The sequence below is a fragment of the Arenibaculum pallidiluteum genome, from assembly GCF_017355985.1.
Lineage (GTDB): Bacteria > Pseudomonadota > Alphaproteobacteria > Azospirillales > Azospirillaceae > Arenibaculum > Arenibaculum pallidiluteum.
Genome location: NZ_JAFIQU010000004.1, coordinates 113,716 through 337,683, shown reverse-complemented (window position 1 = coordinate 337,683; position 223,968 = coordinate 113,716). Strand labels below are relative to the sequence as shown.

Annotated in this window: 213 protein-coding genes and 6 tRNA genes (2 of these 219 cut by a window edge); 152 read left to right on the top strand and 67 right to left on the bottom strand. The window is 69.1% G+C overall.

What is annotated here, in order from left to right; genetic code table 11:
* The 11 genes from JUB13_RS11610 to JUB13_RS11560 all read left to right on the top strand — a co-directional run.
* On the top strand, positions 1-210 hold the 3' end of the coding sequence (locus JUB13_RS11610; protein ID WP_207478955.1) for a ubiquinol-cytochrome C chaperone family protein. Its footprint begins 336 nt before the window's first position; only the last 210 of its 546 coding nucleotides appear in the window; the start codon falls outside the window, past its left edge; it ends in the stop codon at positions 208-210.
* 39 nt (positions 211-249) lie between these two features.
* Positions 250-828 carry a YceD family protein gene (locus JUB13_RS11605; RefSeq protein WP_236024886.1) on the top strand — a complete coding sequence of 193 codons (579 nt, stop codon included), beginning with the start codon at positions 250-252 and terminating at the stop codon, positions 826-828.
* A 142-nt stretch (positions 829-970) separates the two neighbouring features.
* Positions 971-1,153: a 50S ribosomal protein L32 gene (gene rpmF / locus JUB13_RS11600; RefSeq protein WP_207478954.1), complete on the top strand. Its 183-nt coding sequence runs from the start codon at positions 971-973 to the stop codon at positions 1,151-1,153.
* Between the two features lie 29 nt (positions 1,154-1,182).
* Positions 1,183-2,229 carry a phosphate acyltransferase PlsX gene (plsX, locus tag JUB13_RS11595; protein ID WP_207478953.1) on the top strand — a complete coding sequence of 349 codons (1,047 nt, stop codon included), beginning with the start codon at positions 1,183-1,185 and terminating at the stop codon, positions 2,227-2,229.
* On the top strand, positions 2,230-3,201 hold the full coding sequence (locus JUB13_RS11590) for a beta-ketoacyl-ACP synthase III (RefSeq protein ID WP_207478952.1): 972 nt from the start codon (positions 2,230-2,232) through the stop codon (positions 3,199-3,201).
* 107 nt (positions 3,202-3,308) lie between these two features.
* The gene (locus JUB13_RS11585) at positions 3,309-3,638 is read left to right on the top strand and encodes an integration host factor subunit alpha (RefSeq protein WP_207478951.1); all 330 of its coding nucleotides are present in this window, start codon (positions 3,309-3,311) and stop codon (positions 3,636-3,638) included.
* Positions 3,638-4,102: a MerR family transcriptional regulator gene (locus tag JUB13_RS11580; protein ID WP_207478950.1), complete on the top strand. Its 465-nt coding sequence runs from the start codon at positions 3,638-3,640 to the stop codon at positions 4,100-4,102. The genes JUB13_RS11585 and JUB13_RS11580 overlap by 1 nt, the downstream gene beginning before the upstream one ends.
* A 158-nt stretch (positions 4,103-4,260) precedes the next feature.
* Positions 4,261-4,337: transfer RNA gene (locus tag JUB13_RS11575), tRNA-Pro, on the top strand.
* A gap of 277 nt (positions 4,338-4,614) precedes the next feature.
* On the top strand, positions 4,615-4,914 hold the full coding sequence (locus JUB13_RS32195; protein WP_207478949.1) for a hypothetical protein: 300 nt from the start codon (positions 4,615-4,617) through the stop codon (positions 4,912-4,914).
* A gap of 102 nt (positions 4,915-5,016) precedes the next feature.
* Positions 5,017-5,346: a divalent-cation tolerance protein CutA gene (gene cutA, locus JUB13_RS11565; RefSeq protein ID WP_207478948.1), complete on the top strand. Its 330-nt coding sequence runs from the start codon at positions 5,017-5,019 to the stop codon at positions 5,344-5,346.
* Between the two features lie 80 nt (positions 5,347-5,426).
* Positions 5,427-6,647, top strand: coding sequence for an MFS transporter (locus tag JUB13_RS11560; protein WP_207478947.1), 1,221 nt, complete (start codon positions 5,427-5,429; stop codon positions 6,645-6,647).
* A 57-nt stretch (positions 6,648-6,704) separates the two neighbouring features.
* Here JUB13_RS11560 and JUB13_RS11555 read toward each other — a convergent pair whose 3' ends face one another.
* Positions 6,705-7,997 (bottom strand): O-acetylhomoserine aminocarboxypropyltransferase, encoded by a 1,293-nt coding sequence (locus JUB13_RS11555; protein ID WP_207478946.1) that lies wholly within the window; start codon positions 7,995-7,997, stop codon positions 6,705-6,707.
* 8 nt (positions 7,998-8,005) lie between these two features.
* The gene (locus JUB13_RS11550; RefSeq protein WP_207478945.1) at positions 8,006-8,506 is read right to left on the bottom strand and encodes a CoA-binding protein; all 501 of its coding nucleotides are present in this window, start codon (positions 8,504-8,506) and stop codon (positions 8,006-8,008) included.
* 45 nt (positions 8,507-8,551) lie between these two features.
* Between JUB13_RS11550 and JUB13_RS11545 the strand changes: the two genes are divergently transcribed.
* The 5 genes from JUB13_RS11545 (at position 8,552) to ligD (ending at position 14,355) form a co-directional block, all read left to right on the top strand.
* A complete protein-coding gene (locus JUB13_RS11545) occupies positions 8,552-9,685 on the top strand; it encodes a hypothetical protein (protein ID WP_207478944.1) in 1,134 nt (377 codons plus the stop codon).
* 334 nt (positions 9,686-10,019) lie between these two features.
* On the top strand, positions 10,020-10,952 hold the full coding sequence (ku, locus tag JUB13_RS11540; RefSeq protein WP_207478943.1) for a non-homologous end joining protein Ku: 933 nt from the start codon (positions 10,020-10,022) through the stop codon (positions 10,950-10,952).
* Complete coding sequence (locus tag JUB13_RS32015) at positions 10,949-12,052, top strand: tetratricopeptide repeat protein (protein WP_207478942.1); 1,104 nt, start codon at positions 10,949-10,951, stop codon at positions 12,050-12,052. The genes ku and JUB13_RS32015 overlap by 4 nt, the downstream gene beginning before the upstream one ends.
* A complete protein-coding gene (locus tag JUB13_RS11530; RefSeq protein ID WP_207478941.1) occupies positions 12,049-12,261 on the top strand; it encodes a hypothetical protein in 213 nt (70 codons plus the stop codon). The genes JUB13_RS32015 and JUB13_RS11530 overlap by 4 nt, the downstream gene beginning before the upstream one ends.
* A 210-nt stretch (positions 12,262-12,471) precedes the next feature.
* Positions 12,472-14,355, top strand: a complete 1,884-nt coding sequence (gene ligD / locus JUB13_RS11525) for a DNA ligase D (RefSeq protein ID WP_207478940.1) — start codon at positions 12,472-12,474, stop codon at positions 14,353-14,355.
* 264 nt (positions 14,356-14,619) lie between these two features.
* On the opposite strand, the gene JUB13_RS11520 is transcribed toward ligD, so the two are convergent.
* Together JUB13_RS11520 and JUB13_RS11515 are read right to left on the bottom strand one after the other, a co-directional pair.
* The gene (locus JUB13_RS11520) at positions 14,620-16,254 is read right to left on the bottom strand and encodes a hypothetical protein (RefSeq protein ID WP_207478939.1); all 1,635 of its coding nucleotides are present in this window, start codon (positions 16,252-16,254) and stop codon (positions 14,620-14,622) included.
* 258 nt (positions 16,255-16,512) lie between these two features.
* Positions 16,513-17,364, bottom strand: coding sequence for an enoyl-CoA hydratase (locus JUB13_RS11515; RefSeq protein WP_207478938.1), 852 nt, complete (start codon positions 17,362-17,364; stop codon positions 16,513-16,515).
* A 110-nt stretch (positions 17,365-17,474) separates the two neighbouring features.
* On the opposite strand from JUB13_RS11515, the gene JUB13_RS11510 reads away from it, so the two are divergent.
* The 10 genes from JUB13_RS11510 (at position 17,475) to JUB13_RS31805 (ending at position 27,295) form a co-directional block, all read left to right on the top strand.
* Positions 17,475-17,921, top strand: a complete 447-nt coding sequence (locus JUB13_RS11510; protein WP_236024884.1) for a PaaI family thioesterase — start codon at positions 17,475-17,477, stop codon at positions 17,919-17,921.
* A gap of 204 nt (positions 17,922-18,125) precedes the next feature.
* Entirely contained in the window at positions 18,126-18,590 is a 465-nt protein-coding gene (rplM, locus tag JUB13_RS11505; RefSeq protein WP_207478937.1) for a 50S ribosomal protein L13, read from the top strand.
* 2 nt (positions 18,591-18,592) lie between these two features.
* The gene (gene rpsI, locus JUB13_RS11500; protein WP_207478936.1) at positions 18,593-19,078 is read left to right on the top strand and encodes a 30S ribosomal protein S9; all 486 of its coding nucleotides are present in this window, start codon (positions 18,593-18,595) and stop codon (positions 19,076-19,078) included.
* 109 nt (positions 19,079-19,187) lie between these two features.
* Positions 19,188-20,246: an N-acetyl-gamma-glutamyl-phosphate reductase gene (argC, locus tag JUB13_RS11495; protein ID WP_207478935.1), complete on the top strand. Its 1,059-nt coding sequence runs from the start codon at positions 19,188-19,190 to the stop codon at positions 20,244-20,246.
* A gap of 96 nt (positions 20,247-20,342) precedes the next feature.
* Positions 20,343-21,059, top strand: coding sequence for a hypothetical protein (locus tag JUB13_RS11490; RefSeq protein ID WP_207478934.1), 717 nt, complete (start codon positions 20,343-20,345; stop codon positions 21,057-21,059).
* Positions 21,060-21,402: 343 nt separating this feature from the next.
* Complete coding sequence (locus tag JUB13_RS11485) at positions 21,403-22,854, top strand: hypothetical protein (protein WP_207478933.1); 1,452 nt, start codon at positions 21,403-21,405, stop codon at positions 22,852-22,854.
* A 60-nt stretch (positions 22,855-22,914) separates the two neighbouring features.
* The gene (locus tag JUB13_RS11480) at positions 22,915-24,735 is read left to right on the top strand and encodes a hypothetical protein (protein ID WP_207478932.1); all 1,821 of its coding nucleotides are present in this window, start codon (positions 22,915-22,917) and stop codon (positions 24,733-24,735) included.
* 27 nt (positions 24,736-24,762) lie between these two features.
* Positions 24,763-25,461, top strand: a complete 699-nt coding sequence (locus JUB13_RS11475; RefSeq protein WP_207478931.1) for a CpXC domain-containing protein — start codon at positions 24,763-24,765, stop codon at positions 25,459-25,461.
* 309 nt (positions 25,462-25,770) lie between these two features.
* Positions 25,771-26,277, top strand: coding sequence for a gamma carbonic anhydrase family protein (locus tag JUB13_RS11470; protein WP_207479045.1), 507 nt, complete (start codon positions 25,771-25,773; stop codon positions 26,275-26,277).
* A 37-nt stretch (positions 26,278-26,314) separates the two neighbouring features.
* Positions 26,315-27,295, top strand: coding sequence for a DMT family transporter (locus tag JUB13_RS31805; protein ID WP_207478930.1), 981 nt, complete (start codon positions 26,315-26,317; stop codon positions 27,293-27,295).
* 45 nt (positions 27,296-27,340) lie between these two features.
* On the opposite strand, the gene JUB13_RS11460 is transcribed toward JUB13_RS31805, so the two are convergent.
* Positions 27,341-29,152 (bottom strand): PHA/PHB synthase family protein, encoded by a 1,812-nt coding sequence (locus tag JUB13_RS11460; protein WP_207478929.1) that lies wholly within the window; start codon positions 29,150-29,152, stop codon positions 27,341-27,343.
* 183 nt (positions 29,153-29,335) lie between these two features.
* Here JUB13_RS11460 and JUB13_RS11455 point away from each other — a divergent pair, with 183 nt between their 5' ends.
* The 6 genes from JUB13_RS11455 to JUB13_RS11430 all read left to right on the top strand — a co-directional run bounded on the left by JUB13_RS11455 (position 29,336) and on the right by JUB13_RS11430 (position 35,917).
* On the top strand, positions 29,336-29,824 hold the full coding sequence (locus tag JUB13_RS11455) for a hypothetical protein (protein ID WP_207478928.1): 489 nt from the start codon (positions 29,336-29,338) through the stop codon (positions 29,822-29,824).
* Positions 29,825-30,003: 179 nt separating this feature from the next.
* Positions 30,004-31,233 carry an LL-diaminopimelate aminotransferase gene (locus tag JUB13_RS11450; RefSeq protein WP_207478927.1) on the top strand — a complete coding sequence of 410 codons (1,230 nt, stop codon included), beginning with the start codon at positions 30,004-30,006 and terminating at the stop codon, positions 31,231-31,233.
* A gap of 2 nt (positions 31,234-31,235) precedes the next feature.
* Entirely contained in the window at positions 31,236-32,525 is a 1,290-nt protein-coding gene (locus tag JUB13_RS11445) for a homoserine dehydrogenase (protein ID WP_207478926.1), read from the top strand.
* 62 nt (positions 32,526-32,587) lie between these two features.
* A complete protein-coding gene (gene glpX / locus JUB13_RS11440) occupies positions 32,588-33,556 on the top strand; it encodes a class II fructose-bisphosphatase (protein ID WP_207479044.1) in 969 nt (322 codons plus the stop codon).
* Positions 33,557-33,790: 234 nt separating this feature from the next.
* Positions 33,791-35,698, top strand: coding sequence for a single-stranded-DNA-specific exonuclease RecJ (gene recJ / locus JUB13_RS11435; protein ID WP_207479043.1), 1,908 nt, complete (start codon positions 33,791-33,793; stop codon positions 35,696-35,698).
* A 143-nt stretch (positions 35,699-35,841) separates the two neighbouring features.
* Positions 35,842-35,917: transfer RNA gene (locus JUB13_RS11430), tRNA-Glu, on the top strand.
* A 134-nt stretch (positions 35,918-36,051) separates the two neighbouring features.
* Here JUB13_RS11430 and JUB13_RS11425 read toward each other — a convergent pair.
* Both JUB13_RS11425 and JUB13_RS11420 read right to left on the bottom strand, forming a co-directional pair.
* Positions 36,052-36,396, bottom strand: coding sequence for a hypothetical protein (locus tag JUB13_RS11425; protein WP_207478925.1), 345 nt, complete (start codon positions 36,394-36,396; stop codon positions 36,052-36,054).
* A 335-nt stretch (positions 36,397-36,731) separates the two neighbouring features.
* Positions 36,732-37,928: a calcium-binding protein gene (locus JUB13_RS11420; protein ID WP_207478924.1), complete on the bottom strand. Its 1,197-nt coding sequence runs from the start codon at positions 37,926-37,928 to the stop codon at positions 36,732-36,734.
* Between the two features lie 321 nt (positions 37,929-38,249).
* Between JUB13_RS11420 and JUB13_RS11415 the strand changes: the two genes are divergently transcribed.
* The 3 genes from JUB13_RS11415 to JUB13_RS11405 all read left to right on the top strand — a co-directional run bounded on the left by JUB13_RS11415 (position 38,250) and on the right by JUB13_RS11405 (position 41,270).
* Positions 38,250-40,058, top strand: a complete 1,809-nt coding sequence (locus tag JUB13_RS11415; protein ID WP_207478923.1) for a sensor histidine kinase — start codon at positions 38,250-38,252, stop codon at positions 40,056-40,058.
* Between the two features lie 61 nt (positions 40,059-40,119).
* The gene (locus JUB13_RS11410; RefSeq protein ID WP_268914357.1) at positions 40,120-41,079 is read left to right on the top strand and encodes a hypothetical protein; all 960 of its coding nucleotides are present in this window, start codon (positions 40,120-40,122) and stop codon (positions 41,077-41,079) included.
* The gene (locus tag JUB13_RS11405; RefSeq protein WP_207478921.1) at positions 41,007-41,270 is read left to right on the top strand and encodes a hypothetical protein; all 264 of its coding nucleotides are present in this window, start codon (positions 41,007-41,009) and stop codon (positions 41,268-41,270) included. The genes JUB13_RS11410 and JUB13_RS11405 overlap by 73 nt, the downstream gene beginning before the upstream one ends.
* A gap of 26 nt (positions 41,271-41,296) precedes the next feature.
* On the opposite strand, the gene JUB13_RS11400 is transcribed toward JUB13_RS11405, so the two are convergent.
* Both JUB13_RS11400 and JUB13_RS32010 read right to left on the bottom strand, forming a co-directional pair.
* Positions 41,297-42,421 carry a THUMP domain-containing class I SAM-dependent RNA methyltransferase gene (locus tag JUB13_RS11400; RefSeq protein ID WP_207478920.1) on the bottom strand — a complete coding sequence of 375 codons (1,125 nt, stop codon included), beginning with the start codon at positions 42,419-42,421 and terminating at the stop codon, positions 41,297-41,299.
* Positions 42,422-42,566: 145 nt separating this feature from the next.
* Positions 42,567-43,703 carry an FkbM family methyltransferase gene (locus tag JUB13_RS32010; protein WP_207478919.1) on the bottom strand — a complete coding sequence of 379 codons (1,137 nt, stop codon included), beginning with the start codon at positions 43,701-43,703 and terminating at the stop codon, positions 42,567-42,569.
* Positions 43,704-44,043: 340 nt separating this feature from the next.
* Between JUB13_RS32010 and JUB13_RS11390 the strand changes: the two genes are divergently transcribed.
* Positions 44,044-44,307: a hypothetical protein gene (locus JUB13_RS11390; protein ID WP_207478918.1), complete on the top strand. Its 264-nt coding sequence runs from the start codon at positions 44,044-44,046 to the stop codon at positions 44,305-44,307.
* 133 nt (positions 44,308-44,440) lie between these two features.
* Positions 44,441-44,848, top strand: coding sequence for a response regulator (locus JUB13_RS11385; RefSeq protein ID WP_207478917.1), 408 nt, complete (start codon positions 44,441-44,443; stop codon positions 44,846-44,848).
* A gap of 30 nt (positions 44,849-44,878) precedes the next feature.
* Here the strand turns inward: JUB13_RS11385 and JUB13_RS11380 are convergent, their stop codons facing one another.
* Entirely contained in the window at positions 44,879-45,085 is a 207-nt protein-coding gene (locus JUB13_RS11380; RefSeq protein ID WP_236024882.1) for a DUF2934 domain-containing protein, read from the bottom strand.
* 182 nt (positions 45,086-45,267) lie between these two features.
* On the opposite strand from JUB13_RS11380, the gene JUB13_RS11375 reads away from it, so the two are divergent.
* Together JUB13_RS11375 and JUB13_RS11370 are read left to right on the top strand one after the other, a co-directional pair.
* Positions 45,268-46,185: a DMT family transporter gene (locus tag JUB13_RS11375; protein ID WP_207478915.1), complete on the top strand. Its 918-nt coding sequence runs from the start codon at positions 45,268-45,270 to the stop codon at positions 46,183-46,185.
* A gap of 103 nt (positions 46,186-46,288) precedes the next feature.
* A complete protein-coding gene (locus JUB13_RS11370) occupies positions 46,289-47,068 on the top strand; it encodes a potassium channel family protein (RefSeq protein WP_207478914.1) in 780 nt (259 codons plus the stop codon).
* 14 nt (positions 47,069-47,082) lie between these two features.
* Here JUB13_RS11370 and JUB13_RS11365 read toward each other — a convergent pair whose 3' ends face one another.
* From JUB13_RS11365 to JUB13_RS11345, 5 genes are all read right to left on the bottom strand, one after another.
* Entirely contained in the window at positions 47,083-47,892 is an 810-nt protein-coding gene (locus tag JUB13_RS11365; RefSeq protein ID WP_207478913.1) for an SGNH/GDSL hydrolase family protein, read from the bottom strand.
* A 218-nt stretch (positions 47,893-48,110) separates the two neighbouring features.
* Positions 48,111-48,599, bottom strand: coding sequence for a cyanase (gene cynS, locus JUB13_RS11360; protein ID WP_207478912.1), 489 nt, complete (start codon positions 48,597-48,599; stop codon positions 48,111-48,113).
* Between the two features lie 48 nt (positions 48,600-48,647).
* Complete coding sequence (locus JUB13_RS11355) at positions 48,648-49,568, bottom strand: ABC transporter ATP-binding protein (RefSeq protein WP_207478911.1); 921 nt, start codon at positions 49,566-49,568, stop codon at positions 48,648-48,650.
* A 5-nt stretch (positions 49,569-49,573) separates the two neighbouring features.
* A complete protein-coding gene (gene ntrB / locus JUB13_RS11350; protein WP_207478910.1) occupies positions 49,574-50,413 on the bottom strand; it encodes a nitrate ABC transporter permease in 840 nt (279 codons plus the stop codon).
* A gap of 10 nt (positions 50,414-50,423) precedes the next feature.
* Entirely contained in the window at positions 50,424-51,779 is a 1,356-nt protein-coding gene (locus JUB13_RS11345; protein ID WP_207478909.1) for a CmpA/NrtA family ABC transporter substrate-binding protein, read from the bottom strand.
* A gap of 179 nt (positions 51,780-51,958) precedes the next feature.
* Here JUB13_RS11345 and JUB13_RS11340 point away from each other — a divergent pair, with 179 nt between their 5' ends.
* From JUB13_RS11340 to JUB13_RS11330, 3 genes are all read left to right on the top strand, one after another.
* Entirely contained in the window at positions 51,959-53,875 is a 1,917-nt protein-coding gene (locus JUB13_RS11340) for a sigma 54-interacting transcriptional regulator (RefSeq protein WP_207478908.1), read from the top strand.
* Positions 53,876-53,981: 106 nt separating this feature from the next.
* Entirely contained in the window at positions 53,982-54,515 is a 534-nt protein-coding gene (gene greB, locus JUB13_RS11335) for a transcription elongation factor GreB (protein ID WP_207478907.1), read from the top strand.
* Positions 54,516-54,659: 144 nt separating this feature from the next.
* Entirely contained in the window at positions 54,660-56,774 is a 2,115-nt protein-coding gene (locus JUB13_RS11330) for a sensor histidine kinase (protein ID WP_207478906.1), read from the top strand.
* 436 nt (positions 56,775-57,210) lie between these two features.
* On the opposite strand, the gene JUB13_RS11325 is transcribed toward JUB13_RS11330, so the two are convergent.
* From JUB13_RS11325 to JUB13_RS11315, 3 genes are all read right to left on the bottom strand, one after another.
* Positions 57,211-57,423 carry a hypothetical protein gene (locus tag JUB13_RS11325; protein ID WP_207478905.1) on the bottom strand — a complete coding sequence of 71 codons (213 nt, stop codon included), beginning with the start codon at positions 57,421-57,423 and terminating at the stop codon, positions 57,211-57,213.
* A gap of 123 nt (positions 57,424-57,546) precedes the next feature.
* Entirely contained in the window at positions 57,547-58,911 is a 1,365-nt protein-coding gene (locus tag JUB13_RS11320; protein WP_328702923.1) for a TylF/MycF/NovP-related O-methyltransferase, read from the bottom strand.
* Complete coding sequence (locus JUB13_RS11315; RefSeq protein WP_207478904.1) at positions 58,890-59,378, bottom strand: YchJ family protein; 489 nt, start codon at positions 59,376-59,378, stop codon at positions 58,890-58,892. Before JUB13_RS11315 ends, JUB13_RS11320 begins: the two co-directional genes overlap by 22 nt.
* A gap of 171 nt (positions 59,379-59,549) precedes the next feature.
* Between JUB13_RS11315 and JUB13_RS11310 the strand changes: the two genes are divergently transcribed.
* The 3 genes from JUB13_RS11310 to JUB13_RS11300 all read left to right on the top strand — a co-directional run bounded on the left by JUB13_RS11310 (position 59,550) and on the right by JUB13_RS11300 (position 61,721).
* Positions 59,550-59,720: a hypothetical protein gene (locus JUB13_RS11310; RefSeq protein ID WP_207478903.1), complete on the top strand. Its 171-nt coding sequence runs from the start codon at positions 59,550-59,552 to the stop codon at positions 59,718-59,720.
* Between the two features lie 74 nt (positions 59,721-59,794).
* Positions 59,795-60,562, top strand: coding sequence for an endonuclease III domain-containing protein (locus JUB13_RS11305; RefSeq protein WP_207478902.1), 768 nt, complete (start codon positions 59,795-59,797; stop codon positions 60,560-60,562).
* A 67-nt stretch (positions 60,563-60,629) separates the two neighbouring features.
* The gene (locus JUB13_RS11300) at positions 60,630-61,721 is read left to right on the top strand and encodes an apurinic/apyrimidinic endonuclease family protein (protein WP_328702922.1); all 1,092 of its coding nucleotides are present in this window, start codon (positions 60,630-60,632) and stop codon (positions 61,719-61,721) included.
* A 45-nt stretch (positions 61,722-61,766) separates the two neighbouring features.
* On the opposite strand, the gene JUB13_RS11295 is transcribed toward JUB13_RS11300, so the two are convergent.
* From JUB13_RS11295 to JUB13_RS11285, 3 genes are read right to left on the bottom strand one after another with little or no spacing between them, the layout of a single operon-like run.
* Complete coding sequence (locus JUB13_RS11295) at positions 61,767-62,627, bottom strand: hypothetical protein (protein ID WP_207478901.1); 861 nt, start codon at positions 62,625-62,627, stop codon at positions 61,767-61,769.
* 39 nt (positions 62,628-62,666) lie between these two features.
* Entirely contained in the window at positions 62,667-63,650 is a 984-nt protein-coding gene (locus JUB13_RS11290) for an MYG1 family protein (protein ID WP_328702921.1), read from the bottom strand.
* A complete protein-coding gene (locus JUB13_RS11285; protein WP_207478900.1) occupies positions 63,647-64,276 on the bottom strand; it encodes an MBL fold metallo-hydrolase in 630 nt (209 codons plus the stop codon). The genes JUB13_RS11290 and JUB13_RS11285 overlap by 4 nt, the downstream gene beginning before the upstream one ends.
* Before the next feature lie 314 nt (positions 64,277-64,590).
* Between JUB13_RS11285 and JUB13_RS11280 the strand changes: the two genes are divergently transcribed.
* Positions 64,591-65,265: a class I SAM-dependent methyltransferase gene (locus JUB13_RS11280; protein WP_207478899.1), complete on the top strand. Its 675-nt coding sequence runs from the start codon at positions 64,591-64,593 to the stop codon at positions 65,263-65,265.
* A 218-nt stretch (positions 65,266-65,483) separates the two neighbouring features.
* Complete coding sequence (gene dusA, locus JUB13_RS11275) at positions 65,484-66,470, top strand: tRNA dihydrouridine(20/20a) synthase DusA (protein ID WP_328702920.1); 987 nt, start codon at positions 65,484-65,486, stop codon at positions 66,468-66,470.
* A 40-nt stretch (positions 66,471-66,510) separates the two neighbouring features.
* Here dusA and JUB13_RS11270 read toward each other — a convergent pair whose 3' ends face one another.
* From JUB13_RS11270 to nfi, 3 genes are read right to left on the bottom strand one after another with little or no spacing between them, the layout of a single operon-like run.
* Positions 66,511-67,017, bottom strand: coding sequence for a hypothetical protein (locus JUB13_RS11270; RefSeq protein WP_207478897.1), 507 nt, complete (start codon positions 67,015-67,017; stop codon positions 66,511-66,513).
* A gap of 2 nt (positions 67,018-67,019) precedes the next feature.
* On the bottom strand, positions 67,020-67,595 hold the full coding sequence (locus JUB13_RS11265; RefSeq protein ID WP_207478896.1) for a hypothetical protein: 576 nt from the start codon (positions 67,593-67,595) through the stop codon (positions 67,020-67,022).
* Positions 67,596-67,615: 20 nt separating this feature from the next.
* Positions 67,616-68,386: a deoxyribonuclease V gene (gene nfi, locus JUB13_RS11260; protein ID WP_207478895.1), complete on the bottom strand. Its 771-nt coding sequence runs from the start codon at positions 68,384-68,386 to the stop codon at positions 67,616-67,618.
* A gap of 181 nt (positions 68,387-68,567) precedes the next feature.
* On the opposite strand from nfi, the gene JUB13_RS11255 reads away from it, so the two are divergent.
* Together JUB13_RS11255 and JUB13_RS11250 are read left to right on the top strand one after the other, a co-directional pair.
* Positions 68,568-68,873, top strand: coding sequence for a hypothetical protein (locus JUB13_RS11255; protein ID WP_207478894.1), 306 nt, complete (start codon positions 68,568-68,570; stop codon positions 68,871-68,873).
* A 133-nt stretch (positions 68,874-69,006) separates the two neighbouring features.
* The gene (locus tag JUB13_RS11250) at positions 69,007-69,354 is read left to right on the top strand and encodes a hypothetical protein (protein WP_207479039.1); all 348 of its coding nucleotides are present in this window, start codon (positions 69,007-69,009) and stop codon (positions 69,352-69,354) included.
* A gap of 24 nt (positions 69,355-69,378) precedes the next feature.
* Here the strand turns inward: JUB13_RS11250 and JUB13_RS11245 are convergent, their stop codons facing one another.
* The gene (locus JUB13_RS11245; RefSeq protein ID WP_207478893.1) at positions 69,379-70,050 is read right to left on the bottom strand and encodes a TetR/AcrR family transcriptional regulator; all 672 of its coding nucleotides are present in this window, start codon (positions 70,048-70,050) and stop codon (positions 69,379-69,381) included.
* A gap of 141 nt (positions 70,051-70,191) precedes the next feature.
* On the opposite strand from JUB13_RS11245, the gene JUB13_RS11240 reads away from it, so the two are divergent.
* The 7 genes from JUB13_RS11240 to JUB13_RS11210 all read left to right on the top strand — a co-directional run bounded on the left by JUB13_RS11240 (position 70,192) and on the right by JUB13_RS11210 (position 78,023).
* Positions 70,192-71,541, top strand: coding sequence for an NAD(P)-dependent oxidoreductase (locus tag JUB13_RS11240; protein ID WP_456237110.1), 1,350 nt, complete (start codon positions 70,192-70,194; stop codon positions 71,539-71,541).
* A gap of 11 nt (positions 71,542-71,552) precedes the next feature.
* Positions 71,553-72,842: an NAD-dependent dihydropyrimidine dehydrogenase subunit PreA gene (gene preA / locus JUB13_RS11235; protein ID WP_207478892.1), complete on the top strand. Its 1,290-nt coding sequence runs from the start codon at positions 71,553-71,555 to the stop codon at positions 72,840-72,842.
* A gap of 134 nt (positions 72,843-72,976) precedes the next feature.
* Positions 72,977-74,227, top strand: coding sequence for a Zn-dependent hydrolase (locus JUB13_RS11230; protein WP_207478891.1), 1,251 nt, complete (start codon positions 72,977-72,979; stop codon positions 74,225-74,227).
* Complete coding sequence (locus JUB13_RS11225; RefSeq protein WP_207478890.1) at positions 74,224-75,054, top strand: ABC transporter ATP-binding protein; 831 nt, start codon at positions 74,224-74,226, stop codon at positions 75,052-75,054. Before JUB13_RS11230 ends, JUB13_RS11225 begins: the two co-directional genes overlap by 4 nt.
* A gap of 21 nt (positions 75,055-75,075) precedes the next feature.
* Complete coding sequence (locus JUB13_RS11220) at positions 75,076-75,996, top strand: ABC transporter permease (protein WP_328702919.1); 921 nt, start codon at positions 75,076-75,078, stop codon at positions 75,994-75,996.
* Positions 75,993-76,979, top strand: coding sequence for an ABC transporter permease (locus JUB13_RS11215; RefSeq protein ID WP_328702918.1), 987 nt, complete (start codon positions 75,993-75,995; stop codon positions 76,977-76,979). Before JUB13_RS11220 ends, JUB13_RS11215 begins: the two co-directional genes overlap by 4 nt.
* A 42-nt stretch (positions 76,980-77,021) precedes the next feature.
* Entirely contained in the window at positions 77,022-78,023 is a 1,002-nt protein-coding gene (locus JUB13_RS11210) for an ABC transporter substrate-binding protein (RefSeq protein ID WP_207478889.1), read from the top strand.
* Between the two features lie 108 nt (positions 78,024-78,131).
* Here JUB13_RS11210 and hydA read toward each other — a convergent pair whose 3' ends face one another.
* From hydA to hppD, 4 genes are all read right to left on the bottom strand, one after another.
* On the bottom strand, positions 78,132-79,595 hold the full coding sequence (gene hydA, locus JUB13_RS11205; protein WP_207478888.1) for a dihydropyrimidinase: 1,464 nt from the start codon (positions 79,593-79,595) through the stop codon (positions 78,132-78,134).
* Positions 79,596-79,701: 106 nt separating this feature from the next.
* Positions 79,702-80,352 (bottom strand): protein-L-isoaspartate(D-aspartate) O-methyltransferase, encoded by a 651-nt coding sequence (locus JUB13_RS11200; protein ID WP_207478887.1) that lies wholly within the window; start codon positions 80,350-80,352, stop codon positions 79,702-79,704.
* 10 nt (positions 80,353-80,362) lie between these two features.
* Complete coding sequence (locus JUB13_RS11195) at positions 80,363-81,352, bottom strand: fumarylacetoacetate hydrolase family protein (protein WP_207478886.1); 990 nt, start codon at positions 81,350-81,352, stop codon at positions 80,363-80,365.
* A gap of 99 nt (positions 81,353-81,451) precedes the next feature.
* Positions 81,452-82,537, bottom strand: coding sequence for a 4-hydroxyphenylpyruvate dioxygenase (gene hppD / locus JUB13_RS11190; RefSeq protein ID WP_207478885.1), 1,086 nt, complete (start codon positions 82,535-82,537; stop codon positions 81,452-81,454).
* A gap of 160 nt (positions 82,538-82,697) precedes the next feature.
* Between hppD and JUB13_RS11185 the strand changes: the two genes are divergently transcribed.
* Positions 82,698-83,177: an Lrp/AsnC family transcriptional regulator gene (locus JUB13_RS11185; RefSeq protein ID WP_207478884.1), complete on the top strand. Its 480-nt coding sequence runs from the start codon at positions 82,698-82,700 to the stop codon at positions 83,175-83,177.
* 84 nt (positions 83,178-83,261) lie between these two features.
* Here JUB13_RS11185 and JUB13_RS11180 read toward each other — a convergent pair whose 3' ends face one another.
* The 5 genes from JUB13_RS11180 to JUB13_RS11160 form a co-directional block, all read right to left on the bottom strand.
* Positions 83,262-85,934, bottom strand: a complete 2,673-nt coding sequence (locus JUB13_RS11180; RefSeq protein WP_207478883.1) for a glycosyltransferase — start codon at positions 85,932-85,934, stop codon at positions 83,262-83,264.
* A 349-nt stretch (positions 85,935-86,283) separates the two neighbouring features.
* The gene (locus tag JUB13_RS11175) at positions 86,284-87,030 is read right to left on the bottom strand and encodes an SDR family oxidoreductase (RefSeq protein WP_207478882.1); all 747 of its coding nucleotides are present in this window, start codon (positions 87,028-87,030) and stop codon (positions 86,284-86,286) included.
* Positions 87,031-87,055: 25 nt separating this feature from the next.
* Positions 87,056-88,489, bottom strand: coding sequence for an aldehyde dehydrogenase family protein (locus tag JUB13_RS11170; protein WP_207478881.1), 1,434 nt, complete (start codon positions 88,487-88,489; stop codon positions 87,056-87,058).
* A 71-nt stretch (positions 88,490-88,560) separates the two neighbouring features.
* On the bottom strand, positions 88,561-89,790 hold the full coding sequence (locus JUB13_RS11165) for an SAM-dependent methyltransferase (RefSeq protein WP_207478880.1): 1,230 nt from the start codon (positions 89,788-89,790) through the stop codon (positions 88,561-88,563).
* Positions 89,791-89,981: 191 nt separating this feature from the next.
* The gene (locus JUB13_RS11160; RefSeq protein WP_328702917.1) at positions 89,982-90,419 is read right to left on the bottom strand and encodes a DUF4383 domain-containing protein; all 438 of its coding nucleotides are present in this window, start codon (positions 90,417-90,419) and stop codon (positions 89,982-89,984) included.
* A 100-nt stretch (positions 90,420-90,519) separates the two neighbouring features.
* Here JUB13_RS11160 and JUB13_RS11155 point away from each other — a divergent pair, with 100 nt between their 5' ends.
* Positions 90,520-90,963 carry a response regulator gene (locus JUB13_RS11155; RefSeq protein ID WP_207478878.1) on the top strand — a complete coding sequence of 148 codons (444 nt, stop codon included), beginning with the start codon at positions 90,520-90,522 and terminating at the stop codon, positions 90,961-90,963.
* Here JUB13_RS11155 and JUB13_RS11150 read toward each other — a convergent pair.
* From JUB13_RS11150 to JUB13_RS11140, 3 genes are all read right to left on the bottom strand, one after another.
* A complete protein-coding gene (locus JUB13_RS11150) occupies positions 90,923-91,087 on the bottom strand; it encodes a hypothetical protein (RefSeq protein WP_207478877.1) in 165 nt (54 codons plus the stop codon). The genes JUB13_RS11155 and JUB13_RS11150 overlap by 41 nt on opposite strands.
* A gap of 158 nt (positions 91,088-91,245) precedes the next feature.
* Positions 91,246-93,186 (bottom strand): DNA translocase FtsK, encoded by a 1,941-nt coding sequence (locus JUB13_RS11145; RefSeq protein WP_207478876.1) that lies wholly within the window; start codon positions 93,184-93,186, stop codon positions 91,246-91,248.
* A gap of 72 nt (positions 93,187-93,258) precedes the next feature.
* Complete coding sequence (locus tag JUB13_RS11140) at positions 93,259-93,732, bottom strand: PAS domain-containing protein (RefSeq protein ID WP_207478875.1); 474 nt, start codon at positions 93,730-93,732, stop codon at positions 93,259-93,261.
* Between the two features lie 212 nt (positions 93,733-93,944).
* On the opposite strand from JUB13_RS11140, the gene JUB13_RS11135 reads away from it, so the two are divergent.
* Positions 93,945-94,145 (top strand): hypothetical protein, encoded by a 201-nt coding sequence (locus tag JUB13_RS11135; protein ID WP_207478874.1) that lies wholly within the window; start codon positions 93,945-93,947, stop codon positions 94,143-94,145.
* A gap of 42 nt (positions 94,146-94,187) precedes the next feature.
* Here JUB13_RS11135 and JUB13_RS32005 read toward each other — a convergent pair whose 3' ends face one another.
* Positions 94,188-94,565, bottom strand: a complete 378-nt coding sequence (locus JUB13_RS32005) for a methyl-accepting chemotaxis protein (RefSeq protein WP_207478873.1) — start codon at positions 94,563-94,565, stop codon at positions 94,188-94,190.
* 194 nt (positions 94,566-94,759) lie between these two features.
* Between JUB13_RS32005 and JUB13_RS11125 the strand changes: the two genes are divergently transcribed.
* Positions 94,760-95,392 (top strand): hypothetical protein, encoded by a 633-nt coding sequence (locus JUB13_RS11125; RefSeq protein ID WP_207478872.1) that lies wholly within the window; start codon positions 94,760-94,762, stop codon positions 95,390-95,392.
* A 15-nt stretch (positions 95,393-95,407) separates the two neighbouring features.
* Here the strand turns inward: JUB13_RS11125 and JUB13_RS11120 are convergent, their stop codons facing one another.
* The 3 genes from JUB13_RS11120 to JUB13_RS11110 all read right to left on the bottom strand — a co-directional run bounded on the left by JUB13_RS11120 (position 95,408) and on the right by JUB13_RS11110 (position 97,179).
* Entirely contained in the window at positions 95,408-96,040 is a 633-nt protein-coding gene (locus JUB13_RS11120; RefSeq protein ID WP_328702916.1) for a class I SAM-dependent methyltransferase, read from the bottom strand.
* A gap of 101 nt (positions 96,041-96,141) precedes the next feature.
* Positions 96,142-96,309, bottom strand: a complete 168-nt coding sequence (locus tag JUB13_RS11115) for a hypothetical protein (RefSeq protein WP_207478871.1) — start codon at positions 96,307-96,309, stop codon at positions 96,142-96,144.
* 171 nt (positions 96,310-96,480) lie between these two features.
* Positions 96,481-97,179 carry a Crp/Fnr family transcriptional regulator gene (locus tag JUB13_RS11110; protein ID WP_328702915.1) on the bottom strand — a complete coding sequence of 233 codons (699 nt, stop codon included), beginning with the start codon at positions 97,177-97,179 and terminating at the stop codon, positions 96,481-96,483.
* A gap of 126 nt (positions 97,180-97,305) precedes the next feature.
* Between JUB13_RS11110 and JUB13_RS11105 the strand changes: the two genes are divergently transcribed.
* The gene (locus JUB13_RS11105) at positions 97,306-98,013 is read left to right on the top strand and encodes a DUF502 domain-containing protein (protein WP_207478869.1); all 708 of its coding nucleotides are present in this window, start codon (positions 97,306-97,308) and stop codon (positions 98,011-98,013) included.
* A gap of 19 nt (positions 98,014-98,032) precedes the next feature.
* Here the strand turns inward: JUB13_RS11105 and JUB13_RS11100 are convergent, their stop codons facing one another.
* A complete protein-coding gene (locus tag JUB13_RS11100) occupies positions 98,033-98,386 on the bottom strand; it encodes a response regulator (RefSeq protein WP_207478868.1) in 354 nt (117 codons plus the stop codon).
* A 114-nt stretch (positions 98,387-98,500) separates the two neighbouring features.
* Positions 98,501-100,582 carry an ATP-dependent DNA helicase RecG gene (recG, locus tag JUB13_RS11095; protein WP_207478867.1) on the bottom strand — a complete coding sequence of 694 codons (2,082 nt, stop codon included), beginning with the start codon at positions 100,580-100,582 and terminating at the stop codon, positions 98,501-98,503.
* 70 nt (positions 100,583-100,652) lie between these two features.
* Here recG and JUB13_RS11090 point away from each other — a divergent pair, with 70 nt between their 5' ends.
* Both JUB13_RS11090 and mfd read left to right on the top strand, forming a co-directional pair.
* Positions 100,653-100,940 carry an FAD assembly factor SdhE gene (locus JUB13_RS11090; RefSeq protein WP_207478866.1) on the top strand — a complete coding sequence of 96 codons (288 nt, stop codon included), beginning with the start codon at positions 100,653-100,655 and terminating at the stop codon, positions 100,938-100,940.
* A gap of 7 nt (positions 100,941-100,947) precedes the next feature.
* A complete protein-coding gene (mfd, locus tag JUB13_RS11085; protein ID WP_236024880.1) occupies positions 100,948-104,415 on the top strand; it encodes a transcription-repair coupling factor in 3,468 nt (1,155 codons plus the stop codon).
* A 19-nt stretch (positions 104,416-104,434) separates the two neighbouring features.
* Here mfd and JUB13_RS11080 read toward each other — a convergent pair whose 3' ends face one another.
* Positions 104,435-105,082 carry a DsbA family oxidoreductase gene (locus JUB13_RS11080; RefSeq protein ID WP_207478864.1) on the bottom strand — a complete coding sequence of 216 codons (648 nt, stop codon included), beginning with the start codon at positions 105,080-105,082 and terminating at the stop codon, positions 104,435-104,437.
* A 138-nt stretch (positions 105,083-105,220) separates the two neighbouring features.
* Here JUB13_RS11080 and JUB13_RS11075 point away from each other — a divergent pair, with 138 nt between their 5' ends.
* On the top strand, positions 105,221-105,655 hold the full coding sequence (locus JUB13_RS11075) for a hypothetical protein (RefSeq protein ID WP_207478863.1): 435 nt from the start codon (positions 105,221-105,223) through the stop codon (positions 105,653-105,655).
* A gap of 19 nt (positions 105,656-105,674) precedes the next feature.
* Here the strand turns inward: JUB13_RS11075 and JUB13_RS11070 are convergent, their stop codons facing one another.
* Both JUB13_RS11070 and JUB13_RS11065 read right to left on the bottom strand, forming a co-directional pair.
* Positions 105,675-106,088, bottom strand: a complete 414-nt coding sequence (locus tag JUB13_RS11070; protein ID WP_207478862.1) for a hypothetical protein — start codon at positions 106,086-106,088, stop codon at positions 105,675-105,677.
* A complete protein-coding gene (locus JUB13_RS11065) occupies positions 106,070-106,366 on the bottom strand; it encodes a hypothetical protein (protein ID WP_207478861.1) in 297 nt (98 codons plus the stop codon). The genes JUB13_RS11070 and JUB13_RS11065 overlap by 19 nt, the downstream gene beginning before the upstream one ends.
* Positions 106,367-106,772: 406 nt before the next feature.
* On the opposite strand from JUB13_RS11065, the gene JUB13_RS11060 reads away from it, so the two are divergent.
* The 3 genes from JUB13_RS11060 (at position 106,773) to JUB13_RS11050 (ending at position 110,021) form a co-directional block, all read left to right on the top strand.
* A complete protein-coding gene (locus JUB13_RS11060; RefSeq protein WP_207478860.1) occupies positions 106,773-107,540 on the top strand; it encodes a helix-turn-helix domain-containing protein in 768 nt (255 codons plus the stop codon).
* A gap of 80 nt (positions 107,541-107,620) precedes the next feature.
* Positions 107,621-107,956 (top strand): DUF6496 domain-containing protein, encoded by a 336-nt coding sequence (locus JUB13_RS11055; RefSeq protein WP_207478859.1) that lies wholly within the window; start codon positions 107,621-107,623, stop codon positions 107,954-107,956.
* 7 nt (positions 107,957-107,963) lie between these two features.
* A complete protein-coding gene (locus JUB13_RS11050) occupies positions 107,964-110,021 on the top strand; it encodes an autotransporter domain-containing protein (RefSeq protein WP_207478858.1) in 2,058 nt (685 codons plus the stop codon).
* A gap of 67 nt (positions 110,022-110,088) precedes the next feature.
* On the opposite strand, the gene JUB13_RS11045 is transcribed toward JUB13_RS11050, so the two are convergent.
* The 3 genes from JUB13_RS11045 to JUB13_RS11035 form a co-directional block, all read right to left on the bottom strand.
* A complete protein-coding gene (locus tag JUB13_RS11045; protein ID WP_207478857.1) occupies positions 110,089-111,132 on the bottom strand; it encodes a PAS domain-containing sensor histidine kinase in 1,044 nt (347 codons plus the stop codon).
* A gap of 240 nt (positions 111,133-111,372) precedes the next feature.
* Entirely contained in the window at positions 111,373-112,782 is a 1,410-nt protein-coding gene (gene glnA, locus JUB13_RS11040; protein WP_207478856.1) for a type I glutamate--ammonia ligase, read from the bottom strand.
* Positions 112,783-112,981: 199 nt separating this feature from the next.
* Complete coding sequence (locus JUB13_RS11035) at positions 112,982-113,320, bottom strand: P-II family nitrogen regulator (RefSeq protein ID WP_207478855.1); 339 nt, start codon at positions 113,318-113,320, stop codon at positions 112,982-112,984.
* Positions 113,321-113,591: 271 nt separating this feature from the next.
* Here JUB13_RS11035 and JUB13_RS11030 point away from each other — a divergent pair.
* The 33 genes from JUB13_RS11030 (at position 113,592) to JUB13_RS10870 (ending at position 143,734) form a co-directional block, all read left to right on the top strand.
* Positions 113,592-113,666 (top strand) — tRNA-His (locus JUB13_RS11030).
* A 129-nt stretch (positions 113,667-113,795) separates the two neighbouring features.
* Positions 113,796-114,566, top strand: coding sequence for an HpcH/HpaI aldolase family protein (locus tag JUB13_RS11025; protein WP_207478854.1), 771 nt, complete (start codon positions 113,796-113,798; stop codon positions 114,564-114,566).
* The gene (locus tag JUB13_RS11020; protein WP_207478853.1) at positions 114,479-116,071 is read left to right on the top strand and encodes an NAD(P)H-hydrate dehydratase; all 1,593 of its coding nucleotides are present in this window, start codon (positions 114,479-114,481) and stop codon (positions 116,069-116,071) included. The genes JUB13_RS11025 and JUB13_RS11020 overlap by 88 nt, the downstream gene beginning before the upstream one ends.
* A gap of 150 nt (positions 116,072-116,221) precedes the next feature.
* Positions 116,222-116,455 (top strand): hypothetical protein, encoded by a 234-nt coding sequence (locus JUB13_RS11015; RefSeq protein WP_207478852.1) that lies wholly within the window; start codon positions 116,222-116,224, stop codon positions 116,453-116,455.
* Positions 116,456-116,595: 140 nt separating this feature from the next.
* Positions 116,596-116,679, top strand: a tRNA-Leu gene (locus JUB13_RS11010).
* A 72-nt stretch (positions 116,680-116,751) separates the two neighbouring features.
* The gene (gene tig, locus JUB13_RS11005; protein ID WP_207478851.1) at positions 116,752-118,080 is read left to right on the top strand and encodes a trigger factor; all 1,329 of its coding nucleotides are present in this window, start codon (positions 116,752-116,754) and stop codon (positions 118,078-118,080) included.
* Between the two features lie 103 nt (positions 118,081-118,183).
* On the top strand, positions 118,184-118,813 hold the full coding sequence (gene clpP / locus JUB13_RS11000; protein WP_207478850.1) for an ATP-dependent Clp endopeptidase proteolytic subunit ClpP: 630 nt from the start codon (positions 118,184-118,186) through the stop codon (positions 118,811-118,813).
* 235 nt (positions 118,814-119,048) lie between these two features.
* On the top strand, positions 119,049-120,314 hold the full coding sequence (gene clpX, locus JUB13_RS10995; protein ID WP_207478849.1) for an ATP-dependent Clp protease ATP-binding subunit ClpX: 1,266 nt from the start codon (positions 119,049-119,051) through the stop codon (positions 120,312-120,314).
* Positions 120,315-120,532: 218 nt separating this feature from the next.
* On the top strand, positions 120,533-122,941 hold the full coding sequence (gene lon / locus JUB13_RS10990) for an endopeptidase La (protein ID WP_207478848.1): 2,409 nt from the start codon (positions 120,533-120,535) through the stop codon (positions 122,939-122,941).
* 104 nt (positions 122,942-123,045) lie between these two features.
* On the top strand, positions 123,046-123,366 hold the full coding sequence (locus JUB13_RS10985; RefSeq protein ID WP_207479034.1) for an HU family DNA-binding protein: 321 nt from the start codon (positions 123,046-123,048) through the stop codon (positions 123,364-123,366).
* 176 nt (positions 123,367-123,542) lie between these two features.
* Positions 123,543-123,617, top strand: a tRNA-Val gene (locus JUB13_RS10980).
* 121 nt (positions 123,618-123,738) lie between these two features.
* Positions 123,739-123,815, top strand: a tRNA-Asp gene (locus JUB13_RS10975).
* 221 nt (positions 123,816-124,036) lie between these two features.
* On the top strand, positions 124,037-124,405 hold the full coding sequence (locus JUB13_RS10970) for an NADH-quinone oxidoreductase subunit A (RefSeq protein WP_207478847.1): 369 nt from the start codon (positions 124,037-124,039) through the stop codon (positions 124,403-124,405).
* Complete coding sequence (locus JUB13_RS10965) at positions 124,396-124,968, top strand: NuoB/complex I 20 kDa subunit family protein (RefSeq protein WP_207478846.1); 573 nt, start codon at positions 124,396-124,398, stop codon at positions 124,966-124,968. The genes JUB13_RS10970 and JUB13_RS10965 overlap by 10 nt, the downstream gene beginning before the upstream one ends.
* Positions 124,969-124,981: 13 nt before the next feature.
* Positions 124,982-125,623 carry an NADH-quinone oxidoreductase subunit C gene (locus JUB13_RS10960; protein WP_207478845.1) on the top strand — a complete coding sequence of 214 codons (642 nt, stop codon included), beginning with the start codon at positions 124,982-124,984 and terminating at the stop codon, positions 125,621-125,623.
* Entirely contained in the window at positions 125,623-126,819 is a 1,197-nt protein-coding gene (locus JUB13_RS10955; RefSeq protein WP_207478844.1) for an NADH-quinone oxidoreductase subunit D, read from the top strand. The genes JUB13_RS10960 and JUB13_RS10955 overlap by 1 nt, the downstream gene beginning before the upstream one ends.
* Complete coding sequence (gene nuoE, locus JUB13_RS10950) at positions 126,816-127,478, top strand: NADH-quinone oxidoreductase subunit NuoE (RefSeq protein ID WP_207478843.1); 663 nt, start codon at positions 126,816-126,818, stop codon at positions 127,476-127,478. Before JUB13_RS10955 ends, nuoE begins: the two co-directional genes overlap by 4 nt.
* Before the next feature lie 10 nt (positions 127,479-127,488).
* The gene (gene nuoF, locus JUB13_RS10945) at positions 127,489-128,766 is read left to right on the top strand and encodes an NADH-quinone oxidoreductase subunit NuoF (RefSeq protein WP_207478842.1); all 1,278 of its coding nucleotides are present in this window, start codon (positions 127,489-127,491) and stop codon (positions 128,764-128,766) included.
* A gap of 24 nt (positions 128,767-128,790) precedes the next feature.
* Complete coding sequence (gene nuoG, locus JUB13_RS10940) at positions 128,791-130,863, top strand: NADH-quinone oxidoreductase subunit NuoG (protein WP_207478841.1); 2,073 nt, start codon at positions 128,791-128,793, stop codon at positions 130,861-130,863.
* On the top strand, positions 130,856-131,866 hold the full coding sequence (gene nuoH, locus JUB13_RS10935; protein ID WP_207478840.1) for an NADH-quinone oxidoreductase subunit NuoH: 1,011 nt from the start codon (positions 130,856-130,858) through the stop codon (positions 131,864-131,866). The genes nuoG and nuoH overlap by 8 nt, the downstream gene beginning before the upstream one ends.
* A gap of 52 nt (positions 131,867-131,918) precedes the next feature.
* The gene (gene nuoI / locus JUB13_RS10930; RefSeq protein WP_207478839.1) at positions 131,919-132,407 is read left to right on the top strand and encodes an NADH-quinone oxidoreductase subunit NuoI; all 489 of its coding nucleotides are present in this window, start codon (positions 131,919-131,921) and stop codon (positions 132,405-132,407) included.
* Between the two features lie 121 nt (positions 132,408-132,528).
* Positions 132,529-133,140, top strand: a complete 612-nt coding sequence (locus JUB13_RS10925) for an NADH-quinone oxidoreductase subunit J (RefSeq protein ID WP_207478838.1) — start codon at positions 132,529-132,531, stop codon at positions 133,138-133,140.
* A gap of 1 nt (position 133,141) precedes the next feature.
* Positions 133,142-133,450, top strand: coding sequence for an NADH-quinone oxidoreductase subunit NuoK (gene nuoK / locus JUB13_RS10920; protein WP_207478837.1), 309 nt, complete (start codon positions 133,142-133,144; stop codon positions 133,448-133,450).
* Between the two features lie 10 nt (positions 133,451-133,460).
* Positions 133,461-135,386, top strand: coding sequence for an NADH-quinone oxidoreductase subunit L (nuoL, locus tag JUB13_RS10915; protein WP_207478836.1), 1,926 nt, complete (start codon positions 133,461-133,463; stop codon positions 135,384-135,386).
* Positions 135,387-135,405: 19 nt separating this feature from the next.
* The gene (locus tag JUB13_RS10910) at positions 135,406-136,923 is read left to right on the top strand and encodes an NADH-quinone oxidoreductase subunit M (RefSeq protein WP_207478835.1); all 1,518 of its coding nucleotides are present in this window, start codon (positions 135,406-135,408) and stop codon (positions 136,921-136,923) included.
* A 15-nt stretch (positions 136,924-136,938) separates the two neighbouring features.
* Positions 136,939-138,381 (top strand): NADH-quinone oxidoreductase subunit NuoN, encoded by a 1,443-nt coding sequence (gene nuoN, locus JUB13_RS10905; protein WP_207478834.1) that lies wholly within the window; start codon positions 136,939-136,941, stop codon positions 138,379-138,381.
* A gap of 56 nt (positions 138,382-138,437) precedes the next feature.
* Positions 138,438-139,172, top strand: coding sequence for a biotin--[acetyl-CoA-carboxylase] ligase (locus JUB13_RS10900; RefSeq protein ID WP_236024878.1), 735 nt, complete (start codon positions 138,438-138,440; stop codon positions 139,170-139,172).
* 1 nt (position 139,173) lies between these two features.
* The gene (locus tag JUB13_RS10895) at positions 139,174-139,959 is read left to right on the top strand and encodes a type III pantothenate kinase (RefSeq protein WP_207478832.1); all 786 of its coding nucleotides are present in this window, start codon (positions 139,174-139,176) and stop codon (positions 139,957-139,959) included.
* Positions 139,956-141,632 carry a ribonuclease J gene (locus tag JUB13_RS10890; RefSeq protein ID WP_207478831.1) on the top strand — a complete coding sequence of 559 codons (1,677 nt, stop codon included), beginning with the start codon at positions 139,956-139,958 and terminating at the stop codon, positions 141,630-141,632. Before JUB13_RS10895 ends, JUB13_RS10890 begins: the two co-directional genes overlap by 4 nt.
* 90 nt (positions 141,633-141,722) lie before the next feature.
* Positions 141,723-142,127: a methylmalonyl-CoA epimerase gene (gene mce, locus JUB13_RS10885; protein ID WP_207478830.1), complete on the top strand. Its 405-nt coding sequence runs from the start codon at positions 141,723-141,725 to the stop codon at positions 142,125-142,127.
* Entirely contained in the window at positions 142,124-142,369 is a 246-nt protein-coding gene (locus JUB13_RS10880; protein WP_207478829.1) for a DUF1467 family protein, read from the top strand. Before mce ends, JUB13_RS10880 begins: the two co-directional genes overlap by 4 nt.
* A complete protein-coding gene (locus tag JUB13_RS10875; protein WP_207478828.1) occupies positions 142,366-142,923 on the top strand; it encodes a DNA-3-methyladenine glycosylase I in 558 nt (185 codons plus the stop codon). Before JUB13_RS10880 ends, JUB13_RS10875 begins: the two co-directional genes overlap by 4 nt.
* Positions 142,924-143,332: 409 nt before the next feature.
* On the top strand, positions 143,333-143,734 hold the full coding sequence (locus JUB13_RS10870) for a hypothetical protein (protein WP_207478827.1): 402 nt from the start codon (positions 143,333-143,335) through the stop codon (positions 143,732-143,734).
* Between the two features lie 34 nt (positions 143,735-143,768).
* On the opposite strand, the gene JUB13_RS10865 is transcribed toward JUB13_RS10870, so the two are convergent.
* On the bottom strand, positions 143,769-145,985 hold the full coding sequence (locus JUB13_RS10865) for an O-linked N-acetylglucosamine transferase, SPINDLY family protein (protein ID WP_207478826.1): 2,217 nt from the start codon (positions 145,983-145,985) through the stop codon (positions 143,769-143,771).
* Positions 145,986-146,177: 192 nt separating this feature from the next.
* Between JUB13_RS10865 and proS the strand changes: the two genes are divergently transcribed.
* From proS to JUB13_RS10845, 4 genes are read left to right on the top strand one after another with little or no spacing between them, the layout of a single operon-like run.
* Positions 146,178-147,491, top strand: a complete 1,314-nt coding sequence (gene proS / locus JUB13_RS10860; protein WP_207478825.1) for a proline--tRNA ligase — start codon at positions 146,178-146,180, stop codon at positions 147,489-147,491.
* Between the two features lie 49 nt (positions 147,492-147,540).
* Positions 147,541-148,785 carry a lipoprotein-releasing ABC transporter permease subunit gene (locus tag JUB13_RS10855; RefSeq protein WP_207478824.1) on the top strand — a complete coding sequence of 415 codons (1,245 nt, stop codon included), beginning with the start codon at positions 147,541-147,543 and terminating at the stop codon, positions 148,783-148,785.
* The gene (locus tag JUB13_RS10850; protein ID WP_207478823.1) at positions 148,778-149,464 is read left to right on the top strand and encodes an ABC transporter ATP-binding protein; all 687 of its coding nucleotides are present in this window, start codon (positions 148,778-148,780) and stop codon (positions 149,462-149,464) included. Before JUB13_RS10855 ends, JUB13_RS10850 begins: the two co-directional genes overlap by 8 nt.
* Before the next feature lie 17 nt (positions 149,465-149,481).
* Positions 149,482-150,339 carry a dienelactone hydrolase family protein gene (locus JUB13_RS10845; protein WP_207478822.1) on the top strand — a complete coding sequence of 286 codons (858 nt, stop codon included), beginning with the start codon at positions 149,482-149,484 and terminating at the stop codon, positions 150,337-150,339.
* 53 nt (positions 150,340-150,392) lie between these two features.
* Here JUB13_RS10845 and JUB13_RS10840 read toward each other — a convergent pair whose 3' ends face one another.
* Positions 150,393-151,586: a hypothetical protein gene (locus JUB13_RS10840; RefSeq protein WP_207478821.1), complete on the bottom strand. Its 1,194-nt coding sequence runs from the start codon at positions 151,584-151,586 to the stop codon at positions 150,393-150,395.
* A gap of 181 nt (positions 151,587-151,767) precedes the next feature.
* Between JUB13_RS10840 and dnaE the strand changes: the two genes are divergently transcribed.
* The 17 genes from dnaE (at position 151,768) to gloA (ending at position 170,132) form a co-directional block, all read left to right on the top strand.
* Positions 151,768-155,238 (top strand): DNA polymerase III subunit alpha, encoded by a 3,471-nt coding sequence (dnaE, locus tag JUB13_RS10835; RefSeq protein ID WP_207478820.1) that lies wholly within the window; start codon positions 151,768-151,770, stop codon positions 155,236-155,238.
* Positions 155,239-155,417: 179 nt separating this feature from the next.
* Positions 155,418-156,212, top strand: coding sequence for a 30S ribosomal protein S2 (gene rpsB / locus JUB13_RS10830; protein WP_207478819.1), 795 nt, complete (start codon positions 155,418-155,420; stop codon positions 156,210-156,212).
* Positions 156,213-156,292: 80 nt separating this feature from the next.
* Positions 156,293-157,219 (top strand): translation elongation factor Ts, encoded by a 927-nt coding sequence (tsf, locus tag JUB13_RS10825; RefSeq protein ID WP_207478818.1) that lies wholly within the window; start codon positions 156,293-156,295, stop codon positions 157,217-157,219.
* 69 nt (positions 157,220-157,288) lie between these two features.
* Positions 157,289-158,014 (top strand): UMP kinase, encoded by a 726-nt coding sequence (gene pyrH / locus JUB13_RS10820; RefSeq protein WP_207478817.1) that lies wholly within the window; start codon positions 157,289-157,291, stop codon positions 158,012-158,014.
* A gap of 35 nt (positions 158,015-158,049) precedes the next feature.
* Complete coding sequence (frr, locus tag JUB13_RS10815; protein WP_328702924.1) at positions 158,050-158,571, top strand: ribosome recycling factor; 522 nt, start codon at positions 158,050-158,052, stop codon at positions 158,569-158,571.
* 57 nt (positions 158,572-158,628) lie between these two features.
* Complete coding sequence (locus JUB13_RS10810; RefSeq protein WP_236024877.1) at positions 158,629-159,306, top strand: isoprenyl transferase; 678 nt, start codon at positions 158,629-158,631, stop codon at positions 159,304-159,306.
* A complete protein-coding gene (locus JUB13_RS10805) occupies positions 159,248-160,105 on the top strand; it encodes a phosphatidate cytidylyltransferase (protein WP_207478814.1) in 858 nt (285 codons plus the stop codon). The genes JUB13_RS10810 and JUB13_RS10805 overlap by 59 nt, the downstream gene beginning before the upstream one ends.
* Positions 160,102-161,265: a 1-deoxy-D-xylulose-5-phosphate reductoisomerase gene (locus JUB13_RS10800; RefSeq protein WP_207479033.1), complete on the top strand. Its 1,164-nt coding sequence runs from the start codon at positions 160,102-160,104 to the stop codon at positions 161,263-161,265. Before JUB13_RS10805 ends, JUB13_RS10800 begins: the two co-directional genes overlap by 4 nt.
* Before the next feature lie 30 nt (positions 161,266-161,295).
* Positions 161,296-162,432, top strand: coding sequence for an RIP metalloprotease RseP (gene rseP / locus JUB13_RS10795; RefSeq protein WP_207478813.1), 1,137 nt, complete (start codon positions 161,296-161,298; stop codon positions 162,430-162,432).
* A gap of 45 nt (positions 162,433-162,477) precedes the next feature.
* Complete coding sequence (bamA, locus tag JUB13_RS10790) at positions 162,478-164,796, top strand: outer membrane protein assembly factor BamA (protein WP_207478812.1); 2,319 nt, start codon at positions 162,478-162,480, stop codon at positions 164,794-164,796.
* Between the two features lie 11 nt (positions 164,797-164,807).
* The gene (locus JUB13_RS10785; RefSeq protein ID WP_207478811.1) at positions 164,808-165,368 is read left to right on the top strand and encodes an OmpH family outer membrane protein; all 561 of its coding nucleotides are present in this window, start codon (positions 164,808-164,810) and stop codon (positions 165,366-165,368) included.
* Between the two features lie 12 nt (positions 165,369-165,380).
* Positions 165,381-166,418, top strand: coding sequence for a UDP-3-O-(3-hydroxymyristoyl)glucosamine N-acyltransferase (gene lpxD, locus JUB13_RS10780; protein ID WP_207478810.1), 1,038 nt, complete (start codon positions 165,381-165,383; stop codon positions 166,416-166,418).
* Between the two features lie 3 nt (positions 166,419-166,421).
* Positions 166,422-166,892, top strand: a complete 471-nt coding sequence (gene fabZ, locus JUB13_RS10775) for a 3-hydroxyacyl-ACP dehydratase FabZ (RefSeq protein ID WP_207478809.1) — start codon at positions 166,422-166,424, stop codon at positions 166,890-166,892.
* A 7-nt stretch (positions 166,893-166,899) separates the two neighbouring features.
* Positions 166,900-167,703: an acyl-ACP--UDP-N-acetylglucosamine O-acyltransferase gene (gene lpxA / locus JUB13_RS10770; RefSeq protein WP_207478808.1), complete on the top strand. Its 804-nt coding sequence runs from the start codon at positions 166,900-166,902 to the stop codon at positions 167,701-167,703.
* Complete coding sequence (locus JUB13_RS10765) at positions 167,693-168,514, top strand: LpxI family protein (protein WP_207478807.1); 822 nt, start codon at positions 167,693-167,695, stop codon at positions 168,512-168,514. Before lpxA ends, JUB13_RS10765 begins: the two co-directional genes overlap by 11 nt.
* Positions 168,508-169,692 carry a lipid-A-disaccharide synthase gene (gene lpxB / locus JUB13_RS10760; RefSeq protein WP_407928122.1) on the top strand — a complete coding sequence of 395 codons (1,185 nt, stop codon included), beginning with the start codon at positions 168,508-168,510 and terminating at the stop codon, positions 169,690-169,692. Before JUB13_RS10765 ends, lpxB begins: the two co-directional genes overlap by 7 nt.
* Before the next feature lie 29 nt (positions 169,693-169,721).
* Positions 169,722-170,132 (top strand): lactoylglutathione lyase, encoded by a 411-nt coding sequence (gloA, locus tag JUB13_RS10755; protein ID WP_207478805.1) that lies wholly within the window; start codon positions 169,722-169,724, stop codon positions 170,130-170,132.
* A 177-nt stretch (positions 170,133-170,309) separates the two neighbouring features.
* On the opposite strand, the gene gltA is transcribed toward gloA, so the two are convergent.
* The gene (gltA, locus tag JUB13_RS10750) at positions 170,310-171,608 is read right to left on the bottom strand and encodes a citrate synthase (protein WP_207478804.1); all 1,299 of its coding nucleotides are present in this window, start codon (positions 171,606-171,608) and stop codon (positions 170,310-170,312) included.
* A gap of 160 nt (positions 171,609-171,768) precedes the next feature.
* On the opposite strand from gltA, the gene JUB13_RS10745 reads away from it, so the two are divergent.
* Positions 171,769-173,922: a ComEC/Rec2 family competence protein gene (locus JUB13_RS10745; RefSeq protein ID WP_207478803.1), complete on the top strand. Its 2,154-nt coding sequence runs from the start codon at positions 171,769-171,771 to the stop codon at positions 173,920-173,922.
* Positions 173,923-173,990: 68 nt separating this feature from the next.
* Here JUB13_RS10745 and lexA read toward each other — a convergent pair whose 3' ends face one another.
* The 6 genes from lexA to JUB13_RS10715 all read right to left on the bottom strand — a co-directional run bounded on the left by lexA (position 173,991) and on the right by JUB13_RS10715 (position 178,928).
* Positions 173,991-174,698 (bottom strand): transcriptional repressor LexA, encoded by a 708-nt coding sequence (gene lexA, locus JUB13_RS10740; protein ID WP_207478802.1) that lies wholly within the window; start codon positions 174,696-174,698, stop codon positions 173,991-173,993.
* A 107-nt stretch (positions 174,699-174,805) separates the two neighbouring features.
* On the bottom strand, positions 174,806-176,020 hold the full coding sequence (locus JUB13_RS10735; RefSeq protein ID WP_207478801.1) for a molybdopterin molybdotransferase MoeA: 1,215 nt from the start codon (positions 176,018-176,020) through the stop codon (positions 174,806-174,808).
* Complete coding sequence (gene moaC, locus JUB13_RS10730) at positions 176,017-176,454, bottom strand: cyclic pyranopterin monophosphate synthase MoaC (RefSeq protein WP_207479032.1); 438 nt, start codon at positions 176,452-176,454, stop codon at positions 176,017-176,019. The genes JUB13_RS10735 and moaC overlap by 4 nt, the downstream gene beginning before the upstream one ends.
* Before the next feature lie 29 nt (positions 176,455-176,483).
* Positions 176,484-177,308 (bottom strand): indole-3-glycerol phosphate synthase TrpC, encoded by an 825-nt coding sequence (trpC, locus tag JUB13_RS10725; protein ID WP_207478800.1) that lies wholly within the window; start codon positions 177,306-177,308, stop codon positions 176,484-176,486.
* Position 177,309: 1 nt separating this feature from the next.
* Positions 177,310-178,341, bottom strand: a complete 1,032-nt coding sequence (gene trpD, locus JUB13_RS10720; protein WP_207478799.1) for an anthranilate phosphoribosyltransferase — start codon at positions 178,339-178,341, stop codon at positions 177,310-177,312.
* Positions 178,338-178,928, bottom strand: a complete 591-nt coding sequence (locus tag JUB13_RS10715) for an anthranilate synthase component II (RefSeq protein WP_207478798.1) — start codon at positions 178,926-178,928, stop codon at positions 178,338-178,340. The genes trpD and JUB13_RS10715 overlap by 4 nt, the downstream gene beginning before the upstream one ends.
* Positions 178,929-179,075: 147 nt before the next feature.
* Between JUB13_RS10715 and JUB13_RS31270 the strand changes: the two genes are divergently transcribed.
* Entirely contained in the window at positions 179,076-180,362 is a 1,287-nt protein-coding gene (locus JUB13_RS31270; RefSeq protein WP_236024876.1) for a divergent polysaccharide deacetylase family protein, read from the top strand.
* 38 nt (positions 180,363-180,400) lie between these two features.
* Here JUB13_RS31270 and trpE read toward each other — a convergent pair whose 3' ends face one another.
* Positions 180,401-181,912, bottom strand: coding sequence for an anthranilate synthase component I (gene trpE / locus JUB13_RS10705; RefSeq protein ID WP_207478797.1), 1,512 nt, complete (start codon positions 181,910-181,912; stop codon positions 180,401-180,403).
* A 3-nt stretch (positions 181,913-181,915) separates the two neighbouring features.
* On the bottom strand, positions 181,916-183,793 hold the full coding sequence (locus tag JUB13_RS10700; protein ID WP_207478796.1) for a SurA N-terminal domain-containing protein: 1,878 nt from the start codon (positions 183,791-183,793) through the stop codon (positions 181,916-181,918).
* 160 nt (positions 183,794-183,953) lie between these two features.
* Between JUB13_RS10700 and tpiA the strand changes: the two genes are divergently transcribed.
* From tpiA to JUB13_RS10635, 13 genes are all read left to right on the top strand, one after another.
* Complete coding sequence (tpiA, locus tag JUB13_RS10695) at positions 183,954-184,706, top strand: triose-phosphate isomerase (RefSeq protein WP_207478795.1); 753 nt, start codon at positions 183,954-183,956, stop codon at positions 184,704-184,706.
* Positions 184,707-184,801: 95 nt separating this feature from the next.
* Positions 184,802-185,140, top strand: coding sequence for a preprotein translocase subunit SecG (secG, locus tag JUB13_RS10690; protein WP_207478794.1), 339 nt, complete (start codon positions 184,802-184,804; stop codon positions 185,138-185,140).
* Positions 185,141-185,234: 94 nt separating this feature from the next.
* A complete protein-coding gene (locus JUB13_RS10685) occupies positions 185,235-186,863 on the top strand; it encodes a CTP synthase (RefSeq protein ID WP_207478793.1) in 1,629 nt (542 codons plus the stop codon).
* Between the two features lie 43 nt (positions 186,864-186,906).
* Entirely contained in the window at positions 186,907-187,752 is an 846-nt protein-coding gene (gene kdsA, locus JUB13_RS10680) for a 3-deoxy-8-phosphooctulonate synthase (RefSeq protein WP_207478792.1), read from the top strand.
* A gap of 129 nt (positions 187,753-187,881) precedes the next feature.
* Positions 187,882-189,228 (top strand): sensor histidine kinase, encoded by a 1,347-nt coding sequence (locus tag JUB13_RS10675; protein WP_207478791.1) that lies wholly within the window; start codon positions 187,882-187,884, stop codon positions 189,226-189,228.
* Positions 189,229-189,333: 105 nt separating this feature from the next.
* On the top strand, positions 189,334-190,611 hold the full coding sequence (gene eno, locus JUB13_RS10670) for a phosphopyruvate hydratase (RefSeq protein ID WP_207478790.1): 1,278 nt from the start codon (positions 189,334-189,336) through the stop codon (positions 190,609-190,611).
* A 136-nt stretch (positions 190,612-190,747) separates the two neighbouring features.
* A complete protein-coding gene (locus JUB13_RS10665) occupies positions 190,748-191,098 on the top strand; it encodes an FtsB family cell division protein (protein ID WP_236024875.1) in 351 nt (116 codons plus the stop codon).
* 169 nt (positions 191,099-191,267) lie between these two features.
* A complete protein-coding gene (pdhA, locus tag JUB13_RS10660; RefSeq protein ID WP_207478788.1) occupies positions 191,268-192,278 on the top strand; it encodes a pyruvate dehydrogenase (acetyl-transferring) E1 component subunit alpha in 1,011 nt (336 codons plus the stop codon).
* Positions 192,279-192,354: 76 nt separating this feature from the next.
* Positions 192,355-193,755 (top strand): pyruvate dehydrogenase complex E1 component subunit beta, encoded by a 1,401-nt coding sequence (locus JUB13_RS10655; protein WP_207478787.1) that lies wholly within the window; start codon positions 192,355-192,357, stop codon positions 193,753-193,755.
* A 13-nt stretch (positions 193,756-193,768) separates the two neighbouring features.
* Positions 193,769-195,130 (top strand): pyruvate dehydrogenase complex dihydrolipoamide acetyltransferase, encoded by a 1,362-nt coding sequence (locus JUB13_RS10650; RefSeq protein WP_207478786.1) that lies wholly within the window; start codon positions 193,769-193,771, stop codon positions 195,128-195,130.
* A 22-nt stretch (positions 195,131-195,152) separates the two neighbouring features.
* The gene (gene lpdA / locus JUB13_RS10645) at positions 195,153-196,547 is read left to right on the top strand and encodes a dihydrolipoyl dehydrogenase (protein WP_207478785.1); all 1,395 of its coding nucleotides are present in this window, start codon (positions 195,153-195,155) and stop codon (positions 196,545-196,547) included.
* Positions 196,548-196,670: 123 nt separating this feature from the next.
* Positions 196,671-197,630 (top strand): lipoyl synthase, encoded by a 960-nt coding sequence (gene lipA / locus JUB13_RS10640; RefSeq protein ID WP_207478784.1) that lies wholly within the window; start codon positions 196,671-196,673, stop codon positions 197,628-197,630.
* Positions 197,631-197,679: 49 nt separating this feature from the next.
* Positions 197,680-198,144 carry a type II toxin-antitoxin system RatA family toxin gene (locus JUB13_RS10635; protein WP_207478783.1) on the top strand — a complete coding sequence of 155 codons (465 nt, stop codon included), beginning with the start codon at positions 197,680-197,682 and terminating at the stop codon, positions 198,142-198,144.
* A gap of 26 nt (positions 198,145-198,170) precedes the next feature.
* On the opposite strand, the gene JUB13_RS10630 is transcribed toward JUB13_RS10635, so the two are convergent.
* The 3 genes from JUB13_RS10630 to JUB13_RS10620 form a co-directional block, all read right to left on the bottom strand.
* Positions 198,171-198,560, bottom strand: a complete 390-nt coding sequence (locus JUB13_RS10630; protein ID WP_207478782.1) for a DUF2934 domain-containing protein — start codon at positions 198,558-198,560, stop codon at positions 198,171-198,173.
* Positions 198,561-198,641: 81 nt separating this feature from the next.
* Complete coding sequence (locus tag JUB13_RS10625) at positions 198,642-199,127, bottom strand: CinA family protein (RefSeq protein ID WP_407928121.1); 486 nt, start codon at positions 199,125-199,127, stop codon at positions 198,642-198,644.
* Positions 199,128-199,142: 15 nt separating this feature from the next.
* Positions 199,143-200,306, bottom strand: coding sequence for a bifunctional 2-C-methyl-D-erythritol 4-phosphate cytidylyltransferase/2-C-methyl-D-erythritol 2,4-cyclodiphosphate synthase (locus tag JUB13_RS10620; protein WP_207478780.1), 1,164 nt, complete (start codon positions 200,304-200,306; stop codon positions 199,143-199,145).
* An 89-nt stretch (positions 200,307-200,395) separates the two neighbouring features.
* Between JUB13_RS10620 and JUB13_RS10615 the strand changes: the two genes are divergently transcribed.
* The 14 genes from JUB13_RS10615 to JUB13_RS10550 all read left to right on the top strand — a co-directional run bounded on the left by JUB13_RS10615 (position 200,396) and on the right by JUB13_RS10550 (position 216,624).
* Entirely contained in the window at positions 200,396-201,205 is an 810-nt protein-coding gene (locus JUB13_RS10615) for a cytochrome C assembly family protein (RefSeq protein ID WP_207478779.1), read from the top strand.
* Positions 201,206-201,302: 97 nt separating this feature from the next.
* Positions 201,303-202,289 (top strand): tRNA dihydrouridine synthase DusB, encoded by a 987-nt coding sequence (dusB, locus tag JUB13_RS10610; RefSeq protein ID WP_207478778.1) that lies wholly within the window; start codon positions 201,303-201,305, stop codon positions 202,287-202,289.
* A 1-nt stretch (position 202,290) separates the two neighbouring features.
* Complete coding sequence (locus JUB13_RS10605) at positions 202,291-203,412, top strand: two-component system sensor histidine kinase NtrB (protein WP_207478777.1); 1,122 nt, start codon at positions 202,291-202,293, stop codon at positions 203,410-203,412.
* Positions 203,412-204,863, top strand: a complete 1,452-nt coding sequence (gene ntrC / locus JUB13_RS10600; RefSeq protein ID WP_207478776.1) for a nitrogen regulation protein NR(I) — start codon at positions 203,412-203,414, stop codon at positions 204,861-204,863. The genes JUB13_RS10605 and ntrC overlap by 1 nt, the downstream gene beginning before the upstream one ends.
* 44 nt (positions 204,864-204,907) lie before the next feature.
* Positions 204,908-207,196, top strand: a complete 2,289-nt coding sequence (locus tag JUB13_RS10595; RefSeq protein WP_207478775.1) for a sensor histidine kinase NtrY-like — start codon at positions 204,908-204,910, stop codon at positions 207,194-207,196.
* Positions 207,186-208,598, top strand: coding sequence for a nitrogen assimilation response regulator NtrX (gene ntrX, locus JUB13_RS10590; RefSeq protein ID WP_207478774.1), 1,413 nt, complete (start codon positions 207,186-207,188; stop codon positions 208,596-208,598). The genes JUB13_RS10595 and ntrX overlap by 11 nt, the downstream gene beginning before the upstream one ends.
* A 58-nt stretch (positions 208,599-208,656) precedes the next feature.
* Positions 208,657-210,033: a Trk system potassium transporter TrkA gene (gene trkA, locus JUB13_RS10585; RefSeq protein WP_207478773.1), complete on the top strand. Its 1,377-nt coding sequence runs from the start codon at positions 208,657-208,659 to the stop codon at positions 210,031-210,033.
* Positions 210,034-210,041: 8 nt separating this feature from the next.
* Positions 210,042-210,905, top strand: coding sequence for a D-amino-acid transaminase (locus tag JUB13_RS10580; protein ID WP_207478772.1), 864 nt, complete (start codon positions 210,042-210,044; stop codon positions 210,903-210,905).
* Positions 210,905-211,567, top strand: a complete 663-nt coding sequence (locus JUB13_RS10575; RefSeq protein WP_207478771.1) for an HAD family hydrolase — start codon at positions 210,905-210,907, stop codon at positions 211,565-211,567. The genes JUB13_RS10580 and JUB13_RS10575 overlap by 1 nt, the downstream gene beginning before the upstream one ends.
* 104 nt (positions 211,568-211,671) lie before the next feature.
* Positions 211,672-211,920, top strand: a complete 249-nt coding sequence (gene hfq / locus JUB13_RS10570; protein WP_207478770.1) for an RNA chaperone Hfq — start codon at positions 211,672-211,674, stop codon at positions 211,918-211,920.
* Entirely contained in the window at positions 211,916-213,253 is a 1,338-nt protein-coding gene (gene hflX, locus JUB13_RS10565; protein WP_407928120.1) for a GTPase HflX, read from the top strand. The genes hfq and hflX overlap by 5 nt, the downstream gene beginning before the upstream one ends.
* A gap of 238 nt (positions 213,254-213,491) precedes the next feature.
* Entirely contained in the window at positions 213,492-213,779 is a 288-nt protein-coding gene (locus JUB13_RS10560; protein WP_207478769.1) for a co-chaperone GroES, read from the top strand.
* A 32-nt stretch (positions 213,780-213,811) separates the two neighbouring features.
* Entirely contained in the window at positions 213,812-215,455 is a 1,644-nt protein-coding gene (gene groL / locus JUB13_RS10555; RefSeq protein ID WP_207478768.1) for a chaperonin GroEL, read from the top strand.
* Positions 215,456-215,808: 353 nt separating this feature from the next.
* Positions 215,809-216,624, top strand: a complete 816-nt coding sequence (locus JUB13_RS10550; protein WP_207478767.1) for an inositol monophosphatase family protein — start codon at positions 215,809-215,811, stop codon at positions 216,622-216,624.
* 7 nt (positions 216,625-216,631) lie between these two features.
* Here JUB13_RS10550 and mazG read toward each other — a convergent pair whose 3' ends face one another.
* Complete coding sequence (mazG, locus tag JUB13_RS10545; RefSeq protein ID WP_207478766.1) at positions 216,632-217,432, bottom strand: nucleoside triphosphate pyrophosphohydrolase; 801 nt, start codon at positions 217,430-217,432, stop codon at positions 216,632-216,634.
* Positions 217,433-217,695: 263 nt separating this feature from the next.
* Here mazG and JUB13_RS10540 point away from each other — a divergent pair, with 263 nt between their 5' ends.
* The gene (locus JUB13_RS10540; protein WP_207478765.1) at positions 217,696-218,496 is read left to right on the top strand and encodes a DUF2927 domain-containing protein; all 801 of its coding nucleotides are present in this window, start codon (positions 217,696-217,698) and stop codon (positions 218,494-218,496) included.
* 3 nt (positions 218,497-218,499) lie between these two features.
* Here the strand turns inward: JUB13_RS10540 and fdhF are convergent, their stop codons facing one another.
* Positions 218,500-221,247: a formate dehydrogenase subunit alpha gene (fdhF, locus tag JUB13_RS10535; protein WP_207478764.1), complete on the bottom strand. Its 2,748-nt coding sequence runs from the start codon at positions 221,245-221,247 to the stop codon at positions 218,500-218,502.
* Complete coding sequence (locus JUB13_RS10530) at positions 221,244-222,935, bottom strand: NAD(P)H-dependent oxidoreductase subunit E (protein WP_207478763.1); 1,692 nt, start codon at positions 222,933-222,935, stop codon at positions 221,244-221,246. The genes fdhF and JUB13_RS10530 overlap by 4 nt, the downstream gene beginning before the upstream one ends.
* Before the next feature lie 100 nt (positions 222,936-223,035).
* Between JUB13_RS10530 and JUB13_RS10525 the strand changes: the two genes are divergently transcribed.
* On the top strand, positions 223,036-223,365 hold the full coding sequence (locus tag JUB13_RS10525; protein WP_328702914.1) for a hypothetical protein: 330 nt from the start codon (positions 223,036-223,038) through the stop codon (positions 223,363-223,365).
* A gap of 58 nt (positions 223,366-223,423) precedes the next feature.
* Here JUB13_RS10525 and JUB13_RS10520 read toward each other — a convergent pair whose 3' ends face one another.
* Positions 223,424-223,968: the 3' portion of a quinoprotein dehydrogenase-associated SoxYZ-like carrier gene (locus JUB13_RS10520; protein WP_207478761.1), read on the bottom strand. It continues 280 nt past the right edge of the window; only the last 545 of its 825 coding nucleotides appear in the window; its start codon lies beyond the right edge, outside the window — the gene reads right to left on this strand; the stop codon is at positions 223,424-223,426.

The following is a 223,968-nucleotide window of genomic DNA, read 5'->3' as shown; positions in this document are numbered from 1 at the left end:
GGGCGCGGCCTCGCCGCGGCGGAGCCCCGGCCCCTGGAGGTTGCGCTCGAAAACAACCTCTACGGCACGGTGATGGAGGTCGATCCGGCTGCACGGGCGGCCATGGCCTCCTATATGAGGCGGGAGGCGGCGGCGCTCGCGGCGCAGCCGCTGAACGCGCTGCTCTCCGGGCGGGTCGTCTTCGGCACGCCGCCCGAACCGCCGCGCTGAGCCAAGGTTTTCAGGGGCAGCGATGCCCCGCAAGGAGTGATGAGGATGGAGCCCAACGCCAGAGCCCCGGCGCCGGAGTTCTCGCGCCCGGTGCAGGCGGACAGCATCGGACACGAGGCCGTCCAGCGGGAGATCGAGGCGACGCCGGAAGAATGCGCGGCCCTGGCGCGGCGCCTGGACCTCGAGGCGATCGGGTCCCTCCGCGCGTCCCTGCGCCTGCGGCGCGCCCGCGGCGGCCAGATGGTGCGCATCGAGGGCCGGATGCATGCCGAGGTCGTCCAGACCTCGGTGGTCTCCCTGGACCCCGTGCCGAACACGGTGGAGGAGGAGTTCGCCGCCCTCTTCGCGCCGCCAGAGCTGGTGCCCGAGGGCGGGCTGGAGCTGGACCTGGACCCCTATGCCGAGGACGATCCGGAGCCGATCGAGAACGGCCGGATCGATCTCGGCGAGCTGACGGCGCAGCACCTGTCCCTGGCTCTCGACCCTTATCCGCGCCTTCCCGGGGAGGAGGCGGATGAGGGGGGCGAGGCCGAAGGTGGATCCGCCCAGCCGGAGCCCCAGACCGAGGAGCGCCGGCAGCCTTTCGCGTCGCTGGCGCGCCTGAAGGACCGCCGATAGCCCGCGCCGGCGGGGCGGGCGGGCCGGGGCCTGTGAAGGATCCCGGTTCCGTCTTGCTCCGGGGAAACCGTTCCCTTATACAAGCGGGTCTCTGTAGGCGGCTCTCCCGGGCCGCCTTTTAGAATTTAGAGAGCATAAAACCATGGCCGTTCCGAAGAAGAAGACCTCGCAGTCGCGGCGCAACATGCGGCGTTCGCATCATGCGCTGAGCGCGATGGCGCACAACGAGTGCAAGAACTGCGGCGAGCTGAAGCGTCCGCACCACGTCTGCTCCCATTGCGGCCAGTACGACGGTCGCGAGGTCGTCGAGTCCACCGCTTCCTGATCGGACGCGGCTCGGGGAGGTAGGCCCAGTTGAGCGCGCGTCTTATCATCGCCCTCGACGGCATGGGTGGCGACCACGCTCCTGAGATGGTGGTCGCGGGCGCGGACAAGGCGCGGGAGCGCTGCCCAGACATCGCCTACCTGTTCTTCGGCGATGAGGCACGGATCGGACCGCTTCTCGAGAAGTATCCGGGGCTGAAGGCGATTTCCGAGATCCGGCACACGCCGGACGCCATCGGGAACGACGCCAAGCCTGCCGTGGCGCTCCGGGCCGGCCGCAACTCCAGCATGAGGCTCGCCATCGATGCCGTGGCGTCGGGCGAGGCGGCGTGCGCGGTCTCGGCCGGGAACACCGGCGCGCTGATGGCGATCGCCAAGTTCGTGCTGAAGACGCTGCCTGGCATCGACCGTCCTGCGATCGCCTCGTTCTTTCCGACCGAGCGCGGCGAGAGCGTGATGCTCGACCTGGGTGCGAATGTCGAATGCGACACCCGCAACCTCGTCGAGTTCGCCGTCATGGGCGCGGTCTTCTCGCGTGCGCTGCTCGGCCTGCGCGAGCCCACGATCGGCCTCCTGAACATCGGTTCGGAGGAGGTCAAGGGGCGGGAATCCCTGCGCGCGGCGGCCGGCGAGTTGCGCTCCATGAGCCTGCCCGGGCGTTTTCACGGCTTCGTGGAAGGCGACGACATCGCCAAGGGCACCGTCGACGTGATCGTCACGGACGGGTTCACGGGCAATGTGGCGCTGAAGACGGCCGAGGGGACGGTCAAGCTCTACTCCGAGCTGCTGCGCCGGACCTTCGCATCCTCTACCATGGCGAAGATCGGCTTCCTGCTGGCGCGCACGGCGTTCCTGAAGCTTCGCAAGCGCACGGATCCGCGGCGCTATAACGGCGCGATGTTCCTGGGCCTGCAGGGCGTCTGCGTGAAGAGCCACGGCGGCACCGACGCCATGGGCTTCGCCAATGCCGTCTGCGTGGCGGTCGACCTGGTTCGCCAGGGTTTCAACGACAAGATCAGGGAAGAGCTGGCCCGCCTGGGACCGCCGCTTCCGGATCCCAAGGCGGCGGCTCTCTGAATGGTCAGACGTTCCTGCATCGTCGGCGTCGGTTCCTACCTTCCCGCCCAGGTCCTGACGAACAAGGATCTCGAGGCGCGCGTTGACACCACCGACGAGTGGATCACCCAGCGCACGGGAATTCGGGAGCGGCACATCGCGGCCGAGGGCGAGCACACCTCGGACCTGGCCCTCGCGGCCGCCCGGCAGGCGCTGGAACGCGCGGGCATGCCGGCGCAGGCGCTTGACCTGATCGTCCTTGCCACGACGACGCCCGACCACACCTTTCCCGCGACCGCGACGAAGGTCCAGGCGGCGCTCGGCATGACGGGCGGCGCCGCCTTCGACGTGCAGGCGGTCTGCTCGGGCTTCATCTACGCGCTCGCCGTCGCGGACAACTTCATCCGCAGCGGCCAGGCCAAGAACGCTCTGGTGATTGGGGCCGAGACCTTCTCGCGGCTGCTCGATTGGAACGACCGCACGACCTGCGTCCTTTTCGGTGACGGCGCCGGCGCCGTCGTGCTGCAGGCGGTGGAGGGCGAGGGGACGAATGACGACCGCGGCGTGCTCTCGACGCATCTCCACTCCGACGGCCGCCACTACGACCTGCTCTGGGTCGACGGCGGCATCGCCCTCGGCCGCTCGGGATTCGTGAAGATGAACGGGCAGGAGGTCTTTCGCCACGCCGTTGGCCGCCTGGCCGAGGTGATGGAAGAGACGCTGGCCTTCAACGGCATGGATGCATCCCAGGTCGACTGGCTTGTGCCGCACCAGGCCAACCGCCGGATCATCGACGGGGCCGCGCGCAAGCTGAAGCTCTCCGCCGACAAGGTCGTGATCACCGTCGACAGGCACGGCAACACCTCGGCCGCCTCGATTCCGCTGGCCCTCGCCGCGGCGGTGGACGACGGCCGCATCAAGACCGGCGACGTGGTGCTGATGGAAGCCATGGGCGGCGGCTTCACGTGGGGCGCCGCGCTCGTCCGCATGTGACGAAAACCCGCTGCGGCACCTGAACATCGAACGCCAACTCTTTGGATTTGACGGCTTATCGGCCCGGCTTTAGGGTTCGACATGAACCGGTGCCGGAAGGAAACGTCATGTCCGAGACGGTCACGCGCGCGCAGCTGAGCGAGGCGGTCTACCAGGAGGTCGGCCTGTCGCGGAACGAATCCGCCGACCTCGTCGAAAGCGTCCTCGGGGAGATCTCGGACGCGCTGGCGCGGGGCGAGATGGTGAAGATCTCGTCCTTCGGCAGCTTTGCAGTCCGCAGCAAGGGACAGCGCGTCGGACGCAATCCCAAGACCGGCGAGGAAGTGCCGATCCTGCCGCGCCGCGTTCTCGTCTTCCGGGCGAGCCAGGTGCTGCGCAGCCGCGTGAACCAGGGTCTCGCCGCGCTCGAACCCTCCGATATCGAGGTCGCCTCCTGATGGCATCCCTGTTTCCGGAACAGCGGGTCCCCCGCACGCCGGTCAAGTCGGCCACGGCCTTCCGGACGATCAGCGAAGTCTCGTCCGAGCTGGAGGTTCCGCAGCACGTGCTGCGGTTCTGGGAGACCAAGTTCCCCCAGATCCGGCCGCTGAAGCGCGGCGGCGGACGCCGGTACTACCGTCCCGAGGATGTCGAGCTCCTGCGGCGGATCCAGCACCTTCTGTACGCGCAGGGTTATACGATCAAGGGCGTCCAGAGGCTGCTGCGCGAAGGTCGCGCGGCCGAGGCCGGCCACGATGACCAGGCGGAGCCGGCAGAGGCCGAGCTGCAGGCTGCCGGCGCGCCGGAGATGACCGAGGAAGCCGGCGCACCCGGCGACGAGCCCGAGCACGGCCGGAAGGCCGAGCTGCGCGCGATCCTGGACGAGCTTGTGGTGCTCCGCGACCTTCTGCGCGGCGCCTGAGGCGGGGCTCCCCGCCGCGCCATGTGCGGGTGCGGCGTACGGCGTAAAAATCGGCTCGACAGCGGATCATGCGGCGTTGCGCTGGTGGGGACGGGTCGCTATAGTCCGCCGCACGCCGCCCGGGGCGGCTTCCGCCGGCCCGCCGCGCGGATCAATGACGGCCGGTAGCGCAGCCTGGTAGCGCATCAGACTGGGGGTCTGAGGGTCGCAGGTTCGAATCCTGTCCGGCCGACCATGGACACGAAAAGGCCAGGGGCTTCCCCTGGCCTTTCTCGTTTCGGAGCCGGCCCGGCGAGGAGCACGGGGCGCGCTGTATTCGAGGGCGGGCTGCATCCGGCAAGGAAGCGTCAGGCGGGAACGTGGGCCTGAAACGACGAACGGCCCGTCGAGGGGCCGTTCGCTTCGCCGCGTCGTTGCCGACCGGCAATCTGATCTGGCGTCCCTTTTGGGACTTTCCTCCCTAAACTCGGGCCTTGCGGCATCCGCTGAAGACTTATCGTCGGAGCCGGACCGTGCTGTCAAGCACCCGCACGGCGTGCTGTGAAATCCACCCGGACCACTGCATAGGCGGCGAGGGCGGCCCGGCCGGTCTCGGTCAGGCGACAGACTTCCCAATCTGGCTTGAGCGGGTTGCTGAACCAGGGCTCAGCCCAGCCCGCGCGAAGGCAGGCGCGCACGATTCGGAATTCGACGCGCCGGCCCTCCTCGTCGAAGAGCGGCAGCTTGCCTCCGGGCTGACCGAGGCCGCGGGCAAGCCAGCGGATCTGGCGCGAATCCGGCCTCTGCTCGATGCCGGCGGTGCGGCGCGGTGATCGCGAAGCCTCTCGACCCAAGCTCGCCCTCCGGGCCGGTGACACCGGCGGCGCCCTGGGCTAGCGTTCCGGTCTTTCGAAAATATGGCCGGCACGGGTGGAATGGAAGCAGTCTTCATCTATGTCACCGCGCCCTCCGAGGAGGTTGCGACGTCCATCGCGCGGCCTGTCGTCGAGGAGGGCCTGGCGGCCTGTGCGAACATTCTGCGCGGCATGCGCTCGATCTATCGCTGGCAGGGCAGGATCGAGGAGGCCGAGGAGACGGTGCTGATCCTGAAGACGCGGGCTGCGCTGTTCGACGCGCTGGCCGCGCGCGTTCGGGACCTGCACCCCTACGAGTGCCCGTGCATCGTCGCCCTGCCGCTGGCAGCGGGAACGCCCGACTACCTCCGCTGGATCCTCGGAGAGACAGCACCGTCCTCCACCGCATGACCCCCATCCCCGGCGGCCGAGTTGTCGCATCGCGTTGCGCATGCGACGGTTCGTCGATCTGACCATCGGCTGAGCCCGCCATGACCGTCGACCCTGCGCGTCTCTCCATCGGCTTCTCGTGCCTCGGCCATGCGGTGATGCATGTGCTGACAGCGCTGTACCTCACCATTGTCCTGGGGCTCGAGCGCGACTGGGCCATCGGCTACGACACGCTGATAAGCCTGTGGACGGTCGGCGCGGTTCTGGTCGGGCTCGGCGCGCCGCTGGCGGGCTGGCTGGGCGATCGCTGGGGCGACGCCCGGATGATGGTCGTGTTCTTCGTGCTGACCGGAGCCGGTGCGATCCTGGCGGCGCGGGCCGAGGGCACGGGTGAGCTGATGGTGGCGTTGGCCGTCCTGGGGCTCGGTGCGTCGATCTACCATCCCGTCGGAATGTCCTGGCTGGTGAAGGTCGCGACCAACCGTGGCCGGGCCATGGGGGTGCTCGGGATCTTCGGAAGCCTCGGCATCGCCATGGCGGCCGTGATTGCCGGCGCCCTGATGGACTGGCGCGACTGGCGCGCCGCCTTCTGGGTGCCCGGCGCCGTGTCCCTCGCATGCGGCGCCGCGTTGTTGGTCTGCATGGCCGCCGGCCTCGTGATCGGTGGCGCCGATGGGGCCCGCGGCGCGAAGCATACCGCTGCGCCGAGCCGGGGCGACCTGATCCGGGCCTTCGTGGTGCTGTCGGTCACGATGGTCTGCAACGGGCTGGTGTTCCAGTCGACCATGACGGCGATGCCCAAGTGGTTCGGCGAGACCATGACCGGCCTCGCGGGCGGAGGGCTGCTCGGCATCGGAGGGCTGGTGACGGTCGTTTACCTCTTCGCGAGCGTCTCGCAACTCCTGGGCGGCGTGCTGTGCGACCGCTACCCGCTGAAGCGGGTCTATGTTGCGTGCCTGCTGCTGCAGGTGCCGCTGCTGCTCGTCGCGGCGGGCCTGACCGGGCTGCCGCTGCTCGTCGTGGCGACCGTCATGGTCTTCGCCGGCAGCCTGCAGATCCCGGCCGAGAACCTGCTGCTCGCACGCTATACGCCGGCCCGCCACCAGGGCCTCGCCTATGGCCTGAAGTTCGTCCTGTCCTTCGGCGCCTCGCCGCTCGGCGTCTTGATGGTGGCGGCGGTCTACGACCGCTTTCAGAGCTTCTACTGGCTCTTCATGCTGCTCGGCGGCCTCGCGGCCTTGGCCTTCGTGGCGGCCTGCCTGCTGCCCCGGGAGCCCCGGGCGGAACCGGCTGCGGCGGCGATCCCGGCCGCCGCCGAATAGCGGGAACCCGGCGCCGCCCGCCGGCTGCGTGCCGGCGGGCGGCGCCGGGCCAGAGCGCTAGGGAATGGCCTTGCGCAGAGCCTGGTCCAGGTCGGCGATCAGATCCTCGGCGGTCTCGATGCCGACCGAAAGCCGGATCACATCGGGTGTCGCGCCCGCGGCGGCCAAACCTTCGGGCGTAAGCTGCCGGTGCGTGGTCGAGGCCGGATGGATGATCAGCGACCGGGTGTCTCCGATATTGGCGAGGTGGCTGAACAGCTCCACGCTCTCCACCAGCCGCACGCCGGCGTCATAGCCTCCGCGCAGCCCGAAGGTGAAGACCGCGCCCGCGCCGCGCGGCAGGTACTTCCTGGCAAGCGGCCGGTATGGGCTGGATTCGAGGCCGGCGTAGTTGACCCAGGCGACCGCGGGGTGGCTCTCCAGGAACTCGGCCACCTGCTGGGCGTTCGCGCAGTGCCGTTCCATGCGGAGCGCCAGCGTCTCGATGCCCGTGATGGTCAGGAAGGCGTTCAGCGGCTGCTGGCTCGGCCCGAGGTCGCGCAGGCCGACGGCGTGGCCGTAGACCGTGAAGGCCATATCGCCAAAGGTCTCGTGGAAGCGCAGCCCGTGATACCCGGGCTCGGGCTCGCTCAGCGCCGGGTAGCGACCCGAGGCCGTCCAGTCGAACTGGCCGCTGTCCACCACGACGCCGCCGACCGAGTTGCCGTGGCCGCCCAGGAACTTGGTCGTGGAGTGGACGACCAGCGTCGCGCCCCAGTCGATCGGCCGGCACAGATAGGGCGTCGCCATGGTGTTGTCGACGATCAGCGGGAGACCCGCCTCGCGCGCGATGCCTGCAATCGCCTCGATGTCGCTGACCACGCCGCCGGGGTTGGCCAGGCTCTCGATGAAGATCGCCTTGGTCCGTGGCGTCAGCGCACGGCGGAAGTTCTCGGGATCGTCGGGATCGACGAACACAGCGTTCCAGCCGAACGCCCGCGGGAAGCTGTTCGAGAACTGGTTCAGGGAACCGCCGTAGAGCTTTCTGGAGGAAACGAATTCGTCGCCCGGCTTCATCAGCGGGAACAGAGCCATCATCTGGGCCGCGTGGCCCGAGCTCGTCGCCGTCGCGCCACGGCCGCCCTCGAGATTGGCGAGCCGCTCCTCGAGCACCGAGACGGTCGGGTTCGTCAGCCGCGAATAAATGAAGCCGACCTTCTGCAGGTTGAACAGCGCCGCCGCGTCGTCGACGTCCTCGAAGACGTAGGAGGTCGTCTGGTAGATCGGTGTGGCCCGGGCGCCCGTCGCAGGGTCGGGCGCGGCGCCGGCATGGACGGCGCGGGTCTCGAATCCGAAGCTTCTTTCGGTCATCTCGGGCCTCACATCAGCTTGCGCACGGCTTTCACCGGCCGGCGCTTGGTCGTGATCACGTTGGAGTTCAGGCCGCCCCAGCCGAGTTCGCCATGCAGGCGCGAATACTCGATCTTCGGGCAGCGGTTCATGACGACCCGAAGGCCGGCCGCCTCGGCCCGGCGGGCCGCGTCGGGGTTGAGCACGCCGATCTGCATCCAGACAACCTTTGCGCCCAGCTGGATCGCCGCGTCGGTGATCGGGCCCGCGGCCTCGGAGCCGCGGAAGATGTCGACCATGTCGACGGGGAACGGGATGTCGGCCAGGGACGCATAGGCGGTTTCGCCCAGCACCTGCTGCCCCGCGATGCCGGGATTGACCGGGATCATGCGGTATCCCTTGGACTGCAGGTACTTCATGGCGAAGAAGGATGGCCGGTTCCAGTTGGCCGAGGCGCCGACGACGGCAATTACGCGGACATCTGAAAGAATGCCGCTAAGGTATTGATCGCTATATGTCTCGTGATCCACGGGTCCTGCACCCCAGGGTGAAGCGGCCTAATCCACGATCCGGCGTTGGGATTTGATGAGGAAAATCCGCTAAATCGCACTGCGTGCGCCATCATTCACTGGTTCACCGCGCTCCCGTCAAGTCGGGCGTGGTACGGCCTGCCGGCGGTGCCGCGCATTGCCGCTCGGCGGATGATGCGGCAAGGACCGGCGCTTGCTATTCGTTGCGCGCCCGCGATCCTCTGCCTCGCGGCATACGGTACGAAGAAGCGGTTCGGGACGGCTGTCGTGACACTGGACGAATTCAAGCGAGCGGTGAGGAGGCATCTGGCCCTCGGACAGGTCGATATCGCGGCGGACCTGCTGCTCGCGCTTGAAAGGCAGGCGCCCGACCATCCCGTCGCGCATCACTTCGTCGGAAAGATCCTGCTGCGGCAGGGGAATCATCTCGGAGCGATGAGCCGTCTGTGCCGCGCGCTGGCGCGCGATTCCGGCAACCGTGAGATTCTCGAGGATCTCCTGTCCCTGAGCCGTGTAATCGGCGACCAGTCCGGGATCAGGAGCTACGAGCAGGCCCTGGCGGCACTTCCGGCCGCGCCGCGGGCCGTTGTGTTCGGGGACAGTCATGCCCTTCACTGCTTCGGCCGGGTGGATTGGTGCGAAAGGCACTGGCTCGGACCGCGGACCATGCACCGTGTCGGACGGGAGGGGCTCGACGGGATCGACCCCCGGGCCTACTACCTGCCGCAGCGTGCAGACGTGGTGATGGTCTTCGGCGAGATCGATGCCCGCGCGCATATCGGCAGGCAGAGGGACGAACGCGGCCGCGATCAGGACGAGGTGATCGGGGATCTGGTTGCGAACTACATCGATGCCGTCTGCGCAATCCGGTTGCTGGGTCCGGCCGGGGCCTACGTCGTGTGCGGCGTTGTTCCGCCCGGCGAGTACGAGATGAATCCGGAGTTTCCCACCTACGGATCGCTGCAGGACCGAGCCCGGATCACCGCGTCGCTCAACGGCGCCCTGCAGAAGGCGGCAGACGCGGTCGGCCTGCTCTACCTCGATCTCTACACGCCCTTCGTCCAGGAGGACGGAACCTTCGATCCGGCGTTCACCGATGACAACGTGCATGTTCGCGAGGACCTTTCGCCGTACTGCGGCGCCATGCTGAAGCGGCTGCTTCGGAGGCATTCTCCGTAGAGCCGCTTCAATGCTCGGCGGGCGGACCTGCGTTCATGCGGCAGATCGTTGCGATTCTGCAACAACGTGGCGGCCGCGCCGCGTATCCGCGGGATGCCGGGGTGATGCAATCTGTAGGGTTAGCCCCTCTGCGTCGAACCCAGGCTGCGGCAGCATTGCGCGCATTTTGCGCGAATGGGCGGATACAGCGTGCAGGCGGCCCGGCGTGCCGCCGGGTGCCCCGTATCCGGCGCAACCGCGGCGTGAAGTTGCCAGATCCATACCGCTGCGACATCAGCCGTATCCGGGACGTTGCTCCTGACCGCGGAACACGGAACACGCGACGGAGCAAGGCATGGCGGCACCCCGCCCCGCATGGAAGGGCTATCTGAAACTCTCACTGGTCAGCTGCCCGGTCCGCATGTTCAACGCGGTCACCGGCACCGACAAGATCGCCTTCAACCAGCTGAACGGGCGGACCAACAACCGCGTGCGCACGAAGCTCGTCGATGCCGGGACGGGGCAGGACGTCGACCGCGCCGACATCGTGAAGGGCTTCAGGATCGAGGAGGAGCGCTATCTCGTGATCGAGGACGAGGATCTCGAGAAGCTCCAGGTCGAATCCTCCAAGACCATCGAACTGACGCGCTTCGTCCCCTGCGCCGACATCGACCCCCTGTTCTACGACCGCCCCTACTACCTCGCGCCGGACGGACCGGTGGCCCAGGAGCCGTTCCGCGTCATCGTGGAAGCTCTGCGGCGCCAGGACCGAATGGGGCTTGGCCGCGTCGTCCTCGCCAACCGCGAACGCCTTGTGGGCCTTCGCCCGCGCGAGAACGGCCTGCTCGTCTCGACGCTGCGCTCCGCCGACGAGGTCCAGGACGCCTCGGCCTATTTCGACGGAATCGAGGAGGGGCGCCTGGACGAGGATCTGGTCGCCCTGGCCGAGCAGATCATCGGCAGCAAGTCCGGCCCCTGGAAGCCCGAGGAGATCGTCGACCGCTACCAGGAGGCGCTGAAGGACCTGGTGAAGGCCAAGATGGCGGGCCAGGAGCCCGTGCGCAGCCGCAGCGCCGAGCCCAGCAACGTGATCGACCTGATGGCCGCCCTGAAGAAGAGCTTGGAGGCCGAGGGGATCACGACGAAGCCGGCGGCCAAGGGGCGCGCCCGCCAAGCGAAGCCGGAGCAGGGAAGGCCAGTCCAGGGGAAGCCTGCTCCCAAGCCGAGCGCCAAGGCCGCGCCGGCTGCAAAGGCGAAGACCGCTACCCGGGGCAGGAGAGCATCGTGATCGAGGTCGGAACCCCCGTCAGCGTGATCGGCCGCGTCGTCTCGATGCCGGTCCACCGCCTGTTCCGCCTGCTGCAGCGCGAAGGCGCCGTGCCGCGCCGGCAGATCACCGCCCGGACCGAGCTGATCGTGGTCGGCCAGGGAGCCGCCACCATGCTGCGCGGCGACCGTCAGCGCTGGACGGAGCTCGTGGACAAGGCCTGGGCCATGGGCGCCGACATCGTGAGCGAGATCGGCATCCTGCGCGCTCTGGGGATGCTGCCGCCTCCGGCGGTGCAGGGCGGAATGGAGCTGGCCAGGGCGGCCCAGCTCGCGGGGCTCGAACAGGACGCGCTCGACGCCCTGGTGTTCTTTGATGTCCTGATTCCGCACGACGGCAGGCTGGAGTTCCGGGACGTCGTCCTGGCCCGCGAGGCGGCGCGGCTGATGGGGCAGGGGGTCAGCCTGTTCGCTTTGATCTCCGAGCTGGGGCCGGCGCGCCGGCGCGCCGTTCTGGGCCGGTCGGCGGATTTCGCGGGGCGGCGGCTGGTGCTCGGCAGCGACGGACGGGTGGCGATCAGGGTCGGGTCGGCGCTGTCGGACCCCGACGGCCAGTTCCTCTTCGACGTGCCGGACCTTCCGAAGCCTACCATCGACGATGTCTACGCGGCCGCAGAGCGGGCGGAGGAGGGCGACGACCTGCGGCTGGCTGCCCGCATGTATCGCTTGGCGGCCCAGCTCGACCCGCAGGATGCGATTGCCTTCTTCAATCTCGGAAATGTCCTGGTCGGGCTGGGCGAGGACGCTGAGGCCCGCGCCATGTACCGCCGCGCGGTGGAGGTCGACCCGACCATGGCAGACGCCTGGTACAACCTCGGCTACCGCTTGGCCGAGGCTGGCCGGAAGCACGAGGCCGCCTCGGCATTCCAGAAGGCGATCGAGGCCGAGCCGTCCTACGCCAACGCCTATTTCAACCTCGCCTTGCTGCACCACGAGCTGGGTTCCCCTGCCAATGCGCGCATCCTGCTGACCCAGTATCTGGAGCTCGAGCCCGACGCCCAGCCCTGGGCGGCGCGGGCCCGCAAGATGCTGCGCCTGCTGTCTGTTCCGGAGTACGGATGAGCGGGCGCTTCAGGATCACGCTGCATGGGCCGGGCCGGCGCCGGGTCCTCGGCGAGATGACGCTGGACGAGGCCAGCGTGATGCTCGCCCGCGAGGGGCTTGACCTGCCGGCGGCCGGCCATGACGTCTTCGCCGAGGACGGAAACGGCCCGGTCTTCCACTTCGCGCCGGGCTTCTCCGACTGGTCCGGCGGCTGGGAGCCCGTCTGAGATCCGCGTGAGGCCGGGGAGGAGGGAAATGCTGGCGAACCTCCGATCGCGCGCGCTTTCGTGCGCCGGGTGTGGGGATCATGAGCCTGGATGCCGGCTTTGCCGGGATCGCGCTGGCCTGCGGGGACACCGGGATGGGCGCGCTGATCCTCTATACGGTCGACCGGTGGATCTTCCGTCGATGAACGCCCGCTCCGGGGCGCCGCGCTGATGGCGCGGGCCGCGCGACGCCAGGCCGCCGGCGGATTGCCGCCGGTCCGGCCGCAGAAGCCCCGCTACTCGCCGGATGCGCCGCCGGGCCGCCAGTGGATCCGCGAGATCAAGTACGATGGCTACCGGGGCCTGCTGCGGATCGAGGGGGCGAACGCCGAGATCCTGACCCGGAACGGCTATGACTGGACGCGCCGCTTTCCGGCGGTGGCCGAGGCGGCGGCTCGGCTCGGCGTCCAGAACGCGATCCTGGACGGCGAACTCGTGGTCGAGCGGCAGACCGGCGGCGAGAGCTTTTCTGCCCTGGTCGACGCCCTGGCCACGGCCCGCGGGCAGCGGGCCATCGTCATGCGCGCCTTCGACCTGCTGTGGCTCGATGGCGCCGATCTCCGCGCCCTGCCGCTGTGCGAACGCAAGGAGGCGCTGCGAGCCCTGCTGGCGCGCCTTCCGGCCGGCGATGCCATCCGCTATGTCGAGCACATCAGCGGCGAGCCCGGGCGGATTCTGCGCGCCGCCTGCGAGATGGGCCTTGAAGGCATCGTCTCGAAGCGTGCCGACGCGCCCTACCGCGGCGGTGAGAGCGAGCACTGGATCAAGACCAAATGCGCGGTCCGGGACAGCTTCGTCGTGGGCGGATATGTCGGTACCGCGTCGAGCGTCGAGAGCGTCCTCGTGGGCTGGTGGGACCGCGGCAGGCTCCGCTATGCGGGGAGGGTCGGCACGGGGATCAGCCGAAACGCCCAGGCGACCCTCCTTGGCCGGCTCATTCCCCGCCATGCCGCCGACTGCCCCTTCGCGTCGCTGCCGGAGCCCGAAGAGGCCGCGCGCTGGGTACGGCCCGAGATCGTGGTGGAAGTCGAGACGCGGGGCTGGACCGGGAGCGGCCGGTTGCGCCAGGCCGTCTTCAAGGGAGTGCGCGACGACGTCGAGGCCGCCGAGATCCGGCTCGACATCGCGCCGGATTCCCCGGCTGCCGACGGCGACCCTCCCGGAGCCGCGCAGGGGCGGCAGGGGCGGAGCCGCGAGAGCCCGGAGGCGGGCGCGCCTGCGCGGCCGCGGCTGACGAATCCGCACCGCTCGCTCTGGGACGACGCCGGCATCGACAAGGCGGCCTATGCCGACTACTTGGCCATGGTGGCGCCGCGGATGCTGCCGCACGTCCTCGCCCGGCCGCTGATGCTGGTGCGCTGCCCCGGCGGAGCCGAAGAGGGCTGCTTCCATCAGCGCCACGGCATGGCCGGCCTGCCGCGGGCGATCCATGCGGTGGAGCTGCCCGGGGGAGAGGGCGCGACGCTGCTGGTGGCGGACGCGGGCGGCATCGCGGCCATGGCGCAGATCGCCGCGCTGGAAATCCACGTGAATGGCTCGCGCGTCACCGAGCCCGGCCGGCCCGACCGGCTCGTGATCGACCTGGACCCTGCCGAGGACGTCCCCTGGCCAAAGGTCGCCGAGGCGGCGGCCGTAGTGCGGGACCGACTGGCCGGCCTGGGTCTCGCGAGCTTCCCTCTTGCGACCGGTGGCAAGGGGCTGCACGTCGTGGTGCCCTTGCAGCCCACCGTGTCCTGGACCCAGGCGAAGGCCTGGACGCACCGCTTTTGCCAGGAGGTCGCCCGCGAGCACCCCCGCGGCTTCACGACGAATATGGCCAAGCGCGCCCGCCGGGGTCGCATCTTTCTGGACTATCTGCGCAACGACGACAGCGCGACAGCGATTGCGCCCTGGTCGGCCCGGGCTCGCCCGGGTGCCCCCATCGCCTTCCCTCTGTCCTGGCGCGAGATCGACGCACCGCCGGTCTTCTCGATCCTGACCGCGGAGCGCCGGTTGCGCGCCGGGGACCCTTGGGCCGGCTGCTTCGCCCTGCACCAAGTCCTGCCCGATTCATGACCTGCATTCGCCGCCAGGGGTTATCCCCAGAATCGGTGGAAAACTCTGTGGGTCAAGTGCCGAAGACCAGGAATTCCCAGGTCTCCAAGGCGGATTAGGCTCTTCGGCGTAATCCGCTGGAACCCGCGTCGCGCCTGGGTTTTCGCTTCATGCGGGTATCACATCCCGCTTCGTCGCGTTCACGGAACTGTCAAGTGCGATTGTGGATTTCTGCCCTCGGACCAGTCGGTTATGCGCCGGGGGCACAGGATTCGGCGAGGCGCGTCAGACTGCCGCACGCTCGACCATGTTGCTGTTGTCGAGCCGGCGCCGGAAGGACGATCCCATGCCAGGACTCAGCGCATTGGCGATGCGCAGGACCGCGTTCACGCGTTCCGGACGCGCGGGGCGGCCGGCGCGGGTGCCGCTGACGAGGTTCTCGCCCGCGACGCAATAGAGCTGCAGCGACTCCTTCATGGCCTTCGCGGCCAGACCGGAGCAGCGCAGCCCGTCGGCCCCGTTGGCGAGGTTCTGGAGATGCTCGACGGCATGCAGCGCCGCGGCCGTGGCGACGCCCCAGGCCTGCAGCACGTCCGGATTGCCCGACCGCTCGTCCCATTCCGCCGCCAGGGGCGATCCCACGACCGCGCGCAGGGAGGGGATCAGCGCGTTCTCCATCCGCGATGCCAGGGCGTCGCGGAGCTCGCCGATCCTGCGGTGGCGCGGGCCGGAGACATCGAGGAAACCCACCGAAAGGAGGCCGTGCAACCAAGCGCTGACAGCGGCCGTGGCGCGGGCCGCCGAGAAGGCGGCGCCGGGATCTCCAGGACGGTTCGTCACGACGTCGAGCGTGCTGATCGCGCTGGCGCCGATCCGCTCGGCCTGCGCCACAAGGTCGTCGACGAAGGCGGCGACGTCGGCGGTGGTGCGGGTGTCGACGGGGCGCTTCTCGGCGCCCTGCATCAGATAGGTCCGGCGGCGCATCGCCTCCAGCAGCGGCCAGGGCAGGGTGACGCTGCGCCCCAGAAGGACGAGGAAGGCAGCAGCCGTGTCCTCCGCCTCGGCCTGGCCCCTGCCGCGGCCAAGTAGCCTGACGGTGGAGCCGTAGTCGTGCTGCAGTTCGTCGATCAGGTCGGTGCGGTCGCGCCAGCCGGGACGCGTCAGCATGTCCTCGACCGCGAGGCCGAGGGCCAGGAAGGCGTCCTCGCCGCGGATGCGTGCCGCGAGACTGCTGGCGAGCTGCTGGAGGATCCGCGAGAAGGCCTCGTTGACCCGGGCTGCATCGCGGGTGAGCTTCAGGTCGCGCAGCATGGCGGCGATCGGCCCCGTCGTCTCGAAGCCCGAGGCGACTGCCGATTCGATGGCCCCGAGGGCCACGTCCTGCGCCGCGCGGGCGATGTTGCCGAGCCGTTCCTCGGGCAGCGCGAACTTCCTTCCGAGTCGCGTCCCGCCTTGGCCGGTTGCCAGCTCGGCAAGCTGCGTGCCGAGTTCGGCGAGCGCGTCGGGCGCCTGCTGGCTAACCACCAGCCAAGCCGGGCGAAGCCAGCCTCGATGGATCGACCACGGCCGCGCATCGGAGCCGCTGGTCAGCAACGGCTCGACGGGGATCCAGGCGAGACGGGCGAGCGACGGTACTCGCCCGGGGCGGTGCTGCTGCAGCAGGGGGCGGATTCCACCCAGCAGGACGTCGACGCTGCAGTCCCTGGCGCCGGCCGTGCGGGTGAATTCGAGCTTGGCCGTTTCCAGCGCGACCGACACCCGCGCGATCGTCTGCGGATTCGCGGCCGCCAACATGGCATAGGCCGCCTCCTGCATCTGGCGGTCGCGGTCGGGGGAGGGCGGCGTCTCCCTCTTGCGGCTTCTGCCGGGAACTGCGAAGTCGAACAGCAGCTTGTCGGCGATTCTGTCGAGCCACGTCATGGCGCCGGCCCTGCCGGATGGGGGCGAGCGGCCGCGTGGCCTTTCGGCATGGTCTGGATGCGGCAAGCGCCGAAGAGAGGCATCACCCTTCCTCCTTCAACCTTAAGGCCGCCCCCGGGGCCGAGGACATGTGATGCGATGTTGTAGGAAAAATCCTATCGATTTCCACAGAATTTTTAGCTTATCGCGAAGGCCTGATCGGAATGGGCCTGCGCATGTATCCTTCGCGTCGGCGTCCGCATCCGTTCGGGCGGCCCCTCAGCAGCCCCGCCAGATCGGCGCACGCTTTCCGAGGAAGGCGTCGATCCCCTCGGCCGCGTCGCGCGCCTGCATGTTCTCGGCCATCACGCGGCTGGCATAGGCGTAAGCCTCCTCGAGGCTCATCTCGGCCTGGTGGTAGAAGGCTTCTTTCCCGATGCGAAGCGTCAGGGGCGACTTGGCGGCCACACTGGCTGCGAGGTCCTCGACCGCGGCGTCCAGCGCGTCGGGCGGAACGACCCTGTTCACGAGCCCGATTGCCTTGGCCGCGGCGGCATCCAGCATCTCGCCGGTCAGCAGCATCTCCATGGCGGCCTTGCGGCCGACGGCCCGGCTAAGCGCCACCATGGGGGTCGAGCAGAACAGGCCGATATTGACGCCCGGCGTCGCGAAGCGGGCGTCCTCGGCGGCGATCGCGAGGTCGCAGGTCGCGACGAGCTGGCACCCGGCTGCGGTCGCGATGCCGTGCACGCGCGCGATCACGGGCTGCGGCAGCCGCGTGATCGTCAGCATCAGGCGCGAGCATTGCGCGAAAAGAGCGTCATGCGTCTCGCGCCGCGGAGCGGCGCGCAGTTCGCGGAGGTCGTGGCCCGCGCAGAAGGCGGGCCCGGCCCCGCCGATCACCACCACCCGCACGGTGGAGTTCCGCGCGATCGCGTCCAGCGCGTCCTGAAGCGCGGCCATCAGCTCCGATGACAGCGCGTTGCGCGCCTGCGGGCGGTTCAGCGTCAGCCAGGCGACGCCGTCCCGATCGGCGCGCAGCAGCGGCGCCTGCACGGGATCCTGTCCGGCGGCACCGCCGCCGCCAGGGATGGGGGAGGCAGGGTCGGTAGCGGGCGTCCTGGGCTGCATGGCGGGCTTCCTCGTCGTCCTGCTTTGTCTTGCCCGCGAGCCTACCCCGTCCCACACTCCCGCGGAAACGGTCCCAGGCATGATCCGGGGAACAGGGGCGGAGGAGCGACTTGGCCGGTGAACTGGCACCCGCGATCGGCGCGGAGGAATTGGAGAGCCTGATCCGCGAAGGCGTGCCACTGGTCGGCAGCTACGGCGTCACTGTGCAGGCTCTGGGACACGGGTCGGTCCGTCTGCGCATGCCCTACAGGGACGACTTCGTCCGGCCGGGCGGGACGATCACCGGCCCGGCGATGTTCGGTCTGGCGGACGTGGCGCTCTACGGTGCCGTCCTCAGCGCCATCGGGCGCGTCGAGCTGGCGGTGACCACAAGCATGACAATCAACTTCCTGCGCAAGCCGAAGCCCGGACCGATCCTCGCCGAGGCGCGGCTTCTGAAGCTCGGCCGCAGACTTGCCTACGGCGACGTGCTGATCTTTGCCGAGGGCGAGGAGGACCCGGTCTCGCATGCCACGGGAACCTACTCGATCCCACCCAACCGTAGCGCGGTATCTTGATACCGCGGGAGGCCGGAACGCTTGGCAGCCCTGGAGTTCCGCCCTATTCCGCGCGCGGTATCTCTGTACCGCTGGGTCTAAACTCTTGATTTTCCAGTGGAAAAGATCCGTTGACGTGGGCCCCGTGCCGCGCTTATAAAGCGCGCTCTTCGGTGCGGGGGCCTTCTTCGTGCCGGTCCGGGTTCTTCCCTCGTGAGATCTGCAATGAAGACTTTGTCCCTAAAGGCTTCCGAGATCGAGAAGAAGTGGTTCGTCATCGACGCTGACGGGCTGGTTCTCGGTCGGATGGCCAGCATCATCGCGAACATGATTCGCGGCAAGCACAAGGCGGCCTACACGCCGCACATGGATTGCGGCGACAACGTGATCGTCGTGAACGCCGAGAAGGTCCGCCTGACCGGCAACAAGCGCAACGCCGACATCTTCTACTGGCACACCGGCTATCCCGGCGGGATCAAGGGCCGCTCCAAGGGGCAGATCCTGGAAGGCCGCTACCCCGAGCGCGTGATCATCAAGGCCGTCGAGCGCATGGTCCCGCGCGGTCCGCTGGGCCGCCGCCAGATGGGCAACCTGAAGGTCTATGCCGGCGCCGCTCACCCCCACGAGGCGCAGCAGCCGGAGGCCCTGGACCTGGCGGCGCGCAACCCGAAGAACAAGAGGGCTTCGTAATCATGGCGCAGGTCATCCAGTCTCTCGCCGACCTCAAGTCGCAGGCACCCGCCACGGGTGTCGCGGTCGCCGCGGAGCTGCCGCAGCCCAAGCTCGACGCGCAGGGCCGGGCCTATGCCACCGGCAAGCGTAAGGATGCCGTCGCCCGCGTCTGGATCAAGCGGGGTTCCGGCAAGATCACCGTGAACGGCCGCGAGCTCGACGTGTACTTCGCGCGTCCTGTCCTGCGCATGCTGCTGAACCAGCCCTTCGAGGTGGTCTCGCGCATCGACCAGTTCGACGTGATGTGCACGGTCGCGGGCGGCGGGCTCTCGGGCCAGGCCGGCGCGGTGCGCCACGGCATCTCCAAGGCGCTGACCTACTACGAGCCGGGCCTGCGCCCGGCGCTGAAGGCGGCCGGCTTCCTGACCCGCGACGCGCGCGTCGTCGAGCGTAAGAAGTACGGCCGGGCGAAGGCCCGCCGCAGCTTCCAGTTCTCGAAGCGCTGACCGGCACCGCCAACACCGTCGAAGCATCGATGCGAAAGGGCGCCCCAGCCGGGGCGCCCTTTTCGTCTTTCAGGCCCCGCACACCAGCCTCGCCCATCAGGAGGAGTCCATGCCCGCCTCTCCCGACATCTCCCCCGTCCGGATCGCGATCCTCGGCGCCAGCGGCTATACCGGCGCCGAGCTGCTGCGCCTGCTGGTCCGCCACCCGGGCGCGCGCATCGCGGCCCTGACCGCGGAGCGCCAGGCCGGCAAGCCCATGGCCGAGGTGTTCCCGCACCTCGCCCATCTCGGCCTGCCGCCGCTGGTGAAGGTGGAGGACGTGCGCTGGGACGGTGTCGACTTCGTCTTCTGCGCGCTGCCTCACGGCACGACGCAGGAGATCATCGCGGCGCTGCCCGGTCACCTGCCTGTGGTCGATCTCTCGGCCGATTTCCGGCTGACGGACCTGGACAGCTATGCGGAATGGTATGGCCACGCCCACAAGGCGCCCGACCTGCAGAAGCAGGCGGTGTACGGCCTGACCGAGCTGAACCGCCAGGGCATCCGGAGTGCGCGGCTGGTCGCGAACCCCGGCTGCTACCCGACGGCGACGCTGCTGCCGCTGCTGCCGCTGCTGCTGGACGGCCTTGTCGAGGCCGAGGACATCATCGTGGATGCCAAGTCCGGCGTCAGCGGTGCCGGGCGGGACGCCAAGCAGCAGAACCTGTTCTGCGAGGTCGCCGAGGGCATGCACGCCTATGGCGTCGGGCGCCATCGCCACATGCCCGAGATGGAGCAGGAGCTGTCCCTGGCCGCCGGGCGGCCAGTGACCATCGCCTTCACGCCGCACCTGATCCCCATGAACCGGGGCGAGTTCATCACGACCTATGTCCGGCTTGCCCGGGGGCGGAGCGCCGACGACCTGCGCGCCGCGCTGGCCGAGCGGTACCGGGCCGAGCCCTTCGTGAAGGTGCTGCCGGCCGGTGTCGTCCCGCACACCAAGCACGTGCGCGGCAGCAACGAGCTGCACCTGTCCGTCTTCGCCGACCGGCTGCCGGGCAGAGCGATCGTGCTCTCGGTCCTGGACAACCTGGTGAAAGGTGCGTCCGGCCAAGCGATCCAGAACATGAACCTGATGCTCGGCCATGGCGAGACCATGGGGCTCGAGGGGATCGGCCTGTTCCCCTGAGCCAGGCTCGGCTATCATCCGTCCGATCGGGGTGCCCTGCCGGGCGCCGTCCGGTCGGGCGGAGAGCTCCAGCGGGGGGCTGCAGCGGGAGGCGCAATGTCGGGCATCGGCGGCATTCCTGTCGGCATCACGGCGCTGGCGACCGCCGCGCGGTCCCAGGCGCCCACGGCCAAGGCGGGCCGCGCCGCAGGCGCGGAGCCGGCTGCCGCGCAGGCCGCGCCGGATGGTGCGACACGGCCGGCCGGCACGGGCGCGATCCAGCTCGACCTGCCGAAGGAGGGTCGCACGGCCGAGAGCGTGGGCGCTGCCCTGCGCAGCCGGATTGAGGGCGTGCTGGGCGTCCTGTACAAGGATCCCGACGCGCTGCGCCCGGTGGTGGACCGTGCCATGGAGGCCCTGGGCGAGAATGTCCGCAAGGCCGCCGAGGCGGGGGTGGATTCCGTCCAGTTGCGGATCGGCAGCCTGCGCACCGAGTTCGGCGCCGCTGCCGCCTTCGACCAGATGGTGGTCGAGGTTGGGCTCGTGCGCGGCGGCCGCGTGTCGGCGGAGGACACATCTGTCCTCGGTTTCGATGGCGGCAGGATCGAGCTTGCCGCGGAGGACACCGCCCGCGGGCTCGCCGCGGGCCGGTATGCCCGGACCTCCCCGCTGCCCGCGGCGCCCGCCGAGAGCGACGAGGTGAAGACGCTGCGCGCCGTGCTGGACCGGCTGCGCGCCGGGCAGGAGGCGGTTGCGGCCTCCTGGCGGGGGGATGATGCAGGCCGGGCCTTCCCCGATCCCTTCGCGGGCGCCGGGACGGTGCGCCGCTACTAGGGAGGCGCGGAAGAAGGCTCGAAATCGCCTCCGATTTGACGGCGCAGGCGGACTTCTGTCCGGAGCCCGTCCACCCGGGTGGAATGTGCCTGTGTGCTTTTGGCCGGCGCATTGCGGTGCGCAGCTGGAGCACAGGACGGCTATCCAGTGGGTGTGGGCAGCGAGAGCTCCGGCGATCGGCTATCCGCAGCCGCTCCAATCATCGGCAGTCGGGCAGGAAGCACCAGCGCCGCCGACCGGAAACTCGACGCGAACATTCGAATGGGCACCTATCGCAACTGCTGGTAGCTTTACGAAAACTCGCTCCATTCTATGGCTCGACGGGCCGCTTGGAGGTGCGTGCATGACCGCAGCTGCTCAGGAGCCCTTCGAGGCAGCGAAGTTGCTCAAGGCCGCCAAGACGACGCCGGTCAACTTTGCGTTCGGCTTCGCGACGGATCCGCTGGACGGTCAGCTCCTGGTCGACAGGCGCCAGGACGGGGCACGCCTGTTTGCGATCCTTCGCAAGGAGGGTTGCGCCAAAGGCTTCTTCGGCACGGCCACATGCGATGGAAGCACCGCGATCATCGTCGTGGACAAGGACGGCTCCAGGCACCGCAAGGCACTCGAGGTCTGGTTCAAGCGGAACAGCCTTGGCCTGAAGGTCGAAATCGTCGAGCCTGGGGCAAGCGATCCCCAACCCGCGATGGTGGAGAGTTCGGCCGCAGTGAACGCGCCGAAACCGACGCCGCGCCCGGAGCCAGCGCGGGACGACATTGAGGAGCAAGAGGCGGAAGACGATGAGGAGCCGGGACCGGGCACGCTTTTCGCGCGGGACAGGATGGTCAAGCTCCTAAAGCTCGCGCGAAAGACCCCAGTCACCTTCGCCTATGGCCGATGCGGAGATCCCGGCGCTGACCGCCTGGGACTGCATGCCCGGTTCAGCGGGCTCAAGCTGGCGAAAATCGTAAAGCAGGAGATCGCCGCCAAGTCCGGCAGCTGGGGCACTGTCACGATCGATGGCCACATCGCCACCTTCGCCTGCGAGAAGAAGCCGGTCAGCGGGTTGCGCATGTCTCTACGTGCCCTGCTGGCCGGACATGGCCTGCCGTTGCAGGTCGTCGTGCTCGGACCGGACCGGCAGGTGCACCCAGATGAGGACCCTGCTCAAGATGAGGCCGAACCTCAGGCGCCGATGGAAGCCGGCCGCGAGGACCAGTCCGGAAGGATCCGCAGCCGGATCAAGGAACTGATCCCGACGCTAAGGGAGCTTGCCACAATCCATCCGGAAGCCGAACCAAGACTCGCCGACGCCTACCAGGCCGCATTGGACGCGTTCGGCATCGGCGCACTGGATCAGGCCGAGGTCGCGCTCGGCGTCCTCCTCGATGCCATCTCCGGGCTTCAGCCGCCCATGGGCGGACCGGACACCGGAGCTGAGGCCATTTCCGGAATTGACGTGATCAGGACCGCCTGGACGGGGGCGGTTCGCCGGACAACCGTACAGTTCGAGACGTTGCGCGACGTCCTCCTATCATCCCAGGATCCGGATCTCCACGTGATCGCGCGCACACGCCTGGACAGCCTCATGGAGGCCTTGACTGTCCCCCTCTCGCAGGCGCTGGCCGGGACGCAGGGGCAGCCGAGCGGCCAGCTCGACACGACGCGGATTCGAGCAGCAATTTCGTCGGTTCGCGGAAAGCTGGACGATGACCTGCTCGCCACCTTCGAGCGAAACCCGTTCGGCGTCCGCATCACGGCCCGCAGGACGCTCTCGGCCGCGCTCGCGGACATGGAGCGCAGCCTTCCAGCATGACCGACCGCTGACGGACGTTTCCATTACCGGCCCCTATGTCCGCCGACCACCGAGCCGAAGATGCCGCAGAACGAGAACGATGATCTGGATGCCGTCGAGGCATGGAAGCTGAAGCTGGGCGTGCCGGGCACGACGACCGCTGCCTCCGAGATGGACGAGGCGATCGCGGAGGAGGCGCTTGTCCAGGAAGGCTCGGCAGAAGGAACGATGGTCGACCTTCCGCCCGCCTTGACCGGATTGGCCGAGACGCCCGAGGCGATCACGACGGTCTCGGCCGATGCGCCGCCTCAGGTCGGTGCCTTGGCGAGGTCGATGAAGGGCCAGCCCACCGAGCAACAGATGCTCAAGCGGATCGACAAGCTGCTCACGAGTGTTCGTGCGCTCGAGCAGCGGATCGTGATGCTCGAGAAGAGCACGGATGCGGATACCGCAGGCTTCAGGAAGACTGCGGCGGATGCGGTTCGGGCGGCAGGCAACGCAAGCCTGCCGGACAAGATCGCGTACAAGCAGCTGGGCAAGCTCAACGCCGAAGTGACGGACGCCATCAAGAAGGCCAGGAAGCTTGCCTCGAAGCCGGCCGAAAAGATCCTCGCGGAATGGAAGACCCTGAATCAGGCGGATCTCGAGACTGCGATCGGGGACCTCCTCCAGGATGCGGGGGGCAGGGCTACGATCGACGCCGTCATGGAGGCGATGGGCACCAAGGGCGACGCATTGTCCAGGAGGATCGCCACGACGGCGATGCTCAAGCGGTTCAAGATCAAACGTCTCGAAGGCACCCCGACCAGCAAGGCCCCCGCCAGATTCTACAAGCTGATGGCGGGCCTACCTGAGGACCACACCTTCGCCAATAATGCGCTCAACGTCTTCGAGATGAACAAGGGACTGAGTGGAATAAGAAAATTTCTCGAAGACGGAAATTACTATCAAGCAGGACGCGTAGTCATCAATCTGCCGGCTTCGAGCCATCTTCCGTTCCCGAGGAAAGACGCAAACCGAAAATCGACATGGTTCGAAGGATTCGCCTTCGCGACGCTGCATGAGATCGGGCACGCCGTCGACACAAAGAACGGCATCATGGCCGGTAACCGTGGATTGGCTAAGTTCGGGAAATGGGAGGACCTGGATTCCGACAGGGCGGCTGAAAAGATCGGCGCGGCGATGGGTTTCTTCGATGCCTTTCCCAGCGAAGTGAAGGGCGGCCTCAAGTGCTATCTCAAGAACGTTCTTGAAGGGTCGGAGCCTGAAATCGGCGTGGTCTACAATGAGATCAAGCTGGCAAACAATACTGCCCACAGCTGCATGGACCGTGTGAGCGCCGCCGCGAGGACGATGAAGAAGACGAAGTTCGTGGCGGCATATCAAGATCTGCTCACCACGATGGAGGATCCGTCGAGTGCCCTGCAGGCCGCGAGAACCGATTGCAAGCTCACCACGAAAGAGGCCGTCGAGCTTACCAGGCGTGTCGTCGAGGACGGCCTGACTGTCGACGAAGCAGCCGAGGCGATGGACCAGGCGCTCAGGGCGACCCTCATCCCCATGCCGAGGATCGACGAGAGGGCGGTGTCGGCGCATCCCGCGGTCGAACGCTGCCGCGCGATCAGGAAGGCATCAAAGTCGAAGGTGCTCTACATGAAGGGGCCGTCCGAGGCCGCGAAGGTGGCCATCGGAGACCGTGTCTATATCGAAAGTTACCCGGGTGACTGGTGGAGCTATTCGCTCGCCAAGCGACAGGAAACACAGGTCAGCGACTACCAGTGGCGTGCGCCGGGCGAATGGTTCGCCGAGCTCTACGCCATGTATTATCTCGGGAAGCTCGCGAAGGGCCACGACCTCTACAAGTGGTTCAGGGAAAATGTCGACGGCCGGCCGGCCGTCTGAGCCCGATACGATCGCCAAGGATCCCCGATGTCTCTCATCGTCCCGGTGGAAGGCGCCTGCCCCGCATGCGGTCATGCTCTCGCCTTCGAGACCTTCGCCAGCATCAACGCCGACCGGCGGCCGGATCTCCGCGACGCAATACTCGACGGATCGTTGCAGGCCAGCGGATGCCCGGGCTGCGACCAGCAAGGTCGAGCGCCATGCGATCTCGTCTATCTCGACGTGGAGCGCCGTAGTTGGATCCTCGCCCACCCCGCTTCGGATCTTCTGGAATGGTCGGACCGGGAGGAGGACGCATTGGACATGTTCCAGGAGGCGTTCGGGCCGCTGACGCCGCTGCCCGTCCGCGCCATGGGGAGAGAGTTCAGGGTGCGGCTTGTGTTCGGGTGGCCGGCCTTTGCTGAGAAACTGAGATGCCAGGACCTGGGATTGGACGACGAGCTCGTCGAACTGGCTAAGGTCGCGGTCATGCGCGAATCCGGTACCGTTCACCTGGACCAGACCGAGCTGCGGCTTGTTGGGGGCGACCAGGACGAGATCACCTTCGCCTGGATCGATCCCGGTACGGAGCAAGCAAAGGCATTCCTGACGGCTCCTCGGACCTTGCTGACCGGGATCGAAGCCAATCCGGCTGCATGGGCCGCCTTGCGCGCGGAGATTTCGCAAGGCCCCTTCGTCGACATCAACAGAGTGCTTGTTCCGGCGTCAGGTGAGCGGAATGAGTAGACGGATGCAACGGGCCGGGGCCTGAGCCCTACCCCCGACCGATGATCAGAGAGGAAAGTTCCGCGCCACGTCCCATCTCCCCGCCCGGGCAAGGTGCCGTCGGTAAACGCTGAGGGCGGCAACTGCGGCGGCAGCCTCCAGGATCTGCCGGGTGTGACCCTGTCACACAGCTTTGGCGGCGTGCCAATAGGGATGATTCATGCGGCGGCGGTTCCTTCCGCGTCGATCCTGATCTAGAAGGGAGGCCGCTTCCACCGTATTCGGAGACGTCCCGTGGCCGATGCCCTGATCCTGCCGCATCACGGACGGATGCCCGTCGTCGCGCCCTCGGTCTTCCTGGCGCCCACCTCCATCGTGATCGGGGACGTAGAGATCGGCGCGGACAGCGGGATCTGGTTCGGCTCCGTGCTGCGCGGAGACGTGAACGAGATCCGCATCGGCGCGCGCACCAACATCCAGGACGGAACGATCATTCACGTGGCCAGTCGCGGGCAGGGAACCTATGTCGGCGACGACGTGACCGTCGGCCATGCCGCCGTCCTGCACGCCTGCACGGTGGAGAGCAGCGCCTTCATCGGCATGAAGGCCTGCGTCATGGACGACGTCGTTGTCGAGACCCAGGCCATGGTCGCGGCGGGCGCGCTTGTCACGCCAGGCAAGCGGGTCCCGCGCGGACAGCTCTGGGCCGGGAGCCCGGCACGCCACCTGCGCGACCTGACGGAGGAAGAGCTCGCCTTCTTCCCGGTCTCGGCGGCGCATTACGTGGAGCTGGCCCGCAGCTACGCGGCCCCCGGCGGCACGGCCGCGGCGCGCTGAGCGCCGGCGCGCCGGCGCGCCGGGGCAGGGGCCGCTCATGGCGCCGCCGCGGCCATCGCCACTGTCGCCGCCGCGGCCGTCGCCACTGTCGCCGCCGCGGCCGTCGCCACTGTCGCCGCCACGGCCGCCTCCCGGGAACGCCGCCGACCGACCCCGGGCCGGTTTCGTCCTGGCAGTCCTGGGCTTTGCGCTCTTCTCCGGCATGGACGTGGTCTCCAAGCTGCTGAGCGCCGGCCATCCGCTGCCTCAGATCCTGCTGCTGTCGGGCGTCTTCGCCTGCCTCTTCGCCCTGCCGGCGGGCCGCGCGCTGGGCGGGCTGCGGGTGCAGTCCGCAGGCACGCTGCTGGTCGTGCTGGCCCGCGGCGTCCCGTCGGTCGCGATGATCTGGCTGACGCTAGCGGCCTTCACGCGCATGCCGATCGCGGATGTCTACGCGGTCCGCTTCACCAGCCCCATCCTGGCGGGGCTGCTCGCCCTGATGCTCCTGCGCGAGGCACCGACGGGCCGCCAATGGATGGCGACAGCGCTCGGTTTCGCGGGGGTCGTCGTGATGCTGCGCCCTGGCGGCGAGGCGGATGGCTGGGGCGCGGCGGCCGCGTTCGGGGCGGCGGCGGCGCAGGCGGTCTCCATGCTGACGGTGCGCCACTGGCGCGCCAGGTCGACGCTGCTGGCGGACATGGTTCTGCCGGTCGTGATCCTGATCGCGGTCAATGCCGCCCTTCTGCCCGGGCGGTACGTGCCGCCCACGCCCCGGGAGTGGCTGCTCTACGCCACGGCGGGGCTGATGCTGGCGGGCGGGCGGCTGTGCCTTGCCTATGCCCTGCGCCTTGCGCGGCCGGGCCTGGTCGCGCCCGTGCAGTACAGCCAGATGGTCTGGGCGCTTCTTTTCGGCTGGATGGCCTTCGGGACCGTTCCCGACGCGACGCTCGCTGCCGGAGCGGCCGCCGTGATCGCCGGCAGCGTTCTCCTGGGCCTCGGGGCGTCGCCCGATGCGCGGCCGCCCTACCGGACGGAATGAGCGGGGCCGGCGACTGCCGGCCCCGGCCGTTTTCCGGCGCCAGCTTCAGGAGACGCGGGCTGCCACGTAGCTGCCGGGCGCGTCCTCGATGGGCTTGAGCAGGCCGGCCGCGGGGTCGCGGGCGGGCACCTTGCCGCCGGCGTATTTCTGCAACCACTTCGACCATTCCGGCCACCAGGAGCCCGGGGTCTGCTTTGCGGTCTCCAGCCACTCCTCGGGGTCGGCCGGCAGCTTGGTGTTGGTCCAGTAGCCGTACTTGTTGGCCTCCGGCGGATTCACGATCCCCGCGATGTGCCCGGACGCGCCCAGGATGAACTTCACGGGTCCTGCGAGCTGCTGCGTCAGCGCGTAGGTCGACTTCCAGGGGGCGATATGGTCCTCGCGGGTCGAGATCATCACCGTGGGCGTCTTGATGGTGCGCAGGTCGATGGGCACGCCCTTCAGCACGATCCCGCCGGGTTTGATCAGCAGGTTCCGCTGGTACATGTTGCGGAGGTAGAAGCTGTGCATGGCCGCGGGCATGCGGGTGCTGTCGCTGTTCCAGTACAGCAGGTCGAAGGGGAAGGGCTCCTTGCCAAGCAGGTAGTTGTTGACCACGAAGGACCAGATTAGGTCGTTCGCCCGCAGCATGTTGAAGGTGGTCGCCATGGCCGAGGCGTCCAGATAGCCCTTCTCCTCCATGCGTTCCTCGAGGGCGGTCAGCTGCTCCTCGTCGATGAAGACCGAGAGCTCGCCGGCCTCGGAGAAGTCCGTCATGGTGGTGAAGTAGGTCGCAGAGGCGATCTTCTCGGTGCCGCCGGTCGCGTGCAGATAGGCCAGCGTCGAGGCCAGCAGCGTGCCGCCGATGCAGTAGCCGATGATGTTCAGCGACGGCTCGCCGGTCGCCTTCAGCACCGCATCCACGGCGGCCAGAATGCCGTCCTCCATGTAGTCCTCCCAGGTCCGGGTGGCGAGCCGCTCGTCCGGGTTGACCCAGGAGATCAGGAACACGGTGTTGCCCTGGTCCACCGCCCATTTGATGAAGGAGTTCTTGGGGCGCAGGTCCAGGATGTAGAACTTGTTGATCCAGGGCGGCACGATCAGCAGCGGGCGCTTGTTCACCTGCTCGGTCGTGGGGCTGTACTGGATCAGCTGGATCAGCTCGTTCTGGAAGACGACCTTGCCCGGGCTGACGGCCACGTTCACGCCGACCTTGAAGGCGTCGTAGTCCGTCATCTTGATGGCGAGCCGGCCCTTGCCGCGGTCCAGGTCCTCCAGCAGGTGCTCGAGCCCCTTCACGAGGTTATCGCCGCCGCTCTCCAGCGTCGTGCGCAGCACCTCGGGGTTGGTCAGCACGAAGTTGCTGGGTGCCATCGCATCGACGAACTGGCGCGTATAGAAGTCGACCTTGCGCCGGGTCTTCTCGTCCAGCCCCTCGACGCCCCGGACGGTCGACTGCAGGAACCGCGCCGAGAGCAGGTAGCTCTGCTTGATGTAGTCGAACAGCGTGTTCTCGTCCCAGGCGCTGTCCCGGAAGCGGCGGTCGTCCTTGGCCGGGGTGATCACCGGCTCGGTCTCCTCGCCGCCGAGGAGGCGCTGGGTCGTGCGCTGCCACAGCGTCATGTAGTCGTTCCAGAGCGACATCTGCGCCTGCATCAGCCGCATCGGGTCGGCCATCATCTTGGCCGTCATCTCGAGGAACGCGCCGCCGATGTTCAGCGGGTCCGGCGAGGCCGAGGGCGCCGCCGCGCCGTCATGGGCCTGCCGTGACAGGAACTCCGCGACGAGGCGCTGGCTCTGCTCGGCTATGCGCGTCATCGCCCGGGACAGCTCGACGGGGTCCGGAAGCTTCACGTCCTGGGCGTGCTGGTCGGCCATGGTTTCCTCTGTACTGTCCCGGGCGCCGGATGGGGGCCGCCGTTGGGCTCGGCGCGTGGGCTTGTGGCTTCTCGGGATCTAGTACAACATCCGGAAGAAAGTTTCATTGCAACAAGGGCTGGTGTTGCCGGTCCGGGGGTGCGTCCGCCGGTCGCGCCCCAGCCCTGCGGGAGAGTTCGCCCCATGACAGCCGTGCCCGAGACCGCCCGCCGGGCCACCCGCGTCCTACGCGCGGGCTCCACCGTCCGCGCCATGCACGGGATCCTGGCCGCCATGCTGGCGATCCCGCTGCTGGCGGCCTGCGCGGATTCGCCGCTGCTGGACAGGCTGGGCGGAGGCGCGGAGCTGCCAGCCGCGTCCGAGGGCCAGCCGGCCCCGGCCGAGGGAACCATCCGGCGGGCGACGGGCGAGGAGTTGACCTTCCCGAACCTCGCCAGCGTCCCGCCGCGCCCAACCGCCGTGCGGACCCCGGCCGAGCGCCAGGTGATGCTGGACCGGCTGCGCCAGATCCGGGCGGAGTCCGAGGCGGCCGCCGGCCAGCTCGAGACACGGGCGCCCATCCCGCCCAACGCACCCCAGCGGCAGGCCGCGCCGCAGATCCCGCCGCTGGCCGGGGCGGTGCCGCCGCCCTCCGATGCCATCGTGATCCCGCCGGCACCGCGCGCCCCCTGAGCGTCGGGTCCCCCGCGTTCGCCGAGCGTCGGGACCGGAGCCCTCAGGGTCGTATTCTGGCTGCATCCTGCGGCTTTCGCGCAATTCCCCTCGCCCGGGAGCGGCCGGCGCGTTACAAACGGCTTCCGGGCCGGCTCGGATGGGCCAGGTCCGGGCCCGGACGCGCATCTGGATCGCCCATGAGCACGGATTTCCATCGCATCAAGCGCCTGCCGCCCTACGTCTTCGCCGAGGTCAACGCGATGAAGGCGCGGGCCCGCGCCGCCGGCGAGGACATCATCGACTTCGGGATGGGCAACCCCGACCAGCCGACCCCGCAGCACATCGTCGACAAGCTGGTAGAGACCGTGCGCAACCCGCGCACCCATCGCTATTCAAACTCGCGCGGGATCCCCGGGCTGCGCCGTGCCCAGGCGGCCTACTACAAGCGCCGGTTCGGCGTCGATCTGGACCCCGAGACCGAGGTCGTCGTGACGCTGGGCTCCAAGGAGGGGCTGGCGAACCTCGCCCAGGCCATCACCAGCCCGGGCGACATCATCCTGGTGCCCAACCCGTCCTATCCCATCCATCCCTTCGGCTTCATCCTGGCCGGCGCGGCGCTGCGGCACATGCCCGTGAAGGAGGATATCGGGACCTTCATGGACCAGCTCGAGCGCGCGGTGCGCCACAGTGTGCCCAAGCCGCTGGCCCTGGTGCTGAGCTATCCGTCCAACCCGACAGCGCAGGTCGTCGACCTGGAGTTCTACCGCCCCATCGTCGATTTCTGCCTGAAGCACGGCATCTGGATCCTTTCTGATCTCGCCTATTCCGAGATCTACTTCGACGGGGTGCCGCCGCCCTCGATCCTGCAGATCCCCGAGGCGCGGGAGATCGCGGTCGAGTTCACCTCCATGAGCAAGACCTACAGCATGCCCGGCTGGCGCATCGGCTTCGCGGTGGGCAACCGCAAGCTGATCGCGGCGCTGGCGCGCATCAAGTCCTACCTGGACTACGGCGCCTTCACGCCAATCCAGGTGGCGGCGACCGCGGCGCTTAACGGGCCGCAGGACTGCGTCGAGGAGATCCGGGCGCTCTACAAGCAGCGGCGCGACGTGCTGATCGAGGGGCTGGCCGCGGCCGGCTGGGACGTGCCCAGCCCGCCCGCCAGCATGTTCGCCTGGGCGCCGATCCCGCCCGCATTCGCCCATCTCGGCAGCCTGGAGTTCTCCAAGCTGCTGCTGCAGGAGGCGAAGGTGGCGGTGGCGCCGGGCGTCGGTTTCGGCGAGTACGGCGACGGGCATGTGCGCCTCGCGCTGGTGGAGAACGTGCACCGCATCCGCCAGGCCTGCCGCAACATCCGCGAGTTTTTCCGCGCCTCCGGCGTGAATGCGGCCGGGGCGGACCGCCAGCCGGCTCGGGTGAAAGCGTGAGCATGAAGACATTGAAGGTCGGGGTTGCCGGGCTCGGCACGGTCGGGGCCGGGGTCCTGCAGGTCCTGGAGAAACAGGCGGGGCTGCTGGAGCGCCGCTGCGGGCGCCGCATCGTGGTGACCGCCGTATCGGCGCGCCGGCGCGGGCTCGACCGTGGCGCCGACCTGTCGGGCGTGCGCTGGTACGAGGACGCGGCCCAGCTCGCAGCCGACCCCGACATCGACGTGGTCTGCGAGCTGATCGGCGGCTCCGAGGGCGTGGCCCGCGCAACTGTCGAGGCGGCTCTGGCCCATGGCCGACACGTGGTGACCGCGAACAAGGCGCTGCTGGCCCATCGCGGCACCGAGCTCGCGCGCCTCGCCGAGGAGCGCGGCGTCGACCTGCGCTTCGAGGCGGCGGTCGCGGGCGGCATTCCGGTGATCAAGGGCCTGCGCGAGGGGCTGGCGGCGAACCGCCTGTCGCAGATCCACGGCATCCTGAACGGGACCTGCAACTACATCCTGACCGAGATGCGCGAGACCGGGCGCGAGTTCGGCGAGGTTCTGGCCGAGGCGCAGCGCCTGGGCTATGCCGAGGCTGACCCGAGCTTCGACATCGACGGCATCGACACCGCCCACAAACTGGCGATCCTGACCTCCCTGGCGTTCGGCTGCGAGGTCGATTTCGCCGCGGTGGACGTGGAGGGCATCCGCCACGTCACGGCGCTGGACATCCAGTACGCGCGCGAGCTCGGCTTCCGGATCAAGCTGCTGGGCATCGCGCGGCGCACAGAGCACGGGATCGAGCAGCGCGTGCATCCCTGCATGGTGCCGGCGGCGGGCGCGACCGCGGCCGTCGACGGCGTCTTCAACGCCGTGGTCGCGGACGGCGACTTCACCGGCAAGGTGCTGCTGGTCGGGCGCGGCGCGGGCGCGGGTCCGACGGCCTCGGCCGTGGTCGCCGATCTCGTCGACATCGCCATGGGGCGGCGCACGCCGGTCTTCGGCGTTCCGGCGGCGCAGCTCCAGCGGATGGTCGCTTCGCCTATTTCCGCGAGAAGAGGGGCGTACTACGTACGGCTCATGGTCGTGGACAGGCCCGGTGTGATAGCCGATGTGGCGGCCCTGCTGCGCGACCAGCAGGTCTCGATGGAAAGCTTCCTGCAGCGCGGCCGGGCGCCGGGAGAAGCGGTGCCGGTGGTGCTGACGACGCACGACACGGGCGAGGATTCGATGCGGCGCGCGCTTGCCGCCATCGAGGCTCTCGATTCGGTGCTCGAGCCGCCGCGCATGATCCGCATCGAGGATTTTTGAAGCGAAAGGGCCGCAAAGGCCCGTTTTGGGGGAACCAGATGACCGAGACCACTCAGCTGCGGATGGACCGCAACCTGGCGCTGGAGGTGGTGCGCGTGACCGAGGCGGCGGCGCTGTCCGCCTCCCTGCATATCGGCCGCGGTGACGAGAAGGCCGCCGACCAGGCCGCCGTGGACGCGATGCGCCAAGCGCTCAACAGCCTCAGCATCGACGGCACCGTGGTGATCGGCGAGGGCGAGCGCGACGAGGCGCCGATGCTCTATATCGGCGAGAAGGTCGGCACCGGCGGCCCGAAAATCGACATCGCGCTGGACCCGCTCGAGGGCACCACCATCTGCGCGACCGGCGGCCCGAACGCGCTGGCCGTGATCGCCATGGCCGAGGAGGGCGGCTTCCTGAACGCCCCCGACGTGTACATGGACAAGATCGCCGTGGGCGCCGGCCTGCCGGACGGCGTGGTGGACCTGGACGAGACCGTCGAGAACAACCTGCGCAACCTCGCCAAGGCCAAGGGCGTCGATGTCGGCGAGTTGCTGGTCTGCATCCTGAACCGGCCCCGCCATGCCGAGCTGATCGCCCGGGTGCGCTCGGCCGGCGCGCGCATCCTGCTGATCTCGGATGGCGACGTCTCGGGCGTGATCGCGACCAGCCAGCCCCATGCCGGCGTCGACATCTACATGGGATCCGGCGGAGCCCCCGAGGGCGTGCTGGCCGCGGCGGCGCTGCGCTGCATCGGCGGGCAGTTCCAGGGCCGGCTGCTGTTCCGCAACGACGACGAGCGGGCGCGCGCCGCGCGCTGGGGCATCACCGACCTGAACCGCAAGTACGAGCTGCTGGACCTCGCCCGCGGCGACGTGATGTTCGCGGCCACGGGCGTGACCACCGGGGCCATGCTGCAGGGCGTGCGTCGCTTCGCTGGCGGCGCCGAGACGCATTCCGTGATCATGCGATCGAAGAGCGGCACGGTGCGCTACATCCAGGCCGTCCACAACTTCCGGCGCAAGACCGGCTTCGTCCCCATGGAGCGCTGAGCGGCGCCACGGCTTGGAGGGCGGGGGCGCGCGGCCGTGGGCTGCGCGCCCCCGCTGCGTTTCCGGCCTCCTCGTCGCCGCCGCGCCGAGAGAACGGCCACAAGGCGCAACGGGGGCAAGTTCGCGACAAGGCGCGCGGCCCGCTGGCGCGGGCGGGCGCATCTGGGCTATGCCAGGGGCTGGCGCCGCCGTGGCGGCCGATGCCCCCGGGGTGACCGTTCCTTGCCCGCCGAGATGACCGCCGAGACCATCGAGGAGAAGAGCGCCGCATCGGGCGCAGCCAGCGCCCCTGGCGCGCAAGCGGCCCATGCGGCCCCTGTCGCCTTCCTGAATGTCGAGCGCTCGGCGACCGGACGGCGCTGGCTGCGCCGGCCCGGGGACGAGCGCCAGGCCCTCGCCATGGCCCAGGGCTTCGGCCTGCCCGAGATGGTGGCGCGCGCCATGGCCGCCCGCGGGGTTACGGTGGAGGCCGCCGAGACATACCTGGCGCCGACCCTGCGCGCGCTGCTGCCCGACCCCAGCCACCTCCGCGACATGGACGTGGCGGCGGAGCGCATCGCCCGGGCGGTGGAAACGGGCGAGCGGGTCGCGGTCTTCGGTGACTACGACGTCGACGGCGCCACGTCGGGCGCGCTGCTGGGGCGCTTCCTGCGCGCCCTTGGCCTCGATCCCGTGCTCTATGTCCCCGATCGGATCAGGGAAGGCTACGGCCCCAATGCCGCGGCGCTGCACCGGCTGGCCGAGGGCGGCGTTCGGCTCGTCCTGACGGTGGACTGCGGCACGACCGCCTTCGAGGCGCTGGAGGCGGCCCAGGCCGCCGGGCTCGAGGTCGTGGTGATCGATCACCATGCCGCCGAGGCGCGCCTGCCGCCCTGCGTCGCGCTGGTGAACCCCAACCGGCTGGACGATCCCTCGCCGCACAAGACGCTGTGCGCCGCGGGGGTGGTGTTCCTGGCCGTGGTGGCCGTGAACCGGGCGCTCAGGGCCTCGGGCTTTTACGCCCGCACGGGTCGGGCGGAGCCCGACCTGATGGGCTGGCTCGACCTGGTGGCGCTGGGCACGGTGTGCGACGTGGTGCCGCTGACGGGGCTGAACCGGGCGCTGGTGGCCCAGGGGCTGAAGGTGATGGCCCGGCGCGGCAATGCCGGCATCGCGGCGCTGGCGGACCTGTGCAAGCTTTCCGAGAAGCCCGAGGCCTATCACGCGGGATTCGTCTTCGGCCCGCGGGTGAACGCCGGCGGGCGCGTCGGCGCCTCCGACCTCGGGATGCGGCTGCTCTCGACCGACGATGCCGCCGAGGCGGCACGCCTGGCCCGGGATCTCGACGTCCACAACGCCGAGCGCAAGGCGGTGGAAGCGGCGGTGCTGGCCGAGGCGCTCGAGCGACTGGAGGCGACGGCCGCTGTCGAGCCCTCGCCCGAGCTGGTCTTTGCGGTGGGCGAGGGCTGGCATCCCGGCGTGATCGGCATCGTCGCCGCGCGCCTGAAGGAGCGCTACGGCCGCCCGGCCTGCGTGGTGGCCTTCGGCGAGGATGGGCTGGGCAAGGCCTCGGGCCGTTCGGTGCGCGGGGTGGACCTCGGCGCGGCGGTCATCGCGGCCCGCCAAGCGGGCCTTCTGCTGGCCGGCGGCGGGCACCGCATGGCGGCGGGCTTCACCGTGGCGCGCGAGAAGCTGGACGCGCTGCAGGGATTCCTTGCGGCCCGGATCGGCGAGCAGCGCCTCTTGGACGGCCCGCTGGTGCCGAGCCTGGAGCTCGACGGCGCGCTGTCGGTCCACGGCGCCACGGCACAGCTCTGCGCCGCTCTGGAGCGGCTCGGGCCCTTCGGCACCGGCAACGCCGAGCCGCGCTTTGCCGTGATGGACGCCCGCATCGCCCGGGCCGACGTGGTCGGCCAGAACCACGTGCGCTGCATCGTGACCGCCGGCGCGGGTACCGGAACGCGGCTGAAGGCCATCGCCTTCCGCGCGCTCGAGACAGATCTCGGCCGCCTGCTGCTGAAGAGCGCCGGCGCGCCGCTGCACCTCGCGGGATATCTGCGCCCCGACCGCTGGAACGGCGCCGACGGCGTGCAGCTCACCATCGAGGACGCGGCCCCCGCGATCGGCACCGGCGGGCCGGGGCAGGCGGGGCCGGTGCGATAGGCCGGCGGGCTTCGGCGGAAGCAGCGGGGCAGGGGGCGTCGACTTTTGAGGACCGGCAGCCAGGCATCGCGCGGGCACCGCCGAAAATCGCTTGCGCACGGCCCCCGCGGAAGCTATCCAACACACCGCTCGCGCATGGCCTCGTCCCCTTCGTCTAGAGGCCTAGGACACCGCCCTTTCACGGCGGCGACACGGGTTCGAATCCCGTAGGGGACGCCACTCAAAGCCTAAGTTTTCCGCCGTTTACAGCCCCGCCACCGAGCGGGGCTTTGCTTTTCTGGCCAGTATTTATCCAGTACGCGGGCGCGAGATTCCCCACGACACGGGGCGGCACGTTGCGTCATGGGGTGCACTCACGGCTCGCCCGGCTGCACCTCTTCCACGACCCGGCCCACCGCAATCACGTCGCCGACCAGCCGGCCATGTGGATGCGGGCCCAGGTCGGCCATGCTGGCGCGGCCGAATTTCTCACCGGGTATGGGCGCCGTAGTGACGAGTTGAACGAGTTCGATGGAGCCGTCAGCCCGGACGACGCAGACGGTTGCGCCGGCGCCGTACTCGGTCGGCTTCATGTCGACGACGTGGCCATCGACCACCGCCTGCCGGTCGCGCAGCAGCGCCGCTGGTGGGGACAGGGCAGCCTGCACTGCTGGGCCTGTGAGGCGGACCAGGCGGTACGCGTGCGGCTTGGTCTTCACGGCGAAGCCGCGCCGGTCGACGAGGCCGCGCTCGCGGCGCTTGACCGCGGCGAGTAGGGGGCGCCGCTGTTCCGCGCGAAGGAGCGAGGCGAGAGGGGCCGTTCACGGGTCGTGCCGCGATCCCGTTATTTTACGGGCAGCCGACGCTCTGCCCATCTCTGCCCTGAGTACCGAAGGCGCTCGCTGGCATCCATCAGGCGCCGACAGCTCCTCGCGCATCAAGGCACGAGAGGATCGTACGGGCGGCCGGCCATGATCCCGCCATGCGCCGCCCGTATCGAGACTTGCGGAAAACCTTCCCAGCTTCCACGGCCGTGTGCAGATCCAGCCGATCGTCAGGACAGCAGAACTGCGTCGTGCCAGTTGGCCTCGGTGCCGGCATGGGCGTTGGGGGTGAGCTGGGTCGTGACGCCGGGCAGGAAGATCGCCGCGACGTCGTAACCCTCCTCGTAGCTCAGCCAGATCGACAGGCCCTCGGTCCCATCCAGCATCGTGATGACCTCCTGGTGGATGTCGGCGACGTCCTTGCCGCGCACCTCCACGGAGTCCGCGCCGACCTCGAAGTCGAGCACGGTATCGATTCCAATGCCGCGGCTGATCACGAAGTGGTCGTGGCCGGCGCCTCCGATCAGCTGGTCGTCCCCCAGGCCGCCGATCAGGTCATTATCGACCGAGTTCCCGTGGAGGACATCGTTGAGGCTGGACCCCTTCAGGCGCTCGACGCCGATCAGCACGTCGCCCTGCGCACCGCCCTCGCCGACCTTCGGCGTCGCGACGCCGACATCGTTGAGGAAGGCCACGACCCCCTTGGTCGCCTGGTCGTAGATCACGGTGTCGCGCGTGCCGGCGCCGCCCTGGACGATCTCGCGGGCGCCGCCGAGACGCATGATGTCGTTTCCGTCTCCCGCGTCGATTCGGACCGTCGTCACGTGGCCGTTGGTGGTCGGCGTACTGCCGGGAAAATCATATGCTTCCGTATAGACCGGGGTCTTGACGGTGATCGTGTCGGAGCCGTCGCCGGTCGCGATGCGGAACTCGTTCTTCCAGGCCGGGCCGTTGGACATCGGGGCGACCAGGACCGTGTCGTTGTCCTCGCCGGTCTGGATGTTTCCACGCTTGGCCCTGAGGACCTCGATCGAGGATCCGACCGTGTCCGCGTCGTGGGCCGAGGCGCCTTTGCCCCGGGCGTCGATGTCCACATGGACGACGTCACGGACCGTCAGGTTCGCATCGCCGTCAACTTTGATCGACATGTTCTTGAGCTGGTTCCAACCGACCTGTGGGTTGATCTCGTGGATCATCTCGACGCGACCGTCCGGCATCGTCGATTTGCGTGCCTCCACGGAGAACACGCTGCCGTGTTTCCAGCTGGCGTCCCACTCCACGTGCGGCGCCCACGCGACGAGGGCCTCGTTCGACGGCGCACCCTCGGCCGGCTCCGGCAGTCCCGAGATGTCGGTGCCGGGCAGATACCACTGATCGGGGGTACCGACGTACCCCCAGGCGACGCCGAGGCTCGGCTGAGAAGGCATAATGGACACTCGAAGTCAGGTGCGATCTGGAGATGCATCGAGCACGCTTCGATGTTCCCGGACAACCGCAAGCCGGCCCCTACCTATTTTGATAACACGAAAAAGGCCGGAACTTGCGAGGACCGGCCATGGCCCGGCGCTCCCGGTTCACATCATCTCGATGTCCGGCACGTGAAGGCGCGTCGGAGCGTGATCGACGGCGAGCACGCGATCCAAGCACGCGATGGTGCCTCTCCGTCCGGGTCTGGTCGGTTATGGAATTTTCATAGACCTTTGTCATGATCGCACTGCATCGCGCACGGGAAGCAGCCAGAGGGGTTGATGTCCGACTTCGTGCCCGGGTCAGGCAGTACGGAACGCCGGGCACTCGTTGGGCTCGGTGTCCCTGCGTTCTGGAGATTTGCCTGCGGCAGCAACGTGCGTTCCCTGTTCCTGACCCCCGCGGTCGTGATCAGCGGCAGCTTTGTCTTCGGGGCGCTCGTTCTTGCGATTACGTGGCATGGCCTTCTGCAGGCGCGGTCGGCTGCCATCCATCATGCCCATGAGACGGTTGCGACCCATGCGCGCTCTCTTGCGGAGCATGCCGCGCGCGCCTACGAGGCTGTGGACCTCGCGCTCCAGATCACCGAGGCCAGCATCGAGGCCGCCGGTCCATCGGTCGACCGCGCCGCAATGCAGCGCATTCTACGGCATCGGGCCGATTCCTCGCCGCAGGTCCGGGAGTTCTTCGTCTTTGACGCCTCAGGGCTGATGGTGATCGATTCTGCATCGGATCCGCCGCGCGAGCTCAATGCTTCCGACCGGGACTACTTCCGGGTGCACCGGGACAACCCTGCCGTCGGCCTGTATGTCGGCCACGCACTGCGTGGCCGCGTGACCCGCCAATGGCTCAGCCCGGCCAGCCGACGCCTGGATCATCCGGATGGGAGCTTCGCCGGCGTGGTCCTCGGGGCTTTGGAGCCGGAGCACTTTCAGAATTTCTATGCGGCGTTGGAAAGACCGCACGGAGAGACGATTCTGCTGATGGACACCGGTGGCACAGTCATCGCCGGGCACTCACGGGAGGGCGTCGCCGAAGGCACGATCGCGCCCGATTTAAAGCTGCATGGCGCCGGCGGAGCGACTGACGGCGTACAGATCGCGGATACCGGGCAGGACTGGCATATCGTCGCCGTCCGGAAAGTGGGCGAGCTGCCCATGGTTGTTCAGGTCTCGGTGTCCGGGGAGCAAATGCTCCAAGGTTGGCGCAGGCAGGCTATCCAGCAGGGCATCATGGCTGCCTGCCTTGCCGTGGCGAGCATTCTGGGCGCACTCCTGATGGCTCGTGATATGCGCCGCCGCAACAGCATGTCGCTCGCGCTGGCAGCGGAATGTGCCCGCGCCGAGCAGGCGCGACAGGCTGCGGAACAGGCCAGCCGCGCAAAATCCAACTTCCTGGCGGCTATGAGTCATGAGCTGCGGACGCCGTTGAACGCCATTATCGGATTCTCGGATCTCCTCCGTGGCGGAGATCCGAGAAATCCGGGCAGCGCACGCGAATATGCGGACGATATCCATACTGCGGGCACGCATCTGCTGCACTTGATCAACTCGGTCCTGGACCTCTCCAAGATCGAGGCAGGAAAGACGACGACGGTCCACGAGCCCACGGATCTCGAAGGCATTGTCCGAAGCGCAGTTAGGATGCTTCTCCCGGAGGCCGAAGCGAAGGGCATCTCGCTGGAGGTCGATGGCGCGGCGGTGCCAAGGATATCGGCCGATGGCATGAAGCTGAGGCAGGCTGTGCTGAACATCCTGTCGAACGCCGTGAAGTTCACTGAGGCTGGAGGGCGCGTATCCGTCCGTTTGTCGAAGGGGAATGGTTTTGCGGAGGTCGAGATCCGCGACACGGGGATCGGTATCGCCCCTGAGGAGATTCCTCGCGTCTTCGACGCGTTTCACCAGGCCTCGGCCTCGATCGGACGGCGGTATGGGGGAACGGGCCTTGGCCTTACCATTGCCCGCCGATTCATCGAGCTGCAAGGCGGGACCATGGACATCGCCAGCGAGATCGGCGTGGGGACGACCGTGTGGATCCGAATGGCAATCGCCGCTGAACAGGATCAGGTGGTGCCCCGGCCTTTGCCGTGAATACCAGGGAAGCGTGCCTTCTCCCTCTATCTGAACGATCCGCCTGATCCGCCCGGTACGCATGTCCAAACGCGGAACCTCCGTCCGCTTAGCACCGTGGGATCATCCCGGCCTCTTGCTTGGGCAAGGAGAATCCCATGGCGATCAAGAGAGGAACGGCATCGGCCGACGCGATTACCGGCACCAGCGGGCCCGGCGAGATCTACGGGATCGGCGGAAACGACAGCGTTTGGGGGCGCGGCGGCAGCGACCTCTTAAAGGGGCCGACGACGATGACGTGCTGCGCGGCGAGGGTGGGGCTGACCGGCTTCTGGGCGATGCCGGTGACGATGCGCTCTACGGCGGTGCCGGGAATGACGAGATTGATGGTGGCGCGGGCGTCAACACGCTGTCGGGCCGGGACGGACGAGACGTGCTGCTCTGGACCGCCGAGGGCATGATCTCGGACGAAAGCGTCGCCAAGAAAGAGCCATCCGTGCCCCATACCGGCGGCGTCTTTGACGGCGGCGAGGGGAAGGACACGCTGCGGATCGACAACCGCACCGTCTCCGCAGCATCCAGCGCCTATGACGAGATCTACTACACCTACCGCTCGTCGATCGATATCCGGACGGACATCGAATGGGTGCTCGAGGACGAGCAGGCCTTCGGCCGGAACGCGCTGAAGATCGTCACCGAATCTGACGGCGAGGACCCTGGTATCTACGCCGCCTTCCGCGGCATCGAAATCTTCGATGCCTCCGGGCCTGGCGGGCTGGAGTTCGACGGCGGTTCGCAAGGCGTGACGGTCCGCGGAACGGCGTACACGGACCGGATCATGGGATCGATCCAGGCCGACCGGCTCGCGGGCCGGGGCGGGACGACTGGATCGAGGGGCCGGGCGGCGACGATCGCCTGGTCTCCACGGAGACTGACGCCGACACCTTCGTGTTCGCACGCCAGCACCGCGTGTCGGTCAGCACGGACGAGGCCGATTTTGGCGCGATCTACTACGAAGAGGATTTCGGCGATGACGTCCTGACGGGGTTCAACGGCGAGGGCGTCAGCGGGCCGGGTGCCCAGGGTTGCGAAAGGCTGCGCTTCGCGGGCATCACCCGCGAGGAGACAAGCATATCCGAGGAGGGCGGCAGGACGGTCTTCACGACCCCCTATGGATCCGTCGAGGTGGATGCCGCAGGCTTGCGGGAATACGCGGACTACGTCTTCGTCTGATCCCGGATCACGCGCTGCCGCCCTGTTCAGGCTAGCGGCGCGGTCAGGAACAGGGTCACGCGCAGCCCGCCATGCAGCGCCTGGGCCGCCGGCGGGCCGAAGGGCAGGCCGGTCGCCCTGGCGAGCGCGGCGTCATTCGTCACGAGGCCGACGCGCCAGCCCGAGAAGCCCCCGAGCAGCGTCCGCCCGAGCGTCTGGTAGAGCGGCAGGAGATCCTTCGCGTCGCCGATCCGGCCCCCGTAGGGAGGGTTCACGATCACGAGGCCGGGTGGCCCGTCCGGCGCGACAAGGGCGCCGATCGGCTGCTGCGTGAATTCCGTCAGAGCGGCCACGCCTGCCCGGGCTGCGTTGGCGCGGCTCATGGCGATCGCGCCGGCGTCACGGTCGCTTCCGTGGAACAGGACTGCGGATTTCGCCTCGCCGTCCGCGCCGCCCTCAGCACGCAGGCGCTGCCAGGCGGCCTCGTCGAAGCTCGCGAGCTTCTCGAAGGCGAAGCTCCGCGAGCGGCCGGGAGCGAGGCCCGCCGCGATCTCCGCCGCCTCGATCACGAAGGTGCCCGAGCCGCACATGGGATCGACGACCGGCTCGGTCCCTTCGAAGCCGCAGCGGCGCAGGAAGAGGGCTGCCAGGTTCTCGCGCATAGGCGCCTTGTTGACGGCTTCCTTGTGCTTGCGCCGGTGCAGGGGCTCGCCCGTCGTGTCGACGCTGACGGTGCAGAGATCGTCGTCAATGCGGGCCTTGATCGTCACCTCGGCGTCTGGCGAGACGGGAGAGCCGAGCTCCTCGCCGATCGCCCGCGCGATGCGCTGCGCCGCGGCGCCCGCGTGATAGATGCGCGATCCCTTGCAGGCGGCATCGACGCGCACGGGCACGTCTGGGCGGAGGATCTCCCGCCAGGGTATCCGGCGCGCGCGCTTGTCGAGCTGGGCAAGGTGGAAGGCCCGGAAGGCGCCGATGCGCGCGAGCACGCGGCTCGCGCCGCGGAGCTCCAGATTGGCACGCCACACCTCCTGCCAGCCGCCCTGGATGGTGACGCCGCCCTTGACGGCCCGGGGCTCGGCGAAGCCCTTGTCCCGCGCCTCGGCGCAAAGCATGGGTTCCAGGCCCGGGGCGGTGACGATGAAGATCTTGAAGGCGCTGTCGTCGCTCATGGCGCCTGCATATCGCGCGGGCGCGGCCTCATCGACATGTTTCTCGCCGCGGCCTGCCGGGGCGTTGAAGCCGGGGCATCCAGCTGAGGCATCCCAACCTGTGCAGCCCGGCCAGGGCGTCGCGGCCATGGCGGGCGGGCCCCCTTCAGCGCCGGCGCCTGCCCGCCCGCTCGAAATAGAGCAGCCAGTCGTTTCCGAAATCCTCGCGCATGACGCGGTCGATGGTTGCTGGCTTGGCATGCGCGTCCACATCCACGTAGGACAGGCCCCCATAGACTTCGCAGAGATAGTCCAGGAGTGCCCGGCCGTCGTAGTTCCGCGCGGCGTTGAACTCGACCACCATGCGCGGGAGGTCGCGGGCGATCGTGTCCCGCATGCCCATGATGATGTCGTACTCGGCGCCCTCGGCGTCGATCTTCACGAAGTCGGTGCGCCCCTCGACCACGCGATCCACGGTCGTCACCGGCACCTGGAGGAGCGTGCCGGACCCGTCCGGCGCCACGAAGCTCGAGTCCACCACGGTGGCGTTCTTCGGCTGCCCCGCGGGGACGAAGAAAGGAAGGCTGCCCTCGGGCTCCCGCCCAAGGGCGCAACGCAGCACGCGGGTCCGCCCGGAAAAGCCGTTCATGTCGACGGAGCGCTCGAGCCGCTCGGCGACCGCCGGGTTGGGCTCGAAGGCTAGGCATCGTCCCGTGGCTCCGACGAGGTCGGAGAGCAGGAGGGTGTAATATCCGAAATTCGCGCCGATATCGAGGACGGCCATGCCTTCCCCGACCTTGCCGATCATGAACTGTGTCAGCCACCACTCCCAGAACCCTTCGAGCATGATGTGCGGCGCAAGGCCGAGATCCCGGGAATCCACGAGCATCTTGTAGCGGCCCAGGCACCGGGCCAGCACCGTGTGGTCGCCGAGATAGACGGCGTGGCAGCGCGACCGGACCATCTGCTCGCCGACGTGCCGCGCGAGCGCCGGGATGTCCCGAGGGTCGAAGAGTTCGCCTGCGCTGAGACGGCCGGCCGGCTCGACGGAAGGGGCCCGCCCGTCCCGGACGCCCGTGCCCGCGGCGGCGCCGAAGCCCGCGTGGCCGGCCCGAGACACGTCCCGGCCCGCGGGTACGAAGGCGGCGAGGGCAGGTTCCGCCGCCCTCTCCGGTCGCGCAGTGCCGATCGCCGTCGAAATCCGTGTCATCTCATCCCTCTGGCGCTGCAGCTCCAGGACGATCTGGACCACGCGATTCGGCAGGGCCACCAGCCGGTAGAGATATCGGAGAAGGCCGAGCACCGGCGCCCCCTCGGATCGGGTTCGGCGGACGGAAGCCTGAGTCGGTTCCACTCCGCTACGTCTCCTCTCCTTATCCGGCATGACGGCCGTAGATTGGCGCGACACACAGCTCCTCACACCAATGCGCCGTATCGAGCCCGTCGCGGGGGTAGCAAACCTACGGTCCCACTCTGATCGATGTGATATCGCAACCTATACGAAAGGATAGGTTATCGACCCCTGGGGTGGGAAGCAGTGGAATGCTGCGCCGCAGCAATGTACTCTCTTATGCAATTCGCCCGGCAAGTGGCAGGCAAGGGAGACGACGCGCCAAGGGCACCACCTTCATGGAGAAGCTTGGATGCTCACGGCCCTTATCCTGGTCTGCTCGCTTTCGGTGACGCCAGAGCTGCGCGACTGCAGCCGCGAGAACGCAGTCGGCGTTCTACGTCTCCCCGAGGAGGTCGCTCTCCCCAGTACCTGCCTGAAGCTCGGGACGGCCTATCTCGCGCAGACCGAGATGGGCCGCAATCTTTCCGAAGACGAGCGCGTCAAGGTCATCTGCGTTCCGAGCAGGAAGGTGCAGGAAGCCTATCGCATGCCGGCCGGCCGCCTGGGCTCCTAACGCCGCACCTGCGCCTGCGCACGGCTCGGAATTCCGCCGCTGCTATTCCCAAAGGACAGGTCGCCTCTCCCGATGGAACGTGCCTTCGCCCGGCCTGTCGTCACCTCTTGGGGGAACCAGGGGATGTCAGGGAATGGCGCGTATCCTGCTTGTGGAAGACGAGGCGCTGATCGGCCTCGCTGCGAAGATGGCGCTGGAGGAGGCGGGGCATTGCGTCCTTGGACCCTTCGTACGGGTCGCCGACGCGCTTGCTGCGGCGGAGGCGGAGGCAGTGGACCTGGCGCTGGTTGATATCAGCCTCGCCGGGCGGCGGAACGGCCTCGATGCCGTGCATGCGCTGGAGCGCATGGGTGTGCGCTCGATCCTCGCCACCAGCCGCCATGGCCTCGCGCGCACGCAGGGGGCGCCGGCGCTGGGCTTCCTGGGAAAGCCCTATTCCGGGCAGTCGCTGACCGAGGCCGTCGCGGCCGCCGTGGCGCTCGCCCGGGGCGAGACGCCGCGGAGCATCCCGCGCGATCTCGTCCTGTTCGGGCCGGGATGAGGCCGTGCCAGCCTTCGTTCCGATCTGCGCTCAGCGGTCCAGGACGCACCAGTGTCGCCGTGGCCCCGCGGGATGGCGCGGCCGGCGCTGGACGATCGCGGGCGCGGGGCGCTGGCGGCCGCCGGCCGAGAGCTCGCGCTCGGCGTGCAGCCAGTGCGCGACATCCCGGCCCTGGGGCCGGCCCTCGGCCTCCCATAGCAAGTGCGCGCGCTGGCGGATCATTGCTTCGCGCTCCATGAAAGGTTCCTCGCACCGATTCGGAATGTAAGGGGAACCGCCCAGCATCCCGAGCGTTCCCGATTCTTTCCGCAACCGCACAAGGGCGGTTTGGTCCACCCTGAGACCAGACACGTGCGGTCGGCGAAGTCGGACGCGTTCGTCTGTCCGACCGGCGGCGGATCCGCGATAGGCTCGGGCGCATGCGATCCGCCCATGTGAACCTCGCCCTCTCCATGATCCTGGTCGGGCTCTCGGTGCCCACCTCCAAGCTCGTGGTGTCCCATGTGCCGCCTCTCGCGGCGGCTTTCCTGCGCTTCCTGATGGTGGCGCTCCTGCTCGCCCCCGTCGCCCTGCGCCGGGGCCGCGGGGCGCTGCCGGCCTCGACCCGCGACTGGATCAGCATCGTGCTGCTGTCGCTGTTCGGCATGGTGCTGTTCAACGTCTTCCTGCTTTTCGGGCTGCGCGCGACCAGCGCGGTCACCGCTGGCATCCTGACGAGCACGATCCCGGCCATGACCGCGCTTTGCGCGGCGCTGGTGCTGGGCGAGCGCATCGGCGCCGGCACAGCCGGAGCCATCGCTCTTGCGGTGCTGGGCATCCTTGCCCTGAACCTGCAGGCCGGCGAGGGCGGTGCCGATGGTGCCGCCGAGTCCCTGGCCGGGACCCTGCTGGTCTGCGGGGCCGTCCTGTCCGAAGCGCTATACGGCGTCTTCGCGCGGCGCCTCGGCGGGCGGATGCGGCCGCTTGCCCTGACCTTCCTGTCGAACACGCTGGCCGCGGCCATGATCGCGCCGGCCGCCGCGGCCACGGCCCGCGGCTTCGATCCCGCGGCGGTGCCCGTCGAGATATGGGCGCTGTTCGCCGGGTCGGGCATCGGGAGCGGGCTGATCGCGGTGCTTCTCTGGATGCGCGGAATCGCCCAGGTGCCCGCAAGCCGCGCCGGCCTCTACACAGGGCTGATCCCAGTCGCCGGCGTGGCTGCCGCCGTGCTCGTCCTGGGCGAGCGGCTGACGCCTGCCCATGGGCTGGGCCTTGCCTGTGTCCTCGTCGCGATTGCCCTTGGCACTGGCGTGCTGCGCCGGCGTAGCGCCGGCGCAGGGCTGGCCAGCCGGGACTGACGCGTCCGCCGTCCCGCCGCAGCGCGCGTCATCGACTGCGCCGGCATGTTGGTCTAGGTTCGTTCTGGCGCATTCTCGTGCGCGGACCGCGGGTGCCGGGACCATGCTGCAGCAGATGTCGGATTCGTCCCCCGCCGGCCTTAGGGCCACGGTCGAGGACCTCTATGAAAGCGAGCGCTTCCGCATGGTGCTGCTCGCCTTCGACGCGGTGACGGTGGCCGCGTTCCTCGTGCTGACTTTCCTGCCGCAGTCGCCATGGCTCGTCGCCGCCGACGCGGTGCTCGGAACGCTGATCCTAGTCGAGTTCGCGGGGCGCGCCTTCATCGCGCCTCGCCGGGCCGCGTTCTTCCTGCGCTGGAGCTCGATCCTCGACATGGTGGTGATCGCGACGCTGTTGATCCCGCCGCTGACCGGCAGCTTCGCGTTCCTGCGAGTCCTACGCGCGATCCGCCTCTTCCGGGTGCTGCGCGTGGTGCGCGACCTGCGCCGCCGGCACCGCTGGATCGCGGAGCGGGGCGAGCTGATCTCCAGCGCCGTCAACGTCGTGGTCTTCGTCTTCATCACCAGCGCCGTCGTCTACGAGATGCAGGTCGGCCGGAACCCGGAGATCCGGCATTTCAGCGACGCGCTCTACTTCACCGTCACGACCCTGACCACGACCGGCTTCGGCGACATCACGCTGGTCGGGCAGACCGGGCGCCTGCTTTCGGTCGTGATCATGATCGTGGGCATATCGCTCTTCGTGAAGCTCGCCCAGTCCATCGTGCGGCCCAGCAAGGTCCATGTGGAATGCCAGGCCTGCGGCCTGTCGCGCCACGATCCCGATGCCGTGCATTGCAAGCACTGTGGCAGCATCGTCCACATCGACACCGAAGGGGCGTGACGCGCGGGCCGCGCTCAGGGCAGGGCCGATGCCGCATCGCTGCCGTCCCCGGTGGCGGACCCGCCGCCGAGAACGCGCAGGGCCCCCTCGGCAAGCCGGCCATGGGCGTAGCTGGTCGGATGGACGTGATCCCAAAACAGATGGCCGGTGCAACTCGGCAGGCCAATGCAAGGGGTCGTGACATCCCGGAACCCGAAGGACGCCGGGTCGCCTGCGACGCGCATCGCCATGGCCTGCACGTCCATGCGGTGGATCTGCGGCCTGCGCTCTTGTCCCCTGGGTGGAAGGGCCCGCAGCGAATGCTCCAGGCCCGCATTGAATCTGTCGGTGAGTTGGCGGGCCAGCGCCGCCGCGCCGGGGCCGTAGGCACGCACCGCTGGCGTCATGCCGATGTCGGGCAGGTTCGGCACCAGGATGTCGGTGGCGCCGTGCTCCGTGAGGTCCCGGAGGATGCCGGCCAGGGACGCCACGGCCTCGTCGACGATCCGGAGTGCGTCCGGCGAGGTCGCTGCCGCCAGCAGATCGTTCCCGCCGCCCCAGACCACGTGCAGCGTCCGTCCCCGGTTGGCAGGCAGGCGCAGTGCCATGTCAGCCTGGGCGCGCAGGCTCGTCGGCCCGGAGCGCGGGTCGAGCCGCGCGCCCCCGACCGCGAAGTTCTGGCCTCCCTTGCTCGCCGGGGCGAGGCGCAGGGACAGGCGTCCGGCAAGCTGCTCGACCCATACGGCGCCGTCCGAGAACCGTCCGGCATTTCCGGAATCCGACAGGCTGTCGCCGATCACCACGAGCCGGTCGAAGGGCGGTCCGGCGGACCCCGTGGCGCTCATGGCCGGTCCTGCGGCAGGCAGCAGCGCGATTGACGCGAGGAGAAGGGCTCGCAGGGCGGACGCGATCGCGGCGCGGGCGGTACGGGTAGGGCCGGGCATGTCATCGGCGCTCGTCGGTGGCGGGGCAGGGCCCCAGTCCAACGGGCGCCGGCGCGAATGATCGCGCACCCGGCCCCTCCACCGCCGCGGCCGCCGGCGGCCGCGGCGTGCCGCCGCGGTCAGGGATTGCCGAAGCCGTAATCCGGCACGCCGTCCTCGTTCCCGTAGTACTTGTAGGGCAGGAACTTGCCGGACATCGTGATCTTGACCCGATCCCCCTTCGGATTCGGCAGGCGCTCCATCTGCATGTCGAAGTCGATCGCGGACATGATACCGTCGCCGAACTCCTCCTGAATCAGCTCCTTAAAGGTGGTCCCGTAGACCATCACGAGCTCGTAGAAGCGGTAGATCAAAGGGTCCGTCGGCGGCATGGACGGGATCGAACCGCGGTAGGGGACCTCGTTCAGCAGGCGCGCCTCGGCCGTCGTCAGGCCGAACAGGGCGGCGGCCTTCTCGGCCTGGGGCTTGGTCAGGCGCATCTGGCCCAGCAGGGCAGCGGTGATCAGGATCGGCGAGTAGCCGCCGATCTCGGCCGCGATCTGCGCCCAGCTCCAGCCCTTCTCGCGCTTGATGTCCAGGATCTTCTCGGTCAGGTCTTCGCGCTTCATGGGAGGCTCCTTCTGAGGCTGTCTTCGGGTACGCGTGTTTCGGAGGGCTCAGGCGCCCTGGGCGCGGGCGAGGCCCGCGGGGGCCGGTGCGGGCTGCGCGCCCGCAACCAGCCCGGGCGTTGCTCCGGGACGCACGAGCGGCGGGTGGCGCGGGTCGTAACCCGCCGGCGGCGCGTCGCGGAAGGTACGGCTGCGCGTCACCAGGAAATCGATCAGGTGGTTGCGCAGGGGATAGTAGCTGGGATGGCGGTGCAGGTCGGTCCGGCTGCGCTCGCGCGGGAGCGGGTTCTCGACGATCTCGGCCACTCGCGCGCCCGGGCCATTGGTCATCAGCACGATGCGGTCGGCCAGGTACATGGCCTCGTCCACGTCGTGGGTGATCATGAAGGTGGTCTGGCCGGCCTCCTGGCAGATGCGGCGCGCCTCGTCCTGCAGCGTACCGCGCGTCAGCGCGTCGAGCGCCGAGAAGGGCTCGTCCATGAGCAGGATCTTGGGCTCGATGGACAGCGCCCGGGCGATGCCGACGCGCTGCTTCATGCCGCCCGAAAGCTCTGCCGGACGCTTGCATTCGGAGCCCGCGAGCCCGACCAGCTCGATGAATCGCCGGGCTTGGGCCTCGATCCAGGCGCGGTCCTTTTCGGGCCAGCGGGACTTGACCGCGAAGGCGACGTTGCCGAGCACGCTGCGCCAGGGCAGCAGGGCGTGGCTCTGGAAGATCACGGCGCGATCCAGGCTCGGCCCCTCGATGGCGGTGCCATCCACGATCACCACGCCCTCGCTGGGCGCCTCCAGCCCCGCCAGGATGTTCAGCACGGTCGTCTTGCCGCAGCCGGAATGGCCGATCATGCAGACGAACTCGCCGCGCCGGATCGGCAGCCAGAGGTCCTCGAAGATGGTGGTGCGGCCACCGCCGGCGGCGGGGTAGCGCCGGGCAATGGCCTCGATGGAGATGAAGCTCTTCTCGGTCACGTCCGTCACTCCGGGAAGGTGACGAGGCGCGCGACGCGCGCCAGGATCTGGTCGAGCACCATGCCCACGACGCCGATCACCAGGATGGCGATGATCACGTTGGTGATGGACAGGTTGTTCCACTCGTTCCAGACGAAGTAGCCGATGCCCGTGCCGCCTACGAGCATCTCGGCCGCGACGATCACCAGCCAGGCGATCCCGATCGAGATGCGCATGCCGGTCAGGATCGTGGGCGCGGCCGCGGGCAGGATCACCGCGAAGGCCCGGCGCAACGGCCCGACCTCCAGCGTGCGGGCGACGTTCAGCCATTCCCGCCGCACGCTGGCGACGCCGAAGGCCGTGTTGATCAGCATCGGCCAGAGCGAGCAGATGAAGATCACGAAGATCGCCGACAGCCCGCTGTCCTTGATCGTGTAGAGGGCGAGCGGCATCCAGGCGAGCGGTGAGATCGGCTTCATGACCTGGATGAAGGGATCGAGCGCGCGGGACATCAGCGGCGACATGCCGATCAGGAAGCCGGCGGGGATCGCCACCAGCACCGCCAGCAGGTAGCCGGCGGCGACCCGCGCCACGGAATGGGCGAGCTGGATGCCGATGCCCATGTCGTTGGTGCCGCGGATGTAGAAGGGGTCCGACAGGTGGCGCCACAGGGTGGCGCCGACCTCCAGCGGACCCGGCATGGCCGAGGTGCCCTGGACCGCGGTCTGGCCCATCAGCTTGGCGTATTCGGGATCCATGTCGGCGACCGGGCCGCTGCCGCCGGTTGCGAGGTGCCAGGCGGCGAGCAGGGTGGCGAGGATCGCCGCCGAGAGCACCGACGCCCGTAGGGTGAGGGAGCGCGCCATGGCCCGCGCCTCAGGCGCGCCGGATCTTGAAGGAGGCGAGATAGCCTTCGGGGTCCGCGGGATCGAAGGTCTTGCCCATTATCGCGAAGGTCTTGCTGGTCGCCGCGGGCGGCGTCATGCCGGCCTCCTTCATCAGCTTCGCGGCGTCGGTGGCGAGGAAGACCTGCCTGGCCACGGCGGCGTAGTCGACGTCGCCCTTCACCTGGCCCCAGCGCTTCATCTGCGTCAGGATCCAGATCGCGAAGGACTCCCAGGGGAAGGGGTCGAAATCGATGCGGTCCGGCACCCTGCGGACCTGGCCGAGCCCGTCGGCGAAGGTGCCGGTCAGGACCTGCTCCACCACGGTGACCGGCTGGTTCAGGTAGTTGGCCGGGGCGATGGCTTCGGCGATCTCCTTCCGGTTCTCGGGCCTTGAGGCATAGGCCGTGGACTCGATGATCGCGCGGAGCAGCGCCGCATAGGTGTTCGGCATCTCCGTGACGAAGGCCTTCGAGGCCGCGAAGGCGCAGCAGGGATGCCGGTCCCAGATCTCCTTGGAGAGCATGTGGATGAAGCCGACGCCGTCGAAGACCGCGCGCTGGTTCACAGGGTCCGGGGCGAGGAAGCCGTCGATGTTGTCCGCGCGCAGGTTGGCGACCATCTCGGGCGGCGGCACCGCGCGGATCTGCACGTCGGCATCGGGGTCCAGCCCGGCCTCAGCCAGGTAGTAGCGCAGCAGGTAGTTGTGCATGGAGTAGTCGAAGGGGACGGCCAGGCGGAAGCCCTTCCACTGCTTGGGATCGCGCTTGTCCTTGTGCTTCATGGCCAGCGTGATGGCCTGCCCGTTCACGTTCTCGACGGCCGGCATGGTGTAGGGGATCGGGTTCGACCCCGCGCCCACGGTGATCGCCAGCGGCATGGGCGAGAGCATGTGCGCGGCGTCGTATTCCTTGTTCAGGGTCTTGTCGCGGATCACCGCCCAGCCGGCGGTCTTCACGACCTCCACGTTCAGCTTCTGCTTGGCGTAGAAGCCCATGGGATGCGCCATGATGATGGGCGTGGCGCAGGTGATCGGAATGAACCCGACCTTCAGGTCGGTCTTCTCTAGCGGCCCGGCCTGGGCCAGCGCTTCGCTGGCGAAGCCGACCGGCAGGATCGAGGCGATGGCGGCCGCGGCCGTCGCGGATCCCACCGCGCCGAGGAAGTCGCGGCGCGTCACGTCGTTCGGGAACAGCGCGCGGACGATGGCGCTTTCGATGACGCGGCTCAGGCGCGCATCGCCGTCGAGCGCCGCCCGGTGCTCGGCCTCGGAGGCATGGTGCCCGCAGGAGCAGCCGCCACGCTGGAGCTGCCGCTTGGAATCGAAGGGATCGTCAAAGGTGGACATAAGGCGGCTCCTTTCGCGGGGACGGAACTGGTCGGGCGAACAGATCCCCTACTCGCAATCCGCGTGCCAGCCCGGTCGGGCTAGCTCTGTCGGCGGCGTCGGTCCTTTCAGGCCTTTACGAATTCTCGTAAATGACGAAAATTCGTATGCAGCTTGACGAGATCTCGTAAGGAGCGGGCATGGCGGACGGGCGGACGGCATCTTCCTTCGAGAGCGCACCCGACGCGGCGCTCGTGGTGGATCTCGCGAGTGGTCTGATCCTGGACGCGAACCCCGCGGCCGCCGAGCTCCTCGGCCATCCCTACGAGGCGTTGCGCGGGCGGCCCGTGATCGAGCTGCACCGCGGGCAGGAGCCCGCGCTGATCGTCTTCACCGAAGCCGTGCTCAGCAAAGGCACCTACTGGACGCGCACCCTGTCGGCTGCCCATGCAACGGGCCGTCCGCTGCGCCTGGAATATGCAGGGACGCTGATGCGGCGCGACGAGGGCGATGCCATGCTGCTGACGCTCTACGACCTCGACCAGCGGCGTCGGCGCGAGATCGACGCCGAGGGCGAGCTGTACATGCGCGACGGCATCGCCGAATGGCAGCGGGTCGAGCGCGTCTTCCGCGACATCGAGCGCGAGAACCAGCTCATCCTCCAGGCGGCGGGCGAGGGCATCTATGGTGTGAACGCGGAAGGGCGGACGACCTTCGTCAACCCCGCGGCCGAACGGATCCTGGGCTGGCCGGCCGAGGACCTGCTAGGCCGCGACATCCACTCCATCGTGCACCACCATCGCCCCGACGGGTCCGAGTACCCGGCGCACGAATGCCCGATCTACGCAGCCTTCCGCCTCGGCAAGGTGCAGCGCGTGTCGGACGAGGTCTTCTGGGGCCGAGACGGCCGCCCGATCTGGGTCGAGTACACGAGCACGCCGATCCGCGCCGGCGAAACCGTGGTGGGCGCGGTGATCGTCTTCCGCGACATCTCCCAGCGGCGCGAGGCGGACGAGCGGCTGCGCGCAGCCCTTGCCGAGGTGGACCGCCTGCGCGAGCGGCTGGAGCTCGAGAACGCCTACCTTCAGGAGGAGATCCGGCTCTCCGGCAACCACCGGGGCATCATCGGCCGCAGCGCCGCCGTCCAGAAGATCCTGCAGCAGGTGGAACTCGTGGCTCCCACCGATGCCAGCGTCCTTGTCACCGGCGAGTCCGGGACGGGCAAGGAGCTGATCGCCCGCGCGATCCACGAGGCGAGCCAGCGGTCGGGCCGGCCGCTGATCCGCGTAAACTGCGCGGCGATCCCGCGCGAGCTGTTCGAGAGCGAGTTCTTCGGGCATGCGCGCGGCGCCTTCACCGGCGCGCTGCGGGACCGGGTAGGGCGGTTCGAGCTTGCCGACGGTGGCACGCTTTTCCTGGATGAGGTCGGCGAGATCCCGCTGGACCTCCAGGGCAAGCTGCTGCGCGTGCTCCAAGAGGGGCAGTTCGAGCGCGTGGGCGAGGAGCGCACGCGCAAAGTCGACGTGCGGATCGTCGCGGCCACCAACCGCGACCTGCGGCAGGAGGTCGAGCGGGGCCGATTCCGCAGGGACCTGTACTTCCGGCTCAACGTGTTCCCGATCGAATCGCCGCCGCTGCGCGAGCGTCCCGAGGACATTCCGCTGCTGGCGGTACACTTCATGCGCGATGCCGAGCGCAAGCTGAACACCGGTGCTCTGACGCTGAGCGAGGGCGAGATGCGCAAGCTCACGGCCTATGCCTGGCCCGGAAACGTGCGCGAGCTCCAGAACCTGATCGAGCGGGCAGCGATCCTGGCGCGCCAGGGCCGCATGCGCGTCGACGTGCCGGCTTCCGCCGGCGTTATCGCGCCTGCGTCGGGCGCAGCGACGCAGATCCATCCCGCGGGTATCGAGACCGAGCAGGAACGGCGGGCGCGCGAGCGCGCGAATATCCTCGCGGCGCTAGAGGCAGCCGGGGGCAAGGTCTCGGGACCCGGCGGCGCGGCCGCGCTGCTGGGGTTGCGACCGACTACGCTCGCCTCGCGCATCAGGGCGCTGGGCATCCATGCGCCGCGCCGGGTAGCGGAGCGGCGGCCCGCGTTGGACGCCGCCGTTTGACCCTGCAGTTTGACCCTGCAGTTTGATCCTGTAGTTTGACCCTGTAGTTTGACTTGGCGCCCGGCTTGCCCCAAACCGGCTCAGGCCCATCCTGAACGAAGCCCCCATGTACCGCAGTCCATCGCGCCCGAGATCGCAGCCCTCCGACGCATCCGCACCGGCGCCACGCAACTACATCACCCCGGAGGGGCACCGCCGCATGCGCGAGGAGCTCCAGCAGCTGCTGCGGGTCGAGCGGCCGCAGGTGGTCGAGGTCGTCTCATGGGCCGCCGGCAACGGCGACCGGTCGGAGAACGGCGACTACATCTACGGCAAGAAGCGCCTGCGCGAGATCGACCGGCGCATCCGCTTCCTGACCAAGCGCCTGGAGATCGCCGAGATCGTGGACCCCGCGCAGCAGCGCAACCGGGACCGCGTCTTCTTCGGGGCGACGGTTACCTATGCCGGCGAGGACGGCGCCGAGCGGACGGTCACCATCGTCGGCGCGGACGAGGCCGACCTGGCCCGCGGTCAGGTGAGCTGGATCTCCCCCATCGCGCGGGCCCTGCACAAGGCGCAAGAAGGAGACGTTGTCGAACTGCGGACGCCTTCCGGCAGCGAGAGCATCGAGGTGGTGGAGATCCGCTATCCGTCGGAATGAGCGGCGGCCGGACCGCGCGCAGGGCGTGCGGAACCGGCGGGCCGGCGCAGCCGGATTTGTGCGCCGCGGCGACGTGAAGTATCATGGGTGGCATGCCGCTGCACGTGCGGCGCGAATTAACGGCGCAAGGGCGGCGCGACCCACATGCTGCACCAGGATGCGGGCCTGCGGCGCCAGGGTGGCTGGGCCCTCCTCTTCGCCAATTTCGGCGTGGCCCTGGCCTATGTCGGTTGGGCGGCCCTCGTCGACCTGATCTTCCGGCGGTACGGCTACTTCCCGGCGCCGCTCTGGCTGCCGGCCAGCGTTGCGCTGGTGGCGGTCGCGCTCTGGGGGCCGCGCGCCTGGCCGGGACTTGCCGCCGGCGCCTTCATCGCAAATGCGGCGCTGGTGGGGGTCGACGCCAGGGTCTCTGCCGTGGTCTCCGTGGGCAATGTCCTCGGCGCCAGCCTGGGAGTCCTGCTGTTCCGGCGTGTGACCTCCGGCGCGCCCGCCTTCTTCGGGGTGCGTGACGCCACGGCCTTCGTGGCATTCCCCGTCCTGCTCCACGCGGCGGTCGCGGCGCTGTTCGGAACCGCGGCCCTGGTTCTTTCAGGCCGCCTGGACGCATCCCCTGCCGCGTCCGACGTGTTCCTGCGGTGGTGGATGGCGGATGCGGGCGGGGTTCTGGCCCTGGCACCGGCCATCGCGCTCTGGCTGTCGGAAGCGAACCTGCTGCCGGAACGCGAGCGGCCCGGCGAGTTCGCGGTGGCCTCCGCGCTGCTGCTGATCTCGGCCGCGGCGCTGTTCCTGGATGCCGGCTTCTCGGATCTCAGCCATGCGGCGCTGCCGTGGCTGCTGCTCGTCGGCGCGGCTTGGCTCGCGGTGCGCTTCTCCGTCCGCGCGTCCTACACGCTCTTCGCGACGATGGTCGGCATCGCCCTGGTCGGCACCGTGGTCGGACGAGGCCCCTTCGGAGTCCTGCCGCACGACAAGTCGCTTTTTCACCTCGGCATCTATCTCGTGACGGGCAGCCTGCTCGTGATGCTCTGCGGCGGTCTCGCCAACGAATGGCGCCACGCCACCAAGGCGCTGGCCGACACCGTTGCCGGACTGGAGCGGCGCGTCGCCGAGGCGACCGCCGAGACACGCGAGAACGCGCGCCAGATTCTCCAGCTCCTCGAGCAGTCGCCGTTCCCGCTGGTGATGACCGTGCTCGATACCGGCATCGTCCTCTTCATCAACGAGCGCGCGGGCGAGCTCTTCGGCGTGCCGCCGCACGAGGCGCCCGGCAAGGTCGCCCCGGACTTCTGGGTCGAGCGCGGGCAGCGCGACGCCTTCGTCGAGGCGCTGAAGGCCGCCGGCCGTGCGCGGGACATGGAGGTCGTGCTGAAGGATGCCGCCGGCGAGCCCTTCACGGCGCTGATTTCCGCCATCATCACGACCTTCGACGGGCAGAGGGTTCTCGTGGTCGGGGTCGCGAACATCGAGGACCGCAGACGCACCGAGGATGCGCTGCGCGCGGCGAAGACTGCGGCCGAGCAGGCGAGCCGCGCCAAGTCGGTGTTCCTGGCGAAGATGAGCCACGAGCTGCGCACGCCGCTGAACGCGGTGATCGGCTTCAGCGAGGTCATCGCCACCGAGGCCTTCGGCAGCGTCGCGCCGAAGTACCGGGAGTACGCCGGTGACATCAACGCCAGCGGGCGCCACCTGCTGCAGCTCATAGACGAGTTGCTCGATCTCGCGCGGATCGAGGCCGGCCGAACGAAGCTGGTGGAGGAGACCGTCGCCATCGAGCCGCTGGTGCGCGAGGCCGTGCGCATGTGCCAGCAGGTCGGGAGCGCGGAGAGCCAGGTCGCCGTGCATCTCGACCTGCCCTTCGAGGAGATCCGCGCCGATGCGCGGGCACTCCGCCAGATGCTGCTGAACCTGCTGGGGAACGCGTTCAAGTTCTCGCCCGACGGTGGCCAGGTCGAGATCGCGCTGCGCTGGGACGGCACGGACGTGATGGTCGAGGTCAGCGACGAAGGGATCGGGATCCCCGAGCACCGGCTAGCCGAGGTCGGCAAGCCCTTCGTCCAGGTCGACGACGGGTACAGCAGGCGCCAGGGCGGCACGGGAATCGGCCTGTTTATCACCCGCTCGCTGGCCGAGCTGCATGGCGGCTCGCTGGAGGTCGCACGGCGCACCCCCAAGGGCACTCGCGTGACGATCCGCCTGCCGGGCTCGCGCGTGATCCGCCGCGCGCCGGCAGAAGCTGAGGGTCCGATCCCGACGGCCTGATGCCGGCGAGCGGGTCGGGGCGGGCGATATATCGGAATGGCCGCGCGGCAGGGCTGTTGTCACCGGGTCGAACAACCCGGAGGGGACCAGCCATGACCGACGGCTCCAGGAGCGACCGTGATCGAGAGGAAGAGGCGCGCAGGACGCCTGGTCGACCCGCGCAGGATGCGGATGCCGATGCCGCCGAGGATGCGGCCCCCGGCGGGGCTGGCGCATCGAGCGGAAAGGCCAATCCAGCCGAGGAGGGAAGGGGTGTCGGTAGCGGCGGCGCGCCGATCCCGGAAATCGGCGGACAGCGCCGCGATGCCGCCGCGGGACCGGGCACGGACGGGACCGTGCTGCCGGGAAACGTGTCGCGGCGGGGGGCGCCCGGACGGACCGAGCGCTGACCCCCAGGAACGCGGGCCGCGGGGGGCCCGGGGCGCAGCGCCCGGGGTCAGGCGGCCTGGCGGGGCCGGAGGGTGGCGACGCGCTGGTAGTTGCGGCGCTCCTCGATCAGCTTGTCCAGCAGGTCCTGCAGGCTCTCGCGCTGGAAATCGCTCAGGGCTCCGTCCAGCTCGACCGTCACGTGGCCGATGAAGCGGTCCAGGATCCGGGCGTGGGACGCGGCAGCGTCGACGACCTCGGGACGGATGGCGACAACCGACATGACTTCACCTCAGGGCTCGTGTTTGTGAGGTGATATTCGCGTCACGACACTTAACGCACGGTTAATATTGCGCAGTCCCTGTGCCTGTACTTCGAGTTACTACTTGTTTCTATTAGTACCTCTTTAGAGCTGAACGGTCGGAGCCGCCGGGTTGCCCAGGATGGAACGGATCCTGACTGCAACCTGCTTGGTGGCGGGACCGACGGCGACATAGTCGAAATCGATGCTCCTCGCTGCCGCGAACTCCGTGAAGGCGCGGTATTCATGGTCGCGCCAGGTGCGGTTCCCCACGTACTCGTCGAAGACGAGGATGGTGCCGGGACGCAGACGGTCCGCCAGTCCCTCCAGCACCGTCCGCGTCGACGAGTAGATGTCGCAGTCGATATTGGCGAAGCGCAGGGGAGACGGATCCGCAGCGAGGAAGGCGGGCAGCGTGTCCTCGAACCAGCCAGGATGCAGCCTTGCGCCGGGGATGACCGAAGGCAGTTCTCCCCCCGTGGTGTAGGTGCCGGCGGCCTCCTTGCCCCAGGCCTCGGGCAACCCCTCGAAGGAGTCGAAGCCGTGGACCTCCTGGCCCGCGGCAGCGGCAATCACCTCCAGGCTGGTGCCGCGGCGCACGCCGAATTCGAGGACCAGGCCGGGACCCCTCGCAAGGGACAGGGCGTGGCGGAGCAGTTCGGCGCTGACGCCGAACAGCCGCCAGCCCGCTGCCATGTGCGGCAGCAGGGCGCGCACCGCCTCGACCATGTGGCGCTGCCCCGGATGTCGCGCGAGTCCCGCGGCATAGACCGCCTCGGCCTCGCCGTCGCGGCCCAGGAGCAGGAGCAGCGCGCAGAGCTGCCCGAGATACTTGCGGTTGGCGCCGCGGCACGCTGTCGCGCGCCGCAGGCGTTCCAGGGCGCCTTCCGGCCCCTCGACCGACAGGGCGGGCCCGTGGCTCGCGAACCAGCCGGCGCCATGCTCGGGATCGAGCGCCAGCAGGCGGTCGAGAGCTTCCAGCGCCTTCGCCGGCTCGCCCAGGGCGTGGTGCGAGATCCCCTTCTCGTAGAGTAGGTCCGGATCGGCCGATCCTCCGGCCAGCCGGATCGCGTCCCGGAACCGCGCGTCGCGGCGCAGGGCCCCGGCCAACGCGGGGAGCCCCCGGGGGTGTCCCGAGGCGGCCGCGCGTTGCAGCAGCGTCACCGCGCGGAACGCATCGCCGGCCAGCAGATGGGCCCTTCCGAGGCGCAGCAGCGCGTCCAGGTCGGCGGGGTCCTGCTCCAGCGCGCGGCGCAGGTGAAGGCGCGCCTGCGCGTGCTCGCGCCGGCCGAGGCGCGCAGCGCCCAGCAGCCCCTCGACCTCGGAGCCGGCGGGAAGACATTCCAGCAGGCGCAGCGCGGCGTCGTAGCGGCCCGATCCGATCAGCGAGCGCGCTTGGGCGAGATCCCGCGCGGGCTCCTGCGTGACGGCGCTGAGGCCGCCGCCCCTCAGGCCGCGGCCCCGCAGCACTTCTTGTGCTTCTTGCCGCTTCCGCAGGGGCAGGGATCGTTCCGCCCGACTTTCGGGCCGACGACGCGCTGGCGCGGCCCCATGCTGCCTTCCACGTACCACCAGCGGCCATCCTGGCGGGCGAACCGGCTGGTCTCGTGATGGACGTAGTCCTTGCCGCCGGTGCGGAAGCGCGCGACGAACTCGACCATCCCCGCGTCATCGTCGGGACCACCGCCCTCGGTCGCGCGGATCTCAAGCCCCGTCCATTCGCTGTTGCGGGCCCAGTCGGTGACCTGGGCGCGGTCGAAGTCCTCGCCGGTACCCGGGAGCAGCGTCGATTCCAGGTAGTCGATATTGCCGACGGCGAAGGCGGAATAGCGCGAGCGCATCAGCGCCTCAGGGTTCGGCGGCACGGCCTCGCCCGACAGGAACGGGCCGCAGCAGGCACCGAATTCCTTGCCGGAGGCGCAGGGGCAGGACGACATGGGGTGATCTCTCCGGAATGTGCAGAGGCGATGGAATAGCGGGCACCGCGCCGCCGGCCAACCCCAAACCTCCGGCGCACCTGTCCGCTTTTGGTCACGGAGGTCGCAGCCTTGTCACTCCGTACCACTTTCGCGGCGGATCATCATGGGCAAAACACCCGAGGAGGGACCATGAAGAAGGCTGTAGCCGCGATGATCCGGCCCGACCCTGCCAGGGCCGTCGAGGAGACCACCCTGAGGGCGATCCGGGACCTGGAGATGTTGGCCCGGTCATGCCCGCAGGTGCGGGCCTACGAGATCCAGCACACCCTGACGCTGCTCCGCGCGTCCCTGCCCCGCTGAGGCCGGCGCGGACGCTCCGCGACGGTTGCGGCCCCGCGCTGTTGCCCGGGGACCGCAACCGTCGGGAAGAGGACATGACCGCGGCCGCGCTGAAGATCCACGAGCGCCTGTGTAGGGCCTATGGCTGCCCGATCGCCTATTTCCACGACCTCGACCCGCTCGACGAGCTGATCTCCTCGCTGCTCTCGCACCGGACCCGAAACCGCGACTCCGGGCGGGCCTTCCGGGCCCTGAAGGCGCACTACGCCGACTGGGGCGCATTGCGCGATGCGCCTGTCGAGGAGGTCCAGGCCTTGATCGCGGGGGTCACCTGGCCGGAGCAGAAGGCGCCGCGGATCCAGGCCGTTCTGCGCGGAATCGGCGAGGCGGCGGGCCGGCTGAGCCTCGATTTCCTGGAGGGCATGCCGGTCGCCGAGGCGCGCGCATGGCTGGAACGTCTGCCGGGCGTCGGGCCCAAGACCTCGGCGGCGGTCCTCAGCTTCAGCCGGCTGCGCCAGCCGGCGCTCCCGGTGGACAGCCATCATCACCGCGTCGCGGTGCGCACGGGGCTGATTCCCCCGACCCTCGCCGTCGGGCCCGCGCATGCCGCGCTGGCGGCCATGCTGCCGACGGATTGGGACGCGCAGCAGATCTACGACAACCACGAGGTCATGATGCTGCACGGGCAGCGCTGCTGCTTCTTCCGGGCGCCGGCCTGCGATCGCTGCGTGCTGCTGGATCTCTGCCCGACCGGGCGGGCACGCCTCGCGGCGCCGTCGGTCCGTGCCGCCGACGGGGTCGATCCTGCGCTGCGGGCGGTCAGGCGCGCCGAATCGCTCGGCGGCGGCAGCGCGGGCTCTTGATCCCCGGGCCTGCGGCCTATTTCCCCTTCCGGTCGCCGGCCGCGACCATCGGCATCGAGGGACTAGCGTGTCAGCGTATCAGCAGGAATTCGGCCAGGGCGAGCCTTGCCCCGGCTCCGCCGCGGACGGACCGCGCATGGGGTGGTGCTGCCTGTTTGTCCCGCCCGACGGGGATGCCGCGACCGCGCGGCGGATGAATCCCGGCACCGTCACCGTGACGACCCTCTCACGGCTCGGCCCGGCAGCGGCCGTCGCCAAGCTGCTGGAGGTGCTGGAGCGTAATCTCGGGGCCCTGTCGCTCCAGCTCGGCGTGGTCTCGGAGCAGCCGAGATGGCGCCGGCTGCTCCGCGTCAACAGCGGCCTCCTGCCGGCCTACACCCATCCGGTGGGACGTCCGCTCTATGCCGAGCCGGCGGTGCGCGCCCTGGTCGAGGAGGGGCTGGACCGGGCGGGACGGCTTGCCCGGGAGGCCGGAATCCGGGTCGGCTTCCATCCCGACCAGTATTGCGTGCTGAACAGCGCCAATCCCGTGACGCTCGCCAACTCGGTCGCCGAGATGGAATACCACACGGACATGCTCCGCATGATGGGCTTGGCGGGCGGCTGGCACCCCGGTGGAGCCCATGTGAACGTCCATGGCGGCGGCCGCGCGCCGGGGATCGAGGGATTCCTGCGGGGCTGGTCCCTGCTGTCGGAGGATGCGAAGGGGCTGGTGACGGTGGAGAACGACGAGGTTTCCTTCGGGCTCGAGGACCTGCTGCCCCTTGCCGGGACGCTGCCGATCGTCGTCGACCTCCACCATCACTGGGTCCGCTCGGGCGGCGAGTACCTGCGCCCGGGCGATCCGCGGCTCGATGCGGTGCGGGCGTCGTGGCGCGGCGTAAGGCCGGTGGCCCATGTCAGCGTGTCGCGCGAGGATCTGCTGCCGGACTGGGACCCGTCGGCCCTGCCGGACTATGCGCAGCTGGCGGCGCGAGGCCTGACGGCACGCGACCTGCGCGCCCATTCCGATCGCATGTGGAACCATGCGCTGAACGCCCTGGTGGCCAGCCACCTGTCCTGGGCCGACTTCGAGGTCGAGGCGAAGGCCAAGAACCTCGCGGTCGACGACCTGGAGAAGGATGTGCTGCGCCTGGGCGCGCTGCCCGCCGCGGCCTGAGCGGGCGCGAGCCTCAAGCCGCTCCAGGGTTCCTCCGGGGTGAGCCTAGTCCTTCTTCTTCGCGGGCTTGCGGCCGCCCTCGATGACCTGGAGCGCGGGGCGGGTGCTGCCGTCCCCGGCGCGGTTCGTGGCGGCGGTGCGCAGCCAGTCCGGCGTCTGCACGGGCCGGCGCAGGGTCCCCTTATCGGTCTCCACCGGGATCGGCAGGAGCGCGCCGAAGAACTCCGGCAGGTAGAGCGATCCGACCAGGACGAGGCCGGTCTTGCGCTCGCGCTGGAAGACGAGGCCGCGCGCCGGCGCCATGGGATCGTCGTAGCCGGCAATGCCGCGGAACAGCTCGATCAGTGTCGGGTCCAGCGTGTAGGACTCATCCGAACCCTCGAAGCTGCCGGCATCCTTGAAGGTGCTACGCCAGTCGACCCAGGGATCGGGGACCAAGCGGAAGTCCTCGCCGAAGATGATCTCCTCGGAGGGGGACGTCGCCTCCCACCACGCCAGCACGCCCGGCGCCTTTTCGTCCTGGGATGCGACCGAGGCGCCTTCGTCGGTGACGTGCAGCAGGCCCGGCTTCATCCAGCCCGGGATTTCGAGGCCCTGCACCGAAAGCTCCTCGCCCGCCGCGCCGTAGAGGGGCGGGGGCACCGGCATGCGGCAGGCGTCGACGACGCCGTCGGGAAGCAGGAAGCTGCCTGGGCGCGAGGCGTGTCCGGCCTTGTCGTAGATCGCCGCCAGGGACTCGCCGTTGCACGCGATCAGGAGCACGCCGCCATCGGGATGGGGCTCGACCCGATACCCCAGCAGGTGCGGCACGTCGAGATTCTCGCCGGTCAGCGGCGAGAGCAGCGGGATGTATCGTGCAGTGACGGCGGCCTCGAACCGGACCGGCCGCTTCGGGCGCCTGAACAAGTCGGTGTGTTCCCTGGACCGAGTTGAAGGGCGCCTACACTAGCGGGGCGGGGGCGGGGCGGCAAGCCGCGGTGCCGCCGGATCGTCCTCGCCGTCGGCCGGCGCCTCGCCGGCGAGCAGTGCGAGCCGGGCGAGCTCGAGCACCGCCGCGCGGGTCCGCGCGCCGGCGGTGAAGCGGGCGTGGTGCACGAACAGCGCGCCATCGACGCCTGTCGCTTCCTCCAGCTCCGCATCGCGCAGCCCGGCCCAGGGCGCGGGCAGGGGAAGCCGCTGGGCGAAGGCGCCGGGCTCGGGCCGGACACAATCCAGGCGCCATCGTCCGGCCTTGTCAGGGTACACCACGAGCAGGGCCGGCAGACCGGCCTCGAAGACGGCGCGTTCCCACGGCATGTTGCCGGGCAGCTCGATCAGCCGCGGATCCGGACTCCGCGCCGCGGCCTCCAGCACGGCGTCCCGCGCTTTCAGTTCGGACAGGAGATGAAGCGCCCGCCGGCGCAGCACCCCCTCGGCGAGGTCGGCGGCGGCCAGGAAAGCGGCGTCCTCGTCGGCGCCGGTTTCGTCCCACCGAGGATTCATCTCATCGACAAGGCTGGCGAGGGCCAGCGGGTCCACCTGCCCGATGCCGTTGTCGACGCGGTCGACCGGAAGGAACACCGTCCGATCCATAAGGCTCCAGAGCTCCTCGATCCAGGGGCGGGCCTCCTCGCCGACCACGGTTGCGAGCGCTCGGCGGCCGAAGTCGCGCCAGATCAGCCCGGCCGAGCTGTAGGGGGTGCCATCGGCCCGTCGCGGCCCATCCGACATGTGATGGTCGTAGCGGCCGCGCGCGGGGTCGTAGATCCCGCCGACATCGAACACGATTTCGGCACCGGCGATCACGGCGGCGTCGCGGGACCGTGCGAAGCGCGGCGGGCCGAGTCCCGGCTCGGCCAGGCGAAGCACGGCGAAGCCGGTCACCTCGTCGGCATGGAAGGTCCCGGAATGGGTCAGGGCGCGCAGGGGCATCACGTGATGAGTCGTCACGTGATGAATGGATTGCTCGCGCGCTCGGCCCCAATGGTCGAGGCGGGGCCGTGGCCCGGTAGGAAGGTCACGTCGTCGCCGAGCGGCAGCAGCTTCTGCCGGATCGAGCGGATCAGCGCCGCATGATCGCCGCCGGGCAGGTCGGTGCGACCCACCGATCCGCGGAACAGCACGTCGCCCACCAGGGCGAAGCGGCGCTCGGGCTGGACGAAGACGACATGCCCCGGCGTGTGGCCGGGACAATGGAGTACGTCGAAGCCGATCTCGCCGACCGTGACCCTGTCGCCCTCTTCGAGCCAGCGGTCCGGGACGAAGCTCCGTGCGGCCGGCACCCCGAACATCAAGGCCTGCTGCGCCACGGCCTCGATCAGGAAGGCATCGGCGCGTTGGGGCCCTTCGACCGGCAGGCCCAGCCGGTCCACCAGGTCGGCCACGCCTCCCACATGGTCGAGGTGCCCGTGCGTCAGCAGGATCTTCTCGGGCTCGACGTCCTGGGCCTCCACAGCCCGCAGGATCCGGTCGGCCTCGCCGCCGGGATCGATGATGGCGGCCTTCCGCGTCGCCTCGCACCAGAGGAGCGTGCAGTTCTGCTGGAAGGGCGTGACGGGGATGATGATCGTCTTCATGGCGCCATGGCGCTGCCTCGGAATGCCCGGCGACCTTAGCGCCGGGCCGCCGCGTCGGTCCACCCGGAACGGCGCCGGGCCTTCCGGCGGGGCTGCGCTGGACCACCGACGCCTTTGCCCCGCGAAGGTGGGTCAGGGCACTCTTTCGGGTCTTGGGCCTTGCCGCGGGGATCCCGACGCGCTATCCGGATCCCACGGCCCGGCCAGCGGGGACTACCTGCCGGGACAACCTGCGCGGCTCTCCGGCCCCTCGGGGACGACGCGGGGACAACGCATGAGGGCGCTTCCATCGCGCCCGACCTTCAGGAGGGAGCATGGACACCGAGTCGGTTCGGAACGCCTATCGTCGCTACGCAAAGATCTACGACGTCGTCTTCGGCGGCGTCTTCGCCTCCGGCCGGCAGGCGGCCGTGAAGCACATCAACAAGCGCGGCGGTCTGCGGATCCTGGAGGTCGGCGTCGGCACTGGGCTGTCGCTGCCGAAGTACCGCAAGGACAACCGCGTGGTCGGGATCGACCTGTCGCGGGACATGCTGGAGGTCGCACGCAAGCGGGTGGACGAGCTGAAGCTCCCCAACGTCGAGGCGCTGCTGGAGATGGACGCCGAGAACCTGGAGTTCCCGGACGCGAGCTTCGACGTGGTCGTGGCCATGTTCGTGATGACGGTCGTGCCGAACGTCCCCCGCGCCATGGCGGAGCTGGAGCGCGTGTGCAAGCCCGGCGGCGACATCCTGATCGTGAACCACTTCGCCACGACCGAGCCGGGTCTGCGCCGCACCATCGAGCGCAAGATGGCGCCCTTCTCAAAGAGCCTGGGCTGGCGCCCGGACTTCTCGCTGGATTCGCTGCTTTCGAGCTCACGGGTGCAGGTGCAGGCGATCCATACGGTTCCCCCCTTCGGCCTGTTCAGCCTGCTCGAATGCCGCTCACCCGGCATCGCCGGCGCCACCGCCGGCGGCGCCCTGCACGCGCCGCCTGCCGGGCCCTGATCTGACGCCCTGATCCAAGCGCCCTGACCTGACGGGTCGCCCGCGCGGCGGGGCCGCCGTCCCGATGATGCGATGCCCGGTCCGCCGCGAAGCGGGACCCGGGCATCGCGCTTGCGGCAATGCGCGTCCCGCGCCGGGAAAGACCGCGAAAAACGGCGATCGATGCAGTATCTAAGGGCGGACGCCATGCGGCCACCCAGCTCGAGAACACGCCGACAGTGCAGAACTCCACCTCTTCAAGGCTCTCCATCGCGCCCATGATGGACTGGACGGACCGGCACTGCCGGTACTTCCATCGGCTCATCACCGGACGGACGCTTCTCTACACGGAGATGGTGACCACGGGCGCGGTGCGCTTCGGCGACCGCGAGCGCCTGCTCGGCTTCTCGCCGGAGGAGCAGCCCCTCGCGCTGCAGCTCGGCGGGTCCGATCCCGAGGCGCTCGCCGAGTCCGCCCGGATCGGCGCCGACTGGGGCTATGCGGAGATCAACCTGAACGTCGGCTGCCCCAGCGACCGGGTGCAGTCGGGCCGCTTCGGCGCATGCCTGATGGCCGAACCGGACCTGGTTGCGCGCTGCATCGAGGCGATGATGCGCGCCGTGCCCGTGCCGGTCAGCGTCAAGTCGCGCATCGCCATCGACGAGATGGAGGAATGGCCGACGCTGGAGCATTTCGTGCGCACGGTCTCCGCCACCGGCTGCACGCGCTTCGTCGTCCATGCCCGCAAGGCCTGGCTGAAGGGGCTCAGCCCGAAGGAGAACAGGGACGTTCCGCCGCTGCGCTACGAGCTTGTGCACCGCCTGAAGGCCGAGTTTCCGCAGCTCGATGTGTCGATCAACGGCGGCATCCGAACTCTCGACACGGCGGTGGAGCATCTCCGCCATGTCGACGGCGTGATGATCGGCAGGGCCGCCTACGAGGATCCCTGGATGCTGGCTGAGGCCGACAGCCGGATCCACGGCGTCGGGGGGCCGGCTTCCGACCGCCACGGCGTCGTGCTGGCCATGATCCCCTATGTGGAGCGCATGCGTGCTCGCGGCGTGCCGCTCTCGGCGATCACGCGGCACATGCTCGGCCTGTTCAATGGCCTGCCCGGAGCGCGCAGCTGGCGGCGCACGCTGAGCGAGCGGGCACCGCGCCCCGAAGTGGGGCCGGAGGTGCTGCTGGCGGCCTTGGAGGCGGTTCCGCCGGCACTGGCGGCCTGACGCCGCACGGCCCGGCGGGCCGGGCTTCAGGCGGGCGGGCTCAGGAGGCGGGAGCCGGGAACTCGGCGCGCTCGGTCGCCTGACCCACCCCGAAACCCTGGGACTCCGCATAGCGCATCAGGACCCGGCGGCGGGCGCGATCCGCGCTGGGGGCCCATACCAGGAAGGTGCGCCAGGGCATGTAGGGACGAGCGGGGTCGCCGCTGCGCCGCCCCACAGGCACTTCCCACAGGGTATCGCCCATGGTTTTCCGCTCGTCCAGGACGACCAGGGGCGAGGCGCGCTGGCGCAGGGTCGCGATCGCGTGCTCGACTCCCGCGCATTCCTCGGTCAGCCGGTCCTCGCGCGCGGCCTCGTCCAGCCGCGTCTCGCGCAGGCGCAGGCTCTCTCGCGCGATTCCTCGCAGCATCCGGCTGAGCTGGGCGCATTGCTTGCGCGCGACTTCGATCTCCCTGGCGGTGGCCCGGATGGTCTTGACCACCATCAGGATCGCGACCGCCAGGGCGCCGGTCACAAGCACCAGCGAGAAGAGGATGACGGGATCCATGCTCAGGCGGCCGCCTTCGGGCCCCTGTCCGTCCCGGGCCGTTCGACCAGCATGGCCAGATGCCGCGGCGCCCGGTCCATGGCGGTGACGGCGAAGCCCAGGCTGTCCGGGAATGCTTTCTCGACGGCCTCGCGGGCCTCGTGCGGAGTGGACGCGAGCACCAGGACGGTCTGGGCCGCCGCCCAGGACCGGTCGAAGAAGAATGCCCCGCCTGGGCGCGGGGTGATGGCGTCGGGGTTCCGGTTTACGACCTTCCCCATCCAAACCTCCGCGCCGCGCCGGGGGGTCTCGACATCGATGATTCGGATCGCGGCCACGGTCGCGCCCTGCACGAGCACGCGCTCGTGCATGAGCTCGCGCCGGCGCTGCTCCATGCGATTGGCGAGCCCGGCCGCGGCGATCAACTCGCGCCGGCGCTGGGCGACCCGCTGGGCGAAGCCCTGCTGCATCTTCTGTATCGCGACCTTGCGGCGGCGCAGCCTGCGCAGCTCGGGGCCGAGGCCGAGCCAGCGCGGAAGCAGCACCGCCCCGAGCATGATCACGCCCACCGCGCACAGGGACAGGATGTAGCCGAGCATTTCCGCTTTAGCCAGGGGACCTAGTCCGATTGAGATAACGCAGACCGCCCGGTTCCGCCAGCGGTGCGTTCCGCCTGCGGCGCCTTCGGACCCGGCGGATGCATCCGCGATACGGCGTCCGCGATGCGCGTCGGCTCGGGTAGGCGATAGCGTCCAAGCATCCCAAGGATCAGTCGGACCGCGCTCTCCTGCGATACGCGATGGCCCGTCGAGACGAAAACCGGCGAGATCCCGTCCCGGGTGCGCAGCACCGTCCCGACGACCTCGTGCCGGTGGATCAGCGGCGACTGGTCGCCCCTGGTCGGACCCGGCGGAACGAAGCGCCCGCACAGCAGGCTCTTTCCGACGCCGATCGTGGGCAGCCCGGAAAGCACGCCCACATGGCTCGCGATGCCGAGCCGCCGTGGATGCGCGGTCCCGTGGCCGTCGACGACGACCAGATCCGGACGCTCTCCCAGCATGGCCAGGGAATCGAGCATGGCCGGCACCTCCCGGAAGGACAGCAGGCCCGGGACGTAAGGGAAGCGCGTGGGCTTGCAGACGAGTGCGCTGCGCAGCAGCGTCATGTCGGCCGCGTCCAGCAGCACCGCCGCAGCCCAGGTGACCGAGTTGTCCGCGGCGTAGTGCGCGTCCAGCGCAGCGACCCGGTGCACGGGCCCGAAGCGGTCGTCCCGCTCCACGAGGCCGCGCAGCCTTTCCTGGACCGCCCTAGCAGCCGCAGGATCGGTAGGCCAGAGCTCCGACGCCATGGGATCCAGCACCGGCGCGTCGTGATGCCCGTCCAGATCCATCCCCTCCCTCCCGATGGTCCCCCCGGGATCAAACATGGCGTGGCACGCGGCGTCACAGGCAATGGGTGCTGAGCTCGCGCGACGAAGGGCCTGGGGCGCTGTTCACCGCTATGGAAATTCGGTCCTGGCGGCGAACGGATGCCGCCGCGGCATCATCTTGCGGAACACGAAGGAGACGTTCATGAGCCCGTCCGACGAGCGCAGGGAGATGGAGGATAAGCCCGTGGGCGAGCGTCCGCAGGACGTCCGCTCGCGGCCCGAGGTCATCATGGAGCGCGACGCCAAGCACCTGGCGGACGAGGCCGAGTATGACACTGCCGGCATCGACGACGCAGACGGGACGGCGGACGAATCCACGCGGACCGGGTCGGCCGGCGGGCGACGGATCAAGGCGCAGACGCCGGACGGAAAGCCCTACGCCGACAGCCAGGATCCCGACGGCCGTTTCGACGGCGTCTCCAACACAGGCAGCGGCAGCCTCGACTGACGCGCCCGGCGAAGGCGGGGGGGCATTCCGTCACCCCGCGGGAGCCCGGCTTGACCAGGGGAGGGTCAATCTGCCACTCGTTGGCCGGACGGCGGCGCTGCGGCCCGCCTTGGGATTCCTGGGGTGCTTGGGCGTGCAGAGCGGGCGGGAAAGCTCGGGGATTAAGCCCATCCTGTCGGTCCGGCTGGCTGACGGAGAAAGGCTGCTGATCGCACGGCTCTCCAATGCCGGCGCATCGAGCCAGTCCAATCGCTTCGTACTCAGGCGTTCGGACCTTCGGCCGCCCTGGGAGCAGCCGGAGAAGGGCTATTTCGGCTATGCCGACGTGGCCCGCGCGCTGATCGCCAACGGCTGGCGGGCCGCGATCGTCGAGATCATGCCGACAGCCGACCCCGAGGAGAACCGCATCCGCCATCTCGGCCGCAGGAAACTGCATGCCTTTCTGGTCCAGGCGGCCATCGACCGGGAGAGAACGGACTGACGGCCGCTCCGCGCGGCCGCGCTATCAGGTTGCGGGGGGGCGTCCGTCCGCGTCCAGCCCGCACCCGCGTAGTGCGAAGGCGACGACCTCCTCGGTGATCGCGTCGTAGGCGGCTTCCGACAGATCGGCGACGCCCAGCACGGCATGGACCTGGACGGCGAAATCCGCCCAGGTCTGGGTCATCGCCCACAGCATGAAGAACAGAGCCCTTGGATCGACGCGCGCCATGCGGCCACCGCGGATCCAGCCTTCGATCACCTTGCCCTTCTGCTCGACGCGGCGGCGCAGGTCATCCGAGAGATAGGGTCCGATGAACAGCGCGCCGTGCAGCACTTCGTTCGCGAAGACGCGCGAGGCGTGCGGCCGCTCGCGGCTCCAGCGCATCTTGGCGCGGACGTAGCTGCCCAAGGCTTGGGCAGGATCCCCGTCGGGAACGAAGGCGTCGGCCTCGCCCAGCCAGGTTTCGAGGATGTCGGTCAGCACCGCGCGGTAGAGCGCCTCCTTGGTGCCGAAATAGTAGTGCAGGTTGGGCTTCGGCATGTGGGCGGCCGCGGCGATCTCCGACATGGAGGCGCCCTTGAAACCGCGCTCCGCGAAAACCCGCTCCGCAGCCTGAAGGATTGTCGCCTCGCTCCGCAGGCCCGAGGCCCGGCGTGCACGCCCACTGGCCGGTACCTCCGCCGATATAATGGTCATCTTGGATCCATTCTGCCGCTCCGGAAGGCAAAAATGGAACATATTGACCGTTCGGTCAAACACGCCGTACCGTTCTTTCCAAGAAGCGGCGGCCGCGCGAACGCGCCAGCCGCCTGAACCTTCCGGACAGGGAGCAGGTTCATGACAATGCAGTCCGATGTCGCCGCGGGGCGGCTGAGCCCGGACGAATACCGGCGCAACTTCGACCTGGACGCGACGCCGCCGCTCACCGGCCGTCAGGCCGTTATCGAGGCGAACCGCTGCTACTTCTGCTATGACGCCCCCTGCGTCGAGGCCTGTCCCACCGGCATCGACATCCCGGGCTTCATCCGCGGGATCGCGACGGGAAACGTGAAGGGTGCCGCCGTCACGATCCTGGAAGAGAACGTGATGGGCGGCATGTGCGCCCGCGTCTGTCCGACCGAAATCCTGTGCGAAGGCGCCTGCGTGCGCATGGCGCAGGAGGAGAAGCCGGTCGCGATCGGTCTGCTGCAGCGCTTCGCCACCGACGCGCTTTTCGAGGCTGGCGGGCAGCCCTTCGCGCGCCAGCCTTCCACCGGCCGCCGCGTCGCCGTGGTCGGCGCCGGGCCGGCCGGGCTCTCCTGCGCCCATCGTCTGGCCATGTTCGGTCATGAGGTCACGGTCTTCGAAGCGCGCCCGAAGGCCGGCGGGCTGAACGAGTACGGCATCGCCGCCTACAAGGCGGTCGGCGGCTTCGCCCAAGCCGAGGTGGACTTCATCCTGGCCCTCGGGGGCATTTCGATCGAGCACAAGGCGCTCGGCCGCGACGTCTCGCTGGGCGAGCTGCGCCGCGAGTACGACGCCGTGTTCCTTGGGCTTGGGCACAACGCGGTCAACGCGCTGAACGTCGCCGGCGAGGATCTCTCGGGCATCTTCGATGCCGTGGATTTCATCGCGCGGCTGCGCCAGGAGCCCGACAAGTCCAGGCTGCCCATCGGACGCAAGGTGGTTGTGATCGGCGGCGGGAACACCGCCATCGACGCCGCGACACAGGCCAGGCGCCTGGGCGCCGAGGACGTGACCATGGTCTACCGTCGCGGCCCTGAGACCATGAGCGCCACCTGGGCGGAGGTCGAGTGGGCGCAGACCAACGGCGTGAAGATCAAGCACTGGGCACAGCCGCGCCGGGCGATCGGGCACGGCGGGCGCGTGATGGAGATGGAGTTCGAGTACACGCGCCTCGACGACGGGGGGCGCCTCGTCGGCACGGGCGAGACCTTCACGATCCTGTGCGACCAGGTCTTCAAGGCCATTGGGCAGCGCTTCGTGCCGTCGCCCTTCGATGCTGCGGCGGGCGAGGTGCTGGAGCTGAGCAGGGAAGGGCGCATCCTCGTGAACGAGGACCGCGAGACCTCGCTCAAGGGCGTCTATGCCGGCGGGGACTGCGTCCCCGGCGCCGACCTGACGGTGAGCGCCGTCCAGGACGGCAAGCTCGCCGCCCACGCCATCGACCGCGCGCTCCGCGCCTGAGGGGACCAGCCATGGCCAGCATCGCCAGCAGCTTCATCGGCATCAAGTCGCCCAACCCGTTCTGGCTCGCCTCCGCTCCGCCGACCGACAAGGAGGTCAACGTCGTCCGCGCCTTCAGGGCGGGCTGGGGCGGGGTCGTCTGGAAGACGCTGGGCGAGGATCCGCCCATCGTCAACGTGTCCTCGCGCTACGGCGCCTACAGCTACCAGGGCGCCCGCGTCGCCGGGCTGAACAACATCGAGCTGATCACCGACCGCCCGCTGGAGGTGAACCTGCGCGAGATCACGGCGGTGAAGAAGCAGTTCCCCGACCGCGCGATGATCGTCTCGCTGATGGTCCCCTGCGAGGAGGAGAGCTGGAAGCGCATCCTGGGGCGCGTCGAGGAGACCGGCGCCGACGGGATCGAGCTGAACTTCGGCTGTCCCCACGGCATGTCGGAGCGTGGGATGGGATCCGCCGTCGGGCAGGTGCCCGAATACGTCGAGATGGTGACGCGCTGGTGCAAGCAGCACTCGCGCATGCCCGTCATCGTGAAGTTGACGCCGAACATCACCAACATCCTGGGCCCCGCGCGTGCCGCGAAGCGCGGCGGGGCCGACGCCGTGTCGCTGATCAACACGATCCAGTCCATCATGTCCGTCGATCTGGACCTGATGGCGCCGACGCCGACCGTCGACGGGAAGGGGACCCATGGCGGCTATTGCGGGCCGGCAGTGAAGCCGATCGCCATGCGCATGGTGGCCGAGATCGCGCGCGATCCCGAATGTGCCGGCATGGCGATCTCGGGGATCGGCGGCGTCTCCACCTGGCGCGACGCGGCCGAATTCATGGCGCTGGGCGCGGGTACCGTCCAGGTCTGCACGGCCGCCATGACGCACGGCTTCAGGATCGTGGAGGACATGGCGGACGGGCTCGCGAACTGGATGGAGGAGAAGGGCCACGCGACGCTGCGTAGCTTCCAGGGCGCTGCGATCCCGAACTTCGTCCACTGGGAGGACCTGAACCTCAACTACAAGATCATCGCCGAGATCGACCAGGACCTCTGCATCAAGTGCGGCAAGTGCCACATCGTCTGCGAGGATACCTCGCACCAGGCGATCGGGGCGCTGCGGGTCGAGGGGCAGCGCCGCTACGAGGTGATCGACGCCGAGTGCGTGGGCTGCAATCTGTGCATGCATGTCTGTCCCGTCGACGGCTGCATCACCATGGTCGAGCACAAGACCGGGCTCCCGCCGATCACCTGGAAGGAGCACCCCAACAACCCGATGCGGCGGCCGCTGGAGGCCACCCCGGCCGAGTGACGCGCGGCGCCGTGCCTGTAAAATAGGCACGGCGCCGCTTCCGCTTCGGGTGGCGCGCCGCCGGTGACCGACGCTCCGCGCGCCGGCGGGCTGGCACCCGTCTTGCAGAAGCAGGCAGGAATCAGGGATGAGCCATGAACAACCTTAGAATCGATGCCCAGCGCCTCTGGGACACCCTGATGGAGACCGCCGAGATCGGCGGCACGCCAAAGGGCGGCATCTGCCGGCTGACGCTGACGGACCTCGACCGCCAGGTCCGCGACTGGTTCAAGGCCGCGGCCGAGGCGGCCGGCTGCACCGTGACGGTCGACGACATGGGCAACATGTTCGCGCGGCGGCCCGGCCGGGATCCCGGCCTTCCCCCCATCGCCATGGGAAGCCACCTGGATACCCAGCCGACCGGCGGGAAGTTCGACGGCATCCTGGGCGTCCTTTCGGGGCTGGAGGTGCTGCGCACGCTGAACGACGCGGGATACGAGACGCACGCCCCGCTCGAGGTCGTGAACTGGACCAATGAGGAGGGGTCGCGCTTCGCCCCGGCGATGCTGTGCTCGGGTGTCTTCGCCGGCGCCTTCACCCGGGAGTTCGCCGACAGCCGGACCGACCGCGAGGGCAAGCGCTTCGGCGACGAGCTCGACCGCATCGGGTACCGCGGGACGGAGCGCTGCGGCGACCACAGGCTCTCGGCGATGTTCGAGCTGCATATCGAGCAGGGGCCGATCCTCGAGGACGAGGGGAAGGAGGTCGGCGTCGTCACGGGCGTGCAGGGAATGCGCTGGTACGAGGTGACGGTCACCGGCTTCGAGAGCCATGCCGGCTCGACGCCCATGCATCTGCGGCGCGATGCGCTGCTGGCGGCGGCACGCATGGTGCAGGCGATCAACACGATCGGACACGACCATGCGCCGCAGGCCGTCACCACGGTCGGTCTGATGGAGTGCCGGCCGAACTCGCGCAACATCATCCCGGGCGAGGTCTTCTTCTCCATCGACCTGCGCCATCCCGACGACGCCGTCCTGGCGCGCATGGATGGCGAGGTGAAGGAGGCGATCGCGGCGATTGCCCGCGAATCCGGGGTGGAGGCGCGCGTCGAGGACATCTGGGACTCGCCCGCGGTGCGCTTCGATGCCGAATGCGTCGCCGCGGTCCGCGAGGCCGCCGCGGCCCAGGGCTTCTCGCATCGCGACATCGTCTCGGGCCCCGGACACGATGCCGCCTATGTGGCGCGCGTCGCGCCGACGGCCATGATCTTCGTTCCCTGCGAGAAGGGCATCAGCCACAACGAGGTCGAGAAGATCGAGTTCGACCAAGCCTCAGCCGGAGCCAACGTCCTACTCCAGGCCGTGCTATCCTACGACCGCACCCTTCAGGAACGCGCGCGATGAGCATTGCCCATGCGACCAGGACCGCCGCGGCGACGGCGGCCGCGGAGGCGCGGCCGCCGGTCGTCGAGGCGCGGCGCCTGACGCTGGTCTACCAGACGCCCGATGCGCCGGTGACGGCGCTGAGCGACATCGACCTGACGATCCGCAAGGGCGACTTCGTATCGCTGATCGGACCTTCGGGCTGCGGCAAGACCACCCTGATGCGGGTGATTGCCGATCTCGAGAGGCCGACCGGCGGCACGGTGACCGTGAACGGCGGCACGCCCGAGCAGGCCCGGCTCGACCGCTCCTACGGCTACGTGTTCCAGGCTCCGGCGCTGTACCCGTGGCGCTCGATCGAGCGCAACGTCATGCTGCCGCTCGAGATCATGGGCATGTCCAAGGCCGAGCGGCAGGCCAGGGCCAAGCGGTACCTGGATCTCGTGGGGCTCAGCGGCTTCGCGCGGAAGTTCCCATGGCAGCTCTCGGGCGGCATGCAGCAGCGCGCCTCCATCGCGCGCGCCATGAGCTTCGAGCCCGAGCTGCTGCTGATGGACGAGCCCTTCGGGGCCCTGGACGAGATCACGCGGGACAAGCTGAACCTTCACCTGCTGCGCCTATGGGCCCAGACGGGGCTGACGGTCGTCTTCGTCACGCATTCGATCCCCGAGGCCGTGTTCCTGTCCTCGCGGGTCGTGGTGATGTCGCCGCGGCCCGGCCGGATCGTCGAGGTGATCGACAGCGACCTGCCCCGCGACCGCGATCTCGAGGCCCGCGAGACGCCGGCCTTCCTGGAGATCGCCCATCGGGTGCGCATGGCGCTCCGCGAGGGACACAGCTATGACTGAGCGCCGCCGCGGAGGCCGCCCGTGACGGCGGCGGCGATTCCGGCCGCGACGCGGCGCGCCGTGCCGCGCTGGCTTGCGGAGGGTAGGGCGCTTCCCGTGGCGGCGGTGCTCGCCGTGCTCCTGGTGGTCTGGTACGCGGCCTCGGTCTGGCTGAACGAGCCCCAGTCGCGCGAGCAGCTCGACCGGGCCGGAGCGCCCTGGACGGCGGCGGATCTGGTCGCCCATGCCTGGTCCATGGAGCGGCCGGTCCTTCCCGCGCCGCACCAGATCGGCGTCGAGCTCTATGAGAGCGTCCTGAACCGGCCGATCGATTCCCGGCGCAGCCTCGTCTACCACGCGCAGGTGACACTCTCGGCGACCCTGGCCGGCTTCGCCATCGGCGTCGCGCTGGGCATCCTGCTTGCGATCGGCATCGTCCATCTGCGCACGCTGGACAGATCCCTGATGCCCTGGATCATCGCCTCGCAGACCATCCCGATCCTGGCGATCGCGCCCATGGTGGTGGTGGTGCTCGGCAATCTCGGCTTCACGGGGCTCCTGCCCAAGGCCGTGATCTCGGGCTATCTCAGCTTCTTCCCGGTCACCATCGGCATGGTGAAGGGGCTGCGCTCTCCCGATCCGCTGCAGCTCGATCTGATGCGCACCTACAGTGCGGATCGTGCCCAGGTCTTCGCGAAGCTGCGCTGGCCTGCCGCCGTGGGCTTTCTGTTCCCGAGCCTCAAGGTCGCCATCGCCCTGGCGCTGGTCGGGGCCATCGTGGCGGAGCTTCCGACCGGCGCCCAGGCGGGGCTCGGCGCAAGGCTGCTCACGGGCTCCTATTACGGCCAGACCGTGCAGATCTGGGCCGCGCTGCTCATGGCGTCCTTCCTGGCGATGCTGGTGGTCGGCGCGGTCGGCCTCGCCGAGCGCGCGGCGGTCCGGCTGCGGGGAGGCCGGCTGTGAGCGCGGAGGGCACGAAGGCTCTGGGCGCGAAGCTATCGGGCCCGGGGCGAGCGCTGGATTCCCTGCCGGCCGCGCTGGGCCTCTTCGCGCTCTCGGTCCTGGCCGGGCTGCTGACGGTCGCCCGCATCGCAGCCGAGGGGATGGGCGCCTCCTCCGTGGCTCCGCTGCTGATCACGTTGATCGCCGGCACCAGCGCGCTGGTACGCCTCGCGGCGCGGGACGGATGGCCCGGCCGCATCGCGACGCCCCTTCTGTTCGGACTCCTGCTCCTCTGGGCCTGGGAGGTGGTCGTGACGGCCTTCCAGGTGCCGCGCGTGCTGCTGCCGGCGCCCTCCGCCATCGCGGACGCGCTCGGCCGCTCCTGGCCGACGCTGGCGGCCGATTTCCGGCAGACCTTCGTGCGCTCGGTGATCCCGGGATATGCGATGGGCTGCGGCGCGGGCTTCCTTGTGGCCATCGCCATCGACCGTTCGCCCTTCCTCCAGCGCGGGCTGCTGCCGCTGGGCAGCCTCGTCAGCGCCATGCCCATCGTCGGCATCGCGCCCATTATGGTGATGTGGTTCGGCTTCGACTGGCAGTCGAAGGCGGCCGTTGTCGTCGTGATGACCTTCTTCCCGATGCTGGTGAACACGCTGGCGGGGCTTGCCGCGGCGGGGTCCATGGAGCGCGACCTGATGCGCTCCTACGCGGCGGGGTATCTCCAGACGCTGGCGCGGCTGCGCCTGCCCAACGCGCTGCCGTTCATCTTCAACGCGCTGAAGCTGAACTCGACGCTGGCGCTGATCGGCGCCATCGTGGCCGAGTTCTTCGGTACGCCCATCGTCGGCATGGGCTTCAGAATATCCACCGAGGTCGCCCGCATGAACGTGGACGTGGTCTGGGCCACGATCGCCGTGGCCGCATTGGCCGGGTCCGCGTCCTACGGGCTGATCGCGCTGGTCGAGCGGGGGACGACGTTCTGGCATCCCTCGTTCCGAAAATGACGCCAGAAACGGGACAGGCTCTGCATCGAGGAGACCGGAATCATGAGGAAGCTGGCTGTGATCGCCGCGCTTGCGGCAGGGCTGACGGGCGCTGGCGCGGCCCAGGCCCAGGACAAGCTGACGCTGCAGTTGAAATGGGTCACCCAGGCCCAGTTCATGGGCTACTACGTCGCCCAGGCCAAGGGCTTCTACAAGGAAGCCGGGCTCGACGTGACCATCAAGCCGGGCGGGCCCGACATCAACCCGTCCCAGGTGATCGCGGGCGGCGGAGCGGATGTGGTCGTGGACTGGATGCCTTCGGCGCTGGCAACGCGCGAGAAGGGCGTCCCGCTCGTGAACATCGCACAGCCCTTCGAGCGTTCGGGGATGATGCTGACCTGCCGGAAGGACAGCGGCATCACCAAGCCCGAGGAGTTCAAGGGCAAGACGCTGGGCGTCTGGTTCGCGGGCAACGAGTATCCGTTCCTGTCCTGGATGAGCAAGCTGGGCTTCTCGACCGCGGGCGCCAGCCCCGACGTGAAGGTCCTGAAGCAGGGATTCAACGTCGACCCGATCCTGCAGAAGCAGGCCCAGTGCATCTCGACCATGACCTATAACGAGTACTGGCAGGTCATCGACGCCGGGCTTAAGCCCGAGGACCTGCTGGTCTTCAAGTACGAGGACCAGGGCGTGGCGACGCTCGAGGACGGGCTCTACGTCCTCGAGAACGCGCTGAAGGACCCGAAGACGGTCGACAAGCTCGCCCGCTTCGTGAAGGCCTCCATGAAGGGGTGGGACTACTCGGTCAAGAACCCCAAGGAGGCTGCCGGGATCGTGCTCGACAACGACGCGACCGGTGCGCAGACCGAGAAGCATCAGACCCGCATGGCCTCGGAGATCGCCAAGCTGGTCGGCAGCGATCTGAAGACGCTCGGCAAGCTGGATCCCGCGGCCTTCCAGCGCACCGTCGACGTGCTGATGGCCGGAAAGTCGGACCCGGTGATCACCAAGAAGCCCGAGGGCGCCTGGACGCACGACGTCTGGAGCAAGGCCATGGGCATGTAGGGCCGGCGGTTCGCCAGGAGGGATCCGGGCAAAGGAAGAGGGCGGGGCCTTGCGGCCCCGCCCTTTGCATTTCCTGGGATTCCCGGGCGCGGCGCCGCCGCGCGCATTTCACGGCGTGAAGGCGGCTGCGACCTCGCGGTCGACGCCCGCCGGCCTGGTCTGCTCGTTCCGGACCTCCAGCGCCTTGAAGGCCGGGGACCAGCAGGGACGCTCCACATAGCGTCCGGCGCCTCGCTCGGTGCGCAGGTCGCCGTCCTTCCAGACGAGCTTTCCGCGGCTGACCGTGTGCGAGGCCTTCCCTCTCACCTCCATGCCCTCGTAGATGTTGAAGTCGACGTTCTGATGATGCGTCTTGGCCGAGATCGTCCGATGCCCCTCTGGGTCCCAGACCACGAGATCGGCGTCGGCGCCCACCTGGACGGTGCCCTTGCGCGGGTAGATGTTGAAGATCTGCGCGCAGTTGGCAGAGGTGATGCGCACGAACTCGCTGGGCGTCAGCCGGCCCGAATTCACGCCGTGATGCCACAGGATCGACATGCGGTCCTCGATCCCGCCCGTGCCGTTGGGGATCTTGGTGAAGTTGTCCCTGCCGGCGGCCTTCTGCGGCGCGCAGAAGCAGCAATGGTCCGTCGCCGTCGTCTGCAGCGCGCCCGAGACCAGACCGGCCCAGAGCGCGTCCTGGTGATGCCTGGCCCGGAAAGGCGGGCTCATCACATAGGCGGCGGCGGTCTGCCAGTCGGGATTCCGGTAGACGCTCTCGTCGATCACCAGATGCTGCGCCAGCACCTCGCCGTAGACGCGATGCCCGCCGGCGCGCGCCCGTGCGATCGCCTGGGTCGCCTGCTCGGTCGAGACGTGGACGACATAGACCGGCGCGCCGAGCACGTTGGCGATCGAGATGGCGCGCTGCGCCGCTTCGCCTTCGACCTCGGGCGGGCGGGAGAGGGCGTGCCCCTCGGGCCCGGTGATGCCCATCTCGAGCATCTTGCGCTGTAGATGGAAGACGGCCTCGCCGTTCTCCGCATGGACCGTGCACAGGGCGCCGAGCTCCAGCGCGCGGCCGAAGCTGTTCAGCAGGACTCCGTCATCCACCATGATGGCGCCCTTGTACGCCATGAAGTGCTTGAAGGAGTTCACGCCGTGCTCGCGCGTGAGTACGCCCATCTCCTCGGCGACCTTGTCGGACCACCAGGTCACGGCCACGTGGAAGCTGTAGTCAGCCGCCGCCTTCTCGGCCCAGCCGCGCCAGGTTCCGTAGGCTTCCAGCAGGGACTGCTGCGGGTTGGGAATCACGAAGTCGATGATCATGGTGGTGCCGCCGGCGATCCCCGCGGAGGTCCCCGTGAAGAAGTCCTCGCTGGCGGTCGTGCCCATGAAGGGCAGCTCCATATGCGTGTGCGGGTCTATGCCGCCGGGCATCACGTACTGGCCCCCGGCATCGACGATCTCGGCGCCCGAAGGCGCGTCGAGCCCGTCGCCGACCGCGACGATGCGGCCTTCGCGGCACAGGACGTCCGCCCGGAAGCTCTGATCAGCGGTCACCACCGTGCCGCCGCGGACAAGAACCGACATGATCTGCCTCTCCCGATTTTCTCCCTGTTGCGGGAAAGCGTAACGCGCGGAAATGAAGGCCGACAAGCGCGCGTTTGACCTATCGGTCAGCTTTCCCGCCGGCCGGTCATGCCGGTCCCGGCAGCCCTGCCGTGAGCGGGACGAAAGCAACGGCGCCGAGCGTCCGGTCGGCCCACGAATCCGGGCCGGTGCGCGTCAGCACGCGCAGCTCCTGGGCCCCGTGGGCGGGGCCCACCGGAAGGACCAGCCGGCCGCCGACGGCGAGCTGGCTCCTCCAGGCCGCCGGGATCTCCTGCGCGGCGGCGGCGCACAGGATGGCATCGAAGGGCGCCTCCTCGGGCCAGCCCAGCATGCCGTCGCCGGCGCGCACATGGACGTTGAGGATCCCCAGCCGCGCCAGCCGCTCGCGGGCGGCCTCGGCCAGCGGCGGGTGCCGCTCGACCGAGAAGACCTCCCGGGCGAGGCGCGCCATCACCGCCGCGGCGTAGCCGGAGCCGGTGCCGATGTCGAGAACCCGGCCGAGCGGCGGGCCCGCCGTCTCGGCCATCAGCGCGACGATGTAGGGCTGGGAGATCGTCTGGCCGCATCCGATCGGCAGCGGTCCGTCGGCATAGGCCTCATGGCGCAGGGCGGGGGGAACGAACTCCTCGCGCGGGATGGCGCCCATCGCAGCGAGCACCGCGGGATTGCCGATGCCGCGCGCCGCGAGCTGGCGTTCCACCATCCGGGCACGCTCCGCCGCCGCATCATCAGCCATGGGCCCCTCCTCAGCGCGGGTAGGGCACGACCTCCTGGTCGATGGCCCCGAACAGATCGTTGCCGTGGTTGTCGATCATCTGGATCCGGACCCGGTCGCCGTGCCGCAGGAACGGCGTCCGCGGCCTGCCTTCGGCGATGGTTTCCAGCATGCGCTTCTCCGCGATGCAGGCCGAGCCCTTGCTGCGGTCCAGGTTCGAGACCGTCCCCGACCCGATGATCGTGCCTGCGCCCAGGTGCCGCGTGCGGGCGGCATGGGCGATCAGCGTCGGAAAATCGAAGGTCATGTCGGCGCCGGCGTTGGGCTCTCCAAAGAGCTCGCCGTTGATCCAGCTCCTAAGCGGCAGTCGGATCTTGCCGCCGTCCCAGACGTCGCCCAGCCCGTCGGGGTCCGAGCAGACCGGCGAAAAGGCGGTGGCCGGCTTGCTCTGGAAGAAGCCGAAGCCCTTGGCGAGCTCGGCCGGTATGAGGTTGCGCAGCGAGACGTCGTTGACCAGCATCACCAGTCTGATGTGGCGGCGCGCCTCCTCGGGTGTCACGCCCATGGGGACGTCGTCTGTGATCACGGCAACTTCCGCCTCGAGATCGCAGCCCCAAGACTCGTCCGCGAGCTCGATGGGATCGCAGGGGCCCAGGAACCTGTCGGACCCGCCCTGGTACATCAGCGGGTCCGTCCAGAACTCCGGCGGCATCTTGGCGCCGCGCGCCTTGCGCACGAGCTCCACGTGATTGACGTAGGCCGAGCCGTCCGCCCATTGGAATGCGCGGGGCAGGGGCGCCGCGCAGGCCCTGGGGTCGAAGGGGAAGGCGACGTCGTCGATGGCGCCCTGGTTCAGCGCGTGGAAGGCGTCCTTCAGCGGCGCGTGGCAGTGCTGCCAGCGGTCGAGCGCCGCCTGGAGCGTCGGGGCGATCTCGGGAACCCTGATGGCCTTCCGCAGGTCGTAGCTCACCACCACGAGCGTCCCGTCGCGCCCGCCTTCCTTCAGCGATGCCAGCCTCACGAATCCCCCTTTCTGTCCCCGCCTTCGCTTGCGGGGTTGAACAGCCGAGCCGGACGGAGATCGCGGGCGGCGCCGGGCCGCCCGCGCAGCTTCCCGGCGTCAGTCGGCGCGCAGCACGCCGCGCTTGATCTGGTCGCGCTCGATGGATTCGAACAGCGCCCGGAAGTTGCCCTCGCCGAATCCCTCGTCGCCCTTGCGCTGGATGATCTCGAAGAAGATCGGTCCGATGACCGTCTTGGTGAAGATCTGGAGCAGCAGCCCTCCGCCCGGGGCGCCGTCCACCAGAAGCGCGTTCCGCTTCAGGCGGGCCACGTCCTCGCCGTGGGCGGGAAGCCGCTCCTCCAGCATCTCGTAGTAGGTGTCAGGCGGGCTGTCCATGAACTCGTTGGCGTTCGCGCGCAGCCATTCGACGGTTCCGTAGGCATCATGCGTCGCAAGCGCCACGTGCTGGATGCCCTCGCCCTTGTAAGCGCGCAGGTATTCCTCGATCTGGTCGACGCGGCCCTCGGGCGCGGCGGACTCGTTGATCGGGATCCGGATCTTGCCGCAGGGGCTGGTCATCGCCTTGGACTTCAGGCCGGTCAGCTTGCCCTCGATGTCGAAGTAGCGGATCTCGCGGAAGTTGAAGAGACGGGTGTAGAAATCCGACCACACGTCCATGTTGCCCTTGTAGACGTTGTGGGTCAGGTGATCGATCGTCTTCAGTCCGGCGCCCTCCGGCGAGCGCTCGACCCCCGGCAGGAACTCGAAATCGACGTCGTAGATGCTGCCCCGCGGGCCGTAGCGGTCGACGAGATAGAGCAGGCTGCCGCCGATACCCTTGATCGAGGGGATGTTCAGCTCCATGGGACCAGCCGTGGTCGGGCCGGCCTCGGCGCCGAGGGACAGGGCGCGCCGGTAGGCATGGGCGGCATCCTTCACCCGGAACGCCATGGCACAGGCGCTGGGGCCGTGCTCGCGGGCAAAGGCCTGGGCGAAGCTGTCGGGCTCCGCATTGATGATGAAGTTCACGTCGCCCTGGCGGTAGAGCGTGACGTCCTTCGAGCGGTGCCTGGCCACGGCCTTGAAGCCGAGCCGCTCGAACAGGGCGCCGAGCATGGCGGGGTCGGGCGCGGCGTATTCCACGAACTCGAACCCGTCGGTGCCCATGGGGTTGATGCTGTCGCGCGCAGTCGCATCGGTCATGATCGTTCCCCCGTGCCGGCCATCGCCGGAATGGTTTGTCATTGAAACGATTCTAGCGCCGGAAGGCTGCACGGTCCTGGCGACCGGTGCGCTGGCAGCGGCATCGGACGCACGGTAATGTCGCCCTGCGCCAATTTGGCGCACGGAGCATGCATGCACTATGGTCCAGCTCGACTCCTACGACATCCGCCTGCTGTCCGCCCTGCAGGAGGAGGCGCGCCTGTCGAACGTCGCCCTGTCCGAGCGGGTCCATCTCTCGGCCTCGCAGGTCCACCGGCGCCTGCGCCGCCTGGAGGAAGAGGGCGTCATCGCGCAATACCGCGCCCAGCTCGACCCGGACCTGATCGGGCTGGGCGTGCTCGCCTTCACCAGCGTCTCGCTGGAGCGCCACGGCGAAAGCCCGGCGCAGGCCTTCGCCCAGGCGGTCGCGCGCCTTCCCGAGGTGCTCGAATGCTTCTCGGTGACGGGCGAGGCCGACTACGTCCTGCGCATCGTGGCGCGCGACCTGAAGGCCTTCTCCGAGTTCCTGATGCACGCGGTCATGCCCATCCCGGGGGTACGCAGCGTGCGCTCCAACATCGTGCTGGAGACCGTCAAGCAGACGACGGTCCTGCCGCTCGGCCAGGCCGAGGTCCGGTAGGGCGGACGCGCAAAAGATGAGGGGCGGGCCGTTGTCGGCCCGCCCCTTTCAGGTCGAATGCGCTCGATGGTTTCCCCGGATCCCTCAGGCCCGCTCGGCCACCGGCTCCGCGGCGGGACGCCGGACCGGGCGCAGGCGGCGTGCCAGCGCGCCGAGGCGCAGGCCTTCGGGGAACAGGTCGCCGGCGGCGAAGAAGGCGGCCAGGGCGTTCGGAAGCGCCATCAGCATCAGCAGCGCCGACCACAGCTCGAGCTCGAGCGTCTCGGTCTTGTTGATGAGCTGCGCGGTCGCGGCGGCCACCACCAGCACCACCGTCAGGGCCAGCTCCGGGCCACCGGCAAAGCGGCCGGCCGCCTTCTTCTTGCCGTTGCCCTTGGCGGTGACCTTGAAGGGCTCGTGCTTCGTGAAGAGGCCCTTCAGGATCGCACGGCCGACGGTCATGCTCAGGCTCATGCCGATCAGCGCGGTGCCCAGCGTGTCGCGCCAGCCATGGCCCGAGGCCCAGCGAGTCAGCGCCATGCTCGACGCGGCGCGCAGGATGATCGCGGCGAGCGCCACGGCGGTCACCTCGACCGGCGGCAGGTGCAGCGGCAGGATGGTCGCGGCGAAGGTCCAGACTATCGCCATGAAGGCCGCCACGAGGCCGATCGCGTCGGCCCACCACCGCGCCCAGCCCGCGGCGAACTGCAGCTTCTGGGCGGGGTTCAGGCCGGGCACGCCGGGCAGCATCCGCTTGGCGTGCGCCTTCATGATCTGGACCGAGCCGTAGGCCCAGCGATGGCGCTGCTGGCGGAAGTCCTTGTAGCTGTCCGGCGCGCAGCCCGCGCCCAGGCGTTCGTTGGTGTAGTGGATCGACCAGCCGGATTCGAGCAGCTTCAGGCCGAGCTCGGTGTCCTCGACGATGCACCACTCGCTCCAGCCGCCGGCCTGCTCCAGGGCGGCGCGGCGGACCATGATCATGGTGCCGTGGCAGATCAGCGCGTCGTCCTCGTTGCGCTCGATCATGCCGCTGTCGAAGAAGGCGCGGTACTCGGCCGACATCAGGCGCTTGGGCGTCGATTCGGCGCCGTCGCGGTGCTCCTGCGGGGCCTGGACGATGCCGACGCGCGGGTCTGCGGCGAAGACGGGCGCCAAGCGGTCCAGCCAGTCCGGGTGCACCGCGTAGTCGGCATCCAGCACCGCCACCACCTCGGCGTCGGGAGCCGTCAGGCGCAGCGCCTGGTTCAGCGCGCCCGCCTTGAAGCCGGTGCAGGTGAAGTCGGCGAAGACGAAGCGACGCTGGCCGAGGCGGGCGTTCAGCTCCTCGCAATGGGCTTGGACGGGCGTCACCAGCGACTTGTCGGCGGTGTTGTTGATCGCGACGACCGCCTCCCAGTCCGGGTAGTTCAGGGCCGCCAGCGCGTCGAGCGTCTGCTTCATCATCGCAGGGTTCTCGTTCCGCGCGGCAATGTGCACGGAGACCTTCGGGCGGCGGATCTCCGGGGCCGGCGAGACGCCGTTCGGCAGCAGGCGCCGGGCCGGCCGGCCGAGCAGCGTCAGCGCGGCCTCGTCGATATCGGCGAAGGCGAGGATCGCCAGCAGCGTTCCCATCAGGGCGCCGCCGGTCCACATCACGATCGAGCCGAGGGTCACGTACTCGGTGCCGGCCTGGATCGCGGCCAGCGCGGCGGAGGCGCCGATCAGGTGCAGGGTCGTGGTCGAGACCAGGGTCTGGGCGAGCGTGGCGCGGCCGCGGCGCAGCCGGCCCGCGACCGCCACGGCCGACAGCACCAGGCCGCCAATCACGGCGAGCAGGCCCGCCCGCTTCTCCAGCGGCGTCGCCTCGACCATGCCGGCCAGCGGGAACTTGGGCTGGCGGTCGGCATCCATCATGCCCCAGGCCGTGCCCACGCCGCCTTCAAGCGCGACCTTCCAGGGCTGGTCGAAGGCCTCGATCACGTTGTAGGCGACGCCGTTGGCGTTCGCGTAGGCCGCGAACTCGCGGATGATCCGCGCCTGCATCTCCTGCGAGGGGAAGGCGCCGAAGTAGTTCTCGCCGGCTGAGGGCCAGCCCACCTCGCCGACCCAGATCGCCTTGCCGGGATAGCGGGCGCGGACCCGCTCGATCTTGTCGATGGCGTAGCCAAGCGCGTTGTCCGAGCCCCGGCCTTCCCAGAAAGGCAGGGTGTGGATGCCGACGAAGTCGGAGGCCGCGACCGTGCGCGGCGCGTTCAGCATGGCGTGCCAAGTGTCGGCCGTGCCGACCTTGATGTGGGGGGGCACCTCGCGGCGCACGCGCTCGACGAGGCGCGCAAGCTGCGCATCGGTCATCTCGCCGCGCAGCAGCGTCTCGTTGCCGACCACGACGCGCACGATGCCGGGCACGGTGCGGGCGAGGCGGATCGCCGTCGCGACCTCGTTCTCGGTGCGCTTGGTCTCGCCGTCGACCCAGACACCGAGGCTGACCTTCAGGCCGGCACGCGCCGCGAGGCGCGGCATGGCGTCCATCCCTTCCTGGACGGTGTAGGTCCGGATTCCGTCAGCGACGGAGGCGATGGCGGAAAGGTCGCGCTGGATGTGCGCGCGGTCGACGAACTTCTCCTCCTCGGGATCGAAGTCCCGGCCCGAGGGGCTGTAGGAGAGAGATTGCAGGCGGCCGGGCTCTGCGTCGATCGCGACCGGCTGGTTGCGGGCCGTCCAGAATGCGCCATGGACGGCGGTCGCGGCGGCCAGTACGGCGGCGAGGGCAAGGGCCCGGGCGGTCGTCGGCTTCGACATTTTGCTGCGGTTCCTGTGGCGGCCCGTGTGGAAGGCTGTGGCCGCCGATGGGAAGACCGGACCGGGATTGGTCCGGTTGCCTCAGCGGTGGTTCTAGCCGCCCCCAACAGGCGTCGCCGTGAGCGTCGTCACACCCGATGCGTGTCTTCAGTCTTACCGCCCCGGACCTATACCTTTTTTCCATTCAGGCGGTGCCAGATGCCGCGCGAACGAGGGTGATCCGGCGCGAGATACCCCGATCCCTCGGGCTGCGGCGGGATGCCGCGGCGGTGGCCACGATTCCGGGCACTGTCCTGCAGCCCGCGTCCCGGCGTGCACCACGTCCTCATGGTTGCAGGCCGGATGCGGCTCAGATGCAGCGGCCACCGTCCACCTCGAGGCAGACGCCCGTCAGGAATTCCGCCTCATCCGAGCACAGGAAGAGCGCGGCATTGGCGATGTCCTGCGGGCGCGAGAGCCGGCCGAGCGGGATGGTGCTCTGGAACTGGCGGCGCTTCTCGGGCGTGTCCTCGCCCATGAACAGGTGCAGCATCCCGGTCTCGCCGGCGACCGGATTCAGCGCCACCACCCGGATCTTCTCGGGCGCCAGCTCGACCGCCATGGACTTGGTCAGCACGATGGCTGCGCCCTTCGAGCCGTTGTACCAGGTAAGCCCCGGCCGGGGACGCACGCCCGCCGTCGAGGCGACGTTGCAGATCACGCCGCCGCCGCGGGCGCGGAACCGCGGCACCGCGTGCCGGGCGCCGAGATAGATCGACTTCACGTTCACGGCGAAGACGCGGTCGAAGACCTCCTCCGGCACATCCAGCATCGGGCCGTTCCTGTGCGTGTAGCCTGCGTTGTTCACCAGGATGTCCAAGCCGCCGAAAGCGCGCTCGGCCGCATCGACCATGCCCGCGACGTCGGCGTCGAGGCTGACATCGGCGCGCACGAAGTGGGCGGCGTCGCCGAGATCGGCCGCCACGCGGCGGCCAGAATCCTCGTTGATGTCGGCGACCACGACCCGCGCACCCTCCGCCACGAAGCGGCGCGCTATCCCCTCGCCGAAGCCGGAACCGGCGCCGGTGACGATCGCGACCTTGTCCTTGAGCCTCATGCTATCCTCCCGATATTCGCTTCGTTCAGCCGTGGCGGAGCGCCACGGTCTTCGTGGTGGAGAAGCCCAGCAGCGCCTCGAAGCCCTTCTCGCGGCCGTGGCCGCTGGCCTTCACGCCGCCGAAGGGCAGCTCGACGCCGCCGGCGGCGCCATAGTTGTTGATGAAGACCTGGCCTGCCTTCAGGCGACGTGCAAGGCGGAACTGCCGGCCACCGTCGCGCGTCCAGATTCCCGCGACGAGCCCGTAGGGGGTGCCGTTCGCGACCTCCAGCGCATGCTCCTCGTCGCGCACCCTGATCGCCGAGAGGACCGGCCCGAAGACTTCCTCCTGCGCCAGGGGGTGGTCGGGCGGCACGTCGCCGATGAGCGTCGGCCGGACGTAATGGCCTTCCGAGGGCACGTCCGCCTCGATCGTTCCTTCGGCGAGGATCGGAAGGCCGTCCTTGCGGGCCAGAGCCAGGAAGCGCTCGACCCGCTCGCGCTGCCCGGCATTGACCACCGGCCCCAGATCGAGGTCGCGGCTCGCGGGCCCGGCCCGCAGCGCGCGGAACCGTTCGGCGACGCGGGCCAGGAAGGTATCGTAGATGGCATCCTCGACCAGGAGGCGGCTGCCTGCCGAGCAGGTCTGCCCCGCGTTCTGGATCACCGCGTTGACCACGAAGGGCAGGGCGGCATCGAGGTCGGCATCGGCGAAGACGAGTTGGGGCGACTTGCCGCCGAGCTCGAGGGTAACGGGAATGGTGTTGAGGGCCGCCGCCGCCTGGATCAGGCGCCCGACCTCCACCGATCCCGTGAACGACAGATGGTTGACCCCGGGATGCCGCGCCAGGGCGGCGCCTGCCTCCTCGCCGAGGCCGGTGACGACGTTCAGCGCGCCTGGCGGAAGGCCGGCCTCGATGGCCAGGCGCGCGACCATCAGCGCCGAGAGCGAGGCGTCCTCGGCCGGCTTCAGGACGCAGGCATTTCCCATGGCCAACGCCGCGGCGACGCTGCGACCGAGGATCTGCAGCGGGTAGTTCCACGGGATGATGTGCCCCGTGACGCCATGCGGCTCGCGCAGCGTCAGGACGGTGTAGCCGTCTAGGAACGGGATCGTATCGCCCATCACCTTGTCGGCGGCGCCGCCATAGAACTCGAAGTAGCGGGCGCAGGCGATCACGTCGGCGCGCGCCTGGCGGAGGGGCTTGCCGACATCCGCCGCCTCGATCCGCGTCAGCGCGTCCTGGTGCTCCAGGATCAGGGCACCGATTCGGGTGAGGATCCGGCCGCGCTCGAAGGCGGGCAGGGCGCCCCAGGCGCCCGATAGCGCGGCTTCGGCGGCCGTGACGGCCCTGTCGACATCCGCGGCGGTGCCGCGCGCGAGGCGTGCGATCACGGTGCCGTCGCTGGGATCGATGGTCGGAATGGTTTCGGCGGCGTGTTCCCACTCGCCGCCGATCAGCAGCCCGTGTTCGGTCATGGCGGTCCTTCCCCGGCGTTTTGCCGCCACTGTGCGGGCACGCCGGGGGAAGGGTCAACCGCCTGGGCGCGCTACTCTGCCGCCCGCGCCGGTATCCGGATTGCGCGCTCCGCCTCGAACATGTAGTCGCGGGTGAGCGGCAGGGCGTGCTGCCGCTTGGCGATCTGGATCTGGAAGATCATCAGGCCCATGTGCCGGAACCCGTACTCGCAGGACAGCAGGTAGAGCTCCCACATCCGGCAGAACCGCTCGTCGTAGAGAGAGCGGATCCGGTCGCGGTTGGCCAGGAAGCGCTCGTGCCAGTGGCGGAGCGTCTCGGCGTAGTGAAGGCGCAGCACCTCGATGTCCGTGACCAGCAGTCTGGCGCGTTCGATGGCCGGCAGCACCTCGGACAGGGAGGGAACGTCGGCCCCTGGGAAGATGTACTTCCGGATAAAGGGATTGATCGGGCTCGGCTCGTCGAAGCGGCCGACGGAGTGGATCACCGCGACCCCGTCGTCGTCGAGCAGGTCGCGCAGCTTCGTGAAGAACTCACCGTAGTGCCGTTTGCCGACATGCTCGAACATGCCGACGGAAACCACGCGGTCGAACCGGCGGTCGATATCCCTGTAGTCCTGAAGCGCGAAGCGCACCCGGCCGTCGAGGCCATGCTCGCGCGCCCGCTGGGTGCTGACGCGGTGCTGCTCCTTGCTCAGCGTCACGCCCGTCACGTCGCAGCCTACCTGCTCGGCCAGATGCAGGCCGAGCCCGCCCCAGCCCGACCCGATGTCGAGCACCGACAGGTCGGGCCGGTCGAGCAGGAGCTTCGCTGCGATGTGCCGCTTCTTCGCCTCCTGGGCCTCGTCGAGCGTCATGTCGGGACGCGCGAAATAGGCGCAGGAATACTGCATGTCCGCATCGAGGAAGAGGCGGTAGAGCGCTTCCGAGAGGTCGTAGTGGTGGGCGACGTTGCGCCGTGCGCGATGCCGCGGATTGTACTGTGCGAGCTTCTTGCCGTGGCCGACCAGGCGCGCGCCGAACCTTGCGAGCCAGTGCCGCTCGAGATGTTCGTAGTTGCGCGTGAAGACCTCGATCGTGTCGCGGAGCGTCCCCTTCTCCACGTCGAGCCGTCCGTCCATGTAGGCTTCGGCCAGGGCGACGGAAGGATTCAGCGGCGCTTTCCAGAAGAGCCAGGGATCCTTGATGCGGATCGTCACCTGGGGGCCCGTTTCCGAGCCGTAGCGCGACGTTTGACCTTGGACGTCGACGACTTCGATGGAGCCGTCTCTAATCGACGAACGGAACAAGTCATCGAGAAGCATGACGCACCTTTCCCCATGAGGCGGACACGCTGGAAGCGGCTTTGGCTTCCCTGCCGGAAGTGTCGGCAAAGCTCCGTCATGGTGCAAGTGCGTAATGCCACCTCTGCGCGCATGGCAGGGGTCGGCTACGCGGCCCTCGTGCGAGGTGCCCGCAACTTCTATTGCGTAGCACCCCGCACGGACGCGTGCTCTCAGCGGTAGTAATTCGTCGAAGCCTGCGTGCTCGCCACTTCCTGTTCACGCACGCCATAGGCGAAGTATGCCGCCGCCGCGGTGATGGCGAGATGCAGCCAGACGTCGTGCCCGTAGATCGGCACGAGGCCGAAGGTCGTATTCAGGCCGGGCACCAAGCCCGCGATCGTCAGCAGCCCGTAGATCCACGTGACAGCCTTGGCGTAGCCGCGGGCGGACCCGATGCTGCGATAGGCTGCGATGCCCCAGATGCCGAACAGGAGATGCACGAGGCTGTGCAGCACGTTCACGGGGAACAGGCCGAGAAGCCGCCCTGACAGGGCCGTCACGGCCAGCGGAACGGGTTCGAGCGGCGCCAGGAGGCCCGGAACGAAGCCGGCAACCCCCACCACCGCAAAAATAATGCCCATGACGAGGGCGAAGTATCGAGTTTTCACGGACTTCCTCCATATCGCTGCTTGCCGTCGCAACAGGGCGGTCCTGCGCGAGTTCCGGTCCCTGTTCGACCGGCCGTGCGTCTGGCCAATGGAGAACGCGATGCGGGTTCTTATCGCCGAGGACGAGCCGCTGACCGCTGCTACCCTGGCATGCATGCTCGAAAGGGCGGGATACGAGGTGCTCGCCCCCGTGGCGTCGGTCAGGGCCGTGCTGGATCAGGCGCGCCTCGGCGCGTTCGACGTCGCGCTCCTCGACGTCGAGCTGGGGCCGGGCGGCAGCGGGATCGCTGCGGCGCGCGGCTTGGCGCGCCATTTCGGGCTGCCGAGCCTGTTCGTCACGGCGCATGCGGAGAAGGCCCGCGCAGCGGCCGACGCCGCGCTCGGCGTTCTCTGCAAGCCCCTGGACCCGGTCCTGCTGGAGGCGGCGATGGCGTCCGTCCGGCTGGTCCTCGCGGGGCAGTCCCCGCAGGCCGCCGGGTTCGAACTTTTCCCCGGCGCTGCGCTCAGGCCGTTTCGAACGGCTCGCTCCCTGCGTGGCGGCTGAGTGGCCGAAGGTTGGCGAGCAGGCCGGCGAGCTCCTCGCGGGCGACGCCGTCGCTCGCCATCACCAGCTCTATGATGGGATCCTCGAGCAGTTCACGCAGGGTGAGTTCCTCGTCTCGGGGCATGCCGGTCCTCCGCTTCAGGGTCCGTCGCAGACCCGGCCCATTGAACGGCACCCCTTTGGTGTCCGTCGGGCTTCTCGTTATCCAAAGCGTGAACCCTATCGGCAGCGGGATCAACACCCCCGTGTCTGCAACCTCTGCTTTCCCCCGATTCTTTGGTACTAGTATCCTTCGCCCGATCGGCTAATCAGGATCTCGCGCTTTCCGACGTGGTTTGCTGCGCTGACCACCCCTTCGGCCTCCATGCGCTCGACCAGCCGGGCCGACCGGTTGTAGCCGATCTGCAGGCAGCGCTGGATGAAGCTGACGGATGCCTTGCGCTCGCGGATCACGAGGGCGCGGGCCTGCTCGTAAAGCTCGTCCTCGCTGCCCGCCGCGAAGGCGCCGCCGCCCTCTTCGCCGCCCGCGGCGGAGCCCTCGCCTTCGCCGACCTCCTCGTCCTCGTCCTCGGTGATCGCGTGCAGGTACTCGGGCTGGCCCTGGAGCTTGATGTGCTTCACCGCCGCCTCGACCTCGTGGTCGGAGACGAAGGGTCCGTGGACGCGCGTGATGCGGCCGCCGCCAGCCATGTAGAGCATGTCGCCCTGCCCCAGGAGTTGCTCGGCGCCCTGCTCGCCGAGGATGGTGCGGCTGTCGATCTTGGAGGTGACCTGGAAGGAGATGCGGGTCGGGAAGTTGGCCTTGATCGTGCCGGTGATCACGTCGACCGAGGGCCGCTGCGTCGCCATGATCAGGTGGATGCCCGCCGCACGGGCCATCTGCGCCAGGCGCTGGATAGCCGCCTCGATCTCCTTGCCCGCCACCAGCATCAGGTCGGCCATCTCATCGACGACCACCACGATGTAGGGCAGGGCCTTCAGCTCGATCGGCTGCTCCTCGTAGATCGGCTGCCGGCTCTGCCGGTCGAAGCCCACCTGCACCTGCTGGGTGACGGTCTCGCCCGCCGCAGCCAGCTCGGCGACCTTCTCGTTGTAGCCCTCGATGTTGCGCACGCCGAACCGCGCCATCTTGCGGTATCGGTTCTCCATCTCCCGCACGGCCCATTTCAGCGCGACGATCGCCTTCTTGGGCTCCGTCACCACCGGGGTCAGCAGGTGCGGGATGCCCTCGTAGACCGAGAGCTCCAGCATCTTCGGGTCGACCATGATGAAGCGGCACTGGTCCGGCTTCAGCCGGTACAGCAGCGACAGGATCATGGTGTTGATGGCGACCGACTTGCCCGAGCCCGTGGTGCCGGCGATCAGCAGGTGAGGCATGCGCGCCAGGTCGACGACGAGCGGCGCCCCGCCGATGTCCTTGCCCAGTGCCAGCGGCAGGCGCGACGAGGTCGCGGCGAAGGAGTCATGCGTTAGCATCTCGCGCAGGTACACGGTCTCGCGCTGCGGATTCGGCAGCTCGATGCCCATGACGCTGCGCCCGGGGACCACGGCGATACGCACCGTGATCTTGCGCATGGAGCGCGCGATGTCCTCGGCGAGGTTGATGACGCGGCTCGACTTCGTGCCGGGCGCGGGTTCCAGCTCGTAGAGCGTGACCACGGGGCCGGGGCGGACCTCCATGATCTCGCCGCGCACGCCGAAATTACGAAGGACGGTCTCGAGCTGGCGCGCGTTCGCGGCGAGTCCCACCTCGTCCGTGTCCTGATCCGGCGGCGGCGGCGGAGCGCGCAGCAGGTCCAGCGGGGGCAGCTCGTATTCCGTGTCTTCAGCCGGGGGCGCGGGGCACGCGCCCTCGGAGGAGGGGACATCGTCGGCCGCGGTGGCGGCGTGCTGCGCCTGCGCCGGAGCGTTGGTACCCGTCCGCTCGACGACGCGCAGCGAGAGATGCGCCTCGGCCCATTCCACCCCGGCGAGGAAGGCGTTGGCGGCGATCACGGCCTCGGTCTCGGCGCGCTGCCCGGTGCCATAGACGACGCGCGAGTCCGGTCCACCCGCATCGATCATTACATCCCATTCGACCGCGCCGTCCGGCCACACGTTCTGGCTCAGCCGGAACGGCTTGTCGTTCATGGCGCACCAGAGATTGAACTCCTGCGCGGATGAGATGTCCGTTCCCGGGTCGGCATCGGCACGGCCTGGGGTGTGGGTCAGGGTCGGGTCCATGGGGCCTCAGGTCAGCGGGCAAGCCCGGACAATACGGGCGCTTCGTCTAGGGCGCGTTAAAAGCCACGCCGGTCAGGTGCGGGGCGCGGCCATCGGGACGACCGTGGGCCGCTCGAGCCGGTAGGCACCGACGAGCAGCTTCGTCACGGCCTCGCCATCGTCGGACAGCGGAAGCACCAGGCGCTCCCAGGTCGAGGGCACGCCGTTGAAATCGGCGCTGTAGACACGCGCCGCCGGACGGCCCGAAGCCCTGACCGCTTCGTACTCCGCCCGCAGCAGCTCGGCCTGCGGCTCCGGCAGAGCCTCGATGGACTGGCCCATGCGGTCCTCCCCGAAGGCGTCGGCGAAGCCGCGCCCGTAGTAGGAGTAGACGAAGTCGGCCCCGCGGCGGACTTCCATCAGCAGCAGGTTGCCCAGCCAAGGGCGCAGCGCCGTCGGATCGAGCGCGGCCGTGAGCGGAAGCCCGGTGGCGCCGCCCTGCTCGAGCCACAGCGCGTAGAGGCTCAGCAGTTTCGGATGACGGAGGGTGAGGGTGTCCTGGTTCATGCTGCTTCGTCGGGGCGCCGGCATGCGTCCGGAGACAAAGCGGTAGCAGCCGGCTCCGCGCCTGCGCAAGGGATTTCGATGGGGCAGGAGGCGGCGCGCCGGCGTGGAGGTACTCCGTCTGTTCCTCCCAGCCCGGGCTGGCCCGTTTACCGATTGTTAGCGTCCGTATCAGTGTAATTGACGTGAATTCTGGACCCGCCCGGGGGTATGTCGTGAACGAGGCCGTCACCCTGTCACAAGCCGAGCTGGCGCCGACCACGGGCATCCCGACGGTGCAGCCGGCCGCCGCGCTCGCGATGCCGGAACGCAAGCTGTCGCTCCGGACCCGCCTTGCGCTGCTGGGCGTCGCCGCCCTGGCCTCCTGGGGCGTCCTCATCCTCGTGGGATACGGGGTCTATTCGCTGTTCCGGTGAGCTTCCGCCTGCGGACGGCCACCGAGAACCCGCCTCGGGCGCTCAGACGGATGCGATCGCCCGCTCGATGAGCTGGCCAAGCAGTTGCGTGCGTCGCGTCAGGCTCTGCAGGACGCCGGAGATCTCGGCGGTCGCCCCACCGGTCTGTCCAGACAGGTTCTTGACCTCGCCTGCAACGACGGCGAAGCCACGCCCGGCCTCGCCGGCGCGGGCCGCCTCGATGGTCGCGTTCAGCGCCAGCAGGTTGGTCTGCTTCGCGATCGCGTCGATCTGCTGCGCCACGGTGCCCACCTTCTCGATCTCGCTGCGCAGGCCGGCAAGCTCCCGCGCGATTTCCTGAAGCGCGCCAGACAGCTCGGCGTGTCTGTCGCTGTCGGCGGGCAGGGGCGCAGCGGGGTGCGATGCGGCGGGCAGGGACATGGATGCCTCTTGACGTGACGTGAATTCAGACGCTGGAGAGACTACCACATCCCTCGACCGGACGGTGGGGGTGACACCGTGCCGCGTCCCACTGCCGCAAAGTCGGGATGAAATCATCCTCGGCACGGCATGGCACGGCGTGTAGTCTGCGCCGCCCGCCGTTCACACGGATCCTGCTACAGACGCGCCCAGCCATGATCCTGACGCCCATCGCCTTCGCCGATCTTCCCGCCGTTCTCGACCGGTTCGCTGCGAACCTGGCGGAGGACCCCTTCGCCACTGCCGTGTTCCGGCGCATCCGCGAAAGCCTGCCGCCGAGCGGCGACACGGGGGATGCGGAGCAGCAGCGGCGCCAAGCGGTCGAGCTGGCTGCGGCAATGGGGATTCCGACCATCGACGAGGAGCCCGCAGCGGCCTTCAGCTGGGACGGCCATGCGATCCGAACCCGCAGTGAGCCCTCGGTGGTGATCCATGAGATCGCCCATTGGCAGCTCTCCCCGCCCGAGCGCCGCGCGCTCTACGACTTCGGGCTCGGCGCCGGGCCGGAGACCGGCCTGCGCGCGGAGGCCGATGCTCAGCGCGCCCTCGACGACGAGACGGCCTGGGACGAGGAGAACCTGACCTCGCTGCTCGGGATCCTCTGGGAGGTCGAACTCGGCCAGCCGGGGCTCCTGGCGTTCCTCGAGCAGAACTGGCTGGAGGGCCACGAGCGCCCCGCCGCCGCCGAGGCCTTCAGCCGTCAGCTCCGCCGGCTCCGCGCCGCCGGCTTCGTCGATGCCGAGGGCCATCCGACGCACGCATCGCGGGCGACGGGCCAAGCCGTCTGACACCGGGCCGCGGGCTCACGCGGCGGATTGGCGTGCCGCCGCGGAGACTGGCCGGCTGACCAGCAGCTTCACCATGTCCCCGAACACATGGCGGCTTTCGACGGTCTCCAGCCCGGCCGCGGGAAGGCGGGATTCATAGCTGGCGTCGTAGCGGGCGGCGAAGGCGAAGCGCAGCCAGGGCGAGACCGCGCGCATCCAGATCCGCGCCGGAGTCCGCCGCGAGGTCGTGTAATCGAGGATGCGGATGGTGCCGCCCGGACGGCAGATTCGGGCAAGCTCGCGCAGCGCCGGCTCCTGCAGGGGCTCGGGCAGCACGCAGAAGACGAAGGTCGCGACGATGTGGTCGAAATGGCCGTCCGGGAATCCGGTGTCCAGCAGGTCGCCGTGCCGGATGTCGACGCTGCGGCCGAGCCTTGCCGCGCGGGTGGCGGCACGTTCCAGCATGGCCGCGCTGTTGTCCAGGGCCACGACTTCGGAACCGTCGGGATAGAGCGGCATGTTGCAGCCCGTCCCGGCACCTGCATCGAGGATCCTCCCGGCGGTGCCGGCGAAGACCAGGCTCCGCAGGCGCCGCTTCCAGCCGACCTCGTAGGCGAAGTCCAGTGCATCGTAGAGTGGGGCGATACGGTCGTACGTCTTGCTGCTCACGGCGAACCCCTGCAGATCACTACGCCCGATGCGCTTAATGCATGTGCTCGGCCGTGTGCAACCCGCGTGTTGCGCTGCAACAAAACCTTCAAGTCGGACCGTCAGGTCGGCGTGCCGGCCGGGGCCTCGGCGCCGGCCGGCACGCCAGGCCGGCACGGAAGCGATGCAGCGCGCAGCACGTCCGCGCGCGCCCGGTCGGCCTCGGCCTCGCCCAAGCTGCGGAGGGGGCGGAGCAGGTAGGGGCTGACGGGTGCGGTCTTGCGGTCCACGGGCGGCCTCTCGCGTCGACGGAGGGCGCCAGGATGGGCGAGGCCGGCGGTGCTGGGAACGCAGGAGAGCGGCCAGCGCGCGTCGAACGCGTGGTAGGGCTGCCGGGGCCCTCGCATGGCGCGCGACCGCGGCCCGAATTGCCCCGCGCGGCCTGCGAGGGCGCGGGCGGGCTAATCGCCCCGGACGTCCTCGACCATGGATTCCAGCCGGGCGTAATCCTTGATCACCAGGTTCTGCCCCCGCTTCTCGAGGATCTTGCTCCGGGTCAGGTCGCTGAAGACGCGGGCGACGGTCTCGCGGGTCGTGCTGACGCGGCTGGCCACGTCCGCATGGACCGGGATCGGGGCGATCACGGCCGTGTTGTCGTCCTGCAGACCCGGCTTTCCCAGGCGCAGGAGTTCCGCATGCACCCGGTTGTTCGCTCCCAGCGTCGACAGGTCCATGATCCGCTCGGTCGCCGCACGCACCATGGCGGCGAGCCGGCGCATCAGCGTCAGCGCCACCTGGGGATGCCCGGCCACCATCTCGCGGAAGACCCGCGGGGGCATCAGCGCCACGAGGCAGGCGCTGATCGCGATCACCGAGGCGGAGCGCGGCTTCTCGTCGATGGCCGAGAGCTCCCCGATGAAGCCTCCGGCGTCGACGTCGTCGAAGGTGATCTCGCGGCCCGAGGCCGAGTACATCACCACCCGCACGCGGCCATCGACAACGAAGCAGACGTCGCGGGTGTCGCTGAGATGATCGATGATCTGCTCGTCGGGACGATAGCGGCGCCATGCGCATTGGCGCGCCAGGACCGCACGCTCCTCCGGGCGCAGGGGCGCCAGCAGCTCGATCCGCTCGAGGGATTGGGTGTTCGACTCCGGCACGACCGCACCTTCTCTTGAGGCCGCCCAGCATACAAGGCGACGCGACGGGAGCAAGCCTCGCGCCGGCCATTGCCCCTGCCCGCGCCTTGGGACAGTATCGGCGGGTACCAGAATGCGGCAGAAGCGTTGACCGACAGCCAGGCCCCGGAGCATGACGCCCATCCGGACGGACGCCCCTCGCTGGGGCTCACCGGGCGAATCAGGGCCTATTTCCTCGCGGGCGTGCTCGTGACGGCCCCGATCTCCATCACCCTCTACCTGGCCTGGCTTCTGGTCGTGACTGTGGATGGCGCCGTCACGCCCCTGATCCCGGAGCGCTACGATCCGCGCGCATTCCTGCCTTTCGGCCTGCCTGGCCTGGGCCTCGTCCTGGCGGTGGTCGGCCTCACCCTGATCGGCATGTTCACGGCCGGCTATCTCGGCCGGCTGATCCTGAGGGGCGGCGAGGCTCTGGTCGCGCGGATGCCGGTGATCCGCTCGTTCTACGGCGCGACCAAGCAGATCTTCGAGACGGTCCTGGCGAACCAGTCGACGGCCTTCCGCGAGGTCGTGCTGATCGAGTATCCCCGGCGCGGCACATGGACATTGGCCTTCGTGACAGGCGTACCCCAGGGCAACGTCCAGAAGGCCGGGGGCGGCGATCTCGTCAGCGTCTTCGTGCCGACGACGCCGAACCCGACCTCGGGCTTCCTCCTGTTCCTGCCGCGCGCGGAGGTGCATGCGCTCGCCATGGGTGTCGAGGACGGGCTCAAGCTCGTCGTCTCCGGCGGTCTCGTCACCCCTCCCGAGAAGCCGGCCGCGACCGTCGCCGCGCCGGCGCCCGTCGACGCCTGACCCGGGCGGAACTCCTGTCTCAGGCGAGCCGGCTCACCGTCTCTGCCAGCTCCTCGGGCGGGAAGGGCTTCGCCAGGAAGCCGTAGGGCCGGATCGACTGCATGCCGCGCCGGAGCCAGCCGTCGATGTTGCCGCTGACGAAGAGCGAGCGGATGCCGTGCCCGATATAGGCATGGACCGCAACGTCGAGGCCGCTGCCGCCGCGGCCGAGGTCCACATCGACCAGCAGCGCATCGGGGAGGGCCGTCTCGATCAGATGGAAGGCCTCCTGCGCTGTGCCCGCGGTGCCGACCACCTCGTGCTCGAGATCCTCGATCATCTGGCGGAGCAGCTCCGCCACAGCCTCGTCGTCCTCGATCACCAGGAATCGCATGCGTCCACCATCCGTCAGGCCCCGCGCGGCGATGTTGGGACAGGGCGCCCGCGGGTGTCTCGCCGCATCGTGCTGCCCTTACGGTAGAGGCTGCGGCCAAGGGCCGGCGCGTGCTCAGCCCGAGCGGAGATAACGCACCGCCTGATCGCGCTCGAACAGGTAGAGCAGGGTGCGCAGGGCCTGTCCGCGCGGGGTCTCGAGCTCGGGATCCCGCTCGAGCTGCAGGCTGGCATCGTCGCGGGCGACGGCCAGCAGATCGCCATGCACGGCGAGATCCGCCAGCCGGAACTCGGGCAGACCGCTCTGGCGCGTCCCCAGCACCTCGCCCGCCCCGCGCAGGCGCAGGTCCTCCTCGGCGATCCGGAAGCCGTCCTCGGTCTCGCGAAGGATCGCGAGTCGCGCGCGGGCCGTCGGCCCCAGCGGCTGGTCGAACAGCAGAAGGCAGGTCGATGCGCCCGCGCCACGGCCCACCCGCCCGCGGAGCTGGTGGAGCTGCGCGAGCCCGAAGCGCTCGGCGTGCTCGACGACCATGACCGTCGCCTCGGGGACGTTCACGCCGACCTCGATCACGGTGGTCGCCACCAGCACGTCGATGGAGCCCGCCGCGAAGGCGGCCATCACGGCATCCTTCTCCGACGGCTTCATCTTGCCGTGCACGAGCCCGACCCGCGAGCCCAGCGCTCCCAGCAGGTAGGCGTGCCGCTCGGTCGCGGCGGCCAGGTCGATCTGCTCGGATTCCTCGACCAGCGGGCACACCCAGTAGGCGCGCGCGCCCTCGGCGATCTTGCGGCGGATGCCCGCGACGACCTCCTCCAACCGGTCGATTGGGATCGTGCGCGTGTCCACGGGTTTGCGGCCGGGCGGCTTCTCGGTCAGCCGAGAGACGTCCATGTCGCCATAGGCCGTCAGGGTCAGCGTCCGCGGAATCGGCGTCGCGGTCATCACCAGCACGTCGACGCCGCGCCCCTTGTTGGAGAGCTGGAGGCGCTGGTGAACGCCGAAGCGGTGCTGCTCGTCGATGACCGCGAGGCCGAGATCGGCGAAGCCGACCTCGTCCTGGAACAGAGCGTGGGTCCCGATCAGGATGCCGATCCGGCCCGCCGCGAGCCGTTCGAGAAGCTGGGCCCGCGCCTTGCCCTTGTCGCGCGAGGTCAGGACGGCGACCTCGATGCCGGCTGCGGCGCAGAGCGGCGTCAGCGTCTCCAGGTGCTGCCGCGCGAGGATCTCGGTCGGCGCCATCAGCGCCGCCTGGTGCCCCGCCTCCACGGCGTTCAGCATGGCGAGCAGCGCGACCACCGTCTTGCCGCTGCCCACGTCGCCCTGGAGCAGGCGCAGCATGCGCCGCTCCGCCGCCATGTCGGCGTAAATCTCGTCCAGCGCCTGGCCCTGCGCGCCGGTCAGCGCGTAGGGCAGCGCCTCCAGGACCCGGGCGCGCAGCGAGCCGTCGCCTCGCACCGCACGCCCGGCAAGGCGCCGCTGCTGGCGGCGCACCAGCGCGAGCGCGAGTTGGTTGGCCAGCAGCTCGTCATAGGCCAGGCGCCGTCGGGCCGGCGCCTCAAGGCTCAGGTCCGCCTCGTCCTGGGGCGCGTGCACGGCGACCAGCGCGGGCTTCCAGCGTGGCCAGCCCTGGCGCTGGAACCAGTGCTCGTCCTGCCATTCCGGGAGCTCGGGCACGGCCGCGAGCGCGGTCTGGACGGCCTTGCGCAGAACTTTCGATGCGAGCCCGGCGACCAGCGGGTAGACGGTCTCCACGCCCTGGATCGTCTCGGCCTCCTCCAGCGGAGCGACCTGGTCGGGATGGGCCATCTGCGCACGGCCGTTGAACCATTCCACACGCCCGGAGACCACGACCCAGGCGCCGATCGGGAACAGGGCGGACAGCCAGCCGGGTTGCCCGCGGAAATAGGTCAGCTCGACCGTCCCCGTCTCGTCGGAGGCGCAGACCCTGTAGGGCTGGCGGTTGGTCGCGGGCGCCATGTGGCGATCGACGCGGACGGTCAACGTGCATACCGCGCCGTCGGGCGCCTCGGCGACCTTGGGGGCCAAGCGCCGGTCAACGATGGACGAGGGCAGGTGCCACAGCAGGTCGAGCACGTGCGGCCCCGCCAGCTTCTCGACGAGCTTGGCGAGCTTGGGCCCGAGCCCGCGGATCGATCCGACGGGCGCGAAGAGCGGATAGAGGATGGCGGGGCGCAAGGGTGGTCAGGTGACAGCGGCGGAGCTGGGCTCTATATCCTAGGCCGACCATCCTGCAAGAGCTAGATCGATGACCGTCGCGACCTCCGGCGATGCGCTAGAGAACCGCCGTAAGCGCCTGATTTTCCGCAGTTGGCATCGCGGCACCCGCGAGATCGACCTGATCATGGGCGCCTTCGCGGAGCAGCACGTGCCCGGCTTCGGCGCGGCCGAGATCGCCGAATACGAGGCGCTTCTCGATCTGCCGGACCTCGACGTCTACGACTGGCTGGTGCTGCGCGTCCCCGTGGCGCCGGAGCATGACGGTCCCGTCGTCCGGCTCCTGCTTGACTTCGTCCAGAATCGCAATCAAGCCTGACAAGCCTTTGCCAAAGAACATAAAGATCGAAGCTGCCGGTGACCGGCTGCTGGTCGCCGGAGCGCCCGAGGGCCATGATGCCCGCGTCCTCGCGGATCTCGCGCTCCGGGAGCCGCTGGTCCATGTCGCGCTCGACGACATCCGACTCGCGAAGCTGGCCGAGGCACTCGCATTCTTCGCGCCCGAGCTGGAGGTGGTGCAGTTCCCCGCCTGGGATTGCCTGCCCTATGACCGCGTGTCGCCCAACGGCGAGATCCTGAGCCGGCGCGTCGAGGCGCTGACGGCGCTGCTCGCCCCCGCGTCCGGCCCCCGGGTGGTGCTGACCACCGTCAACGCCCTGGTGCAGAAGGTTCCCCCGCGCGCCGCCTTCGCGGCCGCGAGCTTCACGGCCAGGATCGGGGACCGGATCGACCTCGAGCGGCTGCAGAAGTATCTCGCCGACAACGGATACGTGCGGGCGCAGACCGTGCGCGAGCCCGGCGAGTTCGCCGTGCGCGGCGGCATCGTCGACCTGTTCCCGCCCGGCACGGACGAGCCCCTGCGCCTGGACCTCTTCGGGGACGAGCTGGAAGCGATCCGGCGCTTCGACCCGTTGAGCCAGCGCACCACGGACAAGCGCGACACCTTCGTCCTCAAGCCTGTCTCGGAGGTCTTCCTGGACGAGGCGTCGGTCGCGCGGTTCCGCGCGGGCTACCGGGAGCTGTTCGGGGCCGTGCTGGACGACGATCCGCTCTACGAGGCCATCAGCGCCGGCCGGCGCCATGCCGGCATGGAGCACTGGACGCCGCTTTTCCATTCCGGGATGGAAACGCTGCTGGACTATGTCGGGGGCTCGGTCACGCTGGACCCGCGCGCAGAGGAGGCGCTCGACGCGCGGCTGGTCCAGATCGCCGACTTCTATCACGCCCGGCGCACGCTGCAGGCCACTGAGAAGAAGGCCAATGTCCCGGTCTACAAGCCGGTCCCGCCGGACCGGCTGTATCTCGACCGCGCCGCCTGGGACGCGCTGCTGCAGACGCGCCCCGTGGGGCAGCTCTCGCCCTTTGCCCTCCCCGAGGGAGCGGCCGGGGTGGATGCCGGCGGACGCCGCGGCCGGGACTTCGCCGATGCGCGGGCACTGCCGGACGTCAATGTCTACGACGTCCTGCGCCAGGTGATCGAGGACCTCCAGCGCGCGGACCGCCGCGTGCTGATCGCGGCCTACAGCCAGGGTGCCCGGGACCGGATGCTGACCGTCCTGCGCGAGCATGGGATCGAGCGGGTCCAGGCAGTGGAAACCTGGGATGCCGCCCGGCGGCTGGACCAGCGCACCGCCGCGCTGGTGGTGCTCGGGATCGAGACGGGCTTCGCGTCGCCCGACCTTTCGGTGATCACAGAGCAGGACATCCTGGGCGACCGAATGGCGCGCCCGGCCCGCCGGAAGAAGCGCGCCCAGAACTTCATCGCCGAGCTGTCCAGCCTGAACGAGGGCGACCTGGTGGTGCACGTCGATCACGGCATCGGCCGGTTCGAGGGGCTCGAGACGATCGAGGTCACGGGCGCCCCCCACGACTGCCTGCGGATCATCTACGAGGGCGGGGACAAGCTCTACCTTCCGGTCGAGAATCTGGAGCTGCTCTCGCGCTACGGCTCCGACGAGGCCGGTGCCCATCTGGACAAGCTGGGCGGCGTCGCCTGGCAGGCGCGAAAGGCCCGCGTCAAGAAGCGCATCAAGGACATGGCCGACGCGCTCCTGCGCATCGCCGCCGAGCGCGAGTTGCGCCGCGCCGATCCCGTCCACGTTCCCGAGGGCGTCTACGCCGAGTTCGCGGCGCGCTTTCCCTATCCCGAGACCGAGGACCAGCTCAGGGCCATCGAGGAGGTGCTGGAGGATCTCTCCTCCGGCAAGCCCATGGACCGTCTGGTCTGCGGCGATGTCGGATTCGGCAAGACCGAGGTGGCGCTGCGCGCGGCCTTCGTGGCGGCCATGTCGGGTCACCAGGTGGCCGTTGTGGTCCCGACGACGCTGCTGGCCCGGCAGCACTTCCGCAATTTCGAGCGCCGCTTCGCCGGGCTGCCGATCCGGATCGGCCAGCTTTCGCGCCTCGTCACGGCCAAGGAGGCGAAGCAGTACAAGGACGGGCTCGCGGACGGCTCTCTGGACATCGTGGTCGGGACCCACGCGCTCCTGGCGAAGGGCGTCTCCTTCAAGCGGCTGGGCCTCGTCATCGTGGACGAGGAGCAGCATTTCGGCGTGAAGCAGAAGGAGCGGCTGAAGGAGCTGCGCGCCGATGTACATGTGCTGACGCTGACGGCGACGCCGATTCCCCGCACGCTCCAGATGGCCCTGTCGGGCGTGCGCGAGCTGAGCCTGATCACCACCGCGCCGGTCGACCGCCTCGCCGTCCGCACCTTCGTGCTGCCCTACGACCCCGTCGTGGTGCGCGAGGCGATCCTGCGCGAGCATTTCCGGGGCGGGCAGACCTTCTACGTCTGTCCGCGCCTCGAGGACCTGCCGAAGGTCCAGGAGCGGCTTCGCGAGCTCGTTCCGGAGGTGAAGGTCGTGGTCGCCCACGGCCAGATGCCGGCCTCGGAGCTGGAAGAGGTGATGACCGCCTTCGACGAGGGCAGGTTCAACGTGCTGCTCTCGACCAACATCGTCGAGAGCGGGCTCGACATCCCGAACGCCAACACGCTGATCATCCACCGGGCGGACCTGTTCGGCCTGGCCCAGCTCTACCAGCTCCGCGGGCGCGTCGGGCGCGCCAAGGTCCGCGCCTATGCCTACCTGACCTATGCGCCGCGGACCGTGCTCTCGACGACGGCACAGCAGCGGCTGCATGTCATCGAGACGCTGGACAGCCTCGGGGCCGGATTCCAGCTCGCCAGCCACGACATGGACATCCGCGGCGCCGGAAACCTGCTGGGCGAGGAGCAGTCGGGCCACATCAAGGAGGTCGGCGTCGAACTCTATCAGCACCTGCTGGAGGAGGCGGTGGCCGCTGCCCGGGCAGGCGTCGATGCCGGGGCGGGCGAGGGGGGCGAGGCCTGGACGCCGACCATCAATCTCGGCATGCCGGTCCTGATCCCGGAGACCTACGTCGCAGACCTCAACGTCCGGCTCGGGCTGTATCGCCGCCTCTCGGACCTGGTCGACCGCGCCGAGGTGGACGCCTTCGCGGCCGAGCTGATCGACCGCTTCGGCCCCCTTCCGGCGGAGGTCGAGAACCTGCTCCAGGTGATCGCGATCAAGCAGCTCTGCCGGCAGGCGCATGTGGAGCGGGTCGACGCCGGACCCAAGGGGGCGCTGCTGTCCTTCCGCGCCAACAGCTTCCCCCATCCCGACCGGCTGGTTGTCTATATCGGCAAGCAGGCGGGCACGGTGAAGCTGCGGCCCGACTTCAAGCTCGTGCTCTCGCGCTCCTGGGACGAGACGGCACAACGGGTCAAGGGCGTGCACCGCCTGATGCAGGATCTCGCCAAGCTCGCGGCGTGAGGCCGGCACGGACCCCGCATCAGGACAGGCGGCTCATCGCTGCCTCCTCCGTGCCGAGATCGAGCAGCGGCAGGAAGGCGACTGGCTCCTGCGCGCCGGCGAGCGCGTAGCGGCGGTCGAAGACGTAGCAGGGCACCGCCTGGATGCCGAGCTGGCGGGCCAGGGTCTCGGCGGTGCGGACGGCGGCGGTCTCCTCGTCGCCATCCAGGAAGCGGCGCGATTCGGCGGGGTCGAGTCCGACGGCCGCCGCGCGCTCCGCAAGAAGGTCGCGGTCGCCGAGGTCCTGGCCCTCGACGAAATAGGCCCGGAACAGCATGTCGACCAGCGCATCGCCGGCTCCCAGAGCGTCGGCCCGACGCACGAGCCGATGGGCATCCAGCGTGTTCGGCGTGCGCCGGATGCGGTCCAGGGCGATGGTCAGCCCGTCGCGCTGGGCCGTCTCCTCGATCACCGCATAGACCTGGCGCGCCCGCTCGGCCCCCCCGAACTTGGCCGAGAGATAGGCGAAGCGGTCCATTCCGCGGGCGGGCATCTCGGGATTCAGCTCGAAGGGCTGCCAGCGCCGGTCGAAGGCGAGGCCCGGCCGCTCGGCCATGGCGCGGTCCAGCCGGTGCTTGCCGATGTAGCACCAGGGGCAGATCAGGTCGGCGTAGACTTCGATCAGCATGTGACTTCGATCAGCATGTCGGGGCCCGCATGGACGTCCGAGGTTGTCCCGCGCAACCCGGCGGCAGGGGGCTGTCGCCGGCCTAACGGTCCGTTAACCCTCTCGCCTCGACACTCATGCGGTCAAGGGCGAGGTCAGATGTCCGAATCCTACGCAGCGCGGAAAGTCCGCGAAGCCCTGGCAGCGGCGGATGGAAGCCGCGCCCGGGCGCAGAGGCTCCTGCTGGCCGCCGCCGTCGAGGACGAGCGGCTGCTAAAGGCGTTGGTGGCGCCCTTCATGAAGGCGATCGTGACGGCGGCGGTGGACAAGGCCGCGCGTGCCGCGCGCCAGCCCAAGCGCGAGCTGCCGCCGGAGGCGCTCGACCGCGTGCTCGACCAGATGGCCGCGCGTCAGGCCGCACCGGCGCCGATGCCGCGCCGCGCCTTGTCGGCCCCGTCGCCCGCGGCGGCCCAGACCGCCCCGGGCATCTCCCTGGGCACGCTGAACACGCCCCCGCCGACAAAGGCCGGCGACCGGCACGTCCAGACCATGAAGGCGCTGGCGCTGTTGTACAAGCGGCAGCGAGACCGCTGAACGGCCGCGCGGCGCGGCCTCAGCGGAACGAGGCTCGCCCCGCCGAGGGGCCGGGTTCCTCCGAGGCTCGCCGCACCACCTCGCGCGAGAAGGTGCTGGTAACCGGCTGCGCCCGCCCGCCATAGGGGTTCGGCGCCGGGTAGCACTCCACGTCCGCCAGCGTGCGGTAGCAGTAGATCGCCTCGCGCGTCACGGTCACGGGCTCGGGGTAGGGCTGGCAGTAGCGGCCTGTCTCGAGATAGGTCGTCGTCCGGCAGTCCTGGTCCCGGTAGTAGGAAACGGCGTGGTCCGTAATCGTCTTGTCGGTGGCGATCAGCACGCCGATGTCGGCCGCCGTCACGGCGGGCAGGGGAGCGACCGCGTCCGAGCATCCCGCGAGCAGGAGGCCGGCGCACAGGGCAAGTGTGGCGCGGATCAGCGGAGAAGCACGCATTGGCGCATCCTGCATTGCACGAGGACGTGGAGGTTCTTCCCGCCGGCGCAGTTCACCTTGAAGACGGTCTCGCCCTGCCCGCCGGCGATCTGGCGCAGCGTCTCCACCTTGCCGGGCTGGCAGTTGGCGGCCCGGGCAACGTCGCGGGCCTCCGCCTGATCGGCCGCGGCGGCGCCGGGCGCGAGCACCACGGCGAGAGCCAGCGCGGCGGCGAGGCCTGCGCCCAGCGGGGTGGGGGAGAACGGGGTTCGGGAGGGCAGGGCGGTCGGGCGCGGCATGGTTCAAAAAGGCTCCGTCCACGACTATCGACCAGCCCGGGTTAACACAAGACGAATGCCGCCGATCGCGGGACAGGGCGGAGCAGGGCGGCAGTTTTCTCAGGAAAGCGCCGGAAGCCCTTGATCTCTAACGGGAATATGCCATTCTCGAGCTCTCCAGCCTGTGTTGCCCCTGAGCTTATACATCGGTTATCCACAGGGGCGGTTTTCCACCACTTATCCACAGGCACGGTTTTCCCCGTTTATCCACAGGCAGGGCGCCGAGGGCCTTATCCACAGGCTGGGTATATGCTGCAGTGCAGCAAACTTGCCTCGTGCTCTCCGTGCAACACCTCTGCGCCACTCGACTCCGTATCCGGATACGCATAGCGTCATGCGGTTCCGCTCGCATGGAGTCCCGGCACCCGTGGATACGATCGGCAACCGGATACGAACCCTCCGACTTGCGAAGGGCTGGTCGCTCCAGCAGCTCGCGACCCGCGTCGGCGCGTCCAAGCCCCAGATCGACAAGCTCGAGAAGGGGACTCGCCGCCTGACCGCAGACTGGCAGGAACGCATCGCGACGGCGCTGGGTGTCGACCGCGCGGCGCTGCTGGCCCCTGCCCGGCCGACCGAGGTGCCAGCGCGCCCGGCTCCGGCGGCTCCCGCGGTGCTGGATACGGATCCGCGGCGCCAGGACACGCGCTCGGATACGTTGGATACGGCGTATCCGGAATCGTCTCCGACCGTATCCGTCGTGTCCGGAAATACGTCTGGAGCCGTATCCAGCATGGCGGGCGACTCGGATACGCTTCCGCTGCGGGGCTTCGGGCGCATCGGGCCGCGCGGACAGCCTGTCGGGGTGCTGCTCAGCCCGTCGGAAGCGCCCGAGCATGTCTGGATGCCGGCGCCGCTCGCGGGTGTCGCCGGCGCCTATGCCGTGCGGATGCCGGACACGAGCATGGTGCCGCGGTACCAGCCGGGCCAGCTCCTGTTCGTGCATCCGTACCGCACGCCGCGGGTTGGAGATCCCGTGGTCGTGCTGCTCGGCGACGGGCGCTTCGTGGTCGGGCTGCTGGCGACCGCCGGCGGCGAGAACGTCGTGATCGAGCGGCTGGCGCCGCCCGGACGGGTCGCCGTCCAGGCCTCGCTGGTCCGAGGCGTAGAGCGGATCGTACTGGTGGAGGAGCCCTGACCGTTCGCCATGTCACGAACCCGGTTGCCGGCTGTTGGCATCTGAATGGACCCCACCGCTGGGATTCCGAGGAGCCCGTGATGGCGAGGCAGACCGAAGGTCAGAAGGAAACCGTTGCGCGGGTGATGCACGAGTTCAAGCAGGGCGAGCTCGAGACCCGTGGCGGCCGCAAGGTCAGGAACCCGAGGCAGGCGATCGCGATCGCGCTGAGTGAGGCCGGCGCCTCACGCGAGGTCGATGAGGCGACCAACCGGCGCAACCGCCTGCGGACCCGGCGGCGGGAGCGGGCGGCCGAGCGACAGGACGGCACCGGCGCGATGACCAAGGCGGAACTCTACGCCGAAGCCCGGCGCCGCGATGTCCGCGGGCGCTCGCGCATGAGCAAGGAGCAGTTGGTCAGAGCACTTCGGAGCTGAGGCCCCCGTGGCGCCGCTGCGGGCGGTCCTGGACGGCCGGGGTACGGCGGCACTCCGGCGGGCGGCCACGCCGGTGCTGGTCGCTTCCGCGTTGCTGGTCCCGGGCGTCGCGGCGGCGCAGGAGCGGGACCGGATCCTGGTGTTCGGCAATTCGCTCTCGGACACCGGGAATGCCTACAGGATCTCCCAGATAAGGCCCGAAGGACCGATTCCGCCGAGCCCGCCCTATTTCGAAGGACGCTTCAGCAACGGCCCGGTCTGGGTCGAAAGGCTGGCGCCGCTGATCGGCGTCGCGCCCGGCGATCTCGACGTCCGCGCCTTTGGCGGTGCCGAGACAGGGCTGCAACTGGTGCCACCGGGCGTCCAATCCCAGGTGATCGGATTCCTCGCCGGTGGCGGCCGCCCCGGGGCGACCGACCTCGCCGTGGTCTGGGGCGGCGGCAATGACTACCGCTTCAATGCCGGCGTGGCTGACCAGGCCGGTCTGGTCGCCCGGACCGTCGGCAACCTCCAGGCAAGCGTGGAGGCGCTGATCGCCGCGGGGGCGCGCGATCTCCTCGTCCCCAACCTGCCCGATCTCGGCGCGATTCCCGAGGCACGCATGCTCGAGGCGAGCCAGCCGGGCCGCGCCGCCAGGCTCAGCGCGCTGACGGACGCGCACAACCAGCGCCTGGCGGCAGCGCTGGAGGAGATCCGGCGCAGGAACCCCGGGGTCACCCTGCGGCTCCTGGACGTGGGCGGCCTCTTCGCCGCGATGCAAGCCAATCCCGCGCCGTTCGGCATCTCGAACCCCGGCACGCCCTGTCTGCTGGAGGTGCCGCCGGGCGCCGTCAGGTCGAGCGGCGCCTGCGCGACGCCGGAGGCGGCGGCTCGCACGCTGTTCTTCGACCCCGTCCATCCAACCGCGACGGGCCATGACCTGATGGGCCGGTATGCCGCCTCGGCCCTTGCGGCGCCGGTTTTCGGCGGGATGGGCACGGTGGCGCAGTCGGGACTGGCGCTGCTTGCGGGCGGCGAACTCGGCGCCGCGGCAGGGGCGCGCCTGACCGCGCTGCGCGCGGGGCTTGGCGCCATCGGCGCGTCGGCGCTGGGGCCGGGTGCGCTGGGGGCCGGGCCGCTCCAGGCCATGGCAGCCCCTTCCCAGGGGCTGGACGGGGAAGGCGCGGTCCTCCTTGCGGCCTTCCCCGGACAGACCCGTCCGGTTCCCGAGGCAAGCCCGATGCAGCGGCCCGATCCCGACCGTCCCTTCGGCGCCTTCGTCTATGCCGACCGCGGCTGGGGAGACCGCGAGCCCGGACCCGGGCGCGCCGGCTTCGACTACCGCAACACGGTCCTGGCCGTCGGGGCCGATTACCGCGTCACCCCGGCGCTGCTGCTCGGCATCGCCCTCGGCCACGGCTGGGGCCGCGCCAGTCTCGACGACGGCGGCTCGGCGGAGCTGCGCAGCGTGAAGCTCGGCACCTATGGCAGCCTCTCCTCGGGGCACTGGCATCTAGATTTCGATGCCGCCTACGGCTTCGACGACTATCCGCGCAACCGCCGGCCGACCGGCTTCGCGCCGCTTCCGCTGGCCGAGTCAGAGACATCGGGCCGCACGCTCTCCGCGGGGCTGAACACCGGCTACGACCTGCGGGCCGGCTTCCTGACGGTCACGCCCTTCGCCGGGGCGCGCTGGCAGGACATCCGGATCGACGGCTACGAGGAGCGCGGGGCGGCAGGGCTGAGCCTCGCCATCGGCGATCAGGAGGCCGAGACGCTGACCGGCAGCCTGGGCCTGCGGATCGCCGCGCGGATCGATGGGCCGGCTGGATCCGTGACCCCCCATTTGCGCGTTGCCTTCCAGCACGAGTTCATCGACGACCCCCGGCCCGTGACGGCGGCGCTGGGCGGGGTTCGCACCACCATCTCCCAGGCGCCGGGCGATCGGGACTACCTGGTGCTGGGGGCGGGCGTGAGCGTGGCGCTGAGCCAGGGGCTCAGCCTCGTCGCCGATTACGAGGGCACGGCCGGCCGCGGCGACGGGCGCGACCACTCCGTCTTCGGGCGCATCCGGGTCCGCTTCTGACCAGGGCGGACGGGGCGGGAAACGAGGCGGGACGGCGCCGATTGGCGGCTCAGCGGGCGGACTCGTTTCAGTCGGCCGCGCGAAGCGAGATGGAAGTCCCGGATCCTTCGGCGAAGGCCAGGGACGCGCCGACCTGCCGCGCCAGCGTGCTGATCAGGCGCATGCCCAGGGTCCCGGTCTTGCTCGCGTCGAAGCCGTCCGGGATCCCGATGCCGTCGTCGACGACCTGCAGTTCCCAGCCTTTGGCAAAGGAGCGGAACCCGACCCGGATCCTTCCGGTCCTCGGGGCGGGGAAGCCATGCTTGATCGCGTTGGTCACGAGTTCGTTCACGACCAGCGCCAGCGGCAGCGCGAGGTCGGTCGGCAGGATCTTCGCTTCGGCCTCGACCTCCAAGGCCACCCGGTCCGCCAGTCCCGTGCTGCCGGCGATCTCCTCGCACAGGTCACGCAGGAATTCCGCGAACTCCACCGATTCCACGTCTTCGACCCGGTACAGCCGCTCATGCATCCGCGCGACGATGGCGACGCGGCTGCAGGCTTCGTCGAAATGCCGCTTCAGCTCGGCGTCGGAGACCTTCTGCGCCTGCAGCCGGAGCAGGCTGACCACCATCATCAGCGAGTTCTTCACCCGGTGGTGAACCTCCCTGATCAGGGCTTCCTTCGCCGCGTTTGCCTGCGCGAGCTTCTGCTCCATCATCTTGCGTTCGGTGATGTCCACGGCGATGAGGACGGCGCCGATCATCGTCCCCTCGTGCAGCACGGGGGCGTTGGAGCAGGCGACGTGTATGGCCTGTCCGCTGCGGTGGAAGAAGACGTCCTCATGGTTCCTGAGCGTCTCGCGCGAGGCGAAGACCCGCCCGAGCGCGCATTCCGACAGCGGGAAGGGGTGACCGTCGGGCCGTTGGTAGTGCACGACGTCGTGCAGAAGCCTGCCGCACAGCTCTTGCCTGGACCAGCCGAAGGTCTGCTCGGCGGCGGGATTGGCGAAGACCGTGCGCCCCTCGAGATCCATGACGAAGATGGAATCGGCGGCGTTCTCGACCACGAGGTCCGAGATGTCCACGGGCTTACCGGATGTGTCGCCGTTCTCCGGCAGCAGGTGGATCGGCATTGCCTACCATCATGATTCTAGGCGCGATCCTATTCTTCCCCAGACGAAGATCAAAGGAGCTTTCGGGTCGCGGACGGGCGTGCAGTCGCGTTTGGGGCCGGCTGTGTGCGCAGCGCGGCCCGGTCACGGAGGAGCGGCACGGAAAAAGGGCTCCCCGGTTTCCCGGTGGAGCCCTTCTCCCTGCCGGCGGGCCTGACGCCGACGCCCGTGGGGCGTGGCGCCCGGCCCGCGGTTCGAGGATCAGACGCTGTAGTACATCTTGTACTCGATGGGGTGCGGCATGGTCTCGAAGGCCATGACCTCTTCCATCTTCATGTCGATGTAGCCGTCGATCATCTCGGCGGTGAAGACGTCGCCCTTGCGCAGGAAGGCGTTGTCCGCACGCAGGCTCTCCAGCGCCTCGCGCAGCGAGCCGCACACGGTCGGAACCTGCTTCAGCTCCTCCGGCGGGAGATCGTACAGGTTCTTGTCCATGGCGTCGCCGGGATGGATCTTGTTCTGGATGCCATCCAGGCCAGCCATCAGCATCGCGGCGTAGGCGAGGTAGGGATTCGCGGCCGGGTCCGGGAAACGGACCTCGATGCGCTTGCCCTTCGGGCTCGACACGTAGGGGATGCGGATGGAGGCCGAGCGGTTGCGGGCGGAGTAGGCCAGCAGCACCGGCGCCTCGTAGCCCGGCACCAGCCGCTTGTAGCTGTTGGTGATCGGGTTGGTGAAGGCGTTCAGGGCCTTGGCGTGCTTGATGATGCCGCCGATGTAGAAGAGCGCCAGCTCGGAGAGGTCGGCGTAGAGGTTGCCCGCGAAGAGGGGCTTGCCTTCCTTCCAGATCGACTGGTGGCAGTGCATGCCCGAACCGTTGTCGCCGAACACCGGCTTCGGCATGAAGGTCGCCGTCTTGCCGTAGGCATGGGCGACGTTGTGCACGACATACTTGTAGAGCTGCATGTTGTCGGCGCAGCGCACGAGCGTGTCGAACTTGATGCCGAGCTCGTGCTGCGAGGCGGCGACCTCATGGTGATGCTTTTCGACGGGCACGCCCAGCTCGGCCAGGACGCTGACCATCTCGGCGCGCAGGTCCGAGCCGCTGTCGACGGGAGCGACCGGGAAGTAGCCGCCCTTGACGCCCGGGCGGTGCGCCAGGTTGCCCTCGGGATAGGCCTTGTCGGAGGTGTAAGGGCCTTCCTCGGAGGTGAACTCGTAGGAGACCTTGTTCATCTCGACCGTGAAGCGCACGTCGTCGAAGACGAAGAACTCGGCCTCGGGGCCGAAGAAGACCTTGTCGCCGATGCCCAGGGTCTGGGTGTACTGCTCGGCCTTCTTCGCGATGGAGCGCGGATCGCGCGCATAGGGCTGCCCGGTGGAGGGCTCGAGGACATCGCAGAAGATCGTCAGCGTCGGCTGGGCCGCGAAGGGGTCCATGACGGCGGTCGAGGCGTCCGGCATGAGGATCATGTCGGACTCGTTGATCGCCTTCCAGCCAACGATCGAGGAGCCGTCGAACATGATGCCGTCGGTGAAGACGTCCTCGTCGATCGTGCTGACATGCTGGGCGGTATGCTGAAGCTTGCCGCGCAGATCGGTGAAGCGGAGGTCCACGTACTTGACGTCGTGTTCCTTGATCAGGTCGAAGACCTTGCTGGTGTCAGGCATGCCTCGATATCCGTTTCTTCCTGGTTGACGCGCGCGGGTCCGGGGGATCCCGGCGCCCGCTAGTGGTGCCGCACGCTGGGGTAAAAGTCATCGCCTTTCGACGACGTGGCCGGTCCGGCGCGCCGCGTGGCCCGCGCTCCGGTGGCCCGGCCCCGGGTTCGGGGCCGTCGAAACTCTGTCGCCTGGGGACCCGGAGGGCTCAAACGGCGTCCGAACCCTTCTCGCCGGTCCGGATGCGGACGACCTCCTCGACCGGGGTCACGAAGATCTTGCCGTCGCCGATCCGGCCCGTATGGGCCGCCTGCTGGATCGCCTCGATCGCGCGTTCGACCAGGCCGTCATCCATGACGACCTCGATCTTCACCTTCGGCAGGAAATCCACCACGTACTCGGCGCCGCGGTAGAGCTCCGTGTGCCCCTTCTGCCGCCCGAAGCCCTTGGCCTCAGTGACGGTGATGCCTTTGATGCCGACCTCGTGAAGGGCCTCCTTCACGTCGTCGAGCTTGAACGGCTTGATGATCGCTTCGACCTTCTTCATGAAACTCTGCTGCATTCTCGGGCGCAGGGCGGTCCCGGCCGCTGTCCGGCCACCCTAAAGCACGGCCTGTGCCAAAGGCCAGCCCAAGAGGGTACCGGGGCGTCGGCACGGGTTTTCTGCGGCGCTGATGAAAATTACGCCAATGCGCTGCTCAGAAAGCTGACGTTGTGCTCAAAAAATGTGCATTAAGGGCGGGGGACCGAAAATGCCTTCCTGAGAACGGAACCTTGACGGCGTGCCATCCTTGCGGCATATGCACGTCCCCACGGCGGCGAACGTAGCTCAGTGGTAGAGCGCTCGGTTGTGGTCCGAGTGGTCGTGGGTTCGATCCCCATCGTTCGCCCCACCCCTTTTCCGAACATCGCGATTGCGACGCGGCGGCTGCACGGCCGGCGTGCCGCAGCCTATACTCGGCCCCGCGTGAATCTGGGCGCGGGGCCTGGCGGCCTGTCCGCCGTCCCGCAGGGGAGGGACGATGTTCCGGGAGAACAGGGTCAAGGGCCGGCTGCGCGCGGGCGACCCATCCATCGGCTGCTGGCTTTCGCTCGGCAGCGCCGCGGCCGCGGAGGTCGTCGCTGCGACCGGCTACGACTTCGCGGTGATCGACCACGAGCACGGTCCCGGCACGCTGGCGGACGGTCTCGCGATGCTGCGCGCGCTGCGCCAGACTCCCTGCACGGGCGTGGTCCGGGTTCCCTCCAACGACGCGGTCTATATCAAGCGTGTGCTGGACCTCGGCGCCGAAGGCGTCATGGTGCCGTCGATCGACACGCCCGAGCAGGCCCGCGCCGCCGTGGCCGCCTGCCTCTACCCGCCGCGCGGCGCGCGTGGCGCGGCCTATGGCGTGGTTCGCGCCTCGGCCTACGGCACGGCCGAGGACTATGCCGCCCGCGCGGACGATGAGCTGCTGGTGATCCTGCAGATCGAATCCGCCGCCGCGGTCGAGGCCGTGCCCGACATCGCGGCCGTCCCGGGGATCGACGCGCTGTTCCTCGGCCCCTACGATCTCTCCGGCAGCATCGGCAAGCTCGGCCGCTTTGACGATCCCGAGGTGCGGCGCCTGCTCGACCGGGGCGAGCGCGCGATCCTGGACAGCGGCCTGCCCTACGCCTCGCTGCCGAGCCCGCTGCGTAGCCCGCTCGCCCTGAAGCAGGCGGGATGCCGGCTGATCGCCTCCGGCCTGGACGTCGTTCTCCTGCGCGAAGCCGCGCGGGCCGATCTCGCGGCCCTGCGCGGCGGGAGGTGACCTTGCGCAGCCGGGCCGCGATCCTCACCGTCGCCGAGATGGCCCGAGCGGACTCCGCCGCCGTGGCGGCCGGCGTCCCGCTCCAAACGCTGATGGAGGCGGCGGGAGCGGCCGTCGCAGAGGCGGTCGGCGCGCGCTGGTCCCCGCGGCCGGTCGTGGTCCTGTGCGGGCCCGGCAACAATGGCGGAGACGGATTCGTGGCGGCGCGCAGGTTGGCTGAGGCGGGGTGGCCGGTGCGCGTCGCCCTGCTCGGCGTGCGCGAATCCCTTGGCGGGGCCGCGGCGGCCGCAGCCGCCGCCTGGACAGGGCCCGTCGAGCCGGCATCCCCGGCCAGCCTGGACGGCGCGGCGCTCGCGATCGACGCGCTGTTCGGCGCGGGGTTGAGCAGGGCGCTCGACGGGATGGCGCTGCGCATCGTCCAGGCGCTCCGGCTGTCCAGGCTTCCGGCCGTCGCCGTCGACGTGCCAAGCGGGCTCGATGGCGACAGCGGCGCCGTGCGCGGCGATGCGGCGCCGGCGGCCGTGACCGTCACCTTCTTCCGCAAGAAGCCCGGGCACCTGCTGCTGCCGGGACGCCTCCTGTGCGGCGAGCTGGTGCTGGCCGATATCGGGATACCGGAATCTGTCCTGGACGCCGTCGCCCCAAGCGCCTCGGAGAACTACCCCGCCCTTTGGGCGGCCGCCTATCCCTGGCCGCGGATCGACGGCCACAAGTACGACCGCGGCCATGCCGTCGTCCTGGGCGGGGCGCTGATGACCGGCGCCGCCCGGCTGGGCGCCCGGGCGGCGCGGCGCGCCGGCGCCGGTCTCGTCACCATCGCCGCGCCGGCCGACGCCTTTGCGATCTATGCGGCGGGCGACCCCGGGACGCTGGTGACGCCGGTCCGAAGGACCAGCGACTGGAGCGAGTATATCGCCGACCCGCGGCGCGACGCGCTGCTGCTGGGCCCCGGCGCCGGTCGGACCCTCGAGACGCGGAACCGTGTCCTGGCCGCGCTGGCCGCGGGCAAGGCGGTGCTGCTGGACGCCGACGCATTGACGGTCTTCGAGGACGGTCCCGATGCCCTGTTCGGCGCGCTGTCGCCCCGCTGCCTGCTGACGCCGCACGAAGGCGAGTTCCGCCGGCTGTTCGGCGACGTCGAAGGCGACCGGCTAGCCCGTGCCCGGGCCGCGGCGGCACGGTGCGGCGCGGTGGTGCTTCTGAAGGGCGCCGATACGGTCGTGGCGGCGCCGGACGGCCGGGCGGCCATCAATGCGAACGCTCCGGCCGATCTCGCAACGGCCGGGGCAGGGGACGTGCTGGCCGGGATCGCCGTCGGGCTGATGGCGCAGGGCATGGAAGCGTTCGAAGCCGGCTGCGCGGCTACCTGGATCCACGGGGCCGCCGCCGCCGCCTTCGGGCCCGGATTGATCGCCGAGGACATCGTCGAGGCGCTGCCTGGCGTGCTGCGGGAACTTGGGCGCGCAAGGCGGGGCCAGGACGCTGATGCGGGCGCGCGGCAATGAACGCAGCCGACGAACGCCGCAACCTTTCAGAACAGCGTCCGAACTCGGTAAAAATTCAGTGAAAATTAGCCCGGATCGACTTAACGTTTCCGCAACACCTTAGAAAGTAACCTGATCGCAGTGCAGTCTGGCTAACATGGGCTCGGGCCGATGTTCCTGAAGCGCAGCAAAGAAAACGACGCGGTTGCGGAAGGGCAGATCTATCGCCGGTACCGCCCGGGTCAGACGGAGACGGCGAGGGTCATCTCGATCAGGCCGGACGAGGCGGGAATTCCGCATGTCCGATACGCCCTGCAGTTCGACCGCCCCGACACGACGGAAGAGCTGAGGACGCTGGCGCTGACCTCCTTCTCGCAGCTCTTCCCGGAGCGCGTTCCCGCCTGAACCCTTGTCCCGCCATGGTCCGGCGACTGGCTGAAAGGCCGGCCGGAATATGGCCGATTTGTCCTGTCGGACCCAAATCTCCTGTGCTATGTAGGCACCCCCCGGCGGCCGGAGCGGCTTCGGCCGACGGGTTCGTTTGTGCGGGCGTGGCGGAATGGTAGACGCGCCGGATTTAGGTTCCGGTGACGAAAGTCGTGGGGGTTCGAGTCCCTTCGCCCGTACCAGACTCGCCGCGAACGAGGATTGAACGCGGCCGCGCGCCGGTGCCGGCCGCCGCAAGACAGGCTTCAAGTCCGATGCAGATCACCGAGACCAGCGCAGACGGCCTCAAGCGCGAATTCAAGGTCGTCATCTCCGCCAGCGATATCGAGCAGAAGACCGAGGGCCGGCTCCGCGAGCTCAGCTCCTCGCTGCGCATTCCGGGGTTCCGCCCGGGCAAGGTGCCGCTGAACATCGTCAAGCAGCGCTATGGCCAGTCGGTCATGGGCGAGGTGCTGGAGCAGGCCGTCGCCGACAGCTCGCGCCAGGCGATGATGGAGCGCGGCCTCCGCCCTGCGCTGCAGCCGAAGATCGAGGTCCAGCAGTTCGATACCGGCAAGGACCTCGAGTACACCATGGCGCTCGAGCTGCTGCCCGACGTCGAGCCCGCCGACCTGACCGCCATCGAGATCGAGCGCCCCGTCGCCGAGGTCACCGACCAGCAGGTGCAGGAGGCGCTCGACCGCATCGCCGAGAGCCGCCGCGACTACGAGACCGCCGATAAGGCCGCCGAGAAGGATGACGCCGTCGTCATCGACTTCGACGGGTCCGTGGACGGGGAGGCGCGTCCCGGCATGAAGGGCGAGGGGCACCAGCTCATCCTGGGCTCCGGCTCGTTCATCGACACCTTCGAGGACCAGCTCGTGGGCGCCAAGGCCGGCGACCACCGTACGGTCAAGGTGACCTTCCCCGAGGGCTACCATGCCGCCGAGCTGTCCGGGAAGGAGGCCGTCTTCGAGGTCGACGTCAAGGAGGTCAAGGTCGCCAAGCCGGTCGCCGTGGACGACGAGTTCGCCAAGGGGCTGGGCATCGAGGATCTCGGCAAGCTCAAGGAGATGATCCGCGAGCGCATCAGCCAGGACTACGCCCAGATGTCGCGGGCCCGGGCCAAGCGCACGCTGCTCGACATCCTGGCGGAGCGGCACGACTTCGCGGTGCCGCAGGGCATGGTCGACATCGAGTTCGATGCGATCTGGCGTCGCCTGAAGGACGAGCTCGACCGCGGCAACGCCGGCGAGGACCAGGGCAAGCCCGAGGACGAGCTGAAAGCCGAGTACCGCGCCATCGCCGAGCGCCGTGTGCGCCTGGGCCTGCTGCTGTCCGAGATCGGGCGACGCAACGACGTGCAGGTCAGCCAGGACGAGCTGAACCGGGCCGTGATGGCCGAGGCCCAGCGCTATCCCGGGCAGGAGCGGCAGGTCTTCGAGTTCTTCCGCAACAACCCGCAGGCCATCGACAGCCTGCGCGCCCCCCTGTTCGAGGACAAGGTCGTCGACTACATCTTGGGGCAGGCCAAGGTGACGGATCGCACCGTGTCGGTCGAGGAGCTCGCGCGGGATCCCGAGGACTCGGCGCAGGCGGCCTGAAGGCCGGCGGCACGGTCCGAGACGGCGCAGCGGGGACCCGGCGGGTCCCCGCTCCCTGGTCCGGAAGGGCCCAATGAACCCGGAGAAGGGAGTACGGAGCAGCATGATTGATATGGATCCGCGCATGAACGCGCTGGTTCCGATGGTCATCGAGCAGACCAACCGGGGCGAGCGGGCCTTCGACATCTATTCGCGCCTGCTGAAGGAGCGGATCATCTTCCTGATCGGCCCCGTGAATGACGGGGTCGCCAGCCTGATCTGCGCGCAGCTGCTGTTCCTGGAATCGGAGAACCCGACGAAGGATATCGCGTTCTACATCAACTCGCCCGGCGGCTACGTCACCTCGGGCCTGGCGATCTACGACACGATGCAGTACATCCGCCCGGAGATCTCCACGGTCTGCATCGGGCAGGCGGCCTCCATGGGCTCGCTGCTGCTGACGGCCGGCGCGAAGGGCAAGCGCTTCTCACTTCCGAACAGCCGGATCATGGTCCACCAGCCCTCGGGCGGTGCCCAGGGCCAGGCGGCGGACATCGAGATCCAGGCGCAGGAGATCCTGAAGCTGCGCTCGCGGCTGAACGAGATCTATGCCCGGCACTCTGGCCAGACGTTGGACGCCATCGAGGCCATGATGGAGCGCGACAAGTTCTTCTCCCCGGCCGAGGCCAAGGAGCTGGGCCTGATCGACGAGGTGGTCTCGAGCCGTCCCGTTCCTTCGGGCGAGGGTGCCTGAGGGCTCCGGACGGCCACCAAGAGCGGTCCTTGACGTGCGAAGGGCGCCGGAAACGGCGCCCTTCGTCGCTTTTCGGCCACAACTATTGCCGTTGCGCCCCCCATATGCGGTGTTGTTGAATGGGTTGCCCCTCTGCATCCAAGTTCCGGAGCGGCGGGGCGAAGATACGGCGGCGGGGGCTGACCTCCGAGTTCGAGGATGCTCCGCCGCCCTTCGGTGCTGTGACGGAGCCCATATGACCAAGTCCACCGGCGGCGACTCCAAGAACACCCTCTACTGCTCCTTCTGCGGCAAGAGCCAGCACGAGGTCCGAAAGCTGATCGCCGGCCCGACCGTGTTCATCTGCGATGAATGCGTAGAACTTTGCATGGACATCATCCGCGAGGAGAACAAGACCACGCTGGTGAAGTCCCGGGACGGGGTTCCAACGCCGAGGGACATCCACGCGGTGCTGGACGACTACGTGATCGGCCAGGACCACGCGAAGAAGGTCCTCTCGGTCGCGGTGCACAACCACTACAAGCGGCTCGCGCACGGCACGAAGCACAGCGACGTCGAGCTGGCGAAGTCGAACATCCTGCTGATCGGACCGACCGGCTGCGGCAAGACGCTGCTGGCCCAGACGCTCGCGCGGATCATCGACGTCCCCTTCACCATGGCGGATGCGACGACGCTGACCGAGGCCGGCTATGTCGGCGAGGACGTCGAGAACATCATCCTGAAGCTGCTCCAGGCCGCGGACTACAACGTCGAGCGGGCGCAGCGCGGCATCGTCTACATCGACGAGGTCGACAAGATCTCGCGCAAGTCCGACAACCCCTCGATCACCCGCGACGTCTCGGGCGAGGGTGTGCAGCAGGCCCTGCTCAAGATCATGGAGGGCACCATCGCCTCGGTGCCGCCCCAGGGCGGCCGCAAGCACCCGCAGCAGGAGTTCCTGCAGGTCGACACGACCAACATCCTGTTCATCTGCGGCGGCGCCTTCGCAGGGCTCGAGAAGATCATCGCCCAGCGCGGCAAGGGCACCTCGATCGGCTTCGGCGCCGAGGTCAAGAGCCCCGACGAGCGGCGCACGGGCGACGTGCTCCGCGAGGTCGAGCCCGAGGACCTGCTGAAGTTCGGCCTGATCCCCGAGTTCGTCGGCCGCCTGCCGGTGGTCGCGACCCTGGAGGACCTGGACGAGACGGCGCTGATCGAGATCCTGACCAAGCCCAAGAACGCCTTGGTCAAGCAGTACCAGCGCCTGTTCGAGATGGAGGACGTCCGGCTCGAGTTCGCCGACGAGGCCCTGCGCGGCATCGCCCACAAGGCGATCCAGCGCAAGACCGGCGCGCGCGGACTGCGCTCGATCATGGAGGGGATCCTGCTCGACCCCATGTTCGAGCTTCCCGGCCTCGCCAGCGTCGACCAGATCGTGATCAACAAGGAGGTCGTCGAAGGCCGCGCCAAGCCGCTCTACATCTACTCCGAGCGGCGCGGAGACGTGGCTCCCGGCGCCTGAGGGATCCGGCGGGTGTCCCCGATGCCCGCCGCTCCCATATCCATCCCATACCGCCTTCGATCCCGGAATGACCCCGACGGCTTGTCAAGTCTTGAAGGGCGTCGAAGCGCGGGCCAAGTTCAACGGGTGAGCCGCTGTGGGATCCCATGCCCGCCACAGGGGTGAGACCCTTCAGGCCCACTACGGGCTGACGGCCTTCAAAGGAAAGGCGCTACTAGATGTTGGAAATCCCTCGCGGAGTTCTATACCCGGTCCTGCCGCTGCGCGACATCGTGGTCTTTCCGCATATGATCGTGCCGCTCTTCGTCGGGCGCGAGAAGTCTGTCCGGGCCCTCGAGGACGTGATGAAGGACGACAAGCAGATCCTGCTTGTCACCCAGAAGAACGCCGCCCAGGACGATCCCCAGCCTGCGGACATTTTCACCGTGGGCACGGTTGGTACGGTGCTGCAGCTCCTGAAGCTGCCTGACGGCACGGTCAAGGTCCTGGTCGAGGGCGGCCAGCGCGCCCGCATCACGAAGTTCGCGGAGAACGAGGAGTTCTTCCAGGCCTATGCGGACCTGGTCGAAGAGAAGCCCGGCGACAACCAGGAACTCGAAGCCCTCGCGCGTGCCGTGGTCTCGCAGTTCGAGCAGTACATCAAGCTCAACAAGAAGATCCCGCCCGAGGTGCTGGTCTCGATCAACCAGATCGACGACACCGGCAAGCTCGCCGATACGGTCGCCTCGCACCTGGCGCTGAAGATCCCCGAGAAGCAGCAGCTCCTCGAGACGCCCACGGTGTCCGAGCGGCTGGAGCGCGTCTATTCCTTCATGGAAGGCGAGATCGGCGTCCTGCAGGTGGAGAAGCGCATCCGGAACCGCGTCAAGCGGCAGATGGAGAAGACCCAGCGCGAGTACTACCTGAACGAGCAGCTCAAGGCGATCCAGAAGGAGCTCGGCGAAACCGAGGATGGTCGCGACGAGGCGGCTGAGCTGGAGGAGCGGATCAACAAGACGCGCCTCAGCAAGGAGGCCCGCGACAAGGCCATGGCCGAGCTGAAGAAGCTGCGCTCCATGAGCCCGATGTCGGCCGAGGCCACCGTCGTGCGTAACTATCTCGACTGGATGCTCAACATCCCGTGGAAGAAGCGCACCAAGGTCAAGAAGGACCTGAAGCTCGCCGACGACGTGCTGAACGCCGATCATTTCGGCCTCGAGAAGGTGAAGGAGCGGATCCTCGAATACCTCGCGGTGCAGCAGCGCACCGAGAAGGTGAAGGGGCCGATCCTGTGCCTCGTCGGTCCGCCCGGCGTCGGCAAGACCTCGCTCGGCAAGTCGATCGCGAAAGCCACGGGGCGCAACTTCGTGCGCATGTCGCTGGGCGGCGTGCGTGACGAGGCCGAGGTCCGCGGCCACCGCCGGACCTATATCGGCTCCATGCCCGGCAAGGTGATCCAGGGCATGAAGAAGGCGAAGTCGTCCAACCCGCTCTTCCTGCTCGACGAGATCGACAAGCTCGGTGCCGACTGGCGGGGCGATCCGTCGTCCGCACTACTCGAGGTGCTCGACCCCGAGCAGAACTCGACCTTCAGCGACCACTACCTCGAGGTCGACTACGACCTGTCGGACGTGATGTTCGTGTGCACCGCCAACTCGCTGCGCATGCCGCAGCCGTTGATGGACCGCATGGAGATCATCCGGATCGAGGGCTATACCGAGGACGAGAAGGTCGAGATCGCCAAGCGCCACCTGATCGACAAGCAGGTGAAGGCGAACGGCCTGAAGCGGGGCGAGTTCAAGATCTCGGACAACGCGCTCCGGGACCTGATCCGCTACTACACCCGCGAGGCGGGCGTGCGCTCGCTGGAGCGCGAGATCGCCAACCTGGCCCGCAAGTCGGTCAAGGAGATCCTGATGAAGGGTCTCGACAAGGTTGAGATCACGCCCCGCAACCTCGAGAAGTTCGCGGGCGTGCGCAAGTTCCGCTTCGGCGAGGCCGAGGCCGAGGACATGGTCGGCGTCACCACCGGCCTGGCCTGGACCGAGGTCGGCGGCGAGCTGCTGTCGATCGAGGCGGTGACCCTGCCGGGCAAGGGCCGGATCACCACCACCGGCAAGCTCGGCGATGTCATGAAGGAGTCGGTCCAGGCGGCCGAGAGCTTCGTGAAGTCGCGCGCCCCGCAGTTCGGCATTCGTCCCGATCTCTTCGGGCGGCGGGACATCCACGTCCACGTGCCCGAGGGGGCGACCCCGAAGGACGGCCCCTCGGCCGGTGTGGCCATGGTGACCTCCATCGTCTCGGTGCTCACTGGCGTTCCGGTCCGCAAGGACGTGGCAATGACCGGCGAGATCACGCTGCGGGGCAGGGTGCTAGCCATCGGCGGCCTGAAGGAGAAGCTGCTCGCGGCGCTGCGCGGCGGGCTCAAGACCGTGCTGATCCCGAAGGACAACGAGAAGGACCTCGCCGAGATCCCGGACAACGTCAAGAAGGGGCTGGAGATCGTCCCGGTCTCTGTCGCCGACGAAGTCCTGGCCCGGGCTCTTGTCCGGCCGCTCGTTCCCATCGAGTGGACTGAGGCCGACGCCATCGAGGCGGTGCCGGCGAAAAACGGCGATGGCGAACGCGGCGACGTGATTCGGCATTGAGCCTGAGACAGAAAACGGCATAAATTCGGTGCGATGTCGCGCCCGTTTGCAGAAACGGGCGCGACTGCCCGAGTCTCGTCTTGAGATCGCAAGACGGAGCTCGGATTTCCCTAGAATTTTATGCGGTTTTCCAAGGGGGGCTTCAGGTGAACAAGAACGATCTCGTCGCGCACGTCGCCGATGCGGCTGGGCTTTCCAAGTCCGAAGCCACGAAGGCGGTGGAGGCGGTTTTCGACGGTATTACGGGAACCCTCACGAAGGGTGACGAGGTTCGCCTTGTCGGTTTCGGCACCTTCGCGATCGCCGAGCGTGCGGCCTCCGAGGGGCGCAATCCGCGCACGGGCGAGAAGATCAGCATCCCGGCCTCGCGCCAGCCGAAGTTCAGGGCCGGCAAGATGCTGAAGGACGCCCTGAACGTCGCCTGACGCGAAGGTGGGGCGCCGCCCTGCGGCGCATGGAGGGGCCCGGCCGCATCCAGCGGGCGGGCCTTTCGCATTTTCCGGTCCGGGGCCGTCATATGCCGGGTCTGGCGCATGTCCGGTCTGGGCTGGCTGGGGGTCGACAGGCGCGTCCCGCGGGGCTAGCTTGCGATGCCGTGGCCGGGCGGTTAGCTCAGCGGTAGAGCGGCGGCTTTACACGCCGTTGGTCGGGGGTTCGATCCCCTCACCGCCCACCATCATCTCCCTCAAGCCAGCCATGCGCACGGCGGCGATTTCGCTCCAGGAATGGCGCATGCGCGGTTGACAAGGGGGAAGGGGCGGCGTAAACACCGCCGACGTCGCGCAGGCGACGTCTGCGCGGGTGTAGCTCAGCTGGTTAGAGCGCCGGCCTGTCACGCCGGAGGCCGCGGGTTCAAGTCCCGTCACTCGCGCCATTTTCTCCCCCTAAAATACATTGCGAATCAACGGCTTGCGGGCTCCGTCCGCGGCGCTTCCCGCACTGCGGAATCGGCGCTATTTAGCTTTTCTTGCCCAGGGGAAGGGCCTATAGTCTGGCCGCCCGAGGGGCCGAACAACCAATGAACGCGGCTGTTTTTCCGGTGGGCGCCGCCCGGCGACACCCGAAAGAACGCGAGCAGTTGACGCGAGGATCCGCATGACCAATCTGCTGGTCGTGGAGTACCTGCCCATCCTGATCTTCCTGGCGATCTCCGTCGCCATCTCGGCGATCATGGTGGGTGCGTCCTTCCTGGTGGCGAAGCAGAACCCCGACCCCGAGAAGGTCTCAGCCTTCGAGTGCGGGTTCGAGGCGTTCGACGATGCCCGCCGCAAGTTCGACGTCCGCTTCTACCTGGTCTCGATCCTCTTCATCATCTTCGACCTGGAAGTGGCCTTCCTGTTTCCCTGGGCCGTGTCCCTGGGCGACATCGGCATGTTCGGCTTCTGGTCGATGGTGGTGTTCCTCGGGATCCTGACCGTCGGCTTCATCTACGAATGGAAGAAAGGAGCGCTGGAATGGGAGTGACCCCGGACCGGCAGCCGTCCTCGCTCATTCTCCCCAACCAGGCGGGGCCGATCCCGCCCGGTCCCGAGCAGGACCGCTACCTTCAGACCGTCACCGACGAGCTCCAGGACAAGGGCTTCCTGGTCGCCAAGTACGAGTCGCTCCTCGACTGGGCACGCACGGGCTCGCTCTGGCCGATGACCTTCGGCCTCGCCTGCTGCGCGGTGGAGATGATCCACGCCTACATGAGCAAGTACGATCTCGACCGCTTCGGGATCATTCCCCGTCCGAGCCCGCGCCAGTCGGACGTGATGATCGTGGCCGGAACGCTCTGCAACAAGATGGCTCCCGCCCTCCGCAAGGTCTACGACCAGATGGCGGAGCCGCGCTGGGTGATCTCCATGGGCTCCTGCGCCAATGGCGGCGGCTACTATCATTACAGCTATTCCGTCGTGCGCGGTTGTGACCGGATCGTGCCCGTCGACGTCTACGTGCCGGGCTGTCCCCCGACGGCCGAGGCGCTGGTCTACGGCATCCTGCAGCTCCAGAAGAAGATCAAGCGCGGCAACCGCATCGCCCGCTGACGGGAAGCATCAGATGAACGACGAAGCGCTCAAGGAACTGGGCGACCACATCCAGGCCCAACTCGGCGCGGACGTGCGCTCGGTAGAGATCGACCTCGGCGAGCTCTGCGTGTGGATCAACCGCCCCGCCGTGGCCCGCGTCCTGACATTCCTGCGCGACGACAGCACCTGCCGCCTCGAGCAGCTGATGGACATCACCGCGGTGGACTATCCGAGCCGTGAGGAGCGCTTCGAGGTCGTCTACCAGCTGCTGAGCATCAAGCGGAACCACCGGGTGCGCGTGAAGCTGTCGACCGACGAGGACACGCCCGTCCCCTCGGTCACCGGCATCTACAGCACCGCCTCCTGGTTCGAGCGCGAGACCTGGGACATGTACGGGGTCTTCTTCTCCGATCACCCCGACCTGCGCCGGATCCTCACGGACTACGGCTTCGAGGGGCACCCGCTGCGCAAGGACTTCCCGCTGACGGGCTATGTCGAGATGCGCTACGACGACCAGCAGAAGCGCGTGGTCTACGAGCCGGTGAAACTGACGCAGGACCTCCGCACCTTCGACTTCCTGTCGCCGTGGGAAGGCATGACCGAGGTGATGCTGCCGGGCGACGAGAAGGCCCAGGCCCAGACCGGTTCTCCCCAGCCCGGGAGCAAGGCGTGATGCAGACGACCAACGACAAGGACGGCGCGAAGATCAAGCCGTTCACCATGAATTTCGGGCCGACACATCCGGCGGCCCACGGCGTGCTGCGCCTCGTCCTGGAGATGGACGGCGAGGTGGTCGAGCGCGCCGATCCGCATATCGGCCTGCTTCACCGCGGCACCGAGAAGTTCATCGAGTACAAGCCCTATCTCCAGTGCACGCCGTATTTCGACCGGCTCGACTACGTGTCGCCGATGTGCATGGAGCATTCCTGGGTGCTGGCGGTCGAGAAGCTGCTGCGCATCCAGGCGCCGCCGCGCGCCCAGTACATCCGCACGATGTTCGCCGAGATCACGCGGATCCTGAACCACCTCCTGAACGTCACGACCTACGCGCTCGACGTCGGCGCCATCACCCCGTCGCTCTGGGGCTTCGAGGAGCGCGAGAAGCTGATGGAGTTCTACGAGCGGGTCTCGGGCGCCCGGCTCCACGCGAACTACTTCCGACCCGGCGGCGTCGCCTGGGACCTCCCGGCCGGCCTGGCCGACGACATGCTTGCCTACACGGAGCGGTTCCCGAAGTTCCTCGACGATCTCGAGGGGCTGCTCACGGAGAACCGCATCTTCAAGCAGCGCACCGTCGATATCGGCGTGGTCTCGACCGAGCAGGCGCTTGACTGGGGCTTCACGGGGCCCTGCCTGCGCGCGTCCAATGTGCCCTGGGACCTGCGCAAGGCGCAGCCCTACGAGGTCTATGACCAGCTCGACTTCGACATCCCGGTCGGCCTGACGGGCGACTGCTACGCGCGCTATCTCGTGCGAATGGAGGAGATGCGGCAGTCGAACCGCATCGTGCGCCAGTGCCTCGAGCGCATGCCCGAGGGCCCCGTGAAGATCGCCGACCACAAGGTGTCGCCGCCCAGCCGCAGCGACATGAAGCGGTCGATGGAGAGCCTGATCCACCACTTCAAGCTCTTCACCGAGGGCTTCCACGTGCCCGCCGGCGAGACCTACATGGCGACCGAGGCCCCCAAGGGTGAGTTCGGCGTCTACCTCGTCGCCGACGGCACCAACAAGGCCTACAAGTGCAAGATCCGCTCGCCGGGCTTCGCGCACCTGCAGGCCCTCGACTTCATGTCCAAGGGTCACATGCTGGCGGACACGGTGGCGATCATCGGGTCCATCGACATCGTCTTCGGAGAGATCGACCGATGAGCGCGGATATCCCCGCCAATCAGCCGCCGGGCCAGCCGCCGGGCGAGGAGCCCGCGTCCTTCGTCTTCACGGCGGAGAACCTGGAGCGCGCGCGCCGCATCATCGCGAAGTACCCGGAGGGCCGGCAGGCCTCGGCGGTGATGCCGCTCCTGGACCTGGCGCAGCGCCAGAACGGGAACTGGCTGTCGCGTGCCGCCATGGACTACGTCGCCGCCATGCTCGAGATGCCGCCGATGCGCGTCTACGAGGTCGCGACCTTCTACACGATGTACAACCGCGAGCCCGTCGGCCGGCACTTCGTGCAGGTCTGCACGACCACGCCGTGCTGGCTGCGCGGCTCGGACGAGGTGCTTCACGCCTGCGAGCGCAAGCTCGGCATTGGCCCCGGCGAGACCACGCCCGACGGCCAGTTCACGCTGATCGAGGTGGAATGCCTCGGCGCCTGCGTGAATGCGCCGATGATGCAGATCAACGACGACTATTTCGAGGACCTGGACGCCGCGAGCACGGAGCGCATCCTCGACGCGCTCGCTCGCGGCGAGAAGGTCCAGGCCGGTTCGGCCAAGGGACGGCGCGGATCCTGCCCGGAAGGCGGCCCGACCACCCTGAAGGAATTTGCGCGCCGCGCCGGCGTCCAGCCGGCCGGCGGCGACGACTGAGGTCAGAGGCATGCTGCGCGACGAAGACCGCATCTTCACGAACCTCTACGGATTCGAGAGCTTCGGCCTCGAGGCCGCGAAGAAGCGCGGCGACTGGGACAACACCCGGGCGCTGATCGAGAAGGGCCGCGACTGGATCATCAACGAGGTCAAGGAATCGGGGCTGCGCGGCCGTGGCGGCGCGGGCTTCTCGACCGGCCTCAAATGGTCCTTCATGCCCAAGCAGAGCGACCGGCCGCACTATCTCGTGGTGAATGCCGACGAGGGCGAGCCCGGCACCTGCAAGGACCGGGACCTGATGCGCTACGACCCGCACAAGCTGGTCGAGGGCTGCCTGCTGGGCAGCTTCGCCATCGGCGCCCATGCCTGCTACATCTACATCCGCGGCGAGTTCTACGACGAGGCATCGAACCTCCAGAAGGCCATCGACGAGGCCTACGAGGCAGGGCTGATCGGCAAGAACGCCTGCGGGTCCGGGTGGGACTTCGACCTGTACCTGCACCGCGGCGCCGGCGCCTATATCTGCGGCGAGGAGACGGCCCTCATCGAGAGCCTCGAGGGCAAGAAGGGCCAGCCGCGCAACAAGCCGCCCTTCCCGGCGCAGGCCGGGCTCTATTCCTGCCCGACCACGGTGAACAACGTCGAGAGCATCGCCGTGGTGCCGACGATCCTGCGGCGCGGGGCGGGCTGGTTCGCCGGCATCGGCCGGCCGAAGAACACGGGCACCAAGGTCTTCTGCATCTCCGGGCACGTGAACCGGCCGTGCAACGTCGAGGAGGCGATGGGCATCCCGCTCAAGGAGCTCATCGAGAAGCATGCCGGCGGCGTGCGTGGCGGCTGGGACAACCTGCTGACGGTGATCCCCGGCGGCTCCTCGGTGCCGGTGCTGCCCAAGGAAACCTGCGACACCATCCTGATGGACTTCGACAGCCTGCGCGAGGTGCGCTCGGGCCTCGGGACGGCGGCCGTCATCGTGATGGACCGCTCCACCGATATCGTGAAGGCGATCGCGCGCCTGTCGAAGTTCTACATGCACGAGAGCTGCGGGCAGTGCACGCCGTGCCGCGAGGGCACCGGCTGGATGTGGCGCGTGATGGAGCGCATGGTCCGCGGCCGCGCCCGCGTCGACGAGATCGACATGCTCTTCGAGGTGACCAAGCAGATCGAGGGCCACACGATCTGTGCGCTCGGCGACGCGGCGGCCTGGCCGATCCAGGGGCTGATCCGGCATTTCCGGCCGGAGATGGAGCGCCGCATTCTCGAGTACCGCAAGATGGCCGCCGAGTGAGCGGGCCGGAAGAGGCGAGATCCCATGCCCAAGTTGACGATTGACGGGACCGAGATCGAGGTCGAGCCGGGCACATCGGTGCTGCAGGCCTGCGAGCAGCTCGGCATCGAGATCCCGCGCTTCTGCTATCACGAGCGCCTCAGCGTGCCGGCAAACTGCCGCATGTGCCTCGTGGAGATGGAGAAGGCGCCGAAGCCGATCGCGTCCTGCGCCATGCCCTGCTCCGAGGGCATGGTGATCAAGACCGACACCGAGCTCGTCCACAAGGCCCGCAAGGGCGTGATGGAGTTCCTGCTGATCAACCATCCGCTCGACTGCCCGATCTGCGACCAGGGCGGCGAGTGCGACCTGCAGGATCAGGCGGTGGGCTACGGCTTCGACCGCTCGCGCTTCGCCGAGAACAAGCGCGCCGTCAACGACAAGTACATGGGGCCGCTGATCCGGACCTCCATGACGCGGTGCATCCACTGTACCCGGTGCATCCGCTTCGCCGAGGAGATCGCGGGCGTCCCCATGCTGGGCGCGACCGGCCGCGGCGAGCACATGGAGATCACGACCTATGTCGAGCAGGCGATCGCCTCGGAGCTGTCGGGCAACCTGACCGACGTCTGCCCGGTGGGCGCGCTGCTGAACAAGCCCTACAGCTTCACGGCCCGCCCGTGGGAGCTTCGCAAGATCGAATCCGTCGACGTCTTCGACGCAGTCGGCTCCAACATCCGGGTCGACGTGCGCGGCTCGGAGGTGATGCGCATCCTGCCGCGCCTCAACGAGGAGGTGAACGAGGAGTGGATCGCCGACAAGACGCGCTACGCCTATGACGGGCTGAAGCGCCAGCGGCTCGACCGCCCCTATGTGCGGCGCGATGGCCGGCTGCATCCGACAACCTGGGCGGATGCCCTGGGCACGGTCGCCGCGCGGCTGAAGGGCGTTCCCGGCCAGCGCATCGCCGCGATCGCCGGCGATCTCTGCGACGCAGAATCCATGCTGGCGCTCAAGGAGCTCATGCAGGGCCTGGGCTCGCCCAACCTCGACTGCCGCCAGGACGGCGCCCAGTTCGACACCTCGAACCGGGCCGGCTATCTCTTCAACACGGGCATCGCCGGCATCGACCAGGCGGACGCGATCCTGCTGATCGGCACCAACCCCCGCTGGGAGGCGCCGATCGTCAACGCGCGCATCCGCAAGCGTTACCTGGCGGCCGGCCGCGGCGGGCTGAAGGTCGGTCTGGTGGGCGAGCAGCGCGATCTGACCTACCCCTACACCCATCTGGGCGCCGGGGCGCAGACGCTGCAGGAGATCGCCGAGGGCCGTCACGCCTTCTGCGAGGTGCTGCGCGGGGCCAAGCGGCCCATGCTCGTGCTCGGCATGGGGGCGCTCGCGCGGCCAGACGGCCTCGCGGTCCAGGCGGCGGCGCGGCGCATCGCCGAGGACTTCGGCATGATCCAGGACGACTGGAACGGCTTCAACGTCCTGCACACGGCCGCGGCCCGGGTGGGGGGCATCGAGGCCGGCTTCCTGCCCGGCCCCGAGGGCCGCGACACGGCGGGGATCCTGGCCGCAGCCGGGGCCGGCGAGATCGATGTCGTCTGGCTGCTCGGCGCCGACGAGATCGACACGGCCGCGCTCGGCAAGGCCTTCGTGATCTACCAGGGGCATCACGGCGATCGCGGGGCCTCCCGTGCCGACGTGATCCTGCCGGGCGCCGCCTATACCGAGAAGAACGCGCTCTATGTGAACACCGAGGGCCGCGCGCAGGCCGCGCGCATGGCGGCGTTCCCGCCGGGCGAGGCCCGCGAGGACTGGAAGATCGTCCGCGCGCTGTCCGAGCAGGTTGGGGCGAAGCTGCCCTACGATTCGCTCTCGCAGCTCAGGCGCCGGCTGGCCGAGGTGAGCCCGGTCTTCGCCCGCCCCGAGGCGCGGGTTCCGGCCGCCTGGGGTGCCTTCGGGCGCGATGGGCAGCTCGACGGCGCTCCGTTCCGCAGCCCCATCGGCAACTACTACATGACGGACCCGATCAGCCGCAGCTCGGTAACCATGGCGCAGTGCACCGAGACCTTCGTTCTGCCGGCGCGGGAGAGGACGGGCACCCATGGTTGAGTTCTGGAACGGCTACGCCTGGCCGACGATCTGGATCGTCATCCAGATCGTCGCCATCATCGTCCCCCTGCTGGTGGCTGTGGCGTACCTGACCTATGCCGAGCGCAAGGTGCTCGCCGCCATGCAGCTCCGCCAGGGGCCTAACCTGGTGGGGCCCTTCGGTCTGCTCCAGCCTTTCGCAGACGGGCTCAAGCTCTTCGCGAAGGAGACGGTGATCCCGTCGGGCGCGAACCGCGTCGTCTTCGTTGCGGCCCCCATGATGACCTTCTTCCTGGGCCTGGTGGCCTGGGCGGTGATCCCGTTCGGGGAAGGCATCGTGCTGGCGAACATCAATGTCGGCGTCCTCTATCTCTTCGCGATCTCGTCGCTCGGCGTATACGGCATCATCATGGCCGGCTGGGCCTCGAACTCGAAATACGCCTTCCTCGGCGGGCTCCGCTCGGCAGCGCAGATGGTGTCCTACGAGGTCTCCATCGGCCTGGTGATCATCACCGTGCTGCTCTGCGTGGGCTCGCTGAACCTGACCGACGTGGTGCTGGCGCAGCGGACGGTGTGGTTCTTCATCCCGCTGTTCCCGATGTTCGTCGTCTTCTTCATCTCGGCTCTGGCCGAGACGAACCGAGCCCCCTTCGACCTGCCCGAGGGCGAATCCGAGCTGGTCGGCGGCTACAACGTCGAATACTCGTCCATGACCTTCGCCCTGTTCTTCCTGGGCGAATACGCGAACATGATCCTGATGTCGGCCATGACGGTGATCCTGTTCCTGGGCGGCTGGCTGCCGCCGCTGGACGTGCCGCCGCTGAACTGGATCCCCGGGCCCATCTGGTTCGCCCTGAAGATCGCGCTGGTGCTGTTCTTCTTCCTGTGGGTGCGCGCCACGGTGCCGCGTTACCGCTACGACCAGCTGATGCGGCTGGGATGGAAGGTGTTCCTGCCGTTCTCGCTGGTCTGGGTGCTCCTGACCGCGGGCGTGCTGATCGCCTTCGACTGGCTGCCGAAATAACGAACGAGGAGGGGCGGGCGGCACGAGGCCGCCCGTCCGGAGGAGACCGACCATGTCCTTCCTGGACCGCACCGCGCGCTCGTTCTTTCTGTCCGAGCTGATGACCGGCCTAGGGCTGACCTTCCGCTACATGTTCCGGCCGAAGGTCACGCTGAACTACCCGCACGAGCGCAACCCGATCAGCCCGCGCTTCCGCGGCGAGCACGCCCTGCGCCGGTATCCCAACGGCGAGGAGCGCTGCATCGCGTGCAAGCTGTGCGAGGCGGTGTGCCCAGCCTGGGCCATCACCATCGAAGCCGAGCCGCGCGAGGACGGATCGCGGCGCACCACCCGGTACGACATCGACATGACGAAGTGCATCTACTGCGGCCTGTGCCAGGAGGCCTGCCCGGTCGACGCCATCGTCGAGACGCCGAACCTGGAGTTCACGACCGAGACCCGCGAGGAGCTCTTCTACGACAAGCAGAAGCTGCTCGAGAACGGGGATCGGTGGGAGCCCGTTCTCGCGGCGAACATTGCGGCCGAAGCGCCGTACCGCTAAAAAGCGCACCATCTCCGCGGGGCCGCGCCGCATGGGCGGCGGCCCCTTCCAAGGACGAGAACCCGACAAGGGGACCGGAATTGAGCCTCCAAAACTTCCCTTCCAGCCGGCGGGGGGCGCCATGATCGTGCAGGGCCTTGCCTTCTACATGTTCGCCGCGATCCTGGTCGCGTCGGCGGTGATGGTCATTTCGGCGCGCAATCCGGTCCACTCGGTGCTGTTCCTGATCCTCTCGTTCTTCAACGCGGCGGGGTTGTTCATCCTGATCGGCGCCGAGTTCGTGGCGATGATCCTGGTCATCGTCTACGTGGGCGCGGTCGCGGTGTTGTTCCTGTTCGTCGTGATGATGCTCGACATCGACTTCAGGGCGCTCAGGAGCGGCCTGCTTCGCTACCTGCCGATCGGAGGCACGGTCGGCCTGATCCTGCTGGTCGAGCTGGCGGTCGTCCTGGGCGCCTGGGCCGTCGCGCCGGAGGCCACGACGGGCGTCGCGGCTCCGCTGCCCCCGCCCGAGATCACGAACACCCGCGCCATCGGCCAGCTGATCTACACGCAGTACGTCTATCTGTTCCAGGCTTCCGGCCTGATCCTCTTCATCGCGATGATCGGCGCGATCGTGCTGACCCTTCGCGAGCGCGAGGGCGTGCGCCGCCAGAACATCACCCGGCAGGTCTCGCGCCGCCGCGAGGAGGTCGTCGCGGTCCGCAAGGTTCCGACCCGGGGAGGGGTCTGAGATGGAAATCGGTCTCGCCCACTACCTGACCGTCGCCGCGGTGATCTTCTCGCTCGGCGTGATCGGCATCTTCCTGAACCGGAAGAACGTGATCATCATCCTGATGTCGATCGAATTGATCCTGCTTTCGGTCAACATCAACCTGGTGGCTTTCTCGGCCTTCCTGGGCGACCTGGTCGGACAGGTCTTCGCCATGATCATCCTGACCGTTGCCGCCGCCGAGGCCGCGATCGGCCTCGCGATCCTGGTGGCCTATTTCCGCAACCGCGGCACCATCGCGGTCGAAGACATCAACATGATGAAGGGCTGAGGGTCGGAGCATGGAAGTCCTCGCCATTTTCCTGCCCCTGCTGGGCGCCTTCATCGCCGGGTTCTTCGGGCGCTGGATCGGCGACCGCGGCGCGCAGATCGTCACCTGCGCCGGGCTGATCGTCTCGGCCATGATCTCGATCTGGCTGTTCAACGACATCGCCCTGGGCGGCAATCCCCGGACGGTCGAGCTCTTCACCTGGATGGACAGCGGCGCGCTCGAGGTCTCCTGGTCGCTGCGCCTGGACAGCCTCACCGCGGTGATGCTGATCGTGGTCACCGTCGTGTCGAGCTGCGTGCACGTGTACTCCGTCGGGTACATGAGCCACGACCATTCGATCCCGCGCTTCATGGCCTATCTCAGCCTGTTCACCTTCTTCATGCTGATGCTGGTGACGGCGGACAACCTGCTGCAGATGTTCTTCGGCTGGGAGGGCGTCGGCCTCGCCTCGTACCTGCTGATCAACTTCTGGTACGAGAAGCCCTCGGCCAATGCCGCCGCCATGAAGGCCTTCATCGTGAACCGCGTGGGCGACTTCGGCTTCGCGCTCGGCATCATGGCGACCTTCGCGATCTTCGGCACGATCCAGTTCGACGCCATCTTCGGCGCCGTCCCCCAGGCCGCGAACCAGGACATGAACTTCCTGGGCTTCCAGGCGCACGCCCTGACCGTGACCTGCCTGCTGCTGTTCATGGGCGCGATGGGCAAGTCGGCGCAGCTCGGGCTGCACACCTGGCTGCCCGACGCCATGGAAGGTCCGACGCCGGTCTCGGCGCTGATCCACGCGGCGACCATGGTGACCGCCGGCGTGTTCATGGTCTGCCGCCTGTCCCCCATGTTCGAGTACGCCCCGGCGGCGCTCGCCGTGGTGACCATCGTCGGCGCGCTGACGGCCTTCGTCGCGGCCACGATCGGCTTCACCCAGTTCGACATCAAGCGGGTGATCGCCTACTCGACCATGAGCCAGCTCGGCTACATGTTCTTCGCCGCCGGCGTCTCGGCCTACGGCGCGGCGATGTTCCACCTGATGACGCACGCCTTCTTCAAGGCGCTGCTGTTCCTGGGCGCGGGCTCGGTGATCCATGCCATGTCCGACGAACAGGACATGCGCCGCATGGGCGGCATCTGGAAGATGATCCCCTTCACCTACGCGATGATGTGGGTCGGCAGCCTGGCCCTTGCGGGCATCCCGGTCTTCGCGGGCTACTACTCCAAGGACATGATCCTGGAGGCGGCCTACGCGGACCACAGCGCCGTCGGCACCCTGGCGTTCTGGCTCGGCATCGCCGCGGCGTTCCTGACGGCCTTCTACTCCTGGCGCCTGATCATCATGGCGTTCCACGGAAAGCCGCGGGCCGACGAGAAGACGATGGCCCATGTGCACGAGAGCCCGCTCGTGATGACGCTGCCGCTCCTGGTGCTGGCGATCGGCGCGGTCTTCTCGGGCATGGTCGCCTACGGCTGGTTCGTGGGCGAGGGCCGGGCCGAGTTCTGGGGCAGGGCCATCCTGGTTCTCCACGAGAACGACACGGTCGAGGCCGCGCACCACGTCCCCGGCTGGGTGCCGCTGGCCCCGCTGGTGGTGGCGCTTGCCGGCATCGCGACGGCCTACGTCTTCTACATGTTCCGCCCGGACCTGCCGGGCGCGCTGGCGCAGCGCTTCGCGGGGCTGCACCGGTTCCTCTACAACAAGTGGTATTTCGACGAGCTCTACGACCGGATCTTCGTCCGACCGGCGAAGGCCCTGGGCTTCGGGCTGTGGCAGGCCGGCGACCGCGCCGTGATCGACGGCGTCGGTCCGGACGGCGTCGCTGCGGCGACGCGTGGCATGGCCGCGCGGGCGGCGCGCCTGCAGAGCGGCTACGTGTACCACTACGCCTTCGCGATGGTCGTCGGCGTGGTGGTGCTCGTCGGCTGGTTCTACCTCCGCGGTTGAGGACGAGGCTCGAGAGATCATGAGCGGTTGGCCAATCCTGTCGCTGACGACCTTCCTTCCCCTCGTCGGCGCCGTCTTCATCCTGCTGATCCGGGGCGAGCCCGACGTGGTCGCGCGGAACGCGCGCAACGTCGCGCTCTGGACCTCGCTGATCACCTTCGTGCTGTCCCTGTTCGTCTGGGCGAACTTCGACCCCGCGAACCCGGGCTTCCAGATGGTCGAGCGGGTCGCCTGGATCCCGGCCTTCGAGATCGGCTACCACATGGGCGTGGACGGCATCTCGGTGCTGTTCGTCCTGCTCTCGACCCTGCTGACGCCGCTCTGCATCCTGTCGAGCTGGACGGCGGTCGAGAAGCGCGTGAAGGAGTACATGATCGCCTTCCTCGTCCTCGAGACGTTGATGGTCGGCATGTTCTGCGCGCTGGACCTGATCCTCTTCTACATGTTCTTCGAGGGCGTGCTGATCCCGATGTTCATCATCATCGGGGTATGGGGCGGGGCGCGCCGCGTCTATGCGGCGTTCAAGTTCTTCCTCTACACGCTGCTCGGCTCGGTGCTGATGCTGCTGGCGATCCTTGCCATGTACTTCGTGGCCGGCACCACCGACGTCCCGACGCTGCTCGGCACGGACTTCCCGTTCCAGATGCAGATCTGGCTGTGGCTCGCCTTCTTCGCGTCCTTCGCGGTGAAGGTGCCGATGTGGCCGGTGCATACCTGGCTGCCGGACGCCCATGTCGAGGCGCCGACGGCGGGCTCGGTGATCCTTGCAGGCGTGCTGCTGAAGATGGGCGGATACGGCTTCCTGCGCTTCTCGATCCCCATGTTCCCCGAGGCGACCGAGTACTTCACGCCGCTCGTCTACGCGCTGAGCGTGATCGCGATCATCTACACCTCGTTGGTCGCGCTCGCCCAGGAGGACATGAAGAAGCTGATCGCCTATTCGTCGGTGGCCCATATGGGCTTCGTGACGCTCGGCATGTTCACGATGACGACCCAGGGCGTCGAGGGCTCGATCTTCCAGATGGTGTCCCACGGCATCGTCTCGGGGGCGCTGTTCCTCTGCGTGGGCGTGGTCTACGACCGGCTGCACACCCGCGAGATCGCGCGCTACGGCGGGCTCGTGAACAACATGCCGCGCTATGCGCTGGTGTTCATGATCATGATGCTGGCTTCGGTCGGCCTGCCCGGCACGAGCGGCTTCGTCGGCGAGTTCCTGATCCTGATCGGCGCCTTCCAGGACAACACCTGGGTCGCGTTCCTTGCGACCACCGGCATCATCCTGGGCGCGGCCTACATGCTCTGGCTGTACCGCCGGATCATCTTCGGCAAGATCACGCGGGAGGACGTCCGCGCCATGACGGACATGAGCCCGCGCGAGATCCTGGTCTTCGCGCCGCTGATCGTGCTGGTCCTGTGGATGGGCATCTACCCGTCCACCTTCCTGAACATGACCTCCGCCTCGGTCGAGCGGCTGGTGGTCGAATACCAGGCCGCCATCTCCGACGGGCGGCCCGGCGTCTCCGTCGCGCAGCGCTGAGGCGGGAGAGGATAGATGGCTCAAGTTCCGAACCTGATCCCGGCGCTGCCCGAGATCTTCCTGGCCGTCGCGGCCATGGCGCTGCTGATGCTCGGCGTCTTCCGCGGTGACGGGTCCACCCGGCTGGTCTCCTGGCTGAGCGTCGCCGCGCTCGTCGTCGCGGGCGGACTGGTGCTCGCCGTCGGCGGCCCGCGCGAGGTCACGCTCAGCGGTCTCTTCGTGATGGACCGCTTCGGCGTCTTCATGAAGCTGCTGGTCCTGCTGGGTTCCGCCCTGACGCTGATTCTCTCCATGACCTATGTGGAACGCGAGCAGATGAGCCGGGTCGAGTATCCGGTGCTGATCGTGCTCTCGACCACCGGCATGCTGATGATGGTCTCCGCGAACGACCTAATCTCGCTCTATGTCGGGCTCGAGACCCAGAGCCTCGCGGCCTATGTGATCGCGGCGTTTCGGCGCGACAGCGCGCGCAGCTCCGAGGCCGGGCTGAAGTACTTCGTCCTTGGGGCGCTGTCCTCGGGCATGCTGCTCTACGGCAGCTCGCTGGTGTACGGCTTCGCGGGCTCGACGGGCTTCGACCGGCTGGCGGCGGTGCTCGCGGCGGGCTCGGTCTCGACGGGCCTGCTCGTCGGCCTGGTCTTCGTCGCGGCGGGCGTCGCCTTCAAGCTCTCGGCGGTCCCCTTCCACATGTGGACGCCCGATGTCTACGAGGGCTCGCCCACCTCGGTCACCGCCTTCTTCGCCGTCGCCCCGAAGGTGGCCGCAGTGGCGCTGTTCGTGCGCCTGCTGATCGAGCCCTTCGGCAGCCTGGTCGAGCAGTGGCGGCAGATCGTCTGGTTCATGTCGGTGGGCTCGATGCTGCTGGGCTCCTTCGCCGCGATCGGCCAGTCCAACATCAAGCGCCTGATGGCCTACAGCTCGATCGGCCATGTCGGCTACGCGCTGGTCGGCCTCGCCGCGGGCTCCGAGCTCGGGGTGCGCGGGGTGATGTTCTACCTTGCCATCTACATCTTCATGAACATCGGCGCCTTCGCGGTGATCCTGTGCATGCGGCAGAACGGGCGCGCGGTCGAGGGCATCCAGGACCTGTCGGGCCTTTCCAAGTCCCATCCCATGCTGGCGCTGGCGATGGCGATCTTCATGTTCTCCATGGCCGGCATCCCGCCGAACGCCGGCTTCTTCGCGAAACTCTTCGTCTTCCAGGCCGCGATCGAGGCACAGCTCTACGTGCTCGCCGTGATCGGCGTCCTGTCCAGCGTCGTGGGCGCCTACTACTACCTGCGGATCGTGAAGGTCATGTACTTCGACGACGCCGTGGAGCCGCTCGACCGCGCGATCCCGGCCGAGAGCCGCGTGCTGGTGGCCGCGACGGCGCTGTTCACCCTGCTGTTCTTCTTCGTTCCGGCGCCGCTTCTGGAGGGTGCCGCGAACGCCGCTTCCTCGCTCTTCGCGGGATGACGGGGCCGGCGGACGCCGGCGGCCGCGGCGGGGCGGCACTGCCGACGGGATGGCGGTTGCACGCCTTCGATACCGTCGGCAGCACCAATGACGAGGCCAAGAGCCTCGCGCGGGCGGGCGCCCCGCACGGCACCCTGGTGACCGCGCGCATTCAGGAATCCGGCCGCGGGCGGCGCGGCCGGTCCTGGTCCTCGCCCGAGGGGAACCTGTTCCTGTCGGCGGTCCTCCGGCCGGAGGCGCCGGCGGCCCGCGCGGCGCAGCTCTCCTTCGCAGCGGCCGTGGCGCTGGCCGAATGCCTCGGCGCGTTCCTGCCGGTCGGCATCACGATCGCCGCCAAATGGCCCAACGACGTCCTTCTCGAGGGCGCCAAGGTCGCCGGCATCCTGCTCGAGGCCGAAAGCGGGGACGGGCAGGGCGGGTGGGTCGTTCTCGGCGTCGGCGTCAACTGCCGGCACCATCCCGAGGACGCGCCGTATCCCGCCACTTCGCTGGCAGCACATGGCGCGGTCAGCCCCGTGCCCGGGCTGGTGCTGCGGGCCTTCGTGGATCGGCTCGATCACTGGATCGTGCGCTGGACGCGCGAGGGTTTCGAACCCGTGCGCCGCGCTTGGCTGGGCTGGGCCGTCGGGATTGGCGGGCCGGTGACGGTCCGGCTCGACCGCGAGACGCTGGAGGGGCGCTTCGCCGACCTCGACACCGACGGGGCGCTGCTCCTCGAGCTGCCGGGCGGCGTCCGCCGGCGCATCCATGCAGGGGACGTCCATTTCGGCACGGGAGTCGGAGGGTCCTGAGATGCTGCTTGCCATCGATGCCGGCAACACCAACGTCGTCTTCGCGATCTTCGACGGCGATCAGAAGCGGGGCCAGTGGCGCATCTCCACCGACCAGCGGCGCACGGCCGACGAGTACGCGGTCTGGCTGACCAGCCTGATGCGCATGCGGGGGCTGGAGGCCGCCGACGTCGATGCGGCCATTCTATCCAGCGTCGTGCCCGCCGCCACGTCGGATCTGGTCCGGCTATGCCGGGATCATTTCGGTGCTGACCCCATGCGGGTCGGCGATCCCGCGGTCGATCTCGGCATTGATATCCGCATCGACAACCCGAAGGAGGCCGGCGCCGACCGCGTGGTGAACGCGATCGCCGCCTGCGCCACCTACGGGCCGCCGCTGGTCGTGGTCGACATCGGGACAGGGACGACCTTCGATGTCGTGGACCGGGACGGGGCGTTCTGCGGGGGCGTCATCGCGCCGGGGCCGAACTTGGCGCTGGACGCCCTGCACCGGGTGGCGGCCCAGCTCCCGAAGGTGGAGATCGTGCGGCCCGAGCGGGTGATCGGCCGCGGCACCGTCGCCGCCATGCAGTCCGGCATGTTCTGGGGCTACACGAGCCTGATCGAGGGCCTGCTCGGGCGCATCGCCGCGGAACTTTCGCCGAACGGCGACCCGCCGGTAACGGTTATCGCTACGGGCGGCCTGGGGCGCGTCTTCGCCGAGGCCACCTCCATGATCCATCACGTGGACAGCGAGCTGACCATGCGCGGCCTGCTGCTGGTCCATAAGAGAAACCGGAAGACATGACCGCCATCTCCGATCCCCACCGCCCCGGCGACCGCGACGTCTGGTTCCTGCCCCTCGGCGGGTCCGGCGAGATCGGCATGAACCTGAATCTCTACGGTCATGCCGGCAAATGGCTGATGGTCGATCTCGGCATCTCCTTCGGCGACGAGACCCTGCCCGGCATCGACGTCGTGCTGCCGGACACCGGCTTCATCGAGAGCCGCCTGGGCGACCTGGTGGGGCTGATCGTCACCCACGCTCACGAGGACCATGTCGGCGCCGTCCAGTATCTGTGGCCGCGCCTGCGCTGTCCGGTCTATGCGACGCCCTTCACCGCGGCCGTCCTGCGCGCCAAGCTGGTGGAGCGCGGCCTCGCCGACGACGTGGAGATCTTCGAGATTCCGCTGTCCGGCCGCTTCTCGGTAGGGCCCTTCGATGTCGAGCTGATCACCCTCACGCATTCGATCCCGGAGCCGAGTGCCCTGGTGATCCGCACTCCGCCGGGCACGGTGCTGCATACCGGCGACTGGAAGCTCGACCCCGATCCGATCGTCGGGCCGCCGGCCGACATCGAGGCCTTGAAGCGCGTCGGGGCCGAGGGTGTCGCCGCCATGGTCTGCGACAGCACCAACGCACTGGTGCCCGGCACGTCCGGATCCGAGGCAGCGGTCCGCGAAAGCCTGACGAGCCTCTTCGGCCGCTACACCGGGCGGATCGCGATCACATGCTTCGCCACCAACGTCGCGCGCGTCGAGAGCATCGCCGCCGCCGCCGCCGCGAACGGCCGGACCGTGGCTCTGGTCGGCCGGTCCCTGTGGCGCATCGACCAGGCCGCCCGGGCGACGGGCTACTTGAAGGACGTACCGCCCTTCGCGAGCGAGCGGGACGCGGCCCAGATCCCCGCGGACAAGGTGGTGATGATCTGCACCGGCAGTCAGGGCGAGCCGCGCTCGGCGCTTGCCAAGATCGCCGCGGATGACCATCCCGAGGTCACCTTGTCCCGCGGCGACGTGGTGATCTACAGCTCGCGCGAGATCCCGGGGAACGAGCGGGCAATCGGCCGGGTGCAGAACCAGCTCGTCGCCAAGGGCGTCCAGGTCGTCACCGCGGACGATGCCTTCGTCCACGTCTCCGGCCACCCCGCGCGCGACGAGCTCGTGCAGATGTACCAGTGGATCCGCCCGGCCCTGGCTGTCCCGACTCATGGCGAGGAGCGGCACCTTCAGGCCCATGCCGAGCTCGCGCGGGACTGTCAGGTGCCCGAGACCGCGATCCCGCACAACGGGAACATCCTGCGGCTGCTGCCGGGCCCGGCGGAGGTGGTCGGGCAGGTCCAGCACGGCCGGCTCGTGATCGACGGCAAGCGGATCGTGCCGCTGGACGCCGGCACAATGCGCAGCCGCCACCGCATGATGTACAACGGCGCGGCCGTGGCGACGCTTGTACTGGACAGGCGTGGCGACCTTGTCGCCGACCCGAGCATCGCAGTGCTCGGGCTGATCGAACATCCCGAGCAGGACGAGGCGCTGGCCGACGCGGCCTCCGCGGTGCGCGCGGCCATCGAGGGGATGCCCGCTGCGGCCCGCAACGACGACGAGGCCGTGAAGCAGAGCGTGCGCATCGCCGTGCGCCGCAGCTTCAACGCGACGCAAGGCAAGAAGCCGCTCACCGAGGTACATTTGGTCCGGATCTAGGGCGGGTTCCGATCGGGTGTGGACGCCCGATCGCAGGACGCCGCTCCGGATTCAGCGCGTTGGAACCGGCGAAGGGGCAGGGAGGACGGCGTGATCGGAAGGCTGAACCATGTGGCGATCGTCGTGCCGGACCTCGCCGCCGCGGCGGACCTCTACCGACGGACGCTGGGCGCGCGGGTTTCCGACCCGGTCGACCTGCCGGAGCACGGCGTGACAACCGTCTTCGTCGAGCTGCCCAACACGAAGGTCGAGTTGCTGCATCCCCTCGGCCCGGATTCGCCGATCGCCAAGTTCCTGGCCGGCAATGCCGCCGGGGCCATCCACCATCTCTGCTACGAGGTCGAGGACATCCTGGCTGCCCGCGACCGGCTTAAGGCGGACGGGCTGCGGGTGCTCGGCGACGGCGAGCCGCGCATCGGCGCGCACGGCAAGCCCGTGCTGTTCCTTCACCCGAAGGACCTCTGCGGCACGCTGGTGGAGATAGAGCAGGCATGAGCCTCGTCACCTGGATCGCCATCTACTTCGTTCTGTGGTGGGTCGTGCTCTTCGCTGTGCTGCCCTGGGGCGCCCATCCGCCCGAGGAGGTGGAGCAGGGCATGGCAGACAGCGCGCCGGCCGCCCCGCGGCTCGGCCTGAAGTTCGCCGTCACCACCGTGGTCTCGGCAGCGATCCTCGGGGTGGCCTACCTGGTCTTCGCGACCGGGATCATCTCGTTCCGGGACTTCATGCGGCCATGAGCGCGACCTACTGCGCGGCGGCGCCGGGGCACCCCCACCATGGTCCCTACCACGATGGGGAGTACGGATTTCCCAGCACGGACGAGCGTGTCCTGTTCGAGCGGCTCGTCCTAGAGATCAACCAGGCGGGCCTCTCCTGGGAGACGATCCTGCGCAAGCGCGCGGCCTTCGTGGCGGCCTATGATGGCTTCGACGTGGATAAGGTCGCCGCCTATGGCGAGGCGGACCGAGCGAGGCTGATGGCCGATGCCGGGATCATCCGCAACCGCCTTAAGATCGAGTCGGCTATCGAGAATGCGCGCCGGATCCAGGCGATGCGAAGCGAATGGGGCGGCTTCAATGCCTGGCTGCAGGCGCACCATCCCCGCGACAAGGCAGCCTGGGTCGCGCTCTTCAGGAAGACCTTCCGCTTTACCGGCGGCGAGATCGTCGGCGAGTTCCTGATGAGCCTCGGGTACCTGCCGGGGGCCCACGAGCCGGGTTGCCCGGTGTATGCGCGGATTCTCGAGCTTGAACCGCCATGGCTTGCCATCCGACCGGCCGTGACTGCATAAGAAACGGGCAACACCACGGCGCGACCTCAAGCAAATGCCCTCACGGAAGGCAAAATAGGCAAAAAATGAGCAAAGCGTGCAGATCGCGCTTGCCGGCCGTCGGGAGCGGGATCATGATTCGTCGTGTTGAGGGGCATTGCGCCCTTCATCCGACGCCTGGTGGCGATTCCTCCCTAAACTCCGGCCGCGCCCTCGGGACGCGGCCTTTTTCTTCGGGGGCTATCCGGATCGGCGCCGCTGCAGCTCGCGCGCTTTCGTGGTAGGCTCGGACATGCGCAGCGCCGTCCTCCCTGCCGTTTTCGCTTTCCTTGCCCTCAACGGACCCGCGGTTCCGTCGACCGGGACCGCGCAGAGCCAGCTCCGTCAGGTCGTCATCCGGCCAGCTGACTGTCGCCTTCTCGAGCGCCACGTGCCGGCTCCGGACGTGACCTATCAGCCCGGCGTCGACGTGCACGGCCGGCTCGTGGCTCCGGCCGATATCGGCGGCGGGTCCGGATTCCAGCTTCCTCACGTGCTGGAGTTCCAGCTCGCGGTGAATCCGCTAGAGTACCAGAGCCGCCAGGAGCTCGCCCTGCTTGATCGGCAGATCGCCTCGCTGCGCCCCGGCGACCCGCGCGTTCCCGCGCTTCAGAGAAAGCGCGAGGCGGCCGCCCGGGCCGCCGAGAGCGCCGCGCCGGGCTTCGGCAACACCGCCCTCGACCTTGGCGTGGTGCGGGTGGACACCCGCTCCGGCGAGGTCACCATCGACGGGCGTCCGCTCGGCGCGGCCGAGCGGGAGGCGGCGCTCGCCGCCTGCCGCGGCATCCGCTGAGCCCGGAATCGCCGGCGCGGATGCCGGCCCCGCATCATGGCGCGGGAGGAACGGCGCCGCCCGTCGTCAGGGCGCGCAGCAGCGCCGCGCCGAGCGCCGGCTCGGACGCAAGGCCCGGCGCCGCCGCGCGGATTGCGTCGCCGAGCCGGGCACGGGCGGAACGATCGAGGCCGAGCTGCACGGCCGTCTCCACATAGGCGTCGCGGTCCTCGGCCACGCCATCAGCGATCCCGATCCGGCTCAGGATCGCGACCGCATGGCGCTGGCGCATCAGCGCGCCCGGAACCCTCACGACCGGCAGGCCCTTCTCGACCGCCTGGAGCACGGTGTTCCAACCCGACCAGCCGGGATTGTCGAGGAACACATCCGCCAGCCCGGTCACCGCGTGGAAGCGCGCGTGGTCCATCCGCGGCAGCAGCAGGCACCGTTCGCGATGGTCCAGGCCCCTGCGGGCGAAGGCCGCCGCGAGCCGTGTCTCGAAGACGGCCGTGACCGCCGGCCGCGGATCCCGTACGAACAGGAACAGGGCGCGCGGCACGCGGGCCGCGATGCGCGCGAAGAGGTCGTCGTCGCCGGGCAGGTACTTGAACAGCGACTGGCAGCACCAGAAGAGGACGGCATCGTCGGGCACGCCGAAATCCGCGCGCGTGAGCGGAATGTCCGGCGGCGTGAGGGGAACATGGGCATGCCCGAGCCCCGGCAGCGTGACGAGGCGTTCGCGATAATGCGACTGCGCCCCCGGCGGCTCCATCAGCTCCGAGCTGAGATAGAGATCGATGGTCGGCAGCCCGGTCGTCTCGGGGTGCCCGGGGGTCATGGCCTGCAGCGGGGCCAGGCGCAGCGTGCCCAGCCGGGCTGCCATGGGATCCATGCCGATGTCCGTATGGACCAGCGCGTCCAGCCGGTCGCCGAGGATCGTCTCCGCCCAGGCCTCGACCCCGGCGGGGCCTGCGACGAAGCGCACGGCGCGGTCTCGGAAGCCCCGCGTGTCCTCGTCTTCGCCGGCGCCGGTCTGGTAGAGGTGCAGGTCCACCTCCGGCCCAAGGGCGTCGAGCCAGCCACGCAGCGTCGTGTTGACAGGCGAGTAGCGCCCCATCCGCCAGGAGACGAGGCCGAGTCGGATCCGGCCGTCGGGCGCCCGGGGCGCAAGGGGTGCCGTGAATTCCGGATGGCGCGCGGCCATCAGCCCGGCCACCAAGTCGCCATAGAGGCTCTGGAGGGCGCGGTCGTCCTGCCCCTGATAGGCCAGGTAGAAGGGCTGGCCCTGGCCGACCGCGGCCGCGGCCCGCGCGCGCTCGGCCCTCGGCGCCGCGGCATAGTGCTCGGATAGCTGCGAGAGCTCGGCCGCATAGGATTCCCGGCTCCGCGTGATCTCCGCCTGGTCGAGATAGATCGGGCGCAGGTTCGACAGGCAGGCGCCGAGCGCCGCGGTGGCGGAGCCGGGATCGGCCCGGAGGGCGCGCCGGAAGCCGCGCCGGGCGCGAGGATCGCCCGCCTCGGACGCCATCAGGGCGTCAGCCACCAGGGCCCCGGCGGAGCCGGGGTCCGCCGCGACCGCCCTGCGATAGCTCTCCGCGGCCTCCGCGGACCGGCCGGTTGCGCGGCGGAGGTTGCCCAGCGCGACCCAGGGCTCGGCCCGGCCGGGGGCGAGTCCGGTCGCGGCTCCGATCAGCCCCTCGGCGGCCTCGCTCTCGTTGCTCTCGGCCAGCAGGGTCCCGACGGCGACCAGGACGTCGGCGTCCCCGGGCGCGATGGCGAGCGCGCTGCGGTAGTGCTGGGCCGCGCCAGCGGGATCGCCGAGGCTGCGCAACAGGTTGCCCCGGTTCAGGTGGAGGTCGGCCCGTCCCGGCCACCGGGCAAGGGCCTGCCCCAGCACTTCGGCCGCGCCGCGCGGCTCGCCGAGGCTGCCGAGGGCCGATGCCTTCAGCAGCACCGCCTCCGGCCGCTCGGTGACGTCCAGCCCGTCGAAGGCGGCGAGGGCCTGCGCCGCAGCGCCGCGGCGGAGATGGAGCACCGCCAGGTTGATGGAGACCGGAAGCCGGTCCCGCTCGAGCCGCAACGCGCGGCCGAGATGCCGGATCGCAGCCGCAGCGTCGCCCTGCGCCGCGCAGGCGGCGGCGAGGTTGTTCCAGCTGGCGCCGCGCGCGGGGGCGTCGGTCAGCGCCGCCTGCAGCAGGCGCGCCGCCTCGTCCGGCCGCCCGGAACTGAGAGCGGCGGCCGCCAGGGCATCGAGTTCGCCGGGATCGGGCATGACTTCGGGCAATGCGTCGCGTGCCGAGGGGCAAAGAGCCCGAGGCTAGCGCCGCGCGTCGCAACCGGAAACCCGGAAGTGCCGGCGGTAGGTCGGCGGTGGGGTCTTCGGCCGCGGCCGCGTCGGACGGGCTTCCGTCCGCTCCCGTCTCGCACTAAAGTCCGCGCGTCTTACGTAGCGAGAGATCCCGGCATGCGGCTGTCCGCCTATTTCCTTCCCACGCTCAAGGAGAATCCGGCCGAGGCGCAGATCGTCTCCCACCGGCTGATGCTGCGCGCCGGGATGATCCGCCAGACCGCCGCCGGCATTTACGCCTGGCTGCCGCTTGGCTTCCGGGTGCTGAAGCGCGTCGAGCAGATCGTGCGCGAGGAGCAGGATGCGGCCGGCGCCCAGGAGCTTCTGATGCCGACGATCCAGTCGGCCGATCTCTGGCGCCAGTCCGGCCGCTACGACGATTACGGCAAGGAGATGCTGCGCATCACCGACCGTCATGACCGCGAGATGCTCTTCGGACCCACGAACGAGGAGATGATCACCGACATCTTCAAGTCCTATGTGAAGAGCTATCGGGATCTGCCGAAGAACCTCTACCACATCCAGTGGAAGTTCCGCGACGAGGTGCGCCCGCGCTTCGGCGTGATGCGTGGGCGCGAATTTCTGATGAAGGACAACTACTCCTTCGACATCGACGCCGACGGCGCCAAGCGCTCGTACCAGCGCATGTTCCTGGCCTACCTGCGAACCTTCGCGCGCATGGGCCTCAAGGCCATCCCCATGCGGGCTGACACCGGGCCCATCGGCGGCGATCTCAGCCACGAGTTCATCATTCTGGCAGACACCGGGGAGAGCGGGGTCTTCTGCGACCGCCGCTGGCTCGACCTGGACGTGCTGGCCGCGGCGCCCGGCTACGACGAGGACCTGGCGCCCTTCTTCGAGCGCTATACCTCGATCTACGCCGCGACCGACGAGAAGCACGACCCCGCCACGAGCCCGCTGGCGGCATCGGAGCTGGTAAGCGCCCGCGGCATCGAGGTCGGCCACATCTTCTATTTCGGGACCAAGTACTCCGGGCCCATGGGGGCGGTGGTCGCCGGCCCCAACGGCGAGCCCGTCACGGTGGAGATGGGAAGCTACGGCATCGGCGTCTCGCGCCTGGTGGCGGCGATCATCGAGGCCAGCCACGACGAGGCCGGCATCGTCTGGCCAGACTCCGTGGCGCCGTTCCGCGTCGGCCTCGTGAACCTGAAGAGCGGCGACGCGGAATGCGACGCGGTCTGCGAGGAGCTCTACGGAGCGCTGACCCGCGCCGGCGTCGACGTGCTCTACGATGACCGCGACGAGCGCGCCGGCGTGAAGTTCGCTGATATGGACCTCATCGGCCTCCCCTGGCAGCTCGCCGTGGGGCCGCGCGGGCTCAAGAACGGCGTCGTCGAGCTGAAGCGCAGGGCCACCGGCGAGCGGCAGGAGCTGTCCAAGGACGCGGCGCTGGCGCGGCTCACGGGTTGACCCGCGCCACGGAACCGACTCGCCTGAGCCTTACCCGATCGGACGTCGCATGATCTTTAACGCCTTCGAGCGCATGGTGGCGATGCGCTATCTCCGCGCACGCCGACAGGAGGGCTTCATCTCGGTGATCGCAGGGTTCTCGCTGCTCGGCATCGCGCTGGGCGTCGCGACCCTGATCATCGTGATGGCCGTCATGAACGGATTCCGTTCGGAGCTGCTCGGCCGCGTTCTGGGCCTGAACGGCCATCTCAGCGTCTTCGGCGTCCAGGGGCCGCTGACGGATTATGGTCCGCTGATCGACAGGATCCGGACGGTCCCCGGCGTGGTCAGCGTCACGCCCTCCGCCGAGGCCCAGGCCCTGGTTACCGTGCGCGGCAGCGCCAGCGGCGCCATCGTGCGCGGCACGCGCCCCGAGGATTTCCGCCAGCGCCCGACCGTGTCGGACCACATCGTTGCCGGCAGCCTCGGTGATTTCGAGGGCGAGAAGATCGCGATCGGCATTCGGATGGCCCAGCGCCTGGGTCTGAGGGTCGGCGACCAGCTCACCCTCGTCAGCCCCCAGGGCCAGACGACGGCGTTCGGCACGGTACCGCGGGTGCGCGCCTACGAGGTCGCGGCGATCTTCGACGTCGGCATGTTCGAGTACGACAACAACTTCATCTTCATGCCGCTGCAGGCCGCACAGACCTTCTTCCGTCTCGGCGAGAGCGTCACCAATCTCGAGGTGATGGTCGAGCTGCCGCGCGAGATCGCGAGCTACCGGGCGCTGCTCCAGCAGGCGGTGGAGGGGCGGGCCCGGATCGTCGACTGGCAGCAGTCCAACGCCAGCTTCTTCAACGCGCTCCAGGTCGAGCGCAACGTGATGTTCCTGATCCTGACGCTGATCATCCTGGTGGCCGCGTTCAACATCATCTCCTCGATGATCATGCTGGTGAAGGACAAGGGGCGGGATATCGCGATCCTGCGCACCATGGGCGCCACGCGCGGGATGGTGCTGCGCATCTTCTTCCTCGCGGGCGCCTCGATCGGCGTCGTCGGAACCACGGCCGGGCTGCTTCTGGGCGTCGCCTTTGCCGAGAACATCGAGACGATTCGCCAGTTCCTCCAGTCGCTGACGGGCACCGAGCTGTTCTCGGCCGAGATCTACTTCCTCAGCCAGCTTCCGGCCGAGATCGACTACGGCGAGGTGGCTCGCGTGGTCGTGATGGCGTTGGCGCTGAGCTTCGGTGCGACCATCTATCCCGCTTGGCGGGCGGCGCGGCTCGATCCCGTCGAGGCCCTGCGCTATGAGTGAGGCGATGCTGGACGTGCGCGGCCTCGTCCGCGTCTACACGCAGGCGGCCACGCGGCTCGAGGTCCTGCGCGGCGTCTCCTTCGCGGTCCGCGAGGGCGAGATGGTGGCGCTGGTCGGACCCTCCGGGGCGGGCAAGTCGACGATCCTGCACACGGTCGGGCTACTTGAGAAGGCTCAGGACGGCGTGATTCGCATCGGCGGCGAGGATGTGGGGCGGCTCTCGGATTCCGAGCGCACGGCTCTCCGCCGCCGGTCGATCGGCTTCGTGTACCAGTTCCACCACCTGCTGCCCGAGTTCAGCGCGCTGGAGAACATCGTGCTGCCGCAGATGATCGGCGGCGTGCCGCGACACGAGGCGGCGCTGCGCGCGCAGGAACTGCTGGACCTGGTGGGGCTCGCCCAGCGCGCTGCGCATCGGCCGGCACGGCTCTCGGGCGGAGAGCAGCAGCGCGTCGCCATTGCGCGGGCGCTGGCCAACCGCCCCAAGCTGTTGATCGCCGACGAGCCCACGGGCAATCTCGACCCGCACACCGCCGAGGGCGTCTTCGACATGCTCAGGGGTCTTGTCGCCCGGGGCGGGTTCGGGGCTCTGGTGGCGACGCACAACCTGGAGCTCGCCCGGCGCATGGACCGGGTGCTCGAACTCAGGGACGGGGTGGTGGTCGCCTCGGCTCCCTGAACTGGGCGGAGGCGTGAATGGACCAGCGCATCATCGACCTCTACGACGAGTACACCCACAGGCCGCTGGACCGACGGGTGTTCCTCGACCGGCTGGCGGCGCTGGTCGGCGGCACGGCTGCGGCCTATGCGCTGCTGCCCCTGCTGGAGAACAATTACGCCCTCGCCCAGCAGGTCGCGCCGGATGACCGCCGGCTGGTGGCGGAGCGGGTGACCTTCGCAGGGCCGGGCGGCCCGGTCGGCGCTCATCTCGCCCGACCCGCGGGCGAGGGCCGCTGGCCCGCCGTGATCGTGGTCCACGAGAATCGCGGCCTGAACGCGCATATCGAGGACGTGGCGCGCCGGGCGGCGCTGGCCGGCTTCCTGGCACTCGCGCCCGACCTGCTCTCGCCCCTGGGCGGCACGCCGGCCGACGAGGACCGCGCGCGAGAGATGATCGGCGGGCTGAACGCCGAGGACGCGGTCTCGAACCTGCGTGCCGCCGTCGCCTGGCTGGAGCGGCATTCCCAGTCGACCGGCAAGGTCGGGGCGGTCGGCTTCTGCTGGGGTGGCGGCATGGTCAACGCCCTGGCCGTCGCGGAGCCCGAGCTCGATGCCGGCGTCGCCTTCTACGGGCGCGCGCCCGATCCCGCCAAGGTCGGCCAGATCCGTGCCCGCATGATGATGCACTACGCCGGCAACGACGCCCGGATCAACGAGGGAATCCCCGCCTACGAGGCGGCGTTGCGCGATGCCGGCAAGACCTTCGAGATTCACCGCTACGAGGGCACACAGCACGCCTTCCACAACGATACCGCAGGCGCCCGCTACGATGCCGCGGCGGCGAAGCTCGCCTGGGACCGGACGGTGGCGTTCCTGCGCGCCGGTCTCGCCTGAGGGCCCCGGGGCGCGGGGCTTCACAACGCCATGCGCCCGTCGGGCCGACCTTCTCAGACCCGTCCCATGGTGCGCGGCAGGGCATCGGCCACGTCGTGCAGGCCGAGACGGCGGAGCATGCGTTGGCGCAGCTTCATCTCCCGATCGGCATGGGCGGATTCGGCCCGGCGCCCGCCGAGAAACTGCCCGTCTGCATCCTTCAGCGCCCTGCCGAGCTGATCCAGGAGTTGGCGTTCGGCCTCGCCGTCGCGCGGGTCCAGCGGCTTCGCCCCCTCGATCTCGGTCAGCAGCCGCTCCAGGAGGACCGATGCGCAGGCAGGTGCGCGGCCGGACTGCACCAGCAGGGTCACCGCCGCCAGCCGCGGTCCGTACTGGCCCTCCGGGTCCGGCGGGCGGCCGTTCAGCATCTCGGCGAGCCGCACCAGCTGGTCGCCGAGATTGGGCGAGGGCGCGAACAGGTCGCGCAGCACCGACGGGAAGTCGAGCAGATCAGCCAGCAGCCCCTCGACCAGCGTCATGAAGTCCTCGTCCAGGCCCTGGGCCAGCAGGACCAGCGTGCGATCCAACTTCTGGGACAGGACCGTGCATTCCGCGAGGTGTTCGGTGAGGACCGAGAGCAATGCCGGGCCGCGCAGGCCTTCGGATACGGCGCTCCTGACACTTGCCACGTAGTCGGCGGTCCGGGACGGCTCGAAGCGCGGCAGCCGCGTGCGCTGCCTCGCGACCTCGCGGTTTTCGGCATCGATCGTCTTCAGGAACTCGTAGATCCGGGCGACGCGGCTCTGCACCGGAACCTTCAGGCTGCGCGACTGCAACTGGGCCATGCGTTCCACGGCCTCGGTCAGCATGCCGCTCTTGCGCAGCGTGTCGCCATGAGGGCTGCCGTGCAGGAGCTCGGTCGGCGTGACCGCCTTCTCCTCGAGGAAGGTCCGCAGCGTCCTGCCGATCGCAAGCCGCGCATCGAGGCCGCGCAGTTCCGCGGCCGAGGCGCAGGCGGGGGCCTGGTTCAGCAGCCCGATCCGCGCCTTCGGCTTTGCCGAGGCCTTCTCCTCGTGGAGGATCACGGTCTCGAAGACCGGGCCATCGGCGGTCACCCTGTGCCGGAGCACCTTGACCCCGTCATGGCGCGGATTCTCGAGGCTCCATCGGGCATAGGCCACGGCCTCGTCACGATCGTCGAACTTCCGGTCCGAGGCCCAGATCCGCGCCCTTGAAACCGCTACCTCGTACAGGATCCTGACCGTCACGAAGGCCCTCGCCACTGGATGGCGCGAATTCTAGGCGATTTATCTGGGTTGGGGCAGGGGCTTCGGAATCGGGCATGCGATTCGCCCGCTTTCTGTCGCAGCGGTGTCAAGCCGAACTTGGTCATGACGGCGGCGGCGGTGCCCCGCTATCCTCGGACGCGCACCCAACCGCCGAGCGCCGATGCCCCACGCCGACTTCGTCCACCTCCGCGTCCATTCCGCCTATTCGCTTTCCGAGGGGGCGATCAAGACCAAGGAGCTCGTGAAGCTCTGCCAGAAGCAGGCGATGCCGGCGGTCGCGGTGACCGACACCGGCAACCTGTTCGGCGCGATGGAGTTCGCGCTGGCGGCGTCCGATGCCGGCGTGCAGCCGATCCTCGGCTGCATCCTCGGGGTCAAGCGGTCCGGGCCTGCGCCGGGTGGGCGGGCACCCGTCAAGGTGGCCCAGCCGGACCAGCTCGTGCTGCTGGTCCAGGATCCGCGGGGCTACGATAACGCGATGAAGCTGGTCTCCAAGGCCTTCATGGAGACCGAGACCGGCACGGCGCCGCAGGTGGCGCTGGAGGAGATGGCGGGGCTGACCGACGGGCTGATCGCGCTGACCGGCGGACCTGGCGGGACGGTGGGGCGGCTTTTGTTCGAAGGCCAGCGCGCGGCGGCCGAGGAGGCCTTGACTACGCTGCAGGAGCTGTTTCCCGGGCGCCTCTATATCGAGCTGATGCGCCACGGCTGGGCCGTCGAGGACAGGATCGAGCCAGAACTCGTCGATCTCGCCTATGCCCGCGACCTGCCCCTGGTCGCCACCAACGACTGCTACTTCGCGACCGAGGCGATGTACGAGGCGCATGATGCGCTGCTGTGCATCGCCGAGGGGTCCTACGTGAACGAGGCGAACCGCAGGCGCCTGACGCCCGAGCACCGGTTCAAGAGCGCGGCCGAGATGCGCGCCCTGTTCGAGGACCTGCCGGAGGCGGTCGACAACACCCTGGTGATCGCCAGGCGCTGCTCCTACCTGCTGAAGCCGATCAAGCCCATCCTGCCGCGCTTCACCGAGGACCGTCCCGAGGACGAGGAGCTGCGCATCCAGGCGCGCGAGGGCCTGCAGAACCGGCTCGAGAAGCACGTCTTCACCCCGGAGATGTCGGCCGAGGAGAGCGAGGTCGTCGCCAAGCCGTACCGCGACCGGCTCGAGTTCGAGCTGGACGTGATCGTGAACATGAAGTTCCCGGGCTATTTCCTGATCGTCTCGGACTTCATCAAATGGGCGAAGGCGCACGGGATCCCTGTTGGGCCGGGCCGCGGCTCGGGCGCGGGCTCGGTCGTCGCCTGGGCGCTCACCATCACCGACCTGGATCCCCTGCGCTTCGGGCTGCTGTTCGAGCGGTTCCTGAACCCCGAGCGCGTGTCCATGCCGGACTTCGACGTGGACTTCTGCCAGGACCGGCGCGACGAGGTGATCCGCTACGTCCAGGCCAAGTACGGCCATGACCGCGTCGCCCAGATCATCACCTTCGGAAAGCTGCAGGCGCGCGCCGTGCTGCGCGACGTCGGGCGCGTGCTTCAGATGCCCTACGGGCAGGTCGACAAGATCTGCAAGCTGGTCCCCAACAACCCGGCCAACCCGGTGACGCTGGAGCAGGCGCTCGAAGCCGAGCCCATGCTGAAGCAGGCGCGCGATTCCGACGAGACCGTCGCGCGGCTGATCGGCATCGCCCTGCGGCTGGAGGGCCTGTACCGCCACGCCTCGACCCACGCGGCGGGCGTGGTGATCGGCGACCGGCCCCTGGACCGCCTGGTACCGCTGTACCGCGATCCGCGGTCCGACATGCCGGTCACCCAGTTCAACATGAAGTATGTCGAGCAGGCCGGTCTGGTGAAGTTCGACTTCCTCGGCCTCAAGACGCTGACGGTGCTCACGACCGCCGTGAACCTGATCCGCGAGCGCGGCGTCGAGGTCGACCTCTCGGCGCTGCCTCTGGACGACGAGAAGACATACGCGCTGCTGTCGCGCGGCGAGACGACGGGGGTGTTCCAGCTCGAAAGCTCGGGCATGCGCGACGTCCTGCGCAAGCTCAAGCCGAACCGCTTCGACGACATCATCGCGCTGGTCTCGCTCTACCGTCCCGGCCCGATGGACAACATCCCGACCTACATCAAGGTCAAGAACGGGGAGCAGGAACCCGACTACATGCACCCGCTGCTGGAGCCGATCCTGAAGGAGACCTTCGGGATCATGATCTACCAGGAGCAGGTGATGCAGACCGCCCAGATCCTGGCGGGCTATTCGCTCGGCGGCGCCGACCTGCTGCGCCGCGCCATGGGCAAGAAGATCAAGGAGGAGATGGAGAAGCAGCGCGCAGCGTTCATCGCGGGCGCGGTGAAGAACGGCGTCGCCGCTGACCAGGCGGGATACATCTTCGACCAGGTCGACAAGTTCGCGGGCTACGGCTTCAACAAGTCCCACGCCGCGGCCTATGCGCTGGTCGCCTACCAGACGGCCTGGCTGAAGGCCAACTACCCCGTCGAGTTCCTGGCCGCGTCCATGACGCTGGACCTCGGCAACACCGACAAGCTGAACGTCTTCCGGCAGGAGCTGGTCCGGCTCCGCATCAAGCTGATGACGCCGGACATCAACCGCTCCAACGCGACCTTCCGCGTCGAGACCATGCCCGACGGCGAACGGGCGATCCGCTACGCGCTGGCGGCCGTGAAGGGGGTCGGCATGCCGGCCATGCAGGCGATCGTGGCCGAGCGGGAGACGGCCGGGGTCTATCGCGACCTCTTCGACCTGGCGAGGCGCCTCGACACGAAGACCATCAACAAGCGCCAGCTCGAGAACCTCGCCTGCGCGGGGGCCTTCGACGGGCTGAACTCCAACCGGCATCAGGTCCATGCCGGGATCGAAATGCTGATCCGCTATGCCCAGAGCGCCGCCGAGGAGCGGGAGAGCGGCCAAAACAGCTTGTTCGGGGGCGGAGGCGTGACGCTCAAGGCGCCCGACCTGCCCCGCGTCCAGGACTGGGAGCCGCTGGACCGGCTCGGCCACGAGTTCGGCGCCATCGGCTTCTATCTCTCGGCCCATCCGCTCGACGGCTTTGCCAAGCCCCTTCAGCGCCTGAAGGTCGTCCAGTCCGCCGATCTCGCGCGGCGGGCGACCGGCGGCGGGTCGACCCGCTGCCAGATGGCGGGTGTCGTGATCTCCAAACAGGAGCGCCTTGCTAAGAGCGGCAACCGCTTCGCCTTCGTCCAGCTCTCGGACAGCACGGGCGTCTACGAGGTCACGCTGTTCTCCGAGACGCTGGCGGTGAGCCGCGAGCTGCTGGAGCCCGGCAAGGCGGTCGTCCTGACCGTGGACATCCAGCTCCAGAACGAGGATGTCCGCCTCACCTGCCACGAGGTGAAGCCTCTGGAGGACGAGGTGGCGCGGGCGGCCGAGGGGCTGCAGATCGTGCTCCAGAGGCCCGATGCCGTCGCCCCGCTGCGCGGCCTGCTCGACAAGATCGGGCGCGGCCGCGGCAAGGTCAGCATCCTGGTGGAGCTCGACCCGCTCAAGGAGGCCGAGATCGCGCTCCAGGGGGGCTACGCGATCTCGGCGCGAAGCCGCGCCGCGATCAAGGCGCTGCCGGGCGTCTCGGACGTGCTGGATCTCTGAGACGAAAGCGGGCGCGGCGCGTTCGCGCCGTTGCCAAACCGGGCGCGGGCCGCTATCTAACGGCCGTCGCAAACCACACGCGGGCTTGCGGTCCGGTGCCCATAGGGCGAAGGGCCGCTCCGGTGTCCCCATTCCGGGGACAGTCGCCCGCGGAGGCAAAACCGGAAAAGGTTCTATCAATGGCAATGCCCAGCTTCTCCATGCGCCAGCTCCTCGAGGCCGGCGTGCATTTCGGCCATCACACCCGCCGCTGGAACCCCAAGATGGCGCCGTACATCTTCGGCGTCCGCAACGGCGTGCACGTGATCGACCTCGAGCAGACCGTTCCGATGCTGCATCGGGCCATGGTCGCGGTGCGCGACGTTGTTGCCGGTGGCGGCCGCGTCCTCTTCGTCGGCACCAAGCGCGCAGCCCAGGAGCGCGTCGCCGAAAGCGCCAAGCGCTGCGGCCAGTACTACGTGAACCACCGCTGGCTCGGCGGCATGCTGACCAACTGGAAGACCATCTCCCAGTCCATCAAGCGCCTGCGCGAGATGGAGGAGCGGGTGGAGGCCGGTGTCGGCGGCCTGACCAAGCGCGAGATCCTGCAGCTCGACCGCGAGCGGGAGAAGCTCGAGCGGGCGCTCGGCGGCATCAAGGAGATGGGCGGCCTTCCCGACCTGCTGTTCGTGATCGACACCAACAAGGAGGCGATCGCGATCCAGGAGGCCAACAAGCTCGGCATCCCGGTCGTCGCCGTGATCGACAGCAACAGCGATCCCGACGGCGTGACCTTCCCGATCCCCGGCAACGACGACGCCCTGCGCGCCATTGACACCTATTGCGAGCTGATCGCGGGTGCCGTGCTTGACGGCCTGCAGGCTGAAATGTCGGCCGCCGGCATCGACGTCGGCGAGTCCGTCGAGGCCCCGGCCGAGGGGCTTCCTGAGGAAGGCGCCGAAGAGACCGCCGAAGGCGAGCCTGCGCGCGCCTGATCCGCCGCGCCGAGGGCAGCCGGGCGGGTCGACCGTCCGGTTGCCCTTTTTCTTGAATACCGAATTCAACGAGGTCCCCAATGGCCGAAATTACTGCCTCGCTCGTGAAGGAGCTCCGCGAGAAGACCGGCGCTGGCATGATGGATTGCAAGAAGGCGCTGGCGGAGACCAACGGCAACCTTGAGGACGCGGTCGACTGGCTGCGCAAGAAGGGTCTCGCCGCCGCCGCGAAGAAGGCCGGCCGCGTCGCGTCCGAGGGCCTGGTTGCCGTCGCCACCGCGGGTACCGCAGGCGCGGTCGTCGAGGTCAACTCCGAGACCGACTTCGTCGCGCGCAACGACAAGTTCCAGGGCTTCGCCGCCAAGGTCGCCGAGATGGCCCTCCAGGGCTCGGACGACGTCGAGGCGCTGAAGCAGGTCGCCTATCCCGGCGCCGGCCGCAACGTCGGCGAGGAGCTGACCTCGCTGATCGCCACTATCGGCGAGAACATGAGCCTGCGCCGCTCGGCCCGGCTGTCGGTGGGCTCCGGCGTGGTCGCGGCCTACGTGCACTCGGCCATCGCGCCAAATCTCGGCAAGATCGGCGTGCTCGTCGCGCTCGAGTCGACCGGCGACAAGGCCAAGCTCGAGGCGCTGGGCAAGCAGATCGCGATGCATGTCGCGGCCGCCCGCCCGGAGGCGCTGACCATCGAGCAGGTCGACGCATCGGCCCTGGAGCGCGAGCGCAACGTCCTCGCGGACCAGGCGCGCGCCAGCGGCAAGCCCGAGGAGATCATCGCCAAGATGGTCGAGGGCCGCCTGCGCAAGTACTATGAGGAGGTCGTGCTGCTCGAGCAGACCTATGTCATCGACGGCGAGCGGAAGATCTCCAAGGTCGTCCAGGATGCCGCCAAGGACATGGGCGCGCCGGTGCAGCTGACGGGCTTCGTCCGCTTCGCGCTCGGCGAGGGCATCGAGAAGGAACAGGCCGACTTCGCGGCCGAGGTCGCTGCCGCCCGCGGCGCCTGACGGCGCGGGAACATCTGACCTATCGATAGCGTTAGTCTGTCTGCGTCGCCACCGGAAGGAGAGGGGTCGATGTCCGGAACCGCCCGTTACAAGCGTGTCCTTCTGAAGATCTCGGGGGAGGCGCTGATGGGGGGGCGGGACTACGGCCTCGACCCCGAAATCGTCAACCGGGTGGCGGACGAGGTCCGTTCCGTCACCCGGATGGGCGTTCAGGTCTGCCTCGTGATCGGCGGCGGCAACATCTTCCGCGGCGTCTCCGGCGCCGCGGCGGGGATGGAGCGCGCGACGGCCGACTACATGGGCATGCTCGCGACCGTCATCAACGCGCTGGCCATGCAGAGCGCGCTCGAGCGGATCGGAGTGGATACCCGGGTCCAGTCGGCCATCCCGATGTCCACAGTCTGCGAGCCTTATATCCGCCGGCGCGCCTCGCGCCACATGGAGAAGGGCAGGGTGGTGATCTTCGCCGCCGGCACCGGCAACCCCTTCTTCACGACGGACACCGCCGCCGCGCTGCGCGCCTCCGAGATGGGCTGCAATGCCCTGATCAAGGGAACCAAGGTCGACGGCGTCTACTCCGCGGATCCCAAGAAGCACCCCGATGCCGAGCGCTACGAGCGCCTGACCTATCTCGAGGTCCTTTCCCGCGACCTGCAGGTGATGGACGCCGCCGCCATTTCCCTGGCGCGCGAGAACAAAATCCCGATACTCGTAACCTCGATCCACGATGCCGGCTCCTTCGCCGAGGTGATGGCCGGCCGCGGCAGGTTCACGATCATCACCGACGAGGAATGACAGTGTCCGACGACATCGCCGAAATTGGCCGTCGCATGGACGGCGCCCTCGAAGCCCTTCGTAAGGAGTATTCGGGGCTTCGAACCGGCCGCGCCTCGGCGTCGCTGCTGGAGCCGGTGACCGTCGACGCCTATGGCTCCCACATGCCGCTGAACCAGGTCGCGACGATCAGCGTGCCGGAGCCGCGCTTGATCACGGTCCAGGTCTGGGACCGCGGCATGGTGAAGGCTGTCGACAAGGCGATTCGCGATAGCGGCCTGGGCCTCAACCCGCAGACCGAGGGCCAGACCGTCCGCGTGCCGATTCCCGACCTGAACCAGGAGCGCCGCCAGGAGCTCAGCAAGGTCGCGGCCCGCTACGCCGAGCAGGCCCGCGTCGCCGTCCGCAACGTGCGCCGCGATGGCATGGACATGCTCAAGCGCCAGGAGAAGGCCGGGGATATCAGCCAGGACGAGCACAAGACCCTGGCCGACAAGGTCCAGGCCATGACCGACGCCCATATCAAGAAGATCGACGAGGCGTTGGCGGCCAAGGAAAAAGAGATCATGCAGGTCTGATCCAGAATGTCGGGATCGGAGGGGCTTCCGCCGTCGCCACGCCACGTGGCGGTCATCATGGATGGCAACGGACGCTGGGCGAAGGCCCGCGGCCTGCCGCGCACGGCCGGGCATCGCAAGGGCATCGAGTCCGTGCGGACCGTCATCGAGGCGGCGCGTGAGCTGGGCGTGGAGTACCTGACGCTCTACGGCTTCTCGTCGGAGAACTGGCGCCGGCCGGAAGGCGAGGTGCTGGACCTGATGCATCTGCTGCGCTTCTACCTGCGCAGTGAGATCGCCGAGCTGCACCGCAACGGGATCCGTCTGCGGGTGATCGGGGACCGTAACCGGCTCGCCCCGGACATCGTGTCGATGATCGCCAATGCCGAGGAGCTGACCCGCGGCAACAAGGTCCTGAACCTGACGATCGCGCTCAGCTATGGCGGGCGGGCCGAGATCGCCCGGGCCGCGGCACAGCTCGCCCGGGAGGTGCTGGCCGGAGCCGTGTCGGCGGACGGCATCGACGAGGAAACCTTCGCCGCGCGGCTCTATACCGCCGACATCCCCGATCCCGACCTGCTGGTGCGCACCAGCGGCGAGAAGCGCATCTCCAACTTCCTGCTCTGGCAGTGCGCCTATGCCGAGCTGGTGTTCACCGATACCCTCTGGCCCGATTTCGGGAAGCGCGACCTCGAAGATGCTATCCAGGAATTCCGGCGCCGCGACCGAAGGTTCGGCGCCGTCAACTCCCGCTAAGGCGGGGGATCTCCGCACCCGGGTCTTTTCGGCGCTCGTCCTCGGACCGATCGTGCTGGGCATCGTCTGGCTCGGCGGCTGGGCCTTCCACCTGATGATCCTGGCCTTCGCCCTGCTGACGGTGGCGGAGTGGGTCCGCCTCGTTGAGCCCGAGCGGCCGCATGCTCCGGGCTGCATGGCGGGCCTCGGCACGGTCGTGGTGCTCGGATCGCTCCTGGCCTGGGGTGGCGGCGGCGCCCTTCTGGCGGTGGTCGTCCTGACGCCGGTGCTGTACGTCGCTGCACGGCAGGCATGCCGTGCGCGCCACCCGAAGCTGATCGCGGTGGCGCTGCCCTACGTGGCGGGAGGCGCCGCCGGCCTCGCCTGGCTGCGCGAGGATGCGGCGGCGGGGCTCGGTGTCTTCCTTCTCGTGCTGCTCGCGGTCTGGGCCACTGACACCGGCGCCTATGCGGCCGGCCGCCTGATCGGCGGGCCGAAGCTTGCGCCGCGCGTGAGCCCGAAGAAGACCTGGGCCGGTCTTTTGGGCGGCATGCTGGCCTCGGGCATCTCCGCATGGGCCATCGCCCGCGGCTTCGGTGCCGCCTCGCCGGCGACCGCTGCGGCGCTGGGCGCCGGTATCGCCGTGGTCTCCCAGATGGGCGACCTTTTCGAATCCTGGGTCAAGCGGCGCTATGGCGTGAAGGACAGCGGCCATCTGATTCCCGGCCATGGGGGGCTTCTCGATCGCGTCGACGGGCTGCTGGTCGCGGCCCCGGTCTTCGCGCTGCTCCACGCCGCATCGAGGGGGCCGTGGTGGTGACGGCGCCCCGCAGCGTCACGATCCTGGGCTCGACCGGCTCGGTTGGGTGCAGCACGGTCGATCTCGTCGCCCGCGATCCCGACCGGTTCCCGGTGGAGGCGCTGGTGGCCGGCCGCAATCTGGACTTGCTGGTGGAGCAGTGCCGCGCGTTGCGTCCGCGCCTCGCGGTGATCGCCGATGCCACGCTCTACACAGCGTTGCGCGGCGCGCTCGCCGGAACCGGCACCGAGGCCGCCGCGGGGCCCGGCGCGGTGGTCGAGGCAGCGCAGCGTCCCGCGGACTGGGTGATGGCCGCCATCGTTGGCGCCGCCGGCCTGGAGCCGACCCTCGCTGCGGCCCGGCGTGGCGCCCTCGTCGCTCTCGCCAACAAGGAGTGTCTGGTCTCGGCGGGGCCGGTGATGATGGACGTCGTCCGGCGCTGCGGCGCGACGCTCCTGCCGGTGGACAGCGAGCACAACGCGATCTTCCAGGTCTTCGACTTCGAGCGGCGGGACTCGGTCGCGCGCCTCGTCCTCACGGCGTCGGGCGGGCCGTTCCGGACCTGGACGCGCGAGCGCATGGCCGCGGCCACGCCCGAGCAGGCGGTGGCGCACCCGACCTGGTCCATGGGCGCCAAGATCTCGGTGGACAGCGCGACGCTGATGAACAAGGGGCTGGAGGTCATCGAGGCAAGCTTCCTCTTCGACCTGCCCGAGGCGCAGATCGACGTGATCGTCCATCCGCAGTCGGTCGTGCACAGCCTCGTCGAGTACCGGGACGGATCGGTCCTGGCCCAGCTCGGCACGCCGGACATGCGGATCCCGATCTCCCATGCGCTCGGCTGGCCCGGACGCCTCGCGACTCCGGCGGCGCGGCTGGACCTCGCGAAGGCGGCGACGCTGACCTTCGAGGCGCCGGACGCCGAGCGCTTCCCGGCCCTGCGCCTGACCCGCCTTGCCTTGCAAACGGGCGGGGGCGCTCCCACTATTCTCAATGCCGCGAACGAGATCGCCGTGCAGGCTTTCCTCGACCGCCGGATCGGCTTCCTCGACATCGAGCGGGTGGTCGGCGGAACGCTGGATGCCATGCCGGCCGGCCCGCTGCGGGATCTGGACTGCGTCCGGACGACCGACACCGAGGCGAGGCGCGTCGCGGCTGCGCTGTGTCGTGACCTGCGCTGAGCCGATCGCGCCGCGCAGGGGGAGAGCACCATGGAATTCCTGAGCGGCATCGGCCACACCCTCCTTCAGTTCCTGATCGCGCTGACGGTCCTCGTCTTCGTGCACGAGCTCGGCCACTACCTCGTGGCGCGGCGCAACGGGGTCCGAATCGAGGTCTTCTCCATCGGCTTCGGCCCTGAGATCTTCGGGTTCTTCGACCGCCGCGGGACGCGCTGGAAGTTCAGCGCCATTCCCCTCGGCGGCTATGTGAAGATGTTCGGCGACTCCGGCGCGGCCAGCACGCCCGCGGAGGGCGTGCACAGCATGACGGCCGAGGAGCGCGCCGTCTCCTTCCACCACAAGCGGCTTGGCCAGCGGGCGGCGATCGTCGCCGCGGGTCCGATTGCGAACTTCCTGTTCGCGATCGTCGCCATCGCCCTGGTCTTCATGGTGCAGGGCCAGGCCTTCACACCGCCGGTGATCACCGAGGTTCGGGGTGGCAGCGCGGCCGAGCAGGCGGGGCTCCTTGCGGGCGATCGAATCGTCGCGATCGACGGTGCCGAGGTCGAGCGCTTCGAGGAGGTCCAGCAGACCGTCCGCATGAACCAGGGCACCCCCCTCGAGCTCACGGTCCTGCGCGACGGGCGCGAGGTCGCCGTGACGGTCCTCCCGCAGGTCGTGGAGCAGACCGATTCGCTGGGCTCGACGCACCGCATCGGCCTGCTCGGCGTCGCCGGCACGGCCACCGAGGTGCGGCGCCACAACCCTGTTGCGGCCGTCTGGTACGCGGGGCGGGAGACCGTGGGGATCACCGTCGGCACGCTCTCGGCGCTCGGCCAGATGATCACCGGGGCGCGCGGCACCGAGGAGCTCGGCGGCCCGATCCGCATTGCCCAGATGGCAGGGCAGGTGGCAGAGGCGGGGCTCGTACCCTTCATCTGGTTCCTGGCGATCCTCTCCATCAATCTGGGGCTGATCAACCTGTTCCCGATCCCGATACTGGACGGCGGGCACCTAATGTTCTATGCCGTTGAGGCCGCCCGGGGTAGGCCGCTCGGTGATAGAGCCCAGGACTACGGATTCCGCATCGGGTTGGTCATCGTGCTCATGCTGATGATCTTCGCGACGCGGAACGACCTGATGAGCAATCAACGCGTGGTGGACTTCTTCCGCGGCCTGATCTCGTAGCCGCCCGTCCGGGTGGCTGCCCAGCCAGGTTGTTTGGGGGAAAGCTTGGTTCTGAACAGAGTTCTCGCCGCCTGCCTCGTGGCGGCGTGCACCACTGCGACGTCTGCCGTGGCGCTGGCGCAGGGTCTTGCTCCCGCGCCGGCCCAGCCGAGTTTCCAGGGCGGCGCCATCTCGGAAGTCCGGGTGGAGGGCACGCAGCGGATCGAGCCCTCGACCGTGCGCTCGTACCTCACGGTATCGCCGGGCGACGCCTTCGACCCCGAGCGGATCGACCAGTCGCTGAAGAGCCTGTTCGCAACCGGTCTGTTTGCGGACGTCACAATGCGCCGCGAGGGCAATGCCCTTGTCGTCGCCGTGGTCGAGAACCCGATCATCAACCGGATCGCCTTCGAGGGGAACCGGCGCATCGAAGAGGAGGACCTCAACAAGGAGGTCCAGCTCCGGCCGCGAGTCGTCTACACCAGGACGCGCGTGCAGAACGACGTGCAGCGCATCCTGGAGCTCTATCGTCGCAGCGGGCGCTTCGCCGCCACCGTCGAGCCGAAGGTCATCCAGCTCGACCAGAACCGCGTCGACCTCGTCTTCGAGATCGACGAGGGCCCGCGCACCGAGGTCCGCTCGATCACATTCATCGGGAACGAGGTCTTCAGCGACGGCCGCCTGCGTGAGGAGATCCAGACGCGCGAGAGCCGATGGTACCGGTTCCTGACCACGGACGACACCTACGACCCCGACCGGCTGACCTACGACCGCGAGCTGCTGCGCCGTTACTACCTGAAGAACGGCTACGCCGATTTCCGCGTGATCTCGGCGGTGGCCGAGCTGACGCCGGACCGCGACGCCTTCGTGATCACCTTCACCATCGAGGAAGGCGAGCGCTATCGGTTCGGCAAGGTCGACATCCAGACGAGCATCAAGGACCTCGATCCCGCGCAGCTCCGCGAATCGCTGACGACGAACAGCGGGGACTGGTACGACGCCGAGGCGGTCGAGACCTCGATCACGAATCTGACGAACGCGGTCGGGGACCTGCAGTACGCCTTCGTCGACATCCAGCCGCGCATCACGCGCAACCGCGCCGACCAGACGATCGACATCACCTACGAGATCGCCGAGGGACCGCGCGTCTTCGTGGAGCGCATCGACATCGACGGCAACGTGCGCACGCTGGACCGGGTCGTCCGGCGCGAGATGCTGCTGGTCGAGGGCGATCCCTTCAATGCCTCGAAGCTGCGCCGGTCCGAGCGGCGAATCCGCGACCTCGGCTTCTTCGAGAAGGTGACGGTCACGCAGCAGCAGGGCAGCCAGCCAGACCGGTCGGTGATCTCGGTCAACGTGACCGAGCAGTCCACCGGCGAGATCGAGATCGGTGGCGGCTTCTCGACGACCGACGGCCCGCTGGCCAACTTCGGCATCCGTGAGCGCAACCTGCTGGGCCGCGGCCAGGACCTGCGCTTCAACGCCCTGGTGTCCGGCCGGACCCAGGAGTTCGATATCAGCTTCACCGAGCCCTACTTCCTGGAGCGCAACCTCTCGGCGGGCACCGACCTGTTCCGGATCACGCGCGACAACACGGACGAGAGCTCGTACGAGGAGCGCAGCACCGGTGCCGGCTTCCGCCTCGGCTATCCGCTGACCGAACGGCTGCGCCAGCGGCTGAGCTACACCCTGTCTCAGACCGAGATCACGGACATCCCGAGCACGGCATCGCGCTTCATCCGCGAGCAGGAGGGCAGCCGGATCACCTCGGCCGTGGGCCAGGAGCTCACCTACGACGCGCGTGACAGCCGGCTGCAGCCGACGGACGGCTACTTCGTGCGCCTGTCCAACGACCTGGCCGGCCTCGGCGGCGACGCGTACTTCCTGCGCACGCGCCTTGCAGCCGGCTTCTACCAGCCCCTGTTCGCGGGCTCGGTCCTCAGCATCTTGGGCGAGATCGGCTACATCGCAGGCCTGGGCGAGCGGGTGGCGATCTCGGACCGCTTCTTCATCGGCGGCGACAGCCTGCGCGGCTTCGAGCCCGCGGGTATCGGTCCCCGCGACGTGATCAGCGAGAATCAGGACGCCCTTGGCGGCAATCGCTTCGGCCGCGGCAGCGTTGAGCTGTCCTTCCCGATCGGCCTGCCGGAGGAGCTCGGCATTTCCGCCCACACCTTCTCGGACTTCGGTACTCTGGGCGATGTCGACGTCAGCGGTTCCGACGAGGGGATCCGCGACGACGAGACTCTTCGCCTTTCGGCGGGCGTCGGCGTCTCGTGGAGATCGCCTCTCGGCCCCATCCGCCTTGATTTCGCCGTTCCTGTGTTGAAGGAAGACTACGACCGGTCCGAGATCTTCCGGTTCAGCTTCGGCACACGTTTCTAGAAAGCGAGATCATGAACGCCCGTCCCTTCGTCGCCCTGGCCTTCCTGGCCGCCGCCTTCGCGGCGGCGCCGGCCGTGGCGCAGCAGCCCGAGGCCGTGGCCACACCGATCATCCTCGTGGTGGACATCCAGGCGATTCAGCAGGAATCCGCCGCCGCCAAGGCCATGCAGAAGCAGCTCGACGCGCAGCGGGAGGCTTATCAGAAGGAGATCGCGTCGCAGGAGGAGCGGCTCCGGAACGCCGACCAGGAGCTGAACAAGCAGCGCCCGCTGCTCTCGGCGGACGCCTTCGCGCAGAAGCGCCGCGACTTCGAGCAGCAGGTCGTGGAGGTACAGCGCAACGTCCAGGTCCGCCGGCGCGCCTATGACCAGGCCGCGCAGGAGGCCATGAACCAGATCCGTACCGCCGCTTTCGAGATCATCACGAACGTCGCCGGCGAGCGTCGCGCCAACCTGGTGCTGCCGCGCCAGCAGGTCCTCCTGGTGGAGAAGGGGCTCGACGTCACCGATATCGTGATGGAGCGCCTGAACAAGAAGCTGCCGACCGTCAAGGTCACCGTCCCGAAGAGCTGAGGGCGCCGCTTCATGCCCGATCCGCGCTTCTTCAAGGCTTCCGGGCCCTTCACGCTGGGTCAGCTTGCGGGGATTGCCGGAGCCGCCGTGGCGCCCGGGTCCGACCCGGAGCGGCTGCTGCGCGACGTGGCGCCGCTCGACGCGGCCGGACCCGAGGATCTCAGCTTCCTCGACAACAAGAAATACGTCGAGGCCTTCGCGGCGAGCGGCGCGGGCGCCTGCGTCGTGCATCCGGACCAGGCCGCGCGCGCGCCGGCCGGCATGGCGCTGCTGCTGTCCAGGAACCCCTACAAGGCCTACGCGTTGGCCGCCCGTGCGTTCCACCCGCCGCCGACCGGCACCGGGCGCGTCCATCCTGCGGCCATCATCGATCCCGGGGCCGTGCTGGGCGATGGCTGCGACGTCGCCGCCGGTGCCGTGATCGAGGCGGGAGCTCGGCTGGGTGCGCGCTGCCGCGTCGCCGCGAACGCCGTGATCGGCGAGAATGTCGAGATCGGCGACGACTGCATCATCGGCGCCTGCGCCTCGCTGAGCCACTGCATCCTGGGGCACCGCGTCATGATCTATCCCGGCGCGCGGATCGGCCAGGACGGCTTCGGCTTCGCCATGGACCCTGGCGGCCATATCCGGATTCCCCAGCTCGGCCGGGTCGTGATCGGCGACGACGTCGAGGTCGGGGCGAACTCGACCATCGATCGAGGCGCCGGACCGGACACGGTGATCGGCCGGGGAGCCATGATTGATAATCTCGTCCAGATCGGGCACAACGCGCAGATTGGCGCCGGCTGCGTGATCGTGGCCCAGGCGGGGGTCTCGGGAAGCACCCGCATGGGTGACTTCTCTGTCCTTGCCGCCCAGGCCGGGCTCGCGGGGCACCTGACGCTTGGGACGGGCGCACGGGTCGGCGCCAAGAGCGGCGTGATGCGCGACGTGCCAGCAGGCCAGGAGGTCGCGGGGATTCCCGCGGTTCCGATCCGACAGCACTTCCGCCAGGTCGCCATGGTGCAGAAGCTGGCCCAAGGCAAGGCAACCCGCCAGAAGGAAGAATAGGGCATGGAAGAGCCGCCCGAGAGGTCGAGGGTCGCGGAGATCGATGTTGGGCGGATCATGGAGATGATCCCCCACCGCTATCCCATGCTGATGATCGACCGCGTGGTCGACGTCGTCCCCGGCGAAAGCGCGGTCGGGATCAAGAACGTCTCGATCAACGAGCAGTATTTCCAGGGCCACTTCCCGAGCTATCCCGTGATGCCGGGTGTGCTGATCATCGAGAGCATGGCGCAGACGGCGGCCGTGCTGGTGGTCCACACGCTGGGCAAGGAATCCGAAGGCAAGCTCGTTTACTTCATGACCGTTGACGAGGCGCGCTTCCGTAAGCCCCTGGTGCCCGGAGACACGGTTCACGTGCATGTCTCCAAGATCCGCAGCCGTGGCAACGTCTGGAAGTTCAAGGGCGAGGCCAAGGTCAATGGCACGCTGTGCGCCGAGGCCATCTATTCGGCCATGATTCTCGACAAGAAGTAGACCTTTCATGCCGGTTTCGATCCATCCCAGCGCTGACGTCGATGCCAGAGCGCGCCTTGGCGCCGACGTGAGCATCGGACCCTTTTGCGTTGTGGGCCCCGACGTCGAGCTGGGCGACGGCGTGACGCTGACGAGCCATGTCGTGGTGACCGGCCGAACCCGGGTCGGCGCGGGAAGCGTCCTCTATCCCTTCGCGTCGATCGGGCACCGGCCGCAGGACCTGAAGTACCGGGGGGAGCCGTCGGAGCTGGTCATCGGCGCGCGCAACCAGATCCGCGAATACGTCACCATGCAGCCCGGCACCGAGGGCGGTGGCATGCTGACGCGGGTCGGCGACGACTGTCTTTTCATGGCGTCGGCCCATGTCGCCCACGACTGCATCGTCGGTGACCGCGTGATCCTCGCCAACAATGCGACGCTGGGCGGCCATGTCCATGTGGGCGACCATGCCTTCCTGGGCGGCATCTCCGCCGTCCACCAGTTCGTGCGCATCGGCGCGCATGCCATGGTCGGTGGCATGACCGGGGTCGAAGCCGACGTGATTCCCTTCGGCCTCGTCATGGGCGATCGCGCCAAGCTCAACGGTCTCAACATGGTGGGGCTGGAGCGGCGGGGATTCTCAAAGGAGGAGATCAAGGACCTCCGCAGCGCCTATCGCGAGCTGTTCCACGGCACGGGCGTGATGGCCGACCGGATGGATCGGGTCGAGGCCGAGTACGGCTCGTCCCAGGTGGTCGCCATGGTGCTTGAGTTCATCCGTTCCCGCGGCAAGAGGGCGCTGTGCCTGCCGGCGGAGACCGGTGCCGCCTAAGCTTGGAATCGTTGCGGGCGGCGGCGACCTGCCCCGGCGCCTCGTGGAGGCGTGCCGGCAGTCCGGACGGCCCTTTTTCGTCGTCGCGCTGGAAGGCCAGGCGGAGCCTGGGCTGACCGACGGGATTCCCCATCTGTGGGCGCGCCTTGGCGCCGGGGGCGCGATCCTCGCCGCCCTGCGCGAGGCCGAGGCGCGGGATCTCGTCCTCGCCGGCCGCGTGCGCCGGCCGAGCCTTTCGGAGCTGAGGCCTGACCTGCGGACGGCCGCTTTCTTCGCCAAGGTCGGCGCACGGGCACTTGGGGACGACGGGCTCCTGCGGGCCGTCACGGTGGAGCTCGAGCGCGAGGGATTCCGCATCGTCGGCGCTCAGGATGTACTGCGCGATCTGCTGAGCGCCGCCGGACCCTTCGGCTCCATTCTCCCCGATGCCCAGGCCGAGACGGACATCGCGCGCGGCGTCGAGGTGGCGCATGCCCTAGGCCTGCTCGATGTCGGCCAGGCAGTGGTGGTGCAACAGGGGATTGTCCTCGGCGTCGAGGCGATCGAGGGCACCGACGCCCTTCTGGAGCGCTGCGGGGCCCTGCGCCGCAGCGGGCCCGGAGGCGTCCTGGTGAAGCTGTGCAAGCCGCAGCAGGACGCACGTGTCGACCTGCCGACGATCGGCGTTACGACGGTCGAGCGGGCTGCGGCGGCCGGTCTGCGCGGCATCGCAGTGCAGGCCGGCGCCACGCTGACGCTCGACCGCTCCGCGGTCGCCGAGGCCGCCGACCGGATGGGCCTGTTCGTCGTCGGCATCGAGACCGAATCTTGAGCGCACGTGCCCCCCTGATCTTCCTGATCGCCGGAGAGGTTTCGGGCGACCTGCTGGGTGGCCGGCTGATGGCGTCGCTGCGGTCCAGGGAGCCCCGTATCACCTTTGCCGGGGTCGGCGGCGAGCGCATGGCGGAGCAGGGGCTGGAGAGCCTCTTCCCCATGTCGGACCTGGCGGTGATGGGGCTGGCGGAGGTGTTGCCGCGCCTGCCGCTGCTGCTGGGCCGCATGGGCGAGGCGGCGGCGGCGATCCGGCGGCTTCGGCCCGACGCCGTGGTGACCATCGATGCGCCGGACTTCGCATTCCGCGTCGCCAAGCGCGTCCGCGGGCTCGGCATTCCCCTGATCCACTACGTGGCGCCCACGGTCTGGGCCTGGCGGCCAGGCAGGGCCCGGAAGATCGCGCGGTTCCTCGACCATCTGCTGGCGCTGCTGCCCTTCGAGCCGCCCTACTTCGAGCGCGAGGGCCTGCCCTGCACCTTCGTCGGGCATCCGGTCGTCGAGGGCGGAGCGGGGCGGGGCCATGCTGCCCGCTTCCGGGCGGCCCACGGGCTGCCCGAGGGGGCGCCGCTGCTCTGCGTGCTGCCGGGCAGCCGCCGCGGCGAGGTCGAGCGGCTGCTGCCGGTCTTCGAGGCGGCATTGGGTCGCCTGGTTCCGCGACATCCCGGTCTGCGGGCGGTCGTCCCGACCGTCGGCCCGGTCCGCGACCGGGTCGCCCGGGCCATCGGCGACTGGCCCGTCCCGACGGTCCTCGTCGAGGGCGAGGAGGCGAAGTTCGATGCGATGGCGGCCTCCACCGCGGCGCTTGCCGCATCGGGCACCGTCGCGCTGGAGCTTGCGCTGGCCGGCGTTCCCGCCGTGATCGCCTATCGGATGGCGCCGCTGACCATGGCGTTGGCGCGCCGGCTCGTGCGGGTGCGCTACGTGAACCTCGTGAACCTCATGCTCGATCGTGGCCTCGTCCCCGAGCTCCTGCAGGAGGATTGCACGCCGGAGCGGATCGAGGCGGAGCTGGAGCGGCTGCTGATCGATCCGGAGGCTCGCCGCGCGCAGACCGAGGGCGCCGCGGAGGTCGCGCGCTGGCTCGGTCGGGAGGGGCAGCCGCCGGCGGACCGGGCCGCCGAGGCGGTGCTGGCGGCGATGCGGCGCGGCCCTCGATTCCCCGCCCGGAACGCCTAGATAGAAGCCAGTCGAAAAGGAGAGCGAAAATGCCCGACACCAGCAGCTTCCAGATGCTTCATACGATGATCCGCGTCCTCGATCTCGACCGGTCGGTCGATTTCTACACGCGGCTGCTCGGCATGAAGCTCCTGCGGCGCCATGATTACGAAGGGGGCCGGTTCACCCTCGCCTTCGTCGGCTATGGCGACGAGCGCGACCACACCGTGATCGAGCTGACCCACAACTGGGACCAGAAGGAACCCTATGAGATCGGGTCGGGATTCGGGCACGTCGCGATCGGCGTACCCGACATCTACGGCGCGTGCGAGCGCTTGGCCGCCGAGGGCGTGAAGATTCCGCGTCCGCCGGGTCCCATGAAGCACGGCACGACGGTGATCGCCTTCATCGAGGATCCCGACGGCTACAAGATCGAGCTGATCGAAAGGAAGGCCGCGTAGGCCAGCGCGGCCAGGGTCAGGAGCGCCGCGAACCGGGCGATCCTGACCCGCGGCGGCATCCTGTTGTCGTTCGCGGCGGCCGGCCGCCGGCGGAAGAGCGCTGGCTGGACGACGGCCGCGCGGGAGAAGGGGGCGGACCCCGGAGGCCCGCCCCTGGTCGAGTCCGATTTCGGCCGGTTAGCCACGCTGGCCCACGGGCACATAGGCCCGATGGGTCTGGCCCGTATAGAGCTGGCGCGGACGGCCGATCTTCTGCTGCGGGTCCTCGATCATCTCCTTCCACTGAGCGATCCAGCCGACGGTGCGGGCCACGGCGAACAGCACGGTGAACATGCTGGTCGGCAGGCCGATCGCCTTCAGGATAATGCCCGAGTAGAAGTCGACGTTCGGGTACAGCTTCTTCTCGATGAAGTAGTCGTCTTCGAGCGCGATGCGCTCGAGCTCCATGGCGATGTCGAGCAGCGGCTCGTCCTTGATGCCGAGTTCGGCCAGGACCTCATGGCAGGTGCGGCGCATGACCTGGGCGCGGGGGTCGTAGTTCTTGTAGACGCGGTGCCCGAAGCCCATCAGGCGGAAGTTGTCGTTCTTGTCCTTGGCACGGCGCACGAACTCGGGGATGCGGTCCTTGCTGCCGATCTCCTGGAGCATCTTAAGGACCGCCTCGTTGGCGCCGCCATGGGCGGGGCCCCAGAGCGAGGCGATGCCGGCCGCAACGCAGGCGAAGGGGTTCGCACCCGAGGAGCCGGCCAGACGCACCGTCGAGGTCGAGGCGTTCTGCTCGTGGTCGGCGTGCAGGATCAGGATGCGGTCCATCGCCTTGGCGACCACCGGGTTCACCCGGTACGGCTCGCAGGGGACCGCGAACATCATGTGCAGGAAGTTCTCGGCGAAGCTGAGGTCGTTCCGCGGGTAAACGAAGGGCTGGCCGATCGAATACTTGTAGGCCATCGCCGCGATGGTCGGAATTTTCGCGATCATCCGGTGCGAGGCGATGAGCCGCTGCTGCGGATCGTTGATGTCCGTGCTGTCGTGATAGAAGGCCGACAGCGCACCAGTGACGCCGCACAGCACCGCCATCGGGTGCGCATCGCGGCGGAAGCCGCGGTAGAAGGCCGTCAGCTGCTCATGCACCATGGTGTGGTGCGTGATCGTGTGCTCGAACTGCTCGCGCTCCTTTTGGGTCGGCAGGGCGCCGTTGAGCAGCAGGTAGCAGACCTCCAGGAAATCGCTGTGCTCGGCGAGGTCCTCGATGGCGTAACCGCGGTGCAGAAGAATGCCCTTGTCGCCATCGATGTAAGTGATCTGTGACTCTGTGCTGCCGGTCGAGGTGTAGCCGGGATCGAAGGTGAAGTATCCAGTATCCGAATACAATTTCCGGATGTCGATGACAGCGGGGCCGACAGTTCCCTCCAGAACGGGATACTCATATTTTTTGCCGGTGCTGTTATCGATGAGCGTCACCGTCTTTTGGGTCATTTTCAAGAATCCTTCTGAAGGGGGCTGATCCCCGTTCCCTGATGGCGGACGGAGGATACTGCCGCAGCGCGGCATTGGCAACTTGGCGACGCCTCATTTTCCGGCGGTTTCCCATGGCGCCGGGGTGGCGCCGCGTCGGGCGTAAGGCCATGATCCCCGAATGGTCCAGACGATCTTCGAAGACCGCGCGGATGCGCCGGTCCTGCGGGCGCCGGGACGGCTGCGGGAGTGGCTCGCCGCCGAGCAGGACCGCTGGATTCTTTGGATGCCGGCGGCGTTCGGCCTGGGGATCGCGCTCTATTTCGGGTGCGCCTTCGAACCATTGTTCTGGGTGGGCGCCGCCGCCACGCTGGGCGCCGCGGCGGCACTCGTTGTCGCCCGGGTCCTCGCCCTTGGGCGAGCGCCACGGATCCTCCTGATGGTGCCGTTGCTGGTCGCGCTCGGTTTCGCGGCCGCCCAGATCCGCGCGACGGCCGTCGGGGCGCCAGTGCTGGACCGCGAGATCGGCCCCCTTCCGGTCGAGGGCAGGGTCGTGCGCGTCGAACCACTGGCGGAGGGCACGCGGGTCACGCTCGACACCCTGGCCTATGAGCGCCGAATGGCGGATGCCGGGGCCGTGCCGGCCCGGGCGCGCCTGCGGCTGCGCGGCAGGGAGGCGCCGGATGTCGGGGCGCTGATCCGGATCCGCGCCGTCCTGCAGCCGCCGTCCGGCCCGGCGGCGCCAGGGGCCTTCGACTTCGGCCGCCAGCTCTGGTTCTCCGGCATCGGGGCCGTGGGATACGCCCTGTCCGCTCCGGAGATCCTCGCGCCGTCGCATGCCGGGTGGCAGCCGTCGCTCTGGGCGGCGGGCCTGCGGCGCGAGATCGCGCAGCGCATCGGAGAGCAGCTCGGCTCCGAGGATGGCGGGCTCGCGGTCGCCCTGCTGACGGGGGACCAGACCGCCGTGCCCACGGCTGCGCTCGAGGCCATGCGGGCCTCGGGCCTTGCGCACCTGATCTCGATCTCGGGGCTCCACATCGGGCTGGTCGCAGGGCTGGTCTTCGGGGCGGTGCGCGCGATGCTGGCCCTGAACGAGACGGCCGCGCTGCGCTACCCCATCAAGAAATGGGCGGCCGCCGCGGGCCTCGTCGCGGCCGCTGGCTACACGGTGCTCGTCGGCGCGCCGGTGCCGACGCTGCGGGCCCTGCTGATGACGGGGCTGGTGCTGGCGGCCGTCATGCTCGACCGGAATCCCTTCAGCATGCGCCTGGTCGGCTTCGCGGCCTGCGTGGTGCTGCTGCTCTTTCCCGAGGCCCTGCCCGGGCCAAGCTTCCAGATGAGCTTCGCCGCCGTGGCCGCCCTGATCGCAGCCTACGAGGTGCTCAGCCCGCGCATCGCCGAGTGGCGATCGCGCCTCGGTGCGGTCGGGGGGGCGGCTCTCTATCTTGGAGGCGTCGCGCTCACCTCGCTTGTCGCGGGCGCGGCCACGCTGCCCTTCTCGCTCTTTCACTTCCAGCAGATCCAGCTCTACGGGATTTTGTCCAACATGCTGGCCGTCCCGCTGACCTCGTTCTGGGTCATGCCGATGGGCCTGCTGGTCTGTCTCGCACTGCCCTTCGGGGTCGAGGGATTGCCGCTGTCCCTGATGGGCTGGGGCATCGAGGCCATCCTCGCCGTTGCGCGCTGGACAGCTGGGCTGCCGGGGGCGGCCCTGGCGGTGCCGGCCATGCCGGCATGGGGCCTGTGCCTGGTCGGACTGGGCCTCGTCTGGCTGCTGATCTGGACACGGCGGCCGCGCTTGCTCGGCCTGCTGGCGATCGCGGCGGGACTCGCTTCGCCGGCGCTCGCCGAACGTCCGGACCTCCTGGTCGGGCCTGAGGGGAAGCTGGTCGCGCTGCGCGGCGCGGATGGGCAGCTGGCCTTCTCGACGGCCGGCGCCGAGCGCTTCGACGGCGATGTCTGGCTTCGACGCAACGGCCAGTCCGTGGCCCGGATCTGGCCAGCCCCAGGCGCCGGGGCGCGGGACGGGATCCGCTGCGACGCGCTGGGTTGCCTGTGGGCAGCTCCGGACGGCCGGACCGTCGCCATCGTCCGGAGCCGAGAGGCGCTGGCAGAGGACTGCCGCAGCGCGGCGGTCGTCGTCAGCCTGGTGCCACCGGGGCGGGCGTGCCGCGCGCCAGCGCTTGTCGACGCCTCCGGGCCGCAGCGGGACGGAGGCATTGCGGTCTACCTGGTGCCGGAAGGCGTGCGCGTCGAGACCGTCCGCGCCTTCCGCGGCGACCGTCCCTGGGTCCCCGACCCGCGCGGGCGGGGCCGGGGAAGTTCAGCTGAGTGAGGTTCAGCTCAGGGACGGCTCGGCTCAGGGACGGTTCAGCTCAGGAAAAGTTCAGCTCAGGGGCAGGATCAGTAGCGGCGGAGCAGGCCGACCAGCTTGCCCTGGACCCGGACCTTGTCGGGGCCGAAGATCCGCGTCTCGTACTTCGGGTTTGCCGGCTCCAGGGCGATGGTCGCGCCCTTGCGCCGCAGGCGCTTCAGGGTGACCTCGTTCTCGTCCACCAGCGCCACGACGATCGTGCCGTTGTCGGCGGTGTCGCAGCGCTGGATCAGCACGGTGTCGCCGTCGAGGATTCCGGCCTCGATCATCGAATCGCCCGCGACCTCGAGCGCGTAATGCTCGCCATGGCCGAGCAGGCTCACCGGGACCTCGACGCTGGCGGCGTCGGCGCGCAGCGCCTCGATGGGCGTGCCCGCCGCGATCCGGCCGAGCATCGGCAGGGGGATCGTCTCCGTGCCGCCCGGCGGGGTACGCCCCTGCAGGGACGGAGCGAAGCCGCCCTGGATCACGTTCGGCTGGAAGCGGGGCTTCGGCTCTGCGGTCTGGCGGCCGCGGCCGGCGACCTCGGGAATGCGGAGCACCTCGATGGCGCGTGCGCGGTGGGGCAGGCGTCGGATGAAGCCACGCTCCTCGAGCGCCGAGATCAGCCTGTGGATGCCCGACTTGGACTTCAACCCGAGCGCGTCCTTCATCTCGTCGAAGGAGGGGGACACGCCGCCATCGCCCTGGCGCTCGTGGATGAAGAGCAACAGTTCGTACTGTTTCCGCGTCAGCATCGTCGCCCCCCGAGGCGCCCGCGGGCGCCATGAACAAAACCTAAACAGGTGCGATCGTTCTAGTTTGGTTCCTGCGGCGCGTCAAGCAAAGATGGAGATCCTTCGAATCAAAGGCGCGAGAAGCCCCCTTCGAAGGACAGTATTTCCACCCGCTCTCCGACGTCGGAGGCCTCCGCGAAGGGCGGCCGCACGATCAGGCAGTCGGCGCGCGACAGCAGCGACATCACCGAACTGTCCTGGTTCGCGAAGGGCGTCGCCACCAGTTCGCCTCCGTGATCGCGGGACAGCGTGGCCCGCCGGTACTCCTGCCTGCGGTCATTGGACGGGAGCGCGGCGCCCAGCCTGGCGGTGAGGGCGGGGCCCTCATCGGCCTCCAGGCCCTGCAGGCGCCGCAGCACGGGCTTCAGGAACAGCAGCCCGCACACGAAGGCGGAGACCGGGTTCCCCGGCAGTCCCAGCACCGGCACCTCGCCGAGCCTGCCGAAGCTCAGCGGCTTTCCCGGCCGCATGGCGATCTTGTAGAAGTCCAGTGCAAGCCCTCGGTCGCCGAGGACCTCGCGCACGAGGTCGTAGTCACCGACGGAGGCGCCGCCCGTAGTCAGCAGCAGGTCCATGCCGCGCGCGGCGGAGATCCGCTGCGCGAGGGATTCGCGGGTGTCGAGCGCGGTGCCGAGATCGACGGGCTCCCCGCCGAGGGCGCGGATCATGGCGCCCAGGGCCAGGCTGTTGGACGAGACGATCTGGTTGGGGCCCAGCGGGTCGCCCGGGCGGGCAATCTCGTCTCCGGTCGCCAGCACCGCGACGCGCGGCCTGCGTCGAACCTCCAGCCAGGGAATGTTCATGGCGGCCGCCAGGCCGATGTCCCGCGCCGTCATGAGACGACCCGCCGGCAGCCCCACCGTCCCGGTCTGGAAGTCGAGCCCGGCCGCGCGCACGAAGCGACCCGCCGGCGCGGCCTCGCGCACAGTCACGCGCTCGCCCTCGGCGTCGGTGTCCTCCTGGATCACGATCGCGTCCGCGCCGTCGGGGACCGGGCCGCCGGTGAAGATCCGCACGCATTCTCCCGGGCCGATGCCGCCGGCAAAGGCCCGGCCCGCCGGTGCCTCGCCGATGCAGCGCAGAGTGGCGGGCACGTTCGCCACGTCGGCGGATCGCACCGCGTAGCCGTCCATGGCCGACACGGCGGTCGGGGGCTGGGTCACCCGCGCGCGAAGATCCGCGGCCAGGACGCGGCCGAACGCGTCGGGCAGGGCCACCGTCTCCGGCGGGAGCGGGGCGAAGGCCGAAAGGATCCGTGAAAGGGCCTCGGAAACCGGGATCATGGCGCCGCGGTCCACACCCCGCTCTTGCCACCGGCCTTGTGCACGAGGCCGATCTCGCCCAGCGTCATGCCGCGGTCCACCGCCTTGCACATGTCGTAGACCGTCAGCAACGCGACGGAGACTGCGGTCAGCGCCTCCATCTCGACGCCCGTGCGTCCCTTGAGGCGGCAGGTTGCGGTGACGTCGACGGCGTTGCGCGCGGGATCGCAGGTGAGGTCCAGGGTCACCGCCGTCAGCGCCAGGGGATGGCACAGCGGGATCAGGTCAGGCGTCCGCTTCGCGCCCATGATGCCGGCGAGCCGCGCGACCGACAGCACGTCGCCCTTCTCTACGGAACCTTCCATGATCCGCGCCAGGGTCGCAGGCTGCATGAAGATGCTGCCACGGGCCGTGGCGGTACGTTCGGTGACGTCCTTGTCCGAGACGTCCACCATCACGGCGCGGCCGTGCTCGTCGAAATGGGTCAGGCGGCCGGATTCCACGGTCTGGCCTCCGAGGGAGCGGCGAGAAGAGCGCGCGTGGCGGCCTCGACGTCGCGTTGGCGCATCAGGGACTCGCCGACCAGGAAGCACCGCGCGCGGGCCTGGGCCATGCGGGCCAGGTCCGCGGGGGTGTTGAGGCCGCTTTCCGCGACCAGCAGGCGGTCCGGAGGAACGCGCGGCGCAAGCTCCTCCGTCGTTCTGATGTCGACCTGCAAGGTCTTGAGATTGCGGTTGTTCACGCCGATCAGCCGGCATGGAAGTTTCAGGGCGCGGTCGAGCTCGGCGCCGTCGTGGACCTCCACCAGGACATCCATGCCCCAATCGGCCGCGGCGGCCGCCAATTCGCGCGCACGGCGATCGTCAAGCGCCGCCATGATCAGCAGGATGCAGTCCGCGCCAAGGGCCCGGGCCTCGACCACCTGATAGGGGTCGAGCATGAAGTCCTTGCGCAGCACCGGCAACGCGCAGGCTGCCCGCGCCGCCACCAGGAAGCCGTCCTCGCCCTGGAAATATGGGATATCGGTGAGCACCGACAGGCAGGTGGCGCCGCCCGCGGCATAGGCACGGGCCAGGGCCGGTGGATCGAAGTCCTTGCGGATCAGTCCCTTCGAAGGCGAAGCGCGCTTGATCTCCGCGATCAGGCCGTAGCCGGTGGCCGAGGCGCGAGCGAGCGCCGCGGCAAATCCGCGGGGCGGTCCCTGCTCGCGCGCCGCCGCCTCCACCTCGGACAGCGGCCGGCGGGCGATGCAGGCCGCCACGTGCCCGAGCTTGTCCTCGCAGATCCGGGCCAGGACGTCTCCTGCCATCTCAGGCGCCTCCGTTGGTGATGGCGACCAGCCGTTCCAGCTTCCGCCGCGCGGCGCCCGAGGTGATCGCCTCGCGCGCGAGCGAGACGCCGCCCGGCAGGTCCCGGGCCTTACCCGCGACCAGCAGCGCCGCCCCGGCGTTCAGCAGGACGATGTCGTGGTAGGGACCGGTCTCGCCGCCCAGCAGCGCCGTGATCGCCGCAGCGTTCGTTGCGGGATCGCCGCCCTTCAGCGCCGCCCCGTCTGCGCGCGGCAGGCCGGCATCCTCGGGTCCGACCTCGAAGGTCCGGATGCTGCCGCCGCGCAGCTCCGCCACATGGGTGGGGCCGGTGGTGGTGATCTCGTCGAGCCCGTCGGAGCCGTGGACGACCCAGGCCGATTCCGAGCCGAGCCGCTTCAGCACCTGGGCCAGCGGCTCGATCCAGTCCCTGGAGAAGACACCCAGGAGCTGATGGCGCGCACTGGCCGGGTTCGACAGCGGGCCAAGCAGGTTGAAGATCGTGCGGGTCCCCAGCTCGACGCGCGTAGGGCCGACGTTCCGCATGGCCGTGTGGTGCCGCGGCGCCATCAGGAAGCACAGCCCGGTCTCGTCGAGCGCACGCTGCACCAGAACCATGTCGCAGTCGATGTTCACGCCCAGCGCGGACAGCACGTCGGCCGCGCCCGAGCGGCTGCTCGCCGCCCGGTTGCCGTGCTTGGCGACCGGGACGCCGCAGGCCGCGACGACGATGGCGGCGGCCGTCGAGATGTTCCAGGTGCCCGACGCGTCGCCGCCGGTGCCGCAGGTGTCGATGGCGCCGCTGGGCGCTGTGACGGGGTGCGCCTTGGCCCGCATCACCCGTGCCGCGCCGGTGATCTCCTCGACCGTCTCGCCGCGCACCCGCAGGGCCATTAGGAAGCCGCCCATCTGCGAGGGAGTGGCATTGCCCGACATGATGATGTCGAAGGCCAGCTCGGCCTCGGTCTCGGTCAGCGCGGCCCCGCCGGCCACCTTGGCCAGCAGCAGGCGCAGGTCCGTCATGTCACCGCTCATGCCGCGCGCTCCAGCTCCGGCAGCGTGACGAGGAAATTTCGCAGGATGTCGTGGCCGTGCTCCGAGGCGATGCTCTCGGGGTGGAATTGGACGCCATGGATCGGAAGCGTCCGGTGGCTGAGCGCCATGATCAGCCCGTCCTCGGTCTCGGCCGTGATCTCGAGGCAGTCCGGCAGGCCCGTGCGATCGACGATCAGCGAGTGGTACCGGGTCGCGACGAAGGGCGAGGGCAGGCCGCGCAGCATGCCGCGGCCGGCATGATACATGCGGTCGGTCTTCCCATGCATGGGAACGGGCGCCCTGACGACGCGGCCGCCGAAGGCCTGCCCGATGGCCTGAAGGCCGAGGCACACGCCGAACAGCGGAACCTGCCGCTCCGCCGCCGCGGCGATCAGCGGGAGGCAGATGCCGGCCTTGTCGGGATCGCAGGGCCCCGGCGAGAGCACGATGCCCGCAGGCCGGAGTTCCAGCGCCTCCTCCGCGGACAGCGAATCGTTCCGCTTCACGAGGACGTCCGCCCCGAGCTCGCCGAGGTAGTGGACGAGGTTGTAGGTAAAGCTGTCGTAGTTGTCGATCAGCAGCAGCATCGTGACCGTGCGCCGGCTCTGGAAAGGTAGGACTGTCACCCTACAGGCCGGGCGGCGCGATTTCCAGCGCATCGGCCGGTCACGGCGATTGGGCTTGACCGGGCGGGCCCACTCCGTTTCCGCTGCCCGAAATTTCCGGAAGGACCGATGCTCCCTCGACTGCCAAGGCGCGTCTCCCGCCTCGTCCCCGCCGCTGGCGGCATCCTGGTGCTGGCCGCGCTGACGGCGGGAGCCCTGCTCCTGCCGGGCCGGGGGCCGACGCCCGGACCGCTGGTTCAGGCTGAGCCCGCTGCCATCCCCGACGCCGCACCGCCGGAGCAGGGCAGCCGGGTCGCGGGTCCGCCTCCTATGCCTCCTGCGCCGCCGGCGGTGGAGCCAGGGCAGGTCACGGACGCAGCCGCGCCGACACCTGCGCCAGGCGCGGCTTCCGTTGCAGCGCCAGGAGCGGCCACGCCGCTCGCCGTGCCGCCGGCTGCTGCCGTGCCGCCGGCCGACGTGCCTGCGCTCGCCGTGACTCCCGCGCTCGCCGGCGCCGCCCCGGCAGCGCCCCCGGCGCCATCGCCTGCGGCCGGGGACGCGGTATCCCTACCTGCGGCCGGGGACGCGGTATCCCTACCTGCGGCCGGCCCCGCGTTGGCGGCGCGGAACGGCACCGCTCCGACGATGGTCGCCATGCTTCCGCCGCCGGTGCCCGGCAATCCGGGTGTGCCCGCCTGGCAGCGCAACGCCGTCGCCGCCAACTGGCCGGCGGGCCGTCCCGCCATCGCCGTGGTGATCGACGACATGGGCGTCGACCGCCGGCGCAGCACCCAGGTGGTGGCGCTGCCGGCGCCGCTGACCCTGTCCTGGCTTCCCTACGCGTCCGAGCTGCCGCGGCAGACGGCGGCCGCGCAGCGCGCGGGCCACGAGCTGATGGTCCACCTGCCCATGCAGCCCCAGGCACCGGACCAGAATCCCGGGCCCGGCGCGATGCTGGTCGGCCTCGATCCCGGCGAGATCGGACGCCGCATCGATGCCGCGCTGGGCGCCTTCGAGGGCCATGTCGGGCTGAACAACCACATGGGCAGCCGCTTCACCGAGGACCGCGCGGGGATGGCGGCGGTGCTTGCGGCGCTGCAGCGCCGCGGCCTGCTGTTCCTGGATTCCCGGACGAGCGGCCGCAGCGTCGGCATGGAGGTCGCGGCGCGTCACGGCGTGCCGGCGGTGGGGCGTGACGTCTTCATCGATCACGATCCCGCGCCGGCGGCGATCCGCCATGCCCTGGAGCGCATGGAGGCGATTGCGCGTCGCCACGGCTACGCGGTCGGGATCGGGCACCCGCACGATGCGACCATCGCCGCGCTCGCGGACTGGCTGCCGCGCCTGGCCGCGAAAGGCTTTGCGGTGGTGCCGGTCAGCGCGGTGGTGCGGGCACGGCTGGCCCCGAACGGCTGAGCCCGGCGCGGCGCCTGCCGCGCGGCGCGGCGACCCGGTCAGCCGCGCCCGGAGGCGAAGCGCACAGCCTCCTCGGCGGCGCGCACCAGGGCCTTCGCCTTGTTGACGGTCTCCTCGTATTCCGTCGCGGGGTCGCTGTCGGCGACGATGCCGGCCCCGGCCTGGATGTAGAGCCTGCCGTCCTTCAGCACGGCCGTGCGCAGGGTGATGCAGGTGTCCATCGCGCCGCTCGCGCCGAAATAGCCGACGCAGCCGCCATAGACGCCCCGGCGTGACTTCTCGAGCTCGTCGATGATCTCCATCGCGCGAACCTTGGGCGCGCCCGAGACCGTTCCTGCCGGGAAGCCGCCGAACAGGGCGTCGACGACGTCGTGGGCGGGATCGATCTCGCCCTCGACGTTCGACACGATGTGCATCACGTGGCTGTAGTATTCGACCACCATCTTCTCGGTGACGGTGACCGTTCCGGGGCGGGCCACCCGGCCCACGTCGTTGCGCCCGAGGTCGAGCAGCATCAGGTGCTCGGCCAGCTCCTTGGGGTCGGCCAGGAGGCCGGTAGCCAGCGAGCGGTCCTCGTCGGGCGTGGCGCCCCGCGGCCGTGTGCCGGCGAGCGGCCGGATGGTGACCTTGCCGTCGCGCAGGCGAACCAGGATCTCGGGGCTGGAGCCCACGATGGAATGCCCGCCGAAGTCCAGATAGACCAGGAAGGGCGACGGGTTCAGGCGGCGCAGGGCTCGGTAAAGCGCGAGCGGGGGCAGCCGGAACGGCAGGTCGAAGCGCTGGGATAGCACGACCTGGAAGACGTCGCCGGCCCGGATGTACTCCTTGCCCTGCTCGACCATGGCGAGGAACTCCTCGCGCGTCGTGTCCGAGCCCGGCTGGGGCAGGGGGCCGACATCGGAGGCCGCGGGCGCGACCGGGCGCGGCAGCCCGCGCTCCATGTCGGCGACGGCGTCGGCCAGCCGCTCCTGCGCGAGGATGTAGGCCTGCTCGGCGGATAGTTCGGCCTGCGGCCGGACCGGGGTCACCAGGGTGACAAGGTTCCGGATGCCGTCGAAGACCGCGATGATGGTCGGCCGGATCAGGATCGCGTCGGGCACGTCCATCGGGTCGGGATTGTCGTCCGGCAGCCGCTCGATCAGACGGATCATGTCGTAGCCGAGATAGCCGAAGAGCCCGGCCGCCATGGGCGGCAGCTCCTCGGGCAGATCGATGCGGCTCTCGGCGAGCAGGGATCTCAGCGCCTGCAGCGGAGCCTCGCCGCAGGGCTCGAACGCCTCGGGCTCGACCCGCGCGCGGCGGTTGATCTCGGCCTTGCCGTGACGGCAGCGCCAGATCAGGTCCGGCTTCAGCCCGATGAAGGAGTAGCGCCCGCGCACCTCGCCGCCGGTCACGGATTCCAGCAGGAAGCTGTTGGGCTGGCCGTCCGCGAGCTTCACCAGCGCCGAGACCGGCGTGTCGAGGTCGCTCACCAGCTCGGTCCAGACGACCTGCGGGGCCCCGCGCCTGTAGGTCGCGGCGAAGGCGGCGGCGTCGGGGCGGACCTTCATGGCTCAGTCCGTTCCATAGAGGGTTTCGAGCACCGTCCGGTTGACGGTCACCCCGTACTCGCCCCGCAGCGCCCGCGTATAGGAAGCGAGCACGTCCTGCTGCATGCCCTGGGACAGGGTCAGCCGGACCTGGTCGAGCTGCGAGGGATCGGCAGCCGGATCCGGTACCTGGATCTCGACGAGCTTCACGACCATCTGGCCGCCCTCGGTCGCGGCCGAGGCGACCTCGCCCTGCTTCATCTCGAAGAGCTGCTCGATCAGCAGCGGGGGCAGCCCGCCGGCGCTGCGCGAGCCGCGCGTCAGCGGCTCGGTGCGACCGGCGGTTCCGCCGGCCGCGCGTGCGACGTCCTCGACGGTGCGGCCGGCCCGTAGCTCGGCCACGACCTCCTCCGCGCGTTTGGCCGTGCTCTCGGCGCGGCGCTCTGCCTGCCAGGCGGCGACCACCTGATCGCGCACCTGCTCCAGCGGCCGCAGGGCGGCGGGCCGGATCTCGTCGACCTGGACGACGACATAGCCCCCCTCCGGCGTATCGAGCGCCCGGCCGTGCTCGCCCTGACCGAGCCGGAACGCCTCCTCCACGACCAGCCGCGGGGAGGGGAGGTCCGCCGCCGGCGTGCCTTCGGGGGTCTGCCCGTTAGCGTCCACGGCGGGGACGCGGACGAGCCGCAGGCCGAGGCGCTGTGCCGCCTCCTGAACGCTGGCGCCACCCGCGAGGGCGTCCTCGAGCTTGTTGGCGACGTCGTAGATGCTGTTGGCGGCCTGTTCCCGCCGGATCTGGTCCGCGATCTGGCCGCGGGCCTGCTCGAAGGTCTGCGAGGTCGCGGGAATCACCTTCGTCACCTTCACGACATGCCAGCCGAGCTCCGAGCGAAGGGGCCCGACGATGGTGCCCTCGGCCGCGGCGAAGACAGGCTCGCGCAGGCCGTCGAGCAGGTCCTCGCGGGTGAATCCGCCCAGGGGCTGCGCATCCAGGCCCGCAGCCGTCGCCGCCTCGGCCAGGTTTCCGCCAGCTTGGCGCGCGGCCTCGGCGATGCGCGCTGCGGCCGCCTCGTCCGAGGCGAGGACCTGCTCCAGGTCGCGCCGCTCGGGCGTGCCGAACTCGTTCGCGCGCGAATCATAGGCCGCGCGCAGCTCCTCCTCGGGCACCTCGATGTCCTTTGCGACATCCTCGACGGTAAGGGCGGCGACCGTCAGGCCGCGATACTCCGGGGCGGTGAAGCGGACCGCGCGATCCTGGTGGTACTTGGCGACGGTGTCCTGGTCCGGCTGGCCGGGGTCGGGCGCGGCGCTCTCGGGCAGCAGGATCGTCTCGGCGACGCGCCGCTCGGCCTGTCGCCGGAAGACCGATTCCACCAGCGGCGTCGGCGCCCTCACGCCCTCGGTCACGGCCGCGGCCATCGTCCGGCGCGCAATCTCGCCCTCGACGAGCTGGACGTAGCCCTGCTCGGTCAGGCCGCTGGAGGCGAGCGCGCGGCGGAACTGCTGCGGGTCGAACTGCCCTTGGGCGTTGCGGAAGGCAGGCTCACGCCGGAGCGTGCTCAGCACCAACTCCTGCGAGGTGCGCAGGCCCATGTCGGCGGCCTCCTGGTCCAGAAGGGCCCGTTCGACGAGCTGCTCGACAGTCCGGTCGAGGAGGCCGAAGGCGCGCGCCTGCTCGGGCGTGATGGAGCCGAGGACCTGGCGCAGCCGTTCCAGCTCGGTGCGGAAGGCCTGGTCGACCTGTTGCCGGCCGATCGTGACGTCGCCCACCGTGGCAACGTCGTTCTCGACGCGGCCACGGAACATGTCCCCGATGCCCCAGATGCCGAAGCTGGCGATCAGGAGGACGAAAAGGATCTTTGCGACCCAGGATCCGACGGTGCTGCGCAGCGCTTGTAGCATGGCTCGGGATGACAGAAATGAAGGGGAGCCACGCCGGATGCGGGGCGGGCGGCATCATAGAAGTACCCCCCAAGCCCCGCAACCCGGCAATTCCCGGCGATCTGGCGCCTCCACCAGGGCCTTGGTACAAGACGCGCCAATGTAACCTCGGGAGGAGAGCATGGCCCGCCGCAAGCTGATCGCCGGCAACTGGAAGATGAACGGGCTGCGCACCGGAGGCCTCGCGCTGGCGGGAGACCTAGCGACGCGACTGGGGCTCGAGGCGGCCGCCGGGTTCGACATGCTGGTCTGCCCGCCGGCGACGCTGGTGGCCTCGGTCGCCGAAGCCGTCAGGGGGTCCGCCATCGCCGTGGGCGGGCAGGATTGCCATGCCCGCGAGAAGGGCGCCCATACCGGCGACATCTCGGCCGAGATGCTGCGCGACGCCGGCGCCTCTCACGTGATCCTGGGTCATTCGGAGCGGCGCCAGGACCATGGCGAGGACGACGCCACCGTGCGCGCTAAGGCGGAGGCCGCATTGCGCGCGGGGCTCGTCGCGGTGGTCTGCGTCGGCGAGACGCGGGCGGAGCGTGACGCGGGGCGGGCGGAGGCCGTGGTGGCGGCCCAGATCGCGGGCTCGCTGCCGGCAGGCGCCGATGCCGGGAACACCGTCGTGGCCTATGAGCCCGTCTGGGCCATCGGGACCGGGCTGACCCCGACCGCGGAGCAGGTGCAGGCGATGCACGCCTTCATCCGGGCCGAAGTCGCGAAGAAGGTTGCATCGGCGGGCGCGCTTCGCATTCTATATGGCGGTTCCGTGAAGCCGTCGAACGCGGCTGAGCTGCTGGGGCTTCCGGACGTCGACGGCGCGCTCGTCGGCGGGGCGAGCCTCGTGGCGGACGACTTCTGGGCGATCGCGGTAACTTGCCGCTAGCGTCGCGGGCCGGGACGGACTACATAGGCCGCGGGCGTGCCGCCGGTGTGGACCGGCTGGCGCGCCCTGTGGCTTTTTGGAAGTGCGGGTGACGCATGGAAGCGGTGATCCTCGTCGTTCATCTCCTGATCGCGCTGGCGCTGATCGGGGTCGTGATGATCCAGAAATCCGAGGGCGGCGGCCTCGGAATCGGCGGCGGCACCATGGGCGGGATGATGACGACCCGCGGCACGGCCAACCTGCTGACGCGCACCACTGCTATTCTCGCGGGCTGCTTCATGTTCACGAGCATCGTCCTCGTGATCCTCGCGGGATCCCACGGCCGGCCGGCCTCGATCATCGACGCCCTTCCGGCCGAGCAGAACGCCCCTTTGGCCCCGACGCCCAATCCGGCGCCCGTGGCTCCCGCGGCCCCGGCCGCTCCGGTCCAGTGACCGCCGGCCAGCCAATTCCCGGGATCACCAGAGGCGGCGCCATCGCCGCCTCTTTCGTTAGGATCGCTTCTTCTCCTCGGTACGGACGAACGGCATGACTCGGTTCATCTTCGTGACCGGCGGCGTGGTCTCCTCGCTCGGCAAGGGACTGGCCTCGGCTGCACTTGGCGCGCTTCTGCAGGCGCGGGGCTACAAGGTGCGGCTGCGCAAGCTCGACCCCTACCTGAACGTCGACCCGGGCACCATGAGCCCGTACCAGCACGGCGAGGTCTACGTCACCGACGACGGTGCCGAAACCGACCTCGACCTCGGCCACTACGAGCGGTTCACGGGCGTCGCCGCGCGCAAGAGCGACAACATCACCACAGGCCGCATCTATTCCGACGTGATCGCGCGCGAGAGGCGCGGCGACTATCTCGGCGCGACCGTGCAGGTGATCCCGCACGTCACCGATGCCATCAAGGAGTTCATCGGCAGCGACCTGACGGACGAGGACTTCTGCATCTGCGAGGTCGGCGGCACCGTCGGCGACATCGAAAGCCTGCCGTTCCTCGAGGCGATCCGCCAGTTCGGAAACGAGGTCGGCAGCCAGCGCGCCCTCTTCGTGCATGTGACGCTGGTGCCCTACATTCCCTCGGCCGGCGAGCTGAAGACCAAGCCCACGCAGCATTCCGTGAAGGAGCTGCTGTCCGTCGGGATCCAGGCGGGCATCCTGCTGTGCCGCTCCGAGCGCCCGATTCCCGAGAACGAGCGGCGGAAGATCGCGCTGTTCTGCAACGTGCCGCAGGAGCGCGTGATGGCGGCGCTCGACGTGCCGACCATCTATCAGGTGCCGATCAGCTACCACGAGCAGGGCTTCGACGATCAGGTCCTGAAGTACTTCGGCATGCCAGACGAGGGCGAGCCGGACCTCTCGCGCTGGCGGGACATCGTCCAGCGCGTCCGACATCCCGAGGGAGAGGTCAAGATCGCGGTGGTCGGCAAGTACACGAGCCTGCTCGACAGCTACAAGTCGCTGGCCGAGGCGCTCGTGCACGGCGGCATCGCGAACAACGTTCGGGTTCGGCTCGAGTGGATGGAGTCGGAGATCTTCGAGAAGGAAGGCACCGTCCACGAGCTCGAGGGCGTGCACGGGATCCTCGTGCCCGGCGGCTTCGGCGAGCGCGGCACCGAGGGCAAGATCCTGGCGGCGCAGTTCGCGCGCGAGCGGAAGATCCCCTATTTCGGGATCTGCTTCGGCATGCAGATGGCCGTGATCGAGGCGGCCCGGCACCTCGCCGGGGTTCCCAACGCGGGCTCCTCGGAGTTCGGCAGGAACCAGGAGCCCGTCGTCGGCCTGATGACGGAATGGGTTCGCGACAACGCGCTGGAACAGCGCTCTGCGGAAGGCGATCTCGGCGGCACGATGCGTCTTGGCGCCTATCCCTGCCAGCTCGTCCCGGGATCGCGGGTCGCCGGGATTTACGGGACCGGCACCATCGACGAGCGGCACCGCCACCGCTACGAGGTCAATATCAACTACAAGGACCGGCTGGAGGCGGCGGGCCTGCTCTTCTCCGGGCTCTCCCCCGACGGGGCGCTGCCGGAGATCGTCGAGATTCCTGACCATCCCTGGTTCATCGGCGTTCAGTTCCATCCGGAGCTCAAGAGCAAGCCGTTCGACCCGCACCCGCTGTTCAGGGACTTCATCCGCGCGGCGATCGACCAGTCGCGTCTGGTCTGACGCGACCGCCACGTCCGCCCGGGAACACCTGGAGGCCAATGCCATGACGACGCAAGCGAGGACCGTCCGGATCGGTGAGCTGTCGGTCGCCAACGACCGGCCGTTCGTCCTGATCGCCGGGCCCTGCCAGATCGAGAGCCGCGAACATGCGCTGGAGACCGCGCAGGCGCTGGTCGAGATCACGCGCCCGCTCGGCATCGGGCTTATCTACAAGAGCTCCTTCGACAAGGCCAACCGGACCTCGGTTTCGGCGGCCCGGGGCCTCGGGATGGAGCAGGGTCTGCCCGTGCTCGCAGCGGTGCGGGAGGCGTTCGGCATTCCCGTGCTGACCGACGTGCACGCGCCGGAGCACTGCGCGCCGGTGGCCGAGGCCGTCGATGTTCTCCAAATTCCGGCCTTCCTGTGCCGCCAGACCGACCTGCTTCTCGCCGCAGGCGCGACCGGCCGGCCGGTGAACGTAAAGAAGGGGCAGTTCCTGGCGCCCTGGGACATGCGCAACGTCGCGGCCAAGATCGCATCGACAGGCAACCAGAACGTGCTGCTCTGCGAGCGCGGGGCAAGCTTCGGCTACAATGCCCTGGTCTCCGACATGCGCTCCCTGCCGATCATGGCGCAGACCGGCTATCCGGTGGTCTTCGATGCCACCCATTCCGTCCAGCAGCCCGGCGGGCTCGGCGACAGTTCCGGGGGGCAGCGCCAGTTCGTCCCGGTGCTGGCCCGGGCCGCGGTCGCGATCGGCGTCGCCGCCGTTTTCATGGAGACCCACCAGGATCCCGACAAGGCGCCGTCGGACGGCCCGAACATGGTGCCGCTGGCCGCCATGGCCGATATCCTCGGGATACTCCGGTCGCTGGATGGGATCGCCAAGGGCAACCCGGTCGCGATCTGAGGCAGTACCGATCAGGGAGCCCGGCTTCGACCTGCGCAGGGCCCCGGGGAACGTCCTTGGTACGCCTCATGTCGGGGCGATCCGCCTTCATTGCCCTCCGCGCCTCGGCTAGACTCACGTTACGAAGGGATGACCGCTGCTCGCCCCGCGGGCCTCATCCCTGCACTCGTGGGGTTCGACATGCGCGACCGCGCCCTGACCCAGGAGATGCTCGAAGCGCTGCCGGTGGCTGCCGCCGTGTTCACCCCTGGAGACCTTCGGCTGAAATGGGCGTCGCCCTCCTTCCCTCTGGCAGGGCCGGGCCTACGCCGCAGGCCGCGCCTCGCGGAACTTGTTCCGGAACTCTCGGATAGCGACGTACAGGCGGTGCTGGCGGGCAGCAGGACGGATCTTAGCCGGCCGCGTAGGAGCGGCGGCACGGTCCTGGCGCGGCGGCTGGGCAGCCAGCGGGCGCGGGGCCTGCTGGTCCTGCTCTCCGCGGGTGCCGAGGCCGAGGCCGTGCTCGCCGCGTCGCCGGCCGCGCATCTCGTCGTCGACGCGGCCGCGACGGTGGTGGCGGCCAACCCGGCCGCAGCGACGAGTCTCGGGCTGCAGCCGGGCGCATTGACCGGACGGCCGCTGGCATCGGTCCAGCAGCGCCTCGTCCCCTATGGAAGCAACGAAGCCGACACCTTCCCGGCAGTCCGCACCATGAGGTCCGGCGCCCCGGTCTCCGAGGAGGCGTGGCAGGCCAATCTGCCGGATGGAGCGCCGCGGACCGTGCTGGTCTCGGCGGTGCCCCTTCCCGGAACGCCGGGCGGCGCGCTGACGGTCTGGATGGATGCCACGGAGCAGGCCCGTCGGCTGGCCCGCGCCCGTGAGGAGATCGCCGACCGGGAGATGCGCGTTCGCGAGGCGAACCATCGGGTCAAGAACACGCTGCAGATCGTGACCAGCCTCCTGAGCATGGAGATCGCCCGCACCGTCGACCTGTCCGCCGCGCGGGCGCTGCGCCAGGCCTATAGCCGCCTGATGGCCGCAGGGCGCGTCCACCAGCGCCTCTATCTCGGCGCCGAGCTCGACCGGATCGACCTCAGCGACTACCTGACGGAGGTCGCCAATGATGTCCGCCAGACGCTCGTGCCGGAACGGCCGGCGGAGTGCCTGGTCACCCGCGTGGATCCCGTGCGGGTCGAACCGGACCTGGCCCTGAACGTCGCGCTGATCGCGGTCGAGCTGCTGACGAACGCCTTCAAGCATGGCGTGTCGCCCGCGCGTCCCTTTCGGGTCGAGATGACGTGCAGAGCCACGTCCGAACGCCTGCTGCTCGAAGTCCGCGACGCTGGCCCCGGCCTTCCGGCCGGATTCGACCCCGTGCGGACTACCGGGCTCGGGATGCAGCTCCTGAACAGCCTGTGCGAGCATCTGGGCGGAACATTCGTCGCGTTCAGCCCCGCGGTGGGCGCGGTCTTCCGCGTCGAGTTGCCGCTGACCTGACGGCGCCGCCGCGGTGCCGGGCGGGGGACCCCACCCTTGGCGGCTTGAACTCCGCAAGGCCCGTGGTTATCACAGCGCCACCCAAAGAAGTGGAGACGGGGGACCATGTCCGCGATCACCGAGATCAGAGCGCGCGAAATCCTGGACAGCCGGGGCAACCCGACCGTCGAGGTCGATGTCCGGCTGGCGTCCGGCGCTTTCGGCCGTGCGGCCGTGCCCTCCGGCGCCTCGACCGGCGCCCACGAGGCGGTCGAGCTCCGTGACGGCGACAAGAAGCGCTTCGGCGGCAAGGGCGTGCTGAAGGCGGTCGAGGCCGTGAACGGCGAGATCAGCGATGCGCTGTCCGGGCTTGAGGCGGCCGACCAGCTCGCCCTCGACGCCATGATGATCGGCCTCGATGGCACCGCGAACAAATCGCGCCTCGGCGCCAACGCGATCCTGGGCGTCAGCCTCGCGGTCGCCAAGGCCGCCGCGGCCGAGGCGGGCCTGCCCCTGTTCCGCTATGTCGGCGGTGCGCGGGCCTCGGTGACCCCGGTGCCGATGATGAACATCATCAATGGCGGCGCCCACGCGGACAACCCCATCGACATCCAGGAGTTCATGGTGATGCCGGTCGCGGCCTCGAGCTGCGCCGAGAGCATCCGCATGGGCGCCGAGATCTTCCATGCCCTGAAGAAGAAGCTGCACGATGCCGGCCACAACACCAATGTCGGCGACGAGGGCGGCTTCGCGCCGAATCTCGCCTCGACCCAGGACGCGCTCGATTTCGTGATGCGCGCGATCGAGGCCGCCGGCTATCGGCCCGGCGAGGACGTGATGCTGGCCCTAGACGCGGCCTCGACCGAATTCTTCAAGGACGGGCGCTACCACCTCGAAGGCGAGGGCAAGGTGCTGGAGCCCGACGCGATGGTCGCCTACTGGCGCGATCTCGTCGGCCGCTACCCGATCCTCTCCATCGAGGACGGTATGGCCGAGGACGATTGGGACGGCTGGAAGACGCTGACGGACGCGATCGGCTCCAAGGTCCAGCTCGTCGGCGACGACCTGTTCGTGACGAATCCGAAGCGCCTTGCGGACGGCATCGTGCGCGGGGTCGGCAACTCGATCCTGGTGAAGGTCAACCAGATCGGCACCCTCAGCGAGACGCTCGAGGCGGTCGAGATGGCGCACAAGGCCGGCTACACGGCGGTGCTCTCGCATCGATCCGGGGAGACCGAGGATTCGACCATCGCCGACCTGGCGGTCGCCACGAATTGCGGGCAGATCAAGACGGGCTCGCTGTCTCGCTCGGACCGCCTCGCCAAGTACAACCAGCTCATCCGCATCGAGGAAATGCTGGGCAGCGCCGCGCGCTATGCCGGCAGGTCCATCCTGCGGGGCTGAGGCCAGGGGACCCGCGGCCGCCGCGCTGCGGCCGCCACCGGGGCCCGCCACCGGTGGGCCGATGACATGCGGTGGGGCCGGTCAAGTTCCGTTTGACCGGCCTTCCGCCGCATGATTCCATGCGCCCATGAACGCCATGGATCGCATCAGGGACGCGCTCGGCCGTGCCGCGCGCAACGTCGTGTGGCAGGCTGCCTTTGCGGCCGTCGTCGCCTATTTCGCCTATCATGCGATACACGGGGATCGCGGACTGATCGCGCTGTCCCGGCTCCAGGGCGAGATCGACCAGGCCGAGGGCGTCCTCGGCCAGATCCGTGGCGAGCGTGAGCGGCTGGATCACCGCGCGTCGCTGCTGCGGCCCGACAATCTGGACCCCGACATGCTCGACGAGCGGGCGCGCGCGATGCTGAACTTCGCCGATCCCGACGAGATCGTCATTCCGCTTCCGCAGGGGAGCGGTGCGTCCGAAGGGACCCCACGCCAGTAAACTCTTTCCCCGGCAATCGATTAACCGGAATTCGGTTAATCTGATTTTATTCAATTGAAACAGCAGTTTGCGCGGGACGTCTTGCGCGCCCCACGGTTGCCGTCTAGTTGTAGGCAACGCCCGTCCGCCGGAGCGAAAATCCGCGCGGGGGAATGGTGGGAGGTGACCCTTGGCAACGACCCGACGCCGCACCAAGGCGCAGGAAGCGCAATCGAACCGGCCGTCCGCCGACGAACTGCTCGGCTACTATCGCGACATGCTGCTGATCCGGCGCTTCGAGGAGAAAGCGGGGCAGCTCTACGGCATGGGCCTGATCGGTGGCTTCTGCCACCTCTATATCGGGCAGGAAGCCGTGGTGGTCGGCATCCAGGCCGCGCTCGAGCAGGGTGATACCATCATCACGAGCTACCGCGACCACGGGCACATGCTGGCCGCGGGAATGGACGCAAAGGGCGTCATGGCCGAGCTCACGGGACGCCGCGGAGGCTATTCCAAGGGCAAGGGCGGCTCCATGCACATGTTCAGCCGCGAGAAGAATTTCTACGGCGGGCACGGCATCGTCGGCGCCCAGGTGCCGCTGGGGACCGGACTCGCCTTCGCGCATAAGTACCGTGGCGACCGCAAGGTCAACGCCTGCTACCTCGGCGACGGCGCCGTCAACCAGGGCCAGGTGTACGAGAGCTTCAACATGGCCGCCCTGTGGAAGCTCCCAGTGATCTACGTGATCGAGAACAACCGCTACGCGATGGGGACGTCGCAGGCGCGGGCCTCGGCGGGAGAGCTGTACCAGCGCGGCAGCGCCTACGGCATTCCGGGCCGCGTGGTCGACGGCATGAACGTGGTCAGCGTGCGCGAGGCCGCTGAGGAGGCCGTTGCCCATGTGCGTGGCGGTAACGGCCCCATGATCCTCGAGATGAAGACCTATCGCTACCGCGGCCACTCCATGTCCGACCCGGCCAAGTACCGCAGCAAGGAGGAGGTCAACAAGATGCGGTCCGAGATGGACCCCATCGACAACCTCAAGCGCATCCTGGTGGAGCAGGGCGTGATCGACGAGGAGCGGCTGAAGACGATCGACCGCGAGGTGAAGGAGATCGTGACCGAGGCCGCCGAGTTCGCGACCCAGAACCCCGAGCCGGATCCCAGCGAGCTCTGGACAGACGTCCTGATCGAAGCCTGACGCAACGACACTTGGCCACCGCAGGCGGGCGCGGCCGCAGCCGCGCCCCATTCGCGCCGGGGCCGGAGGGAAGGAAATGCCGACTGAGATCCTGATGCCGGCGCTGTCGCCGACCATGACCGAAGGCAAACTCGCCAAGTGGGTCAAGAAGGAGGGCGACGCGGTCCGCCCGGGCGACGTGATCGCCGAGATCGAGACCGACAAGGCGACGATGGAGGTTGAGGCCGTCGACGAGGGCACGATCGCCAAGATCCTTGTGCCGGAAGGCACCGAGGGCGTCGCGGTCAACACCCGCATCGCGCTGCTCGCCGGTGAGGGCGAGGCGCCGGACGCGGTCGGCACGCTCGGCGTCGACGAGGACCTGCCGCGCACCGCAGCGGCGCAGAAGCCGAAGGGCGAGACCGAGACGCGCCCGACGCTGCCGGTTGCGCCCGTGCGCGGCCAGGAGGCCGGCGCCCCGGACGCGACCGACGAGGAGAAGTGGTTCCGCGACACCGTCAAGATGACGGTGCGCGAGGCGCTCCGCGACGCCATGGCCGAGGAGATGCGCCGCGACGAGACCGTATTCGTGATGGGCGAGGAGGTCGCCGAGTATCAGGGCGCCTACAAGGTCACCCAGGGCCTGCTGCAGGAGTTCGGGCCGCGGCGCGTGGTCGACACCCCGATCACCGAGCACGGCTTCGCCGGGCTCGGCGTAGGCGCGGCCTTCCACGGCCTGCGGCCGGTCGTGGAGTTCATGACCATGAACTTCGCGATGCAGGCCATCGACCACATCATCAACTCGGCTGCGAAGACGCTGTACATGTCGGGCGGCCAGATGGGCTGCCCGATCGTCTTCCGCGGGCCGAACGGCGCCGCGGCGCGTGTCGGCGCCCAGCACAGCCAGGAATATTCGAGCTGGTACGCCCATGTGCCCGGGCTGAAGGTCGTCGCACCCTATTCCGCCGCGGACGCCAAGGGCCTGCTGAGGGCGGCAATCCGCGACCCGAACCCGGTCGTGTTCCTGGAGAACGAGATCCTGTACGGCCACAGCTTCGATGTGCCGACGGATCCCGACTTCATCCTGCCCCTCGGCAAGGCGAAGATCCTGCGCAAGGGCAAGGACGTGACGATCACGGCCTTCTCGCTGATGTGCGCCCATGCGCTGGCCGCGGCCGAGCGGCTGGAGGCGGAGGGGATCGATGCCGAGGTGATCGACCTGCGCACGATCCGGCCGCTCGACACCGCGACCATCGTCGCGAGCGTGCAGAAGACGAACCGCCTGGTCTCGGTGGAGGAAGGCTGGCCCTTCGCGGGCATCGGCTCGGAGCTCTGCGCCCAGATGATGGAGCAGGCCTTCGACCATCTCGACGCCCCCGTGATCCGCGTCACGGGCAAGGACGTCCCGCTGCCCTACGCCGCCAACCTCGAGAAGCTGGCGCTGCCGCAGCCCGAGGACATCGTCGAGGCCGCCAAGAAGGCCTGCTACCGGAGCTGAGGGAGTTCGCGCCATGCCCATCGAGATTCTGATGCCGGCCCTCTCTCCCACGATGACCGAGGGCAACCTCGCGAAGTGGCACAAGAAGGAAGGCGACGAGGTCAAGGCCGGCGACGTGATCGCCGAGATTGAGACCGACAAGGCCACCATGGAGGTGGAGGCCGTCGACGAGGGCCGACTCGGCCGCATCCTGGTGGCCGAGGGCAGCCAGGGCGTCGCGGTGAACACGCCCATCGCCCTGCTGCTGGAGGAAGGCGAGGACGCCTCCGCCGCCGCATCCAAGCCGGCGCCCGCACCGGCCGCACAGCCGGCCGCTTCTCCGGCGCCTGCGCCTGCACCGGCGGCGCCTTCGCCTCAGCCGGCCGCTGCACCGGCGCAGGCCTCGGCCCAGGCGCCAGCGCCCAAGCCCGCGGCGGCAGTGCCGAAGGCCGGCGAGCGCGTCATTGCGAGCCCGCTGGCGCGCCGCATGGCGGAGCAGGCGGGGCTGGACCTCGCGGCCCTGTCGGGCAGCGGGCCCGGCGGCCGCATCGTCAAGGCCGACATCGAGGCCGCGGTCGCTGGCGGCGGCGCCCGCAAGCCTGCCGCGACTCCCGCCCCGGCGCCTGCCGCGGCCGCGCCGGCTGCGGCCCCGGCTCCGACGCCGGCAAAGCCGGCTGGGTCCGACACCCGTGACTTCGTCACGAAGCTCGGAATGCGCTTCACCGAGGTCCCGAACAGCGGCATCCGCAAGACCATCGCGCGCCGCCTGAGCGAGGCCAAGCAGACGGTCCCGCATTTCTACCTGACCATCGACTGCGAGCTGGACCGGCTGCTGAAGGTCCGCAGCGAGCTCAACGCCCGCTCGGACGAGTACAAGCTGTCGGTGAACGACTTCGTGATCCGGGCCTCGGCCATCGCGCTGAAGAAGGTGCCGGCGGCGAACGCCGCCTGGACCGACGACGCGATCCTGATGTTCGAGGATGCCGACGTCTCGGTCGCGGTCGCGACGCCGACGGGGCTGATCACGCCCATCATCAAGCAGGCCCACGCCAAGGGGCTGGCCCAGATCTCGAACGAGATGAAGGACCTCGCCAAGAGGGCGCGGGACGGCAAGCTGAAGCCGGAGGAGTACCAGGGCGGCACCTTCTCGGTCTCCAACCTCGGCATGTACGGGGTTCGGGACTTCGGGGCCATCATCAACCCGCCCCAGGCCTGCATCCTGGCGGTCGGTGCGGGCGAGCAGCGGCCGGTGGTGCGCGACGGCGCCCTGGCGGTCGCCACGGTGATGAGCTGCACGCTGTCGGTCGACCACCGCGTCGTCGACGGCGCCGTCGGTGCCGAATTCCTGGCAGCCTTCAAGAAGCTCGTGGAAGACCCACTCAGCATGCTGCTGTGACCCGGGCCCGGAGGACAACGACGTGGCTGAACAGTTCGACGTGATCGTGATCGGCGGCGGCCCCGGCGGGTACGTCGCCGCCATTCGGGCAGCCCAGCTCGGGCTGAAGACGGCCTGCATCGAGCGCGAGCACCTGGGCGGGATCTGCCTCAACTGGGGCTGCATCCCGACCAAGGCCCTGCTCCGAACCGCGGACGTGGCGCGCACCTTCCAGCATGCCGGCGACTACGGCCTCTCGACCCAGGGCTGGAGCTTCGACCTGGAGAAGGTCGTCCAGCGCTCGCGGAAGGTCGCGGGCCAGCTCAACGGCGGCGTGCGCCACCTGCTGAAGAAGAACAAGGTCACCACGATCGACGGCGAGGCCAGGCTGCTTGGCCAGGGCCGCGTCGCGGTGACGAACGGCGGCAAGGCGCTCGGCGAGTACCAGTCCAAGCACATCATCGTGGCGACCGGCGCCCGCGCGCGCGAGCTGCCGGGCCTGGAGGCGGACGGGAAGCTGGTCTGGACCTACAAGAAGGCGATGACCCCGGACGTGATGCCGAAGCGCCTGCTGGTGATCGGCTCGGGCGCCATCGGCATCGAGTTCGCGAGCTTCTACGCGGCGCTGGGCTCCAAGGTCATCGTCGCCGAGGTGGTCGACCGGATCCTGCCCGCGGAAGACGAGGAGATCTCCGAGATGGCCCGCAAGGCCTTCGAGAAGCAGGGGATCCGCATCGTGACCTCGGCGAAGATCGGCGCCCTGAAGAAGGGCGCGGACGAGGTCAGCACGACGCTCGAGGCGGGCGGCAAGACCGAGACGGTGACCGTCGACCGGGTGATCCTGGCCGTCGGGATCGTCGGCAACGTCGAGAATCTCGGCCTCGAGAACACCAAGGTGAAGGTCGAGAAGACCCACATCGTGACCAACGAGTGGCTCGAGACCGACGAGCCCGGCGTCTACGCGATCGGCGACGTCGCCGGGGCGCCCTGGCTCGCGCACAAGGCCAGCCACGAGGGGGTGATCTGCGTCGAGCGGATCGCCGGGCTGCACCCGCATCCCCTCGATGCGCGCCAGATCCCGGGCTGCACCTACAGCCATCCGCAGGTCGCCTCGGTCGGCCTGACGGAGAAGAAGGCCAAGGAGCTCGGCCACGAGGTCCGCGTCGGCCGCTTCCCCTTCATCGGCAACGGCAAGGCAATTGCGCTCGGCGAGCCCGAGGGCCTGGTGAAGACGATCTTCGACGCCAAGACCGGCGAGCTGCTGGGCGCGCACATGATCGGCGCCGAGGTCACGGAGCTGATCCAGGGCTACACGGTCGCGAAGACCATGGAGACGACCGAGGCCGAGCTGATGGAGACGGTGTTCCCGCACCCGACCCTTTCGGAGATGATGCACGAGTCCGTCCTGGCGGCCTACGGACGGGCTATCCACTTCTGAGCCGCCCGCCCGGGCGGCTGCCGCGGCAACGCGGTGCTTGACGAGTGGGGCAGGGGTGCGCACCTCTGCCCCATCGGGCCCGCCCTTCCGGACGCGCCCGATCCAGCGCGAAGGTCCGAATTCATGTCCATCGTTCCCGCCGACCGCCTCCGCCATCCCGAGAAGGCCCACCGTCCCGACAATCCGGTCCAGCTCCGCAAGCCCGACTGGATCCGCGTGAAGGCGCCGGTCTCGGCCGAGTACGCCGAGACGCGCCGCCTGATGCGCGGGCTGAAGCTGAACACCGTGTGCGAGGAGGCGGCCTGCCCGAACATCGGCGAGTGCTGGAAGCGCAAGCACGCGACCTTCATGATCCTGGGCGCCGTGTGCACCCGCGCTTGCGCCTTCTGCAACGTCGCGACGGGACGGCCTGACCTGCTCGACCCGCACGAGCCCGACAACGTGGCCGACGCCGTGGCGACGCTTGCGCTCGAGCATGTGGTGATCACCTCGGTGGACCGGGACGATCTCGCCGATGGCGGGGCGGGCCATTTCGCCCGGACGATCCGGGCCATCCGGGAGCGCTCGCCCCAGACCACGATCGAGATCCTGACTCCTGACTTCATGCGCAAGGACGGCGCGGTCGAGCATGTCGTCGCGGCACGGCCGGACGTGTTCAACCACAATCTCGAGACGGTTCCGCGGCTCTACCCGTCGATCAGGCCCGGCGCGCGCTATTTCACCTCGCTGAACCTTCTGGCGCGGGTGAAGGAGCTCGACCCGTCCATCTTCACCAAGTCGGGCCTGATGGTCGGCCTGGGCGAGACCCGGGAGGAGATCCACCAGGTGATGGACGACATGCGCGCCGCCGATGTCGATTTCCTTACCATCGGCCAGTATCTCCAGCCGACGCCCAAGCACGCGGCGGTCGACCGGTTCGTCACGCCCGACGAGTTCGCGAGCTATGCGACGATCGCGCGCGGCAAGGGTTTCCACATGGTGTCGTCGTCGCCGCTGACCCGCTCGTCCTATCACGCAGGGGCCGATTTCCAGCGGCTGAAGGCGGCCCGCGAGACGCATCTGGCGCAGCAGGCCGCGCGCTGAGGGACAGAGGGGAAAGAGGCCGGCCGGCCGCCGGTCCGCGAGGAAGCCGATGCCGACGCATGCCGAGAAGAAGGTCCTGCCCTACACGCCGGAGCAGCTCTACGCGCTGGTGGCCGATGTCGAGAAGTACCCGCAGTTCCTGCCGTGGTGCCTTGCCTCGCGGATCCGCCGACGGGAAGGCAACGTCGTCTTCGCGGATCTGATCATAGGCTTCAAGATGGTCCGCGAGCGCTTCACCTCACGGGTCGAGCTGAACGAGGGACGGATCGACGTCTCCTACGTCGAGGGACCATTCCGTTATCTCAACAACCACTGGATCTTCGTGCCGCACCCCGAAGGCTGCGTGATCGACTTCTGCGTGGACTTCGAGTTCCGCTCGGTCGTCCTGCAGAAGATCATGGGCGTCCTGTTCAACGAGGCCGTGCGCCGCATGGTCGCCGCCTTCGAGACCCGCGCGCACCAGCTTTACGGGCCGGGCACCGCTCCGGTCGAGGCCCGCGCCGCCTCCCAGTAGGCGCGGGGCGCGTCGCGCCCCGCCTCTCAGCCCCTGTCTGCGCGGTCGTCGGGCACGTAGTCCAGGTTCTCCCCGTAGTTCGGGCTGCTGCCTTCCATGTTCTGCGCCTCGGCGACGTTGGTTCCGATCCGGGTGCCGAGGCCATCGGGGGATTCGCCCGCCGCACCCTCCGGGGCCGTCTCGGACACGGCGTCGCGGGCGCGGTCCGCGGCGGTGTCGAGCCGGTCGCCCCGGCGCAGATCATCGCGGCTGGGAATGCCGCCCGGGGCAGGCATGTCGTCCGGAGGCATGTCGCCGGAGGGACGGTCCTCGGTCTCGGCCTGCGACCAGTGCTGGTCGTGGCGCCCTTCCGGCCGGCCCTCCTTCTCCCAGATCTCGTAGGCGCGCTGGCGGATCCGATCCTCGCGGTCGTCCATGGCTTCATCCCCGTGCGGCGGTGGTGCCTGCAAACAGGGATGGCTGGTGGCGGGTTCCTGCGCCTCGACCTGTCCCGAAGATCAAGCGAGCGCGTCGAGCATCGCCAGCGCCCGCGCGACGGTCGCGAGGCGCACCTCGCCGCGGTCGCCTTGGAAAACGTGGCGCTCCAGCACGGGGTCGCGCCCCCGGCGCGCCGCAGCGAAATGGACGAGCCCGACCGGCTTCGCGGCCGAGCCGCCGCCGGGGCCGGCGATCCCGGTCACCGCCACCGCCGCATCGGCCCGCGAGCGACCCAGCGCCCCTTCCACCATCGCGCGCGCGACCTCGGCGCTGACGGCGCCCAGCCGCGCGATCAACGAGGGATCGATCCCGAGCAGCTCCGCCTTGGCCTCGTTGGAATAGGTCACGAAGCCGCGCTCCACCACGTCGGACGAGCCCGCGATCTCCGTCAGGCAACCAGCGATCAGGCCGCCCGTGCAGGATTCGGCGGTGGCGATCCGCAGCCCCGCCGCGCGGAAGCGCGCCAGCAGGGCCTCGGCATCGGCGGTCAGAGGGGGCGGGAACAGGGACATGGCGGATCCTCAGGAGGCAGGGAGGCGCACGGTACACACGGCCTGGGCCGCGATCCCCTCGGCCCGGCCGGTGAAGCCCAGGCGCTCCGTGGTCGTGGCTTTCACGCTGACGCGGTCCGGCGCGATGCCGAGCAGCCCGGCCATGCGAGCCACCATGGCCTCGCGGTGGGGGCCGATCTTCGGGCGTTCGCAGATCAGCGTGACGTCGGCATGGGCGATGCGGCCGCGACGGGCGTGCACGAGCTCTACAGCGTGGACGAGGAAGCGCGCGCTGTCGGCACCCTTCCATTGCGGGTCCGAGGGCGGGAAATGGCTGCCGATGTCGCCTGCGCCGATCGCGCCCAGGATCGCGTCGGTCAGTGCGTGCAGTCCCACATCGGCATCGGAATGTCCCTCGAGCCCGCGGTCATGGGGCACGGCTACGCCGCAGAGCATGGCGTGGCTTCCGGGGCCGAAACGGTGCACGTCGAATCCCGTGCCCGTGCGGATGTCGGTCAGCGCCCCGTCGGCCAGCAGTGCCGCATGGGCGAGGTCGTCGTTGGTCGTCACTTTCAGGTTGTCCCGATGGCCGGGCACGATCCGTACGGCGAGGCCGGCCCGCTCGGCCACCGCCGCATCGTCGGTCAGCCGCAGGCCGACGGCCTTGCGGTGCGCCGCCAGGATCTCCCGGAAGCGGAAGCCCTGCGGCGTCTGAGCGCGCCACAGGCCCGTCCGGTCGATGGTACCGGCGCAGCGCCCGTCCTCGGCTCGCTTCAGCGTGTCGATCACCGGCTCGGCGGCGATCGCACCGGGAGCCTCGTCGAGCGCCGCGCGCACGCGGCCGATGGTGCCGGCATCCACCAGCGGCCGGGCGGCGTCGTGGATCAGGACGAAGTCCGGAGGGGAGGGCCCGGCGGCCAGCGCCTCCAGCCCTGCGCGAACGCTGTCCTGACGTTCCGCGCCGCCTTCCACCGGCTCCGGCAGGGCGAGTCCGGCGACGGCCTCGTCGTAAAGTGCCCGGTGCTCGGGCCGGATCGCCACCAGCACCCCGTCGACGGCGGGGTGGCGGAGAAAGGCGAGCACGCTGCGGCGCAGGACCGGAACGCCGCCGAGGTCAAGGTACTGCTTCGGTCGCTGGCCGCCGAAGCGTTCGCCGCGCCCGCCGGCGACGATGAGCGCGCAGCAGGAAGACATGATGGGGATGGATCCGTCCGTTCGAGATGCCGCTTGACGGCGGGCGGCGCGAGCCTAGCCTGACGCGACGCCATCGGAAAGTCCTGCGCATGGCCCAGAACCTGGTCTTCGGCCTCTCTGCCCTGATCGCGATGCTGCCTGCGGCCGCAGCCTCGCTGCTGCGCGGCTCGGCTGCACGCGCGGACGCCAAGTTCTGGGCGCTGCTCGCCCTCGCCCTCGCCGGCCCCTGCGCCTGGGTCTGGGGGCAGGTGGGCAACGGCTGGCGCACCGGGCTCTCGGCGACGCTCTGGATCAGCATCGCCGTGTGCCTTGCGATCTTCGCCGTGCTGTGCCTCGCGACGCGATGGTCCTGGCGCCTTGCGCCGCTGCTGCTGCCCTATCTCGCGGCGCTGGGCCTGCTGGCCGCCGCGACCGGGCAGGCGCCGGCCCCGCAGAACCTGCGCGGCGGAGCACCGGAGCCCTGGATCGACCTGCACATCGCTGTCTCCGTCACGACCTACGCGCTGCTGACCATCGCGGCCGTCGCGGCTCTCGCCGGGTTCCTTCAGGAACGTGCCCTGAAGGCGCGCAGGCCGACGCCGCTGACCCGACGCCTTCCCCCGCTGGCGGAGGCGGAGCGGCTGCAGGTGCGCCTGCTCAGCGCGTCCGAGGTGGTGCTCGGCGCAGGCCTGCTGACCGGCATGACGGTGCTGCGCTTCGAGACCGGGCACCTGCTTGTCTTCGACCACAAAACGCTCTTTTCGATCGCGGCGTTCGTGGTCATCGGCGCCTTGCTGGCCGCCCATGCCGCAAGCGGCGTCAGGGGGCGTCGGGCCGGGCGCCTGGTCCTGCTCGCATACCTGCTGCTGACGCTCGGCTATCCCGGCGTGAAGTTCGTCACCGACGTGTTGTTGCGCTGACCCGCAGGGGATATTGCGCTGCAAAACTCGGTTGCAAATTGCATTTTCCACGCTTATCGTGCCCAAAAATAATGCATATAGAAGGTGTGCCTAATCGATGGGCATTGCGATCGGGCCGGTGAAGCTGGATGACCCGGTAATTCTGGCGCCTATGTCGGGTGTCACGGACATGCCGTTCCGGCGGCTTGTGAAGCGCTTTGGCGCCGGTCTGGTGGTCTCTGAGATGATCGCCAGCCAGCAGATGATCCGCGCCCACCGCGAGACGCTGAAGATGTCGACGAGCTGCGTCGAGGAGGCGCCGATGGCGGTGCAGCTCGCCGGCTGCGAGCCGGACGTCATGGCCGAGGCGGCGCGGCTGAACGAGGCGCGAGGCGCCGCGATCATCGACATCAACTTCGGCTGCCCCGTGAAGAAGGTCGTGAACGGGCATGCCGGCTCGGCCCTGATGCGCGACGAGGCCCTGGCCGGGCGGATCCTCGAGGCCACGGTGAAGGCTGTCTCGGTTCCCGTGACCCTGAAGATGCGTCTGGGCTGGGACGACGCGAGCCGGAACGCGCCCGCCATCGCGCGGATCGCGCGCGAGGCCGGCATCCGCATGCTGACGGTCCATGGCCGCACGCGCGAGCAGTTCTACGGAGGCCGCGCCGACTGGCGGGCGATCCGGACGGTACGCGAGGCGGTGGACCTGCCGCTGGTCGCGAACGGCGACATCCAGTCCCTCGACGATGCCGCGGCGTGCCTCGCGGAATCGGGGGCGGACGGGGTGATGATCGGGCGCGGCGCCTACGGGCGCCCGTGGTTCCTCGCGCAGGTTATGCGCTTCCTCAGGACCGGCGAGCGGCTGCCGGATCCGCCCCTGGCGATCCAGCTCGAGACCATGATCGGACACTACGACGCGATGCTGGGCCATTACGGCACGGAGCACGGCGTGCGCCACGCGCGTAAGCATCTGGCCTGGTACGTGAGCGGACTGCCGGGCTCGGCCGAGCTCAGGAACGTTCTGAACCGGCTGGAGGATCCGTCCGAGGTCCGGCAGCGGCTGCGCGATTTCTACGAACCCCATCTCGACAGGAAGGCGGCCTGACATGGCGAAGGGTGTGACCTTCCTCCGGCGGCAGGGGCGCAGCGAGGCGGATCCGACCGCCGTGCTGAACGCGCTGCCGGATCCCGTGGTCGTCGTCGGGCCCGAGGACGAAATCCGGTACGTGAACCTGGAGGCGCAGGAGTTCTTCGGCACCTCCGCGAGCGCGCTGGTGGGCACGCGCCTTCTCGACCTGCTACCAGGCGACAGCCCGATCTTCTTCCTGCTCCGCCAGGCGCGGGAGACCGGCAGCAGCGTGGCGGAATACGGCGTCGCGGTCGACACGCCGCGCACCGGCCAGCACGTCCTGACCGTGACGGCGGCCCCGCTGGGCGAGCCCGCCGACTCGGTCGTGATCTCCTTCCAGGAGCGCACGATCGCGCGGCGGATCGACAGCCAGCTCACCCATCGGGGTGCGGCCCGCTCGGTGACCGCCATGGCGGCGATGCTGGCGCACGAGGTGAAGAACCCGCTCTCGGGCATCCGCGGCGCGGCCCAGCTCCTGGACGAGGCGGTGGGCGAGGACGACCGCGAGCTGACGCGGTTGATCATCGACGAGGCCGACCGTATCCGCGCCCTGGTCGACCGTATGGAGGTGTTCTCGGACGGACGGCCCATCGAGCGCGGGCCCGTGAACATCCACAGCGTGCTCGAACACGCCCGCAAGGTCGCGCAGAACGGCTTCGCGCGGCACGTCCGCTTCATCGAGCGCTACGATCCCTCGCTGCCGCCGGTGCTCGGCAACCGGGACCAGCTCGTCCAGGTCTTCCTCAACCTGCTTAAAAATGCGGCAGAGGCCGTTCCGGAGCAGGGCGGCGAGATCGTGCTGACGACGGCCTACCAGCACGGCGTGCGGCTGGCCGTCGCGGGAGCCGAGAGCCGCATGCACCTGCCCTTGCTGGTTCTGGTCCAGGACAACGGCGAGGGCATTCCCGAGGACATCCGCCCGCACCTGTTCGACGCCTTCATCACGACCAAGCGGAACGGGACCGGCCTGGGTCTTGCATTGGTGGCGAAGATCATCGGCGACCACGGCGGCGTGATCGATTTCGACAGCCACCCGCGGCGCACAGTCTTCAAGGTCTCACTCCCGATGTATGCCGACACAATGCAGGAACAGCCCTGATGCCGGCCTCGACGATCCTCGTGGCCGACGACGACCGGGCCATCCGCACGGTCCTGAACCAGGCTCTGATCCGTCTCGGACACGAAGTCCGCACGACCGGCAATGCCGCCACGCTCTGGCGCTGGGTCGAGGACGGGCAGGGCGATCTCGTGATCACCGACGTGGTGATGCCCGACGAGAACGGGCTCGACCTGATCCCGCGCATCAAGCGGATCCGTCCCGAGCTGCGCGTGATCGTGATGAGCGCGCAGAACACGCTGATGACGGCCGTTAAGGCTGCCGAACGCGGCGCGTTCGAATACCTGCCGAAGCCCTTCGATCTGAAGGAGCTCGTGAGCGTCGTCGAGCGGGCGCTGAATGCGTCGCGGCCCGTTCCCGCCAACGGCGACGCCGCCGAGGCGGAGGATCCCGAGGAAAGGCTGCCCCTGATCGGCCGCTCGCCGGCCATGCAGGAGATCTACCGCGTCCTTGCGCGGCTGATGGGCACGGACCTGACGGTGATGATTACCGGCGAGTCCGGAACCGGAAAGGAGCTGATCGCCCGCGCGCTGCACGACTACGGCAAGCGGCGCAACGGGCCCTTCGTGCCCATCAACATGGCTGCGATCCCGCGCGAGCTCATCGAATCCGAGCTGTTCGGGCACGAGAAGGGCGCCTTCACCGGCGCGACGACGCGCTCGACCGGCCGGTTCGAGCAGGCGCAGGGCGGGACCCTGTTCCTGGACGAGATCGGCGACATGCCGCTGGAGGCGCAGACCCGGCTGCTGCGCGTCCTGCAGGAGGGCGAGTACACGACCGTGGGCGGCCGCACGCCCATCAAGACCGACGTACGGATTGTCGCCGCGACCCACCGGGACCTGCGCACCCTGATCCGCCAGGGCCTCTTCCGCGAGGATCTCTTCTATCGGCTCAACGTGGTGCCGATCCGGCTGCCGCCGCTACGCGAGCGGGCTGAGGACGTGCCGGCCCTGGTCCGCCACTTCCTGTCCCAGGCCGCGTCCCAGGGCCTGCCCGGCAAGAGCATAGACCAGGCCGCCATGGACCGGCTGAAGCGCCACCGCTGGCCCGGCAACGTGCGCGAGCTTGAGAACCTGGTGCGGCGCCTGGCGGCGCTCTACAGCCAGGAGGTGATCGGGCTCGAGGTGATCGAGGGCGAGCTCGCCGACGCCGCGCCCCAGCCCGCCGTCATTGAGGAGCACCAGAACGAGGGCCTGTCCGCTGCCGTGGAGCGGCATCTCAAGGACTATTTCGCGGCCCACAAGGACGGTATCCCGGCGGCCGGGCTCTACGACCGTGTGCTGCGCGAGTTCGAGCGGCCGCTGATCACGCTGAGCCTGCAGGCGACCCGGGGCAACCAGATCAAGGCCGCCCAGATGCTGGGGCTGAACCGCAACACCCTACGCAAGAAGATCAGGGATCTGGAAATCCAGGTAATCCGCGGGTTAAAGTAGCGCCGCTCCGGCCCGCTGTGGCGGGGCCGCAACGGCAGGGAAGCATGAGCATCACGCAACCTGCGGATCAGCCGCCGGGTTTGTGGCGGCAGGTGATGGCCTGGGCGGGGCGCGTCGGATTGGCCAACAAGCTGGCGGTGGCGCTCACCGTCGCGGCGATCGCGGCGGGCATCGTCACCTACGGCGCCATGACCGCGTCCGCTCCTTTCGGCGCCGACGTCCAGACCGTCAGCATGCTGCTGACGCTGGACCTGGTGCTGCTGCTCGCCCTCGGCGCCATCGTCGCGCGCCGGGTGGTGGCGCTCTGGACCGAGCGCCGGCGGGGCCTCGCGGGCTCGCGCCTGCATGTCCGCCTGGTGGCGATCTTCAGCCTGCTCGCCGTGCTGCCGGCGATCGTGACGGCCGCCTTCGCGACCGTGATCTTCCACGAAGGCATTCAGGGCTGGTTCAGCGACCGCGTCCGAACGGCCGTGAACGAGAGCCTGGCTGTCGCGCAGGCCTATCTGCACGAGCACCAGCAGGCGATTCGGGCGGAGGCGCTGGCCATGGCCAACGACCTGAATCGCGATGCCATCCGCCTGATCGGCGAGCCCCAGCGCTTCGCCCAGGTGGTCACCACCCAGGCGGCGCTGCGCGGCCTGACCGAGGCCATCGTCTTCGACGGCACCGGCCGGACGCTCGTCCGCTCGGGTCTGTCCTTCGCCATCGAGTTCGAGCCGATCCCCGAAAGCGCGATGGATCAGGCGCGCCGGGGCGAGGTCGTGCTGATGACTGCCGACGAGGACGACCGCATCCGCGCCCTCGTCCGGCTCGACAGCTATGTCGACACGTTCCTGTTCATCGGGCGTCTGGTCGACCAGACGGTGCTGTCCCACCTGGAAAAGGCGAATCAGGCGGCCAGCGTGTACCGCGAACTCGAGGGCCACAGCTCGAACCTCCAGCTGACCTTCACGCTCGTTTTCGCGACGGTGGCGCTGCTGCTGCTGCTGGCGGCCATATGGACGGGACTGCATTTCGCGACGACGCTGGTCGCTCCTATTAGCGCGCTGATCGGCGCCGCCGAGAGGGTGCGTGCCGGCGATCTTGCGGTGCGCGTCTCGGAGATTGAGCCCGAGGACGAGGTCGGCTCCCTCGCGCGGGCCTTCAACCGCATGACCAGCCAGCTCGAGAGCCAGCGGCGAGAACTTGTCGAAGCGAACCGGCAGCTCGACCTGCGACGGCGGTTCACCGAGGCGGTACTCTCGGGCGTCTCGGCCGGCGTCCTCGGCCTCGACGAGGAGGGGCGGGTCACCCTTCCCAATGGTTCGGCCGCGAAGCTGCTAGGCGTCGGGGAGGCCGAGGCGCTGGTCGGACGGCGCATCTCGGACATAGCACCGGAGCTCGGCGACCTCGTCGGCCAGGCCCGCCGGCGGCCGACGCGGCTTTCCGAGGGCCAGGTCCAGATCCGCCGCGCGGGAGCCATTCGCACGCTGCTCGTCCGCGTCGCGGCCGAGGCCACGGCCGGGGACGTGCGCGGCTTCGTCGTCACCTTCGACGACGTCTCCGAACTGCTTTCGGCGCAGCGCAAGGCGGCCTGGGCGGACGTGGCGCGGCGCATCGCGCACGAGATCAAGAACCCGCTCACGCCCATCCAGCTCTCGGCCGAGCGGCTGCGACGCAAATACCTCAAGGAGATCACCTCGGACCCCGAGACCTTCCAGACCTGCACGGACACCATCGTCCGGCAGGTCGGCGATATCGGCCGCATGGTCGACGAGTTCTCGGCCTTCGCGCGCATGCCCAGCCCGGTGATGTCGCCGCAGAACCTGAACGAGCTGGCACGCCAGGCCGTGTTCCTGCAGTCGAGCGCGCATCCCGAGGTCCGGTACGAGTGCGAGCTTCCCAAGGGGCCGCTGACGGTACCCTGCGACGGACGGCAGATCTCGCAGGCGCTGATAAATCTCCTGCAGAACGCCTACGACGCCATCGAGGGGCGGCCGCCCCCGCCGGACGGTGCGGAGCCGCCCCAGGGCTGGATCCGCGTTTCCATCGCCGAGCGCGGAGACGAGGTCGAGATCGCGGTGGAGGACAACGGGCGCGGCCTTCCCGTGGAGGAGCGGGACCGGCTGACGGAGCCCTATGTGACGACCCGCACGAAGGGCACCGGTTTAGGCCTTGCCATCGTGAAGAAGATCATGGAGGACCACGGCGGGGTGCTGGCGCTTGCGGACCGTCCGGAGGGCGGTGCGCGCGTCAACCTGGTCATCCCGCGCACGAGGCCCGCGGAGCCGGCTGAGCACGCCGGGGACGTGGCCGATGCCGTCGAACAGAGACAGATCCGCTATGGCGCATGACATCCTGATCGTCGACGACGAGGCGGACATCCGCATGCTGATCTCGGGCATCCTCGAGGACGAGGGGATGAAGACCCGGGAAGCCGGAGACGCCGACCAGGCCATCGCCGCCGTCAAGGCGCGCCGGCCGAGCCTCGTCATCCTGGACATCTGGCTTCAGGGGAGCCGGCTGGACGGCATCGAGATCCTGCGGGAGCTCAAACGCGAGCACCCGCACCTGCCCGTGATCATGATCAGCGGGCACGGGACGATCGAGACCGCCGTCTCAGCCATCAAGCAGGGTGCCTATGACTTCATCGAGAAGCCGTTCAAGGCGGACCGCCTGATCCTGCTGGTCGAGCGCGCGATCGAAGCGTCGCGGCTACGGCGCGAGAACGAGGAGCTGAAGCTGCGCGCCGGCACGGCGACGGAGCTGGTCGGCCGCGCCTCCGCAATCAACCAGCTCCGCAGCGTGATCGAGAAGGTCGCGCCGACGGGCAGCCGCGTTCTGGTGACCGGGCCGCCGGGCTCTGGCAAGGAGGTGGTTGCACGGATGATCCACGCCCGCTCGCGGCGCGCGGACGGTCCCTTCGTGGCCCTGAACTGCGCGATCATGCGTCCCGAGCGGCTGGAGATCGAGCTCTTCGGAACCGAATCCGGGACCGAAGGAGGGCCACGCAAGGTCGGCACGCTCGAGCAGGCCCATGGCGGGACGCTGCTGCTCGACGAGGTCGCAGACATGCCGGTCGAGACCCAGGGCAAGATCGTGCGCGTGCTTCAGGAGCAGAGCTTCGAGCGCGTGGGCGGCAGTGGCCGGGTCGAGGTCGACGTGCGCGTGCTCGCCTCCTCAAACCGGGACCTGCAGGCCGAGATTGAGGCGGGACGGTTCCGCCAGGATCTCTACTACCGCCTGGCCGTCGTCCCGGTGCGGGTGCCGGCGCTTGCCGAGCGGCGTGAGGACATCCCCCTGCTGGCCCGCCACTTCATGCAGCGCTCGGCCGAGACCTCCGGCCTGCCGCCGCGCGAGTTCGGCGAGGACGCCATGGCGGCTCTGCAGGCCTACGACTGGCCAGGCAACGTGCGCCAGCTCCGCAATGTCGTGGATTGGCTGCTGATCATGGCCTCGGGCGATCCGAAGGAGCCGATTCGGGCGGACATGCTGCCTCCGGAGATCGGCGCCATCACTCCGACCGTCCTGAAATGGGACAAGGGCGGCGAGATCATGGGGCTCGCCCTGCGCGAGGCACGCGAGGTGTTCGAGCGGGAGTACCTGCTCGCGCAGGTGACGCGGTTTGGCGGCAACATCAGCCGGACCGCGGCGTTCGTCGGCATGGAGAGGTCGGCGCTGCACCGGAAGCTGAAGTCGCTGGGCGTCCACGGGACCGACAAGGTCAACGGACAGCGGGCCGCGAACGAGGAGTGAGCCGGCCACCCGGGCCGCTGGGGCGGTCCGGGCCGGCTGGCGGGCGAGGGGCCATTCCATGAAAGTCATCGTCTGCGGCGCCGGGCAGGTCGGCTCGAACATCGCGCGCTATCTCGCGACCGAGGGCAACGACGTCACCGTCATCGACCAGGCGCCGGAGCTGATCCAGAAGATCAGCGACCAGCTCGACGTCCGCGCCATGGTGGGCTTCGCATCCCACCCCGACGTGCTGGAGAGGGCCGGCGCGGCCGACGCCGACATGATCATCGCCGTGACGCTGGCGGACGAGGTGAACATGGTGGCCTGCCAGGTCGCCCATTCGCTGTTCAACGTCCCGACCAAGATCGCGCGCGTCCGGCATCAGAGCTACCTGCAGCCGATCTGGGCCGACCTCTTCACGCGCGAGCACCTGCCCATCGACGTGATCATCTCGCCGGAGATCGAGGTGGCCCGCGCGGTGGCGCGGCGGCTTCAGGTCCCCGGCGCCTTCGACATGATCCCGCTGGCGGACGAGCGGGTGCGGGTGATCGGCGTGATCTGCGGCCCGGGGACGCCGATCCTCAATACGCCGCTGCGCCAGCTCACCGGGCTGTTTCCCGACCTGAACATCGAGATCGTGGCGATCGTCCGGAACGACCGGCCCATCATCCCCTCGGGCGAGGAGATGATGCTGGTCGGCGACGAGGTCTATTTCGTCTGCGACACCCGCCATCTCGGCCGCGCCATGACGGCGTTCGGGCACGAGGAGACCGAGGCGCGGCGCATCATCATCCTGGGCGGCGGCAACATCGGCCTGTGCCTGGCCGAGGAGATTGAGGCGAAGCATCCCCACGTGACCGCCCGCCTGATCGAGGTCGACAGGATCCGGGCCCAGCACGTTGCACAGCGCCTGAAGCGCACCATGGTGCTGCATGGGGACGGACTCGACCCCGAAATTCTCGAAGAGGCCAACGTCCGCTCGACGGAGACGGTGGTGGCCGTCACCAACGATGACGAAGGCAACATCCTCGCCTCGCTCCTGGCCAAGCGCTACGGCTGCCAGCGGGCCATCACGCTGATCAACAAGCCGACCTATTCACCGCTCGTCACCACGCTCGGCATCGACGCAGTGGTCAGCCCCAAATCCATCACCGTCTCCTCGATCCTCCAGCACGTCCGCCGCGGCCGGATCCGGGCCGTGCACAGCCTGCGCGAGGGCTTCGCCGAGATTATCGAGGCCGAGGCGCTGGAGACCTCCTCGCTGGTCAACCAGCCGCTCAAGGACCTCCGCATTCCGGCGGGCATCATCGTCGGCGCCATCGTCCGCGGCTCCGAGGTCATCATTCCGCGGCCCTCCACCGTCATCAAGCCGCATGACCGGGTGATCATCCTCGCCGCCGCCGGGCAGGTGAGGAAGGTCGAGAAGATGTTCTCCGTCCGGCTCGAGTTCTTTTGAGGAGAGACATGTCCCGCATCGCTTACGTCAACGGCCGCTACCTGCCCCATGCCGAGGCCCGGGTTCATATCGAGGACCGGGGCTTCCAGTTCGCCGACGGCGTCTACGAGGTCGTCGCCGTCATGGCCGGGCGGCTGGTGGACGAGGCCGGTCATCTCGATCGGCTGGAGCGCTCGCTGCGCGAGCTCTCGATCGCGGAGCCGGTGTCGCGCCGTGTCCTCCAGCTCGTGATGCGCGAGCTGATCCGTCGAAACCGCATCCGCGACGGCATCGTCTACATGCAGGTGACGCGCGGAACGGCGGCGCGCGACTTCCGCTTCCCCAAGGGCGTGCGCCCGACGCTGGTCCTGACGGCAAAGCGGCTCGCCAATTTCGGGACGCCGGAGGCCGTGGCGAGCGGCGTCGCCGTGGTCTCCATGCCCGACATCCGCTGGCTGCGGCGCGACATCAAGTCCGTGGCCCTGCTGGCGCAGGCGCTCGGCAAGCAGCGCGCCGCGGAGGCGGGCGCCTACGAGGGCTGGCAGGTCGCCGAGGACGGCACGGTCACCGAGGGGTGCTCCTCGAATTCCTGGATCGTCACCGGCAAGGGGACGCTGGTGACGCGGGAGCCCAGCACCATGATCCTGAACGGCGTCACGCGCCTGTCTCTGCTTCGCCTCGCCCGGGGCATGGGCATCCCGGTCGAGGAGCGGCCCTTCACGATCGCCGAGGCCCAGGGCGCGGCTGAGGCCTTCATGTCGGCGGCGACGGCGCTGGTGCTGCCGGTCACGCGGATCGACGGCGCGGCAGTGGGCAGTGGCCGGCCGGGGCCGGTGACGCTGCGCCTGCGCGAGGCATACCTGGCCTATGCCAATGCCGAGGGAGCCTCGTGATGCCGTCGGTTCCGACGCTGCCCAGGGCCGTCCTCTTCGACTGGGACAACACGCTGGTCGACAACTGGGAGACCATCCGGGCCGCCCTGAATGCGGCGCTGGAATGGGATGGCCAGGAGCCCTGGACCGAGGAGGAGGCGCGGGACCGGATCCGCCAGTCTCTGCGCGACAGCTTCCCACGGATCTTCGGGGACCGGTGGGAAGGCGCCCGTGACGTCTTCTACGGCCATTTCGAGGCGCATCACCTGGACTACCTGCGGCCGACCGAGGGCGCGCAGGAAATGCTCGAGGCCTTCGCCGGGACGGGCGCGTACATGGCCGTGGTCAGCAACAAGACCGGGCGTTTCCTGCGGGCGGAATCGTCCGTGCTGGGCTGGGACCGCTTCTTCGGACGCCTGGTGGGCTCGACCGACGCGCCGGCCGACAAGCCTGCCTGCGAGGCCGTGCACATGGCCCTGGAGCCCTCGGGGATGCCGGCCGGTCCGGACGTGTGGCTGGTCGGCGATGCCGATATAGACATGCAGTGCGCACTGGCGTCGGGCTGCGTTCCTGTGCTGGTCGGCGAAGGAGCAGGCGACTTCACCCGGTTTCCCCCTGCGCATCGTTTCGAAACATGCGCTATGATCGCCCGGTTGGTTCGGGACGCAGGCGTTTCCTCTTAGAGGTGAGCGCCCGCAGGGCGGCGGTATCTCTACGGATCAGCTGCCCGACCGGGTCACGGGCCTCGATGAGGCCCCAAGAACCATGACGAAACGGGGCAATCGCAATGTCAGAGAAGAGTCAAAACGTACAGGACGTGTTTCTAAATCACGTCCGAAAAAACAAGACTCCCGTCACCGTTTTCCTGGTCAATGGCGTCAAGCTTCAGGGGATCATTACCTGGTTTGACAATTTCTCGGTGCTTCTGCGCCGCGATGCACATAGCCAGCTCGTTTACAAGCATGCGATCTCGACCGTGATGCCCGCGCATCCGATCCAGCTCTTCGAACCACCCAAGGAGGGTGAGGCAGATTAACGCGAATCATGACGGCGCCGGCCGGACCCCCAACGGGACCGGCCGGGCGCTCGTGGTCCATCCCAATCTCAGGACCACCGAAGACGCAAGGCGCAGCCCCGAGGCGCGTCTCGAGGAGGCCGTGGGCCTGGCCGCGGCCATCGACCTGAACGTCGTCCATGCCGAAGCCGTGCGGGTGAACCGGCCGCAGCCTGCCACGCTGTTCGGCCAGGGCACGGTCGAGGCGCTGGCCAAACGCGTGGCCGAGGCCGGGGAGGCGGACGCCCCCATCGACCTGGTCATCGTCGATCATGCCCTGAGCCCGGTGCAGCAGCGCAATCTCGAGAAGGCGCTCAAGGCGAAGGTTATCGATCGCACGGGCCTGATCCTGGAGATCTTCGGCGCCCGAGCCCGGACGCGCGAGGGCCAGCTCCAGGTCGAGCTCGCGGCACTGACCTATCAGCGCTCGCGCCTCGTGCGCTCGTGGACCCACCTGGAACGGCAGCGCGGCGGCGTGGGCTTCCTTGGCGGCCCCGGCGAAAGCCAGCTCGAGATCGACCGCCGCCTGATCTCGGCGCGCATCGACAAGCTAAAGCGCGAGCTGGAAGAGGTCCGGCGCACCCGCGACCTCCACCGGAAGGCGCGTTCGCGCGTTCCATATCCGGTGGTTGCGCTGGTGGGCTACACGAATGCCGGCAAGTCGACGCTGTTCAACCGCATGGCGGGCGCCGACGTGTTCGCGAAGGATCTTCTCTTCGCGACGCTCGACCCCACCATGAGGGCGATCGGTCTTCCGACCGGCCGCAAGGTGATCCTGTCGGACACGGTCGGATTCATCTCGGACCTGCCGACGCACCTGGTCGCGGCCTTCCGAGCGACTCTCGAGGAGGTCCAGGCAGCGGACGTGATCCTGCACGTCCGCGACGTCGCCCATCCGGACACGGAGGCGCAGCGCGCCGATGTCGAGCAGGTGCTGTCCGACCTCGACATCGATCCCGAGACCGACGGGCGCGTGGTCGAGGTGCTGAACAAGATCGACCTGCTGGGGCCCGAGGACCGCGAGACCCTCGTGAATCAGGTATCGCGCGCCGAGAACCGCGTCGCCGTCTCCGCCACGACGGGAGAGGGCCTGAACCGGCTCTTTGCGCTGCTCGACCGTCGCATGACGGCAGCACGGACGGTGGTCGAGCTTGCGGTCCCGCTCAGCGATGGCTCCGCGCTCGCCTGGCTCTACGAGAAAGGCGATGTGATCGATCGCGACGACGACGAGGGGCTCGCTCGGATCCAGGTTCGGATCGAGCCCGCGGATCTCGCGCGGTTCGAGCGTCGCTACGACTACCGTGCCCGTTCCTGACGGGCTATGGGCTGTCCCATCCATTGGAGGCTGTGCACGCCTCTACTGACGAGGTAGCGGCTGCGCCGCCCGCCGCTTTGGCTGGCGTCCGCGGCACACCGGCCCTAAATGGGGGCGGCGCGTTGCTTGACGCGACGGGGAGCCCGCGTCTATACCGCTGGCACTCATCGCCATTGAGTGCTAACACCCCGCAATGAGCCGGCCGCTGGCCGGCACGTCAAAGCCCGGAGAGGAAGCCATGAAGTTTCGGCCGCTGCACGACCGCGTGCTCGTGAAGCCGATCGAGCAGGAGACCAAGACTGCCGGCGGGATCATCATTCCCGACACCGCCAAGGAGAAGCCGATGCAGGGCGAAGTGCTCGCGGTCGGCACCGGCGCGCGCGGCGAGGACGGCAAGGTCACTCCGCTCGACGTGAAGGTCGGCGACAAGGTGCTCTACGGCAAGTGGTCGGGCACCGAGATCAAGATCGAGAGCGACACGCTGCTGGTCATGCGCGAGTCCGATCTTATGGGCGTGATCGAGTGATCCGCTGAACATCTAGCCGAAAGAGACGAGCAATGGCTGCCAAGGACGTTAAGTTTTCGACGGAAGCCCGCAACAAGATGCTGCGGGGCGTCGACATTCTGGCTGATGCGGTGAAGGTCACGCTGGGTCCGAAGGGCCGCAACGTCGTGATCGAGAAGAGCTTCGGCGCGCCGCGCATCACCAAGGACGGCGTCACCGTCGCCAAGGAGATCGAGCTCTCCGACAAGTTCGAGAACATGGGCGCGCAGATGGTGCGCGAGGTCGCCAGCAAGACCAACGACCTGGCCGGCGACGGCACCACCACCGCGACCGTGCTGGCCCAGGCCATCGTGCGCGAGGGCGCCAAGTCGGTGGCCGCCGGCATGAACCCCATGGACCTCAAGCGCGGCGTCGACATGGCCGTCGAGGCCGTGGTCGCCGACATCAAGGCGCGCTCGCGCAAGGTCTCGACCAACGCCGAGGTGGCGCAGGTCGGCACGATCTCGGCCAACGGCGAGCGCGAGATCGGCGAGATGATCGCCCGCGCCATGGAGAAGGTCGGCAACGAGGGCGTGATCACGGTCGAGGAGGCCAAGAGCCTGGAGACCGAGCTCGAGGTCGTCGAGGGCATGCAGTTCGACCGCGGCTACCTGAGCCCGTACTTCGTGACCAACCCCGACAAGATGATCGCGGAGCTGGAGAACCCCTACATCCTGCTGCACGAGAAGAAGCTCTCGGGCCTGCAGGCGCTGCTGCCGGTTCTCGAGAGCGTGGTGCAGTCGGGCCGTCCGCTGCTGATCGTCGCCGAGGACGTCGAGGGCGAGGCGCTGGCCACCCTGGTCGTCAACAAGCTGCGCGGCGGCCTGAAGGTCGCGGCGGTGAAGGCGCCGGGCTTCGGTGACCGCCGCAAGGCGATGCTGGAGGACATGGCGATCCTGACCGGCGGCCAGGTGATCTCCGAGGATCTTGGCATCAAGCTCGAGAACGTCACGATCGACATGCTCGGCACCGCCAAGAAGATCGTGATCAACAAGGAGAACACCACGATCGTCGACGGCGCCGGCACGCGCGACGACATCGAGGCGCGGATCAAACAGATCAAGCAGCAGATCGAGGAGACGACCTCGGACTACGACCGCGAGAAGCTGCAGGAGCGCCTGGCCAAGCTGGCAGGCGGCGTCGCGGTGATCCGCGTCGGCGGCGCCACCGAGATCGAGGTGAAGGAGCGCAAGGACCGCGTCGATGACGCCATGCACGCGACCCGCGCGGCCGTGGAGGAGGGCATCGTCGCCGGTGGCGGCACTGCACTGCTCTACGCCATCAAGGCGCTGGACGCGCTGAAGCCCGGCAACGACGACCAGCGGGTCGGCATCGAGATCATCCGCCGCGCGCTGCGTGCGCCGGCGCGTCAGATCGCCGAGAACGCCGGCGTCGACGGCTCGATTGTGATCGGCAAGCTGACCGAGCAGAGCGATTCGAACTTCGGTTTCGACGCTCAGACCGGCCAGTACACCGATCTCGTGAAGGCCGGCATCATCGATCCGGCCAAGGTCGTCCGTACGGCTCTGCAGGACGCGGCTTCGGTCGCCGGCCTGCTGATCACCACCGAGGCGATGGTCGCCGAGAAGCCGGAGCCGAAGGCCCCGGCCGGTGCCCCTCCGGGTGGCATGGGCGGCATGGGCGGGATGGACTTCTGATCCATCCCCTCGCGGGGAAAGGGGGCCGCCGGGAGACCGGCGGCCCCTCTGCTTTTCGGGCCGGTAATCCTTTGTGACTCTGGACCCGGACCGGCCCGTCCCATTAATGTCATTCCACACAATGCCGCTGCGGTAAGTTGCGGCACTGGCGAGGCGGCCCTTTGGGCGGCACCGTCTAAGAACGCGCGGTCCCCGGACCGGCCGGCGAGTTGTCAGGGACGGTGGAGCCGTCGGGCCGCCTCGGAAGAAGGTGGTCCGACGGTATCCCGGTGCCCGCCATGCCATGCGTCTGCGGGCCAGGGCACCCCGTCCGCAGATCCCTCCGACATCACGAATTCCTTCGACGGACCCGAATGATCCCAGATCCAGACCGCGTCAGCACGGCCATGCGCGATGTTGCCCAGGCCGAAATCCTTCCGCGCTTCAGGAGCCTGTCCGCCGAGGACGTCCGCGAGAAGGGGCCGGGCGATCTCGTCACGATCGCGGACGAGGCAGCCGAGCTTGTCCTTTCGGCCAGGCTGCAGGAGATCCTGCCGGGCTCGATCGTGGTTGGCGAGGAGGCGGTCGCCGCCGACGCGTCGGTTCTGGACGGGATCACGGGCGACGCGCCCGTCTGGGTCGTCGATCCCATCGACGGAACCTACAACTTCGCGCACGGCCATCCCGTCTTCGGCGTCATGGTGGCGCTGGTGCAGGGCGGCGTTCCGGTCGCCGGGTGGATCCATGATCCCTGCGGCGATCGCACGGCGTGGGTGGTGAAGGGGCAGGGCGCGTGGATGGGCGGGCGGCGCCTCAGCGTGGCCTCGCCGGCGGCGCTGACCGGGATGAAGGGATTCCTCTCGACCCGCTTCTATGCCCCTGCCGTCCGCGAGGCGCTCGATGCGCGCAAGCCGCGTGTCGCCAGCGCCGAGAGCCTGCTCTGCGCCGCTCATGAATACCTGCGCCTCGTTGCAGGCGATGCGCATTTCGCGGTTTATCGCCGCATCATGCCCTGGGACCATCTGGCGGGCACGCTGATGGTGGAAGAGGCCGGCGGATACTGCGCGCGCTTCGACGGCACGCCCTACACGGCCACGACCTACGAGGGCGGGCTCCTGGTCGCGCCGGATGAGGCAAGCTGGCGCCTGCTCCACGAAAACCTCCTGAAGGGCGCCGTTCCCGAGGCCTGAACGGCCTTCAGGGACTACGTTCTTCGCGTTTGGCCTGCTGCCAGAGGGCTTCCATCTCCTCGAGCGAGGTCTGGTCGGTGCTGCGGCCCTGGACGGCCAGCAGCGCCTCGATCCTCCGGAAGCGCCGCTCGAACTTGGCGTTCGTGCGGCGCAGCGCCCCTTCCGGTTCCACCTCGAGCCGGCGCGCCAGGTTCGTCACCGCGAAGAGCAGGTCACCGAGCTCGTCCTCGATGCGGTCGCGCTCGCGCGCGGCCAGCTCGGTGCGCAACTCGCCGATCTCCTCCTCGATCTTGTCGAGGATGTCCGCGGGATCCGTCCAGTCGAAGCCGACCCTGGCCGCGCGCTTCTGCAGCTTCATGGCCCTGGTCAGCGCCGGCAGCCCCGCGATCACGCCGTCGAGCACGCTGGGCTCGCGCCCTTCATCGGCCGCTTTCGCCGCACGCTCCTGCGCCTTCTGGTCCTCCCAGCGCACGACCATGGCATCCGCGCTCTCGACGCTGTCGGCGCCGAAGACGTGGGGGTGTCGCCGGATCATCTTGTCGGTTACGGCGCCCGCCACCGCATCGAAATCCCAGAGACCACGCTCCTGCGCCATCTGCGCATAGAAGACGACCTGGAAGAGCAGGTCGCCGAGTTCCTCGCGCAGCTCGGTCATGTCGCCGCGCTCGATGGCGTCGGCGACCTCGTAGGCCTCCTCGATTGTGTGCGGCGCGATCGTCCCGAAGTCCTGCTCCAGGTCCCAGGGGCATCCGGTCTCGGGATCGCGCAGCCGCGCCATCACCGCAAGCAGTCTGTCGATGTTGCTCATGGGGCGGATAGCCTCGGAATCGCGCAGGGGCCGCGACCTTAGCGGCTCGCGGCGCGCTGAGGAAGACCGGCGCGCAGGCCGCGCAATTAGGTGGTGCCGTGCCGATCCGAGAGCAATAAGGTGGATCCCACGGGTGGGAAGATTGTTCCAGTTCGATCTGGGCATGGGCTTGCGTTCCGCCGCCGTCCGGTTGCCTCGGCCGGGGCCCGGTGGCAGACCGACGGGCACCGTGTCCGTGACGCTTCGCAGGAGGGGCGGGTCCCATGACGTTGTGTCGGATCGGCGGCATTCTGGCGGCCATCGGAATCGTGGTTGCTTCGGCATTTCCGGCCGCGTCCGCCGAGATCGTCTCCGACCTCGCCGAGCCCGATCTGCCGCCGGTCTACACTCGCCCCTGGCAGGCCGTCGAGGCCACGACGGAATGGGTCGAGCGCATCTCCCGGCTCTTCATCTCGGGTGTCGTCTCGGATGAAGGGCACAGGCAGCGGGAGGTCCGGAAATGGAGCGGCCCCGTCCGCGTAGCCGTGCGCGGCGATGCCGCCGCCGATTTCCTGGAGGCGGTCGCGGACACGGCCGCCGACCTCACCGCGGCGACCGGCCTCCCGATCTCCGTCAGCCTCGCGCCTGGCGATGCGGCGCCGATCGAGCTGATGATCACCTGGAGGCGCGAGTTCTGGCCCGCGCGGATCAGCCCGCGCGGCCCGCGCACCCTGTTCACCTGCATGGCCCTGCCCTCCAGCAGGGGCGGGGCGCTTCGCGCGTCGCGCATCCTCATCAATGCAGGTGTCGTCGGCGCCGACGGCGCGCGCGCCTGCATCCTGGAGGAGATGGCGCAGAGCCTGGGCCTTCTCGGCGAGGTCGAAGACGAGCCCGGCAGTCTGCTCTCCGATCAGATCGGCTACCAGCATCTCGGCGCGGTGGACGCGCTGCTCCTCAACGTCCTCTACGATCCGCGGCTTCCCGTCGGCATGCCCGCGGACGACGCCGCGCAGCGTGTGCGCGCCATCGTTGCCGAGAAGCTCGGCGTCAGACGGGACGCTCTCTACGTCCCGCTGCTCCCGTAAGGATCAGGCCAAGGGCTTCTCAACCCTGGCGGCGCAGTACTTGAACTCCGGGATCTTCCCGAAGGGGTCAAGCTGCGGGTTGGTCAGCAGGTTCGCGGCGGCCGACGGATCCCAGAACGGGATGAACACCACGCCCTCGGGCACGGCGGGATCGGCGCGGGCCGGCAACTCGACCATGCCGCGCCGCGTCGCCACCCGGATCGGCTCCCCCGGCTCGACACCAAGAGCCCTTAGCGCGCCGGGAGCCATGCACGCGACCGCCTGTGGCTCGATCGCGTCCAGCACCGCCGCGCGGCGCGTCATCGCGCCGGTGTGCCAATGCTCGAGCTGGCGGCCCGTCGTCAGCACCAAGGGATAGTCGACGTCCGGCGTCTCTCCGGGCGGTCGCCATTCCGTGGGAACCAGCCGCGCCCGTCCGCTGATCGTCGGGAAGCGTTCGGCGAAGACGATTTCGTTCCCGGGCTTGTCCGGTGCATCGCAGGGATAGGTGACCGATCCCTCGCGATCCAGCCGGTCCCAGGTGATGTTGGCGAAGGACGGCATCACGCCGGCCATCTCGGCGAAGACTTCGCGCGGGTGCTCGTAGGACCAGTCGAGCCCCAGGCGCCGCGCCAGTGCGACGATGATGTCGAGGTCCTGGCGCGCGTCGCCTGGCAGCGGCAGCGCCGGCCGGCCCATCTGGACCTGCCGGTTCGTGTTGGTCACCGTGCCCCATTTCTCGGGCCAGGCCGAGGCCGGAAGGACGACGTCCGCGTAGCACGCGGTCTCGGTCAGGAAGAGATCCTGGACGACGAGATGCTCGAGCTTCGCCAGCGCGGCCCGCGCATGGGCGAGGTCGGGGTCGGACATGGCGGGGTTCTCGCCCATCACGTACATGCCGCGGATGCGGCCTTCATACGCGGCATCCATGATCTCGACGACCGTCAGGCCCGGCTCGGGGTCGAGCTGCGTGCCCCAGGCCTGCTCGAAGCGGCTTCGCACGTCTGCGTCGCGGATCGGCTGGTAGTCCGGCAGCACCATGGGGATCAGCCCCGCATCCGATGCGCCCTGCACGTTGTTCTGGCCGCGCAGCGGGTGAAGGCCCGTGCCGGGCCGCCCGACCTGGCCGGTGATCAGGGACAGGGAGATCAGGCAGCGAGAGTTGTCGGTGCCGTTGACGTGCTGCGAGACGCCCATGCCCCAGAAGATGATCGATGCCCGAGCCCGGGCGAAGAGACGCGCGACCTCGCGCAGCGTGGCCGCCGGGATCCCGCAGATCGGCTCCATGGCCTCGGGGCTCGTGTCGCGCACGGCCTCGACGATGCGCTCGAAATCCTCCACATGCGCGGCGACGTACTGACGATCCCAAAGCCCCTCGGCCACGATCACGTGGAGCAGGGCATTCAGCATCGCCACGTCCGTCCCGGGACGGAACTGCAGCATGTGGGTGGCATGCCGGCGCAGGGCCTGCCCGCGCGGATCCATCACGATCAGCTTGGCTCCGCGCCGCACCGCCTGCTTGAAGAAGGTCGCGGCGACCGGGTGGTTCTCGGTCGGATTGGCACCGATCACCACGATCACCTCGGCATCCGCCACTGCCGTGAAAGGCGCCGTCACCGCGGCCGATCCGATCCCCTCCATCAGCGCCGCCACCGACGACGCGTGGCACAGACGGGTGCAATGGTCGACGTTGTTGGTTCCGAAGCCCGTGCGCACGAGCTTCTGGAACAGGTAGGCCTCCTCGTTGGAGCCTTTGGCCGAGCCGAAGCCCGCGAGCGCCCTCCCGCCATGAGCGTCGCGGATCCGGGCCAGCCCGCGGGCGGCAAGGTCCAGCGCCTCATCCCAATCGGCTTCGCGGAAATGGGTCCAGGGGTTCGCGGGATCCATCTCGACCGTCTTCGGCGCGCCCGGAAGCCGCACCAGCGGGCGGGTCAGCCGTTCCCGGTGGCGGACGTAGTCGAAGCCGTAGCGTCCCTTGACGCAAAGACGGTTGTGGTTGGCGGGGCCGTTCTTGCCGTCGACTGCTACGATCCGATCGTCGCGGACCTTGAAGCTGAGCTGGCAGCCGACGCCGCAATAGGGGCAGACGCTGTCCACCGAGCGTTCGGGCTCGACGGCCTTGACCCCGGCGAGATCGAGCAGCGAGGCCGGCATCAGCGCGCCGGTCGGGCAGGCCTGCACGCATTCGCCGCAGGTCACGCAGGTGGACGATCCCATGGGATCGTCCATGTCGAAGACGATCTTCTCGCCATGGCCGCGCCAAGCCATGCCGATCACGTCGTTGACCTGGACCTCGCGGCAGGCGCGCACGCACAGGGTGCACTGGATGCAGGCGTCGAGATGCACGGCGATGGCGGGGTTGCTGCGGTCGGGCGCCGGCGTGGGCGCCGCCGGGAAGCGGCTGCCCGTGACGCCGACACGGTCGGACCAGCGCCGGAAGGACGAATCCGGATCGTGGAATGCCGCGGCCGCCGGACGGTCCGATGCCAGCAGCTCGAAGACCAGCTTGCGCGCGCGCTCGGCGCGCGCCGAGGCCGTGCGCACCTGCATGCCCGGCACCGGGCGGCGCACGCAGGAGGCGGCAAGCACGCGCTCGCCCTCGATCTCGACCATGCAGGCGCGGCAATTGCCGTCCGCGCGGTAGCCGGGTTCCGGCCGGTGGCAGAGATGCGGGATCTCCTGCCCGTGACGGCGCGCGACCTCCCAGATGGACTCTCCGGGCCGGGCCTCGACCTCGGCGCCGTCGAGCATGAAACGGATGGACGCGCTCATCGCACCTCCTTGGGGAAATGGCGCAGGATCGACAGGACGGGGTTCATGGCCGCCTGGCCCAAGCCGCAGATGGACGCGTCGGTCATCACGGCCGCCAGCTCGCCCAGCAGCTCCACGTCCCAGTCGGGCCGGGACAGCAGGTCGACCGCCTTGCTGGTGCCGACGCGGCAGGGCGTGCACTGCCCGCAGCTCTCGTCCTCGAAGAAGCGCAGCAGGTTCAGCGCCACGCCGCGCAGGTCGTCCTTGTCAGACAAGACCACCACCGCCGCGGATCCGATGAAGCAGCCATGCGGCTCAAGCACGCCGAAATCGAGCGGCAGGTCGGCCATGGAGGCCGGCAGGATGCCGCCTGAAGCGCCGCCCGGAAGATAGGCGCGGAACTGGTGCCCCTCGGCCATGCCGCCGCAGAACTCGGAGATCAGCTCGCGGATCGTGATGCCGGCCGGGGCGATCTTGACCCCAGGCTCGCGCACCCGGCCGGAGACCGAGAAGCAGCGCAGGCCGCGCCGGCCATGCCGTCCGTGGCTGGTCCACCAGTCCATGCCGCGGGCCAGCACCTGGGGCACCCAGGACAGCGTCTCGACATTGTTGATCAGGGTCGGCCGGCGGAACAGGCCCACCTGCGCCGCGAAGGGCGGCTTGTGGCGCGGCAGGCCGCGCTTTCCCTCGATGCTTTCCAGCATCGCGGTCTCCTCGCCGCAGATATAGGCTCCGGCCCCGCGGCGCAGGTGGATCCGCACATGCGGGGCCAGCGCGGCATCCTGGAGAATCGGGATCTCGCGGGCGAGCAGGGCGCGGCTCTCGGGATACTCGTCCCGAAGATAGATGTAGACGTCCGTGGCCTCGACCGCCCAGGCGCCGATCAGAATGCCCTCCAGCACCCGGTGGGGATCGGTCTCCAGGAGATAGCGGTCCTTGAACGTGCCGGGCTCGCCCTCGTCGCCGTTCACGGCCATGAGGCGCGGACCGGGTTCGTGGCGCACGAGATCCCATTTGCGGCCGATCGGGAAGCCCGCGCCGCCGAGCCCGCGCAGTCCGGCCTGGGACAGCGCCGCGACGACCTCGTCGCGCGTCCTGCGGCCGGCAAGGCAATCCTCCAGGACCGCATATCCCCCATCGGCCCGGTAGTCCTCCAGCGAGCGGGACACGTCCGGCAGGACGGGATGGGTCTCGTCCGCCTCGATCAGTGCGGCGACGGCCGCGGGCTCCGCCGGCGCCACGAGGCGCTGTCCAAGCATGGCGACGGGGCCGCGGTTGCAGGCGCCCATGCAGGGTGCCGGGACGACGCGAACCTCCGGCCCGAGCTCGCCAGGCAGCCTGTCGAGCAGCGCATGCGCGCCGCGCAGGCTGCAGGCGATGCCGTCACACACCCGCAGGGTTACCGGCGGCGGTGGCGCCTCACCTTCGGGGACGATGTCGAAATGGGCATAGAAGGTCGCGACCTCGAACACCTCGGCCTGGGCCAGTCGCATCTCCGCGGCGAGCGCCGCCAGATGGCGATGGTGAAGGCAGCCGAACCGGTCCTGCAGCGCATGAAGATGCTCGATCAGCAGGTCGCGCCGGCGCGGCGCGTCTCCCAGCAGCGCCTGGACCTCCTCAAGCGCCCCCGGATCGATCTGGCGCCCCTTGGGCTTCCCGGATGCCTTGCGGCGCGTCGTGGGACGCTGCGCCTCCAACGGTTCGCTCATGAAATTACCGTTCTTCCGTACACTCTCGGCCTGCAGGACCGCATGCTAGCATCGCCTCTCCTGACGTCGGAACGTAGGGGTCGAAGGTATGAATAAATGCGTGCTCGCTGGCGCCGTGGTGGCGGCCGTCCTGGGGGCGTGCCCCGCAGCCCGGGCGAACGATTATCCCACCGTCGCCCGCGTGGACTACGTGCTCGGCTGCATGGAGACGAATGGCCAGACGCAGCAGGTCCTGCAGAAGTGCTCGTGCAGCATCGACGCCATCGCGGAGCAGTTCCCCTACCAGGATTACACTGCCCTTGAGACCGTGAAGGTGATGTCCGAGGCGCCCGGGGACCGCGGCGCCATGTTCCGCGGACTCGCCTGGGCGCAGGAGCTGATGGACCGCTTCCGCAAGGTCCAGGTGGCGGCCGACCTGCAGTGCTTCTGACGTCCGCGGGCCGGAGCGGCCAGCGTGCCGCCCAGGCCTTGCCACCCTGCCACCCGCCTCAGCTCGCCGGGGCCACCTTCACCGGCCAACTTTCCGTGAAGACCTTGTCCTTGGTGTCGACGGCGCGGACCTCCAGCATTCCATCGGCTTCGGGGACGAAGGAGAACTGGAAGTTCGGATCCTCGCTGATCGAGATGTCGGTCGTCATCTCGAGGACGGGCTTGCCGTTGTAGCTGACGCTGACCGAGCGGATGTAGTGCGGCGGGATGAAGAAGCGGGAGACCTGGTCGAACTGCAGCCCGCTGTTGTTGGGATGGCTGATCAGGAGCTGAGCCGTCACGGGGCTTCCCGCCGGGATCCGATCGGGGAGATTCATCTTCATCTTGCCCATCCGGGCAAGGGATTGCGCGGGATCCTTGAGCGCCGGGGCCGAGCAGCCTCCCGCCGCCTTGATGTAGCGCGAGGTCATCAGCAGGCGGCCGTCCTCGGTCTCGGCCACCGCGCGCACGTTCGTATACTCGTTGACGCGCACGCGCGTCTCGAGCGCGCCCGGCGCGCTCGCCTCGCCGAGGTCGATCGCGGCCGCCAGCGGCACCGGGTTGT

Excerpts from the sequence above, each read along its gene's own strand:
- JUB13_RS11605 (WP_236024886.1), top strand. The coding sequence starts at position 250 with ATGAGGATGGAGCCCAACGCCAGAGCCCCGGCGCCGGAGTTCTCGCGC.
- rpmF (WP_207478954.1), top strand. The coding sequence starts at position 971 with ATGGCCGTTCCGAAGAAGAAGACCTCGCAGTCGCGGCGCAACATGCGG.
- JUB13_RS11590 (WP_207478952.1), top strand. The coding sequence starts at position 2,230 with ATGGTCAGACGTTCCTGCATCGTCGGCGTCGGTTCCTACCTTCCCGCC.
- JUB13_RS11585 (WP_207478951.1), top strand. The coding sequence starts at position 3,309 with ATGTCCGAGACGGTCACGCGCGCGCAGCTGAGCGAGGCGGTCTACCAG.
- JUB13_RS11580 (WP_207478950.1), top strand. The coding sequence starts at position 3,638 with ATGGCATCCCTGTTTCCGGAACAGCGGGTCCCCCGCACGCCGGTCAAG.
- cutA (WP_207478948.1), top strand. The coding sequence starts at position 5,017 with ATGGAAGCAGTCTTCATCTATGTCACCGCGCCCTCCGAGGAGGTTGCG.
- JUB13_RS11560 (WP_207478947.1), top strand. The coding sequence starts at position 5,427 with ATGACCGTCGACCCTGCGCGTCTCTCCATCGGCTTCTCGTGCCTCGGC.
- JUB13_RS11555 (WP_207478946.1), bottom strand. The coding sequence starts at position 7,997 with ATGACCGAAAGAAGCTTCGGATTCGAGACCCGCGCCGTCCATGCCGGC.
- ku (WP_207478943.1), top strand. The coding sequence starts at position 10,020 with ATGGCGGCACCCCGCCCCGCATGGAAGGGCTATCTGAAACTCTCACTG.
- JUB13_RS11530 (WP_207478941.1), top strand. The coding sequence starts at position 12,049 with ATGAGCGGGCGCTTCAGGATCACGCTGCATGGGCCGGGCCGGCGCCGG.
- ligD (WP_207478940.1), top strand. The coding sequence starts at position 12,472 with ATGGCGCGGGCCGCGCGACGCCAGGCCGCCGGCGGATTGCCGCCGGTC.
- JUB13_RS11520 (WP_207478939.1), bottom strand. The coding sequence starts at position 16,254 with ATGACGTGGCTCGACAGAATCGCCGACAAGCTGCTGTTCGACTTCGCA.
- JUB13_RS11515 (WP_207478938.1), bottom strand. The coding sequence starts at position 17,364 with ATGCAGCCCAGGACGCCCGCTACCGACCCTGCCTCCCCCATCCCTGGC.
- rplM (WP_207478937.1), top strand. The coding sequence starts at position 18,126 with ATGAAGACTTTGTCCCTAAAGGCTTCCGAGATCGAGAAGAAGTGGTTC.
- rpsI (WP_207478936.1), top strand. The coding sequence starts at position 18,593 with ATGGCGCAGGTCATCCAGTCTCTCGCCGACCTCAAGTCGCAGGCACCC.
- argC (WP_207478935.1), top strand. The coding sequence starts at position 19,188 with ATGCCCGCCTCTCCCGACATCTCCCCCGTCCGGATCGCGATCCTCGGC.
- JUB13_RS11490 (WP_207478934.1), top strand. The coding sequence starts at position 20,343 with ATGTCGGGCATCGGCGGCATTCCTGTCGGCATCACGGCGCTGGCGACC.
- JUB13_RS11485 (WP_207478933.1), top strand. The coding sequence starts at position 21,403 with ATGACCGCAGCTGCTCAGGAGCCCTTCGAGGCAGCGAAGTTGCTCAAG.
- JUB13_RS11480 (WP_207478932.1), top strand. The coding sequence starts at position 22,915 with ATGCCGCAGAACGAGAACGATGATCTGGATGCCGTCGAGGCATGGAAG.
- JUB13_RS11475 (WP_207478931.1), top strand. The coding sequence starts at position 24,763 with ATGTCTCTCATCGTCCCGGTGGAAGGCGCCTGCCCCGCATGCGGTCAT.
- JUB13_RS11470 (WP_207479045.1), top strand. The coding sequence starts at position 25,771 with ATGCCCGTCGTCGCGCCCTCGGTCTTCCTGGCGCCCACCTCCATCGTG.
- JUB13_RS31805 (WP_207478930.1), top strand. The coding sequence starts at position 26,315 with ATGGCGCCGCCGCGGCCATCGCCACTGTCGCCGCCGCGGCCGTCGCCA.
- JUB13_RS11460 (WP_207478929.1), bottom strand. The coding sequence starts at position 29,152 with ATGGCCGACCAGCACGCCCAGGACGTGAAGCTTCCGGACCCCGTCGAG.
- JUB13_RS11455 (WP_207478928.1), top strand. The coding sequence starts at position 29,336 with ATGACAGCCGTGCCCGAGACCGCCCGCCGGGCCACCCGCGTCCTACGC.
- JUB13_RS11450 (WP_207478927.1), top strand. The coding sequence starts at position 30,004 with ATGAGCACGGATTTCCATCGCATCAAGCGCCTGCCGCCCTACGTCTTC.
- JUB13_RS11445 (WP_207478926.1), top strand. The coding sequence starts at position 31,236 with ATGAAGACATTGAAGGTCGGGGTTGCCGGGCTCGGCACGGTCGGGGCC.
- glpX (WP_207479044.1), top strand. The coding sequence starts at position 32,588 with ATGGACCGCAACCTGGCGCTGGAGGTGGTGCGCGTGACCGAGGCGGCG.
- recJ (WP_207479043.1), top strand. The coding sequence starts at position 33,791 with ATGACCGCCGAGACCATCGAGGAGAAGAGCGCCGCATCGGGCGCAGCC.
- JUB13_RS11420 (WP_207478924.1), bottom strand. The coding sequence starts at position 37,928 with ATGCCTTCTCAGCCGAGCCTCGGCGTCGCCTGGGGGTACGTCGGTACC.
- JUB13_RS11415 (WP_207478923.1), top strand. The coding sequence starts at position 38,250 with ATGTCCGACTTCGTGCCCGGGTCAGGCAGTACGGAACGCCGGGCACTC.
- JUB13_RS11410 (WP_268914357.1), top strand. The coding sequence starts at position 40,120 with ATGTCCAAACGCGGAACCTCCGTCCGCTTAGCACCGTGGGATCATCCC.
- JUB13_RS11400 (WP_207478920.1), bottom strand. The coding sequence starts at position 42,421 with ATGAGCGACGACAGCGCCTTCAAGATCTTCATCGTCACCGCCCCGGGC.
- JUB13_RS11390 (WP_207478918.1), top strand. The coding sequence starts at position 44,044 with ATGCTCACGGCCCTTATCCTGGTCTGCTCGCTTTCGGTGACGCCAGAG.
- JUB13_RS11385 (WP_207478917.1), top strand. The coding sequence starts at position 44,441 with ATGGCGCGTATCCTGCTTGTGGAAGACGAGGCGCTGATCGGCCTCGCT.
- JUB13_RS11380 (WP_236024882.1), bottom strand. The coding sequence starts at position 45,085 with ATGGAGCGCGAAGCAATGATCCGCCAGCGCGCGCACTTGCTATGGGAG.
- JUB13_RS11375 (WP_207478915.1), top strand. The coding sequence starts at position 45,268 with ATGCGATCCGCCCATGTGAACCTCGCCCTCTCCATGATCCTGGTCGGG.
- JUB13_RS11370 (WP_207478914.1), top strand. The coding sequence starts at position 46,289 with ATGCTGCAGCAGATGTCGGATTCGTCCCCCGCCGGCCTTAGGGCCACG.
- JUB13_RS11365 (WP_207478913.1), bottom strand. The coding sequence starts at position 47,892 with ATGAGCGCCACGGGGTCCGCCGGACCGCCCTTCGACCGGCTCGTGGTG.
- cynS (WP_207478912.1), bottom strand. The coding sequence starts at position 48,599 with ATGAAGCGCGAAGACCTGACCGAGAAGATCCTGGACATCAAGCGCGAG.
- ntrB (WP_207478910.1), bottom strand. The coding sequence starts at position 50,413 with ATGGCGCGCTCCCTCACCCTACGGGCGTCGGTGCTCTCGGCGGCGATC.
- JUB13_RS11345 (WP_207478909.1), bottom strand. The coding sequence starts at position 51,779 with ATGTCCACCTTTGACGATCCCTTCGATTCCAAGCGGCAGCTCCAGCGT.
- JUB13_RS11340 (WP_207478908.1), top strand. The coding sequence starts at position 51,959 with ATGGCGGACGGGCGGACGGCATCTTCCTTCGAGAGCGCACCCGACGCG.
- greB (WP_207478907.1), top strand. The coding sequence starts at position 53,982 with ATGTACCGCAGTCCATCGCGCCCGAGATCGCAGCCCTCCGACGCATCC.
- JUB13_RS11330 (WP_207478906.1), top strand. The coding sequence starts at position 54,660 with ATGCTGCACCAGGATGCGGGCCTGCGGCGCCAGGGTGGCTGGGCCCTC.
- JUB13_RS11325 (WP_207478905.1), bottom strand. The coding sequence starts at position 57,423 with ATGTCGGTTGTCGCCATCCGTCCCGAGGTCGTCGACGCTGCCGCGTCC.
- JUB13_RS11315 (WP_207478904.1), bottom strand. The coding sequence starts at position 59,378 with ATGTCGTCCTGCCCCTGCGCCTCCGGCAAGGAATTCGGTGCCTGCTGC.
- JUB13_RS11310 (WP_207478903.1), top strand. The coding sequence starts at position 59,550 with ATGAAGAAGGCTGTAGCCGCGATGATCCGGCCCGACCCTGCCAGGGCC.
- JUB13_RS11305 (WP_207478902.1), top strand. The coding sequence starts at position 59,795 with ATGACCGCGGCCGCGCTGAAGATCCACGAGCGCCTGTGTAGGGCCTAT.
- JUB13_RS11285 (WP_207478900.1), bottom strand. The coding sequence starts at position 64,276 with ATGAAGACGATCATCATCCCCGTCACGCCCTTCCAGCAGAACTGCACG.
- JUB13_RS11280 (WP_207478899.1), top strand. The coding sequence starts at position 64,591 with ATGGACACCGAGTCGGTTCGGAACGCCTATCGTCGCTACGCAAAGATC.
- JUB13_RS11270 (WP_207478897.1), bottom strand. The coding sequence starts at position 67,017 with ATGGATCCCGTCATCCTCTTCTCGCTGGTGCTTGTGACCGGCGCCCTG.
- JUB13_RS11265 (WP_207478896.1), bottom strand. The coding sequence starts at position 67,595 with ATGCTCGGCTACATCCTGTCCCTGTGCGCGGTGGGCGTGATCATGCTC.
- nfi (WP_207478895.1), bottom strand. The coding sequence starts at position 68,386 with ATGGATCTGGACGGGCATCACGACGCGCCGGTGCTGGATCCCATGGCG.
- JUB13_RS11255 (WP_207478894.1), top strand. The coding sequence starts at position 68,568 with ATGAGCCCGTCCGACGAGCGCAGGGAGATGGAGGATAAGCCCGTGGGC.
- JUB13_RS11245 (WP_207478893.1), bottom strand. The coding sequence starts at position 70,050 with ATGACCATTATATCGGCGGAGGTACCGGCCAGTGGGCGTGCACGCCGG.
- JUB13_RS11240 (WP_456237110.1), top strand. The coding sequence starts at position 70,192 with ATGACAATGCAGTCCGATGTCGCCGCGGGGCGGCTGAGCCCGGACGAA.
- preA (WP_207478892.1), top strand. The coding sequence starts at position 71,553 with ATGGCCAGCATCGCCAGCAGCTTCATCGGCATCAAGTCGCCCAACCCG.
- JUB13_RS11230 (WP_207478891.1), top strand. The coding sequence starts at position 72,977 with ATGAACAACCTTAGAATCGATGCCCAGCGCCTCTGGGACACCCTGATG.
- JUB13_RS11225 (WP_207478890.1), top strand. The coding sequence starts at position 74,224 with ATGAGCATTGCCCATGCGACCAGGACCGCCGCGGCGACGGCGGCCGCG.
- JUB13_RS11210 (WP_207478889.1), top strand. The coding sequence starts at position 77,022 with ATGAGGAAGCTGGCTGTGATCGCCGCGCTTGCGGCAGGGCTGACGGGC.
- hydA (WP_207478888.1), bottom strand. The coding sequence starts at position 79,595 with ATGTCGGTTCTTGTCCGCGGCGGCACGGTGGTGACCGCTGATCAGAGC.
- JUB13_RS11200 (WP_207478887.1), bottom strand. The coding sequence starts at position 80,352 with ATGGCTGATGATGCGGCGGCGGAGCGTGCCCGGATGGTGGAACGCCAG.
- hppD (WP_207478885.1), bottom strand. The coding sequence starts at position 82,537 with ATGACCGATGCGACTGCGCGCGACAGCATCAACCCCATGGGCACCGAC.
- JUB13_RS11185 (WP_207478884.1), top strand. The coding sequence starts at position 82,698 with ATGGTCCAGCTCGACTCCTACGACATCCGCCTGCTGTCCGCCCTGCAG.
- JUB13_RS11180 (WP_207478883.1), bottom strand. The coding sequence starts at position 85,934 with ATGTCGAAGCCGACGACCGCCCGGGCCCTTGCCCTCGCCGCCGTACTG.
- JUB13_RS11175 (WP_207478882.1), bottom strand. The coding sequence starts at position 87,030 with ATGAGGCTCAAGGACAAGGTCGCGATCGTCACCGGCGCCGGTTCCGGC.
- JUB13_RS11170 (WP_207478881.1), bottom strand. The coding sequence starts at position 88,489 with ATGACCGAACACGGGCTGCTGATCGGCGGCGAGTGGGAACACGCCGCC.
- JUB13_RS11165 (WP_207478880.1), bottom strand. The coding sequence starts at position 89,790 with ATGCTTCTCGATGACTTGTTCCGTTCGTCGATTAGAGACGGCTCCATC.
- JUB13_RS11155 (WP_207478878.1), top strand. The coding sequence starts at position 90,520 with ATGCGGGTTCTTATCGCCGAGGACGAGCCGCTGACCGCTGCTACCCTG.
- JUB13_RS11150 (WP_207478877.1), bottom strand. The coding sequence starts at position 91,087 with ATGCCCCGAGACGAGGAACTCACCCTGCGTGAACTGCTCGAGGATCCC.
- JUB13_RS11145 (WP_207478876.1), bottom strand. The coding sequence starts at position 93,186 with ATGGACCCGACCCTGACCCACACCCCAGGCCGTGCCGATGCCGACCCG.
- JUB13_RS11140 (WP_207478875.1), bottom strand. The coding sequence starts at position 93,732 with ATGAACCAGGACACCCTCACCCTCCGTCATCCGAAACTGCTGAGCCTC.
- JUB13_RS32005 (WP_207478873.1), bottom strand. The coding sequence starts at position 94,565 with ATGTCCCTGCCCGCCGCATCGCACCCCGCTGCGCCCCTGCCCGCCGAC.
- JUB13_RS11125 (WP_207478872.1), top strand. The coding sequence starts at position 94,760 with ATGATCCTGACGCCCATCGCCTTCGCCGATCTTCCCGCCGTTCTCGAC.
- JUB13_RS11100 (WP_207478868.1), bottom strand. The coding sequence starts at position 98,386 with ATGCGATTCCTGGTGATCGAGGACGACGAGGCTGTGGCGGAGCTGCTC.
- JUB13_RS11090 (WP_207478866.1), top strand. The coding sequence starts at position 100,653 with ATGACCGTCGCGACCTCCGGCGATGCGCTAGAGAACCGCCGTAAGCGC.
- JUB13_RS11080 (WP_207478864.1), bottom strand. The coding sequence starts at position 105,082 with ATGCTGATCGAAGTCTACGCCGACCTGATCTGCCCCTGGTGCTACATC.
- JUB13_RS11075 (WP_207478863.1), top strand. The coding sequence starts at position 105,221 with ATGTCCGAATCCTACGCAGCGCGGAAAGTCCGCGAAGCCCTGGCAGCG.
- JUB13_RS11070 (WP_207478862.1), bottom strand. The coding sequence starts at position 106,088 with ATGCGTGCTTCTCCGCTGATCCGCGCCACACTTGCCCTGTGCGCCGGC.
- JUB13_RS11065 (WP_207478861.1), bottom strand. The coding sequence starts at position 106,366 with ATGCCGCGCCCGACCGCCCTGCCCTCCCGAACCCCGTTCTCCCCCACC.
- JUB13_RS11055 (WP_207478859.1), top strand. The coding sequence starts at position 107,621 with ATGGCGAGGCAGACCGAAGGTCAGAAGGAAACCGTTGCGCGGGTGATG.
- JUB13_RS11045 (WP_207478857.1), bottom strand. The coding sequence starts at position 111,132 with ATGCCGATCCACCTGCTGCCGGAGAACGGCGACACATCCGGTAAGCCC.
- glnA (WP_207478856.1), bottom strand. The coding sequence starts at position 112,782 with ATGCCTGACACCAGCAAGGTCTTCGACCTGATCAAGGAACACGACGTC.
- JUB13_RS11035 (WP_207478855.1), bottom strand. The coding sequence starts at position 113,320 with ATGAAGAAGGTCGAAGCGATCATCAAGCCGTTCAAGCTCGACGACGTG.
- JUB13_RS11025 (WP_207478854.1), top strand. The coding sequence starts at position 113,796 with ATGTTCCGGGAGAACAGGGTCAAGGGCCGGCTGCGCGCGGGCGACCCA.
- JUB13_RS11020 (WP_207478853.1), top strand. The coding sequence starts at position 114,479 with ATGCCGGCTGATCGCCTCCGGCCTGGACGTCGTTCTCCTGCGCGAAGC.
- JUB13_RS11015 (WP_207478852.1), top strand. The coding sequence starts at position 116,222 with ATGTTCCTGAAGCGCAGCAAAGAAAACGACGCGGTTGCGGAAGGGCAG.
- tig (WP_207478851.1), top strand. The coding sequence starts at position 116,752 with ATGCAGATCACCGAGACCAGCGCAGACGGCCTCAAGCGCGAATTCAAG.
- clpP (WP_207478850.1), top strand. The coding sequence starts at position 118,184 with ATGATTGATATGGATCCGCGCATGAACGCGCTGGTTCCGATGGTCATC.
- clpX (WP_207478849.1), top strand. The coding sequence starts at position 119,049 with ATGACCAAGTCCACCGGCGGCGACTCCAAGAACACCCTCTACTGCTCC.
- lon (WP_207478848.1), top strand. The coding sequence starts at position 120,533 with ATGTTGGAAATCCCTCGCGGAGTTCTATACCCGGTCCTGCCGCTGCGC.
- JUB13_RS10970 (WP_207478847.1), top strand. The coding sequence starts at position 124,037 with ATGACCAATCTGCTGGTCGTGGAGTACCTGCCCATCCTGATCTTCCTG.
- JUB13_RS10965 (WP_207478846.1), top strand. The coding sequence starts at position 124,396 with ATGGGAGTGACCCCGGACCGGCAGCCGTCCTCGCTCATTCTCCCCAAC.
- JUB13_RS10960 (WP_207478845.1), top strand. The coding sequence starts at position 124,982 with ATGAACGACGAAGCGCTCAAGGAACTGGGCGACCACATCCAGGCCCAA.
- JUB13_RS10955 (WP_207478844.1), top strand. The coding sequence starts at position 125,623 with ATGCAGACGACCAACGACAAGGACGGCGCGAAGATCAAGCCGTTCACC.
- nuoE (WP_207478843.1), top strand. The coding sequence starts at position 126,816 with ATGAGCGCGGATATCCCCGCCAATCAGCCGCCGGGCCAGCCGCCGGGC.
- nuoF (WP_207478842.1), top strand. The coding sequence starts at position 127,489 with ATGCTGCGCGACGAAGACCGCATCTTCACGAACCTCTACGGATTCGAG.
- nuoG (WP_207478841.1), top strand. The coding sequence starts at position 128,791 with ATGCCCAAGTTGACGATTGACGGGACCGAGATCGAGGTCGAGCCGGGC.
- nuoH (WP_207478840.1), top strand. The coding sequence starts at position 130,856 with ATGGTTGAGTTCTGGAACGGCTACGCCTGGCCGACGATCTGGATCGTC.
- nuoI (WP_207478839.1), top strand. The coding sequence starts at position 131,919 with ATGTCCTTCCTGGACCGCACCGCGCGCTCGTTCTTTCTGTCCGAGCTG.
- JUB13_RS10925 (WP_207478838.1), top strand. The coding sequence starts at position 132,529 with ATGATCGTGCAGGGCCTTGCCTTCTACATGTTCGCCGCGATCCTGGTC.
- nuoK (WP_207478837.1), top strand. The coding sequence starts at position 133,142 with ATGGAAATCGGTCTCGCCCACTACCTGACCGTCGCCGCGGTGATCTTC.
- nuoL (WP_207478836.1), top strand. The coding sequence starts at position 133,461 with ATGGAAGTCCTCGCCATTTTCCTGCCCCTGCTGGGCGCCTTCATCGCC.
- JUB13_RS10910 (WP_207478835.1), top strand. The coding sequence starts at position 135,406 with ATGAGCGGTTGGCCAATCCTGTCGCTGACGACCTTCCTTCCCCTCGTC.
- nuoN (WP_207478834.1), top strand. The coding sequence starts at position 136,939 with ATGGCTCAAGTTCCGAACCTGATCCCGGCGCTGCCCGAGATCTTCCTG.
- JUB13_RS10895 (WP_207478832.1), top strand. The coding sequence starts at position 139,174 with ATGCTGCTTGCCATCGATGCCGGCAACACCAACGTCGTCTTCGCGATC.
- JUB13_RS10890 (WP_207478831.1), top strand. The coding sequence starts at position 139,956 with ATGACCGCCATCTCCGATCCCCACCGCCCCGGCGACCGCGACGTCTGG.
- JUB13_RS10880 (WP_207478829.1), top strand. The coding sequence starts at position 142,124 with ATGAGCCTCGTCACCTGGATCGCCATCTACTTCGTTCTGTGGTGGGTC.
- JUB13_RS10875 (WP_207478828.1), top strand. The coding sequence starts at position 142,366 with ATGAGCGCGACCTACTGCGCGGCGGCGCCGGGGCACCCCCACCATGGT.
- JUB13_RS10865 (WP_207478826.1), bottom strand. The coding sequence starts at position 145,985 with ATGCCCGATCCCGGCGAACTCGATGCCCTGGCGGCCGCCGCTCTCAGT.
- proS (WP_207478825.1), top strand. The coding sequence starts at position 146,178 with ATGCGGCTGTCCGCCTATTTCCTTCCCACGCTCAAGGAGAATCCGGCC.
- JUB13_RS10855 (WP_207478824.1), top strand. The coding sequence starts at position 147,541 with ATGATCTTTAACGCCTTCGAGCGCATGGTGGCGATGCGCTATCTCCGC.
- JUB13_RS10850 (WP_207478823.1), top strand. The coding sequence starts at position 148,778 with ATGAGTGAGGCGATGCTGGACGTGCGCGGCCTCGTCCGCGTCTACACG.
- JUB13_RS10845 (WP_207478822.1), top strand. The coding sequence starts at position 149,482 with ATGGACCAGCGCATCATCGACCTCTACGACGAGTACACCCACAGGCCG.
- dnaE (WP_207478820.1), top strand. The coding sequence starts at position 151,768 with ATGCCCCACGCCGACTTCGTCCACCTCCGCGTCCATTCCGCCTATTCG.
- rpsB (WP_207478819.1), top strand. The coding sequence starts at position 155,418 with ATGGCAATGCCCAGCTTCTCCATGCGCCAGCTCCTCGAGGCCGGCGTG.
- tsf (WP_207478818.1), top strand. The coding sequence starts at position 156,293 with ATGGCCGAAATTACTGCCTCGCTCGTGAAGGAGCTCCGCGAGAAGACC.
- pyrH (WP_207478817.1), top strand. The coding sequence starts at position 157,289 with ATGTCCGGAACCGCCCGTTACAAGCGTGTCCTTCTGAAGATCTCGGGG.
- frr (WP_328702924.1), top strand. The coding sequence starts at position 158,050 with ATGGACGGCGCCCTCGAAGCCCTTCGTAAGGAGTATTCGGGGCTTCGA.
- JUB13_RS10810 (WP_236024877.1), top strand. The coding sequence starts at position 158,629 with ATGGATGGCAACGGACGCTGGGCGAAGGCCCGCGGCCTGCCGCGCACG.
- JUB13_RS10805 (WP_207478814.1), top strand. The coding sequence starts at position 159,248 with ATGCTATCCAGGAATTCCGGCGCCGCGACCGAAGGTTCGGCGCCGTCA.
- rseP (WP_207478813.1), top strand. The coding sequence starts at position 161,296 with ATGGAATTCCTGAGCGGCATCGGCCACACCCTCCTTCAGTTCCTGATC.
- JUB13_RS10785 (WP_207478811.1), top strand. The coding sequence starts at position 164,808 with ATGAACGCCCGTCCCTTCGTCGCCCTGGCCTTCCTGGCCGCCGCCTTC.
- lpxD (WP_207478810.1), top strand. The coding sequence starts at position 165,381 with ATGCCCGATCCGCGCTTCTTCAAGGCTTCCGGGCCCTTCACGCTGGGT.
- fabZ (WP_207478809.1), top strand. The coding sequence starts at position 166,422 with ATGGAAGAGCCGCCCGAGAGGTCGAGGGTCGCGGAGATCGATGTTGGG.
- lpxA (WP_207478808.1), top strand. The coding sequence starts at position 166,900 with ATGCCGGTTTCGATCCATCCCAGCGCTGACGTCGATGCCAGAGCGCGC.
- gloA (WP_207478805.1), top strand. The coding sequence starts at position 169,722 with ATGCCCGACACCAGCAGCTTCCAGATGCTTCATACGATGATCCGCGTC.
- gltA (WP_207478804.1), bottom strand. The coding sequence starts at position 171,608 with ATGACCCAAAAGACGGTGACGCTCATCGATAACAGCACCGGCAAAAAA.
- JUB13_RS10745 (WP_207478803.1), top strand. The coding sequence starts at position 171,769 with ATGGTCCAGACGATCTTCGAAGACCGCGCGGATGCGCCGGTCCTGCGG.
- lexA (WP_207478802.1), bottom strand. The coding sequence starts at position 174,698 with ATGCTGACGCGGAAACAGTACGAACTGTTGCTCTTCATCCACGAGCGC.
- JUB13_RS10735 (WP_207478801.1), bottom strand. The coding sequence starts at position 176,020 with ATGATCCCGGTTTCCGAGGCCCTTTCACGGATCCTTTCGGCCTTCGCC.
- moaC (WP_207479032.1), bottom strand. The coding sequence starts at position 176,454 with ATGGTGGACGTCTCGGACAAGGACGTCACCGAACGTACCGCCACGGCC.
- trpC (WP_207478800.1), bottom strand. The coding sequence starts at position 177,308 with ATGGCAGGAGACGTCCTGGCCCGGATCTGCGAGGACAAGCTCGGGCAC.
- trpD (WP_207478799.1), bottom strand. The coding sequence starts at position 178,341 with ATGAGCGGTGACATGACGGACCTGCGCCTGCTGCTGGCCAAGGTGGCC.
- JUB13_RS10715 (WP_207478798.1), bottom strand. The coding sequence starts at position 178,928 with ATGCTGCTGCTGATCGACAACTACGACAGCTTTACCTACAACCTCGTC.
- JUB13_RS31270 (WP_236024876.1), top strand. The coding sequence starts at position 179,076 with ATGCTCCCTCGACTGCCAAGGCGCGTCTCCCGCCTCGTCCCCGCCGCT.
- trpE (WP_207478797.1), bottom strand. The coding sequence starts at position 181,912 with ATGAAGGTCCGCCCCGACGCCGCCGCCTTCGCCGCGACCTACAGGCGC.
- JUB13_RS10700 (WP_207478796.1), bottom strand. The coding sequence starts at position 183,793 with ATGCTACAAGCGCTGCGCAGCACCGTCGGATCCTGGGTCGCAAAGATC.
- tpiA (WP_207478795.1), top strand. The coding sequence starts at position 183,954 with ATGGCCCGCCGCAAGCTGATCGCCGGCAACTGGAAGATGAACGGGCTG.
- secG (WP_207478794.1), top strand. The coding sequence starts at position 184,802 with ATGGAAGCGGTGATCCTCGTCGTTCATCTCCTGATCGCGCTGGCGCTG.
- JUB13_RS10685 (WP_207478793.1), top strand. The coding sequence starts at position 185,235 with ATGACTCGGTTCATCTTCGTGACCGGCGGCGTGGTCTCCTCGCTCGGC.
- kdsA (WP_207478792.1), top strand. The coding sequence starts at position 186,907 with ATGACGACGCAAGCGAGGACCGTCCGGATCGGTGAGCTGTCGGTCGCC.
- JUB13_RS10675 (WP_207478791.1), top strand. The coding sequence starts at position 187,882 with ATGACCGCTGCTCGCCCCGCGGGCCTCATCCCTGCACTCGTGGGGTTC.
- eno (WP_207478790.1), top strand. The coding sequence starts at position 189,334 with ATGTCCGCGATCACCGAGATCAGAGCGCGCGAAATCCTGGACAGCCGG.
- JUB13_RS10665 (WP_236024875.1), top strand. The coding sequence starts at position 190,748 with ATGGATCGCATCAGGGACGCGCTCGGCCGTGCCGCGCGCAACGTCGTG.
- JUB13_RS10655 (WP_207478787.1), top strand. The coding sequence starts at position 192,355 with ATGCCGACTGAGATCCTGATGCCGGCGCTGTCGCCGACCATGACCGAA.
- JUB13_RS10650 (WP_207478786.1), top strand. The coding sequence starts at position 193,769 with ATGCCCATCGAGATTCTGATGCCGGCCCTCTCTCCCACGATGACCGAG.
- lipA (WP_207478784.1), top strand. The coding sequence starts at position 196,671 with ATGTCCATCGTTCCCGCCGACCGCCTCCGCCATCCCGAGAAGGCCCAC.
- JUB13_RS10635 (WP_207478783.1), top strand. The coding sequence starts at position 197,680 with ATGCCGACGCATGCCGAGAAGAAGGTCCTGCCCTACACGCCGGAGCAG.
- JUB13_RS10630 (WP_207478782.1), bottom strand. The coding sequence starts at position 198,560 with ATGGACGACCGCGAGGATCGGATCCGCCAGCGCGCCTACGAGATCTGG.
- JUB13_RS10620 (WP_207478780.1), bottom strand. The coding sequence starts at position 200,306 with ATGTCTTCCTGCTGCGCGCTCATCGTCGCCGGCGGGCGCGGCGAACGC.
- JUB13_RS10615 (WP_207478779.1), top strand. The coding sequence starts at position 200,396 with ATGGCCCAGAACCTGGTCTTCGGCCTCTCTGCCCTGATCGCGATGCTG.
- dusB (WP_207478778.1), top strand. The coding sequence starts at position 201,303 with ATGGGCATTGCGATCGGGCCGGTGAAGCTGGATGACCCGGTAATTCTG.
- JUB13_RS10605 (WP_207478777.1), top strand. The coding sequence starts at position 202,291 with ATGGCGAAGGGTGTGACCTTCCTCCGGCGGCAGGGGCGCAGCGAGGCG.
- ntrC (WP_207478776.1), top strand. The coding sequence starts at position 203,412 with ATGCCGGCCTCGACGATCCTCGTGGCCGACGACGACCGGGCCATCCGC.
- JUB13_RS10595 (WP_207478775.1), top strand. The coding sequence starts at position 204,908 with ATGAGCATCACGCAACCTGCGGATCAGCCGCCGGGTTTGTGGCGGCAG.
- ntrX (WP_207478774.1), top strand. The coding sequence starts at position 207,186 with ATGGCGCATGACATCCTGATCGTCGACGACGAGGCGGACATCCGCATG.
- trkA (WP_207478773.1), top strand. The coding sequence starts at position 208,657 with ATGAAAGTCATCGTCTGCGGCGCCGGGCAGGTCGGCTCGAACATCGCG.
- JUB13_RS10580 (WP_207478772.1), top strand. The coding sequence starts at position 210,042 with ATGTCCCGCATCGCTTACGTCAACGGCCGCTACCTGCCCCATGCCGAG.
- JUB13_RS10575 (WP_207478771.1), top strand. The coding sequence starts at position 210,905 with ATGCCGTCGGTTCCGACGCTGCCCAGGGCCGTCCTCTTCGACTGGGAC.
- hfq (WP_207478770.1), top strand. The coding sequence starts at position 211,672 with ATGTCAGAGAAGAGTCAAAACGTACAGGACGTGTTTCTAAATCACGTC.
- JUB13_RS10560 (WP_207478769.1), top strand. The coding sequence starts at position 213,492 with ATGAAGTTTCGGCCGCTGCACGACCGCGTGCTCGTGAAGCCGATCGAG.
- groL (WP_207478768.1), top strand. The coding sequence starts at position 213,812 with ATGGCTGCCAAGGACGTTAAGTTTTCGACGGAAGCCCGCAACAAGATG.
- JUB13_RS10550 (WP_207478767.1), top strand. The coding sequence starts at position 215,809 with ATGATCCCAGATCCAGACCGCGTCAGCACGGCCATGCGCGATGTTGCC.
- mazG (WP_207478766.1), bottom strand. The coding sequence starts at position 217,432 with ATGAGCAACATCGACAGACTGCTTGCGGTGATGGCGCGGCTGCGCGAT.
- JUB13_RS10540 (WP_207478765.1), top strand. The coding sequence starts at position 217,696 with ATGACGTTGTGTCGGATCGGCGGCATTCTGGCGGCCATCGGAATCGTG.
- fdhF (WP_207478764.1), bottom strand. The coding sequence starts at position 221,247 with ATGAGCGCGTCCATCCGTTTCATGCTCGACGGCGCCGAGGTCGAGGCC.
- JUB13_RS10530 (WP_207478763.1), bottom strand. The coding sequence starts at position 222,935 with ATGAGCGAACCGTTGGAGGCGCAGCGTCCCACGACGCGCCGCAAGGCA.